The following is a 227,967-nucleotide window of genomic DNA, read 5'->3' on the forward strand; positions in this document are numbered from 1 at the left end:
ACTGGTCATCACCGACCGGACCCTAATCACCGACCGGACCCTAATCACCGCCCGGGACGGTGGAGCCTCCGGCGCGGACGCGCCGCCCGGAGGGCCGGGCAGGGACGCGCCCGCCTACTTCCCGGGGTACGGAATCGTCCCCGGTGCATGGGCACGGGACCTCATCCGCTCCGCCCTTGGTTCCGGCGACAACCCGCCATCTCCTGCAGGTGGGACGATCCCCGTACCCGGGTCTGCGCGGGAGCGAAGACCGTCCCCCGGGCCGATTCCGGACCACTCGGTCTCGGCGACCCTGCGCCGTCTCTACCTGGACCCTGTCTCCGGGGACCTGACAGCGATGGAAGCCAAAGCCCGGGCCTTCCCGGCCGGCCTGGCACGAATGATCCGCACCCGGGACCAAACCTGCCGCACACCCTGGTGTGATGCGCCGATCCGGCACATCGACCACATCCGTCCCCACGCAGAAGGCGGACCGACCAGCTACTCCAACGGACAGGGACTGTGCGAAGCCTGCAACCAGGCCAAGGAAGCACCCGGCTGGAGTGCCAGTGCCACCACCCGTACCCGCAGCCGTGGCGTATCGATGCGACACACCGTTCGGACAACCACACCGACCGGACACATCTACACGTCCACGGCACCGGCCCTTCCGGGGACGCAGGCTGCAACCGGCTAGGGGGAGTACCTGTTACGCTTTCTCGCATGATTGTTTCGGTACCCGGCTGCGTCAGCGCAGCGGAAGGGCTGGTGGGCCTCAGGCCCTGCTGTGCGCCACGCTCCTAGGACGCACGCCACCCATTGCAGGTACAGCCCCGATTCGCGCCCTCAGTCCCGCCCGGATTGCCTGGCCCCGTGTGAATCGGCTGGCAATGCCGCCTGCACCAGCGCTCTGAGAGCAACCGAAACGAAAGCCAGAACATGAAAGCCCTGACTCAATCTGCTGTCCGCAAGTCCTTTATCAATGCCAGCAGGTCCCAGACCGCAGCGGTGAATTTCCCGGCCGATTTCGACGCCGTGGACTGGGAGAACATCGACCAGTTTGGCTGGCGGGACCACAAGATGCCGCAGCGCTCGTACCTCGTCACCGAGCTCGACGGAAAACCGATATCCATCCTTCTCCGCGCACCGGAACTCGTGTCCGCGGGAAGGAAAGCCATGTGCGCACTCTGTGAGGACCTGGAAGACAACGACGACGTCTACCTGTTCGTCGCACCCAAGGCCGGGGCTTCGGGCAAGAACGGCAACTCGGTGGGAACCCTCATCCACAGCGCATTCAGCTGTTCCCGGAACGTTCGGGCGGAGGTTCTCCCCACGCCCATCCACCCGGACCCGGAGCTCGTTACAGCGGAACGGATCCGCAAGCTACAGGAACGCACGGCGCAGTTCATCCAAAAGGTGCGGTCGTAGGACTAGGTGACTAGTCCCTGTAAGCGGCGATCGCACCGCTCTGTGCTTTGGTCAGACGAATCAGGTCGAACGGCGAGAGCTCGATCTCGAAACCGCGCCTGCCGCCGGAAACGTAGATCATCTCCAGGCCTTCCGCGCTGGAGTCGATGACCGCGGGGGAGTGGTGCCGCTGACCGAGCGGAGAGATGCCGCCCGCGACATAGCCTGTCCGGCGTTCGGCCTCGGCGCGGTCGGCCAGGGAGACCTTGCGCACGCCCAGCAGGGAGGCGACCTTCTTCAGGTCAAGCATGGCCTCGACGGGAACCATCGCCACGGCGAGCCGGTTCCCCAGGGACACCATGAGCGTCTTGAAGACCGCCTCGGGAGGAACGCCGAGTTTCTCGGCAGCTTCCAGCCCGTAGGAGGGCGTGGATGCGTCATGGTGGTAGCCCATGGTGCGGTACGCGACGCCGGCAGCATCCAGTGCATGGGTGGCCGGCGTCGCTCCGTGCCCGCCTTTCCTGCTGCTGCCGGCCACGGCGGCCTACCTGGCTACGCCCGCGGCGGAGCCGTCCGCGGAACCTGGAGCTACCTGCTCGGCCACCTTCCGCTTGATCCTGCCCAGCATGGCGGACATGCCGCGCATTCGAAGCGGAGTGATAGCCCGGGTCAGGCCCAGCCGGTCCGGCACGTCTGCGGGCACGGCCAGGATCTCCGCAGCCGAGAGTCCGTTCAGGCCTTCGTGCAGCACGCCGGCAAATCCCCGCGTGGTCGGTGCTTCCGGTGGGGCTGAAAAGAACAGCTCCACCGGCAGCTCCGGCGAATCGCCCGCCTCTACGGTCAGGAACAGCGGAGACTGGCATTCAACAACCTGCTCCAGCATCTCCGGGTGGTCTGCCAGGCGGGGAGGCAGCGCCGGCAGTGACCGGGAGAACTCGAGCAGCAGCTCAAGCCGGTCCTGCTCGGTCATGGCCTGGAAATCATCGATGATCTCCTGCAGCTGCGCCGGTACGGCGGGCTGCGCGGAGGAGGGAATAGCGGTGCTCATAGAACCAAGTACTTTCGGTTGTGGATTGCTGGCAGGTCTCTAGCGCGACGCCGGAGCAGCCCCGGGCTCGGTGCCCCGGACGATCGGCACGCGCACCGCGTTGCCCCATTCGGTCCATGACCCGTCGTAGTTGCGAACCGATTCGAAGCCGAGCAGATGCTTCAGCACAAACCAAGTATGGCTGGAACGTTCCCCGATGCGGCAGTAGGCTACGACGTCGTCGCCCGCCGTGAGGCCAGCTTCTCCGCCATACAGGGCATCCAGTTCTGCCCGGCTGCGGAAGGTGCCGTCCTCGGCAGCTGCCCTGCCCCAGGGGACGGACACCGCAGTGGGAATGTGGCCGCCCTTCATGGCGCCTTCATCCATGTAGTCCGGCATGTGGGTGCGTTCGCCGGTGTACTCGGCGGGGGAGCGGACGTCGATCAGCGGTCCGTTGCCCAGATGTCCCAGCACATCGGTCAGGTAGGCGCGCACCGGGGAGTCATTGCGGTCGACGACGGGATAGTCGGTTGCGGTGACCTGCGGCTTCTCCGTGGTTACCCCGCGGCTTTCGGCGATCCACTTGTCCCGGCCGCCGTCGAGCAGACGCACATCCTCGTGGCCGAAGAGCGTGAAGACCCAGAGGGCGTACGCGGCCCACCAATTGCTCTTGTCGCCGTAGATCACCACGGTCGAGTCGCGGGTCACGCCCTTCTCGCCCATGAGCTTCGCGAAAGCGGCACCGTCAACGAAGTCCCGGGTCTCGGTGTCGTTCAGGTCGGTATGCCAGTCAATCTTGCGGGCGCCCCGGATGTGCCCGGTGTCGTAGAGCAGGATGTCTTCGTTGGACTCCAGGACCACCAGCTCCGGGGAGTCCAGGTGCGAGGCCAGCCAGTCGGTGGACACCAGCCTTTCGGGATGGGCGTAGTCGGCGAACTTCGGATTCGGATCTGCAGGCAGCGGCATGCGCGTTCCCCTTAGCTAAGACGGCGGGTTTACTACCAAGCCTAACGATGTACGCGTCCCAAAACTTCCTTGGGGACTGTCCACCCGCCGCAGTGGCGTATCGTTGCTACGGCGGCAAATGCCGGTACCCCTAGCAGAATCGGATGGATGGTTTGGGCGCAGCAGGACAAGTGGAGCAGCTGACTAAGCGGACTCCCCAGGTTTCCACGGATGAACTCCTGCAGGGATTCTTCCCCTCGCCCAGGTTCGGTGAAGTCTCTTTCGACAGCTATATTCCCGACCCGTCGCAGCCGTCGCAGGCTGAAGCAGTCGCAGCCATGCGTGCCTTCGCCCAGAGCGTGGACACACCCGCTCCCAGCGGCTTCCGCAGGCTCTTCGGCGCCAAGAAACCCGAGACTAAGGCCGGTTTCTACCTTGACGGCGGCTTCGGCGTCGGCAAAACCCACCTGCTCGCCTCCCTCTTCCACGCTGTGGAAGGTCCCAAGGCCTTCGGCACCTTCGTGGAGTACACCAACCTCGTCGGCGCGCTTTCCTTCCGCAAGACGGTTGAGGCTCTCTCGGCGTACAAGCTGGTCTGCATCGATGAATTCGAACTCGATGATCCCGGAGACACGGTGCTGATGTCACGGCTCATGCGGGAACTGTCCGACGCCGGCGTAAAGCTCGCGGCGACCTCCAACACCCTGCCCGGTTCCCTGGGTGAGGGCCGCTTCGCGGCCGTGGACTTCCAGCGCGAAATCCAGGTGCTGGCAGACCAGTTTGACGTGGTACGGATCGACGGCGAGGACTACCGCCACCGCGGGCTGCCCGAGTCGCCGCCGCCGCTGGACGACGCCGGAATGGCAGGCCGGATCGCGGACGAATTCGACGGCAGGACGGTGGCTGAGGACGACTTCGCCGATCTGGTGGCGCACCTGGCGAACGTACACCCCAGCCGTTACCGCCAGCTGATCGACGGGATAGACGCCGTCGCGTGGCACAACGTGCACACCATTTCCGAGCAGTCCGTAGCGCTGCGCTTCGTGGTGCTGGCCGACCGCCTCTATGACAAGGACGTTCCGATCCTCGCCAGCGGCGTGCCCTTCGATCAGCTGTTCACCAAGGAAATGATGGCCGGGGGATACATGAAGAAGTACTTCCGTGCCGTGTCCCGCCTGACGGCCCTGGCCCGTGAGGGCCAGACAGGCGAGGCCTCCTAGGACAAACCCGGCCGGTCGCCGAACGGCAACCGCCGCAGAAACGACGAAAGGCCCTGGCTCCGCAGGAAGCGGAACCAGGGCCTTTTTGCCGTGCTCGGGCCTATTAGGCGGCCGGCGGAGTCTGTCCGGGCGGGTTTCCAGTCCCGGGCCCCTGCTTGCGGTCGAGGTTGTCTACCGCTTCGGAGGCCTTGCCCTGGATGCCGTCGATCTTGTCCGAGTACTTGCCGCCAGTTTTCTGGTCGACGAAGTCCCCGGCCTTATCGATGCCGCCCTTGACCTTGTCAGCGTTGTCGCCAACAAACTCTGCAGCCTTATCCTTCAGCAGTCCTGCCTTGCCCTTGAGCGCGTCAAATGCAGACACGGATCACCTCCTTCCACAGGGGAAACCAGCCGTTTCCCGTTGCGTCCAATAGTAAGGCCCCTGAGGGTCAATGCCAAGGACTTGCCCTGCGGTGGAAGCCGGGGGGAGCGGCACCAGTGCGGATCCTTAAACGGAGAAGGAGCGGGCCGCAATGGCCTGCTCCTTCTCTCTATCCGAGCGGACGACGGGATTCGAACCCGCGACATCCACCTTGGCAAGGTGGTGCTCTAGCCAGCTGAGCTACGTCCGCAGACAAAAGGCCGGCGCTGAATCTCTCCAGCGCTGACCTTCCGTGCGCGATACTGGGATCGAACCAGTGACCTCTTCCGTGTCAGGGAAGCGCGCTACCGCTGCGCCAATCGCGCCTGTTACTGTCCTGGGACCGTAACCGGTGCCTCTACAGTACAGGAGAGCGGACGACGGGATTCGAACCCGCGACATCCACCTTGGCAAGGTGGTGCTCTAGCCAGCTGAGCTACGTCCGCAAATGAATGTCCAACAGTCCGTGAAACACAAGGTGTTGAACCTCGTGCGCGATACTGGGATCGAACCAGTGACCTCTTCCGTGTCAGGGAAGCGCGCTACCGCTGCGCCAATCGCGCCCATGAATGGGGTGCTGCATGTAACCGTGGAGGTGGGGACGGGATTCGAACCCGCGTATACGGCTTTGCAGGCCGCTGCCTCGCCTCTCGGCCACCCCACCGTGACCAGCTTTTTGAGGGCCGGAAATACAGTGACTTGCGAGCGGACGACGGGATTCGAACCCGCGACATCCACCTTGGCAAGGTGGTGCTCTAGCCAGCTGAGCTACGTCCGCATGTTGGCGTATTTCGCGGCGTTCAGCCGCTTTCCAACGAAGAAAAACTCTATAGGACGTTTCGGCGTTCGTCCAATCGGACGCGCTGCGGCGCGTTGCCTGTATCCGGTTTTGAAGAGGGGTGATTGTGGGCTAGCATCTTTACACGTTGCAGCAGTTCAAAGGCAACTCCCGCAAGGGCGATTGGCGCAGTGGTAGCGCGCTTCGTTCACACCGAAGAGGTCACTGGTTCGAACCCAGTATCGCCCACCAGCACAGCGGAACAGGCACCGGAAAAGCTCCGGTGCCTGTTTTGTTTAAACGTCAGAGGCGGGTGGCAGACTGTTTGTATGACTGCACCAGCATTGGCCCATGCAACAGAGTTTGGGCGCATGTACTCGCGCTCCCTTACCCAAGCACCGGCGGTTCCGTCCATCACTACCGTCATCGCCCAGGGCAGCACCTCACTGGACGGCTGGCACAGCTATATGGCCGCCAACGCTGCCGTCAAGCATCCCGGCCTGCCGCAGGCGATCGGCAATTCCTCCCAGCTGCGCACCATTGTCCAGGAGGCCTCACGTGCCTCCGAACGCTACCGCGACGCCGCAGCCGAGCGCGGGACCCGCGTGCATTACTACTGTGAGCAGGTCGCTCTGCGTGCCCTGGAGCAGCCGCATCAGCTTGCTGAAGCACGTTCGGCTCTGGCCGAGCACGGGGAGCACCAGTTCGCGGACCGCTTCGACGAATGGTGGCAGCTCTACCAGGTTGAACCGGTGGCAGCGGAAATCACCGTCTGGAACCATGAACTGGGCTACGCCGGAACCCTGGACCTGGTGGCAAAGATCGGCGGGCGCCTGTGCCTGATCGACTACAAGACCAAGAACACGGACCGCGACGGGCAGGTCAAGCCACTGGATGACAAGGTCGTCATGCAGCTGGTGGCCGGAATGAAAGCGGAGGAATCCCTCGTGGACGCCGCCGCAGGAACCTGGGAACCGTGGGCGTACGGGCAGAGCCCGGTCCTGCTGGGAGTTGCCGTGGGCCAGACAGAGGTGCGTCCCATGCGGGCGAACCCTGAGGTGCTGCCGCAGCACTGGTACAAGTTCTGTGCCCTGCGCCGGCTCTGGCAGACCAGTTACGACGCCGCTGCCGCCGGACGTGCGCTGCTCCCGATCGCTCCTCCGCCCGTCCAGGCTGCCGGTTCACACGCCGTACCTGCCGGGCAGCCCGCGTCCAACTAGACTGGTAGCCGGGCTTTGCGCCCGCGCACCACCACGCAGCACTTCGCGAGAGTAAGGAACATATTCCAGATGGCAATCCTGACGATTCGGATCATCGGCGACCCCGTCCTGAGGACCCGCGCGGAGGAAGTGACGGACTTTGGTCCGGAACTGGCCAAGCTGGTCGCGGACATGGAGGAAACCATGGACGACGTCGACGGCGCAGGCCTCGCGGCCCCGCAGGTGGGCGTGAGCCTGCGCGTGTTCACCTACCGGATCGACGGCGTGTCCGGCCACGTGGTCAACCCTGTCCTTGAACTGAGCGACGACTTCCAGGAAGACCAGGTGGAAGGCTGCCTGTCCATCCCGGGCCTCGGCTATCCCGTTCCGCGCCGCCGCTGGACCCGCGTCACAGGCCAGGACAAGGACGGCAATCCCGTCACGCTGGAAGGCGAGGGCATGCTTGCCCGGGCATTCCAGCACGAAACGGACCACCTGGACGGTGTGCTGTTCATCGACCGGCTAGAGGGCGAAGACCGTAAGGCGGCCCTGCGCGCCATCCGTATGGCCGACTACGACTCAATTGCCGAACGCACTGTCACCCAGCGAGCCCAGAGCGTCGGGTCCAGCTTCGGCACCTTCGGACAGGCAACGGGAGCGTAGCGGCCGGCATGCGCGTACTTTTCGCCGGAACCCCGGCCGTAGCCGTTCCCTCTCTGGATGCCCTGCTTGAGGCAGGATTCGAGGTCGCCGGCGTCCTGACCCGGCCGGATGCACCGCTGGGCCGCAAACGCGTCCTCACCCCGTCCCCGGTCGCCGCCCGGGCTGACGAACTTGGTCTTCCGGTGATCAAGGCTGACCGCATCGACGACGACGCCGTTGCCGCGATCTCCGCGCTGGCGCCTGACGCCGCTGCGATCGTTGCCTACGGTGCCCTCATTCCCGAGCGGGCACTGTCCATACCGGCACACGGCTGGATCAACCTGCACTTCTCGCTGCTGCCGGCCTGGCGCGGAGCCGCCCCGGTGCAGCACTCAGTCATCGCCGGAGACGAGATCACCGGCGCCAGCACCTTCCTGCTGGAAAAGGGACTGGACACCGGGCCGGTCTTCGGACAGCTCACCGAGAGCGTTGACCCGTCCCTGACCAGCGGGGAACTGCTCGAGCGCCTCTCGCACAGCGGCGCCGTCCTGCTGGCACAGACCCTGGCTGCCATCCAGGCCGGGCGCGCCGTGCCCGTTCCGCAGAGCGGTGAAATCAGCCTGGCCCCCAAACTGACGCTTGAAGACGGGCACCTGGACTGGCAGCAGCCCGCCCTGGCGCTGCGCCGCAGGATCAACGGAGTCACACCCGAACCCGGTGCCTGGACCACCTGGGACGGAGCCCGGTTCAAGATCGGTGCCGCCCTGCCGCGCCCGGACGTCACGGACCTGGCCCCCGGACAGGTGCGGCTGGGCTCCGGCAGTGCAGCGGAGGCCCTGGTGGGTACTGGAAGCAGCGCACTCGAGCTGCAGCGGGTCCAGCCCGCAGGAAAGAAGATGATGTCCGGGGCCGACTGGGCCCGCGGACTGGGCCAGCGTGAGGACGTGGTTTTTAAGTGAGCAGCAGCGACCGCAACGCAAAGGGGCACCAGCGCAGCCGTCCGTCCGTGCGAAGCCGCACCACCGCCGCACCGTCGCAGCGCACCCGCGCCGCTGACCCGGCGCGGCTGGTGGCCTTCGAGGTTCTCCGCGCGGTCTCCGGCGAGGACGCCTACGCGAACCTGGTGCTGCCCAAGAGCATCCGCAAACACCGGCTGGACAAGCGCGACGCCGGTTTCGCCACCGAACTCGCCTACGGCGCCCTGCGCGGGCAGGGCATCTATGACGCCATCCTGGCCCGTTGCGTGGACCGCCCGCTTGAGCGGCTGGATCCGGCCGTCCTGGACGCCCTGCGGATCGGCGCCCACCAGCTGCTTGCCATGCGGGTACCAGCCCACGCAGCCCTGGACCAGACTGTTGGCCTGGCCCGCGCCGTGATCGGCGCCGGTCCGTCTGCCCTGATCAACGCGGTGCTCCGCAAGGTCGCGGCACGGAACCTGGACGAGTGGACCGCACTGCTGACCGAAGATGAACCGGATGCCGTGAAGCGCTCGGCCATTGAGTACAGCCACCCCGAATGGATTGTCCGTGCCCTGCGCCAGTCGCTCGTTGCGCACGGACGCAGCGTCGAGGAGATTACCGACCTGCTCCAGGCCGACAACGATGCGCCGGTCGTGAACCTGGTCGCCCTGCCCGGGCTCGGCAACCTGGACGAGGCGCGCAAAGCCGGAGCCGTGGACGGCGAACTGGTGAAGGACTCCGCGCTTTACGCCGCCGGCGACGTCGGACGCCTCGAGTCCGTGCGCGCCGGTACCACCCGCGTGCAGGACGCCGGCTCACAGCTGGTGGCCCGCGCACTGGCCGAACTTGAGCTCGAGGGTGTTGAACCGGACGAGGACGGGGTGGAGAAGTGGCTGGACATGTGCGCCGGCCCCGGGGGCAAGGCCACCCTCCTGGCAGCCCTCGCGCATGAAAAGGGGGCAGTGATCCTGGCCAACGAGCCGGCCCCGCACCGTGCGCAGCTGGTCCGCCAGGCACTGGAAGCCGTTCCCGGGGAAACATGGAACGTGCGCACAGGCGACGGCCGCACCGTGGCAGAGGATTATCCGGAAACCTTCGACCGCATCCTCGTCGACGCTCCCTGCACCGGCCTCGGGGCGCTGCGCCGCCGCCCGGAATCGCGCTGGCGCCGGCAGCCCGGCGACGTCGGCGAGCTTTGCGCGCTGCAGCGCGAACTGTTGACCACCGCCGTGGACGCAGTGAAACCCGGAGGAGTGGTGGCGTACGTGACCTGCTCCCCGCACCCGGCGGAAACCAAGGCAGTGGTGGCGGACGTCCTGCGCAAGCGCAATGACCTGGAACTGCTGGACGCCGGTGCAGCACTGGACGCGGTCAGCCTGCCCGGATCATTGCAGGCCGGCCACGAGTCCACCTCTCAGCTGTGGCCGCACCTTCACCAGACCGATGCGATGTTCCTGGCCCTGATCCGCCGGAAGATCTGACCAAGGAGAGCACCGTGAGCAACTGCTGCATCAACCCGAGCATCCTGTCCGCCGACTTCGTGAACCTGGAAGCTGAGCTGGAGCGCATCAGCGGCGCCGACGCCGTCCACGTGGACGTGATGGACAACCACTTCGTGCCGAACCTGACCATCGGGCTGCCCGTGGTGCAGCGCATCCAGGCAGTCAGCAAGCTCCCGCTTGACGCGCACCTGATGATCGCCGACGCCGACCGCTGGGCTCCCGCCTACGCGGAGGCTGGCCTGGCCTCGGTTACTTTCCACGCCGAAGCAGCGGCCGCACCGATTCGGCTGGCCAGGGAGCTCCGCGACCGCGGTGCGAAAGCAGGCATGGCCCTGAAACCGGCTACACCGGTGGCACCGTACCTGGACATGCTGCCGGAACTGGACATGCTGCTGATCATGACGGTTGAACCGGGGTTCGGCGGCCAGAAGTTCCTGGACGTGACCCTGCCCAAGATCCGCCGCGCGGCTGAGGCGGTTCGAGGAGCCGGGCTGCCGATCGCCATTCAGGTGGACGGCGGAATTGCCCCGGACACAATCGAACGCGCCGCCGAAGCGGGGGCAAACGTTTTCGTTGCCGGATCAGCGGTGTACGGCACCGAGGACCCCAGCGAGGCGATTGCCAAACTGCGGGCCCAGGCCAGCGCGGTTACCCGTCCCGGCTAGGGAAGTTCCGGCGGCAGGACCCGCTGCACCATGACGCGCCCGGTTTTCTCCCAGCCGGGGTCCATCGCCTGCGGCCACTGAGCCGTCATCATGAACAGCAGACCGCCGTCGTACCCGCCGGTGGCACAGGAGAAGCACCCGTCGTCGAGCTGCACCGTCTGCAGCACTTCGCCCCCTTCCTGGACCCGGACGCACCGCTCACCGGGAACCTCGGCGAACCAGATGCCGCCCCTGCCGTCCCAGCTGATGCCGTCCGGGGCGCTGCCCTCCACGGCAGCCCACACGTGGGACGGAGCCAGAGTGCCGTCCGGCAGGATGTCGAAGGACGTCAGCCTGCCGGCGTTGGATTCCGCCACCACCAGGGACCGGCCGTCGGCTGAGACCAGCATCCCGTTGGGGAAGGCAAGGTTCGCGGCCACCGTCTCCGCGGAGCCGTCCGGCCGGATCAGGGCGATGAGCCCGTTCTCCTCCGGTTCAGCGGCGTAATCCTGCCCGATGCCGTTCACATAGATGTTGCCGGAGGGGTGCACTGCGATCTCATTCCAGGGGTACGGGGACAACCCGCGCAGGCTGGCCATCGGTACCAGGCCCGCGTGCGGTACCTCCACCAGCACCGTGCCGTCGGAACCGGAGACCACGGCCATGCGGCCGTCCGGGAGCCAGTCGAAGGTGATCGGAAAGGACGGTACTCCGGCCACCCGGCGGACGTTTCCGGCCGCATCGAGGGCGGAGATCGTGCCGGCCGTCCAGTCAGCGAAGTAGAACTCGCCGTCGTGCCAGCGGGCGGACTCTCCCATACCCAGTCCGGAGACCAGTGTTGTTGCCTGCGCCATTGCGGGGCACCTCCTGCACCTGTGGGCGGCCTGCCAAACGTCTTCAGTATGCGTCCATGCCGGTACCCGGGAACAGGGCACTGAAACATGCGGCGGTGCCGGACCGATAAGATAAGTGGCTTGCTTCCCCTCCGAGAGGACACCCCGAATGAGCCTGATCAGGCTGCAGGACGTCAACGTTGGCTTCGAGAAGAATCAATCCTCCGGGAAGTGTTCTTCCGGCTTGAGCCCAAGGACAGGGTGGGCCTGATTGGCAAAAACGGGTCCGGCAAGTCCACCCTGCTCAAGCTCATCCTGCAGCAGGTGGAGCCGGACTCGGGCACTGTAAGCGTGGATGACGGACTGAAGATCGGCTACTTCTCCCAATTCTCCGAGCTGGCCGGAGACGCCACGGTCACCGACGTCCTCAACGGTCTTTTCACGGAGATTCAGGCCCTGGAAGCGGAGCTCGCCACGATCGACGAGGCCCTCGGCGCCGATCCCGACGAGAAGATGATGGACAGGCTCATCCGCCGCCAGGCCGAGCTGTTCGAAGCCATGGACCACCTGGATGGCTGGGACTATCCCCGCCGAATCGATGCCGCACTCACCACCTTGGGCTTCAGTGAAGCCCACCGCACGTGCCCGATTGACGCCCTCTCCGGCGGCTGGCGGAACCGCGCCGCTCTAGCCAAGATCCTGCTCCAGGCTCCGGACGTGCTGCTGCTGGACGAACCCACCAACTACCTCGACGTGGACGGGGTCCAGTGGCTGGAGGGCTGGTTCCGGGACTTCCGCGGCGCCGCCGTCGTGGTTTCCCACGACCGGGCGTTCCTGGATGCTGTGGTGACCCGGATCGTGGAGGTGGAAAACTTCCACCTGCACGAATACCCGGGAAACTTCGCCGAATACGTCATCCAGAAGCAGTTCCGGCTCAAGACCCTTGCCTCCCAGTTCGTGCACGAATCGGAACTGCTGGCCTTCGAAGCCGAAGGCATCGCAGACCGGCGGGAGGCAGCGAAGGCCGGCGGACGGACCCTGGGAGCGAAGCTCGCCAGAATCAAGAAGTCCCGTGCGCCGCGCCCGGTGGACCAGATCATTACGGAGATCTACGCGGGCCTGCACGTCAAGGACAATCTGTGCCGGGTGCAGGACGTGTCCAAGTCCTACGGTGACCGGACCCTGTTCAGCGCTGTCTCCTTCGAGATCCAGCGCGGTGACCGGCTGGTAGTCCTGGGCGCCAACGGCAGCGGTAAGACCACTCTGCTGCGCGTGCTTACCGGTGAAGAAACCCCCGACGCCGGCAAGGTCACCTGGGCCAACGGGGCCGGGATGGTCTCCTATAACCAGGTCCTGGCGGAGCTGGACGACGCCGACACGGTCACCCATGCGGTCAACGCGATGCCGGACAGCCTGGCGCTGAAGGCGACGAAGAAGTCCGTGAACAGGTTCCTGGCCATGTTCCAGTTCTCTGAATCGGATCTCAAGCAGAAGATCGGTAATCTCTCCGGCGGACAGAGGGCACGGGTGGCGATGGCGCAGTGCCTGCTTTCGGGGGCCTCCGTGCTCCTGCTCGATGAGCCCACGAACCACCTGGACCTCTCCAGCACGCAGGTCATGGAACAGGCGCTGCTGCATTTCCCGGGAGCCGTGGTGGTGGTCAGCCATGACCGCTTCTTCACGGATAAGGTCGCCAACCGGCAGCTCGTCTTTGGTGCCGGCGGCGGAGCTCCGGGGGAGATCGACCTGCGGGTCGCCTGAGCCGGGGCGATGTGACGCCGGTGGTCCGGGCATGACGCCCGGGGCGTAAAAAGTTGAACCTGCCCAAACCACCTGTGCAAGAATGAATTAACAAACGTGCTCCGGGGTCGGTGTAATTCCGAACCGGCGGTTATAGTCCGCGACCCGCACGTCCGGCTGGGATCCCTCAGCAGGACGGACGGTTGAACCGGTGAAATTCCGGTACCGACAGTTAAAGTCTGGATGGGAGAAGCACGTACAGTTTGTTGCGCTGACGCGTCGTGGTGCCCTGTGGGGTACCCGGCGGAGTCGATGCACCGCACTGTCGTACCCCCGGAGCCGCCGCTACGGGATAAGGAACGACAGTGGATTTTTTGCGGTGGCTCTTTGACGCGCAGATTCCCGTGGGGAGCTCTTCCCTGCTGGTACGCGAACTTCTTGGCAACATCTTTGGGCTGCTCAGCGCCCTCGGCGGCATGCGACGGAAGGTCTGGGCCTGGCCGGTGGGCATTGCCGGAAACGCCCTCCTGCTGACTGTTTTCCTCGGCTCCATCTTCGGCGACGCGAGCACCGCCAACCTCCTCGGCCAGGCCGGCCGGCAGGTGATGTTCATCGCCGTCGCCATCTACGGCTGGCGCCGCTGGCAGGCCAGCAAGAGTTCCGGCGCGGATGCCGTCACCCCGCAGTGGGCCTCAGGCAAGGCCCGCGTGGGCCTTGTAGCCGGCCTGATCCTTGGCACCGTTGCGCTCACTCCGCTATTCGGCATGCTGGGCTCCTACGAACCGGTGTGGGCTGACGCCTGGACCTTCGTTGGCTCGCTACTGGCCACCTACGGTATGGCCAAGGGCTGGGTCGAGTTCTGGCTGATCTGGGTGGCCGTGGACATTGTGGGTGTGCCGTTGCTGTTCAGTGCCGGTTACTACGCGACGGCGTTCATGTACCTCTTCTACGGCATCTTCACCTTGATCGGGTTCTTTGTCTGGTGGCGCGCCAAAGCGAATGAGAAACCGCAGGTGCAGGTTTCAATGCCGGATCCGACGGTGCGCTGATCATGCCGTTTTCCGCAGCCGAACAGAGGGCGATGGAGCAGGCACTGCAACTGGCCCGCGGGGGAGTGCGGGGCGCGAACCCACTGGTGGGAGCCGTCATTCTGTCCCCGTCCGGGGAGGTCCTGGCCACCGGATACCACCGCGGCGCCGGAACCCCGCATGCAGAGGCCGCCGCGCTGACCGCCGCCGCAACAGCGGGAACGGACGTGCGCGGGGCAACCATGGTGGTCACCCTGGAGCCCTGCAACCACGCAGGCCGCACCGGACCGTGTTCGCAGGCGGTGCTGGAGGCCGGAATCGCCAGGGTGGTCTACGCCGCCGCTGATTCAAACCACGACGCCGCCGGGGGAGCTGCCGCTCTCGCCGCCGGTGGGGTGGAGGTTGAGGGCGGACTACGAGCGGACGAATCCCGGGAGCTGAACCACCGGTGGGCAACCGCCGCTGCAGCGCACCGACCGTTCGTGACGGTCAAGACCGCGCAGACCCTGGACGGGAGAACCGCTGCGGCGGACGGCAGCAGCGCGTGGATAACGTCCGGCGAAGCCCGCGCCGACGCCCAGGCCCTGCGCCGGCGGGCGGACGCCGTTCTTGCCGGGACAGGAACCATTCAGGCTGACAACCCCCGGCTGACCGCCCGGAATCCGGACGGCAGCGACGCCGATAGCCAGCCGCTGCGCGTGGTGATGGGCCACAGCCCCGTCCCCGAAGCTGCGCGCGTCCGGGGAATCGACGGACGGTTCCTGCAGATCCCCACACATGATCCCGCCGTCGTACTGGCTGACCTGTATGACCGGGGCGTGCGCCACCTGATGGTGGAGGGCGGCGGAACGGTGGCCGGAGCGTTCCTGCGGGCCGGGTTGGCCGATGAGCTGGTGGCCTACACCGCTCCGGCACTGCTGGGTGCGGGCACTCCTGCGTTCGCCGGGCTGGGAATCCAGACCATGGCACACATCCAGCGCTGGCGCTGGGATCCGGCCGGGGGAAGCTCGGCCGTTCCCGTGGGACCGGACCTTCGGCTGCATCTTGAACCGCTTCCCGACTTCGTAAACGAAAAGGACTAGAACGTGTTTACCGGCATGATTGCTGAACAGGGCAGCGTAATTTCCCTGGAGACAGATACCTCCGGCGCCGGGAAGGTGCTGGTCATCGAGGCCCCGGCAACGTCGGCCGGGCTGGGGCTCGGCGGCTCGATCGCCGTCAATGGGGTTTGCCTCACCGCCACGGCACTGGACGGGACCCGGATTTCCCTCGATGTGATGGGGGAAACCCTGGACCGCACCACCACCGGAAAGCTCGTCCCGGGCCGGAAAGTAAACCTTGAACGCTGTGTTCCGGCGGGCGGACGCCTGGACGGACATGTGGTGCAGGGGCACGTGGACGGGGTTGGAACGCTGCTGGAACGGGAGGACCTGGGCAGCTGGGACCGGCTCCGGTTTGGCGTCCCGCAGCAGCTGGCCCGGTACATCGCGGAAAAGGGTTCCATCGCTGTCGACGGCGTGTCGCTCACGGTGACAGCAGTGAGCGCTTCGCAGGATCCGGAGCCCTGGTTTGAGGTGGGCCTGATTCCCACCACCCTGTCTGAGACCGGACTCGGCGCGCTGGAACCCGGGTCCCCCGTCAACCTGGAGGTGGACGTGCTGGCGAAATACGCTGAACGGCTGCTCGCGTTCGCGGTCCCCGCTGCCGCCTCTCCGGCCGACGCGGGGACGGAGCAGCGATGAGCATCCGGCTTGACCCCATCGACGCAGCTGTCCGGGCCATCGCTGCGGGCGGCGCCGTCGTCGTGGTCGATGACGAGGACCGCGAAAACGAAGGCGACATCATCTTCGCCGCGCAGCACGCCACCGCCGAGCTGATGGGCTTCACGGTGCGGTACACCTCCGGCGTCATCTGTGTTCCGCTGCCGGATACCTGGGCGGACCGGCTGGAACTGCCGCCCATGACCGCCGTGAACCAGGACGCCAAGGGCACCGCCTACACCGTTTCCTGTGACGCGGCCTCCGGCTCCAGCACCGGGATCAGCGCCGCAGACCGGGCACTGACCTCCCGGGTGCTGGCGGATCCGGCGTCCCAGGCCCGGGATCTGAACCGTCCAGGGCACATCTTTCCGCTGCGCGCCCACGAGGGCGGGGTGCGTGCCCGCCGCGGCCACACGGAAGCCGCCGTCGAGCTGGCCCGGCTGGCCGGCTGCACGCCGGTGGGCGTGATCGCCGAGCTGGTGCACGACGACGGATCCATGATGCGGCTGCCCGCGCTGCGGAAATTCGCCGACGAGCACGGCCTGCCGCTGGTCTCGATCGAGGATTTGGCGGCGCACCTGGCCGCGGCCACCCCGCCGGCTGGAGTTCGGCGATGACGGGGAGCCGGGACGTGGCGCCCGGACCCGTCGTCCAGCTGCCCACTGCGTTCGGCGACTTCACCGCCCAGGTCTGGACGGACGGGCAGACCGGTGCGGAACACCTGGCTGTCTCCGCACCGGGGACGGCGCCGGGCCCGGGCAGCCCGCTGGTGCGGCTGCATTCGGAGTGCCTGACCGGAGACGTTTTTGCCTCCTACCGATGCGACTGCGGGGAACAGCTGGAACAGGCCCTGGGGCTGATTAGCCTCCACGGCGGGACCGTGCTCTATCTGCGCGGCCACGAAGGCCGGGGCATCGGCCTGGCAAACAAGCTGCGGGCCTATGCGCTGCAGGAAGCCGGAGCTGACACCGTTGAGGCGAACGAGCAGCTGGGACTGCCGGTGGATGCCCGGGATTACCAGGCTGCGGCGGAGATCCTGCTGCAGCTGGGCCTGGACCGGATCCGGCTGCTGAGCAACAACCCGGCGAAGCGAAAGCGGCTTGAAGCCTGCGGGGTCACCGTGGAGGCGATGGTGCCTTCCGAGGTACCGGCCCGGGCCGAGAACGAACGGTACCTGCAGACCAAGCGGGACCGCATGAACCATCACCTGTTCCTGCTGCGGGACCATCCCGTGCAGCAGGGCTAACAACTTCCAGTAAATTCCAGCAAAGGACATCCGACATGAGTGGACACGGCGCCCCCGAGAACAACGTCAGCGGCATTAAGGCCAAGGGCCTGGACATCAAAGTGGCCATTGTTGCCGCCAGCTGGCATACCGAAGTGATGAACGGCCTCATTGATGGCTCACTCCGCGCCGCATCCGATGCCGGGCTCGGCCCCAAGCTGATCCGGGTTCCGGGCACGTTCGAGCTGTCCGTCGCTGCCGCGCGGCTGGCACCGCACTTTGACGCCGTCGTGGCCCTCGGCGTCGTTATCCGCGGCGGAACCCCGCACTTTGACTACGTCTGTTCGTCGGCGACGCAGGGTCTAACCGAGGTCAGCGTGCGGACCGGTACGCCGGTCGGGTTTGGGGTGCTGACCTGTGACACCGAGGAACAGGCGCTGGACCGTGCCGGACTTGAGGGGTCCTCGGAAGACAAGGGGTACGAGGCGTTTGCCGCCGCGGTGAATACCGTGGACGCGCTCCGCGGGGCCGGGGTCTAGGGCTCCTGCCGGGTAGCGGCGCTGCTCAGACCAGTTCCAGATTGTCCGCAACTGCCTGGCCCCGGTGGATGACCGTACGGCCGGGCAGTCTGTCCATGACAGCGCCGGTCACCGTGTCCCCTTCCACGAGCAAAAGTTCAGCCGGGTCGCCCAGGCCAAGCCCCGGACGGTCCGCAACGGATGACACACGGCTCGAGCGCGGATCGAGGACGCTGGCCCCGCCGACGGTGGCCACGGCGACACAGTGCTCTATGAGCTCGTCGGCGCGGAACCGGCTGGTGAACGCCAGCTGCCACGTCCGGTCGAGCATGTCTGCATTCCCGTAGGGGGACCAGTAATCCCGCTGGCCGTCCTCGCCCAACCCCACCCGGACTCCCGCCTCCGCAAGCTGCTGCAGCGGCAGCGGCTGCCCGGCCGGGGCAATGGTGGCCATGGAGACGTCCAGGGCCGCGAACTCGTCGATGAGTTCCTGCAGCTGACCGGCGGGCAGGTCTGCCAGCCCGTAGCCGTGCGAAATCGTCACGAGTCCCTGCATGCCGAGTGCCTTCGTGCGTTCCAGGATCAGCTGGGCACTGAACAGGCCCAGCTGATCCGGCTCATGCAGGTGGATGTCCACCGGAACACCGTACTTCTCGGCAAGGCCAAACACGATGTCCAGATGCCGAACGGGATCGCGGTCGAGCGAGCAGGGGTCAATGCCGCCGACGACGTCGGCCCCCAGCTTGAGGGCTTCCTCCAGGACCTCGGCGCTGCCCGCTTCGCGGAGCAGTCCTGCCTGCGGGAACGCGATGACCTGGACATCGGCCCGATCCCGGTGAGTTTCGCGGGCGGCGAGGACACCTTCGAAGCGCTCCAATCCGGCGTCGGCGTCCACTTGGGCGTACGTGCGGACCCGGGTGGTGCCGCGGGCAATCATCGCGCCCAGGCAGGTGGCGGCGCGGTCCGCAACCGAGGCTTCAGCGCCACGCCAGTTCTTCCGGTCGTTCAGCATCATGCCCCACACACCCGGAGAACCCGTGTGGGGGCGCATTGGCAGGCCAATGCGCGTGGAGTCGAGGTGCACATGGACGTCCGAAAAAGAGGGAAGCAGGATGCGCCCGGCACCTTCGATTACCACGGCGGATCCCCCGGAGTTGGCGGTGCCGATGGATCCGCTGGTTGCCGGAAGTGCCGGCTCAAGGGCGGTGATCACTCCGCCGTCAAGCGTTGCATCGGTAAGCTCTCCGCCCCAGGGGCGGACATTGCGGAGGATGACGGTCAAGGTATCGGTGTCCTGTCACGAAAGGCCGGCCGGGATGGCCGGCGGCGGCGGCGGGACGGGATCCCGCACGGGACGATCCTCGCATTCTGTCTCGATCCGTGACAGCGGACGCGCCGGGGCAACGCTAGGCCGGGCTGCTGTCCCGTTCCGGGGTCCGGATTCCCAGGAAGGCGATGAAACCGGCGGCCAGGAACAGCGCCGCCGTCGCCAGGGCTGTCCGCTGGAAGCCTGAATAGTCCAGGGAACCGCCGGAAATGGTGCCGATGAGCGCCACAGCCACCAGGCCGGCGACCCGGCTGACGGCATTGTTGACCGCGGACCCAATGCCGGCGTCGGTCTCATCCAGGGCACCAAGGACGGCAGCGGTAAGCGGAGCGACCATGACGGCCAGCCCCAGACTGAACAGCAGCAGGCCGGGAAGCAGCTGGGTGAGGAAGTTCAGCGGCGGACTCACCGTCATCATGAGCATGAATCCCGCACCCATGATGACCGGCCCGGCACTCATGAAGATCCGCGGGCCGTACCTCCCCGCGAGATTGCCGAAGTATGTTGAGAACGCCAGCATCGCCAGCGGAACCGGGAGTGAGATCAGGCCGGCTTCCAGGGCGCTGAACCCTGCAGCTTCCTGCACAAAGACAGTCAGCGCAAAGGTTCCCAGGGACAGTGCACCATAGGCTGCAGCCGTCACGAGGTTGCCGTAGCGGAAGTTGCGGGCCTGAAAGAGCCCCAGCGGCATCATGGGGGTGCTGGTGCGCGATTCGCGGAGCACGAACAGTGCCAGCGCCGCCAAACCGCAGGCAAGCGGCAGGAACACCGCCGGGCTGCCCCAGCCCAGACGGTCCTGCTCGATCAGCCCATACACTGATCCGCCCAGCCCCGCCACTGCCAGCAGGGCTCCGGGAAGGTCCAGGGCGGTCCTGCGCCGCGGGCTGTCCTGAAGGCCCAGCATCAGCAGCAGGGTCAGCGCAACCGGAAGCACGTTCACCGCGAAGATCAGCCGCCACGTGGCCCAGTCCACGAGTACTCCGCCCAGCAGCGGCCCAATGATTGCTGCGGTTCCGGTCCAGGCTGTCCACGTGCCGACGGCGCGGGCGCGTGCGGGCCCGGCATACGCCGTCGTAATCAGGGCCAGGCTGCTGGGAACCAGCAGTGCGGCGGCCATGCCCTGGACCGCGCGGGCCATGACGAGGACTTCCGGATCCCAGGCGAGGGCACAGCCGACCGATGCGGCACCAAAGCCGATCAGCCCCCAGGTGAGCACCCGCAGCCGGCCGAAGGAATCCGACAGGGATCCGGCGAGCAGGATCAGCGCACCGAGGGTCAGCAGATAGGCGTTGACCGTCCACTGCTGGGTGGCGAGCCCCCCGCCGAGCTCCTCGCCGATGGCCGGGAGTGCCACGGTAACGATGCTTCCATCGAGGAACGCCACGAAAGAGGCGAGGATGGCGACGACGAGCACGCGAGGGCTTTTGTCTGCAGGGGACGGTGCGTAATACGCCATGTTGGGCGCCCTTTCAGGACAGGATGGCTTCTGCTCACCATCATTCCACCTGGCTGCCCGGGACAGAGGTGCTTCAGGAGGCGATGGGCTGCGGCCTGTACCGTGTTGGCCATGAAGAATATTCAACTCTCGCTCGCGCTGGCAGCCATATCCGCGGCACTCACCCTGAAGAGTCCCTCCGACTGGCCTCCTGCGGTACGCCGGGCCTACGTGCTCGCTCCCGGGGCCGCGGTTGGCATTTTCGTCGGAGCTGCCTTCTGGAATGGCGCACGCAAAGGGCGGAAGCTGGCTTCCGCCGGGAGAGTCGACCTCGTGACGCCGGCGGCTTCGGCGTCCGGTGGCGGGGATGGAAGCACAGCACCACTCCCGTCCTACGTGCGCAAGGATTCGGGCCCGTCACGGCGAACGGCAGCCGGGTTGACGGCTATCGCTGCTGCCGCGGGTGTGGCATCAAGTGCGTTCCTGGCGCTGGGCCTGCTCGTGGATGAGCGCATCGAAACGTGGCTGATCCGCCGCGGTGCAGAACGGCCGCGGCGGGTGATGGCTCTCTGCGCAGCCGTTGGTTCCCTTGTATTGGACCAGATCGTGGATACCAGGGATGCAGTGGACGTCCCGCAGGCCGGGCACTAAGGAAGCGGCGAACCCTCAGGCCGGCCGCGGGTCTGGTTCTGCTGCCGCGCTCCGGCCCGAACCGACCACCGCGGTGACGGCGAGGGCCAGCACGGCAGCATTTGCCGCAAGGGTTCCTGTCCAGGTTGCCGGCGGGACCCCCAGCGTGAAGCTGGCGGCGTTGAACATCGTGTGGAAGAGGATGCACAGGAACACCGCGTTGCGGGGTGAAAGAAGAAGGACCGCACCGTAGAGGAAGCGGAACGCCAGGATCTGGACGGCGAACAGCCAAAAATCGATGACACCCGATTCGTGGTTCGTGCCCGGGATGAAGAACAGCGGAACGTGCCAGAGCAGCCACAGGATTCCCACCACTAAGGAGGAAACGGCATAGCCCCACCGGCGGCAGAGCTGCGGCTGCAGTGATGTCATCCATCCGGCCTCTTCCATGCCGCCGATGATGAGGTTGCCCGGCAGCGAGAGGAAGAACATGAACCAGGGAAGAGCGTATCCGGACGGGCCGGAGACCAGCAGGTGGAGCGAGAAATACACAACGAGTGCCGAGGCAACCAGAAGGTAGCCTGTGGGACGGCCCCGTGCAGCAAACACGAGCTTCAGCCATTGTGCCGGACCCGAGACCTTCCCGTTTCTCCGGAGGACGAGGTAGGACGCGATTGCCGGTGAAAGGATGTAGACAGCGAAGGGCACGTTCGCCACGAACTCCGGAACCGTGGTGACTACGTTGTTTACCTCGTACCCGAACCGGGCCGCAATGATCAGCGCGCCCGCACAGCCGTAGGCGATGACGAACGTCATGACTGTGAACTGCCGGGCGATTCGCGTATCCGTCACGCTGCAACGATATATCGGCTGTCGGTGCATCTCCCGGAAGCGTCCTTCGTCACACAGGCGCGCCCGAATGGGGCAGATTGTGACGCACAGCGTACCCTTGATCTGTGAAAACCTTCGAAGAGCTATTTGCCGAACTCAGTGAGAAGGCGGAGACCCGGCCAGCCGGTTCACGTACCGTCGCCGAACTCGAGTCCGGCGTCCACGGCATCGGCAAGAAGGTAGTCGAAGAGGCCGCAGAAGTCTGGATGGCTGCCGAGTACGAGTCTGATGAAGCCGCCGCTGAGGAGATCTCCCAGCTGCTCTACCACCTGCAGGTCCTGATGCTGGCCAAAGGCCTCACCCTGCAGGACATCTACAAGCATCTCTAGCCACGCGCTGCCTTTGAGCACGCCCCAGACTTGGGTACCCCTCAATCAGTGTGTGGCCCGCCGGCAGGCCCAGTTCCATCTGACTTCCAGCGAAAGAACCAACTAACATGCTCCGTGTAGCAGTGCCCAACAAGGGCGCCCTTTCCGAATCCGCCTCCGCCATGCTCTCCGAGGCGGGATACCGCCAGCGCCGCGACAGCCGCGAACTGGTGATGGTCGATCCCGACAATGACATTGAATTCTTCTTCCTCCGTCCCCGTGACATCGCCGTTTACGTCGGCTCCGGAACGCTCGACGTCGGACTCACCGGCCGCGACCTCTTCCTTGACGCCCAGGTGGAGGCCGAGGAGCTGATGAGCCTCGGCTTCGGTGCCTCAACGTTCCGTTTTGCCGGACCGGTAGGGGAGTTCGCTTCCCTCGATGAGCTCAACGGCAAGCGCGTCGCCACCAGCTACGACGGGCTGCTGCGCGACTACCTCGCCGAACACGGCGTGGACGCCTCCGTGGTCCGCCTGGACGGCGCCGTCGAATCCTCCGTGCGCCTGGGCGTAGCGGACGCGATCGCCGACGTCGTAGAGACCGGAACCACGCTCCGTGCCGCAGGCATGGAAATCTTCGGTGAGCCCATCCTGAAGTCCGAGGCCGTGCTGATCGGCCGCAAGGGCGCGAACCCTGCCGGACTCGACGTGCTCAAGCGCCGCCTCAAGGGCGTCCTGGTGGCGCGGCAGTACGTGATGATGGACTACGACGTCCGCAAGGAACTCGTCGAAGCCGCCGCAGCCCTCACGCCCGGCCTTGAATCCCCGACGGTCTCCCCGCTGCGTGACTCCGACTGGGTGGCCGTCCGCTCCATGATCAGGAAGTCAGACACCAACCGCATCATGGATGAACTGTATGACCTGGGCGCCCGCGCCATCCTGGTCAGCACCATCCACGCCTGCCGGATCTAGGGGGCGCAGACATGAGCGTTGCGATCCGCGTCATTCCCTGCCTCGACGTCGATGCCGGCCGCGTAGTCAAGGGCGTCAACTTCGAAGGCCTGCGCGACGCCGGCGACCCGGTTGAGCTGGCCCACCGCTACGACAGGGCCGGCGCGGACGAACTCACGTTCCTCGACGTCACCGCCTCTTCCGGCGCCCGCGAAACCGTATTCGACGTCGTCTCCCGCACGGCAGAGGAAGTCTTCATTCCGCTGACCGTGGGCGGCGGCGTCCGCACCGTTGAGGATGTGGACCGGCTGCTGCGCTACGGCGCGGACAAGGCCTCGATCAACTCCGCCGCCGTCGCACGCCCGGAGGTGATTGACGAGATCACCCGGCACTTCGGTTCGCAGGTGCTGGTGCTCTCCGTGGATGCACGCCGCACGCATGACGGATCGACGCCGTCGGGTTTTGAAATCACTACCCACGGCGGCCGCAAGGGAACCGGAATCGACGCCGTCGCCTGGGCCCGGGAGGCAGCGGACCGCGGCGTGGGGGAGATCCTGCTGAACTCCATCGACGCCGACGGCACCCGCGACGGGTTCGACCTGGAAATGATCAGGGCCGTCCGCGCTGCCGTGAACGTGCCGCTGATCGCCTCCGGCGGGGCCGGGGTGCCCGAGCACTTCCCGCCGGCCATCGCTGCCGGCGCGGATGCCGTGCTGGCAGCGTCAATCTTCCACTTTGGCCCGGACAACGCCATAGCTGACGTCAAGAAGGCCATCGCCGATGCGGGGTACCCGGTCCGGTAGCAGGACCGGGGCGGGAATAACCGGCGCCCGGGCGGACTTGTGGCTGAAGTGCTTCCCTGCACTTCCCCACAGCTTGGAGAAACATGACTACCGCCCGCGCGTATGCAGCCACATCCGCCACCGACCCGCTCGTTGCCACCACGATTGAACGCCGCGACGTCGGAGCCCATGACGTCCTGATCGACATCGCTTACGCGGGAGTCTGCCACTCAGACATCCACACCGTCCGCGGCGAATGGGGACCCATCGCCTACCCGCAGGTGGTTGGCCACGAAATTGTCGGCACAGTCGCCCAGGTGGGTGCCGAGGTCACCAGCCATCAAGTCGGTGACCGCGTTGGGGTGGGCTGCATGGTCAACTCCTGCCGCGAATGCGAGAACTGCCGGGCCGGCATGGAGAACTACTGCCTGAACGGGAACACCGGCACCTACGCGAGCAAGGACGTGGACGGAAGCATCACCCAGGGCGGCTACGCCACCTCGATCGTGGTTAATGACGACTTCGTGCTCCGGGTTCCCGAGAGCATCCCCTACGAAGCTGCTGCTCCGCTGCTTTGCGCCGGCATCACCACCTACTCGCCGCTGGCACACTGGAACGCGGGACCGGGCAAGCGGGTAGCCGTGGTCGGCATGGGCGGGCTTGGCCACATGGCCGTGAAGATCGCCGTCGCCATGGGTGCCGAGGTGACGGTTCTGTCCCAGTCCCTGAACAAGCAGGAAGACGGGCTGGCCTTCGGCGCCAAGCACTACTACGCCACGAGCGACGCCGGTACTTTCGAGACGCTGGCGAACAGCTTTGACCTGATGATCAATACGGTCAGCGCTCCGATCGATCTGCAGCAGTACCTTTCGCTGCTGCGGCTGGACGGCACCATGGTGAGCGTGGGTGCCCCGCCGGAGCCGCTGCCGGTGTCAGTCTTCGCGCTGATGGGCAACCGCCGCTCCTATGCTGCCTCCGGAATCGGCAGCATCGCCGAAACCCAGGAGATGCTGGACTTCTGCGCCGAGCACGGGATTGCCCCGTCGGTCGAGCTGATCGATGCCGCCGAGATCAACACCGCCTATGAACGGGTGCTGAAGTCCGACGTCCGGTACCGCTTCGTGATCGACGCCGCGACCATCTAGCCCGCACCAGGGAACAGCAAAGGCGTCCCGCCGCGGCGGGACGCCTTTTGCTGATATGGAAGATATCCCCGGGTGGTCCCGGAGGGGAGCTGCTACAGGCCGATCTCGGCGCTCTCGAGCAGCGCGACGGCGTCGGGCTGGCCTTCGAACATCACCAGGGCCTGCTGGGTGCGGCCGTGCGCATGCAGCAGCAGCTCGCACGGTTCGCCGACGATCGCCACCGACACGGCAGCCCGCTTGGCCACATGCCGCGGCCCGTCCGGGCGGACCAGGACAATGCCGACGTCGACGCCGCGGTAGAGCAGGGCAGCGCGCTTAAGCAGTTCGGACCAGAGTGCCTCGGAGTATTCCGAATCCAGGGCCCGCGGAGCCCAGCGGTCACCGGCACGGCGAATGTCCTCCGTGTGCACGAAGTACTCCACGAGGTTTGCACTGTTGTCCACGGACTTGAAGCGCAGGGGAGAGAGAAGCGGAGGGCCGGAACGGAACGACTTGACCAGCTTGGCGTAGCCCTCTGAGGTGGACGCCTTAGCCGCCAGGGTGTCCATCGCCTTGGCCGTCTTGCCGGCGAACGGCTTGACGAAGAATCCCAGGGCAGAGGCGGGCCGGTGCTCGCGCAGGTATAGGTGCGCAGCAAGATGCCTGGTCTCCCACCCCTCGCAGAGCGTGGGCGCGTGGGGACCGGCCGCGAGCAGTGTTTCGGCCAGGACTTCACGTGAAGGTTCTACGAATTGCATCACTGCTGAAACTAGCACGGAACACCCTGTATTGCCCGCTAAACGCGGTCATTCAGCTTCGGTGCGGCCAAAGCCACTAGAATCGTAGCGATGGCAACAGACACCACCCCCCAGACCCCCCGCCCGGACTCCGCACTGGACCCTGCCGTGGCTGCCACGCTCAAGCGCGACGACGCGGGGCTGGTTGCAGCGGTCATCCAGCAGCATGACACCGGTGAGGTGCTGATGCTCGGCTGGATGGACGACGAAGCCCTGCGCCGCACGCTGACCAGCGGGCGGGTGACCTTCTGGTCCCGCTCCCGGCAGGAGTACTGGCGCAAGGGGGACACCTCCGGCCACGTGCAGTACGTGAAGTCCGTGGCAGTGGACTGCGACGGCGACGCTCTGCTGGTGCGCGTGGACCAGGTGGGCGCAGCCTGCCACACCGGCACCAGGACCTGCTTCGAAGGCCGCGGCCTTCCGGTCTCCGCCTAAACCTCCCTTCCAAACCGAAAGCCCAATACATGCAGGATCTAGGTGTTATCTCTCCCTCCCTGGAGGAATTCAGGGCGCTGGCCGCTGACCGGCGCGTGGTTCCGGTCCGACTGAAGGTGCTGGCTGACGCCCACACCCCAATCGGCATCTACCGGAAACTCACCGGCGGTGAACCCGGCACCTTCCTCATGGAGTCCGCTGCGTCCGGCGGCGTCTGGTCCCGCTACTCCTTCATTGGCGCCCGTTCCCGCGCCACCCTGACTACCCGCGACGGCGCAGCCGTCTGGCTCGGCGAGCCGCCCGCGGGCGTGCCCACCGAGGGCAACCCGGTGGAAGCCATGGCCGCTACGCTGCAGCTGCTGGCCACCGACCGTTTCGAGGGCCTGCCGCCCTTCACCTCCGGCCTGGTCGGTTTTGTGGGCTGGGAATCGGTGCGGCACTGGGAGAAGCTGACCTCCCCGCCGGTGGATGACCTGGACCTGCCGGAGATCGCCATGAATCTGGTCTCGGACATGGCCATCCATGACAACTCGGACGGCACCGTACTGCTGGTGGCAAACGCCATCAATTTCGACGGCTCCGACGAGCGCGTGGACGATGCCTGGCAGGATGCGGTGGCACGGCTGCACAGCATGCTGGACCGCCTGGCAGCCCAGTCGCCCCAGGCCGTCACGGTACTCGACGGCGGCACGGTGGACATCAGCGCTTTGACCGCCGGCGTCAAGGAATCCTGGCCCAAGCCCGAGTACCTGCAGGCGGTTGAACGCGGCAAGGAAGCCATTGTGGACGGGGAAGTGTTCCAGGTAGTCATCTCCCGCCGGTTCGAACTGGACTGCCGGGCCGAGGCACTGGATGTGTACCGGGTGCTGCGCAACACCAACCCCAGCCCGTACATGTACCTGTTCAACTTCGAGGACGCCCGGGGCAACCCGTTCGCCGTCGTTGGCTCCTCGCCTGAGGCACTGGTGACCGTGACGGGCAGCGAAGTCATCACGCACCCCATTGCCGGATCCCGGCCGCGCGGAAAAACGCAGGAGCTGGACCGCGCGCTGGCCGAGGAACTGCTGGCCGACGAGAAGGAACGGGCCGAGCACCTGATGCTCGTGGACCTGGCCCGCAACGACCTCTCCAAGGTCTGCCGCCCGGGCAGCGTGGACGTTACCCAGTTCATGGAAGTGGAGCGTTTCAGCCACATCATGCACCTGGTCTCCACGGTGGTCGGCGAGCTCTCGCCGCAGCACTCCGCTTATGATGTGCTCTCCGCAACCTTCCCGGCCGGCACCCTCTCCGGAGCGCCCAAGCCGCGTGCACTGCGCCTGCTGGACGAACTTGAACCCCACCGGCGCGGCATCTACGGCGGCGTGGTCGGCTACCTGGACTTCGCCGGGGACATGGACATGGCCATCGCCATCCGCTCCGCGCTGCTGCGCGACGGCAAGGCCTATGTCCAGGCCGGCGGCGGAATCGTCGCGGACTCGGACCTCGAGGCAGAGGCACAGGAAACGGTCAACAAGGCCGCGGCGCCGCTGCGCGCGGCGCTGATCGCCGGGGGACTGGAGCCGGTGACCCCTTCGGTCGCCAGGCAGATTTTCAACAGACAGGACAACTGAAGTGAGCACCAAACCGGCCGCCGCCCCGCGCTGGCGGCGCAAGTCCACGGTGGTTCTGGGAACTGTCCTGCTGGGCGCTGCCGCGTTCGGCACCACCACCCAGACGTGGCTTGACGTCGTCCTCCCGCAGGCCGCCGTGGAAACCCCCAACATTGCCGTAAGCGGCAGCGATGCCGCCACCGCCGTGACGGCGTTCGCCGTCGTCGCACTGGCAGCAGCCCTGGCTGCCTCCATCGCCGGGAAGGTGGCCCGCTGGGTCATCGCCGCCGTGCTGCTGATTGCCGGCGCCGGGATCACCACGGCCAGCGCTGCGGTGATCGCGGACCCGGCCCAGGGAGCTGCCGGTGCCGTGGGCAAGGCAATTGGCGTGAGCAACAGTGCGGGGGCGGATATCACGATCACCGCCATGCCGTACCTTGCCGCAGCAGCCGGCGTGCTGATCGCCCTGGCCGCGGTGTGGCTGGCCGCTGCCTCCAGGACCTGGGCCGTCTCCCGCCGCTACGCGGCCCAGCCGGCCACCGGCGCCGCCGTGAAGGAGAAGTCCACGCAGCCGCCGATCGACGAAATCGACAGCTGGGACCGCCTGTCAAAGGGCGAAGACCCCACCAACTTCCGCTAGGCGGAGCCTGGGCCGGGGACCGCCCGGCGCAACAAGTACGAGAGTTTCTGCCAGCTAATGGCAGAATGGATGCCAGACCCGTTTACGAGGAGATTCACCATGAGCACAAACGCCGTTGAGCAGCAGGACACCAAGCCCGAGAACGACGCCGAGGTACACGCCAGCATCCATGACGAGACCATCGGCCACGGCAACACTCCGGCCGCGTGGACCTGCGTGCTGATCATGATGGCCGGTGCCCTGGTCTCCAGCATCGGCTTCGTCATCGCCAGCTGGCTCTGGTTCGGCCTGGGCCTCGGCGTCATGGTGGTTGGCCTGATCGCGGGCTTCATCATGCGCAAGGCCGGTTACGGCGTCGGCGGCTCGAAGCTGAAGAACAGCGGACACTAAGTGTCCGTTCTCGACGACATCATTGCCGGTGTCCGCGAGGACATGGCACAGCGGCAGCGTCAGACGCCGCTGGATAAGGTGCAGGAGCGCGCCGCCCAGGCCGCTCCCGCCCTTGACGCCTACGCTGCCCTCGGCGGCAATGAAAGCCCCCGCACCGCACTGCGGGTGATCTCCGAGGTCAAGCGGTCCAGTCCTTCCAAAGGGGCGCTGGCGGACATCGCGGACCCCGCAGACCTGGCGAAGCGCTACGAGCAGGGCGGCGCGTCGGTCGTCAGCGTCCTCACCGAGGCCCGCCGCTTCAAGGGTTCCCTCGCGGACCTCGACGCCGTCCGCGCTGCAGTCAGCATTCCGGTGCTGCGCAAGGACTTCACAGTCGACCCCTACCAGATCTGGGAAGCACGGGCGCACGGAGCGGATCTGGTGCTGCTCATCGTGGCGGCACTGGACGATACTGACCTGCGCTCGTTCCTCGACCTGACCCATGAACTGGGCATGAACGCCCTGGTTGAGGCGCACACCGCCGAGGAAATCCAGCGCGCCGCAGCAGCCGGAGCACGGATCATCGGCGTGAATGTCCGCAACCTGAAAACCCTGGACGTGGACCGTTCCGTCTTCGCCGCGCTTTCCGAATCCATCCCCGCCGGTGCGGTAGTGGTGGCGGAATCCGGTGTCCGGAACGCGGCCGACGTCGCGCATTACGCAGCCCACGGCGCAAACGCGGTACTCGTGGGCGAAGCGCTCGTGAAACACAATGACCCCGCAGCTACCATCGCGGAGTTCATGGACACCGGAGCCGGGGCCATCGCCGACCGGCTGCAGGCCAGCGGACGCTGAGGATTCACTTTCGACAAACCTTCCGTGGACCGCCCCTGGCGGACACGGATAAGAGCAGGACAGGACAGGCTCCATGACCGGGATCCCGGAGAACAGCACCCCACCCGCCGCGGCAGGTACGCCAGAACAGACGGTGGACGGGAAGGTGACGGACTCCTTCCTGGCTGGAGGGCCGTCCCTCCGCCATGCCGCTGGACCCTACTTCGGCGAATACGGCGGACGCTGGATGCCCGAATCCCTCATCGCCGCGCTGGATGAGCTGACGGAGACGTTCGACAAGGCCAAGGCTGATCCGGCCTTCACCGCCCAGATCGCGGAGCTGAACAAGAACTATTCAGGCCGTCCCTCGCTGCTCACCGAAGCCAAGCGCTTCGCCGAGCACGCCGGCGGGGTCCGCATCTTCCTCAAGCGCGAGGACCTGAACCATACCGGTTCCCACAAGATCAACAACGTCCTGGGCCAGGCACTGCTCGCCAAGCGCATGGGCAAGACCCGCATCATCGCCGAAACCGGTGCCGGACAGCACGGTGTGGCCAGCGCCACCGCCGCCGCCCTGCTGGGCCTGGAATGCGTTGTCTACATGGGTGCGGAGGACTGCCGCCGCCAGGCCCTGAACGTTGCCCGCATGGAACTGCTGGGCGCCACGGTCATTCCGGTGACCAACGGTTCGCAGACCCTCAAGGACGCGATCAATGAAGCCCTGCGTGACTGGGTTGCCAACGTCTCCACCACGCACTACCTGCTGGGCACCGCGGCCGGAGCCCATCCGTTCCCCGCCATGGTGCGCTACTTCCACGAGGTGATCGGTGAGGAAGCCCGCGAACAGATGCTGGAGCAGGCCGGGAAACTGCCCGACGCCGTCTGTGCCTGTGTGGGCGGCGGGTCCAATGCGATCGGCATCTTCCACGGTTTCCTGGACGACCCGTCCGTTGCCATCTACGGATTCGAAGCCGGCGGTGACGGCGTCGATACCCCGCGCCACGCTGCCACCATCACCCTCGGACGCCCGGGTGTGCTGCACGGCGCCCGCACATACCTGATGCAGGACGAGGACGGCCAGACCATCGAGTCCCACTCGATTTCCGCTGGCCTGGACTACCCCGGAGTCGGACCGGAGCACGCCTACCTCGCGGATATTGGACGGGTTTCCTACGAACCGGTCACCGACTCCGAGGCCATGGAGGCATTCAAGCTGCTCTGCCGCACCGAGGGCATCATCCCCGCCATCGAGTCCTCCCACGCCCTCGCCGGCGCCATCAAGGTTGGCCGGCGGCTGGCAGCAGCGGCGGGCCCGGACGGCGACGCTTCGGAGCAGATCGTCCTGGTCAATCTGTCCGGCCGCGGAGACAAGGACGTAGCTACCGCCGCGGAATGGTTCAACCTGCTGGATGAGAAGTCAGCTGAAGCTGAGATCGGGAAAGAAGGAGAACAGCTGTGAGCGTCTCGACCGCCAGCAAATCCGCGGCCGCCATCGACCGGGCCCGGGCCGACGGCCGCGCAGCCCTGGTGGGGTACCTGCCGGCCGGATTCCCGTCCGTCCCGGAAACCATCGCTGCCGGAATCGAACTGGCACGCGGGGGTGCGGACCTCATCGAAATCGGCATTCCCTACTCGGATCCGGTCATGGACGGTTCAGTCATCCAGGCGGCCACGAGCCAGGCCCTCGAAAGCGGCTTCCGGGTCCAGGACGTGTTCGACGTCGTCGCCGGCATCACCGCCGAGACCGACGCAGCCGTGCTGGTCATGACCTACTGGAACCCCGTCATGCGCATGGGCGTGGCCGAGTTCTCCCGCCGACTGGCCGAAGCAGGGGGAGCCGGGCTGATTACACCGGACCTGATTCCGGACGAAGCCGGCGAATGGATCGCTGCATCGGACAAGTACGGACTGGACCGGGTTTTCCTGGTTGCACCGTCCTCCACCACTGACCGCATGAAGTCCACGGTTGAAGCCAGCCGCGGATTCGTCTACGCCGTTTCGATCATGGGCGTCACGGGCACCCGCAACCAGGTGTCCGACGCCGCCGAAGGGGTTGTCAGCGCCGCCCGCGCCGCCGGTGCCGAACGCGTCTGCGTAGGCCTCGGCGTGTCCACCTCCGGGCACGTCCGCGAGATCGGTTCCTACGCCGACGGCGTCATCGTCGGTACCGCGCTGGTCGCCGCCCTTCGCGACGGCGGAGCTGCAGCCGTCGGTGAGCTAACCCGCGAACTCAGTACCGGAACACGAAAGAACTGACAATGCCGATGTCCCTGGCGGTCCCGGCCGCGATCCCCAGTCCGCCCGCCGAGTTCAGCAGCTTCTCGCTGGGCCCGCTGACCGTCCACGCGTACGCGCTGTGCATCCTGGCCGGGATTATCCTGGCCCTGTGGATGACATCCGTCCGCTGGAAGCGGCGCGGACTGCCGCCGGACTCCGTCTGGGACATCGCCATCTGGGCCATACCGTTCGGCATCATCGGCGGACGGCTCTACCACGTTATCTCCTCACCGGACGCGTACTTCGGTCCCAACGGAAACCTGGCCCTGATTCCGCAGATCTGGCTGGGCGGCCTGGGCATCTGGGGCGCCATCGCGCTTGGAGCTGTGGGCGCCTGGATTGGCTGCCGCCGGGCGGGCATCAAGCTCTCCGCCTTCGCGGACGTCGCCGCTCCGGGGGTGCTGCTGGCGCAAGCCGTGGGACGCTGGGGCAACTGGTTTAATCAGGAACTTTTCGGCGGACCCACCGACGCACCCTGGGGCCTTGAGATTGATCCCAACAACACGAACTTCCCTGACGGAACGGCTCCTGGGACCCTGTTCCATCCCACGTTCCTCTACGAGTCGCTGTGGAACCTTGCCGGCGTCGCCTTGCTGCTGGTGCTGGACCGCCGCTTCAGGCTGCGCGGCGGACGCCTGTTCTGGCTGTATGCCGCCTTCTACACTTCCGGGCGCGTCTGGATCGAAATGCTGCGCATCGACGACGCGGAAATGGTCACCATCCTGGGCCTCACGCAGCGCCTGAACGTTTGGACTTCCATCCTGATCTTCCTGGCGTCGATCGGCATGTTCATCTACCTCAGCGTGCGGGCGCGCAAGCAGCCGGAACCGTCGCTGCTGCTGCCCGGACACCCCTGCCGGCAGTGAAACCGCTGGCCGCAGTAACAATTCACAGCTTGATAACAAGAGCGAAACAGATTCTGCGAATGTGAACTCCGGATCACAAACGGATGACACGCGTGCTACTCTCGCAGAGACAAAAAACGAGGCTGCCAAGCCTCAGCGGCCCGGGGATTCGGGCCCAGCCACGTAGGACCGTTCAGCGCGGGTTACCTCCCGCCGCCGGTCCGGATGCCACACCGCGGTGGCGGCTAGCGGTAACCGTGCCGGGGACAACCCCGGCAGGACACCGGAAGGTTCCTTCGATTGTGAGCCGGCCCCATCCCAGCATGCAGGGCTTTCACATCTGAACGACCGTAAAATCATCGAACACACCGGTTGGTAGATGCCGCCGGCGTGGGGCCAACGTCGTCCCCTCCCAACGCTCAACAGGGGGAAGGACTTACCCTATGACTGACGCAATGTCCCCGCAGGCCGCCCCGGTGGTGTCTCCGTTCCAGCGGTTCGCGGCCTACCCGGCAGATTCGGGCCTCTACCGCGCCGAGAACGAGAAGGACGCGTGCGGCCTGGCTGTCATCGCCACGCTGCGCGGCGAGCCAGGACACGACATCGTGGACGCGGCGCTGACCGCCCTGCGCAACCTTGAGCACCGCGGCGCGGTAGGCGCTGACGAAGGCACCGGCGACGGAGCCGGCATCCTGACCCAGGTCCCCGATGAGTTCTTCCGTGCCGTTGCCGGCTTTGAGCTTCCCGCGCCCGGCGGCTACGCCGTCGGCACCGCCTTCCTGCCCACTGAGGAACGCGAGCAGGAAACCGCCCGGGCAGGCGTCGAGGCAATCGCGGAGTCCGAAGGACTGAAGGTCCTCGGCTGGCGTGAAGTGCCCGTGGCAGCTGACCTGGTGGGCGCCATGTCCCGGGCCTGCATGCCGTACTTCGGTCAGGTATTCCTTGCCCCGGAAGAAGACGGCTGCCCAGATCTCGACGCCCGCGCCTTCCGCGTTCGGAAGCGGTCCCAGAACAAGTTCGGCGTGTACTTCCCGTCCCTGTCCTCGAAGACCATGGTTTACAAAGGCATGGTTACCACCGCGCAGCTGGAGCCGTTCTTCCCGGATCTTTCCGATCCGCGGTTCAAGACCAAGCTCGGAATTGTGCACTCGCGCTTCTCCACCAACACTTTCCCGTCCTGGCCGCTGGCCCAGCCGTTCCGCACCATTGCCCACAACGGCGAGATCAATACGGTCAAGGGCAACCGCAACTGGATGCGGGCCCGCCAGTCCCAGCTCAAGAGCCCGCTGCTGGGGGATACTCCCGAGGAGCTCTTCCCCATCTGCACCCCGGGCGCCTCGGATTCGGCGTCCTTTGACGAGGTTGCCGAGCTGCTGATGCTTTCCGGGCGTCCCATCACCCATGCGGTGATGATGATGATCCCGGAAGCGTGGGAAAACCACGCGACGATGGATCCCGCACGCCGTGCCTTCTACCAGTACCACTCCATGCTCATGGAGCCGTGGGACGGACCGGCGGCTGTTTCCTTCACCGACGGAGACCAGGTGGGCGCCGTACTGGACCGCAACGGCCTGCGTCCGGCTCGGTACTGGATCACCGAGGACGGCCTGGTGGTCCTGGCCTCCGAGGTTGGCGTGGTGGACATCGATCCGGCCAAGGTGGTCCGCAAGGGACGCGTCTCTCCGGGCAAGATGTTCCTGGTGGATACCGCCCAGGGCCGGCTGGTTGAGGACTCGGAGATCAAGGCCGAGATCGCCGCCGCAAACCCCTGGGCCGAATGGGTCCGGGAGAACCAGGTGTCCCTGGAAGATCTGCCCGAGCGTGAGCATGTGCTGCACACCAAGGCTTCCATCAACCGCCGGCAGCGCACCTTCGGCTACACCCAGGAAGAACTGCGCATCCTGCTCGGCCCGATGGCACGCAGCGGTGCCGAGCCCCTCGGCGCCATGGGGTCGGACACTCCCATCGCGGTGCTGTCCCAGCGTCCCCGGCTCCTCTTCGACTACTTTGTGCAGTCCTTCGCGCAGGTCACCAACCCGCCGCTGGATGCCATCCGCGAAGAACTCGTGACCTCCCTGCAGAGCTCCATCGGCCCGAACGGCAACCTCCTGGCACCGGGCCAGGTGAAGACCCACCAGATCGCGCTGAAGTTCCCCGTGATCAATAATGACGAGCTCGCCAAGATCGCCAACCTCAGGAACGAGGAAGGCGAGAAGGTTGCGCTGAAGGTCCGCGGCCTCTACCGGCCCGACGGCGGCGAATCGGAACTGCGCGCACGCATCAGTGAGATCTGCGAAAAGGTTTCAGGTGCCGTGAACCGCGGGGTGCAGTACATTGTGCTCTCCGACCGCGACTCCAACGCCCAGTGGGCGCCGATCCCGTCCCTGCTGCTGCTCTCAGCCGTGCACCACCACCTGCTCAAGAGCGCCAACCGCACCAAGATCTCCCTGATCGTGGAGGCGGGCGACGTCCGCGAGGTGCACCACGTGGCGGTGCTGATCGGCTATGGGGCTTCCGCCGTGAACCCGTACCTGGCCATGGAAAGCTGCGAGGAACTGGTCCGCAACGGCGACATCACCGGCGTCACCCGCGAACAGGCGGTAGCCAACCTGATCAAGGGACTGGGCAAGGGCGTCCTGAAGATCATGTCCAAGATGGGCATCTCAACTGTCGCTTCCTACTGTGGTGCGCAGACCTTCGAAGCCATCGGCCTGGGACAGGAACTGGTGGACGAGTTCTTCCACGGCACGCAGACCCAGCTCGGCGGCGTCGGCCTGGACGTGATCGCAGCGGAAGCTGCGGCACGCCACACCTCCGCCTACCCGGCGGACGAAATCGAAGAGCCGCACCGCAGCCTGGAGAACGGCGGCGAGTACCAGTGGCGCCGCGAAGGCCCGCCGCACCTGTTCAACCCGGAAACGGTCTTCCGCCTGCAGCACTCCACCCGTGAGCGCCGCTACGACGTGTTCAAGGCGTACACCCGCGGAGTGGATGACCAGTCGAAGAACCTGATGACCCTGCGCGGGCTGCTGGACTTCCGCACCGGGGAACGCCCGGCCGTGCCGCTGGAGGAAGTGGAACCGGTCTCCTCGATCGTCAAACGCTTCTCCACAGGTGCCATGAGCTACGGCTCCATTTCCAAGGAAGCCCACGAAACCCTGGCCATCGCCATGAACCGGCTGGGGGCAAAGTCCAACACCGGTGAGGGCGGTGAAGACGTGGACCGCCTGCTCGATCCCGAACGCCGCTCCGCCATAAAGCAGGTGGCTTCCGGCCGCTTCGGCGTCACCAGCCTGTACCTGACCAATGCGGATGACCTGCAGATCAAGATGGCCCAGGGTGCCAAGCCCGGCGAAGGCGGCCAGCTGATGGCGCAGAAGGTCTACCCGTGGGTGGCCAGTACCCGGCACTCCACGCCCGGCGTCGGCTTGATCTCTCCGCCGCCGCACCACGACATCTACTCCATCGAGGACCTTGCCCAGCTCATTTATGACCTGAAACGGGCCAACCCGTCCGCCCGGGTCCACGTGAAGCTCGTCTCCGAGGCCGGAATCGGCACCGTGGCAGCCGGAGTGACCAAGGCCAAGGCCGACGTCGTCCTCGTTTCGGGGCACGACGGCGGCACGGGCGCTTCGCCGTTGAACTCTCTGAAGCACGCGGGGGCGCCGTGGGAACTCGGCCTGGCCGAAACGCAGCAGACCCTTATGCTCAACGGCCTGCGCGACCGTGTGGTGGTGCAGGTGGACGGACAGCTCAAGACAGGCCGCGACGTCGTCATTGCCGCCCTGCTGGGAGGTGAGGAATTTGGCTTCGCCACCGCACCGCTGGTGGTCTCCGGCTGCGTCATGATGCGTGTCTGCCATCTGGACACCTGCCCCGTGGGCGTCGCCACGCAGAACCCGGAGCTGCGGTCCCGCTTCACCGGCAAGCCGGAATTCGTGGTCAACTTCTTCGAGTTCCTGGCCGAAGAAGTACGCGAATTGCTGGCCGAACTTGGTTTCCGCAGCCTGGAAGAAGCGATCGGGCACAGCGAAATGCTGGACACCCGCGCCGCCGTGGACCACTGGAAGGCCGACGGACTGGACCTTGAGCCGATCCTGCGCGGCCACGAAGTGGACCCGGGTGCGCCGCTGCGCAGCCTGGTTCCGCAGAATCACGAACTGGATGCGCACTTCGACAACAAACTGATCGAGATGAGCGCTGATGCGCTCTCCAGCCGGCAGCCGGTGCGGATTGCCCTGGACGTGGTCAACACGGACCGCTCCGTGGGCACCATGCTGGGGCACACAGTCACCAAGACCTTCGGCACCGACTGCCTGGCCACGGACACGATCGACATCACCCTCACCGGGCAGGCCGGCCAGTCCCTGGGCGCCTTCCTGCCGGCGGGGATCACGCTGCGGCTGTACGGCGATTCGAACGACTACGTCGGCAAGGGACTCTCCGGCGGACGCATCATTGTCCGTCCGGACCGCAGCAATGTGTTCCCGGCAGAACGCAACGTCATTGCCGGTAACGTGATCGGCTACGGCGCCACCGGCGGCGAGATGTTCCTTCGCGGCCAGGTGGGCGAGCGGTTCATGGTCCGCAACTCCGGCGCCACCGCCGTCGTGGAAGGCATCGGCGACCACGGCTGCGAGTACATGACCGGCGGGCAGACCCTCATCCTCGGCTCCACCGGCCGGAACTTCGGTGCCGGCATGTCCGGCGGAACCGCCTTCGTGGTGGACCTGAGCCCGGCACGGGTGAACAAGGACGCCCTGGACAACGGTGATCTGCTGCTGCTGGAGCCCGACGCCGAGGACGCGGACATCATCCGCGGCCTGCTGGTTCAACACGCGGAAGAAACCGGGTCCCCGCGGGCAGCCAGCCTGCTGGAGGACTTCGACACCACCGTTTCCCGCATCACCAAAGTACTGCCGCGCGATTACGCGGCCGTGCTCGACGCCCGCGCCTCCGCAGCCGAAGCGGGGCTGGACCCCGACGGCGCCGAAGCATGGACCAAGATTCTGGAGGTAACCGGTGGCTGACCCACGCGGATTTTTGAAGGTACGGGAGCGCGAAACACAGCCCCGGCGTCCCGTTTCAGTTCGCATCATGGACTACAAGGAAGTCTATGAGCGGCAGGAAAAGGGAGTCCTGAAGGAACAGGCAGGCCGCTGCATGGACTGCGGCATCCCGTTCTGCCACCAGGGCTGCCCGCTGGGCAACCTCATCCCGGAATGGAACGACCTCACCTGGCGGGACAAGGGACAGGAAGCGATCGAGCGGCTGCATGCCACGAACAACTTTCCCGAGTTCACCGGCCGGCTCTGCCCGGCGCCGTGCGAGGCGTCCTGCGTGCTGGGAATCAACCAGCCCGCGGTGACGATCAAGCAGGTCGAGGTCTCAATCATCGACCAGGCGTTCGACGAGAACTGGGTCCGCCCGCACGCCCCGGAGCGGCTAACGGACAAGACCATTGCCGTCGTCGGCTCCGGGCCCGCCGGACTGGCAGCAGCGCAGCAGCTCACCCGCGCCGGCCATACCGTTGCCGTCTACGAGCGGGACGACAAAATCGGCGGCCTGCTCCGCTACGGCATCCCGGACTTCAAAATGGAGAAGATGCAGGTTGACCGCCGGCTGGAGCAGATGCGCGCCGAGGGGACCCGCTTCCGGACCGGCGTCGAGGTAGGCAAGGACATCTCCTGGGAGCAGCTGCGCCGGCGTTACGACGCCGTCATTATCGCCACCGGTGCCACGGTGCCGCGGGACCTGCCCATCCCGGGCCGTGAACTCTCCGGCGTCCACTTCGCCATGGACTACCTCGTGCAGTCCAATCGTGCGGTCGCCGGGGAGAGGATCAAGAACCAGATCAGCGCCGAGGGCAAGCACGTGGTGATCCTCGGCGGCGGCGACACCGGTGCGGACTGCATCGGCACCGCACACCGCCAGCAGGCAGCCTCCGTGACCACCCTGGCCATCGGCCAGCAGCCCCCGGCCGAGCGCGCAGCGCACCAGCCGTGGCCGATGTTCCCCACGCTCTTCGAGGTGGCAAGTGCCCACGAAGAAGGCGGCGAGCGGACATACCTCGCCTCCACCGTCGAGTTCGTAGGGGAGGGCGGCCAGCTCACCGGCGTCAAGGTGGCCGAGACCGAATTCGTGGACGGCAAGCGCCTGCCCAAGGCCGGAACCGAGCGGATCATCCCGGCGGACCTCGTCTTCCTGTCCCTGGGCTTCACCGGACCCGAACCTGCCGGCCTGGCCGAACAGGTGAACACAGAGTTCGACGAACGCTCCAACGTCAAGCGGGACGGCTACTACATGACCGCCACGCCCGGCGTGTTCGCCGCCGGAGACGCCGGGCGCGGGCAGTCACTGATTGTCTGGGCCATCGCCGAAGGCCGCGCCTGCGCTGCCGCCGTCGATAAATGGCTGGAAGGCTCCACCAGGCTGCCGGCCCCCGTCGCCCCCAGCGACCGGGCCATCGCACCGTTGTAGGAAACCAAGCGCAAAGGCGCCGGACAGTTGAGTCCGGCGCCTTTGCTGCAGGCCGTCCAGGAGGGTCCCGGACTGCATAAAGCCACCCAGGAGACTAGGCTAGGAAATATGAGACGCGCAAAGATCGTTGCAACTTTTGGTCCAGCCATAGCCAGTTACGAAAACACCGTAGCTGTGCTTCGTGCCGGTGTAGACGTAGCCCGCATGAACATGAGCCACGGGGACCACTCGGTCCACAACAACACGTACGAGAACGTGCGCCGGGCCTCCGAGGAACTCGGGAAGCCCGTGGGCATCTTCGCCGATCTCCAGGGTCCCAAGATCAGGCTGGGAAGGTTCGCGGACGGGCCGCACTACCTGAACCGCGGTGACGAATTCACCATCACCGTCGAAGACGTTCCGGGGACCGCCTCGCTGTGCTCGACGACATACAAAGGCCTGCCCGGAGACGTAAACGTGGGCGACATCCTCCTGATCGACGACGGCAAGGTTGGCCTGCGTGCCACGGCCGTTGACGACACGAAGGTGGTCACCGAAGTCACCGTTCCCGGACCGGTCTCCAACAACAAGGGCATCAACCTGCCCGGCGTGGCCGTCAACGTTCCCGCCATGAGCGGCAAGGACGAGGAAGACCTCCGCTGGGCGATCCGCCGCGGCGTTGACATGGTGGCACTGTCCTTCGTGCGCAACGCCGTCGACGTGGCGCGCGTCCACGAGATCATGGACGAGGAAGGCCGCCGCATCCCGGTGATCGCCAAGATCGAGAAGCCGCAGGCCGTGGCAGCCATCGAGGAGATCATCGACGCGTTCGACGCCATCATGGTTGCCCGCGGCGACCTGGGCGTCGAGCTGCCGCTCGAAGATGTTCCCCTGGTCCAGAAGAACGCCATCGAGCTGGCACGCCGCTGGGCGAAGCCGGTCATCGTGGCCACCCAGGTCCTTGAATCCATGATCGAAAGCCCGCGCCCCACCCGCGCCGAAGCCTCGGACTGCGCCAACGCCGTCCTCGACGGCGCCGATGCCGTGATGCTTTCCGGTGAGACCTCCGTGGGCAAGTACCCGATCGACACCGTGAAGACCATGGCACGGATCATCGAGTCCACCGAGGAGCACGGCCTGAACCGTGTGCCCCCGCTGGGAAGCAAGCCGCGCACCCGAGGCGGCGCCATCACCCGTGCCGCCGTCGAAATCGCGGACCAGCTGGACGCTGAGTGCATCTGCACCTTCACCCAGTCCGGCGACTCCGCGCGCCGGCTTTCCCGCCTGCGCCCGAAGAAGCCCGTGTTCGCCTTCACCCCGGTTGAATCGACGCTGAACTACATGTCCCTGTTCTGGGGTATCCAGCCGATGCTGGTGCCTTTCGTTGAGCACACGGACAAGATGACCCAGCAGGTTGACCAGACCCTGCTGGAAAAGGGCATTGTCCAGGAAGACGCCATGGTGGTCATCGCCGCCGGTTCGCCCCCCGGACAGGCCGGTTCCACGAACCTTATCAAGGTGCACCGCGTCGGTGACGCTGCGGACACCGGTCAGCAGGGAGACGGCCGCCGCCGCGAGAAGGAGAAGGTTGGTCCCTGGCCCGTCAAGGAAGCCAATAAGGGCAAGGCCAAGTCCATCTAGGACCTGCAGCCCACGCAAAAGCCCCGCCGGGATTTCTCCCGGCGGGGCTTTTGCGTGCTCCCGCCGCCCAAGGGGGCGGTTCGAAAGTTAGTTGACCTGGTTGATGATGGTCTCAGCAACCTCGCGCATGCTCAGGCGCCGGTCCATGGAAGTCTTCTGGATCCAGCGGAACGCCTCCGGCTCGGTGAGGCCCATCTTGGTGGTGAGCAGCGACTTGGCACGCTCCACCAGCTTGCGGGTGGCGAACTGTTCCTTCAGGTCGGTGACCTCGTTCTCGAGTGCCTTGATCTCTTCATGCCGGGAGAGCGCGATTTCGATCGCCGGAATCAGGTCCGCGGGAGTGAAGGGCTTCACCACGTACGCCATGGCGCCGGCCTCGCGTGCGCGCTCCACGAGTTCCTTCTGGCTAAAGGCGGTCAGGAGCACTACGGGGGCAATCCGGGCCTTCACTATCGCCTCGGCTGCGCTGATGCCGTCCATGACGGGCATCTTCACGTCCATGAGCACCAGGTCCGGCTTCAGTTCAGTGGCCATCTGCACGGCTTTCTCACCGTTGTCCGCCTCGCCGACAACCTCGTAGCCCTCACCGGTGAGGATCTCAACGATGTCCAGGCGGATCAGCGTCTCGTCCTCCGCAACGAGGACGCGCCGCGCCGGAGTGTTGGACGGTACGGACTCGGATGACTCAGACACAGATGCTCCTTGGAAAGACGACGGCGCTACCGGTGGCTGCCGGTAGTTCACGAAAACAGCCTATCTGCATGTAGAGTGGTTTCGCGCCCAACACGGGGAATCAATCCGTTTGATCAACGTCACAGGGCCTGCCCGAATGGCGGAATTGGCAGACGCGCTGCACTCAAAATGCAGTATCGAAAGGTGTGTGGGTTCGAGTCCCACTTCGGGCACCGAAAACACTCCAGGCGATCACCACGGCCACCAGCGCCACGGCGGCGTAGCCAAGGCCGGAGTAGCCGGCCACGGTCAGTACCGGACCGGCCAGCGCACCGCCCAGGGCGCCGGCCGCATTCATCCCAAGATCCGAAATCCCCTGAACGGCCGGGCGTTCCTGCACCTCGACGGAGTCAGAGAGCAGGGCCGACGCCGAGACGACGGAAGCGGACCACCCCAGGCCCAGCAGGACCAGGCTGAGTGTCACGCCGGCCGTGGACTCCGCCGCGGTCCCGGCCAGAAGCAGGGCCCCGAGAAGCAGGAGCTGCCCCAGCAGGATGACCTTCCTGCGGCCGATGCGGTCAGAGAGCCAGCCGAAGACCGGGGATAGCGCATACATGCCGGCAATATGCAGGCTAATGGTGAATCCAACGACGCTGATGGCCGCTCCGTGGCTGCTTAGGTGCACCGGCGTCATGGACATCAGGGCAACCATCACCGCGTGGCTCAGCGCGATTGCCGCAACTGCATAGAGTGCCGCCGGGTTGCTGCGCAGCACGGCCGGCCCGGAACGCCGCGGGACAGGTGCAGCGCCGGAAGCTTCGTCAGCTGCCGCGCGGAACTTCTTCAGCGCCAGCAGCGGGTCCGGACGAAGACCCGCGAGGTAGACGGCTGCGGCAGCCAGCTGGGCAACGAGGGAAAAGACGAAGGCGCCGGTCAGCAGGGGAAGGCCCAGCGCCGACCCCAGTGCCTCGCCCGGGGCGAAGAGGTTCGGCCCCAGCACGGCACCGATGGTGGTGGACCACAGGACGATGGACAGGTCCCTTCCGCGGGCATCCGGCGCCGAGAGGTCCGCCGCGGCGAAGCGGGCCTGGAGGCTGACGGCGCTGCCGGCGCCGAGCAGGGCCAGTCCCGCCAGCAGCAGCGGAAAGAATCCCGCGACGGCCGAGCCTACGGCGGTGACGGCGCCGGCTGCGGAGATCAGGGCCCCGGTGGACAACGACGCCCTGCGCCCGTGTGCCTGGGCCAGCCGGGCCAGGGGTACTGCTGCCGCGGCCGCACCCAGGGTGCTCATAGTCGCCGCCATTCCGGACCAGGCCGGGGAACCGGACAGGGCAGCCGCGAGCAGCGCACCGAGGGACAGCGTGGCTCCCATACCTATTCCACCGAGGATTTGTCCCGCCACGAGGACGGCGAGCACGCGCCGCTGGGACGGAACTGCGGGAGCCCGGGATCCTGAAAGCGGCGTGCTGGGCTGATCGTGCATTACTCCCCGTCCGTGTCCAGTGCCTTCAGCAAGCGGCTGATGGAGCTGCCGAGGTTCCATTCCCCGGCAAGCTCCTCAAGCCGGGCCCGGGGATCTTCGCCGGGAGGCTGCAGCCGGGCACCGACCTCCGCCAGCGACGGCACTTCGAGGCCGCGCACAATCCGCACAACGGTTGGCGCGGCCTCGAGGTATTCCCGGGCACCGGACAATTTGGCCCGCACTGCGGAGGAGACGCCGCCGTCGGCGTCCTCCGCAGCCTGGAGCAGTGATTCGAGGCTGCCGAACTCAGCCAGCAGCGATGAGGCGGTCTTCTCCCCAATGCCGGAAACACCGGGCAGTCCGTCCGAGCTGTCACCCCGCAGGGTCGCGTAGTCCGCATACTGCTCCGGAAGCACGCGGTATTTGGCGACGACGGCGGCGTCGTCCATGACCTTCAGGTTCTTCATGCCGCCCGCGGTGTAGAGAACCCGCACGCCCGCCGCGTCGTCGATGACCTGGAAGAGGTCCCGGTCCCCGGTGACCACGTCGACGGGCATGGACGCCTGTGCCGCGTAACTGCCGATCACGTCGTCCGCTTCGTGGTCCGCCACTCCCACCACAGCGATTCCAGCCAGACCGAGGACCTCCCGGATCATAGGAATCTGCGCCTCGAGTGCGTCCGGCACCTCCTCGATATCCGGGCCGTCCTTTACCTCGCGGGCAACCCGGTGTCCCTTGTAGGACGGGAGCAGGTCCACCCGCCACTGCGGCCGCCAGTCCTCATCCCAGCAGGCAACCAAATGCGTGGGCTCGAACTCGCCGACCAGCCGGGCGATCATGTCCGTGAGGCCGCGCACCGCATTGACCGGCGTGCCGTCCGGACGCCGAAGCGAATCCGGGAGCCCGTAAAAGGCGCGGAAGTACAGTGAGGCCGTGTCCAGGAGCATCAGGCGTTCAGGCATATCCGCATCCTGCCACGGATTGGCCGCCCATACCCGCGGCGGCGCGTCTTCCACCGCCGGGGAACGGGCTGTGCCAGCATGGTGGCCATGGCAGGCACCGCCAACACCACCGTCCCCAAACCAGCGCAGGCAGCTGAAGAACGCAGCGCACGGATAGCCGTGACAGTCTTTCCGCTGCTGATCCTCGCCGGGGGAGCGGTGGCCCTGGCCTTACCGGATCCTTTCACCTCGCTTGCCCCGCTGATCAATCCCGGGCTCATGGTGATCATGTTCGGCATGGGCCTGACCCTGACCCTGCCGGACTTCGCCATGGTGGTCCGCCAGCCGCTGCCTGTGCTGCTGGGCGTGGTGGCGCAGTTCCTGATCATGCCGCTGCTTGGGCTGGGCATCGCCTGGGTGCTGCGGCTTCCTCCTGAACTTGCTGCCGGCGTCATTCTGGTGGGCTGTGCGCCGGGGGGTACCGCCTCCAACGTCGTCACGTACCTTGCCCGCGGAAATGTGGCCCTCTCGGTTGCCATGACCTCGGTCTCCACCCTGCTTGCGCCACTGTTCACGCCGCTGCTGGCCTTATGGCTCGCCGGACGGTACATGGCGGTCGACGCCGGTTCAATGGCGCTCTCGATTGTCCAGATTGTGCTGGTGCCGGTGCTGCTGGGGCTGCTGATTCGATACCTCATTCCCCGGACCGTGGACCGGGTCCTTCCCGTCCTGCCCTGGGTTTCGGTCGCGGCGATCACTTTCGTGGTGGTGGCAGTGGTGGCCGGAAGTGCGGCAGCCATCCTGACCGCCGGCTGGCTGATCCTCCTGGCCGTCATCCTGCACAACGGACTCGGGCTGGGAATTGGATACGGTGCCGCCCGGATGCTCCGGCTTCCGGTTCCCTCCCGGCGCACTCTGGGCGTGGAGGTGGGCATGCAGAACTCGGGCTTGGCGGCGGGTCTCGCCCGGGAGTACTTCAGCCCTGAAGCCGCCCTGCCCGCAGCCGTGTTCTCGGTATGGCACAACGTGTCCGGCGCGCTGGTGGCTGCCTACTGGCGCCGCCGTCCGGCGTCTTAGGCCGCGGGTGAAAAACCCGGCCCCCGGCTACCTCCGCCGGCGCGGACACCGCTAAGGTAGGCCAGTCCCGGCATTTCAACGAAAGCAGGCCCGCGTGGCTCCCAAGACCATAGTCATCACCGGCGCGTCCGACGGCGTGGGAGCGGCCGCTGCGCGCCGCCTCGCTGCGGACGGGCATCACGTCGTGCCGGTGGGGCGCTCGGAGGAGAAGACCGCCGCAGTGGCAGAGGACGTTGGCAGCGAGTACTTCACGGCCGACTTCGCGGACCTCGGCCAAGTCCGGAGCCTCGCCTCGGACCTGCTGCAGCGCTATCCCAAGATCGACGTGCTGGCCAACAACGCCGGGGCCATCTTCGGGAAGGAACGGCAGGTCACCGTGGATGGACACGAAATGACGTTCCAGGTGAACTATCTGGCCCCGTTCCTGCTCACCCGCCTGCTGACCAATCGCCTGCTCGACTCGCGGGGAACGGTCATCAACACCTCCAGCGCCGCGAACCGTCTCTTTGCCAAGCTGGACATCACCGATCTGGAAGCGGAAAGGGCCTACACCCCGCAAAGGGCCTATGGGAACTCGAAACTGGAGCAGATCCTCTTCACCGAGGAATTTGACCGCCGCTACCGGGCTTCAGGAGCAACCTCAACTGCCTTCCACCCCGGAGTCATAGCATCCGGTTTCTCCAGTGCGGAGGGGTCGGCCATGCGCTCGGTCTACCAGGGGATCCTTGGCCGCTTCCTGCAGAGCCCGGAACAGGGCGCACAGACCCTGGTGTTCCTGGCCGAGGGCACGCCGGGCGCCGATTACCCCACCGGCAGGTATTTCGCGCGGTCCAAGCCTGCCCGGGCCAACAAGCTGGCCGGTAACCACGCCCTGGCCCTGGACCTGTGGAACCGCTCCGTGGCCATGCTGGAACGCTAGCCGGTCCGTCGGAACGGACACAGCAGCATGCGCACCAGTGCCGGAATCCTCCTGTACCGCGGATCCCCGGGCGGAACCGCAGGGGAGGAACACGGCGTCGAGGTGTGGATCGCACACATGGGCGGTCCCTTCTGGGCCAGCCGCGATGAACATGCCTGGTCCATCCCCAAAGGCGAGTTCGCACCTCCGGAGGATCCGCTGGCGGCTGCCAGGCGCGAGTTCGAGGAGGAGATGGGCTGGCCTGCGCCTTCCGCCGAGTATGGACTGCTGGGCACTTTTCGGCAGTCTTCGGCGAAGTCCGTCACTGTTTTCACGGCTGCTGCCGATTTCCCTGACCGTGCTGTCCGCAGCAACACCTTTGCCCTCGAGCTGCCGCCCGGCTCAGGCACCTTCCGGGACTTCCCGGAAGTGGACCGGGCAGGGTGGTTTACCGTTCCGGAAGCCCGCATCAAACTCGTCAAGGGCCAGGCAAAGGTCCTGGAGGCGCTGCTGGCACGGCTGCGCTGAACTCCGCCGCCGTTCGGTGCCGGGACCGGTGCACGGCAAGTCTAGGCCGAGAGGACCGGCCTGGCGGAGGGAGCAGCGCCGTTGCCCGGCCTCAGGTCAAGCAGCCGTGCCTCCACATGGTCAAGCGCCAGCCGGACGGCCCCGGTGGCAACCAGCATTTCGCCCAGTTCGGAAACTGCCAGGCGCGGCGGGTCCGGAACATACCGGGCAAGTTCGTCAGTCATGACGGGCAGCAGCGCGGTGGCCGAGGCGGCAACGGCGCCGCCAATCACAATGAGGCGGGGATCGAAGAACGTGGAGACCAGTGCCAGGACCCGGGCCATGCGCTTGCCGATTCGGCCCAGGATCTGTGCTGCGGTTTCATCCCCGGCTGCGGCCGCCTCGAAGACGTACCGCGCCGAAACACGGTTCGTATGCTCACCCACCAGGGCGCGGATCATCCCGTCATGCCCCGCGTCCAGCGCAGCCGTGCCCCAGTGGCGTGCCAGCTTGGCGATGCCGTCCTGGTTGCCGACGCCCTCAACCAGTTCCAGGCCGCCCATGGTTCCCGCGCGGCCCAGCGCCCCGTGGACCAGCCTGCCGGATTCTATGACCCCGGTACCCAGTCGTTCACCGGCAAGGATCACGGCCAGGTTGCTTTCATCCGCGCCGGTTCCGCGCCAGCGCTCGGCCAGGGCAGCGAGCTTCGCATCATTCTCCACCAGGACCGGCCAACCGAATCCCTCGGCGAATTCCTGTGTCAGGCCAAGATCGAACAGGGGTGCCAGTTCCTGTCCGGGGGCGATGGTGCCCTCGGGAGTGACCTGGGCAGCGATTCCCAGTGCAACGCCCAGAACGCCGGCAGCCGGGACACCGGCGTCGGCCAGCGCGTCCTGCGTGGCGCCAATGACTGCGGAACGCCGGTCAGCAGGTGTGCCTCCGTGGTGTGGGAAGCGGGACACGGTTCCGCCGACAACGCTGCCGGCCAGATCGGAGACGACGACGCGCACGGTGGCCAGTCCGACGTCGAGCCCCAGGACAAACCCGGCACTCTCGTTGAACTCGAACCGGCGTGCAGGCCGCCCTTTCTGGCCTCCTGCACGGGGAGAGGCGGCCTCCCGGGCCCAGCCGCGGGCAATGAGGTCATCGCAGACGGCGATGACCGTGGCGCGCGTGAGGCCCGTGGCGTGGATGAGGTCGGTGCCCGTCGCCGAGGGTACGGTGCGCAGCACGTCAAGGACTGAGCGCAGGTTGGTGCGGCGCAGCAGCTGCGGAGTGCTGGCTGAAACATCCAAGGTTAGGGCCCCTTTGACGAGTGGCGGGAATAACAGCATAATTGTACTAGTTCATATATTTAGTCTCTAAATTTAGTCACCACGCCTTCAGGAGGCCTTTGTGAGTATTCGAGTTGGAATCAACGGTTTTGGCCGCATCGGGCGCAACTTCCTCCGCGCCGCGCTGCAAAGCGAGAACGGGTTCACCGTTGTTGCGGTCAATGACCTGGCAGATCCGGAACAGCTGGCACACCTGCTGAAGTACGACTCGGTTGCAGGCCGGCTCGCTGAAGACGTACGCGTGGTGGACGGCGACCTCAAGGTCGGCAACCAGACCATCAAGGTCCTCGCCGAGCGCGATCCGGGCAGCCTTCCCTGGGGCGACCTGGGCGTGGACATCGTCATCGAATCCACCGGCCTGTTCACCAAGGCAGCCGACGCCGAGAAGCACATTGCGGCCGGCGCGCGGAAGGTCCTGATTTCCGCTCCGGCGAAAGATGAGGACTTCACCGTGGTGATGGGCGTGAACGACGGCGATTACGACGCCGAGAAGCACAACATCATCTCCAACGCCTCCTGCACCACCAACTGCCTGGCACCGATGGCAGACGTGCTGAACCGCGAATTCGGCATTGAGCAGGGCCTGATGACCACCATTCACGCCTACACGGCAGACCAGCGCCTGCAGGATTCCCCGCACAGCGATCTTCGGCGTGCCCGCGCCGCCGCCCTGAACGTGATCCCCACCTCCACCGGAGCAGCCAAGGCCATCGGCAAGGTGCTTCCGGATCTGAAGGGGAAGCTTGACGGTTATGCCATGCGTGTTCCGGTTCCCACGGGTTCCGCCACCGACCTGACCGTTACGGTCAGCCGCGAAACCACTGCGGAAGAAGTGAACGAGGCGTTCCGTGCCGCGGCTGCCTCGGACCGCTGGTCCGGCATCCTCACGTACACCGAGGATCCGATTGTCTCCTCGGACATCGTCGGGGACCCGGCTTCCTGCATCTTTGACTCGGGCCTGACCAAGGTCCAGGGCAACCAGGTGAAGATCGTGGGCTGGTACGACAACGAGTGGGGTTACTCCTCCCGCCTGGTGGACCTCACCGCGCTGGTGGCTTCCAAGCTGGGCTAGTTCGGCTTAGGGAATCCTTTTCCCCGCCGAGAGGGCAGAAACGGCTCGTTTGAACGCTGAAACGAGCCGTTTCTGCCCTTTCGCTTAAGGTGGGAGAACTTCCGGGCCCGGTCGCTTGAAAGGGCCAGGAGGATGAGTACATCCAGCGCATAGGCCGGACGCTCGCTTTGCAGGACCTGGTCCGGATCGCCCGCTATGAACGTTGCGCCCTGCAGGACGATGGAGATTGAACTCAGGACCATGGCTGTGATCCGGGCCCAGTTGGCCCCCTGCAGGACCAGCAGCGCCAGGCTGATTTCGAAGGCGGAGAACACCAGCAGTACGATCGCGGCCGGGACGTACACGTCCGCGGCGGCAAACAGTTCGCGGTCCTCCCCGGCAAGATCCGCCACCCAGGTCCGTTCTGCCGAGCCGGTGAAGAGCAGTCCGGCCACTGCGAGGGCGGCGGCCACGCGCAGCAGGATCAGCACCGCGCCAACCACGATCGGTGCCGGACGCCCCGCCCGGTGGCGTCCCCGCCTTCCGCCTAGCTGGTCCTCATAGGCCCCGCGCACCGCGCCGGCGTCGAGGACCGGCAGGTTGCCGTCCGTGCGGATGCTGTCACCGCCGCCGTTGCGTGAATGGTAGCCGGAGGAAAAGTCGGGGATCACTGTCAGGGAGACTGCCCGGGAGGCGCCAAGCACGGATTCAACAACGTGGTCGCGCTCATGGTCTACATCCGGGCTGATCCGGTGGGTCACCTGCAGCGTGAAGTATGAAAGTCCCACGGCGCGGTCGTAGGACGCGGCGGCCAGCCAGTCCACGGCGATCCCGCCGGGCAGTTTCCAGCCGTCCGGACACTTCCAGAACCGGATATGGTGCCGTTTGCCGGGATTGCCGTCCACTTCCTGCTGATAGGCGAAGTCCTGCTGGCGTTCAAACAGGAAGAGCGGCGAAACCGGTGCCGCGTCGTAGCTCCGGCGGAACAGCGTCGAGGTGATGATCCTGCGGCTGCTGGCCAAGTCCACGGGGTCCGCCTGCGTCCAGCCGGCCGTCCGCATCAGCGCGTGCAGCTGCCCGGCGTTTCCATTGAACGCCAGGTTCACCGGATCGCCGAAGAGTCCGTCGCTGGTCCGGGTGCGGCCCATGAAATAGTCCGGTATGTAAATGGTGGTCAGGATCTTGTGCAGCCGGGGCAGCACCAGATAGGCAAGCGCGGCCCAGAAGAACACCAGGAACCAGAGCCGGCTGAAGCTCAGGCTTTCATCCAGGAGCAGCACGGCAAACCAGATCGCTGCGAGCCCGCCGAAGACGAAGAACCCCCAGTCGAAGGCTGCCTCGACGGCGGCCCGGCGCGTGCGGGCCGGGCCGTTCTGAGTATCAGCCAGATCCTGGGACATCCTTGCCTCCGTGGCCGGCGCGGGTGATGTCCGCCAAAATTAGCCCGGTTGCCGGGCCACCCGAAAGGGCAGCAGGCCGTATGCCGGTCCGGACGCACCTAACGTCCCTCCAATGCAGCGGGTCAGCGGATGCTCTCATACGCGTCCAGCGCGTGGCGCCGTGATTCTTTCAGATCCACCAGGGGCTCGGGGTAGCCCGGAGCCAGGGCATCAGGCACCCAGCGGGAGATATAGGCGCCGTCGGGGTCGAAGCGCTTTGCCTGCGTCTCCGGGTTGAAGATGCGGAAGAAGGGCGCGGCGTCCGCGCCGGATCCGGCAACCCACTGCCAGTTCGCCGGGTTGCTCGCAGGGTCTGCATCCACGAGGGTTTCCCAGAACCACTCTTCACCGACCCGCCAATGGATGCCCAGGTTCTTGATCAGGAAGCTCGCCGCCACCATCCTCACCCGGTTGTGCATCCAGCCCATGTGCCAGAGCTGGCGCTGGCCTGCGTCTACGAGTGGAATTCCGGTCAACCCGGCCTTCCACGCATCCAGTGGCTCCAGGTCATCCTGCCGGCTTTCCGTTGGCGCGGCCGGCCCGGCGCCGCGCAGCACGGCAGGAGTCTGCGCGGCGCCCCCGGGGTGGTCCCAGGGGAAGCCGTCGAAGGCCGGGCGCAGGTTCCTGGTAGCCAGGTCCGGATTGTGGAAGAGCTGGTGCCAGCAGAACTCGCGCCAGCCGATCTCCGTGCCGAACGCGCCCGGACCCGGGCCGTTCCCGCGTACCCTGGCCAGCGCATGCCAGACCTGGAACGGACTCACATGGCCCCACCGCAGGTAGGGGGAGAGCCGGCTGGTTCCCGGTTTTGCCGGACGGTCCCTGCCGTCGTCGTAATCCTGGACCGGTCCGTCGAGGAAATCCTCCAGCGCCTGGAGTCCGGCCTCCTCGCCCGGCGTCCACGCTTCGGCCAGCCCGGCGGACCAGTCGGGGTGCTTCGGCAGCAGGTCCCAGCTGTCCAGGTCATCACCGGAGGGCAGGCTCGACGGCGGACCGCCGGTTGTGGCGGGGGGATCCAGCGGGGCCCGGAAATCCTGGGCGGAAACTGCACGCCAGAACGGAGTGAAGACCCGGTACGGACCACCCTGTCCGGTTCGAACGGTCCATGGCTCATGCAGCAGGGAAGCCTGAAAGCTCTCCGCGTGGACATCCGCGTCAGCTGCCCATTCCTTGACTGCCGAGTCCACCTCGCGTTCGGGCCCTCCGTAACGTCGGTTCCAGAACAGGTGGCCGGCGCCGGAGTCACCGGCGAAGGCCGTCACTGCCTTCAATGCGGGTCCGCGCAGGAGTACCAGCGGAATGCCGAGGGCGGCGAGGTCGGCACGCAGGGCCAGCAGCGCATGGTGAAGCCACCATCTCGCCGCAGAGCCGAGCGGGCGGATGCCGGGAGACTCCTCGTCCAGGACGTAAACAGCTACTGCGCTGCCCTCCTGGACTGCGGCCAGCAGGGCAGGGTTGTCCGCCGTGCGCAGGTCGTCGCGGAACCAGGCGATGGAGACCACGGGCGGTCCTTTCCTCGGAAATGTTGCCGGTACCAGAGACCCTACCCGCGGGGCGGCGCGGTGGGGGGAGGTGGCCGGACGCGGCGCCCTTCGAACTCCGCTGTGTTCTTCGGCACGAAACTAGTTGTCTCAGGCAACCACTTGTATAGTTGACCTAAATCAACTATCAGCAGGAGTCCGATGCCCCCCGCAGTTAACGCCCCAACAACCGCGCCCGAACAGCCGGCACAAACGAAGAAAACACGCCGCACGGTGTCACCCGATGGATCCATGACCCACCGCCAGGTGCTCGAGTCCCTGTCCGGACTGCTCCTGGGCATGTTCGTTTCAATCCTTGCCGGAACCGTGGTCTCCACGTCCCTGCCGCTGATCATCTCGGACCTCGAGGGCGACCAGTCCGCCTACACCTGGGTGGTCACCGGAACACTGCTCGCAACGACCGTGTCGACGCCGCTGTGGGGTAAATTTGCGGACCTGTTCAACCGGAAACTGCTCATCCAGCTGGCCCTGGGCATCTTTGTGCTCGGCTCTGCACTGGCCGGCTTCTCCCAGGACACCGGAACGCTCATTGTCTTCCGCGTGCTCCAGGGGCTTGGTGCCGGCGGGCTCGCGGCGCTGAGCCAGATCATCATGGCGGACATCATCAGCCCCCGTGACCGCGGCAAGTATGCCGGCCTGTTTGGTGCCGTCATGGCGGTTGGAACGGTCGGCGGGCCGCTGCTTGGCGGCGTCGTAACCGACGCCTTCGGGTGGCGCTGGAACTTCTTCATCGCGCTGCCCGTTGCCATCGCAGCCATCATCCTGCTGCAGCTCACCCTGCACCTGCCCAAGCACGCCAAGCGGAAGGTCCACATCGACTACCTTGGCGCGGTGCTGATCGCCGGCGGCGTGTCGCTGCTGATGATCTGGGTGACCCTGGCGGGCAACCAGTTCGGCTGGGCTTCGCTTGCGTCCTTCCTGATGGTGGCCGGTTCCGCAGTCCTGCTGATTGCTGCCGTGCTGGTGGAGTTCAAGTCACCGGAACCGATCATTCCGCTGTCCATGTTCAGGAACCGCACGTTCACGCTTGCCGTGGTCGCCAGCATCTCCGTGGGTGTTTCGATGTTCGGGACCTCGGTGTTCCTGGCCCAGTACATGCAGCTGGCCCGGGGCGCCACGCCCACACAGTCCGGGCTGCTGACCATTCCCATGATGGCGGGCCTGCTGATTGCATCCACAGTATTCGGCGGCGTGATCAGCCGGACCGGCAAGTGGAAGGCCATCATGATCTCCGGCGGTGTGCTCACCGTGCTGGGGACTCTCCTGCTGGGCACCCTCACATACGAAACCAGCCTGGTGCTGGTGGGAATCTACATGGCCGTCCTCGGCGCCGGCCTGGGCATGCTCATGCAGAACCTGGTGCTGGTGGTCCAGAACTCGATTGAGGTCAAGAATCTGGGCGTCGCCACCAGCGCCGTCACCTTCTTCCGCAGCCTCGGCGGCACCGTGGGTGTCTCGGTGCTCGGATCGGTGCTGGGAACGATCGTGTCCTCACGGATTAAGGACGGAATCACCGCGCTGGCTCCGGCTGACCAGGCGGCTGCCGCCTCAGCACTGGGCAGCGGCACCATCCCGAAAATCTCCGAGCTGCCCTCCGCGATCGCCGCCCTGGTGGAAAGCGCCTACGGAGTCGGCGTCGGGCACGTGTTCATGTACAGCGTGCCACTCGCCGTGGTCACCCTGGTCGCCGTGGTCTTCCTGCCGAACGCCCAGCTGGGCCGCCAGAATGCCGTACAGCTCAAGAAGGCTGCGTCCGACAGCGCCGCTGCCCGGGAGACTGAACCTGCGGAGCCTGCACTCTCCGCCGCGGCAACGGGATCCGCCGCCCTGATCGATCCGTCCGCACCGTCCGGCCAGCCGGGCAGGCAGCGCGACGGACAGTGAGCCCGGAGGGGAACTCCCGGGAGCAGGCGCAGCGCGAGGTTGAAGCCAACCTGCGCCTGCTCACCGAGGTGGTCCGGACCCGGATGCGTGAGGCCGCCAGGGCGGTGGATCCCTCGCTGTCCCTGTTCGGGCTGAAGACGCTCCAGCTGCTTAAGCGCTTCGGGCCGCTGCACTCCGGGGCCGCGGCTGAGCTGCTGATGGTGGACAAGAGCGTCATCAGCCGGCAGTCACGCCAACTCGAGGCACTGGGCCTGATCGAGGTTTCGCCGGACCCTGCGGACAGGCGGGCGCGGGTGCTGGTACTGACTCCGGCGGCGGCCGACCGGGTTACGGCCGTCCACACCGGGATCATGCTGGATCCGGCTGTGCTGGGGTCCTGGTCCACCGAGGACCTGCACCGGTTCTCCGGGTACCTCGCCCGGCTCGGCGGAAGCAGGCGCTCCGGGCTCGGGGCTACCCTGTCTCCGCCGGGACAGCCGGCGCCCGACGGCGGCGCTCCGGTCCAGCGGGCTGGCTGAGTACGGGAGCCTCGCTGCGCCGGGCAGCCAGCCTGGCAAACGGCCCGCCGGCAGCGGCGAGTTCGGCGGGGGTTCCCTGCTCGACGATCCGTCCGGCGTCCAGCACCACCACCTGGTCAGCGTTCTGCACCGTGGAGAGCCGGTGGGCGATGGTGAGCGTGGTGCGTCCTGCGGAGAGTCTTTCAAGGGCCAGCTGGACCCGGGCCTCAGTGGTGTTGTCCAGGGCGGAGGTCGCCTCGTCAAGCACCAGGATCGGGGGATTGCGCAGAATGGTCCTGGCGACCGCCAGGCGCTGCTGTTCACCGCCGGAGAAGCGGTGCCCGCGGGCTCCCACCAGCGTGTCGAGTCCGTCCGGGAGGGCGCCGACCGCGTCCGCGATCTGCGCGGTTGCCAGAGCGTGCCGCAGTTCCGAGTCCGTCGCATCCGGCTTGGCAAGCAGGAGGTTCTCCCGCACCGAAGCGTGGATCAGGTACGTCTCCTGGGAAACTACCCCCACAATCCGGGACAGGTCTTCGGGCGCCAGCTGAGCGACATCCACGCCGTCAATCGCGACCCGCCCGCTGGCCGGATCATTCAGCCGCGGCACCAGTGATGCGAGAGTGGACTTGCCTGAACCGGTCGCCCCCACGACTGCGGTGGTGGTTCCGGGCGGCAGCGTCAGGCTAACGCCGCGCAGAACCGGTGCATCGCCGTCGTACGCAAACTCGACGTCCTCGAAGCGCACCTCGCCGCGTACCCGATCCGGATCCACAGGTATCGGATGAAGCGGAGCCTTTAGCTGCGGCTCAAGGTCGAGATACTCAAAGATGCGGCTGAAAAAGGCCAGCGCGGTGACCCACTGGACGCCGATGTCCAGCAGGCCCATCACCGGCCGGAACACCGCCGCCTGCAGCCCGGTGAAGGCGACCAGGGTGCCGATTGTCATGCCGGCGCTGGCGGCTGGGAAGCCTGCGGCCAGGTAAATCACCGCCGGAATTGCGGCGAAGACCACCTGCATGGTTGCCATCCGCCAGCGGCCGGCGAGCTGGCTGCGCAGCTCCAGCCCCACAAGGATCTGGGAGCGTGCGGTGAAGCGTTCGGCGTCGCGCGGGATGGTGCCAAGGGTTTTGGCAAGGCGGACTCCGGAGACGGAGAGCCCCTCTTCCACTTGGGTGTGCAGGGCGGCGAGTTCGCGCTGGCGTTCGTCGGTAACCGTGCGCCGCAGCTTCGCGACCCTGCGGGAGAGCCAGACGGCGGGCGGAAGAACTGCCAGGGAAATCAGGCTGAGTCCGGGGGAGAGGGCGGCCATGGCTGCTGCCGTGGCGACCGTGGCGGTGAGGTTCGCGGCCACGCCGGTAGCCGTTGTTGTGACCACCGACTGCATGCCGGAGATGTCATGCGTGAGCCGGGACTGGACTTCGCCGCCGCGGGTGCGGATGAAGAAGCCCTGGGACTGGGCCTGCAGATGGGTAAACAGTTTCACCCGCAGGGTGTGCATGACCTGCTGGCCCATTTTGGTAGCCAGCCAGGTCTGTACGACGCCGATCGCGCTCGTCAGTGCGGCGACGCCCACCATGGATGCCGTCAGGATTGCCAGGAGCCGCAGGTTCTGGTTGGGCAGGGCATCATCGATCACGGCACGCACCAGGAACGGCTGGGCGAGGTTGACCACGGAGGCTGCGGAAATCAGGGCAATGACGACGGCGATGGTCCGCTTGTGCGGTGCGAACAGTGCCGCGATGCGCCGCAGGCTGACGGGGTGGCGGCTGAGCTGTTTCCGATCCGCCGGGTTGAGCCGTGCCGGTCCCCGTCCGCCTCCGCCGCCGGGGCCTGAGGTGCCTGGGACGGCGCCGGGACCGTCGGGCATTCCGGCACCTGGGCGTTCGCGCGGGTTGGATGGGGTCAAAGGTTCCTCCTTGTGCAGTCCGGGCGCCGCGGGGGTGGCTGCGTGCAGCCCGGATATGTAGAGGTTACCTCATTATGAGGTTAGCGCCTAGAAGTGCTTCCTGTCACACTGGCGGTTTCCGGTGCCTGAGGCCGTAGGTTGAAGTGCATGACGATAACGCTCCGCCGCGCCGACTTCTCGGATTCCCGGCTGGCCCACTTCCTCCAGTCCCATCTGGATGACCTGCGGCCCACTGCGCCGGCCGAAAGCCGGCATGCGCTGAACGTGGACGCTCTCCGCCAGCCGTCCGTCCGCCTCTGGGCGGCCTGGGATGGTGAGTCCATGGCCGCGACCGGCGCACTCGCTGTCCTGGAACCCGGGCACGAGGAACTCAAGTCCATGCGGACGGCTCCTGGCCTGCGCGGCCGCGGTGTCGGGCGGTTAATGCTGCAGCATCTCCTGGAAGACGCAGCTGCCCGCTCTGTCCAGCGGATCTCGCTGGAAACCGGAAGCATGGACTTCTTTGCTCCGGCGCGGCGGCTTTACGAGAGTGCCGGGTTCGTTGCCTGTGCCCCGTTCGGTAGCTACCGGGAAGACCCCCACAGTGTGTTTATGCGCCTGGACCTGCCCGGGCAGGTCCGTCCTGCCCCGCTAACCTGATCCGTTCCGGCGCCGGAACGCCTCGTACTCCTGTGGCTACCTCACAGTGCGGTTCCTCACCGACTAGCTAGACTGAAGACATGCCGCGTTCCTCAGCAGATTCAGCCACCCTGGGCGAGCTGATGCACGCCGCCTTCCGGGGCCTGCGTGGCCGCTGGATGAAACAGCTGGCACCGTTTGACCTGACGCCGCACCAGTTCCGTGCGCTGAATGCCGCGGCGCGGAGAGGGAACGACGGGGGGCTCCGGCTCAAGGACCTGGCAGAGTCGCTGCGCATCGCACCCCGGTCAGCCACTGAAGTCGTGGACCAGCTCGAGGCGAAAAACCTGGTGCATCGCGAGCCCGATCCGTCCGACCGGCGGGCCACACTGATCACGCTCACCGAACAAGGCGCCCGCATACGCTCCGAAGTCCGGGAAGACCGGGCACGGCAGGCAGACGAATACTTCGCGGCCCTTTCCGCGGAAGACCGGGCAGAACTCGAGAGGATCCTGGGCCAGTTGGCGGGGGAAGCCTCTCCAGGCCGCAGCCGGCACGGCTGATCCCCCGGCAGCGGAAAACCGGGCGGGAAGCAGGTGCCGCAGGGAGAACTTCGGCCGCACAGACACCTCCGCGCAGCACCGGGCCTGTGCGCCGGACCGGGGTGCACGTACCGTCAATGGGGACAGTGGTTGTCTCAACGTTCGGTACCCGCGGCAGGTCAGCGGCATCCCGGGAGGTAGTTCCCATGCCCGCACACGAACCGCGCTCAGGCCGCGGCGCAGAACCTGCTTCAGGCACCCGATATCGGGGCAGCCGGGCAGGAGCCTATTTCTCACCGCGCACCTGGCTTCTTCCCCTGCTGGTCCTGCTCCTTCTGGGCGGGGCCGGCTCAGCCCTATATATTGGCGGACTGGGCAGCCCGGAGAGCAACCTCAACCACCTGCCGGTCGCCGTCGTTAACCGGGACCAGGGTGCTGACACACCGACCGGCCAGGAAAACTTCGGCGAGAACATCACCAGCACCATGGAGGCGGACTTCGCCAAGACGGACAAGATCGAACTGCGGCCGCTGAGCTGGGATGACGCCCAGCACCAGCTGCGCACCGGGCAGGTCTTCGCCGCGGTGGTGGTGGAGGAGGACTTCTCGGAAGCCGCCGTCTCACTGGTTTCCTCATCGCTGACCGACGGCGATGCCAGCAGGCCGGAGATCATGCTCTACACCAATCCGCTGGCGAGCCCGCTCGCCAGCGAGCTTGCGGCAGACGCCGTCGAACCGGCGCTGCAGCAGGCCAGCATCAGCCTGGGCGAACAGCTGGAGGACGCGGCGCGCCAGGTCCAGGGAGAGGCGGCCGAACGCCAGGGTGCCGAGCTGACCGAGGCCGGAGTCCCGGCCCAGGTGCAGGAACAGCTGGCTCCGAAGATAAACGGTACCTCCGCGGAGGTGCTGCGGGATCCGATCCAGCTCACCCAGGGGGCTTTCCAGAAGCCACCGGACGGCGCCGCGCTGGGCATGGGCGCCTTCTTCTACTCCGTGCTGCTGATGGTGGTGGGCCTGAGCGGTTCGGTGACCCTGCACTTCCTGGTGGACTCGCGGGTGGGCGTGCTGCCGGTGGAGCTTGGTCCCCGCTACGTCCTGGGCCCCAGGCTGCTTCCGGCACGCTGGTCGGCGTTCCTGCTCAAGTGGGGTATCGCCGTCGTGGCCGGGCTGCCAACCGCCGGCCTGATGATGTGGGTTGCCCACGCCGTCGGCATGCCCATTCCGCACGGTGGCTGGTTCTTCTTCAGTACCTGGCTGTCCATTGTCACGGTGTCCGCGGTGACGTTTGCCCTGATTACGATCTTTGGCAGCGCCGGCATGGTGCTGTCCCTGATCTACGTGGTGTTCATGGGCCTTCCGGCTGCCACCGGCGTGGTGCCGCTGGAGACCCTGCCCGCGTTCTTCGCGTTCATCGCGCGCGGTGAGCCGCTGTACCAGATGACCATCGCCAACAAGGCGGTTCTCTATTACGACGCCGAGGCCTCCGCCGGACTGCAGGCAGGGCTGGTTGGGATGGGAGTCATCATCCTTGCCGCGGCGGCGCTGGCCCTGCTGTTCTCGGTTCTGTACGACCGGATGCACGGAGTCCGCGAGGCGGCGGCTGACGTTGAAAAGGGGACCGCCCGGGCCGCTTAGGAGGCAGGCCCGACCCACCGTGAGGAGCCGACATTTCCGGGGCCGGTTTGGCGGCAGGGCCCGGCGGTGGGAAAATCCGAAGATGCCCCCTATGCAGAATTCGAGCCGTTTACAGAACATCCGTTATGACCTGAGGGGGCCGGTCCAGGCGGTCGCCAAGCAAATGGAAGCGGCCGGACAGCGGATCCTCAAAATGAACCTGGGGGACCCGGCACCCTTTGGCCTGGAGGCGCCGGAGTCGATTGTGGTGGATATGATCCACCACCTGCGCGGTGCGCAGGGCTACAGCGACTCGAAGGGCATCTTCTCAGCCCGAACCGCGATCTCGCAGTACTACCAGACCCGCGGCCTGATGCAGATCGGCGTAGAGGACATCTGGGTTGGCAACGGCGTCAGCGAACTGATTTCGATGACGCTCCAGGCGTTCCTGGAGCCCGGCGACCAGGTGCTGATCCCGGCACCCGATTATCCGCTTTGGACCGCCTCGGTCATGCTCTCCGGCGGAGAAGCCGTGCACTACGCGTGCGACGAGCACAACAACTGGTGGCCGGACATGGCGGACGTCGAGGAGAAGATCAGCGACCGCACCCGCGCGATCGTGATCATCAACCCGAACAACCCGACCGGCGCCGTCTACCCCCGGGAGGTCCTGGAACAGTTCGCGGACCTGGCCCGGCGCCACAACCTGGTGCTCTTCTCGGATGAGATCTACGAGAAGATCGTCTACCGCGGGGCGGAACACATTCATACGGCCACCGTGGCCGGTGACCTGCCGGTGCTGACATTCTCCGGGCTCTCCAAGGCCTACCGGATGCCCGGTTACCGGGCCGGATGGGTGGCACTGACCGGCAAGCGCACCGACACCGCCGCGTACCGGGAATCACTGGACCTGCTGGCCTCCCTGCGCCTGTGCGCCAATGTGCCTGCGCAGCATGCCATCCAGACCTCACTGGGCGGATACCAGAGCATCAACGATCTGGTGAAGCCGGGCGGACGACTGGCAGAACAGAGCGACCTCGCCTGCCGCCTGCTCAACGGCATCCCCGGAGTCAGCTGTGTTCCGGCCTCCGGAGCCATGTACCTGTTCCCGAAGCTGGACCGTGCCTTTTACCCGTTCGACGACGACGAGCAGTTTGTCCTTGACCTGCTCGAGGAACAGAAGATCCTCGTCTCGCAGGGAACCGCGTTTCACTGGCCGGATCCGGACCACTTCCGGTTCGTCATCCTGCCCGCGGAGGAAGACATCCGCGACGCCGTGAACCGGATCGCGGAGTTCCTTGCCGGACACCGGGCGGAGGCGGCAGCAGAGACCAGCGCCGGAGATGCCGCATTCGACCACCAGGTCCCCGCCCAGGCCTAGCCATTGCGGTGCCCGGGCCGCTGCGCAGATCGCCGGTGAGCCCGGCGGAGCAGGGCTTCTGCTTCCGTGCTCCCATCGAGGGACGATCCGCAAATATCCCCGCTGCAAGTGGAAATGAACGTATCTGCGGTTTATTGTCGTTGCATGCCTAGCCTGCGAGTTGCCGAAGCGGCACGGTTCATGGGTGTCAGTGATGACACGGTACGCCGCTGGATCGACAACGGTACCCTGACCGGGCGCCGGGACGCCAGCGGCAGGCAGGTCATCGACAGCCTGGAGCTGGCGCAGCTCGCCCGCCGCCAGGCACAGCTGCCGGAGGACCCGACGGAAATAGCCAGCTCAGCGAGGAACCGCTTTGTGGGCCTCGTGACGGACATTGTCATGGACAAGGTGATGGCACAGGTGGAGCTGCAGTGCGGCCCGTTCAGGGTGGTTTCGCTTATGAGTTCCGAGGCGGTGCGCGAATTGGGCCTGGAGCTGGGATCCACGGCAACCGCGGTAGTGAAAGCGACCAATGTCATGGTTGAAACGCCATCGGGAAAGAAGCATCCGTGAACCGGTGCCGTCTCGATACGGCTGTGACCGCTCTGCTTTTGACCGGTGCGCTGGGACTGAGCGGGTGCTCCAGCCAGTCCCCACGGCCACGGGAAGAGAGTGCGGAACTCACCGTGTTCGCCGCAGCGTCCCTGGCCGTGCCTTTCACCCGGCTGGCGGAGGACTTTGAAGCGGCGCATCCCGGGACGGCGGTGCGGCTCAACCTGGCCGGTTCCGCAGATCTTGCCGCCCAAATCCTCGCCGGCGCGCCGGCGGACGTTTTCGCCTCTGCCGACGAGGCCAACATGGCCAAAGTGGCGGGCGGGGGGATGGCCGCCGGGGACCCGCTGGACATTGCCACGAATACCCTGACCATTGCGGTTGCGAAGGGTAATCCGGCAGGCATCACCGAATTTGCGGACCTGGCTGGGACCGGCGCGCAAGTCGTGGTCTGCGCCATGCAGGTTCCCTGTGGTGCTGCCGCTGCAAAGCTGGCAGAATCCGCAGGCCTCCGCCTGTCGCCGGTCAGCGAAGAATCTTCCGTGACGGGAGTCATGGGCAAGGTGGCGTCTGGTGAAGCCGATGCCGGTCTGGTCTACGTCACCGACGTCCGTGCCGCTGGCGGCAAAGTCCAGGAGGTGCCCCTTCCCGAGGCAGGGCTGGCGGTGAACCGGTATTCCCTTGCCCGGCTGACCGGCTCTGCCGATGCCGGTCTGGCGGATGCGTTTGTCCGCTTCGTCCATGGCACCGAAGGCCGGGCAGCCCTGCGAGAGGCCGGCTTTGGCGTCCCCTAGCGGCGCGGTGCCGCTGCCCCGCTGGACGCTGGCCGGTGCCGTTGCCGGAGCGCTGTTCCTGCTGCTGCCGCTGGCCGCGATCACCGCGGAGGTCAACTGGGCAGAGTTCATCCCCCTGGTGGCCTCGGAATCCTCTCTCGCTGCCCTGTCCCTGAGCCTGCGCACCGCAACCGCAAGTACCCTGCTCTGCATCCTCCTGGGTGTGCCGCTGGCGCTTATCCTTGCCCGGACGCGGTTCCCGGGAAAACGGCTGGTCCGGTCCCTGGTGCTGCTTCCCCTGGTACTGCCGCCGGTAGTTGGCGGCATAGCCCTGCTGTATACCTTCGGCCGGCAGGGGCTGCTTGGCGGAGCGCTCGAACTGCTCGGTGTCCAGGTTGCCTTCTCGACCGCCGCCGTCGTGCTGGCACAAACCTTCGTGGCCCTGCCGTTCCTGGTGCTGACCCTGGAAGGTGCCCTGCGGACCGCCGGAACCCGCTATGAAGCCGTCGCCGCAACGCTCGGCGCGCGCCCCTGGACAGTCCTCCGCCGCGTTACTGTCCCGCTGGTGCTGCCAGGGCTGGCCAGCGGCGCGGTGCTTTCCTTTGCCCGCTGCCTTGGCGAATTTGGCGCCACCCTGGCCTTCGCCGGCAGCCTGCAGGGCGTCACCCGGACCCTGCCGCTGGAGATTTACCTGCAGCGGGAGGCCGACGCCGACGCCGCGGTGGCGCTCTCGCTGGTGCTGGTAGTGGTGGCCGTCCTCGTGGTGGGACTGTCCTACCGTTCTGTCCCTGCCCGCACCGCTTCCACTTCTGCCGAGGGACGTCCTGCCCCGTCCGGCGCTGCGGCCTGATGGCACTGCGCATGCGGGCGGAGCTGCCCGGGCGGCGAATCGACGTGGCCTTTGACATTGGGGACGGTGAGACCGTGGCCCTGCTGGGGCCCAACGGGGCCGGGAAATCGACCGTCGTCTCACTGCTTGCCGGCCTGATCGACGCCGAACGCGGCCGGGCTGAGCTGAACGGCACCACGCTCTTCAGCCTCTCGAACGGCAGAGGCGTGTCCCTCCCGGCTTACCGCCGCGGAACGTCCCTCCTGGCCCAGGAAGCGCTGCTGTTTCCGCACCTGAGTGCGGAGGAAAATGTTGCATTCGGCCCGCGGAGCATGGGCACTGGGCGCAAGGCGGCCCGGGCAGCTGCGCGGAGATGGCTGGCCGAGACCGACGCCTCTGCACTTGCCGCCAAGCGGCCGGGTGAACTTTCGGGCGGCCAGGCGCAGCGGGTAGCCCTGGCCCGCGCTTTGGCCGCGGAACCTGACCTGCTGCTCCTGGATGAGCCTATGGCTGCCCTGGACGTTGAAACGGTTCCCCTCATGCGCCGGCTGCTGAAGCGTGTACTGGCCGGGCGCAGCGCCCTGATCGTCACGCATGACGTGCTCGATGCACTCACCCTGGCAGACCGGGTGCTGGTGATGCAGGAGGGGCAAATAGTCGAATCCGGCCCGCCCGCCGAAGTGCTGCGCCGCCCGCAGAACCCCTTCATGGCCAGCCTGGCCGGACTCAACCTGGTCCGTGGCACAGCCAGCGGTGGTCGTCTGCTGGCCCCCGGGGGACTGGAGTTTCCAGTGCCTGACGCGGGGGCTGCCCCGCAGGCCGGCGTCCCCCACCTGGCCGTGTTTCCGCCGTCGGCCCTTGCGGTTAGAAGGCCGGGCGCACGCGCCGGCGCGCTCCCGGGCAGGGAAATCCTGGACGTGACCATTACGGATCTTGAGCCGCAGGGGGATCGGATCCGAGTGCGGGGCGCCGGCCTGGCAGCGGACATCAGCCCGGCCGCCGCGGCCGAGCTGTCCCTGGGCGTGGGTGAGAGGGCGCAGTTCCTGCTTGATTCATCTGCCGTGACAAGTTACCCGGCATTGGCGGTGCCGGACCGGCCCGCCGGTTAGTACAGCTTGATGGAGCCGCCGTCCGCCATGAGGGTCTGGCCCGTCATGTAACGGGCGTTGTCGCTGGCCAGGAATGCGACGACGGGCGCGATGTCCGTTTCCGGATCACCGAGCCGTCCCAGCGGGATGCCGTCAAGTACCTCCTGGTACGCATCCGGGAAGGCTTTGCTCCACTGCACGATTCCCGGGGTGAAGGCGACGGGAGAGACCACGTTGACCCGGATGCCGTCAGCCGCCCACTCGGTGGCGGCCGTCCTGGTAATGGCGCGGATGGCTTCCTTGGCGGCGGAATAGGCCACCTGGTTGGGCAGGCCTTTCATGCCGGCGCCGGAAGCAAAGTTGATGATGCTCCCGCGAGTCTTCTTCAGTTCCGGGTACGCGGCGCGCATCAGGTGGAACGTGGCCATGGTCCCGGTGTTGAAGGACAGCTCCCAGATTTCCCTGGTGGTTTCCAGGATGGAAGCCTGCTTCGACGCGTGGGCATTGTTGACCAGGATGTCGAGGCCGCCGAAGCGCTCAACGGTTTCCGCGACGATCGCGGCTGCGTTCTCTTCGACCGAGATGTCTTTGGCCAGAAAGATGACCTCGCCGTCCAGGTCCGCCAGCAGTTGGTCTCCTTGGTGCTGGTCGATATCGACCACCGCGACCCGGGCTCCTTCGGCCAGGAACCGCCGGACGATTCCGCGGCCGATGCCTCCGGCGCCGCCGGTCACGATCGCGGTCTTATTCTTCAGCTGCATGGTTTTCCTTTCGTGAGACCGGCTCCCGGGAAGAGCCCGGTGGCTGGGCGCGGCTGGATTCGATGCCGCGGATGAAGTTCGCCACCAGGAAGTCCAGGGACTGCCGGGAGACCTCGTCATTGATGCTGCGGTGCTGGAACCGGTTGGCCCGGGGGTGGCCGTCGGTGCCCTGCGTGCCGGGTTCGCCGGCGTACTGCCCCGACCCGGCCGGTGCAGAAGCAGTTGGAACCGGCTCCTTCCCCGCGGAGGATGCGCCGGGAGCGGCGGCCCCGGCAACGGTCACGGTGCCGATGACTGCCGCCGAGACGCCCAGCAGGCAGTCAAACCCCTCATCTTCATCCAGCCCGGCGGTGGTCAGGGCCCCGAGCAGGCGTTCCACATCGGCCGGCGCAGCCAGGTTGACCAGCCGGCGCGGGCTCAGGACGATGCCCAGCAGCCAGGGGTGGACCGTAAAGGTCCTCCACAGGGATCCGGCCATGTGCGCCAGCATCTCCTGCCAGGGTTGTTCGCCCTCCGGCAGCAGCGAATTGCTTTTCACGGCGTCGGCCATCAGCAGGAGCAGTTCCTGTCGGCCGGCTACGTGGCGGTAGAGCGCCATGGCCGAGACGCCAAGGTCTCCGGCGACCCGGCGCATGCTGACTGCCTCCAGTCCCTCTTCATCCGCGATCCGCGCCGCAGCCCGGGCTATTCCTGCGGAGCTGAGCGGTTGGTGAGCTGCCATGGGACTGCCTCCGAACGGTTGTTCCGGTTCAGCACCGGAGCGCCTGGCGAATCCGGTTCCGTTTACAGTGTAAACCCGCTTGGCAGTGCGTTTGAGCAACGGGCCGCTTCTATACTCGCGCAATGGAAGGCCAACCCCGGATCCTAGTCGTCGAGGACGACCTGCGCCTGGCGCAGATGCTCACGGAGATCCTCGAATCAGAGGGATACGCCGTGATTGCCGCCCATGACGGACAACGCGCCCTGCACGAGGGCCTCACCCGCGACTTCGACGTCCTCCTGCTGGACCGTGGCCTGCCGGCGATCGAAGGCCTTGACGTCCTGGCCAGGCTGCGAAGCAGGGGAGTGGCCCGCCGTCCGCGACAGGTTTTCCCCGCGCTGACCTGCATGACCTGGTGTTTCCGGACGCGGAAGACGACGGCGTGGTGGACACCTACGTCCACTACCTTCGCCGGAAGCTCGGCAGGCCCGCAGTCATGACAGTGCGCGGAATCGGCTACCGGCTGGGCAAGCCGGCGTGAGGCGGCGCTTGTTCCGGCCCGGGCAGGGGAACGGCGCCGAGCCGCGACGTGCGGCGCGCCGGCTTGCCCTGCAGTTCACGGCACTGACCGTCGTGCTGCTCTCGCTGGCCGGAATGGTCGTCTACTATCTCGCGGCGACGGGCGCCGAAGGGGCGCTGCAGGACCGCCTTGAGTCGGCGGCTGAGCTGAACAACCCGCGGGATGCCCCGCTGGACATCTTCCTTGCTGTCTACGACCGCGGCAGGGTGAGCGTGTCGAGGGATATGCCTGAAGGACTTCCAGTCGAATCGTCACTTGCCGCGGTTGCGGCCGGCGGAGGGGAAGTTCAGGAAACCGTAGAGGCGTCTGGAACAACGTTCCGGGTGCTAACCAGGACTGACGGCCGTGACGTAGTCCAGGCTGCGATCGATACCTCGGAAACCCGGGCGCAGCTGCTCCGGCGCCGATTGGGCACCGGTTCTACGGAGGGCGGACCGGCAGAACGCGTCGTCCCAGTGCAGGAGTTCGTGGAGTCCGGCCTGGAGGACATCATCGCCGACGCGCAAGTGCTGACCGGAATCCTCGAGGACCTCCTGGAGTCCGCCGATCCGCGCCGTGCAGGCCCGCCCGAACCCGTTGATCTTAGTGCAGCGGCCCGGAAGGGTGCTGAAGCCTTCGGCCCCACCCTCAGCGGGCACGGCCTGCGGCTGCTGCTGGATGTTCCCGAAACGCCGGTCAGGGTCCGTGCCGGTGCGGCAGCGGTGCAGCGGATCGTCACTGCATTGCTGGCGAACGCATCCGACTATGCCCGGTCCACGGTCTGGGTGCAGGTATCGGCACGCGGTGGGGAAGGCGTTCTCCGGGTTTCCGACGACGGCCCTGGCCTTATGAAGGCGCAGGTATCCACACTCTGATTGTGAAGGTGAATACAACCATGGAGATTGGCCGTAAAGCCAAGAAAATCATTGTCTGGAGTGCCAGTGGGCTGGCCGCGGCCGGCTTGCTGACCGGTACGTTCATCACGGGCATGGCCGTTGCGGATAACACGGAGCCCGCATCAGCTACGTCTGAAGTAGACGGCGCCCGTCCCGAGCCTCCCCAGCGGGGGCAGGCGGAAAATCCGCCCGGGAACAACGGCCGCCAGCATGACGACAGCCAGCACAACGACAGCCGGGACGGGGATTCCCAGGACAAGGATTCAGGGAACCAGGACGCACCGGATCAGGGCAGGCAGGACAGGGGAACCAGGAACGACGGCTAGCCGCGGACTGACGGGCCGGAACATGACGGTGGACGTGCGGGCATGCCAGACCGGAATCGACACGGACATCCGGAGACCGGCGGTGAAGCCACGGACGTTCCTGCCGAGGGCTAAGGCTCCTCCGGCCCCGGCTGCAATGAGTGCACTGCAGCGCGGCTGGCAGGCAGACCGGGGGAGAATGGTCCGGTGAACATTTCCAAACCCGACCGGGAACTGCCCTTGGGGCCTTTCAATCTCCGAGTGCTGGGCCGTGGACTGGTTTTCGCGGCGTCGCTGCCGGTGGCCGCGGCAGCACTGGGAAGGGGCGTGGAACCGGTTATCCCGGACGGCCCGGTCCGTCCGGGAGGCACCGCAGTCGTACAGGCACCGCCCGGCACAGGCAAGACCACCCTCGTACCGCCCCTGGCAGCCAACCTGGTGGCGGGCGGTACGACGGGGAACAGTGGAGTCGGCCCCGCACCTCGCGTCATTGTCACCCAGCCCCGCCGGGTGGCTGCCCGCGCTGCCGCCCGCCGGCTGGCGGAGCTGGACGGCAGTGCAGTGGGGAAGCGCGTTGGATACACCGTCCGCGGCGACAGCCGCAGCAGCGCGCAGACCCTGATCGAATTCGTAACCCCGGGGATCCTGCTGCGCCGGCTGCTGGCCGATCCGGGTCTGGAAGGTGCGGGCGCCGTCGTGCTGGATGAAGTCCACGAACGCGGCCTCGAAACCGACCTGCTTCTTGGCATGCTCGCTGAAGTGCGCCAGCTGCGGCCGGACCTGCTCCTTGCGGCCATGTCCGCCACTCTGGACACGGAGCGCTTCGCCGAACTCGTGGGTTCACCCGAATTGCCGGCTCCGGTGATCGACTGCCCGTCAACGCTTCATCCGCTCCGCGTGCAATGGGAACCGCCCGCCGCAGCACGCCTGGACGAACGCGGGGTCACGCCCGCCTTCCTCGATGCCCTGGCCAGGCTCGCCGCGCGGGAGCACGCACGGACGCTGGCCGGAGACCCGGATGTTGATGCCCTGGTCTTCGCTCCGGGCGCCCGGGAGGTGTCCAACGTTGCGCGGGTCCTTCGACACGAGGCCGGACCTGGCACCGAAGTCCTGGAACTGCATGGCCAGGCACCGCCCGCCGAACAGGACCGGGCCGTTTCCGGGCGGTCGCCCGGGGACAGGCCACGCATCATCGTGTCCACGTCCCTGGCCGAGTCTTCACTCACCGTTCCCGGGGTCCGGCTGGTCGTGGACTCCGGGCTGGCGCGTGAGCCCCGGCGGGACGCCGCCCGAGGGATGAGCGGGCTCGTCACCGTCAGCGCTTCGCGGGCCTCGGCCCGGCAGCGGGCCGGACGCGCGGCGCGCCAGGGACCCGGTACCGTTGTCCGGGCCTATTCGGAGGCTGCCTATGCCGCGTCGCCGGCCCACCCCACGCCCGAGGCCGCAGCCGCGGACCTTACCGCCGCCGCGCTGATTCTTGCCTGTTGGGGAACGCCGGGCGGCCGTGGCCTGGCACTGCCGCAGGAACTTCCCCAAGCTGCCCTGGCAGACGCTGAGTCTGTCCTGAAAGGCATTGGCGCAATAGATGCTGACGGAAAGGCCACCGCGACGGGACACCTGCTGGTCCGCATCCCGGCGGATCCGCGTCTGGCCCGTGCGCTGATTGATGGTTCCGGGCCGCTTGGCGCCCGCACTGCTGCTGAAATCACTGCCATGCTCGCCGGGGACAGGCGGCCTGCCGGTGGTGACCTGGTGCGGCTTCTCTCCGCGCTCCGCTCGGGCAAGGACCCGGGTTCCGCCTCCTTCGTCCGTGAGGCGCGGCGCCTGCAGCGGCTGGCTGAATCGGTTGGACAGCCTGTCCCGGCAAAGGACACGGCAACGGCCACGGCCGCCGGGGACGCAGTGGGGACCATGGTGGCCCTGGCGTTCCCGGACCGGGTGGCGCGGCGCGTTTCCGGGGCCGACGGGGAGCAGTACCTGCTGGCATCCGGCACCCGGGCCGGCCTGCCAGCTGACAGCCTGCTTCGCGGACATGACTGGCTGGCAGTGGCCGAGGTTGCCCGGGCCGCGGGGCGCGCTGCGGCGGGTACCGGTGCGGTTATCCGCGCCGCAGCGCCCCTTTCCCAGGAGGCCGCGGAAGCAGCAGCCTTCCAGCTGCTCACGCGGGAAGTCTCTGCACTGTTCGTTGCCGGCAAAGTGTCCGCCCGGGTGGTCTCGCGGCTTGGTGCCATCGAGCTCTCCGCGACTCCGGTCCGGCCCGCCGCGGACGCGGGACGGTCCGCCGTAGCACGGGCCATCGCGGTGCAGGGCCTGAAGGCCGTTGGCTGGTCTGCGCCTGCCGATGCACTTCGCCGCCGGCTGGCGCTGCTGCACCGGGTGCTCGGCCCGCCCTGGCCCGACGTCTCCGACCCTGCCCTGCTGGCAGGTCTGGAAGACTGGCTTGGACCGGAGCTGGAGGCACTGGCAGGGGGTGCGCGGGCGGCTGACGTCAATCTCCTGGACCCGCTGCGCCGTCTTCTGCCCTGGCCCGAGGCGGCCCGGCTGGACGAGCTGGCGCCGGAGAAGATCCTCGTTCCAAGCGGAACGCAGGAACGGATCAGCTACCCGGACGTGGACGACGACGGTCCGCCGGTGCTGGCCGTAAAGCTCCAAAAGTGCTTCGGCTGGGTCGAATCACCGCTCCTCGCCGCCGGAAGGATTCGGCTGCAGTTCCACCTTCTTTCCCCCGCGGGCCGTCCCCTGGCAGTTACCGGCGATTTGGCATCCTTCTGGTCCGGACCATACGCCCAGGTGCGCGCGGAAATGCGCGGTCGCTATCCGCGCCATCCGTGGCCGGAGGATCCGTGGAGCGCACCGGCCACCGCCCGGACAAAAGCCCGGGGGTGACGCTGCAGGCCAGCAGCATACCGACGCTCGCCAGGTCTGCCCGCACAAAAAAATCCGGCAACGCAGTTGAGCGTTGCCGGACTTCGCCGCTACTGTGCGCGGGCGAGGGGGCCTAGGTAACGGGTTCAGCGAGGGAACTGACGGCGCCCTGCCAGACGCCGTCGAGCACTGCTGATGCTTCATCCTCCGTGACGCCCAGGGACAGCGAGATCTCAGTGAGCAGGGGACGGCGGGCATGGCGCAGCATGTCCCGCTCAGCGTGGGAGAGTCCCTTATCCAGTGAGCGGAGGGTGAGGTTGCGGACCACCCTGGCAACATCGGTGATGCTTCCGCTGGCCAAGAGTTCAGTATTTTCCTTGAAGCGGCGGGACCACTGGGTTTCCTCGGTATCCGCCCCGGCCTTGAGAACTTCCATCAATTTCTGGAGCTGGACGCTGTCGAGGACCGGGCGCAGTCCCACCTCGCCTGCCTTCGCCAGCGGGACCCAAACCTCGAGCTTGTTCGCCTGGACCTCAAGTACGAGGTACTCCATCTCCTCTCCGCGGACTTTGCGGGAGGCGATCCTGCGGATGGCTGCGGGACCGTGGTGGGGGTGGACTACCGTCTGACCTACGTTAAACGTCAATGTGTTTACCTCTGGCTGCGTCGATTCCTGACCCGGTATCCACCCTGCGAGCCAGGTGGACAGGCGCGCTGGCGGGATACCGTCCCGCTGCAGGCCCGGCGAGCGCTGCGGCGGGAGCACGGGGGCGGTACCAGCACATGGGTGGAGGTTCTGCCGGCCGCGAGTCTGGCATGTTCCATTATTTCACGTCCCGGGTCATATGTGCCCGGCCTGGATCGGACGGGGATACCCGGAACCCGGAACGGTGGAGTCCGCCCGTCCAAACAGTTAAACCCGTCCAAACAGTTAAACCCGTCCAAACAGTTAAAGCAGGGTGCCCCTTCCGGTATTCGGAAGAGGCACCCTGGGTGCTGCACGGCAGGGGTGAAGCCGGACAGCCAAGCAGACTATGCGCGGTAGTAGACGGGGCCCGAGCCGAGGTTGGCGGTCGCGACAACGGTCTGGTTGCCGTTCATTCCGCTGTGGATGGCCTGGCCGTCGCCGATGTAGATGGCGATGTGGGGGACACCTGCTCCGCCGTTGGCGTAGTAGATCATGTCACCCGGCTGGGGGTTGGAAACCGGCGTACCGTAGGCAGCCAGCTGTGCGGGGGACAGGTCGCCGACCGAGTGGCCTGCTGCACGCAGTGCCTGCTCCACGAGGATGGTGCAGTCCTGTGCCGCGCCCAGCTGGGCATAGGCGGAGCTCAGCATGATTGCGCCGGCGCCGGAAGCTGCAGCAGCAGGTGCCGGGCTAACCGCCTGGGTGGTCACGTTGCTCTCGTATCCGGTGTAGGTTCCGGGATCGGTGTAGGTGGCAGCAGGAGCTGCGGCCTGGACCGGAGCCGCGTAGGTCTCAGCCGGAACGTATGTCTCCACCGGTGCTGCGGCAGCGGCCGGAGCTGCTGCGGCTTCACCGGAGACAGTGATGACGTCGCCGGGATAGATGATGGATTCAATGGACAGGCCGTTGAGTGCCAGGACGCTGTCCAGGGCCACGCCGTAGGATGCGGAGATTGCGCCCAGGGTGTCACCGGATACAACGGTATGGGTAACCGCTGCGGCCGGCGCCGGAGTCTCGGCTGCCGGGGCAGCTGCGGGCTGGGCCGCTGCGGGCTGGGCCGCCGGGGCGACGAAGGTGCTTGCTGCCGGTGCCGGGGTCTCGTCGATGACGGCGCTGGCCTGGGCCGGTGCTGCCATGCCGAACATCAGGCCTGAGCCTGCCACGACCGCTGCTGCGGTGCCGGTGACGGTGCGTGCCTTGACGGGTGCTGCTTTTGCGATCGTGGTCCAGATGCTGGACTCTGCGCAGTGACGTCCGCGATTCTTAGAAGACAAGGTATTACCTCTCCCTATACCTGCGAGGTGAGCTGTCGGGTTCGGATGGGAGTCACCCGGCCGCCGGTCTCATCCGGTCGGCTTAACCCCAAGGATTCAAAGGACCCAAAAAATTGGTTCCCCCGCCCCTGCCGTCGTTTTGCAAAAGGGACCCCGGCCAAGCGGCAGAGCTAGGTAACAAGCCCGGGGCGCCGCATCAGGTTTGCGGCATGCCAAGGACACTAACAGCAATCTCGGTTTGGTTCCAATTCGGTAACGGAGGCGTGTTGCTGTTGTGTGCAGTGGGGCACAGGTGATATTTGCACCGTGGGTCGTGGCGGTTTGCCCCTCAGGCCTCACTGGCCCCATGTCGGGCTGCACCGCCGGTACCGGTCCGGACCGCCTCACCGCTGGCAACGGCGGCGCCGAGGCGGGGACCGCTGCACACGCTCAAGGCCCGGAATTCCGGCGAAGGAGCGGTGCTGAGCACCAGTACAGCAGCGGAGGCATCCGTTCTCCAGCTGCGCAGCGGCTGCCTGAAGAGTCCTTGACCGCCACTCTCACCGGACCGCGTCCAGTGACGGCGAACGTACGCTGCTGTGCCCTCGCTCAACCGGTGTGCATGGTGGTGATTGACACATGAATTCATGACCCGGCGCAGTGAAATTTTCAGCCCGACGGCGGGGCCCCTTCGCGGATGCCAGGACGTTCCGCCGACCCGTCTGCAGTGGCGTAACTCCAGTTTGGCTGCTGATATTCCGCTCTTCGGACTTCAGCTCCGGGAAACGGAGCGGCGTACCGCAGCCCATGCCAGCCAGGAGCCGGCTGCGGTAGTGAGGACAGCGGCCACAGGCAGCAGCCACGTCGCCGAGGTTCCTCCCGAGGCGGATACGGCAGCGTAAAGCAGCCAGCAGAGAGTCAGTGCAGCACCTGCCGCGCCGGCACAAAACCCGGGGGATTTCCCCGAAGAAGCGCTCATGTACGCCGCTACGCTGGCGGGGCAGGCAAACGATCCGCCCAATATGGCACCGCCCGCGAGGGTCCAGAAAATATAGCCGCGCAGGTCTCCGGGCTCGACGGACGAGGCGACGTTGAGCTGGAAGTTCACCATGGCCAGTGCCATGCCTGCCAGGGAGCCCAGCGGGATCAGGAAAAAGACGGATCCCGCGGTCCGCACTGGGTTGTTGCGCATGGTCTCAACTCTATCCATGGCGGCAGTGACGGGCGGAATGAGACTCGAAGAACATCGATCTTTTTATGAATGACTCAGAATAACTGCTAGTCTCGTATCAGCGCCTGACGTATTTGCGCCAGGCATTTCCGTCCGTAGCCGGTCACCTGCAAAGGACCGGGGACCTGCGCAGCCTGCCCCGCAGGCGGCTCCCATTGCACCGCAACGCCGCCCAGGATCCGGCGTGCTTTGTGCTGCCCGGCTGCCAGCCACCATCCCAAGAGGAGAACAATGTTCGAGACCACCACTTCCATCCCCGCCCAGACTATCCAGGCCCGGGCCGCAGCCCGGCAGCCGGTCTCGGGCCATGCCTCAGCGTTCGTTCCCGGCAGCCGCGGTGCCGCGCTGGGCGGAAATTACGTCGCTGCCTTCAGCCAGTCCACGTCCGTGCCGCCCCGCCGGAACGGTTCCCGGCCGAGCCTGCCTTCCGGTCATGGATACACCGCGCGGTTCGACGGCGCGGCTCACCGTGTCTCGGCCGCAGCGGTGGACAGCTATACGGCTGCCTTCGGTTCTGCGGCTGGTGCAGCGAGCCGGTCACAGCACCCTGCCTCCGGCGGGCGCGGCAGTTACACGGACGCGAACCTGTAACTGCTCCGCACTCCGTCCCCGGCATTCCCCATCGGGACAGGCTCCGCTCTGGCATGAAACTGCCAAACACCGGAAGCATGGCCGGGAAACCCCCTGCCGGACGCAGCTATTCAACAGCACGGGGCCGGTGGCGCAGCGCGGAACCACGGCAACACGCCGGCGTACTGTCAGAATGTGCCTGAGCGTGCCGGGCCGGGCGGCCGCCGGCGGGTCCCGCGCCCTTCACAAGTTGTCTTCCTCGGTTTCGTAGCCGCAGCCCTCTGCGGAACGGGACTGCTGATGCTGCCTGCCTCGGACGCGGTACCCGGGAACGCCTCCTTTACGGAAGCGCTTTTCACCTCGGTTTCCGCGCTCCGCGTTACCGGACTCTCAGTGGTTGAGACCCACATGTACTGGTCCGCCTTCGGACACGTTGTCATCCTTGCTCTGATCCAGGTCGGTGGGCTGGGCGTCATGACGTTCGCCTCGATGGTAGGCCTGGCAGTCATGGGACGGTACAGGTTCCGGTCCCGGCTGCAGGCCGTAGCCGAAAACCGCAGCCAGGACCTGGACAGCACACCGCGGGTGATCGGCGGCGTCGTGCGCATCTCCCTCGCCACCGAAGCAGTGATAGCGCTGCTGCTGGCTTTGCGGTTCCGGCTTGGCTACGGCATGGATCCCGGTGAAGCCGTCTGGCTGGGGGTGTTCCATGCCGTCTCGGCTTTCAATAGTGCGGGGTTTTCCCTATTTCCACGGAACCTGGAGGGCTTTGGGGCGGATCCCCTGGTATGCCTTCCTGTGGCCGCCGCCGTAATCATCGGGGGGCTGGGTTTTCCGGTGCTTGTCCAACTGCGCCGCGCCTGGCGGAGTCCGCTGCGCTGGACCATCAACACGCGGCTGGTGCTGTGGGGGACATTGATCCTGCTGCCGGCCGGAACGGCCTTTCTTGCACTGTGTGAATGGAACAACCCGCAAACTCTCGGCGCCCTCACGGGCCCGGAACGGTTCCTGGCCGCGTTCTTCATGTCTGCGCAAACCAGGACCGCGGGCTTCAGTTCGATCGACGTCGTCAACATGGAACCGCTGTCCTGGCTGGGAATGGATGTGCTGATGTTTGTTGGCGCGGCACCGGCCGGAACCGGCGGCGGCATCAAGGTGACAACCTTCGCGGTGCTGGTGTTCGCCGTTGTCGCTGAGGCACGCGGCAACGAGCAGGTGACGGCCCTCGGCAAAGCGCTGCCCGCCTTCGCCGCACGGCAGGCCCTGGTTCTGGTCCTGGTCGCTGCCGGAGTCATCGCTGTTTCAACCGGGGCGCTGATGGCCATGTCCAGCCACTCGATGGACCGGCTGCTGTTCGAGACGGTTTCGGCATTTGGGACAGTGGGGCTCTCCGCCGGCGTCTCGTCTTCCCTTCCCGTAGCGGGGGAGATGATCCTGGTGGTACTTATGTTCACAGGCCGGCTCGGACCCGTTCTGCTCGCCTCGGCGCTCGTCCTGCGGGAGCGCCGGCTTAGGTACCGGCTCCCTGAGGAAAGGCCGATCATTGGCTAAGTTCAACCTTTTCAGCGGCAGGGAGGCAAAGCGGATCAGTGAGTCCGACGCCGTGGCGGTGATCGGTCTTGGACGGTTCGGGCAGGCACTCGCCCTTGAGCTTATGGCAAGCGGCACCGATGTCCTGGGGGTGGACGGGGACCATGAAGTGGTGCAGGGCCTGGACGGGCGCCTGACCTACGCAGTGGCCGCGGATGCCACCAGGGAAGATGTCCTGCGCCAGCTGTCAATTCCGGAGTTCAACCGTGTTGTGGTGGCCATTGGCCGGGACATCGGAGCCAGCATCCTTACGGTGTCCCTTTTGCTGCGCTTCGGCGTGCCCCAGATCTGGGCGGAAGCTGTCACCGAGGCGCACGGAACGGTGCTTGAGCAGCTGGGGGTGCACCATGTGGTGTTTCCGGAGAAGGACATGGGGTGCCGGGTGGCGCACCTGGTTCAGGGGAGCCTGCTGGACTACATTCCGCTGGGCGGGAGCTTCGCCGTGATCGAAACCGCGCCGCGGGAATTCCTGGCCGGCGCCACGATTTACCAGTCGCAGGTGCGCAGGCGGTTCGGCGTCGTGATCGTGGCTGTCCGCAAGTCCGACGGCGAGTGGCGGTTCGCGGAGCCCGACCTCCTGATCGAAGAGGGCGATGAACTCCTGGTGGCAGGACCCACGCGGAAGGCCGAGGCCTTCAGCCGACGCTAGTCCCTGCGGGAGTCCGCCGCTGGGCCGGCATTCCGGTTCGCCCGGGATTGTGTCGCCATAGTGACGAAGCTGAGGTGACGGTGCCTATATACTCATCGCAAAGTTGGATGCTGTCCAAAATTAGCTGAATTCCAACATAAGTCCGCCCGCCTTCAAGGAGCCACCATGACCTCGACCGCCCGGCCAACCGACCAGCCTCGACAAGATGACGGGTACTTCGGCCCCGGAAGCATCAGCTGGCAGCTCTATTCGGACCCATCGGCCAAGCTCGGCGGAATGGCCGCACTGCTGCTGCAGGCACTGAATCCCGGAATGATGCGTCTGTTTTCCCATGTCAGTACTGCCGGCCAGGACGCAGCAGCCAGGGGCGAGCGGACCGGGCAATACATCGACACGACGATCTTCGGGGACAGGGCGCACGCCGACGCCGCTGCCCGGTCTGTTCGCGGAATGCACAAGCATGCGAACTGGCAGGATCCGGTAGGCGGGCAGACGCTTCGCGCGGAAACCGAAGACTGGATGGACTGGACGCACAACACGCTCGTCTTTGCAGTGCTCCGGGCTGCCGAAGCATATGGGCCCAGGCTCACCGCGCAGCAGCAGGACCAGTTTGTGGTTGAGCAGCACATCTCCGCCGGGCTTGTGGGAATCGATCCGGACCGCCTGCCGGCAACCTATGCGGAACTGGAACAGTACATCGACGGGCAAAAGGACTGGCTGGCGCTGTGCCTGCCCGCCGCTGAGGTAAGCCGATCCCTCCGGCAGCCGTCCCTGCGGGGAAATCCGGTGAAGGTGTGGACAGGAATAGTCATCCAGGACGGAATCCTCTTCCTGTTGCCGGACTGGGCACTGCTGCTCTACGGTGTCGCCGGCCGTCCAATGAGCCTGCGTGGTGCAGCCAGGACGACGAAGGCCATGATGGCTGCGGCGCGCCGGAACCGCCCCTATGAGGACGTCATTACCGCCCTCACTACGAAGGTGGATACCCATCCCTACCGCAAGGTCCGCAACCGTGCGTGAACTGGGCTTGCCGGGCCCGCTGCGCCCCGGGCGGCGCAGCCATGACTAAGGGACTGCAGGAAGCCGGCCGTCGCAGCGCGTCCACCGGAAAGCGCGCAGCCCGGACGGCACTGCCGGCCGGACTGACATTCCGGCGGCTCGTCCCCGGCCTGATGCGGGCCGGCTGGGACGTGCTGAGACGGGGAGGGTGGCGGCTGCTTGCCGTGTATGCGGTCAGCCAGGTCATCCCGCTGGCCTTCGTCTCGCCGCTGATTCATTGGATGTTCACCCAGGCGCTTGCGTCCGCCGGGATCCATGCGGTGACGTCTGAGGCAATCGCCGCGATGCTCGCCAGCGGGGTTTCCGTCACTTGGCTGGCGGGACTGTCCGTGCTCGCACTGCTGGCTGTTTCCCTGCAGCTCAGCTTCCTGGTGGTAGCGGTGGACCTGGTGCGCAGCGGTACCGGCCTTCGGCCCCCGGTGCTGGGGGCCGGACTCCTTGCCGTCATGCGCCGCATTGTCCGGCCCGGATTCATGCCCCTGGGTGCGTACCTGTTCCTTGTGGTTCCGCTGACGCAGGCTGGTTTCTTTTCGGTCCTGACGCATGCGATTGCCATACCGAACTTCGTCAGCGGTGAAATGCTCAAGTCGACGCCGGGAACGCTCATCTACGTCTCGTTCCTGGTTGTGGCAGGAACTGCTGCGCTGCGGTATTCGCTGGCGGTGCCGCTGTTTGCCGTGTACGGGGTGCCCGGAGGTAAGGCGATGCGCCTGAGCCGGCGCGCGACGGGCCGGACCACCCCGGCCCTGCTCGCTGCCGGTGCAGCCGCTGCAGCGGCGGCCCTGCTGGCAGGGGCCGTGCTGATGGTGCTGGCGATTCTTCCCACCCTTGCCGCAGACCTTGTCTTTCCCCGGGCCGCCGCTGGAGTTGCCGCTTTTGCCCTGGGTGCGGCCCAGGTAGCCGGGGTGGGAATCGCCGGCGGTTTTGTGCTCTTCGTAGCGGGAATGCTCCTGGAACTCATGAACCGCAGCATGCCTCTGCTTGGTCTGGAGGGGCAGCGTGAGGATCGAATCGCCGGACCGGGGGCCGCGTCCGGGCCGCCCAGTGCGGGTAAGAGTCGAAGGCGGGGCACAATGGTGGCCGGCGCCGCCGTCGTCCCCGCCTTGGTGCTGGGACTGATCAATATTCCGGTCATGGACGGCCTGCGTGATGTTCCCCGAACGCTGGTCCTGGGACACCGCGGGTTCAGCGGCGGCGGCGTCGAAAACACGATCTCCGGTCTGCGTGCTGCAGCGGACGCGGGCGCCGATCTTGTCGAGATGGATGTTATGCAGACATCAGACGGGCAGTTCGTTGCCATGCACGATGCATCCCTGCAGCGGTTGGCGGGACGCAGGGACGCGGTGGGAGACCTGACCCTTGCCGAGCTCACCTCCATTGCCGTGAAGGACCAGTTTGGGCACATCGATTTGATTCCCTCACTTGGCGACTATGTCCTCGCCGCCAAGGAGGCCGGACAGCCGCTGCTGATTGAGCTGAAGCTTCACGGCGGAGAAACCGATGATTACGTCGAGCGGCTGATTGCCGAGCTGGAGTCCCTGGATGCCCTGCATGAAAACATCTACCACTCGCTGAGCCTGGAGAAGGCCGAAGAGCTAAAGCGTCTGCGGCCCGGGCTTTACGTGGGCCTCACCCTCGCCGTGGCGGGCGTCGCGTCGCCGCAGACCACTGCTGACTTCATTGTGGTGGAGGAAGCCTCGTATACCGGGGCGGTCCGTGAGTCGGCCTGGGCGGACGGAAAGCAGGTTTACGTGTGGACCGTGAACAACCGCGATGCCACCCGGAGCATGCTCCGGGAGAACGTTGACGGCATCATCACCGACCATCCGGATGTGGCTCTGCGGGACCGTGCCTCGATGGGCCCGAGTGAGGCCTTGACTGCCAAGCTGTACGACGCCGTCATGCGCTTCGTGGTGATTTTCTAGCCGGCGCCGCTGGAGCTGCCCTAGGCGAGGGACAGGAAGAGCTTTTCCATCTCCTTGCGGTCCAGGGTGGGGTCCTCGCTGGTGAGGCACTGTTCGAGGCCCGAAGCGATGATGGCGAAACCTGCCCGGTCCACCGCCTTGGATACCGCTGAAAGCTGCGTGACGATGTCCTTGCAGTCCCGGCCCTCCTCGAGCATGCGTGTTACCGCTGCCAGCTGACCCTGGGCGCGCTTGAGGCGGTTGATGATGGGCGTGGTGTCTTCGGCGTCGAGCTGCATGGTTTCTCCTGTGCGCGGTGTGCCGGAACGGGCACGATTCATTCCCATGGTATACCCCGGCGGGTAATTTGCATACCCCCCGGGGTATGCGGGATAGTGGAGGCAGCCGCCGGGCACCGGTCCGGCGGGCAAAGACATTCAAGGAGAAAATCATGTGCCGTGCCGTTAAGTGCCGCAGCTGCGGAAAGTCCACCTGGGCGGGCTGCGGGAACCACGTGCAGGAGGTCATGCGGAGTATTCCGAAGTCGGACCGCTGTACCTGTGACCGGAATGCACCTGCCCCGAAGGCCGAGAACGCGGGATGGCTGGCCAAGCTGTTCGGCCGCTGACCGGCGCCGCACTGGAGGGCGCAGAACGGCCGCGGCGGGCTGCGCCCTTCGCAGCCGGCCGCGAATCCCGGCCGGCTACAGCACGACGCCGTTCGGCAGGTCCGGCGCATCGAACTTCTGCCGTTCGCATTCGGCCTGCAGGAGCGGATACGTTTCGGCGATCAGGTCCAGGATCCGGTTGCGGACGACCAGATAGGCTTCACCAACACCGACAACGCCCTTGAACTCCTTTAGTTCTTCCTCATAGGAAGTCTGTTTGTGCCTCAGGTAGTTCACCGTCATTCGGTCCCGCCGGGCCTGGGACGTCCGCGGCCCCGCAGGAGACTGGCTCCGGCGGAGCCGGGAGTTGTAGTGGTCCAGTGCCTTCTGCTGCACCTCGTCCCATGGCTCGGGAACAATCCGAAGCTCCAGCGCCCGCGCAGCAGCAACGGCTTCCTTCTTCTTGGACAGGGAACGCTCCCGGGCAGCCAGCTGGCGCTTGCGCGACGCCTCGCGCGCCTTCCTGAACTCGTCAGTTGACTCGACGGCTTCGACCCGTTCCCTGGAGTAGAGCTTCATGGGAGCAGCTTTGCGCGAGAACGGATTACGGGCGGTGCGGTCCGGCTCCGGCAGGAAAGCCTTGATCTGCGTATCTGTCCACCCGCGGTCCTTTTTCAAATCCGCTGCGATCAGGAAATCTTCGCTGTTGGCAGGTTTCGGACGCGGCGGATGATGCTTCCCTCGGGACATTCAGGACTTCTTTGGTGGTGCGGACTGGACGCCCTCCAGTCTAGTGGCCGTTTGAGGTCCGGCGGCGGCGCCGTCCGGCAGGAGCGGACGGCGCCGCCGTCGTTCAGGCCCGCAGGATTATCACCCGCCGTAACCCCGGGGAAGCGGGATTCCGCGCTGTTCCATGACCAGCCTCAGCCGGGTGGGATAATCGGTGATGATTCCGTCTACGCCGAGGTCGATGAGGTAGTTCATGGCAGCCGGCTCGTTTACCGTCCACGGCACGATCGCCAGTCCAGCCGCTCTCGCTTCAGCGGCCAGCTGCCGCGTTACCGAGCTGTAGACGGGCGAGATGGCGTCATAGCCCTGGGCAGCGGCAGCCTGCACTGCAGACCCGTTGTAGTCGTCAATGTCGATACCGCCCAGAATCGGGGCTGCACCGGGCTCCCCTGTCTCGAGGGTTGCCGGAACGTCCACCAGCGCCACCCGGACCAGGCGGGGGTCAAGGCGGCCCGCAAGGTTCAGTGCGGACCAGTCGAAGGACTGGATGCTCACGCGGTCCGCCATTCCGGATTTGCGGACCTCCCGGACAACGGCCCGCGTCAGTGCCTCCATTCCGGGGCCGCCGGCACGCCCGTCCTCCACCTTGGTTTCAATGTTGAAGCCCACCCCGCGCGCCCTCAGCTCGCGGGCGAGGGCAAACACGTCCTTCAGCTCGGCCATCCTGTTGCCCTCCACCACCTGCTGCTCCGGGTAGCCGGGTAGCTGGGCGTAACCGCAGTCGAGGGTCTTTAGCTGCGCCAGCGTCAGTTCGGCCACCCTCTCACCCACGTAGGGAAAGTCCGGGTCTCCGGGGGCAGCCGGTTCGGTGTCCCGGCACTTGGCGGCCAGGATGACGTCGTCATGCCAGACAACGACGGCGCCGTCCTCGCTCAGATGGGTGTCCAGTTCCAGTGTGCTGACACCCAGCTGAAGCGAATGCCGAAAGGCCGCCAGTGATTCCTCAGTGTATTCACCACGACCGCCGCGGTGTGGCTGCAGGTCGAGCGAAGAGCGGGCCACTCCGGACCGCAGCTGCTCAACCATGACGTCGAAAACGTGTGTGTCCTCGTAGAACCCGCCGAGCTTCTCCGATCCCGGGCCCATCGCTGTCAGGGGCACATCGAGGGCGGTGTGGCCTTCCGTGGTCCAGTCAACGGAGAACACCTGGTCCGAATTCGCCACCGCGAGGGGGCCGTCTTCGGCGGATATTCCGTCCCCGGACTCGTCCTCGGTGTCGTTGAACGCTTCGATGGTCATGCCGCCGGTCTGGTGGTCCCCGACGACGATCAGCAGGGTATTCCCGTCAGCCTCCGCGAAGTCCCTGGCCACCGCTACGGACTGTTCGAAGGCGATCCCGGACTTGATGGTCAGCCCGGCGTCGTTGACGTGGGACATCGAGTCGATTCCTTCATCCTCCACCAGCAGGAAGAACCCGCCGCCGTCAGACCCTGAATTCCCTCCGCCGTGCCGTGACTGTGCTGCCGGAGCCGAGAGAAGTTCCAGCGCCATCTGCGTCATGGTGGTCAGCGGAACGGACGGCTCGTAGATTTCCTCAACGTCGTCGCCGTACTGGAACATCTCCTCGTTGGCGAAGAGGCCAAGCACTTTGGGCCCCTGTGCCTGCAGCAGACCGGCCTCGTCCCAGACATACTCGTAGCCGTCCGACTGGGCCTGCTCCACCAGGTTGACCGGTCCGGTGCTCTCCTCGGAAGGATCCTCCGCCGGGTTGTCAGGATGCATGCCGGGGTTCCCGGCGGGATACCAGTGGTCCTCACCGCCGCCCAGAATCACGTCGGGTTGGCTGGATTCAAGGAACTGCCGCGCAATCTCGCTTTGCTCGCCGCGGTCGGACACATGTGATCCGAAGGCCGCGGGGGTAGCGTCCGTCACCTGGGCCGTAGTGACAAGGCCGGTCGATTTGCCCAGTGCCGCCGCGATCTCCAGTGCCGTGGGGACGGGGGCGCCATTAAGGTCGACGCCGATGGCCCCGTTGTAGGTCTTCACACCCGTGGACATGGTGGTTGCGGCGGCAGCTGAGTCTGTGACGAAGGTTTCAGGGTCCGCGGAATTGGTGTGCACCAGTCCAAGCTCCGGCAGTGAGTCCATAACGAGTTCGCCCGTGAGCCCCACGTGGGAGAGCCGGATGGCATTGCGCTGGGCCGTGCCCATGCCGTCCCCGACCATCAGGATGACGTTCCTGGCGCCCTGTGGTGTGTCCGGCCGCGGCTCTTTGGGTCCCTTTTTGGTGCCGGCCTGTTCCAGGCCGGCTGCCGCGTCCGGCGGATCTGCCGCCTTGCCGGCCGCTGCACTGCAGCCGGCGAGGATCAGTCCGCCCAGTATCGCCGTCGTTACTGTCAGTTTTCCCTTGTTCATTTGTGGATTCCCGTCTCAGAGTGCGCGAGTGATGACGCATGCCCCCTCATCAAGTGCGCTCACCCTGCAGGCACGCTGACGGCGGCGTCAACCGCGCCGGCGGAATCCGGGCATCGAAGGAGCGAACCGGCGGGACGGGAAGGGCCTATTCGAAGCGCGACGGATCCCCGGTACCGTGCCGGACTACTTCCGCGGCACCGCTTGAGTAATCGATGACCGTTGTCGGTTCCGGACCGCAGAAGCCCGAATCCACTACGGCGTCCAGCTGGTTTCCGAGGGTGTCCTGGATTTCCCAGCCCTGGGTCAGGGCCTCTTCCTGGCCCGGCAGCAGCAGTGTGCTGGAAAGAATGGGCTCACCGAGGTCCTCCAGAAGTGCCTGCACCACCTTGTTGTCCGGGATCCGCACGCCCACCGTTTTCTTTTTCGGGTGCAGAAGGCGGCGCGGAACTTCCTTCGTGGCGGGCAGGATGAAGGTGTAGCTGCCCGGCGTCACGGCTTTGATGGCGCGGAATACGTCATTGTTGACCTGGACGAACTGGCCCAGCTGGGCGAAGTCGCGGCACACCAGCGTGAAGTGGTGTTTCGAGTCGAGTTCGCGGATGCTGCGGATCCGGTCCAGCGCCTCGCGGTTGCCGAGCTGCGCGCCCAGGGCATAGCAGGAGTCCGTGGGATAGGCGATCAGCCCGCCCTCCCGCAGAACAGCGGTGACCTGGGAGATGGTGCGGGGCTGGGGATTATCGGGATGGACGTCGAAGTATCTGGCCATGTGCTGAGCTTACGCGCCCTGCCCGTCCCGAAGGATGGAAGCTGCTCCGTGCCCTAGATGTACTGAGACACCACGTTAGTTACACGTGAATAGGGTGAAGACCTCTTAGGTTTGGTGGTTACCACACACAGCCGAACCCAAGAGGTCTTCATGTCCCACGGTAATGCCCGTCTGGCTCCGGCCGGAAGAATGATCCTGGTCCAGCGCGTCGCTTCCGGGCGGCCGGTAGCCCATGTCGCGAAGGAAATGGGTATCTCCCGGCCCACCGCTTACCGGTGGGTCAACCGGTACCGGGAAGAAGGCCCGCCCGGTTTGGAAGACCGTTCTTCGAAGCCCAAAACGTGCCCGCACGCGACCAGCCCGGAGAAAACCGCCGAGGTCCTAACAACCCGTACCGAGCACCGCACCGGGCCGGCCGATATCGCATCCCGCACCGGGGTAGGCGTCCGCACGGTGTCCCGGATCCTTCTTCGTTCCGGTGTCCCCAAGCTCTGGGAGCTGGATCCGCTGACCGGTATCCGCATCCGTGCCGCCCGGGCAACGGAGCGCCGGTATGAACGCGACGCTCCCGGGGACATGGTCCATATCGATGTGAAGAAACTCGGCCGGATCCCGGACGGGGGCGGCTGGCGGGCAGACCCGAATCAGTCCGCTCGCAACCACAGCACCGGCCACACGAGAGTCGGTTTCGACTACGTCCACGTCGCCGTGGACGATCACTCAAGGCTCGCGTTCGTGGAAGTCCACCCCGATGAGAAGGGTCCGACCTGCGCCGGGTTCCTGCAGCGGGCTGCCGCGTTCATGGCCGCGCACGGAGCGCCGGTGAAACGAGTCATGACGGATAACGCGTTCGCTTACCGGCTCTCCAATGACTTCCAGGCGGTGCTGTCCACGTTGGGTGCCAAGCACATCCTGATCAAGCCCCGCCATCCTTGGCAGAACGGCAAAGCCGAACGCTTCAACCGGACCCTGCAGGAAGGCTGGGCCTACCGGCAGGTCTTCGACTCCAACCAAGCCCGCACCGATGCCCTGCAACCGTGGCTAGACTTCTACAACCACCAACGCCCACACGGCAGCCTCGGAGGCAAAGCACCCATCACCAGGTGTAACTAACGTGCTGTCTCAGTACACCTAGACCTCTTCCGCAGATTCGCCGAGCGTCCGCAGGGCAGCCTGGAGCCCGTCGGAAGTACGGGATACAACCGAGGCCAGCTGTTCCTGCCCGGCCAGATTCACCAGGGATTCGGGATCGGGTGCCGGTGGACGGCAAAGCGGACGAGAAAGCTTGGCAGGGCGGGCGTCGGCGCGGGCGGAGCATTCAAGGTATGGACCCGGGGCGCGGCACGCTGGATACTGCCGGTAGCGGCGCGGCGGGAAGCAGCGGCAGCCAGGCCTGCCGCTGGTCACCGGCAGGACGAACCCGAGAGAACAGGAAAAGGCCGTGCAGAAACAGACCAGCGGCGACGCGGGCATGCGGAGCGAATCGAAGCCCTTCACACGCGCCGAGAAGATGCTCATCTGCCTGGAACTCACCACGGGCACGGCCGCCGTGGTATCCGGAGCGGTGCTGGCAGCCCTGCCGCACGGGTCCTTCCTCCATGCCGGTCCGCACGTCCTGGCGCGAACCCCCTTCAGGAACTGGCGCCTGCCCGGCCTGTTCCTGGCAGCCGGATGCGGCGGAGGGTACATTGCCGCGGGATCCCTCCAGCTCGTCCGGCATCCTGCGGCGCCGCTGGTCTCCGCAGCGGCCGGTGCTGCACTCGTGGGGCTGGAGGTGTGGGAAACGGCCGTCATTGAATTCCAGCCCCTCGAAGTGTTCTACTCGGCCGTCGGCGGAGCGGTGGCAGCGCTGGCGCTCCGCACTGCCGCGGCTGGCGAAGGGACCAGGCGCCGCACCGGCCCCTAGGACCCGCCGTCTTCGATGCTGACCATCCAGCTCGTACCGAACCTGTCTGTCAGCATGCCGAAAACATCTCCCCACGGCGCCCGCTCCAGCGGAAGAGTCATCTGTCCGCCGTCGAGGAGCTTGTCCCAGTAGCCGCGCAGATCATCGGCGTCGTCGCCGCTCAGCGAGATAGAGTAGCTGCTGCCTTCATCGAGGTTCATGCTGTTCGGCGTATCCGAGGCCATGAGGACGAAGCCCTTGTCCGTGGTCAGTGCCGAGTGCATGATCTTGCCGGCCTCCTCCGGGTCGTCGCTGGCATGCATTTCTCCGAAAGTGGAGCTCTCAAGTGTGCCGCCGAAAACCTCCTGGTAGAAGGCCATGGCTTCGGCCGCGTTGTCACGGAAGCTGAGGTAGGGATTCATCTGGCTGGGCATGGCAAATCCTCTCCGAACTGTTTGGGGCCGGCAAGGGCCGGTGGAAGAAAAGTATGCCTTCGGCCACCCCGGCGGGGAAGGGGGCTGCCCGGTCCCGCCCCGTGCAACGCTGACACGGGACCATGCAGGCAGGTAGCCTGCCAGCATGGCGGCCAAAGCAACCACCCTGTCAGTGCCCGGACCCCACGGCGCCCGAGAGGTTCGGATCTCCAGTCCGGACCGCGTGCTGTGGCCGGAATCCGGCTTCACGAAGCTGGACCTCGCAAACTACATCGTTGCCGTAGGCGAGGCGTTCACCGCAGCCAACGGGAACCGGCCGTTGGCCCTGCAGCGGTTCCCGGGCGGGATCGACGGCGAACAGTTCTTTTCCAAGAACCCGCCCAAAGGCGCGCCGGACTACGTGCGGGACGTCATGGTTGTCTATCCGAGTGCCCGTTCCCATCCGCAGCTGGTCATCGACGAGCCTGCGGCAGCGGTATGGGCCGTGCAGATGAACACCGTGGTGTTCCATCCCTGGCCGTCCCTGGCATCGGACCCGGACAACCCGGACCAGCTCCGCATTGACCTGGATCCGCAGCCCGGCACCGACTTCGACGACGCCGTACCTGCCGCGAATGCCCTGCGCCAGGTGCTGGCCGAGGCAGGCCTGGAAGCATTCGTCAAGACTTCCGGCAACCGCGGCCTGCACGTCTTCGCACCCATTGAACCGGTGCGGGAATTCCAGGACGTGAGGCATGCCGTGATCGCCGCCGCGCGCGAACTCGAGCGCCGGATGCCTGACCGGGTAACGACGTCGTGGTGGAAGGAGGAACGCGGCGAGAAAGTGTTCGTGGACTTCAACCAGGCGAACCGGGACCGCACCATGGCCGGAGCTTACAGCCCGCGGGCGCTGCCGCATGCCCCCGTCTCAACCCCCGTCACCTGGGCGGAACTGGAGGCAGTGGATCCCCGCGCCCTCACTGTGGCGACCGTGCCGCAGCGGCTCGCGGAAACCGGCGACCCCTGGGCCGCCTTCGGAGAGGTGCAGGGAAGCATCGACATCCTGCTGGAGTGGTGGCAGCGGGACCTCGACAACGGCCTGGGGGAACTGCCCTTTCCACCGGACTACCCGAAGATGCCCGGCGAACCGCCCCGGGTCCAGCCCAGCCGCCGGAAGATGGGCCTGCCGGAGACTTAGCTGTGAGGAGCATCACGGCTCGTTGGGGAAGCGCAGCAGAATCAACGCTGTTAACAAGGTTTGGTAACTTCGCCGACCAGAAAGTGTCTCCATGAGCAACAGCACCACCCAGGTAAGCCAGGATCAATTCGTCGTTGACACCGAAGCACTCGACGCCCTTTTCCTGGAAGCACGCACCGCCAACACGTTCAGCTCCGAACCGGTAACCGAGGAGCAGCTGCGGGCCATCTATGACCTGACCAAGATGGGCCCGACGTCCATGAACATCCAGCCGATGCGCATCACCTGGGTGAACTCGCCGGAGGCACGCGAGCGGCTGGTGAAGCACATGGCCGAAGGCAACCAGGGCAAGACCGCCTCGGCCCCCGCCGTTGCCGTGCTCAGCTTCGACACCGAATGGCACGAAGGGTTCCCGACCTTCTTCCCGCATGCAGCAGACCGCAAGGCAATGTTCGACGGCAACGACGAGCTGCGCAGCATCATGGGCAACAACAACGCCCACATGCAGGCCGCCTACTTCATTCTGGCTGTCCGTGCCGTGGGCCTGGCCGCCGGACCCATGGGTGCGTTCGACGCCGCCGGCATCGACGCCGAATTCCACGCGGGCACCAACCGGCGCACCTTCATGGTGGTCAACGTGGGCAAGCCGGGGGAGAACCCCTGGTTCGACCGCCTGCCGCGCTACGACTACGACGAAGTGGCCACGACGCTCTAATCCGGCCAGAATCGTGTGACGCTTCGGCAAAAAGGAGCGGCCGCGTGCCGGTCCTTTTTTGCTGTCCCGGCCACGTCAGCGGGCGGCCATGCCTTCCACCCTCCGACCCCCGGTGGGAGGATTGCGTAGGCCGGAGAGCAGGGGACATGGCAACTATTTCAGTAGTGATACCCGCACGGAATGACGCCGACTTCCTCCGCACGTGCCTGGCGGCCCTGCAGCAGCAAACCCGCCGGGCGGACGAGATTGTGGTGGTGGACAACGAGTCCACCGATGACACCGCTGCGGTTTGCTGCGCGGCCGGGGTCCGCCGCGTGGCAGAGGCACTGCCCGGAGTCGCCGCGGCAACGGCCTGCGGATTCGATGCCGCGAACTGCGAGCTGCTGGCCAGGCTGGACGCTGACTCGGTGCCGCCGCCGGACTGGCTGGAACGGATCGAAGCCCTGGCGGAAGCTGCCGGACCACTCACCGTGGTCACCGGTCCGGGAAACTTCTACGGCGGGAACCGGCTCACCCGCTGGATCGCCGAGCACCTGTACATAGCCGGGTACCGCTGGTCGATGAACCTCCTGATGGGACATCCCCCGATCTTTGGATCCAACTTCGCGCTTCCGGCGCCGCTGTGGAAGCGCATGCGCGAAGACGTGCACCGCTCCGGCTCCCGGATCCATGACGACCTGGACCTTAGCTGGCAGGTCGCCCCGGACATGAGTGTCCTCTGGGTGGATTCACTGCGGGTTGGCGTTTCTGCCCGTCCGCTCGAAACCTGGTCCGGGCTGGCCAAGAGGCTCTCCATGGCCTGGACTACTTTCTCCGTGGACTTTCAGCAGCAGGGTCCCCTGGTGCGGCGCAGGCTCCGCCGGCAATGGCGGCTGGGGCAGCGGCGCGGCGGGGCCTACGGTCCGGCATCCTCGTAAAGTGCGAGCAGGTCACGGGCGAGCTGGTGGGGTGCCGTCTCGCAGGGACTGTGTCCGCCGCGGTAAACAGCGAGCCGGCCCTTGATGGCCCGGGCAAAGCCGGCGTGGACCCGGTTGGGCCAGACATCGTGTTCGCCCACCGCCACAAGCTTCGGCAGCGGCTGGCCGGCAAGCTGGGAACGGACATCCGGAACATGCCGCATCAGCGTGATAATGTCCCGGATTGACTGCCTGCGGGTGTACCTGAACCGGCTGCGCACAAAATCCATCCGTGAGGGCGGAACCCGCACGAAGTTCCGCTTTACGCCCCAGACAATGAGGTCCGCGCTGACCGGACCGGACACCAGCGGGGCCAGCGGTCCCAGGACACTGACTGAGCGGAAGGCCAGCCCCGGTTCAGGCGGTGCGCTCATCAGGGTCAGCGTCCGGAACATGTCCGGACGGCGCAGCAGGGCCAGCTCTGCAACGACGCCGGCAAATGAATAGCCCAGTACATGCGCCGGTTCGCCCAGGAGGTCCAGGGCCGCCAGCAGGTCTTCTACGTACAGGTCATAGTCATAATGCATGCGCGGAGGGGAAAGGTGCTCCGGACCGGCGGCGGCTGATTGATACTGGCCGGCAAGGTCATAGGCCTGCACGTAATACCCCTCAGAGGCCAGCAGCGGCATCAGCAGTGAAAAGTCCTCCTTGGATCCCATGACTCCCGGCACCAGCAGCACCGGAATCCTGCCCCGTTCTCCCATGGCGGCGGCCGCAAGCGTGCCGCTGGGCGCCTCAAGGCCAAACTGGACTGCACCTTGCGGCAGCACGGACCAGTCGATGGAACCAAGCCGCGAATCCAGTTCGGCTGCCGGCGGGTCGGCAGTTGCGTGCTCGGCGCCGTCGGACACTTTTGGAACCTCGCCATCCGGAAGGGCCATACCTCAACGATAGCCAGCCCGGGTGCCGCGGGAACCTTGGCGCACGCCTTTACAGCCGGCGGGGGCAAGATGAGAATTGCGGGGACGGACTCCGAGCGGCCGTTCGACAGCCTGGCGCAGGAGGGCAGCCATGGATACACACCGCCCCGGACAATCCGGGGAAGCCCATGAACGAAAGGCACAGCACCGGCGCATGTCGGCACTGGGCGGCTATGCCGCCGTTGCCTCGGAAGTAGTGCCCGGACTCGGTGCAGTGCTGAGCGCCGAAGCCGGGATATCTGCGGGTGACTACGTCCTGGACGTGGCCGCCGGCACAGGAAATGCCTCCATCCCTGCCGCCCAGGCCGGTGCACGGGTGGTGGCACTTGACCTCAACCCGGAGCTTCTCGAGGCCGGGCGCAGCCTGGCCGGCGCCCAGGGGGTGGAGCTGGACTGGGTCGAAGGTGATGCCGAGGACCTGCCGTTCCAGGGGGATACCTTCGACGCCGTCATCTCCTGTGCCGGCGTGATGTTCGCACCTGACCACCGGCAGGCAGCAGCAGAGCTGGTGCGGGTCTGCCGCCCGGGAGGAACCATAGCGCTGCTGAACTGGACACCCGAAGGGTTCGTTGGGGAGCTGATCGCCATCATGGGGGACTACCAGCGGTCGCAGCCTGCCGGTCCCGGTGCGCCTTTGTGGGGAAGGGAAGACTACGTGACCGGGCTGTTCCCGCACGGAACGGTTACCGGCTGGCGAAGCCGGAAGGAGATGGCCACCGTAGACAGGTTCGAGGACCCGGAACACTTCCAGGAGTTCTGCAAAACGAACTTGGGGCCCGCGGTGGGGGTCTACCGGGGGATCGGGAATGATCCTGAACGCTCCGCGGCACTGGACAGGGAACTGTCTTCGCTGGCCGAACGCCACGCCCGCGGCTCCGCACGCGGCATGGAGATGGACTGGGAGTACCTGCTCCTGCGGGGAACGGCGGCCGGCTAGAAAGAAGAGCGCCGGCTGGAAGCATTTTCAGGGCGGCGGGCGCCAGGGGATAAACTGCCATTGCTGTCCCGTTCCCAGCCTAGGAGTCGACTGTGCCCCCGAAACGCCGGCCCAACAAGTACGTCTACCGCTCCATCGTCTTCGCCGGAGTCGCAGCAGTGAAGCTGTTCAGGGTAAAGGTGATTCCCACCGGGCTCGAGCATCTGCCTCAGGATGAAATCATCCGCGGGCTGAACCGGAAGGTGGAGCCGGGCAAGGGGGCCGTCGTCGCCATCACGCACTTCGGCTATCTGGACTTCGTATTCGCCGAATACCTGCTGTGGAAGCAGCTCAAGGTCCACATGCGTTTCCTGGTCACGAAAAAGGCGGCACGCAAGAAGTTCGTCGCAGCGGTCTGCGACTGGTGCGAGCACGTGGTGGTTGACCGCGCAAACGGAGCCGAGGCCTACACCGAATCCGTTGAGAAGCTTCACCGCGGCGATTATTTGGCGGTGCTCCCGGAAGCAGGCGTGAGCCGCAGCTTCACCGTCCGGCAGCTGAAGACCGGAGCTGTCCGCATGGCGGCGGAGGCAGGCGTGCCGATCATTCCGGTATCTGTCTGGGGCGGCCACCGGATGCTCACGCGCGGACACGGCCTGAGCCTGAAAGCTGTGTGGAGGACACCGGTACGAATCCACATTGGCGAACCTCTAAAGGTCGACCCGGGTGCTTTGGTGCCGGAGGAGACCGCCCGTCTTCAGGAGATCCTCCAGGCCGGCATCGACGAGTGCATTGACTCCTACCCCGAACAGGCACCCGACGGCGCCTGGTGGATGCCCGCAAGCCGCGGTGGATCAGCAATGCGCCCTGAGGAGCAGGTGGTCCTGGACGAAGCGGACCGCGCCAAGTACAAAATCACCGGCTAGGGACCCCGCCCTGCCGGGGCTGGATCCGGCGCAGGGCTATAGGCTGGATCCGGTGATCCTTGATGAACCCGGAACCTTCCTGCAGCGCACCCCGCCGGCCTGGCTGGCCACCGGCCTGACGGCCGGCGGCGCATGGCTTGGCTCGGCGGGTGTTCCCCTTCCCGTCCTGAATCCGGAGCGTGCCATGCTGCTCCATGTCCGCCGTACGGAGGGTGAATGAGGGTCCCGGCCATCCACCCTCAACCGGATGCAGAACCCCGGCGGACACACCTGGCCGACGGGCGGGAGCTGTTGTACTTCTTCGATGCAGGCGAAGGCCGGGATCGTACCGGTGCAGCGCCTGCGGACACCCGCACCCTGCCGCCCCGCCCGCAGACACCTTTGATGCGCTATGACCCGCTCCTGGCGGAATGGGTGTCCTACGCCGAACACCGGCAGACCCGCACCCACCTTCCCCCCGCCTCGGAGTGCCCCCTGTGCCCCTCCGGCCCGGAGCGCGCCACCGAGATTCCGGCACGTGAGTACGACGTCGCGGTCTTCGAGAACCGGTTTCCGGCGTTCGGTCCGGGCATCGGCGGGACTCCGGATTCTGCCGATGCTGATGCCCCCGCGGCCGGGCGCTGCGAAGTAGTGGCATTCGCGTCCGAGCACGGTGCTTCCTTCGCGGGACTGAGCCTGGACCGGGCTCGCACGGTGATCCGGGCCTGGGTGCACCGCACCGCTGAGCTGTCCCGTATCCCCGGGGTGGCGCAGGTATTCATCTTCGAGAACCGCGGTGCAGAAATCGGCGTGACCCTGCACCATCCGCACGGACAGATCTACGCCTATCCGTTTGCTACTCCCCGGACACTGCGGCAGCTTGAGTCAGTCCAGGCATACCGGGCAGAGACGGGCGGAGACCTGTTCGGTGACCTGTTGTCCAGGGAGCTGCGCGAGGGCAGCCGCGTAGTAGCACGCGGTCAGTGGTGGACAGCCTACGTTCCCTACGCTGCCAGGATGCCGCTGGAGGTCCACGTGGTTCCGCACCGGAACGTTCCGGACCTTGCCTCGCTCACGGCAGAAGAACAGGAGGAGCTCTCCGGGCTGTACCTGGACGTCCTGCGCCGGATCGAGGGCCTGTACCCGACTCCAACGCCGTATATTGCTGCCTGGTACCAGGCACCTGTCCAGCATCCCGTGCGGGACGCCTACCGGATGCACCTGCAGGTGACATCTCCCCGCCGGGCCGAGAGCAAGTTGAAGTACCTCGCCGGATCCGAGGCAGCGATGGGAGCCTTCATTGCCGATGTCAGTCCGGAAGAGACAGCTGCCCGGCTCCGCCGGGCCCTCCCTTTGTTCGCAACCCGGAACGGAGGTACGGAATGAGCACCCGGGCTGCGTTCGCTGAGCTCTACGGGTACGAACCCCTCGGCGTCTGGTCCGCGCCGGGCCGGGTCAACCTGATAGGTGAGCACACCGACTACAACCAGGGCTTCGTCTTCCCGCTTGCGATTGACTGCCGGGCCCGGATCGCCGCTGCTCCCCGGACTGACGGAGTGCTGCGCCTGGCCACCACCGCGCCGGGAAGCGAGGCGGCCGAAATCAGGGTAACGGAACTGGCGCCGGGTCAACTGGCCGGCTGGAGCCGTTACGTCGCCGGAGTGCACTGGGCCTTTGGACTACGCGGGGCCGCGGTGCCGGGCATGGACATGCTCCTGGACTCCGATGTGCCGGTAGGAGCAGGCCTGTCCTCGTCTGCGGCCGTGGAATGCGCCACGGCCCTTGCCGTCATGGAGCTCTCCGGTGCGGACCTGCCGGCCGAAGACCTGGTGCTGCTGTGCCAGCAGGCGGAGAACGAGTTCGCCGGCGCCCCCACGGGAATCCTGGACCAGTCGGCGGCACTGCTCTCCGAAGCGGGGCACGGATTGTTCCTGGACTGCCGGTCACGGAAAAGCAGGCTGGTCCCGCTGGACCTTGCCGGTGAGGGGATGGCCCTGCTCGTGATCGACACGAAAGTCAGCCATGCCCATGATTCGGGCGGGTATGCCGAACGCCGGGGCGACTGCGAGCGGGCCGCCGCTGCCCTGGGTGCGGGTTCGCTGCGGGACGTGATGCTTCCGGACCTGGTCCTGGCGGCAACGCAGCTTGACCGGCTGGCCTACCGGCGGGCCCGGCATGTGGTGAGCGAGAACGAGAGGGTGCTGACCGCCGTCGCGCAGCTTGAATCCGGGCGGCCGATCCGTGCCCTTGGCCAGGTGCTGGCTTCAAGCCACGAATCGCTGCGGGATGACTTTGAGGTCTCCAGCCCGGAACTGGACCTGGCCGTTGAAACAGCCATGGCGGCCGGGGCTGCCGGCGCGCGGATGACCGGCGGGGGATTCGGAGGATCGGCGATCGCCCTGGTGAATGGGCAGGAGGCCGGGCAGGTTGGCGCTGCAGTGGAGCGGGCCTTCGGCCGCGCCGGGTACGCGGAGCCGGACATCTTCGCCGTCGAGCCCGGAGCCGGAGCCCGCAGGGAGCTCTAGCAGCGTCTGAGGCGGAACGGCACAGGGGCGGTTGCCGGCAGCCATGCTGCCGGCAACCGCCCCTGTGTGTTTTCCAGCTAGGCGGAAGCCTGCGCTGTGACCGCTTCGCGGATCGGAGTCTGCCCGTTGATGAATTCGATGAACTGGCGCACCGTTCCCGGCTGTTCGAGCACCTCAGCGGCTACTGCGGCCACATCGGTGCGAGAAACGCTTCCCTCCTGGGCAGGGCCGGTGCTGATGCGTCCGGTCCCGGGATCGTCAGTCAGGGCGCTGGGGCCGAGGATGGTCCAGTCCAGCCCGCTGCGGCGCAGGTGCTCGTCGGCAGCGGCCTTGGCCTCTGCGTAGGCGTAGAAGCTGTTGTCCGGATCGACGCCGTGATCCTTGCCGGCACCCATGTAGGACACCATGACGTACCGCCGGACGCCCGCCCGCTCGGCCGCGTCCATCGAGCGGATGGCGGCGTCGCGGTCCACCGCGTAGGTACGCTCCGGTGATCCGCCGCCGGCTCCGGCAGACCACACAACGGCATCGTGCCCGCCGAGCAGGTCCGCGAGCTGGGCTGTATCCAGCTTTTCGACGTCGGCCACTACCGGCACAGCTCCCGTTGCCGCCACCTCGGATACGTGGTCCGGGTTCCGGAACAGCGAGGACACCTGATGGCCGTTCGCAGCGAGGTCCTTCGCCAGCTGCAGTGCTACCTTGCCGTGTCCGCCAATGATTGCCACGCGTGACATGTTGCTCCTCTCGTCGGGGTCGGTAAAGCAAGCATAAGCATACTGATGGTTTTCCTGCCCGGTTGTTCTGCCGCTGGCTGAACCGGCGTTGCGCCGTCCCCGCAGTGCAGACGCACCGATCCGACGGATAGCCTGCCGGGAATGGCCGGAGGGGATGGCCTGCACCAGGGGCGGGAACTAGTATCCGAAATGCCCGCACGCCCCGCGCTGCTACCAGCGGGCACACATGCACAGGTGAAAGGACGTCCATGTCTACTGCCACCGCGGAAGCCGACCTGACCATCCAGACCACGGAGGGTCCCGTTCACGGCCGCAACACGGGCACCGCCAGGGTCTGGCGCGGCATCCCGTACGCGCAGCCGCCGGTGGGGGACCTGAGGCTGCGGCTGCCCCGGCGGTCCGCCCCCTGGCAGGAAGTGCTCGACGCCGGCCGGTTTGGGCCGTGGGCCCCGCAGCCGGTCCGCCGGATCCTGCCCGGCGCGAACGCCAGGACCCGCATGAGCGAAGACTGCCTGACTATCAACGTGACGGCGCCGCCGCAGCCCGGGGATGCGCCCCTTCCGGTCCTGGTGTTCATTCACGGCGGGGGTTTCAGCACGGGGTCGGCGGCGATGGACCTGGTGGACGGAACCCGGCTGGCTGCGGCAGGGAACGTCTTGTTCGTTTCGATGAACTACCGGCTCGGCGCCCTTGGGTTCCTGGACTTCCGGTCCTGCTCAACGCCCGGGCGCACTTTTGACGTCAACGTGGGCCTGGCGGACCAGGTGGCCGCGCTGGAATGGGTCCGGCGGAATATTGCGGCGTTTGGAGGTGATCCGGAGAACGTCACCCTCTTCGGTGAATCCGCGGGCGCGACGTCGGCCCTGACTCTGATGTGTGTGCCAGCCGCAGACGGGTTGTTCCACCGGACGTTCCTGCAAAGCCCGGCGCCCGCTGCGGCCTACGGTCCCGAACTGGCATCCCGGTGGGCTGCAGATTTCCTGGACCTGCTGGGCGCAGGGCCAGGCGGTGCTGCTGAAGCCCTGTCCGGACTGGAGGCGGGAAGGCTGGTCAGTGCAGCGGAGGAACTCAGCACCCGCGTCGCGCCGGAGTCAAGGCCCGGCGCCCTGAGCCTCGCGCCGGTAGTGGACGGATCCTTCCTGCCGCTGCATCCGCTGGAGGCGTTCGAGAAGGGACGCGCCTCCAGCGTGCCCATGGTTATCGGCACCATGGATAACGAAGGAGCGCTCTTCGACAGGCTCCACGACATCCTGCCCACCTCCCGGGACCGGATCGAGAAGATGTTCGAACTAACGGACCCCGGCAGCCGGGACAGGGTCACGGCGGCCTACCGCGGGTACCCGCACAGGAAGCAGGCCGTGGAACTCGGCGGAGACGCGGTGTTCTGGTATCCCGTCGTCCAGGCAGCGCAGGCACATTCCGCCCACGCGCCCACCTGGTCCTACCGGTTCGACTATGCCCCGCGGGCAGCACGGGCGGCCGGCCTGGGTGCGACGCACGGGCTGGACCTGGCGGCAGTTTTTGGAAATCACGACGCCGGGGCGGGACGGATGCTGCTCAGCATGGGAAACCGCCGCTCAGCGAAGAACGTGGGTCACCGGTTCCAGTCAGCGCTGCTGCGCTTCGCCCGAACCGGAGCGCCGGGCCCCATGTGGCCCCGCTATGACCAGGCCTCTCGGCGCACGAAGATCTTCGACCGGTATGACCGGATCGAACTTGACCCGCGGACAGTCCGCCGCCGGGCGTGGGACGGGTACCGGGGTTACCGCTAGCTAGGAGCAGGGCCGGACGGGAGCCCTGAATGCCCGGCATAGGATTAAGCACATGACCGCCACCCTTGTTGCCCGCAGTCTCTCCGGCGGTTACGCCCACCGGGTCCTGTTTTCAGGGCTGTCCCTTACCGTCGCCCCCGGAGACGTCATTGGCGTGGTCGGAGCAAATGGTGCCGGCAAGTCCACCCTGCTGGCATTGCTGGCCGGCGCAGCCCCGCCCCTTGACGGCACTGTAGAACGCCACCCGCGCGATGCCTTTGTTGGCTGGATGCCGCAGGAGCATGAGCGGGTCCCGGGGGAGAGTGTGGCGGACTACATTTCACGGCGCACCGGGGCGGCCGGCGCCACTGCGGCAATGGAGGCTGCCGCCGAGGCGCTCGCGTCTGAGTCTGCCAAGGCGCAGGACGAGTACGCTGCCGCCCTTGATACCTGGCTGGCGTCCGGCGCCGCAGACCTGGAAGAGCGCATTCCGGCGGTCCTGGCCGACCTGGGACTGGACCTGGGCCCGGAGGCCCTGATGACCGGGCTGTCCGGCGGACAGGCGGCCCGGGTCGCCCTCGCTGCCCTGCTCCTGAGCCGCTTCGATATCGTGCTTCTCGACGAGCCGACCAATGACCTCGACCTGGATGGCCTGGCCAAACTGGAGGAGTTCGTCCGCGGGCTCCGCGGCGGCGTCGTGCTTGTCTCGCATGACCGCGAGTTCCTGGCCCGCTGTGTCACGCGGATCGTGGAACTGGATCTGGCCCAGAACCAGGTGGCCGTGTACGACGGCGGTTATGACTCGTTCCTGGAGGAAAGGGCCGTGGCGCGCCGCCATGCCCGGGAGGCCTATGACGAGTTCGCGGGACGCAAGGCGGATCTGGTGGCGAAGGCGCGGACCACCCGCGAGTGGAGCTCGCAGGGCGTACGCAACGCCATGCGCAAGTCCCCGGACAATGACAAGATCCGCCGCCGGGCAAGCATGGAATCTTCGGAGAAGCAGGCGCAGAAGGTGCGCCAGATGGAATCACGGATTTCCCGGCTGGAAGAAGTGGAGGAGCCCCGGAAGGAATGGCAGCTGCAGTTCTCGATCGCGGCAGCACCGCGTTCAGGTTCAGTCGCGGCCGTCCTGAACGGCGCGGCGCTGCGGCGCGGGAACTTCGAGTTCGGACCCGTGTCCCGGCAGGTGAATTCGGGTGAGCGGATAGGCATCACCGGCCCGAACGGTGCGGGCAAGTCAACGCTGCTCGCACTGCTGCGCGGGACGCTGAAGCCTGATGAGGGAACAGCCTCGCTGGGTGCCGGGGTGGCTCTCGGGGAAATAGACCAGCTGCGCACCCAACTCGCGGCCGGGCAACCCCTCGCTGCAGCTTTCGAGGCGTGTGTTCCGGAAATGAACGCCGGCGAAGTGCGGACCCTGCTGGCCAAATTCGGCCTCAAGGCGGACCAAACGGCCACCAGGGTTGGTGAGCTGTCCCCGGGCGAGAGGACCCGGGCGGCACTGGCGCTGCTTCAGGCCCGCGGAGTCAACCTGCTGATCCTGGACGAGCCGACGAACCACCTTGACCTGCCCGCAATCGAACAGCTTGAAGAGGCACTTGAGTCCTACACGGGCACGCTGCTGCTGGTCACTCACGACCGCCGGATGCTCCAGAACGTCCGGTTGGATCGCCTGTGGCGTGTCGAGGGCGGTTCCGTCAGTGAGTCGTAGAGGTGTGGGCGGGTTCCGCAGAAGCGAAATGTCTGTGAGTTGTGTGACGGATGTGATAAAAGTCTTCTAAGGGTGGCACTGCCTGTAGAACAGACCAGTACCGCCGCATTGCGGGGGAAAGAAGTTGCTATGGCTCTGACGGGCGCACCGGTGCGGCTCCAGCCGCGTGCCCGGGAGCGGCGGACAGCCAGGACCCCGTCCGTATTGCGCAAGCTGGACGTGACGGTGCTGCTGCTGGTCTGGACGATCTGTGTCCTGACCGACTGGGATACCTCCGCGAAAGTCGCTCTGAACATCGCCGCAGTTGTGCTGCTGTGCCTAAAGGAAGTCGCCTTCCACCTCTGGGTTGTGCGGCAGCGCATGCCGCGGGTGCGCTAGGCCTCCTTCCCGCGCTCTGCTTTCCCGGCCCCCTCCGCGCCTTCGCTATGGTCCCGGAACAGCGCGGGGTCTATCGTGGATATGCGCGGAACCGGAACCATTTGCCCGGCCCTGGCCAGGCTCCCCGGGCCCGCCGCACGGTGGAGGCAGGTGAGGGATGTCCCTGGACGTATCGGCACTCGACGTTGAAACGGCAGATGGCTGGGTACGCGGCGTGATTGAAGACGGCGTGCGGACCTGGCGGGGGATCCCCTATGCGGCACCACCCCTCGGCGAGCGCCGGCTCCGGGCCCCGGCCCCGCCGGATCCGTGGACCGGAATCCGGGATGCATCGCAGTTCGGACCCATACCGCCGCAGTCCCGCGGACTCGCCCTGACGGGTTCACGCCGTCGGCCCCTGATGAGCGAGGACTGCCTGACCATCAATGTCAGCGCACCCCTGGAACAGGACCTGGCCGGGCTTCCGGTTCTGGTCTACCTCTACGGGGGCGCGTTCAGTTCAGGGTCCTCAGCCGTGCGGACCTACCGCGGCGCGAACCTGGTGCGCACGGGCGAGGTAGTCTACGTGTGCCTGAATTACCGGATTGGTGCCCTGGGATTCATGGACTTCACGTCCTTCTCCACCCCGGAGCGGCAGTTCGACTCCAACCTTGGACTCAGGGACCAGGTCGCCGCATTGCAGTGGGTACAGAAAAACATTGCGTCATTCGGCGGCGACCCGGACAACGTCACCATTTTTGGCGAGTCGGCAGGCGGAATATCCGTCACCGCGCTGATGTGCATTCCCTCCGCGGCACCGTTGTTCCACAAGGCATTCGCGCAGAGTCCCGCACCATCCGGGGCTTACTACCCGGACATGCATGAACGGTGGGCGCTGGATCTCCTGGAGATCCTGCGGGTGGACGAAGCCCAAGCGGCGCAGGCGCTGTCCCGGATACCGGCGGCGAAGCTCGTGGGCGCCATCCAGAAAATGACCATGAAGATCGGGCCGGTCCAGCAGCCGGGATCGCTGAGCGTTTCACCGGTGATCGACGGCGAGTTCCTGCCCCGCCATCCAATAGACACCTTCCTCGACGGAGAGTCGGCGCCCAAGCCCCTGGTGCTGGGGACCATGGCCCAGGAGGGGGCACTGTTCGCCAAGCTGGACAACATCCTGCCCTCCACGCCCGCCCGCCTCGAGCGGATGTTCGCCGGCACGGACCCGGCCGCGCTGGACCGCGTGACCGCCGCCTACCCCGGCTACCCGTCGCGGGACCGGTCGGTGGAGATCAGCGGCGACCTCGTCTTCTGGTACCCGAGCCAGCTGGTGGCGGAAGGCCACTCCAGGGTGGCACCAACCTGGATCTACCGCTATGACTACGCCACCAGGCTCATGAACATGCTGGGCCTGGGTGCTACCCATGCCTTCGACGTTCCCGTGATGTTCGGCGAGACCAACGAACGGACGCTCCGCGCGTTGTCGCTGCTGGGAGGGCGGGATGAGCTCCGTGAACTCTCCGCGCGGTTCCAGGGTTCGCTGCTGAACCTTGCACGCCGCCACCTGCCGGGCGAAGACTGGCCGCGGTATGAGGAAGAGAACCGGCACACCCGGGTTTTTGATATCCAGGACCGGATCGAGTCCGATCCTTTTCCGGAGCGCCGCCGCGCCTGGGAGGGGTACCGCGGCTACATCTGAGCCGGTACTGTGCCACAAGGCCCTGTGTCTACGATTGAGGAGCCAGCATGAGCGCACATTATGACGTCGTTGTCCTGGGAGCCGGACCCGGCGGTTACGTAGCCGCCATCCGTACTGCGCAGCTGGGTCTCAGCGTTGCCGTCGTCGAAGAGAAATACTGGGGCGGCGTTTGCCTGAATGTGGGCTGCATCCCGTCAAAGGCGCTGCTCCGCAATGCCGAGCTGGCCCAGATTTTTACCCGGCAGGCGGGCGAATTCGGTATGCACGGAGATGTGAGCTTCGACTACGGTGCCGCCTTCGATCGCAGCCGGCAGGTGGCGGACGGCCGGGTTAAAGGCGTGCACTTCCTCATGAGGAAGAACAAGATCACGGAATACGACGGACGTGGGGTGTTTCACGATGCCCGCACCATGGAGGTTACGCTGGCGGACGGGAAAACCGAAGAGGTGACGTTCGAAAACGCCATCATTGCCACCGGTGCCACCGTCAAGCTGCTTCCCGGAGTGGAGCTCAGCGAGAATGTTGTCACCTATGAGACGCAGATCCTCAGCCGTGACCTGCCCGCAAAGATGGTGATCGTCGGTGCCGGCGCAATCGGCATGGAGTTCGGCTACGTGCTCCGCAGCTACGGCGTGGACGTGAGCATCATCGAGTTCATGGACCGTGCGCTGCCCAATGAGGACCCTGACGTCTCCAAGGAGATCACCAAACAGTACAAGAAGCTGGGCATTCCCATCCACACGTCGGCGAAGGTGGAGACAGTCACTGACAACGGCAGTACCGTCACGGTCACCTACACCGACAAGGACGGCAAGGCGCAGTCCGTCGACGCAGACCGCGTAATGATGTCCGTCGGGTTTGCCCCGCGGCTGGACGGCTTTGGCCTGGAACGCACCGGGGTGGAGGTCACCGGCCGCGGCGCCATCGCGATCGACGACTACATGCGTACCAGCGTCTCCAACCTGTTCGCCATTGGGGACGTGACGGCCAAACTGCAGCTCGCCCATGTCGCCGAAGCGCAGGGGGTGGTGGCGGCGGAAACGATCGCCGGCGCGGAAACCATGCCGCTGGGGGACTACCGCATGATGCCCAGGGCCACCTTCTGCCAGCCGCAGGTAGCAAGCTTCGGCCTGACGGAGGCCCAGGCGAGGGACGAGGGTCATGAGGTTGTGGTGAGCACCTTCCCGTTCACCGCGAACGGCAAGGCACACGGCCTGGGGGAGCCGGTGGGATTCGTGAAGCTCATCGCCGACTCCGCCTACGGAGAGCTCCTGGGCGGGCACCTTATAGGTCCGGACGTCTCGGAACTGCTTCCCGAGCTGACGCTGGCGCAGAAATGGGACCTGACCGCCTCTGAACTGGCCCGCAATGTGCATACGCATCCGACCCTCAGCGAGGCCCTACAGGAAGCCTTCCACGGGTTGACTGGCCATATGATCAACTTCTAGGCTCCGCCCGCGGGGCCGCTCAGCGGGCCAGGTACCGCAGCAGCAGGGTGTCCCCGGAGCGGAGGACGTGCCCCAGCCGCAGCCTCTTCAGCTCGATTTCGGGGGCTCCTGCACTGATCCTTGGGGAGGATCCGGCTGCCAGCACCGGAGAAAGCGTCAGGCACAGCTCGTCGACCAGGCCCGCCGCTTGGAACGAGCCGAAGAGCCGGGGACCGCCCTCGCACAGGACCCGGAGCCATCCCCGCCGGGCCAGCGCCCCGGCTGCACGCCCGGGTTCGACTGTCCGTGCTCCGGCCACCTCAACGTCAGCCACCTGTTCCAGGGCAGCGCGCCGCCCGGCCGGTGCGGCGGCTGAGGTCAGCACCAAGGGCTTTACCGGGGCGGCGGCGAAGAAGTAGGACTGCGGGTCAAAGTCCCCGTTCCAGCTCACCGCTCCGTCTGCTGAGGCCACAAAATTGAACCGGAAATAAGGCCGCCCGGACTCTCCGGGTTGTTCCCACCCATAGGCCGCCAGGACGTCAGCGTCGTCGAGGGCCCGTTCGGACCCGGCGGCGGTGATGACCGGGCCGCTCACTGCGCGGGCCCGTTCACATCGCCCATGTTGTGGCGCAGCCGCACCGGTTTGCGCCAGCCCAGAATCGCCTCCGTCATCCGGATGGCACGGGAGGCGGCTTCGACATTGTGCATGCGCAGGATCCGCGCACCGTTGAAGATACTCGCGACCGCCGCGGCCAGGGAGCCTTCAACCCTCCCGGACTTGGGTTCATCGAGCGTTTCGCCAATGAAGTCCTTATTGGACACCGCAGCCAGCACCGGATAGCCGGCTTCCGCGATCTCGGCGGGGCGGCGCGTCAGTTCCAGTGAATGCAGGGTGTTCTTGTTCAGGTCGTGCCCGGGATCAAGAATGATCTTCTCCGGCGGCACCCCCAGTCCCTGTGCAAAGTCGGCACGGCGGCGCAGGAACCGGGCCACCTCGGACACCACATCCCCGTACTGCGGGCGGGGGTAGGCAGTCCGGGGTTCGGCCAGGCTGTGGGTGATCACCAGGTGCACGCCCGCCTCCGCTGCCACCCTGCCCAGCCGGGGATCGTGCAGCCCCGTGGTGTCGTTGATGACGTTGGCACCGGCCGCAATGGCCCGTTCCGCAACGGCGGGGTGGAAAGTGTCGGCTGAGATGATTGCGTCCGATTCGCTGCGGACCGCCCGGATGACGGGAACAATCCGTGCGGCTTCTTCCGCGGGATCCAGTGCCGGCCCCGGCGCAAACGGAACACCGCCAATATCCACCCAGTCCGCGCCGTCGTGCACTGCTTGCAGCGCTGCGCCGATTGCCGCGTCCCGGCCAAAGGTCCGTCCGGCGTCGTAGAAGGAGTCCGGAGTCCGGTTGATGATGGCCATGAGTGCAACCTGGCGCCGGAAGTCCAGCACACGGCGGCCGAACCGGTGTACCGGGTGCAGCAGCGGGGGGTCGTAATGGCCTGGGGATGACGCGAGGGCCCGGCCGCCGGTGCTGTTCAGACTCATGAAAGCATCCTACGGTGGTGTCCAGCCACCTCCCGCTGCCGCGGCCAACCAGGAAGGTCCCAACCATGGAACTGCCCGTGCCAAAGACCATCAGTCCCATGCTGGCCAAGCCGGCGGCCGGCATCCCGGAGGGCGACTACGCCTACGAGCCCAAGTGGGACGGCTTTCGGGCGATGGTCTACCGGGAGGGAGGGAACGTGGAGATCCTCAGCCGCAACGGAAGGAGCCTCAACCGGTACTTTCCCGAGCTTTCCGAAGCGTTCCTCCACGGACTGCCGGAGGAGTGCGTGGTGGACGGCGAGATCATCCTGATCAGCAGGGACGGAAGCCGGCTGGATTTCGATGCCCTGCAGCAGCGGATCCATCCCGCCGGGAGCCGCGTGTCGCTGCTGGCTGACCAGACTCCGGCGTCGTTCGTGGCTTTCGACCTGCTGGCCCTGGATGGAACCGACGTCACCGGTGAACCCTTTCGGCGGCGCCGGGAAAACCTCGTTTCAGCCGTTGGTAAGGCCGGGGGCCGCCTGCACCTGACCCGTCAGACCCTGGATGCCGGGACGGCCAGGGAATGGTTCAGGCGTTTCGAGGGCGCGGGACTGGACGGCGTGGTCGCCAAGCCGCTGGAGGGCAGATACGAACCGGGTAAGCGGGCCATGACCAAGGTCAAGCACCGGCGCACGGCGGACTGCGTGGTGGCAGGCTACCGGGTGCACAAGAGCGGAGCGGACCGTATTGGCTCCCTCTTGCTGGGACTGTATGACGCCGCCGGAAACCTTGCCAACGTCGGCGTTCTTGGTGCCTTTCCCATGGCCCGCCGGGCCGAGCTCTTCGATGAGCTCCAGCCCCTGGTCACGTGGGACCCTGCCCATCCCTGGAGCACGGCTGGACCGGAACCCGGCACGAGGACGCCGCGCAGCTCCGAGGGAAGCAGGTGGACGGGCAGCAAAGACCTCTCCTTCACCCCGCTGCGCCCCGAACGGGTGGTCGAGGTGGCATATGACCATATGGAGGGGCACAGGTTCCGGCATCCGCCGAGTTTTCTTCGCTGGCGGCCGGACCGGGATCCGGCAAGCTGCGGCTATGGCCAGCTCGAGGAACCCGTCCGGTATGAGCTCGGTGATGTACTGCTGGAGCCGGCGCAGACCGGGAAACCCTGAACTGGCGCCGCCGTGTGTGAACCGAATACGCCGGTTGTGCCTGTCGGTTCACTATGCCGCGTGGCATAGTGAAGGAAGGGATCTCCGCAAGAGACAGCGTCTGGTACACCTTCAGCCGCCTGGCCGGCGGCCCACGGCGGACCGGTTCGGGAACGGATGCCACACTATGCCCGCAGACCCTGACCAGCTCAGCACTGAATCATTGATCTCCCAGTGGCTGGAACACCCCAGCGGCCGGGCCATCCTGCTGGATGTCCTGGCCAGGCGTGGGCCGGACGTTCGGGCGATCTACGCGCTCCAGAACCTTCCGCTGTCCTCGATCGTCACCCTCTCACGGGGGAACGTGACGACCGAACAGCTTGAACTGCTGGCCGAGGCGGCGAACCGGGGCGTTACCGAGACACCGCCCAATCCGGAATTGTCCCATCTCTTTCCGTCTGCGCCTCCGCCGTCGCCGCTGAACTGGAAAGAGGGGATCATTCCGGGACGCTTCCGGGGAAAGACCGTGATCGTGACCGGCGCCGGCTCCGGCATCGGCCGGGCCGTCGCCCTGCGGCTGGGCAGGGAAGACGCGCACGTCATTGCGGTCGATCTCAACACTCTCCGGATGGAAGCACTGCTGGAGAACCCGGCAGCGCGCGGCACCACCGGTGTAGTTGCGGACCTCAGCCGCGAAGAGGATATCCAGCGGATCATCACCGCAGCCGGGGCTGACATTGACGGCCTAACCCTGGTCGGCGGTCTGGCGGATGACATGGAGCCCCTGCATGAGGTGGACGACGACCTCTGGGAGCGCATCTTCCGCGTCAACGTCACTGGACCGTTCCGTCTTTCCCGGCGGGTGATTCCGCTGATGCTGTCCCGCGGCACGGGAGCCATAGTGAATTTGGCCTCACAGGCAGGCTTACGCGGTTCGATCGGTGGAGCCGCGTACACCGCTGCGAAGCATGCGGTCCTCGGCCTGACCCGCAGCGAGGCATATACGTATACACCGCGGGGACTCCGGATCAATGCAGTCGTTCCGATGCCCACGCGAAACACCCTGGACTCGAACTACGGTTTCCCCGGCGGACTAGGCCCGATGCCCGCGGCATCACTGATCCCCTCGGACCTCGAAGCAGCTGCGGTGGCCGCTCCCGTGACTTACCTGCTCAGTGACGACGCCATTGCGGTAACGGGCGCGATCCTTCCCGCGGACGAGGGCTGGAGCGTGGGCTGACGTACCTGGTCCACCCGTCCAGCGCCCAGGTTGCCGCTGCCACAATGCCCGGTGCGCGTCCTCACACCCGTCCCGAAAGGACAGTTCTGCAGGGATAACCTGAGAATCATGGAATCCGGCGACATCAATTTTCATACCCGCAAATGGGTCAGGCCCGAAGACCTGAATGCTAACGGAACACTGTTCGGCGGTTCGCTGCTGCGGTGGATCGACGAGGAAGCGACCATCTACGCGATCCTCCAGATGGGCAACGGCAGGGTGGTCACCAAGCTGATGTCCGAAATCAATTTCGTCAGTTCGGCCCAGCAGGGCGACCTTATTGAGATGGGACTGTGCGCCACCAAGTTCGGCAAGACATCCCTGACGATGCGGGCCGAGGTCCGGAACATGATCACCCGGTCAAGCATCCTGACCATCGAACGCATCATCTTTGTCAACCTGGATGAAAACGGCCGTCCTGCTCCGCACGGCTACACGACGGTCACCTATGACCGGGACCGGCTGCCCACCCACCACCTCCCGGCGTTCCCGCTGCAGCCGCAGCCGCAGTTCTAGGAGCAGCGCCGGACTCGGTCCGAACGCAGCCAGGCGCTGCTGCCGCCTCGTACGCCCCGGGGCAGTAATGCCCGGGGCGTACTGCGTGCCTGGCACACCGAACTGGCCCTCCGGTGAGAGAATCGCGTCAGGCTGCCGCGCCCGCTGCTGCTAACCCGAGTCCCAAAGGAAACGCCGCAGCATGCACCTCGACAGTCCCGCAGGAACCGGACGGAACGGGCGCAGGCGCTCCGCCAGGATGGTCTTTTGGGCGGCCCTTGCCGGCGTCATCCTGATCGCGCTGAATTTCCGCGGCCCGATCGTGGCGCCGTCGCCCATCCTGGACCTGCTGCAGTCCGAACTTGAAATGTCCGTCCAGGCCTCAGGCCTGCTGACCGCCCTGCCCATTGCCTGCTTCGGTGTCATATCGTTCCTGGCACTGCCGCTGCTCCGCCGCGGGGGGCCGGACCAGGCAATCGCGTTCTGCCTGGCCGGCATCCTGGCCGGGACGCTGCTGCGCTCCGCTGGAGGGACCGGTTTCGCGCTGGCCGGCACCGTCCTGATTGGCGCCTCAATCGCCGTCGGCAACGTGCTGGTACCGGTGATCATCCGCCGGGATTTCCCGCTCGCCCAGGTTCCCCTGGTAACCGGCATCTACACGGCGGCCATGAACATTGGATCGATGACCACGCTCATCCTGACGGCTCCGCTGGCGGACGCCCTCGGCTGGCGCACTGCCCTGGCGGTCTGGAGCGCGCTGGCAATCGCGGCTGCCCTGGCCTGGCTGAGGCTGGTTGGCTGGCGGGACTTTGTGCTGGGCGGGGCAAGGGGGAATAGTGCCCGCAGGAACGCAGCCGGCACTGTTCCAGACACGGCATCCCGCCCTGCGCCGGCCACACCGGAAACGCCGGCCCAGCCACCGGTCTGGCGCCGCCCGGTCGCGTGGCTGCTGCTCGTCGCCTTCAGCGGCCAGGCTTTCTCCTTCTATGCCGTCTCCACATGGCTGCCCACCCTGCTTTCGGACCTGCTGAAACTGGACCCCGCCGCCGCCGGCGCCGGCGCGTCCCTGTTCCAGGGGCCGGCAATCGTTGGTGCACTTGCCATACCCCTGCTGGCCGGGAGGCTGCGTACCCGTTCCCTGCTCTGGCTGACCGTCGCTGCGTGGGCCGCCCTGCCCGCGGGACTGCTGCTGGCACCGGCCTGGTGGGCCGCGTGGGTGACGCTGGGCGGAATAGCGCAGGGTGCAGGGATCACGGTGATATTCCTGATCCTGGTTCGGCTGGGCGGTTCCGGCCGGCAGGCCGGCCAGCTCTCCGCCATGGTCCAGGGCGGCGGCTACCTGGTGGCGGCTGCCGGACCCGTTGCGCTTGGCAGCCTGCACGATCTTTCGGGCGGCTGGACCGTGCCGCTGCTGGCTTGCTGCGTCAGCATTGCCGCCTTGTTCGTCGCCGGATCGATCGCGGCGGCTGCCTCGGACGGGACGGCAGAAACCAAAACAGGAAAACAGTCCGCCCGCCAGGCGAAAAACGCATAACGTCAGGGCCCGGCCCAGGGAGGACAGCGACGCCGCATTTCTGTGGAAGGCGGCGGGCCGGATACGTACGAACGGGGGTGCTGCGCCAGGGACGTACCTGTTCGGTGCCTTCCGTTAGGGTCTATGGTTCCCATAACAGGCGACGGCCCGATCCTGCCGAAGCATGGGACCGCCGCGGCCGGCTAACGGAAAGAAGGCAATGAAGACCCGTTTCGACCGCTACCGCCAAATGGCCGAGATCCTGTACCGCAACGGGCTGGGATACCTGGTGTCAGTTGCGGGACTCGAGTCCTGGCTTCCCTTCCGCCGCAGGGAGGCCGACGGCGCTGACTCCACCCGGATGGCGAGCCCTGAGTACCTGCGCCGTGCGCTGGAGGAACTGGGGCCCACCTACGTGAAGCTGGGCCAGCTGCTCTCCACCCGTCCAGACCTTCTGCCTCCGGCCTACATGGACGAGCTGGCCAAGCTGCAGGACGCGGCCACCCCTGCCGCCTGGGACGAGGTGCGCGTTTCGCTGCGCAGGGAACTCGGTGCGGATCCCCTGGAAGTATTTCGGGAGTTCAACAGCACCCCGATCGCCAGTGCCTCCATCGGCCAGGCCTACGCAGCGACGCTGGAGGACGGCACGAACGTGGTGGTGAAGGTCCGGCGTCCCGGCGTCGTCCCGGACGTGGAAGCAGACCTGTCCATCCTGCAGTCCCTGGCCGGTTACGCCAGCCGGCACTGGGAAGCCGCCAGGGATTACGACGTCAAGGGTTTCATGGACGAGTTCGCGGACACCCTGCGCAAGGAAATGGACTACGTGCAGGAGGGCCACAACGCAGACCGTTTCGCCCTGAACTTCGAAGACGACTCCGCCGTGGTGATCCCGCACATCTACTGGGAGCACACCACCTCGAAGGTGCTGACCATGGAACGGCTCTACGGCATGAAGGTGACCGACACCAAGGCGCTTGAAGCCGCGGGACTTGACCGGAAGGCCCTGGCCGTCACGGCTGCTGACGCGGAGATGAAGATGGTGTTCGAGGACGGCTTCTTCCATGCGGACCCGCATCCCGGAAACATCTTCGTGCAGCCCAACGCCCAGATTGGGCTCATCGACTTCGGCATGGCCGGAGAACTCGACGACAAGCTCCGCGGCCAGCTTTCGGCCCTGTTCGTTGCCGTTATCCGCAAGGACCCGGAGCGGATGGCCACCGCACTGATGCGGATGACCGTCTCCCGGACCCGTCCGGACCGGTTCAAGCTCAGGATGGACCTTGCCGGCCTGATAAAGCTGTATTCAAACCATACGCTCGGGGATGCGCCGGTGGGACGGATCATCACGTACGGCCTGGGAATCATCCGGAACCACCACCTGCAGCTGCCCGGGGAGATTGCCCTGCTGCTGCGGATGCTCATCATGACCGAAGGCATGGGCGAGGTCCTGGACCCCGAGTTCAGCATGGGCAGGACACTGGCACCCTATGCCCGGCGGATGACCATGCAGCACCTAAACCCTGCCGCCTACGCTAAGCGGCTGGGCAAGGCCGGGGGAGACCTGCTGGAGCTGGGTACCGAACTGCCCGGCCAGCTGCAGCGGCTCATCAACACCCTTGATTTCGAAGGAATGGAGGTGCACCTGCGGGCGGGGGACCTCGTTCCGCTGGTGGAGCGCCTGGAACGGGTGGGCAACCGGATGGTGGCTGCCATCTTCGCCGCCGCCTTTATTCGCGGGGTCGGCGAGCTGACCCTTGGTGATGCCGACCGCTGGCGCGGCTGGCAGGCGCCGCTGATGGGAGCCGGGCTGGCGTCCACCGGCGTGCTTGGGGGTTACCTGGCGTGGTCGGCCCGGCGGCAGCGCAGGCTGGATGCGGGCTAGCGAAGGGTTAACGGGCACGGCCGGCACCGCAGGTGTGCGCGGTGCCGGCCGTTGGGGGAGGGAACGTTACTTCTTCTTCAGCCCGAGTTCCGCCGTCGGAATACGGAAGGACTCCCTGGCGGTGAGCGCGGAGATGGCGGCAATGCCTGCAATGGCGGCCGTGAACCAGCTGATCACTACCCACCCGCCCGGCTCCAGGCCGCCGAGGGCGGCTACGATGGACGGCGCGAAGCCCGCCATCAGGAAGCCCAGCTGGGTGCCGATAGCCAGTCCGGAGAAGCGGACCTTGGCGCTGAACATTTCCGCGTAGAAGGACGGCCACACAGCGTTCGCGGCAGCATAGCCGCAGCCGAAGACCACCACGGAGAGGGTGAACTGCAGCAGCGAGTTACCGGACTCCATGGAGAGCAGGTAGAACGGCATCACGGCGGCACTGGAGAGCGCGCCGTAGATGAATACCGGCTTCCGGCCGAAGCGGTCGGCAGCCATACCGAACAGCGGCTGCGTGAAAAGCGCGGCGATGTTGCCTGCCACAACCAGCCACAGGGTGATGGCGGCGTCCACATTGCCTACTTCGGTGCCGTATTTGATGGCCAAAGTGCCGTACACGGTGGAGACAGCCGCGATGAAGGCGCAGCAGATGACGCGCAGGACGTCGCGCCAGTGGTGCTTGAGCAGCACGCCCACCGGCAGCTTGGCGATCTGGTTGTTTGCCTTGGCTTCCTGGAACGTCGGGGTTTCGTGCAGGGTGCGGCGGATGAAGTACGTGACAACAACTACGACGGCGCTCAGCCAGAACGGAATACGCCAGCCGACGCCGTACTTGATGTCATCCGGCAGCGCCATAACCGGAATGAAGACCATGGCTGCCAGGATCTGGCCGCCCTGAGTGCCGGTAAGGGTCCAGGAGGTGAAGAACGCGCGGCGGCCGTCGGGGGCGTGTTCAAGCGTCATCGAGCTGGCACCTGCCTGCTCACCGGCAGCAGAGAGCCCCTGCGCCAGCCGGCACAGCACCAGCAGGGTGGGCGCCCACCAGCCGATGGTGTTGAAGTCCGGCAGGCAGCCGATCAGGAAGGTCGAAGCACCCATCAGGATCAGCGTGAACATGAGGATCTTCTGGCGCCCCACGCGGTCACCGAAGTGCCCCAGGATCACCGCGCCGACCGGGCGGGCAATGTAGGCGAAGCCGAAGGTCGCCAGGGACATGATGCTCGCCTGGGCGTCGGCGTCCGGGAAGAAGACGTAGGGGAAGATCAGCGATGCGGCCGTGCCGAAAATGAAGAAGTCGTAGTACTCGACCGCGCTGCCCATGAAGCTCGCCGCGGCGGCCTTCTTTGGGGTCTTGGCGGTGGCTTGGGCGGACTGCGTCGGTGCAGCGCTCATGTGGGGCCTCCAAGGATGGTGTGCGTAAAACGCACAGCAGTGCTTCATGCGAACACCACAATGTAACCCGTGCCATAGTCTGATGCAATCCAAATGTGCGATATACGCACAGTTGTGCATTTTATGAACAGGCCGGTACCGTGGGCTCAGCCCCGCCCCGGGCGCCGAAGGGAGAACCACTTGAGCACCATCACCGAATCCTGGCTCGTTGGCCTGATTGGCGAAGGGATCACCGCATCCCTGACACCTCACATGCATGAACGTGAAGCCCGGGAAAACGGACTTTTCTACCTGTACCGGCCGGTGGATCTTTCGGTTAACGGACGCCGCGGAACCGAGGTGGGGGACCTGCTGCGCTACGGCCGGGACCTCGGGTTCAACGCGTTTAACATCACCCATCCGTGCAAGCAGCTTGTTTTTGGACACCTGGACCAGGTGTCCGACGACGCCGCCCGGCTGGGTGCCGTCAATACCGTGCTTGTGACGGACGAGGGTTTCATCGGCCACAACACGGACCACTCGGGCTTCGGCCGGGCCCTGGCCACCGGGCTGCCCGGCGCTGCGCTGGGCCGCGTGGTCCAGCTGGGTGCCGGCGGCGCAGGTGCTGCGGTTGCGTATGCACTCCTGAAAGCCGGCGTCGGCCAGCTGACCCTGATCGACCTGGACCTGGGGCGGGTTCAGGAGCGCGTCCAGGCCCTGTCCGTACTCTTCCCGGATGCACAAGTCACCGCGGGAACCAGCGCAGAGCTCCCCGAAGCACTCGCGGCGGCGGACGGCTTCGTGCAGGCCACCCCCGTAGGCATGCACTCCCATCCCGGCATGCCGGTTGACCCTGCTTTCCTGCACAGTGAGCTCTGGGTTGCCGATGTCATCTACCGTCCGGTGCGGACCACGCTCATCGACACAGCCGAAGCGATGGGCTGCCGCGTACTGGACGGCGGCCACATGGCGGTGGGCCAGGCCGTGGACGCCTTTGAACTCATCACCGGCCTGCGCCCGGACCCGGCCCGGATGCGGGCACACTTCCTGGACATGGTCAGCAACGGCCTCTGAGCCGGAAGGGATTCCCCAATGCGTACATCGATCGCCACGGTCTGCCTGTCCGGAACCCTGGAGGACAAGCTCCGTGCCTGTGCAGCGGCGGGTTTCGAGGGCGTCGAAATCTTTGAACAGGACCTCGTGGTCTCTCCCTCCACTCCGGAACAGATCCGGGACCTGGCACAGTCGCTGGGCCTGACGCTGGACCTGTACCAGCCGTTCCGGGACTTCGAGGGCGTCGACGAGGATTCGCTCGCAGACAACCTGCGGCGTGCCGAAGCGAAGTTCAGGCTCATGAACCGCCTGGGCATCGACACCATGCTGGTGTGCTCCAACGTAGCCACGGCTACCGTTGACGACGACGAGGTGGCCGCGGCGCAGCTTCGCCGCATGGGGGAAACTGCCGCGCGCTACGGTGTGCGGCTCGCTTATGAGGCGCTGGCCTGGGGCAGGTATGTCAGCGACTTTGAACATGCATGGCGCATCGTCGAACTGGCCAACCACCCCAATGTGGGAACCTGCCTGGACAGTTTCCACATCCTCTCCCGCCGGTGGGATCCGGCGGCGATTGAAAAGATCCCGGCCGAGAAGATCTTCTTCGTCCAGCTTGCGGACGCTCCGGAGCTTTCAATGGACGTACTGTCCTGGAGCCGGCACTACCGGGTCTTTCCCGGCGAGGGCGCGTTCGACCTGGTCACGTTCATGGGCCATCTGGTCCGCAGCGGCTACAACGGACCTGTCTCACTGGAAATCTTCAATGACGTCTTCCGCCAGGCAGCTGAGGAGCGAACCGCGGTTGACGCCATGCGCTCACTGATCCGGCTGGCCGAGCAGACCTCCATCCACCTGCAGGAAACCGGCGCCGGCGGAACAGCCATGGAACTCTCCACGCTGCCCGGCGTCGGGGAACCGCTTGGCTTCAACTTCGCCGAGGTCAAAGCGGGTGACCCCGAGACCATCCGGACCCTGCTCTACCAGCTCGGTTTCACCAGCCAGGGAACCCACCGCAGCAAGGCCGTTGAACTGTGGACCCAAAACGGGGCTCGGGTCATCATCAACAGCCAGAACGCCCGCGGACTTGAACCCGGAATCTCGGCGATTGGCCTGGACGTACCGGACGCCCTCGCCGCCGCCTCACGGGCCCTGCAGCTCAAAGCGACGGCGGTGCCCCGGCGCAGCCAGGCGAACGAGGAAGTCCTCCAGGCGGTTGCCGCGCCGGACGGGACAGAGATCTTCCTCTGCGAAGCAGAAGCCGGCGGGCCCGGATGGGTTCGGGAATTCGGCAGCGGCGCTCCCGTTCCCGCGGAGGGCCCCATCACCGCCGTTGACCACGTCAATCTGTCCCAGCCCTGGCAGCACTTTGATGAAGCCGTGCTTTTCTATGAGTCCACACTTGGACTCACCCCGCGGCCCAGCGTCGAGGTGCCCAGCCCCATGGGCCTGGTCCGCAGCCAGGTGATGCGCAGCAGCGACGGGGCCGTGCGGATGGCGCTGAACATCGCGCCCATGGTGTTCGACGGCTCAGGCTACCCTCAGCACGTTGCCTTCGCCTGCAGCGACCTGGTTGCCTTGGCGCGCACCGCCGTCGGGCGGGGCCTGCAGTTCCTGCCGGTGCCGGGCAACTACTACGAGGACCTCGATGCACGGTTCGGACTGGACCCGGAGTTCCTGGCTGTTCTGAAGGATCTCAACCTGCTGTACGACCGGGATGCAGACGGCGAATTCCTCCACTTCTATACCTCCACGGTAGGGAACGTGTTTTTCGAAGTGGTTGAGCGCAGACCCTCGTACGAGGGTTACGGCGCGCCGAACGCCCCGGTGCGGCTTGCAGCGCAGTATCTGGCGACCGCCTGAAACCATCCCTGACCTGAGGCTTTGCACGGCGGCGAACCGGCCGGCCGAACCGCGTTGTGCGCTAGGATCGGTTCGACAGCGTTCGGGACGGACCCGGAAGGAACTGCAGGTCAGGGGGGGAATCGCATGGGCGCTCCGCACGGTGACTGGTATGTGAAATCCGTCGAAAAGACGTTCACTGTCTTGGGTGCCTTCTCCGAGGAAACGCCGCTGCAGAGCGTCAGCGAGGTCGCTGCCAAGGCGGATCTGAGCCGTGCTGCCGCCAGGCGGTTCCTGCTCACGCTCACGGAGCTTGGATTCCTTTCCACGGACGGCGCCCGGTTCCAACTTGCCCCGCGGGTGCTGAACATTGGATCGGCCTTCCTGTCCAGCCTGACGCTGCCGGCCATCGCCGAGCCGCATCTAAAGTCACTCTCGGGAGACCTGCAGGAAACAGCGTCCGTGTGCATCCTTGATGACGTGCACGTTGTCTACGTAGCGAGGATCACCTCTCCGCGCCTGGTCAGCGTGGCGGTCCACGTGGGTACGCGCTTCCCCGCCTGGGCAACCTCAATGGGGCGGGTACTCCTGGCATCGCTCGAGGAAGCAGACTTGCAGGACAGGCTGAACCGGTCCGATGTCCGCCGCTTCACCGCCAGCACTGTCCCCTCCAGGGAAGCCCTGGTGGCGGAAATCAGGAAAGTGCGTGAACGCGGCTGGTCCGTTGTCCGCGAGGAGTACGAAGAAGGATTGAGCGGCGTCGCCGTGCCTGTCCACCGCGGCGGACGGGTGGTCGCTGCCGCCAACGTTTCCCTTCACCAGCCCTACGGCCGGACCGCAGGGCTGGAAGAGGTCCTGCTGCCGCGGCTAAGGCGGGCAGCGGAGGATATTTCGGCCGACTACGGCATTCGGCAGACCGGGTAGCCCGCCCGCGTCGGCCGCGGGCGGGCAGGGAACTGCGGCGGAGACCCGTTCGCACATTCTCCGCCGCAGTTCGTCTGTTGCCGCCGCGCTACGTGGCGTAGTCCGATGCGTTGTACAGGTTGAGTTTCAGTGCCGAGGCGATTTGGGCCACAGCCTTTCGTGCCCGGACGCTGTTGCCCGCAGCGTCCAGCGGCGGTGAAAACGCCGCGATGGCCAGTACTCCCGGCATGACGGCCAGTACACCGCCCCCTACGCCGGACTTAGCGGGGAGCCCAACCCGGTAGGCCCAGTCACCCGAGGACGTGTAGAGCCCCTCCATGGTCATCTCCGCCAGCATGGGCGGAATTATGGCGGGGTGGGTGACAGCAGCCTTCTTCGTGATCGGGTTGGTTCCCCGCGCGGCGATGGTGGCACCCATGGTGGCCAGGTCGACCGCCGTTACCAGCGTGGAGCACTGGCGCGTGTACACGTCGCAGGCCTCCATGGGATCCGAGTACATGGTTCCCCCCGAATACAGCAGCCAGGCTATTGCCCGGTTATGGAAGTTGGTGGACTGCTCCGAGTCATTCACTGCATCGCTCATTCGGATTTGCCGTCCGGCGAAGGCTGACTGCGTAGCCAGGATTTTCCGCCAGCGGTCCTCGGCACTGCCCGCCGGTATCAGCGACACGGTGGACATGGCCCCGGCATTGACGAGCGGTGAGAGCGGCTTGTCCCCGTGCAGCGCCACGGCTATCACCGAGTTGAACGGTTCGCCCGTAGGATCTGCTCCAACCTTTTCGTGGAACTGCGGCAATCCAACGTCATCCATTGCGCGGGCCATCGAAAAGACTTTTGAAATCGACTCCAGCGCAAACTCGAAGTCCGAGTCCCCGGTCGCGAACACCTCGCCGTCGGCCGTTACAACACAAATGCCGAAGAGCGCAGGGTCCACCGAGGCCAGGTAGGGGATATAGCTGGCGTTCTCACCGCCCTGGTCCGGCTTGAAGTCGCTGTGGGCAGTTCTTACAGCAGCCTGGATGGCTGTCTTGTCTATGTTCATACCGCTGAACTCCCGCCCGCTGCAGGCCCGGGATGCGGGCGGTGGACGCGTGTCCGTCCGCCTTGTTGCGAACCACGGGAACCGGCGCCGGTGGCCGACGGTTTCCCGGTGTGTTTCCCGGTACTTTCGGCACCGCCCGGGGCGCCGGCCGCGGCTCCCTCTCCTGTGTCTGCAGTACCGGCAAAGGACTCTTCCCATTTCCCGGACAGCTCGGCCGTGGGAGCGGAGGATTCATTGACCGTCCCCGGGTGCTTGTCTTCCAGCTGCCAGGTGAACGGCACGAAGGCGGTCTGCGGATCCTTCCAGTGGGGCTTCCGGAAAGCGTAGATAACCAGCGGGACGATGATGAGCAGCACGGCGCTGCCCACCAGGATTCCGACGTAGGTTTCCGGGGACCCGACTGAAATCTGGTCCGGCGGAATGAAGCTGAAGACGAAAGCCATCAGCGAACCCAGGAACCCGACGCCGCCGAAGATCCACATGCCGAGGTCTCCACCGGGCACCCGGTAGGGGCGGGGGCGGTTCGGCTGGCTGTAGCGCAGGTAGATGGCCGCCGCGAACATCAGCAGGTACATCACCAGGTACAGGATCACTGTCAGCTGGCTCAGGATCTGGTACGCGGCCTGCACCGACGGCAGCACCACGTAGACAACGCCCAGCGCCGTGACCATGAAAGCCTGGAAGAGCAGGATGTGCGTTCCCATGCCGTGCTTGTTCGTGTGCTGCCAGAAGCGCGGAAGGTACCCTGCCTTGCCCACGGCAAGCAGGCCGCTGGATGGACCGGCCACCCAGGTGACCACGCCTGCCAGCACCCCGATCAGGAGCATCGCGGCGACAATCGGCGACGCCCAGCCGATGCCCGCCCAATCGAACATGTCGTTGTAGGAAGTCAGCAGGCTCTGCGTCAGGTTGATGTCCGCCTGCGGAACAACGAACGCGATGGCAAGGGTTCCCAGGACAAAGATGACTACCGTTCCTGCAGCGGCAATGAGCACGGCAAGCGGATAGTTGCGCGTCGGATTCTTCACGTCCTTCACGTGGATGGCATTCATTTCCATGCCGGCATAGAAGAGGAAAATGCTGGCTGCCAGTACCACGTTGGAGAAGTTGGAGAAGTCCGGTACAAGCTCTCCCCAGCCCATCTTGATCTGCGGGGTGTTGCCCGCAAAGTAGTAGGAGAAGCCCAGAACCACCAGGATGCCGGCAGGTATCAGCGTGCCGACAATTCCGCCCCACTGGGCAACCTTCGAGAACGCCGCCGCGCCCCGGAAGGCAATGAACGTCGCCAGCCAATAGACCACCAGCACGACGGCGAGCACGAAGACCTTGTTTCCCGACAGCTGCGCGTCGATGTTCTGGTCAGTGCCCGTATACGCCAGTGACACCGCGCCGAAGGTCAGTACGGTGGGGAACCAGATGGTCACCTCGATGAAGAGCATGAACATCGCCAGGAAGGCCCAGCGCGGACCGAAGGCCTCACCCACCCAGCGGAAGACCCCGCCGGTTTCCGGCCACCCGGTAGCCAGTTCGGCTGCGACGATGGATACCGGAATGAGGAACACCAGTGCGGCGAAGACGTAGTAGAAGATCGAGCTCAGTCCGTACTCGGCCTCCGCCGGCAGGCCGCGGAGGCTGACCACGGCAACAATATTCATGACTGCGAGCGCGCCGACGGTGATGGTTGCGTTTTGTTTTGCCCGGCTCTTACGGCTGGTTCCAGCCGGTGATCCGGCTCCGGCCGATGCAGGTGATGCAGTTGAATCGCTCACTGAAGTCACCTCCTAGTGGTGGAATCCCGGATGCTCCTGCTCGACGGGCATGGGGGCGCTCAGGTTTTCCAGATATGCGGTCTCGTCCTGGATGTCCTTGAGCAGGCGCCCGGCCAGGTCCATGCTCAGGCCGTTGCGCACGACGATCCGCTCGACCGTGAGGTTGCCCAGGTTGTCCGGCATCGGGTACGCGGGTACCAGCCAGCCCTTGGTCCGCAGCCGGTCGGCCAGGTTGTAGAGTGTCCAGCGGTCTGTATGCCCCTCCTTCAGCCGCCAGGCAAAGACCGGGATATCGGAGCCGTCATTCCACAGCTCGAAGGGCCCTATCTCGCTGATGCCGTGGGAAAGATACAGAGCCACGTCCTGGCAGGCCTGCTGGACCTTCTTGTAGCCTTCGAAACCGAGGCGGAGGAACATGTAGAACTGCAGCACCACCTGTGCCCCGGGACGGGAAAAGTTGAGGGCAAAGGTGGGCATGTCCCCGCCGAGGTAGCTGACGTAGAAAATGAGGTCTTCCGGCAGCCACTGGCGTTCCCGCCACACCACCCACCCGAGGCCGGGGTAGACGAGGCCGTACTTGTGGCCGGACGTGCTGATGGAATGGACCCGTTCAATCTGGAAGTCCCATTCAAGCTCCGGCTGGATGAACGGGGCGATCATGGCCCCGGACGCCCCGTCCACATGGATGGGAATGTCCAGGCCGGTGGCGGCGTGGATTTCGTCGAGTTTGGCAGCAACCTGCTTCACCGGCTCATACATGCCCGTGTAGGTGACGCCCATGATGGCGACGACGCCGATGGTGTTCTCGTCGACGTACTTCTCCAGTTCGTAGCCGTCCAGGCACTTGTGTTCCTCACTGATCGGAACCAGCCGCGCCTCGATGTCGAAGTAGTTGCAGAACTTCTCCCAGCAGACCTGTACAGCCGAGCTCATGATCAGGTTGGGCTTGTCCGTGGACTTTCCCTCCGCCCGGCGCTTGTGCTGCCAGAGCCGCTTGAAGGCGAGTCCGCCAAGCATGCAGGCCTCCGAGGAACCGATGGTTGACGTGCCGATGGTTCCCTGCGGGTCCGGAGAATGCCATAGACCGGCAAGCATCTTCCAGCAGTACTGTTCGATCGCCGCCGTCTGGGGATACTCATCCTTGTCGATCATGTTCTTGTCGTACGTTTCTGCATACAGCCGGTTCGCGTTGTCGTCCATCCAGGTACCGACGAACGTCGCGAGGTTCAACCGCGCGTTGCCGTCCAGCATCGTCTCATCGTGGACGATCTGGTAAGCGGTTTTCGGCAGCATCCCGCTCTCGGGGAACTCGTACTTCGGGATTTGGGTGGCTTCGCCTTCGCGGGCAAATATCGGGTTGACGTTGAGGAAATCCTGGGGTTCGTTCTGCGGCATGGCTTCGACCTCTCGTACGGAGTGACCAACGTGGCTGCCGGCCGCAGTGAGCGGCGGCGCTTTAAGCCCCACAGGTGCGCGCGTTCGACTATACGCGCGGCCTTTTCGGCATTACTAGGTACAGGCAGGCATTAGGGCACGTGGTTCCGGGAACTCTTGCGGGTATTGCAATGCGGGTCCTCCGGCACCGTTTATCCGGCCCCGCCCGTTGAGTGCAGGTGCGGCCGCGCGTACCCTCTGAAGACCTATCCCGTTCCGCAGCAGTCCCGGCCCCGGCAACCCTCAAGGAATGCACGGAAGCCGGTGGGCGGCCAACCGCAGGAGAACATACATGGCAAGCCGACGTGACCGATTTGAACTGCCTGAACCCATGCGCCGGCTGTTCGAGGGCGACTGGGAAGTTCCGTCCTTCCGCGTAGAGGAATTTCGGGAGACCGGAGCCATGGTGGTCCGGGCGGAGCTTCCAAGCATCGATCCGGAGAAGGACCTGGACGTGACGGTGTCTGAGGGAACCTTGCGCATCCGCGGCGAACGGCGTGAGGAAACGGCCAACCGTGCCAAGAACGGTTACCGGAGTGAGTTCAAGTACGGCTCGTTCAGCCGGGACATTCCGCTCCCGGCCGGAGCCAGCACCGATGAAGTGACTGCGTCCTACCGGGACGGGGTGCTGGAGGTCCGGGTCCCGATTCAGGACGCGGGCAGCACCGGCCGGAAGGTCCCCATCAGCCGCAGCTGACTGCCCGCCTCAGGAACCGCAAACAGGTTCCAGACGCCCGGCTCCCAGGAGGCCCCGTGTCCCAGCAGAGCCAGAGTGTCCCGGCACGTTTCCGCGCAGCCAGGTCGCCCGCCTGGCTGGTGATCACCATCATGGCGCTGGGCGGCATCACGGTGTCGCTGGAAAAGACTGCCGTGGTGCCGCTGCTGCCGGAGTATCCGCGGATATTCGCGGTGAGTTCCGACGACGTTTCCTGGCTGGTCACGGTCACCCTGCTCAGTGCCGCGGTGGCCACGCCCATCGTGTCCCGGCTGGCGGACATGTTCGGGAAGAAGCGCATGCTGATGATCTCGCTGGCCATGATGGTAGCTGGAGGGTTCACCGCGGCGCTCGGCGGCACGTTCGCCGCGGCGGTGACCGGGCGCGCGCTGCAGGGCTTCGCCGGGGCTGTGATCCCGGTGGGCATCAGCATCCTGCGCGATACGCTTCCCCAGCGCCGCATCGCGGGGGCGGTTTCGCTGATGAGCGCCAGTTTCGGAATCGGGAGCGCCCTCGGGCTGCCCATGGCGGGACTGATCTACCAGCAGCTGGGCTGGGAAGCCACGTTCTGGATCGTAGCCCTGTTCGCCCTGGCACTCCTGGCCGCCGTCTTCCTTTTTGTGCCCGAATCCACCCTGCGTACCAAGGGCCGTTTTGACTACACTGGGGCGCTTTTGCTGTCCGGCGCCATGACCGCACTGCTGCTGGCTATCTCCAAGGGTGGGGTCTGGGGCTGGACGAGCGACATCATCCTGGGACTTTTCGCCGCCTTCGCCATCCTGATCGCACTCTGGTTCCCGCTGGAACTGCGCAGCGGGCAGCCGCTGGTAGACCTGCGTACCTCCGCCAAACGGCCCATACTGGTGGTCAACGTCGCGGCAGTGCTGGTGGGTTTTTCCATGTATGCAAACATGCTGGTCACCACGCAGCAGCTCCAGCTGTCCCGCGTAACCGGCTTCGGATTCGGCCTGAGCGTCCTGGTTGCCGGCCTCACCATGATTCCCTCCGGGGTGGCGATGGTCGCGATCGCGCCGGTGTCCGCACGGCTCACGAACATTTTCGGCGCAAGAACCACGATGATCACCGGCTGTGCCGTGATGGCCGCGGGTTACCTCGGCCGCACCTTCCTGGTCAGCACGATTGCCGGGATTGTCACCGGAGCAGTGATCATTTCGGCGGGCACCGCCATGGCCATGGCCGCCATGCCCACCATCATCATGAGCAATGCCCCGCGGCGGGACACCGCGGCTGCCAACGGATTGAACACGCTGCTGCGCTCGGTTGGCACCTCCACCTGCAGCGCGGCGGTGGCGACCATCCTGGCTTCTCTGACCATCGGCGTCGGCGGCCGCGTCTTCCCGGCGCCGGATGCCTTCCGGCTGGTCTTTATCCTGGCCGGCCTGGCCGCGGCGGCGGCAACTGCGCTGTGCTCCCTGCTGCCCCGCGCGGCACGGCACGAGGCGACGCATCCCGATCTTTTTGCCGGCCGGGCCGGAGCCGGCCCGGGGACCGCAGCGGGGGACGGACTGCCCGAGCAGGCGGTTAGCGTCACGGGCACGCTGCGTGCGCCCGGGGACCGCGGGTCGATTGACCGCGGTACGGTCACGGTTGCAGCGCTGGACGGGACTCCCATGGACTGGGACCGCACGGACGGACACGGGAGGTACACGGTCGCACTGCCGGGTCCGGGGCGCTACGTATTCGTGGCCGCCCACAGGCGCTGGCTTCCGGTTTCCGAGGTAGTGGAGGTCCGCGCGAACCCGGTACCGCAGGAGATCCACTTCACCCACCGGCTGACGCTCACTGGACGCATCCGGCACCACGGGCGTCCGGTAACCGGAGCACTGATCCTCCTGGTTCCGGAAGCGGAGGACGCAACGGCGTTCTCGGTGGTTTCGGCCCGGGGCGGCAGCTACGAACTGCCGCTGCCGGCCCCTGGCCGTTACGTCCTGAGTGTCACCGAGCCGTCAGGGACAACACACACACGGCTGGTGGTGCTGCCTTCTCCTGACACCGTCGTGGACGTCGAGCTTGGCGGAGAGCCGCCGTCGACAATCCTGAAGGTCTAATCAGGCCGGCACGCCCGCGTATTCGGGGTAGTCCGTGTAGCCCTCGGCACCGTCCGAGTAGAACGTGGAAGGATCCGGCTCATTCAGGGGCAGGTCGTGCTGCCAGCGCAGCGCAAGGTCCGGGTTGGCGATGGCGGGGCGCCCGACGGCGACGGCGTCGCACAGGTCCTGCTGCAGCAGGCCGGCGGCTTCCTCGCGGGTGGTCACGACGGCGAAACCGGTGTTGAGCAGCACCGGCGAGCCGAAGCGGCGGCGCAGTTCCTGAACCAGTTCACCCGCCGGATTGTTGTGCAGGATGCTCAGGTAGGCGAGACCGAGCGGCGCGATTTCATCCACCAGGGCACCGTAGGCGGCAAGCGTCTCTGCGGCGTCCTTCTCCCACGCGTCCTGGATGTTGTGTTCCGGGGAAATGCGCAATCCCACCCGGTCCGCGCCTACGGCGGCGGCTACAGCGGTGACGACTTCGACGACAAACCGCGCTCGGTTCTCCGGCGAGCCGCCGTAGCCGTCCGTGCGCCGGTTCGAAGCCGGGCTCAGGAATTCGTGCAGCAGGTAGCCGTTTGCACCGTGAAGTTCAACGCCGTCGAACCCTGCTTCAACCGCAGCAACTGACCCGCGGACGAAAATGTCACGCATCTCGTCCAGTTCCAGCTCGCCCAGCTCCCGCGGCTGGGTGTGCGGCAGCTTGCCCGCCGGGGTGCGGATGACGCCGTCAATGGCGACGGCGCTCGGTGCCACTGTCTGGAGGCCGCCGTTGATCTCCGGATGGGAAACCCGTCCGGCGTGCATGACCTGCGCGAAGATCCGGCCGTCTGCGGCGTGGACTGCGTCAGTCACCTTGCGCCACCCAGCCAGCTGTTCGGTGGTGACCAGGCCCGGCTGTCCGGAGAATCCCTGTCCCTCACGGGAAGGATACGTTCCTTCCGAAACAATCAGGCCCAGCGAGGCCCGCTGGCGGTAATGCTCGGCTACAAGCGGACCGGGAATGCCGTCCGCTCCGCTGCGCACCCGTGTCAGGGGCGCCATTACCAGCCGGTTGGGCAGCTCCAGGGAGCCAAGGGTCAGGGGAGAAAACAGATCTGTCTGCACGTACTTCCTTTCGGCAGGCAGCCGATAGCCGCCTGCGCATGGGGGTTATCTGCGGTCAACTCACGCGGGCGGACGCGTATTCCCGGAAGGGGGCCTAACGGACCTCGCGGATGAGGTTGGTGATGCGCGCGGTGGAGAGCCGGCGGCCCTCATCGTCCGTCATCACCACTTCATGCGTGGTGACGGTGCCGCCCAGGTGCACGGCGGTGGCGGTGCCGGTGACGAGGCCTGAGGAAACCGACCGGTGGTGCGTTGCGCCAACTTCAATGCCGACGGCGTAGCGGCCCGGCCCGGCGTGCATTGACGCGGCAAAGGAGCCCAGGGTTTCGGCGAGGACCACGTGTGCGCCGCCGTGCAGGATGCCCGCCACCTGCTGGTTGCCCTCCACCGGCATGGTGGCGACGATGCGGGAGGGGGACATCTCCAGGAAGCGGATGCCGAGCTTCACCACCAGGGGTCCGACTCCGGATTCGCCAAGCCATGGGTGCAGTTCCTCCGGCACTCCGGCATCGCGCAGTTCCTGCAGCATGGGGGCTTCGCCCCGCGCGGGGCCGGCCTGGCCCGGCGTGAAAATGTCACTCATGCCCACTAGGCTTACATCTGTGAGTGAAACTGCCAAACTGGCCTCTGCCCCTGTCTCTGACCCGCTTCCCGAGCCCGCTGATTCCCTGGTGGAAACCACGGAAACGCAGTCCCTGACCGAGCCGGCTGAAGCGGCACCTGTAGGCAGCCACGCGGCGGGCACGCCGTCGGACGCGGCTGAAACCGCGCCGGCTGAAGCGGCCCTCGGAACACCCAACGCAACCGGGCACAGCCGGCTGCTGGTCATCGACGGCCATTCAATGGCTTTCCGTGCCTTCTATGCGCTGCCGGCGGAGAACTTCTCCACTGACACGGGGCAGCACACCAATGCCGTGTACGGGTTCACTTCCATGCTGATCAACCTGATCAAGAATGAAGAACCCACCCATATCGCCGTGGCCTTCGACCTGGACACGCCCACCTTCCGCACGGAGGAGTACTCGGAATACAAGGGCGGCCGGAACAAGAACCCGGAGGAATTCCACGGGCAGGTTGACCTGATCATCAAGGTCATGGAAGCCATGAACATCCCCACCATCACCCTGGACGGCTACGAAGCCGACGACATCCTGGCCACCCTCGCCGAGCAGGCCGCGGGACGGAACTGGGACGTGATGGTGGTCTCCGGAGACCGGGACGCCTTCCAGCTGGTCAACGACCGGGTAACTGTCTTCTACCCCAAGAAGGGTGTCTCCGACCTGCCGCGCATGGATGCCGCCGCAGTGGAGGAAAAGTACCTCGTGCCGCCGGAGAAGTATTCCGACCTCGCGGCACTGGTGGGGGAGTCCGCTGACAACCTTCCAGGCGTGCCGGGTGTTGGCCCCAAGACCGCCGCGAAGTGGATCAAGGCCTACGGCGGGCTCGAGGGGATCCTTGAGCACCTGGATGAAATCAAGGGCAAGGTGGGAGAATCCCTCCGCGCGAACATTGAGGACGTCAAGCGCAACCGGCGGCTGAACCGGCTCCTGCGGGACCTGGAGCTGCCCGTGGACCTGGACGCGATGGCGGCACGCCGCCCGGACCGTGAGGCCATCGAGGAACTGTTCGACGCGCTGCAGTTCAACGCTCTCCGCAAGCGGCTCTTCGACGTGTACGGGGAAGAGGAAGCGCCCGGAGCCCACTCGGAAATGCTGCCTCCCGCCCACACCGTCATTACCGCCGCGGAAGCGCTCGAGTCCTGGTTCAAGGCGACCAACCAGAAACCGGCAGGGCTTCGGCTGGTCACTGAGGGAGCTGGTGAGTCCCGCGATGCGACCGGACTGGCCGTGGTGACGGACGACGCCGCTGCCTACGTTCCGCTGACTGAGCTGGACGCCGGAGCGGAAAAGGTCCTTGCTGACTGGCTGGCGGACGCCGATGCACCGAAGGTGGTCCACGACTTCAAGGATGCCTACAAGCTGCTGTCCAGGCGCGGCCTGCACCTTGACGGTGAAGTGGATGATCCCGCGATCTCCGGCTACCTGATCCAGCCGGACCGGCGCAGTTACGACCTGCCGGACCTGAGCCTGCAGCACCTTAAACTGTCCCTCGAAGCAGCTCCGGCCTCCGGTAACCAGCTTGAGCTCTCCCTTGAGGGTGAGGACACGGCGGCTCCGGCAGTCATGGAAGCCTTCGCCGCATTGAAGCTGAGCGAGCATTTCTCCGGGCTGCTGGTTGAGCGCGGCGCGAACCAGCTGCTCGGCGGACTCGAACTGCCCCTGGCCGAAGTCCTGGCGGAGATGGAACTCGCCGGCATTGCGGTGTCCACCGAAAAGCTGGACCGCCTGCTGGACGAGTTCAGCCACACCATTGAACAGGCCAAGGCCGAAGCTTTCGCGGTGATCGGCAAGGAAATCAACCTTGGTTCCCCCAAGCAGCTGCAGGTGGTGCTCTTCGATGAGCTGGGCCTGCCCAAGACCAAGAAGATCAAGACCGGGTACTCCACCGACGCGGACGCCCTCTCGGACCTGATCGTGAAGACTAACGGCCATCCGTTCCTGGCACACCTGCTGGCCTACCGTGACGCCTCCAAGCTCCGCCAGACGGTTGAGGGGCTGCGCAAGTCCGTGTCCGACGACGGCCGGATCCACACCACCTACGCCCAGACCGTTGCCGCAACCGGGCGGCTGTCCTCAATTAATCCGAACCTGCAGAACATTCCGATCCGTTCCGAAGAAGGCCGCCGCATCCGTGAGGTCTTCGTCGTGGGCGAAGGCTACGAAACCCTGCTCACGGCCGACTACTCCCAGGTTGAAATGCGCATCATGGCGCACCTCTCCGGGGACGAGAGCCTGATCCAGGCTTTCCGGGACGGCGAAGACCTGCACCGGTTCGTCGGCTCTCACATCTTCGGGGTTTCGCCGGAAGAGGTCACCAGCGCCATGCGGTCCAAGGTCAAGGCGATGTCCTACGGCCTGGTGTATGGGCTGAGTTCGTTCGGCCTGTCCAAGCAGCTCTCGATTCCAGTGGACGAGGCCCGCACCCTGATGAGGGACTACTTCACCCGCTTCGGTGCCGTGCGCGACTACCTGCGCGGCGTCGTCGAGCAGGCCCGCAAGGACGGCTACACCTCGACCATCGAAGGCCGCCGCCGCTACCTTCCGGACCTGGCGAGCACCAACCGGCAGCTGCGGGAAATGTCCGAGCGCGCGGCGTTGAACGCGCCCATCCAGGGCTCGGCAGCGGACATCATCAAGAAGGCAATGCTGGGCGTGGACGCCGAACTGAAGAAGCAGGGCCTGAAAACACGTATGCTGCTGCAGGTCCATGACGAACTCGTCCTGGAAGTCGCGCCGGGGGAGCGGGAAGCAGCTGAGAAGCTGGTCCGCGATCAGATGGCGGGTGCTGCCGATCTCTCCGTGCCGCTGGACGTATCCGTCGGCTGGGGTGCCAGCTGGCACGAGGCAGGCCACTAATACCTACAACCCAGGGGGAACAGATGAGCGGCGCGAGCAGCGGGACCGCCCTGCGCACGGAACGTTTCAGGCCCGGATTCACCGACGCTGATCCAGAGCTGCCGGACGAGCGGACCTCGAACTGGCTTGAGGCCGTCAACCTCGGATTCCACGATCCCCGCTGGGATCCGAAGCACCTGGCCTCGATTGTCCAGGCGTATCAGGCTGACGGGCGGATGCTCACCGGAGTCTACGACGACGGCGCGCCCGAACATGCCTGGAATCCAAAGGCTCCGGTTGCCACGTACGCGTCGATGTCCCACGACCTGAACGCCGGTGCCGGCCTGCTGCCGGCGCACCAGGTCACGTCGGTGACGGTGCGGCCCACGCACCGCAGGCGGGGGGTCCTTACGGGAATGATTACCCGGGACCTGCGGAGCGCGAAGGAGAACGGTTTCGCCGTTGCTTCGCTCTACGCTTCGGAAGCCGTCATCTACGGCAGGTACGGGTTTGGCGCAGCTACTTCGGAAGCCGAGATTGACATAGACGTCCGCGGCAGGCTGGAACTCCGCACGGCGCCGTCGGGCATCACCGCCCTGGCAGACCTGGCGGGGATGGAGAAGCTGGCGCCTGCAATCTTCCAGCGTCATCTGGAAGCAACTCGCGGGGCCCTCGGCCGGCAGGCCGGCTACGCCAAACGGGCCGCCGGACTCTGGGGAGACCTCCCCGAGGAGCAGAAGGAGGTGCGCGCAGCGGTCCATTACGACGCCGCCGGCACACCGGACGGGTACGTTACCTACCGGTTCCTGCCGTGGGAGACCGAGCCGCACACCCTGAAGGTGCTGGACCTGGTTGCCGTGGACGACACGGCACGCCTTGAACTGTGGCGCTACCTGGGCTCCATTGACCTGGTGGAGAAAATCACTGCGTCCGCACCGGTCAGCGACCCGCTTCCCTGGGCACTGACCGACCGCAGGCGCTACCGCATTACGGGCGTTGAGGACGCACTGTGGCTCCGGGCCCTTGATCCGGCAGCAATGCTGCGTGCCCGCGGATTCGAATCCGACGGACACCTGGTCATCGGGGTCATGGACCCGCTGGGACTTGCCTCCGGCCGGTGGCTGCTCCAGGTAAGTTCCGGCGTGCCCGTGCTGACCGCGCTGGGAAGCGACGACCCCCGCGGCATCCCTGCGGTGGAAGCCGATGCTGCGGCCTTCGCCTCGCTCTACCTGGGCGGCGTACCGGCCTCCATGCTGGCCGCCGCAGGCGGCATCCGCGGCAGCGCCGAGGCGGTTGGTGCCCTGGGGCGGCTGTTCGATGTCGCCGTGCACCCGTACTGCAATACCCACTTCTAAAGCGGCAGGCAGCGGCGGGAATTACCGGCGTTCTTCGCTGGTTTGCATCGACAGGGAGGAAGGACTACCGGAATCCCGGTACGCCTTTGACCTGACTTGGAGCCTCCGGCTAGACTGAACAGGCGCGCCACGCGTGCTGGTTCGGTCTTTTCAAAACTCTGGAGGCCATCCACGCGCAGGGCGAGTACCAACATCATTAACATTCTGTCCATCTCCGGACAACCAAGCACCGTCTTGAGCCTGATATTCGGGTTGCACGCGAGCCGGTGGGAGTGCCTCCGGAATTACAACAACTTCCACATCGGAGTCCCAACTACATGACCATCACCACCACCGAGAAGTCCGGTACCCCGCAGGTCGCCATCAACGACATCGGATCTGCCGAGGACTTCCTCGCCGCCATTGACGCAACGATCAAGTACTTCAACGACGGCGACCTCGTCGAAGGTACCGTCGTCAAGGTTGACCGCGACGAGGTTCTGCTCGACATCGGTTACAAGACCGAGGGTGTCATTCCTTCCCGTGAGCTTTCCATCAAGCACGACGTTGATCCCGGAGACGTTGTCTCCGTTGGCGATCAGGTCGAGGCCCTGGTTCTCACCAAGGAAGACAAAGAAGGCCGTCTGATCCTCTCCAAGAAGCGCGCACAGTACGAGCGCGCCTGGGGCGACATCGAGAAGGTCAAGGAGGAAGACGGCGTCGTCACCGGTACCGTCATCGAGGTTGTCAAGGGTGGTCTTATCCTCGACATCGGGCTGCGCGGCTTCCTGCCCGCCTCCCTCGTGGAGATGCGTCGCGTCCGCGACCTGGCTCCGTACATCGGCCAGCAGATCGAAGCCAAGATCATCGAGCTGGACAAGAACCGCAACAACGTGGTCCTGTCCCGCCGTGCGTGGCTCGAGCAGACCCAGTCCGAGGTCCGCTCGACCTTCCTCAACAAGCTGGAAAAGGGCCAGGTTCGTCCGGGCGTCGTTTCCTCCATCGTCAACTTCGGTGCATTCGTGGACCTTGGCGGCGTAGACGGCCTCGTCCACGTTTCCGAGCTGTCCTGGAAGCACATCGACCACCCCTCCGAGGTCGTCGAAGTTGGCCAGGAAGTCACCGTTGAGGTTCTGGAAGTTGACCTCGACCGCGAGCGTGTCTCCCTGTCGCTGAAGGCTACGCAGGAAGATCCGTGGCAGACCTTCGCCCGCACCCACGCCCTGGGCCAGGTTGTGCCGGGCAAGGTCACCAAGCTGGTTCCGTTCGGTGCGTTCGTACGCGTCGAAGACGGCATCGAAGGCCTGGTCCACATCTCCGAGCTGGCTGTCCGCCACGTAGAGCTGGCAGAGCAGGTTGTCTCCGTCGGAGATGAACTGTTCGTCAAGGTCATCGACATCGACCTCGAGCGCCGCCGCATCTCGCTGTCGCTGAAGCAGGCCAACGAGGGCGTCGACCCCGAGGGCACCGAGTTCGATCCGGCCCTGTACGGCATGGCCGCAGAGTACGACGAAGCCGGCAACTACAAGTACCCCGAAGGCTTCGACCCCGAGTCGAACGAATGGCTCGAGGGCTACGAGACCCAGCGCGCCGCTTGGGAGCAGCAGTACGCTGACGCCCAGGCCCGCTGGGAAGCCCACAAGAAGCAGGTCGCCCAGCACAACTCCGAGGACGTTGCTGCTGCATCCGACTCCGCTGAGTCCAGCTCCACCAGCTACTCCTCCGAGCCTGCTGCATCCGAGTCCGCTGCCGGTACCCTGGCATCTGACGAGGCCCTTGCCGCGCTGCGCGAGAAGCTGACCGGCAACTAATTTCCTGTTGCTCAGGTGCTAGCTGCCTGAAAGGCGGGTTTCCACTTCGGTGGGGACCCGCCTTTCGCTTTGCCCGGAGGACTCTTCCCGGGTTTGGTAGGCTGAGGCGCCCAACAAACCACACCAACGCGGAGAGCCATCATGCCGGACAGTGACGTGCCCTCAGCCAGCAGTGGGCTGGAGCAGCAAATCCGGCAGAAGGCACGGGCATCAGCACAGCACCTGCCGCCCGTCCAGGCAGCAAACCTGATCCACTGCGCCATGGACGAACAGGCCGAAACCGACGATGAGTGGCTGAGGACGCGTGAAGACCTGGAGGAGCGGCTGCACAGCAGGTTTCCCGACTACTTCGATGCAGCCGAAGCGGTGAGGGCATCAGAGGCCGACGCCGATATTCCCCGCTTTCGTGCCTGGCGGCGGGAGCAGCTGCGGCTGGCTGGAGAGTCGGACGGTTTTGCGGCTGTCCATGCGGTGCGGGTCCGCACCATTGGCGGTGCCGTGCTGGCAGCCGCCATCCTGACCAAACCCTTCGGGCTTATCAGCGCAGATACATTTTTCCTGGCTGCCGTGCTCGGTACCGGAATCTTGCTGCTGGGTTCGCAGCTGCTGAAAAGACGCCGCAGCCCGTTGTGGGAAGGCGTGTTCACCCACCCGAAGTTTGCTTCCTACAGTGTCTGGCACTGCGCCGCCGAGGCGGCGGCTGCCTCTCTCATCAGGGAACACGAGCCATGCGGAGCGCAGTGGGACGACGCGCTGCGGATAGCGGAAGGGCGGTGGGACCGGCGGAACCGCCGCAGCCCCCTCTGGGCCGAGGAAGACTACAGCGGCATCCGCTGCACCGCCGCCTAGGCCGACTCCCGGATCACCAATGAAGTTGGCAGCCGGCAGATTCGTTCCGCTGCCCGTCCCTCGATCAGTTCCACCAGCATCCGGGCCATCTTCTCGCCAAGTTCAGCGATGGGGTGGTGGACGGTGGTGAGGGCGGGCTGGACGCCCATGGCGAACTGGTCGTCGTCAAAGCCAACAAGGGCGATGTCCTCAGGTATCCGGAGGCCATGCTCCAGGATGACGGCGTGCGCTCCGGCGGCCATCTGGTCATTCGCTGCGAACACGCCGTCAATTCGCTTACCCCGGGCCAGCAGCCGCTGCATCGCGGCTGCACCGGAGGCAACGGTGAAGTCGCCGTACTCCACCAGGGCGTCACTGAGTCCCGCCTGGCGCAGACCGCTCCGCCACCCGGCAAGACGGTCCACTCCAGGAGGCATATCCTGCGGACCCGCGATCGTGGCAATGTTCTGCCGTCCGGTGGTGATGAGGCGCTCAACGGCAGCCAGGGCGCCCTCTTCGTTATCGACCTCGACGTAATAGCTGTCAGCGGCATTGAGCAGCGGACGGCCGGCGAACACGATGGGAAGGGCATCGCTGAGGTGCTCCCAGGAGTGGTCGCCGCTGTGGTGGGACACCACCAGTACACCGTCCACGTTGCCGCCCATGAGGTAGCGCTGGGTCTTGCCCGGGTTCGCCTCCGATGACGTGACCATGTTCAGCATGTAGTCCGTGGAGTTCAGGTACTTCGCGACCCCTTCGACCACTGTGGCGAAGAAGGGGTCCGCGAACACCTTGGACGTGGACTCGGGTACCAGGAGCGTAATGGTGTAGGTCCGCCGGCTCGCCAGGGTCCGTGCTGCCCGGTTCGGCACGTAATTCAGCGTCCGGACAGCCTGTTCCACGCTGTGCACGAGTTCGGGCGCAACCGACGTTGAACCGTTGACCACCCGCCACACTGTGGCTCGTGAGACGCCGGCCAGCGCAGCCACCATCTCCAGGGTGGCTGCAGGCCGCACCTGACCCGTCTCAGTACCCACTGGAGTCTCCATTTCCTGGTGTCCTCTGCCGTCCGAAGCCGGGTTCAGATTCCAATCCTAGTTCCCCTACCGCGCCCCGGCGGCCGCCGGGGAACCTTCGAGGTCTCCGGCATCCGCACCCTGCCGCACCTCAGCAGCGAACCGGCTGTAGGCGAGCCCGCTGTCCTTGATGATGCGTTCCTGCGTCCGGTAGTCCACGTGGATAATGCCAAAACGCTTGTCATATCCCCAGGACCATTCGAAGTTGTCCAGCAGGGACCAGACAAAGTAGCCACGGACGTCGGCGCCTTCGGCGATGGCCGCCCCTACGGCCTTGATGTGGTCCAGGATGTACTTGGTGCGCTCAGCGTCCGGGATGGTTCCTTCCCTGCTGACGGCGTCATCGTAAGCAGCACCGTTCTCGGTGATGTACAGCGGCGGCAGGTCCGGGTATTCCTGTCCCAGACGCACCAGCAGCTTCCGGAGGCCGTCAGGGTTCACTTCCCAGTTCATGGCTGTGCGGGGCAGCCCGCGGGTGGGGAAGGTTATGTGTTCGGCACCGATCCAGGGCGAGGCTTTGGGTGTGTCGGTCCCGCCGCCGTGGCCGTCCTCTCCGGACGTGTCCGGGTGGCCGCTGATCTGGTCATCGTGGTAATGGTTTACGCCCAGGAAGTCGATGGGCGCTCCGATGAGTTCCATGTCTCCGGGCAGGATCAGTTCATGCAGGCCGTACGGTTCGAGGTCACGGAGTGAGTCCTCCGGGTACGCTCCGCGCAGTATCGGATCCAGGAAGATCCGGTTCTGCAGCGAATCGAACAGCCGGGCAGCCTCCAGGTCCACCGGGTCGGCCGGGTCCTTGGGAATCGAATTGCTGAGGTTCAGGGTGATGCCTAGCTGGTCGGCACCCAGGTTCCGCAGCTCGGTGACGGCCATACCGTGGGCGAGGTGCTGGTGGTGCACGGCGGCAATGGCGGCACGCGGTTCCTGGCGGCCCGGAGCGTGGACTCCGGAACCGTAGCCGAGCAGTGAGGAGCAGAAAGGCTCGTTGAAGGTAGTCCAGTGCTTCACCCTGTCGCCGAGGGCGGCGTAGACATCCTGCGCGTATTCGACGTAGCGGCAGGCGGTGTCCCGGTTGGTCCAGCCGCCCTTGTCCTCCAGCCCCTGCGGAAGGTCCCAGTGGTACAGCGTCAGCCAGGGAAGGATCCCGGCCTCGAGCAGTTCGTCCACAAGACGCGAATAGAAGTCCAGTCCCTTGGGGTTGACTGCCCCTCCGCCCGGGCGGACGCGCGCCCAGCTGGTTGAGAAGCGGTAGGAGTCCAGTCCCAGTTCCTTCATCAGCGCAACGTCCTGCGGCATGCGGTGGTAATGGTCCACCGCAGTGGCGGGTGTGTCCATGTTCAGGACATTTCCCGGCACCGCCGCGAATGCATCCCAGATTGAGTCCTGCTTGCCGTCTTCCCGGGCGGCACCCTCAACCTGCGCTGCCGCCGTTGCGGAGCCCCAGATGAATCCGGGCGGAAAACTGCTGTGGATACCGCTGGTCCCCATAGAGGTGTTATTCGTCATTAGCCCTTCACTGCTCCCTGCATAATTCCGGATATAAGTTGCTTTCCCGCTGCTACGAAGAGGATGAGCAGGGGAATGGTTGCCAAAACTGCTCCGGCCAGGACAACTGAGTAGTCCACGTACCTGGCAGACTGCAGCTGGCTGAGAGCGACCTGCAGCGTTGGGTTGTTGGGCAGCACCAGAAGCGGCCACATGAAGTCGGTCCACGCCGTCATGAACGTGAAAAGACCCAGGATGGCCATGGCCGGCTTCGCGGCCGGCAGTGCCACGTGCCGAAAGGTACCCAGCATGCTCGCGCCGTCCATCCGCGCCGACTCAATGAGTTCGTCGGGAATGACGTCTACCAGGTACTGGCGCATGAAGAACACCCCGAAGGCCGTCACCAGGCCGGGGACAATCACGGCTCCCAGCTCACCGGTCCAGCCCAGTTTCTGCATCACCATAAACAGCGGAATGATGCCCAGCTGGGTGGGGATTGCCATGGTGGCGATCACGGCAACCATGAGGAAGCCCCGGCCCTTGAACCGCAGTTTCGCGAACGCGTACCCGGCCAGAGTCGAGAAGATCACCACTGAGACGGTGATGGTTCCGGAGATGATGATGCTGTTGGCGAGCGCTTTCCAGAAAGGCACGGTGTCAAAGACCGCAGCGGCGTTCGTCCAGAAGTTGCCGCCAGGCCACAGCGGAGGCCAGTCAAGGCCCAGTGCCTCGTTGGAGCGGCTGCCGATGATCAGTGACCACCACAGAGGGTAGGCAGAACCGATCAGGAACGCCAGCAGGATTCCGTAGCTCAGGAACCCGGGCCGGCCTGCGCCCCGGAAGAAGCGGCGTCCGCCGCGCAGCGGCCGGCCGGACCCGGATCCCGTTCCGGTTCCGGGAACTGGCCGGGCTTTTTGAAGGACGGTCATTTTCTGCTCCTAACCCGGCGGGGCCTGCGGGTGTCCGAGGTGGCGATTTTCTTGCTGATCAGGAAGTTGACGACGCCCACCAGCACGATGATGAGGAACAGCAGCCAGGCGACGGCGGATGCCTTGCCGAAATTCTGCCGCTGGAAGGCAAGTTCCCACAGGAAAAGGACCGTCGTCTGGAACTGCTTCTGCGTTCCACCGGCGTTGACCGGATCGAACAGCCGCGGCTCCGCGAAAATCTGCAGTCCGCCGATGGTGGCTGTGATGATCACGAAAATCATGGTGGGCCGGATGCTTGGCAGCGTGATGCTGAAGAACCGCCGGACGGCACCTGCGCCGTCCAGGGCCGCTGACTCGTAGAGGTCCCGGGGGACAGCCTGCATGGCGGCCAGAAGAATGAGTGCGTTGTAGCCGGTCCAGCGCCAGTTGACCATGGTTGCAATCGCGACGTGGCTGGCAAAGGACCCGTCCTGCCAGCGGACTCCGCCGATGCCGGCGTTTTCGAGCATATTGTTGATCAGCCCGTTTTCCTGGTTGAACATATTGGAAAAGATGAGGGCGACGGCGACGGGTGTCACTACGTACGGCACCAGGACGGACATGCGCCAGAAGGTTTTCGCCCTCAGGTTCTGGTCCAGGACGGCGGCGAGCATAACGGCGATTACCAGCTGTGGAATAGCAGAGAGCAGGAAGATTGAAAACGTGTTGGACATCGAATTCCAGAAGTACCCGTCTGCCAGGACATTGCTGAAGTTCGAAAGTCCGACAAAATCTCCCTGCCCTTTGAGCAGGTGCCAGTCATGCAGCGAGACCCAGAAAGTGTAAACGAGCGGGAAAAGTCCGGTGAGGCCAAAAAGAATAAAGAACGGTGAAATGTAGAGGTACGGTGACGCCTTCATGTCCCATTTGGACAGACGCTGGCGGAAGGTGGCCCGCGCTTTGACTGGCGGCGGTGCGGCTGGACGGTTCAAGGTGGCAGTCATTGGAAACTCTCATGCTCCGGGCGGAGCCTCCGGATGTGGCCGAAGGCCCCGCGTGCGGTGCTGCTAGTTGTTGATAACCAGGTCGTTGAGGAGCTCGAGTGCCTTGGCCCAAGCCTGTTCAGCGTCGGCCTGTCCGGTTTCGACCAGGTCGATCGGCGGACCGAAAACATTCTCCTGGATCACGGAGTCATCCGGGCCCTTGAACTGAGCTTCGACGCCCTTGGCTCGCTCGGCCAGGATCGAGCCGGTCGGCGCGTTGTTGAACCACTCGTTCGGTGCTGCTTCTTCCGCGAGTGTTTCCTGTGCGGTGATGGTGCTGGGGAAGTTGTTCGCTGCTTCGCTCTGCTTGATTTGCTGGTCGGGATGAGTCAGCCAGGCCGCAAGCTTCGCTGCTTCTTCCTTGTGCTCGGAGCTTTCCGGTACGGAGAGGAACGCGCCGCCCCAGTTCGATGCTCCGCCGGGGAAGACATCAGCGAAGTCCCATCCGCTGTCCACGCCGCCGCCGGCTGACTCAACCTTGCCCTGGATGGTGCCCAGCATCCAGCCGGGGCAGACCATGGTGGCGAAGGAGCCGTCCAGGAAGGCCTTGCCGTTGGCCCAGTCCCATTCCTTTTGGTTGGAGGACAGCCCGTCACCAATTGCAGTCGAGAGCTGTTCAAAACGCGAAATCATGGCTTCGTTTCCGTCGACGTTCAGCTCCCCGTCCTTCGTGTAATAGCCCTCCTCCATCTGGTTGACCATGGAGTTCCACACGAAGCCAGCCTGGTCGAACCAGGGCTTGCCGCTTGCGTCCTTGTACTGGTTGCCTACCTCAAAGTACGTCTCCCAGGAGGCCTCTTCTCCGCCCAGGAGCTCAGCTACGGCTTCCCGGTCGCTGGGCAGCCCGGCTGCTTCGAAAAGCTTGCCGTTGTAGCAGATGCCCTGCGGCCCGATGTCCGTGCCGTAGCCGATAACGCGCCCGCTGGGGTCAGTGCCCTGGTTGTACTTCCACTCCACCCAGTTGTCCTTGATGTCCTCGGCACCGTATTCGTTGAGGTCCACGAACTTGTCCGAGACCTCCACGATGGCGCCGAGCCAGCCCTCTTCGATGGCGACTACGTCGCTCACGCCGGAACCGGCGGCGAGCTTGGTGAAGAGATCGGTCCTTGCGTTGCCGCCGGTGTCGATGTTGGTTGCCTTGATAGTGATGCCCGGGTTGGCGTCTTCATACTCGCCGTAGAGATCGTCATACCCAAAAGTGCCAAAGGTCGTGACGGTCAGTTCGATCGGATTATCCTCCGAAGCCGCTTCGCCACTGTTGCTGCCGCCGCTGCAGCCGGCGGCAAGCAGGGCCACAGCCGCCGCTCCCGCAACTACAGACGCTGAATATCGGAACTTCTTCACGGTCACTCCTTTGTGTGTGTCTTGCCGGTTTATCCCGGGGGAGGACCGTGCCGAAGGTGCCAGGCTTGTCCGGTCGGGACTAATTCAGTGCTGGTGCTTGGTGAACCATGAGAGACCCGGTACGGTTCCGATTTGCCTCACCGTGCCAGAGAGCGCTCTCTGATCTTGCTGAGAGCCTAGATGTGACGCGCTTCACTGTCAAGAGAGCGCTCTCTGGAACCTCGCGTGCACGTGGACGGCGCGCGCCGTTCCTAGTGCCGGATGCTTACCGTGACGGTGAAACGCGGGTTGCGGCCCACTTGGCGTGTGGGCCCTACCAGGCGGTTGAGCGCCGGGCGATAGGCCAGATGCGAATTCCAGACCGTCCACAGCTCACCGCCGGGACGCAGCACGCGGGCTGCGTCGGCGAACAGCTTGTGGGCGATGCCGGTATGCACGCTGGCACCGATGTGGAAGGGGGGATTGAGCACCACCAGATCCCGGGAGCGGTCCGTAAGCCAGGACAGTGCATCTGCTCGCTGGACGGTGGCACGGTCCAGGACGGCGTTGGCGGCTAGGGTCAGCCGGGTGGAGCCAACGGCTGCTTCGGACTGGTCCGAGGCCAGGATCCTTATGTCCGGACGCTGCAGTGCCAGGTACGCTGCGATAGCACCGTTGCCGCAGCCCAGGTCCACGGCGTCCGCGGCGCCGCGGGCCTGGCTCAGGAACGGCAGCAGGAAACGGGTTCCCGGGTCCAGCGACGCGCCGCCAAAGGCCGCACCGCGGGCCCGCAGCTGCAGCGGAACCGGCAGTCCGACGTCGTACGCTGCCTCCAGTGGAAAGCGGGACGCAGGAAATGAGTGCGCGGGGAGCGGGCTCGCCACCGTGAGCACACGGGACTTCTGGCGCGCCAGGCCCGCCGTCACCGACCGGAAATACCGGCCCAGCACCTCGTTCATCGCGGTGGTCATGTGCTTGATCCGCCCGCCCGCATAGATCCGTACGGTGGACGGCGCATGTTCGGCGATCAGCCGGGCAATCTCATCCAGGGCGTCGAGGGAGCGTGGCAGCCGGAGCAGGATCACACCGGCCCCGGTGACCAGGCCCGGTTCCAGGCCCGTGTGCTTGTAGCTTCCGGCCAGGCCCAGTGCCTCGGCGTTCCGGTTCAGTGCGAGCTCGCCGGAGAACGGATCCTGATGCACCCGGATCCCCGTGAACGAATAGCAGGATGCCGCCCCAAGCGTGAGTGCTCCGTAGGAATCCCCGATGACCACGGGCGCACCGCTGCCCCCTGAGGCCGCGGCCCGAAGGTCGCCGGCAGCGGTATCCAGCAGCAGCTTGTCTGCGGCGTCGAATGCCTGCAGGTTCTCCGCTTCCACGTCCGGGGCCCGCCCCAGCAGGCCGAAATCGAACGGTGTTTCGGAAGCTGTCACAGGTCTATCCATTCGGTGGCGAGAAGTTCGGCTGAGACGTCTCCGGCGGTGAGCGCAGCGAGCCGTTCCCGGAATCCGTCGGTGCTGTCCGGAGCGTCCGGGAGGGCGACCGTAATCACGGCCCCGCGGTCGCCGTACTCCGTGCCGCGCACGGTGTAGCCGGCGCCGCGCAGGTCATTCTCCAGCCGCCCGGCGCCGCCATGGCTGGCGGGAACGGCGTACAGCTGCATGCGGCGGCGGCGCAGCAGGGGAGCGGAGGACAGTGCCGAGGACACGGATTCGGAGTATGCCCGTACCAGGCCGCCGGCTCCGAGCAGGATTCCGCCGAAGTAGCGGACCGTCACTGCCGTGATGTCACTGAGGTCCGCCGTGCCGTCGAAGGTTTCCCTTTTGGTCAGCGCCTCAAGCATGGGGATTCCGGCGGTACCGGAGGGCTCACCGTCGTCACTGGAGCGCTGGACCTCGCGGCCGGGACCCAGGACAAAGGCGCTGCAGTGGTGGCGGGTGTCATGGAACTCCCGGCGCAGCTCCGCGATCAGAGCTCGCGCTTCGTCCTCGGTTTCGGTACGCCGGAGCACGGTGATGAACCGCGAGCGCTTGATTTCGAGTTCAGAGCGGTGATCCCCGGCGACGGTCGTGTAGCGTCCCGACGCTGCCTGGATTTCACTCACCCTGTCAGTCTAGTTGGCCACGTGGCCGCATCGGCCCCGGTGCGTTCGGGGAAGGTAGGGTGGTGGCCATGCTGAAGGTAGGTCTCACCGGCGGAATCGCCGCCGGAAAATCACTGGTGGCCCGCACACTGTCGGAGTGCGGGGCTGCCCTGATCGACGCCGATGCCCTCGCCCGGGAGGTGGTGGAACCCGGCACCGGCGGGCTGGCCGCCGTCGTAGAGGCATTCGGTCCGCAGGTACTTGCCGCAGACGGAACCCTGGACCGTGCCGCGCTGGCGGCAATCGTGTTCGGGGATGAGCAGAAGCGTGCGGCGCTCAATTCAATTGTCCATCCGCTGGTCCGTGCCCGGGCGGCGGCGCTGGCGGCCGAGGTCCCGGAGGATGGCATCCTGGTGCAGGACATTCCGCTGCTGGTGGAGACCGGACAGGCCGGCAACTTCGACTTCGTGCTGGTGGTGGAGGCGCCCGAGGAAGAACGGCTGGCGCGTATGGTCCGCGACCGCGGCATGAAGCCCGCGGATGCCCGGGCCCGGATCGACGCGCAGGCGAGCGCCGCCGAGCGTGCCGCAGCGGCGGATGCCGTACTGGAGAACACCGGCACACCGGAAGAGCTCATCGAAGCTGTTCAGCAGCTGTGGCATACCCGGCTTGTTCCCCTGAACCGGGAACGGCTGCGGGCCGCCGGTCCGCGGTAGCCGCATGGTTATGCCGTCAGCAATACGGACAGCACCTGGCCGCGTCCCGGAGTAGCGTTGAACCATGAGTCTTGCGCAGGACATCAAACGAGTCGTAGCCCCCTTTGAAGTAGTCAGCGAGTACTCGCCGGCGGGAGACCAGCCCACCGCCATCAAGGAGCTGGCTGAACGCATCAACGCCGGTGAGAAGGACGTCGTCCTGATGGGCGCCACCGGCACCGGCAAGAGTGCCACTACGGCCTGGCTGGTGGAGCAGGTGCAGCGGCCCACGCTGGTCATGGTGCAGAACAAGACCCTGGCAGCACAACTGGCCAACGAATTCCGGGAACTGCTCCCCAACAATGCGGTCGAGTACTTCGTTTCCTACTACGACTACTACCAGCCCGAAGCGTACGTTCCGCAGACGGACACCTTCATTGAGAAGGACTCCTCGATCAACGAGGAAGTGGAACGGCTGCGGCATTCCGCGACCAATGCCCTGCTGACACGGCGGGACGTGATCGTCGTCGCCACCGTCTCCTGCATCTACGGCCTGGGTACCCCCGAGGAATACATCCAGGGCATGGTCACCCTGCGCCGCGGCATGGAAATGAACCGGGATGACCTGCTGCGCAAGTTCGTCTCCATGCAGTACGTCCGCAATGACATGGATTTCCACCGCGGCACGTTCCGCGTACGCGGGGACACCGTGGAGATCATTCCGATGTACGAGGAACAGGCCATCCGGATTGAGTTCTTCGGGGACGAGGTCGAGAGCATTCAGACCCTGCACCCGCTCACCGGTGACCTCATCCGGGACGAGCAGGAGATGTACGTCTTCCCGGCATCGCACTACGTGGCCGGTCCGGACCGGATGAGCCGCGCGGTCAAGGGCATCGAGGATGAGCTGCGCGGGCGGCTGCAGGAGCTTGAAGGGCAGAACAAGCTGCTTGAAGCGCAGCGGCTGCGCATGCGCACTACATACGACCTGGAAATGATGCAGCAGATGGGTTTCTGCAACGGCATCGAGAACTACTCGCGCTGGATCGACGGCCGCGGGCCCGGGACCGCGCCGCACTGCCTGCTGGACTACTTCCCGGATGACTTCCTGCTGGTCGTCGACGAGTCCCACGTCACCATCCCCCAAATCGGTGCCATGTACGAAGGCGACATGTCCCGCAAGCGCACCCTGGTGGAGCACGGATTCCGGCTTCCGTCCGCGATGGACAACCGACCGCTGAAGTGGGACGAGTTCCTGGAGCGCATTGGCCAGACCGTCTACCTGTCCGCAACGCCGGGCAAGTATGAGCTGGGCAAGGCTGACGGCGTGGTGGAGCAGATCATCCGGCCCACCGGGCTGGTGGATCCCGAAGTCGTGGTTAAGCCCAGCAAGGGCCAGATTGACGACCTGCTGGCGGAGATCCGCACCCGCACCGAGAAGGACGAGCGGGTCCTGGTCACCACGCTGACCAAGCGCATGGCTGAAGACCTCACCGGGTACCTCCTTGAAAACGGCGTGAAGGTGGAATACCTGCACTCCGACGTCGACACCCTCCGCCGCGTTGAACTGCTCCGTGAGCTCCGGATGGGAACCTTCGACGTGCTGGTGGGCATCAACCTGCTCCGTGAAGGACTGGACCTGCCCGAAGTTTCGCTCGTCTCGATCCTCGACGCAGACAAGGAAGGGTTCCTGCGCAGCTCGACGTCGCTCATCCAGACCATCGGCCGTGCCGCTCGAAACGTGTCCGGCCAGGTGCACATGTACGCGGACCGGATTACGGACTCCATGGCGCATGCCATCGACGAGACCAACCGGCGCCGGGCCATCCAGGTGGCTTACAACAAGGAACGCGGCGTGGATCCGCAGCCGCTGCGCAAGCGGATCGCGGACATCACCGATTCCCTTGCCCGTGAAGATGCGGACACCAAGGCCCTGCTGGAAGAAGCAGCGAAGAAGAACACCAAGGGTAAGGGCAAGGGTGCCAAGACCATCCGCAAGGACGGACTGGCTGCCGCACCCGCCGAGGACCTCACGTCCCTGATCCAGCAGATGACTGAGCAGATGCATGCGGCCGCCGCGGAACTGCAGTTCGAACTGGCTGCCCGCCTCCGCGACGAGGTGGGGGACTTGAAGAAGGAACTGCGGCAGATGCAGAACGCCGGGCACGCCTAGGAGCCACTGGGTGTAAGCTTTTCGACGGCGGTGGGGAAGTTCCGTAGCAGCTGCGGAACTCCCCGCCTTTTCCGTGCTCTGAAAGGTCTGCTCCTATGCCCGCATTACCCCTCTCCTTCGAGGTCGGTACGTTTATTGTCCTGGGGCTGGTTCTGCTCTTCGACCTGCTCCTGGTGGTCAAGCGGCCGCACGAACCATCCATGAAGGAAGCCGGCCTGTGGGTCGGCTTCTACGTTGGGCTGGCGCTGCTGTTCGCCGTGATGATGTTTATCTTCACGGGTCCGGAATACGGCAGCCAGTTCGTCGCCGGCTGGGTGACTGAATACAGCCTCAGCATCGATAACCTGTTCGTGTTCATCATCATCATGGCCCGCTTCTCGGTACCCCGGAAGTACCAGCAGGAGGTGCTGATGTTCGGCATCATCATTGCGCTGATCCTCCGCGGCATCTTCATCATTGTGGGCGCGGCCGTGATCGAGAACTTCTCCTGGGTCTTCTTCCTCTTTGGCGCGTTCCTGCTCTGGACGGCCTGGAAACAGGCCACGGACAACGGTGAAGACGAGGAAGGCGGCAGCGACAACAAACTGGTCCGCAAGCTCACCGGTTTCCTGCCCATGACTGAAAACTTCGACGGCGGCAAGATCCGTACGGTGGTTGACGGCAAGAAGGTCTTCACGCCGATGATCATCGTGTTCATCACCATCGGCGTGACCGACCTGATGTTCGCGGTGGATTCAATCCCGGCGATCTTCGGCCTGACGCAGAGTGCGTTCATCGTCTTCACGGCCAACATCTTCGCCCTGATGGGCCTGCGCCAGCTCTACTTCCTGCTCGGCGGATTGATGGACCGGCTCATCTACCTCAAGCACGGCCTGTCCGTCATTCTCGCCTTCATTGGCGTGAAGCTGATCCTGCACGCGCTGCACGTGAATGAACTGCCGTTCATCAATGGTGGAGAATCGGTTGACTGGGCGCCGGAGATCCCCACGTTCGTCTCGCTTGCCGTCATCCTGGGTACCATCGTGGTCGCTACGGTTGCCAGCCTGCTGAGCCCCAAGGCCAAGGCGGTGCAGGCAGTGGCGTCGCTGGAAAACGCACTGAAGGTCTACCGGGGCCTGGGTGAGGACGCGCCGCACGCCGAACGCGCCCAGGCCTACGATGACGTCTCCAGGACGTACCGTGCGGCCGAAAAGGCCGCCGAAACCCGGTCCGACGTCGAACTGCCTGAGATCACCGATGAGGCACGTGCCAGGTTCCTGGCCTCGGATCCCCGCCGGACGGGGACCACGGACCTCTGACCCGGGGAGCCAGCGCCGGGACCCCGCGGCAGCGGGAGTCCCGGCCCGGAAAAGCGCGACTGGAGAATCTGCGGATGCGGGGGTCCGTTCACGGTGTGCGGTGCTAACCTGACCGTACTGCCACCGTCCCTCCCGGGATGGAACCGGGAGGGGTAACCCACGGTCCGCTGGACCATTTCGTTTCCGTCGACGCTACCGAGGAGTCCGCGATGAATTTCGTCGAGGTTCTGTGGTCGATAATTGTCGTCTTTTTCGTGTTCGCGTATCTCGTCCTGCTGTTCCAGATCTTCGTGGACCTGTTCCGGGACGAGCAGACGAACGGCTGGATCAAAGCCCTATGGATCTTTTTCCTGCTGTTCGTGCCGTACCTGACCGCACTTGTCTACGTGATAGCCAGGGGCAGGGGAATGTCCGCAAGGTCCGCCAGGCACGCGAGCGAGACGGAGCAGCAAACAGCTGACTACATCCGCCGCACCGCCGGCACCCAGACGCCTGCAGCGCAGATAAGCTCCGCTAAATCGCTGCTGGATGAGGGGCTGATCACCAGCGACGAGTTTGGCCGGCTCAAGGATAAGGCACTCGCCTAGCTGCCCTGACCAGGATCGTTGAAGACAGACAAATACAAGAAGGACCTCCGGACGGCCGGCACAGCCAGGCCATCCGGAGGTCCTTCATCTGGAGCGCCGGCGGAGGACCGCAGTCAGCTGCTGCTGGGCGCGGGCCGCCTGCTGGCCCTCAACTCCAATTCAAGGACCACGATAAGCGCCGCCATGATCAGGCAGATGCCAATGGTGACCGCGGCGCTAATCCCTGGTATGACCAGCACCAGCAGGATGACGCCGGCGGCGCTTGCCTGGACGGAGCGCACATGCCGCAGCGCCCACGGCAGCCACCGGCGGCGGTGCACCACCGCGTAGATGACCCCGATGGCCAGCAGGGCGAGGATGACCACAGTCCGCAGCAGCGCGCTGAGCGGACCCAGCAATGCATCGCTGAGGGCCGCCGCCGACTGGGGCGACACCGCGCTGCCGGAAACCGCATTTTCGACGCCGCTTTGTTCGATGAATCGAAGCGCCAGCAGTGCGGCGACTGCCGCGGAGGCACTCGCTATGGCGAATACGGTTCCGGCCCTCAGCCGCCGGCCCGCCGGGGCCGTCAGAACCGCAGCGACAGCCAGGGCTGCCGCCACCCAGGGAAGGATGACTGCTGCCCTCCCCAGAGCCTGGAGCGCCGATAATGCCGACCCCAGGCCCGGTGCGCTGAAGACCGTATAGTCGCGGCCGGCGTCGTCGGGGATAGCGGAGGCGGCAGAGATGCCGCGGTCCAGGAGACGGGACTTGACCTCCCCGACCATAGCCGTGGTGGAAATGGTCACGTCGCCGTTGTCACTGACATTGACCACGCCGCCCGGTTGGTCGTCCAACGCCCTCACCAGGGCTTCATGGGCCTTCCGGTTCGCATCAGTCCACAGGGTCGCGAACGCGGGGCTTGCCACCACCCTTCCGATGGCCTTGTCGATCAGGGCGTCGGTGCGTTCAGCGACAACCGGTGCAGCCGCTGCGGCGAGTGCCCGCGCCGTGGGTGAGTCGTCGACGCCGGCGACGGCGTTGGTGACGGCTGCGCTGACATCCAGCTGGCTGGTCACCTGATCACTGATCTTCGTGGAGATGTCCGACTGGACCGCGGGATCCGCGATCACCGGTCCGACCGCCGCTACGTAGCGGTCTGTGTTTGAGATCAACACACCCGCGTATCCTGCTGCTACCGCTATGACCAGCATCAAGCCGGCCAGGATGCCAAGGACGGTTGACGTGATGCGCCGCCATCTGGAAGGCGGCGGCGTGACTTCGGGTTTTTCGGTTTCAAGACGCGTGCTCGGTGTCATGACAGGGCCTTTCTCTGCAGCTCACTGTTGCAGTCAGGCTACGACCCATTTACGGCACTTAGAAGGGCCTCAGAAATGGATCTGGCATGCGTCGGCGGGGGCCGGAGGCGAAGCCGGTCTGACGTGGGTTATCCCGCCCGCACCATGCCCAGCAGCCGGTTAAAGATTCCCTCGCCGTCGTCCGCTATCCCGTCGTGGTGGAACTCGTCCGACTCCCAGACCTGCAGGCCCCGGACGGCTTCCGCAGTTTTCATCGAAAGGTCCCGGTCCACGTAGATGTCGTCCGTGTAGACAGCCGCCGCGACGGGAACCTCGTTGGCGGCGAGCTGCCGGCAGTCGTACAGGTCCGGCCAGTCGGACTTCAAGGCAAGCAGGTCCGCGGCCTGCCGCAGCGGGCGCAGGGCAGGATCCTCCTCGAAGTACCAGGGGTAGACCATCTCTCCGGTAAACAGCGGCCGGGCGGCATCGGGCCTGAACTGGGGCCGTGACTGCAGCACCCGCCAGGCAGCCCAGTCCGTGGCCTGCCCCTGGGCGTAAATCGATTCGTGCATCAGGGCATACAGCGGGTTGGTGGACCGCTCAGCCACGTGCCACATGCCGGCCAGGAAGGTATCCGAGAGCCGCTGCCCGTCCGCCGTGGGGATGAAGGCTTCCTCGAGCAGGTAATGGAGTCCGTCCATCCGGGTGTTTCCGCCCAGGAAGGAACCTGCCATCTGAAAGCGCCCCGCGGTGAGCCATGAACCGTCGGGAAGGTGTTCGGGGACGGACTCCAGGTGCCGGGCAATCCGGGTGGCGACTTCCCGGTCCTGGGGATACTTGGCGAAGTATTCAGCGTTCCGGGCTTCGACCCGTGCGAAGGTGGCCTGGTACACCCGGTCTGCGGGGCCGGAAAGTGGTGCCAGGCCACCGGTAATAAGGGCTTCCTTCAGGCCGGACGGCGCGAAGGACAGATAGGTCAGCGCACAGAAGCCGCCATAGGACTGCCCGTAGATGCTCCACGGTCCGGAGCCCAGGGCTGCCCGGATCAGTTCAGCGTCAGCGACGATCGAATCGGCCCGAAAGCGTGTGAGGTACTCGGCCTGCGCAGCGGCGTCGCCGCGGGCCGAAAGCGTCTGCCGGTTGGCGGGGGTGGAGAGGCCGGTGCCCCGCTGGTCCAGCATGAGGATGCGAAAGTGCCGTGAGGCCGCCTTGGTCCAGCCGCCGAACTGAAGCAGCCGGTTCCCTTTCCCGCCCGGACCGCCCTGCAGGTAGAGCAGCCACGGCACTTCGCCGTCCGCCGTGCGCTCGGGATCGGAGTACTCGCGGGCGAAGACCGTGATCTGCTCCCCGTCCGGACGAGAATGGTCCAGCGGAACAGTGAAGCGGTGCTCCGTTACCCGCATGCCGCGGACGATAACCGGCACCGAAGCGGTGTGCGGGACACTCATGCTGCTCCGGGAGTGCCGAACTCTTCGAGGGCATCGCCGGTGAGGCGGTAGGTGGTCCACTCATCCATGGGCTGGGCGCCCAGGGACTTGTAGAACAGGATGGAGGGTTCGTTCCAGTCCAGGACGGTCCATTCCACGCGGGCATAGCCGCGTTCAAGGGCGGTCTGCGCCAGGCTGCGCAACAGCGCCTTTCCGTAGCCGCGTCCACGGGTTTCGGGCCGGACGTAGAGGTCTTCCAGCCAGATCCCGTGGACGCCTTCCCATGTGGAGTAGTTAAGGAACCAGAGTGCGAAGCCCTGCACTGCGCCGCCGTCCTCCAGGACGTGCGCGAAGACCGCCGGGTGTTCGCCAAACAGGTGCTGTTCCAGGGCCCGGGGGGTGTTGCGGACTGCGTCCGGTTCCTTTTCGTAGACAGCCAGCTCGTGAATGAGCTCAAGGATCACCGGGACGTCTTCTCTGCGCGCAGCTCGAATGTGCATGGCATTCAGCCTAGTCCAGGCGCCCCGCGTGGATCACTCGTATGACGGGGGAGCCGGCCTCGTCGGAGGCAGCGAGATCCACCGCGGCGCTGATGCCCCAGTCCAGGTGTCCGGCGGGGTCCTTGAAGATCTGCCGCACCTCCCATTTGCCGGGCAGCTCCTTGATGATCAGCAGCGACGGACCGCGCGCATCCGGGCCGTCGTCAATGTCATCGTGCTCTTCAAAGTACGCATCAAGCACGTCCGCCCAGCGGTCCGCGTCCCAGCCGGAACCGGCGTCTAACGCACCGAGCGCGGCGTCGTCCTCGTCCGCGAAGAGCTTCACCCGCTGGAACATCTCGTTGCGCACCATCACCCGGAAGGCACGGGTATTACCGGTGAGCTTCTCCGGTGCCGGCGGAAGGACAGGGTCGCTGCCCGCCGAGGCGTCGATTCCCGCGGCCAGTTCCTCCCACTCGTCCAGCAGGGAGGAGTCGGTCTGCCGGACCAGTTCGCCCAGCCACTCAATGATGTCGGAGAGGTCTTCGCGCAGGGCCTCGGGCGGAACGGTCTGCAGCAGGGCCTTGTAGCAGTCGGCCAGGTAGCGCAGCACCACGCCCTCGGACCGGGCCAGGGAGTAGAACGCCACGTACTCGCTGAAGCTCATGGCGCGTTCGTACATGTCCCGCACCACTGACTTGGGAGTCAGCTCGAAGTCGCCCAGCCACGGAGCGCCGGACCGGTAAACCTCGAAGGACTGGAACAAGAGGTCCGCCAGCGGCTGGGGGTAGGTAATCTCCTCGAGAAGCGCCATCCGCTGCTCGTACTCGATGCCCTCGGATTTCATCGCCGCCACGGCTTCGCCGCGGGCCTTCTTCTCCTGGGCAGAAAGGATCTGACGCGGCTTCTCCAGCGTCGCCTCGATGACGGAGACGACGTCGAGTGCGTAGGACGGGCTCTCCGGATCCAGGATTTCCAGGGCTGCCATGGCGAAGGGGGAGAGCGGCTGGTTCAGCGCGAAGTTCGGCTGCAGATGCACCTTCAACCGGACGGTACGGCCGTCCGGATCCGGTGCGGGCAGCTTTTCGACGATCCCGGCGGTCTTCAGCTCCCGGTAGATGCCCAGTGCCTTGCGCATCAGGCGCAGCTGCGAGGACCGGGTGTCATGGTTGTGCGTCAGCAGCCGCTTGGCGGCGGCAAACGGATCTCCGGGGCGCTCCAGAATGTTCAGCAGCATCGCATGGGTGACGTTGAAGCTTGAGGACAGCGGTTCCGGTGTTCCTTCGACCAGCTTCTTGTAGGTGGGCTCGCCCCAGGAGACAAATCCGGCCTGGGGCTTCTTCTTCACCACCTGGCGCAGCTTCTTCTGGTCATCACCGAACTTCGCCTTGGCTTTGGCCATTGCCTTGGCGTTCTCGATCACGTGCTCCGGCGCCTGCACGACGACGGTGCCCGCCGTGTCATAACCGGCACGGCCTGCGCGGCCGGCAATCTGGTGGAATTCCCGCACGTTCAGCGGCCGGGTGCGGACGCCGTCGTACTTGCTCAGCGCGGTGATCAGCACGGTGCGGATCGGCACATTGATGCCCACGCCCAGGGTGTCGGTGCCGCAGATAACCTTCAGCAGCCCGGCCTGCGCCAGCTGCTCAACCAGCCGCCGGTACTTGGGCAGCATGCCGGCGTGGTGGACGCCGATGCCGTGGCGCACCAGCCGGTTCAGGGTCTTGCCGAATCCGGGGGCAAACCTGAACCCGGCGATCAGCTCCGCAATCCGGTCCTTCTCCTCGCGGGTGCACACGTTGATGCTCATCAGCGCCTGGGCCCGGTCAATCGCCTCGATCTGGGAGAAGTGCACCACATAGACCGGAACCTGCTTGGTGGCCAGGAGCTCCTCGAGGGATTCCTGCACCGGTGTCTCAACGTAGTAGTAGTGCAGCGGGATGGGCCGCTGCACCGAGGACACCGTTACCGTGTCACGGTTCGTGGACTTGGAAAGGTCCGTGCTGATCCGGGTCATGTCACCGAGGGTCGCGGACATCAGCAGGAACTGCGACTGCGGCAGCTCCAGCAGCGGCACCTGCCAGGCCCAGCCGCGCTGCGGATCGGAGTAGAAGTGGAATTCGTCCATGATGACGGTTCCAATGTCAGCGTCGGCGCCCTCGCGCAGGGCAATGTTCGCCAGGATTTCCGCCGTGCAGCAGATGATCGGGGCGTCCTTGTTCACAGAGGAGTCGCCGGTGACCATGCCGACGTTCTCTGCCCCGAAGATGTCACACAGCGCGAAGAACTTTTCCGACACGAGCGCCTTGATGGGAGCGGTGTAGTAGCTGCGCTCATCCAGTGCCATCGCGTAGTAGTGCGCCGCGATAGCCACCATCGACTTACCGGATCCCGTAGGCGTTGCCAGAATGACGTTGTTCCCGGTCACCAGCTCCATGACTGCCTCGTCCTGGGCAGGGTAGAGGGACATGCCGCGTCCCTCCACCCACTCGAGGAAGGACGTGTAGACCTCGTCCGGGTCAATGGTCGTGGTTCCGCTGGCTGCTGCGGGAAGCGAGTCAAGTAGTTTCATCTCACCTACCAGCCTAGCCCGGCCGCAAAAATCACCGCTGCCGCCTCCAAAGCCGCGCACGACGGCGCTGCTAGGCTCACGGGCATGAAATGGGACCCAGAACGCTATCTCCAGTTTGCGGACCACCGGGACCGGCCGTTCTTCGACCTGGCCACCAGAATCGGCGCCGGACAGCCGGACACGGAGCCGGCCTGGGTTGCGGACCTGGGCTGCGGAACCGGCGCGCTCACCGCCGTCCTGGCCGAACGCTGGCCTCAAAGCCCCGTCTTCGGCATCGATTCGTCCGAGGACATGATCCGCGAAGCGCAGGCCCGCTCCGGACGGAACCTCCGCTTTTCCCGGGGCGGGATCCAGGACTGGAACCCTTCTCCGGGGCCGGGAGTCCTGCTGTCCAATGCAGCTCTGCAGTGGGTCCCGGGGCACACGGACCTGCTCGCCCGCTGGGCGAAGGCACTGGACCCCGGATCGTGGATCGCCGTGCAGGTTCCGGGGAACTTTGGTGCCCCGTCGCATGCACTCATGCGGGAGCTGGCGGCCGGCCCGCGTTACGCCCAGGCGCTCGCGGGCGTGCTCCGCGGAACCGATTCAGTGGCAGAACCCGGGGAGTACCTCGAACTGTTCCTGGACGCCGGCATGGCCGCCGATGTCTGGGAGACCAGCTACTTGCAGGTGCTCACCGGCCAGGATCCCGTACTGGACTGGGTGCGGGGCACGGCCCTCCGCCCGGTCATGCAGGCCCTGGACCCGGACGAATACCGGGCGTTCGAATCCGACTACGCAGCGCTGCTGCGGCAGGCATATCCGCCCGGATCCCGGGGAACCGTTCTGCCGTTCCGCAGGCTCTTTATGGTGGCACGCAAGCCTTAGGGCGCCGGTACTACCAGCCGCGTTCCTTCCATTCCGCCAGGTGCGGGCGTTCAGCACCCAGGGTGGTTCCGGCGCCGTGGCCGGGATGTACCACGGTGTCATCCGGGAACTGTTCGAATATACGTTCGACTACGTCCCGGTAAAGCGAAGCGAAGCGTTCGGGGTCCTTCTGCGTATTGCCCAGGCCGCCCGGGAAGAGCGAATCTCCGGTGAAGAGGTGCACCGGGCCCTCCGGATCCCGGTAGACCAGGGCCACGGAGCCGGGGGTGTGGCCCCGCAGGGCAATAACCTCGAGGTCGAAACCGTCAAAGTCCAGCACGTCCCCGTGGGAAAGCGGCACCTCGGTGGGAACCTCGATGTCCGCGGTGTCCGGCCCGCCCGCGGCTGTCCGTGCCCCGGTGCCAGCCTTGGCTTCAGCAAGCGCCCGCACATGGTCCCAGTGGCTGTGCGTCGTAATAATCATCCGCACCGCGGCCTTGCCGGAGCTGCTGTCCGAGGCACCGGCGTCGAGCAGTTCCTGGATGCGGGGGAAATCATCCGCGGCATCAATGAGGACCTGCGTCCCCGAATTCTTGGCAGTAAGCACATAGACGTTGTTGTCCATGGAGCCAACTGAGGCACGGCGAATCGAAACGTTCCTGGTATCGAGCATGGCGCCAGTCTAAGCGCGCCGGCATCCCGCCCCCGGATAACAGTGCTGCGTGTCCGGTGGTCCCTTGCCGCCGGCGCGCGCCGGGCGTACGTTCAGATGGTGCCGGAACGCCCCCGGCAGTTCCGGGAGGATACGTGCTTCTTCGGCTCGTTCGCGAAAACCTGGCTCCGTACAAGGGTGCGGTCGCCGCCGTCGTCATCCTGCAGTTCCTGCAGACCGCCGCCACGCTGTTCCTGCCCACGCTCAACGCGGACATCATCGACCGGGGCGTGGTGAAAGGGGATACCGGCGTCATTCTGGACGTGGGCGGCTGGATGCTGGCCGTCACCGCCGCGCAGGTGGTTTGTTCCATTGCCGCCACTTACTACGCGGCCCGCACCGCCATGCGGGTGGGCCGGAACGTCCGGCGCTCGCTGTTCACCAACGTGGAGACGTTCTCCGGCCGGGAGGTGGGCCTCTTCGGTGCACCGTCGCTGATCACCCGGACAACCAACGACGTGCAGCAGGTACAGATGTCCCTGCTGCTGACCATGACCATGATGGTCTCGGCACCCATCATGGGAATAGGCGGGGTCCTGCTGGCCCTGAACCAGGACATTCCGCTCTCCGGCATCCTCCTGCTGATCCTGCCCGTCCTGATCATCATCATCGGCCTGGTACTCCGCCGGCTGGTTCCGCTGTTCCGCCGGGCGCAGAAGCAGATCGACCGGGTCAACGGAGTACTGCGGGAACAGATCATGGGGATTGCCGTGATCCGGGCCTTCGTGCGCGAACGCACCGAGATGCAGAGGTTCGACGGCGCCAACAGCAGCCTCACAGGCACCCAGCTGCGCGTCAGCCAGTACCTGGCCCTGCTGTTCCCCGCCGCCATGCTGGTGGCGAACCTGGCAACTGTGGCCGTGGTCTGGCTTGGCGCCTTCCGAATAGACGCCGGACAAATGCAGATCGGCGCACTCACGGCGTTCATCGCCTACATCATGCAGATCCTGATGGCCGTCATGATGTCCATGTTCATGATCATGATGCTGCCGCGGGCCGCCGTCTGCGCGGAGCGGATCTACGAAGTGCTCGATACCCGGACCAGCGTGCGGGACGCCCCGGACGCCCGGGAGCTGGTGTACGACGGCGGCCGGCTTGTCTTTTCGGGGGTGGGGTTCACCTATCCCGGTGCCGAGGCCCCCGTCCTGCAGGACATCAGCTTCGAAGCCGAGCCGGGACAGACCACCGCCATCATCGGTTCGACCGGAGCCGGGAAGTCCACCCTCCTGAACCTGGTTCCCCGGCTGCTGGATCCGACCGTAGGCAGCATTCGTGTTGACGGGCAGGACACCGCCGGAGTGAGCCTGGACTCCCTGCGTTCCGGCATCGGCCTGGTGCCGCAGCGCGCACACCTCTTCTCCGGCACCATCGCCACCAACCTACGATTCGGCAAGCCGGGCGCCACGGATGAAGAACTCTGGGAAGCGCTGGAGATCGCCCAGGCTGCCGAGTTCGTCCGGGCAGCCGAGGGCGGGCTGGACCAGAAAGTCGAGCAGGGCGGCGGCAACTTCTCCGGCGGCCAGCGCCAGCGGCTTGCCATAGCCCGGGCGCTGGTGGTCCAGCCGGACATTTACCTGTTCGATGACAGCTTCTCCGCACTCGACTTCACCACCGATGCACGGCTGCGCGCAGCCCTGAAACAGCGCACCGCCCGCGCGACGGTCGTTGTGGTGGCCCAGCGGGTGAACACCATTACCGATGCTGGGAGGATCATCGTCCTGGAGGAGGGGCGGATCGCCGGGGCAGGCACGCATGCCGAACTCCTTGAGTCCAGCAGCGCCTACCGGGAGATCGTTTCCTCGCAGTACGCACCGGAGGAAGCGCTGTGAGCATGCATGGCCGCGCCGGCGGTCCGGCAGCGAAGCCGGCCAGCTTCAAGGCCTCCAGTGCGCGGCTGCTGAGGCTGCTCTCACCGGATACCTGGCGCGTCGCCGCCGTGCTGGTCTTCGGCGTCGTCTCCGTTGCGCTCGCCGTCACCGCCCCGAAAGTCCTCGGTGACGCCACGAACGTTATTTTCGACGGCGTGATTGGCGCTTCCCTGGCCCCGGGGGTGTCGAAGGCAGAGCAGGTTGAGCAGCTGCGGGCTTCCGGACAGGCCCAGCTGGCAGACATGCTTGCCGCCATGGACGCGGTTCCCGGCCAGGGCATCAGCTTCTCCGAGCTGGGGTCGCTGCTGACCGCCGTGCTGGCCATTTACCTCGCGTCCTTCTTCTTCGGATGGGCGCAGGCCCGGGTCACGGCGCGCATCGTGCAGAACGCCATGTACCGGCTGCGCAGGGACGTGGACGCCAAACTGTTCCGGCTCCCCATGTCCCACTTCCAGCAGCAGTCCAGGGGCGACGTGCTGAGCCGCGTCACCAATGACATCGACAACCTCGCCCAAACCCTCTCGCAGAGCATCACCCAGGTCATTACCTCGGTGCTGACCATCGCGGGGGTACTGGCCATGATGCTGTGGATCTCTCCGCTGCTGGCACTGATCGCCGTGCTCACGGTTCCTGTCTCCGCCCTGGTGACCGTGGTGATCGCCAAGCGCTCGCAGGTGCAGTTCAAAGCCCAATGGAAGTCCACCGGTGAGGTCAACGGCTACATCGAGGAGATGTTCACCGGCCAGGACGTAGTAAAGGCCTTCGGCCAGCAGGAACGGGTGGTGGAGGGTTTCCATCCGGGGAACGAACGGCTGTATGAGTCTTCGTTCCGTGCCCAGTTCGTTTCAGGCATCATCATGCCTGCCATGACCTTCATCTCCAACCTGAACTACGTGGCGGTTGCCGTCGTCGGCGGCATCCAGGTAGCCGGCGGCGCCCTGTCCATCGGGGCAGTCCAGGCGTTCGTGCAGTACAGCCGCCAGTTCAGCCAGCCCCTGGGCCAGCTGGGCGGACTCATCAACATGCTCCAGTCCGGCCTGGCTTCCGCGGAGCGCGTCTTTGCCCTGCTGGACGCGAAGGAAATCGAACCCGACCCCAAGGATCCGGTGCGGCTGGAGAAGGTGCGCGGCGACGTCGTGTTCAGGCACGTCTGTTTCTCCTACTCGCCGCAGGCACCGCTGATCAGGGATCTCTCCTTCGAAGCGAGACCGGGCCAGACTGTGGCGATCGTCGGGCCGACCGGGGCCGGGAAAACCACCCTGGTGAATCTGCTGATGCGCTTCTACGACGTGGACTCCGGCGAGATCCTCCTGGACGGCGTTAACACCGTGACCATGACCCGCGACGATGTACGCCGCAGCATCGGCATGGTCCTCCAGGACGCCTGGCTCTTTGAGGGAACCATCCGGGAGAACCTGGCCTACGGGGCACCCGATGCCACCGAGGAGCAACTCATGGCCGCGGCAAAGGCCACCCATGTAAACCATTTCGTCCGGTCCTTGCCGGAGGGTTACGACACAATCCTGGGCGCCGACGGAGGTTCCCTGAGCCAGGGACAGCGCCAGCTCATCACCATTGCCCGGGCCTGGCTTGCCAACCCCTCCATCCTGGTGCTGGACGAGGCGACCAGCTCGGTGGATACGAGGACCGAGGTGGCTATCCGGCTGGCGATGGGAGCGCTGCGCGAGGCCCGCACCAGTTTCGTGATTGCCCACCGGCTCTCAACTATCCGTGATGCCGACGTCATCCTTGCGGTCAGGGACGGCCAGATCGTTGAACAGGGAACCCATGAGGCCCTCCTGGATGCCGGCGGCTTCTACGCCCAGCTCTACCAGTCCCAGTTCCGCGAGCCGGCTTCTACGGCCGAGGCGCCGGATTAGCTCCTCCCTCCGCCGCACGGGGCGGGTCCGTGGCAAGATGGACAAGGAACCGGCCCGCATCCGCGGTCCGGCGGCAGTATCAGAAGAAAGCGGTGGCATGGACGACGGCGTGCTCAACTGGGTGCGGATCGATGCGGCTAGCTCGGTGCCCCCGTACGAACAGCTCCGCCTGCAGATCCTCGACGCGGCCAATGACGGCAGCCTGCCGGTGGGAATCCGGCTTCCGCCGGTACGCACCCTTGCCGCCCAGCTGGGACTGGCCGTCAATACCGTCGCGCGGGCCTACCGGGAGCTGGAGCAGGCTGAGGTGGTGACCACCCGGTCCCGGGCCGGCACTGTCGTGGCTGCCGCAGGTGACAACGGGCGCCGCCGCGTGGCGGAGGCCGCCCGGGTTTTCGCCGACACGGTCAGCGCCAACGGGGTGGACCACAAGGAAGCCCTGTCCCTCGTGCAGGCGGCCCTACGCCAGCGGTGAACATACGAGCCCTCGAATACGTTTTCGAATCCCGTTTGATCTAGAGTGGAAAGCGTGTCTACCGCGACTTCACTGACTTCTGGCCACAATCCGCATCCTTCCGGCGATCTTTCACGCCTGGTGGTCAAGGGTGCAAGGGAACATAACCTGCAGAACGTGGACCTGGATCTTCCGCGCGACGCCATGATCGTCTTCACCGGCCTCTCCGGATCAGGCAAGTCCTCCCTGGCCTTCGACACTATCTTCGCCGAGGGCCAGCGGCGTTACGTCGAGTCGCTTTCCTCCTACGCCCGGATGTTCCTGGGCCAGGTGGACAAGCCCGACGTCGATTTCATCGAGGGGCTCTCACCGGCCGTCTCCATCGACCAGAAGTCGACGAGCCGGAACCCCCGCTCGACGGTAGGCACCATTACCGAGATCCACGACTACATGCGCCTGCTCTGGGCCCGCGTGGGCACCCCGTTCTGCCCCGTCTGCGGCGAGCCGGTCAGCCGGCAGACCCCGCAGCAGATCACCGACCAGCTGCTGGAACTCGAAGATGGCACGCGGTACCAGATCCTGGCGCCGGTGGTGCGCGGGCGCAAGGGCGAGTTCGTGGACCTGTTCAAGGACCTCGCTGCCAAGGGCTACTCGCGTGCCAAGGTGGACGGCAAAACCATCCAGCTCTCCGATCCCCCCAAACTGGGCAAGCAGTACAAGCACACCATCGAGGTGGTCATCGACCGCCTGGTTGCCAAGGAAGGCATACGCCAGCGGCTTACCGACTCCGTGGAAACCGCACTGGGACTGGCGGACGGCCGCGTCCTCGCGGATTTCGTGGACCTCCCCGAGGACAGCCAGGAACGTACCCGGAGCTTCTCCGAACACCTGGCCTGCCCGAACGAGCACCCGCTTGCCATCGACGAGATCGAACCGCGGTCCTTCTCCTTCAATAACCCGTTCGGCGCGTGCCCTGTGTGCACGGGCATCGGCTCACGGCTGGAGGTGGACGAGGAACTGGTGGTTCCCAATCCGAACCTCAGCCTGGCCGCCGGCGCAATCGCACCGTGGTCGATGGGCACAGCAACCACTGAATACTGGAACCGCCTGCTGTCCGGACTGGCCAAGGACATGGGCTTCTCCATGGACGTACCGTGGAAGAAGCTGCCGGCCAAGGCCCGGGAAGCCGTGCTGCACGGCAAGGACCATAAGGTTGTTGTCCAGTACCGCAACCGCTTCGGCCGGGAGCGGAAGTACACCACGGGCTTCGAAGGCGTGATCGGCTACATCAAGCGCAAGCACCAGGAGACCGAGTCCGAGAGCTCACGCGACCGGTACGAAGAGTACATGCGGGAAATCGCCTGCCCTGAGTGCGGCGGCGCGCGCCTGAACCCGGCGTCCCTGTCGGTGCTGATCAACAAGCGCAACATCGCCGAAGCCAGCGCCATGCCGCTGCGTGAGGCGGCTGGATTCTTTGAAACCCTCGAGCTGACGGAGCGCGAAGCGAAGATCGGCGAACAGGTCCTCAAGGAGATCAAGGCGCGCCTGACGTTCCTGCTCGACGTCGGCCTGGAGTACCTTTCCCTGGACCGTCCGGCCGCAACGCTCTCCGGTGGCGAAGCCCAGCGCATCCGCCTCGCCACGCAGATCGGCTCAGGGCTGGTGGGGGTGCTGTATGTCCTGGACGAGCCCTCGATCGGGCTGCACCAGCGGGACAACCGCCGGCTGATCGAAACCCTGGCCCGGCTGCGCAACCTGGGCAACACACTGATTGTCGTGGAGCATGACGAGGACACGATTCACGAAGCTGACTGGATCGTCGACGTCGGACCCGGCGCAGGGGAGAAGGGCGGTGAAATCGTCCACTCCGGCCCGTTGTCCGAGCTGCTCACCAACACGCGCTCCGTCACCGGCGACTACCTCGCCGGCCGGCGGAAAATCGAGATTCCCGCAAAGCGGCGCAAGGTGGACAAGTCACGCCAGCTGAAAATCATCGGTGCCAGGGAGAACAACCTCCGCAACGTCGACGTGAGCGTGCCGCTGGGTGTCTTCACGGCGGTCACGGGTGTGTCCGGTTCCGGCAAGTCAACCCTGATCAACGACATCCTCTACCGGGTCCTGGCGAGCAAGCTCAACGGTGCAAAGCACGTTGCGGGACGCCACACCCGGATTGACGGGCTGGAGCACCTGGACAAGGTCATCCACGTGGACCAGAGCCCCATTGGACGCACACCGCGATCCAACGCGGCTACCTACACGGGCGTGTTCGACCACATCCGCAAGCTCTTCGCCGAAACCACGGAAGCGAAGGTCCGCGGCTACCTGCCCGGCCGGTTCTCCTTCAACGTCAAGGGCGGGCGCTGCGAGGCCTGCCACGGCGACGGCACCCTGAAAATCGAGATGAACTTCCTGCCGGACGTCTACGTTCCCTGCGAGGTCTGCCATGGTGCACGCTTCAACCGGGAAACGCTGGAAGTCCACTACAAGGGCAAGAACATCGCCGAGATCCTGGACATGCCGATTGCCGAAGCGGCTGAGTTCTTCGCTGCCTTCGCGCCGATCGCCCGGCACCTGAACACGCTGGTCGACGTCGGACTCGGCTACGTCCGCCTGGGCCAGCCTGCCACCACACTGTCCGGCGGCGAGGCGCAGCGGGTCAAGCTCGCCGCCGAGCTGCAGAAGCGCTCCAACGGACGCAGTGTCTACGTCCTGGACGAGCCAACCACGGGCCTGCACTTCGAAGACGTGCGCAAGCTGCTGCTGGTGCTCCAGGGGCTGGTGGACAAGGGAAACACCGTCATCACCATCGAACACAACCTGGACGTCATCAAGAGTGCCGACTGGCTTATCGACCTGGGTCCCGACGGCGGCACGGGCGGCGGCATGGTGGTGGCCTCCGGCACGCCGGAGAAGGTCGCGAAGTCTCCCGACAGCCACACCGGCAGGTTCCTGGCCGAGATCCTAGGCTAGGGACCGCACCAGGAAAGCAAATACCGCCGGCATATTCCTCTCCGGTTATACCTCCGGCTGCCGGTTTACCCACGGGCGGTTCTCTGTGCGAAACTTGCCCGGTGACGATTTCAAGGCTCCTGGTCCTCTTCGACCTGGACGGTACCCTGGTGGACCCGGCCGGCAGCATCACCGGTGGGATTGCAGCAGCACTGTCCGCATCCGGTCTTCCGGTCCCTCCGGCAGCTGACCTGGAGCGAATGGTGGGTCCGGCGCTCAAGGAGTCCCTTACGGCCATCGCGGGAGTTCCCGCGGACCGCCTGGAGCGCGTGATCACCGAGTACCGCAGGGGCTACCGGGAAACCGGGATGGCTGCGAGCATGCCGTACCCCGGCATCGCCGATGCAGTGCGCAGCCTGCAGGCCGAAGGCGCACTGGTGGCTGTTGCGACCCAAAAGCCCGAACCCCTTGCCCGCGAACTGCTGGCGCTCCAGGGGCTCGGTCACCTGTTCGACTCGATCCACGGTTCGCCGGCAGACGAGCGGCTCGCTGCCGCTGACGGCAAGGTCTCCATTGTGCGGGCCGCCCTGGACCGGCATGAGGGTGAATATTCCACCGCCGTGATGATCGGGGACCGGTCCCACGACGTCCACGGGGCCTCCGCAAACGGCGTACCCTGCATCGGCGTCGCCTGGGGGTTCGCTCAGGACGGCGAGCTTGAGGCCGCCGGTGCCGCCGCCGTCGTGCAGTTCCCCGAAGACCTGGCGTCCGCCGTGCATTCATGCGTCCGGACGGCAGGTGCCCATGGGACTGTATAACCTCACCCGTTCAAGCACGCGCGGGCTGATTTCGCTCTGCCGCCCCACCATCACCGGGTTGGAAAACGTCCCCACCAGCGGACCCTTCATTGTCGCCGCCAACCACCTGTCCTTCCTGGACAGCGTGCTCATCCAGGCGCTGATGCCCCGCCGGGTCGGCTTCTTCGCCAAGGCCGAGTACTTCACCACACCGGGGCTCAAGGGCGCAGCCATGCGCAACTTCTTTGAAAGCGTCGGTTCAATTCCGGTGGAACGCGGACAGCAGGCCGCCAGCGTCGCTGCCCTCAAATCCCTGCTCGACGTACTGGAGACGGGCGGCGGAATCGGGATCTACCCTGAGGGCACGCGGTCCCGGGACGGGCTCCTGTACCGCGGCCGCACCGGCGTCGGCTGGCTAGCCCTGACCTCAGGGGCCCCGGTTGTTCCGGTGGGCCTGGTGGGAACGCAGAAGCTGCAGCCGGCCGGCAAGAAGTGGGTGAAGCCGCACTCATTCACCATGACCGTGGGCCGGCCGCTCTACTTCTCCAAGACCGGCCCGCAGCACGCGCTCCCGGAACGGCGCCGGGTAACGGACCAGGTCATGGATGCCATCGCCGAACTCTCCGGACAGGAACGGGCCGGCAGCTACAACCAGAACAAACCCGACGGCGCGTAGCCCCCTTCGCGGCGGGCTTTGCGCGGGCGGCGAACCCGGCTCCGGGCGGCGGAGCCGGGCCGTAGGATGGGAAAGTGGCAGATCCAGCAACTTACCGGCCCCGGACGGGGGAGATCCCGACCGAACCCGGGGTGTACCGATTCCGTGATGAACACCGGCGGGTCATCTACGTTGGGAAGGCAAAGAACCTACGTTCCCGGCTGAACTCATACTTCGCCAGCCCCCGGCAACTGATGCCCAAGACCCGGGCCATGGTGTTCACCGCCACCAGCGTTGAATGGACGGTGGTCGGCACCGAACTCGAGGCGCTGCAGCTTGAGTACACCTGGATCAAGGAATTCAATCCCCGGTTCAACATCATGTTCCGGGACGACAAGTCCTACCCGTACCTTGCCGTCACCATGGGGGAGAAGTATCCCCGCGCGCAGGTGATGCGCGGCGAACGCCGGAAGGACACCCGCTACTTCGGACCCTTCTATCCGGCCAAGGCCATCCGCGAGACTTTGGATACCCTCCTGCGCGTTTTCCCGGTCCGTACCTGCAGTGCCGGGGTCTTCAAGCGGGCAGAACGCACCGGCCGCCCCTGCCTGCTGGGCTACATCGACAAATGCTCCGCTCCCTGCGTGGGACGAATCAGCCCGGAAGACCACAAGGCGCTGGCCGCCGAGCTCTGCTCCTTCATGTCCGGTGAAGGCAAGCGCTTCATCAACGACCTGGAGAAGCAGATGCAGTCGGCGGTCGCGGACCTTGACTACGAATCGGCTGCCCGGCTGCGGGACGACATCGCGGCACTGAAAAAGGTCTTCGAACGCAACACGGTGGTCCTGTCCGAAGACACCGATGCGGACATCTTCGGCATGGTGCAGGACGAACTCGAAGCCTCCGTGCAGGTCTTCCACGTCCGCGGCGGCCGAATCCGCGGCCAGCGAGGCTGGGTGGTGGAGAAGGTTGAGGACATGGACACCGGCGAAATGGTGGAGCATCTGCTCCAGCAGGTCTATGGCGAGGCGTCCGCGCAGGACAGCATTCCGCGACGCGTCCTGGTGCCCGTGCTGCCGGAGAACGCCGAGGAACTCCAGGTCTGGCTGCGTGGCCTGCGCGGCTCCAAGGTGAAGATTTCGGTACCGCAGCGCGGCGACAAGAAATCGCTGATGGAAACTGTCACGCGCAACGCCGAGGACGCAATGCGGCTGCACAAGAGCCGCCGTGCAGGGGATCTCACCACGCGCTCGGCCGCGTTGTCCGAACTGCAGGAGGCACTGGATCTGCCTGTGCCGCTGCTGCGGATCGAGTGCTATGACATCTCCCACGTCCAGGGAACCAATGTGGTGGCTTCCATGGTGGTCGCCGAAGACGGGCTGATGAAGAAGTCTGACTACCGGCGCTTCTCCATCACCGGCGAAGCCGCACGCGATGACACCGCCTCCATGTACGACGTCATTTCCCGGCGGTTCAAGCACTACCTCGCGGAGAACTTCGATCCCGCGGCAGAAGTGCCCGACGCCGAACCCGGGAGCGGCGCGGCAGGCCAGGAACCGGGCGGCCCGGTATCGAACACCCTCACCGCTGCACCCAAGGCCAAGTTCGCCTACCCGCCCAACCTGGTAGTGGTCGACGGCGGCAAGCCCCAGGTCTCCGCTGCCTCCAGGGCCCTCGAGGACCTGGGCATCAGCGACGTGTATGTCGTGGGACTGGCAAAGCGGCTGGAAGAGGTCTGGGTTGCGGAAAGCGATTTCCCGGTGATCCTTCCCCGTGCTTCCCAGGCATTGTTCATGCTGCAGCGGATCCGCGATGAAGCTCACCGTTTTGCCATCACGTTCCACCGCCAGAAGCGCGGCAAGTCCATGACGGCCTCCGTGCTGGATTCAGTCCCCGGCCTGGGCCCGGCCAAGCAGAAGGCCCTGCTGAAGCACTTCGGTTCAGTCCGCAGGCTCAAGCAGGCCGACGCCGCGCAGCTGCAGGAGGTGCCGGGCATTGGCCCTTCCATGGCTGCGGCGCTTCAGGCGGCCCTGGCATCCACTACTTCGGATGCGGAGCCGGCGGTGAACATGGCCACCGGCGAAATAGTTGAATCTTAGCTAGGCTGGGGTAGCTGGACCGGCCGGGACCCTTGGCCCGGATAGACGGCGGAATATGCAGGCGGCTGCCCGGCAGCGGGGGCCCGGCGAAGAACGGGATAAGACGAATGACTGAAGTGGACGGGCTGCAAAGCGTCAAACCTGCCGAGTCCGAGCTGCTTGTTGTCACCGGCATGTCCGGTGCCGGCCGGAGCACGGCGGCCAACGCGCTGGAAGACCACGGCTGGTACGTGGTGGAGAACCTGCCTCCGCTCATGCTGGGCACACTCACCGAGCTCGTGTCGCGCATGCCGCACTCCATCCCCAAGCTCGCGGTGGTCATTGACGTGCGCAGCAAGGAACTCTTCCAGGACATCCGCGAGGCGCTGAACAACCTGCGCGCCGCCGGAGTCACCTACCGCGTGCTGTTCCTGGATGCCTCGGACCAGACCCTGGTCCAGCGCTTCGAGTCCGGCCGCAGGCCGCACCCGCTGCAGGAGGACGGACGAATCCTGGACGGCATCGCCGCCGAGCGCGACGTGGTCAAGGAACTCCGGGACGCGTCGGACATCATCATCGATACATCCAAGCTCAACGTGCATGCCCTGGCGACGGCAGTCACCGAGCTCTTCTCCGAGCAGGGCCCGATCGTCCTGCGCCTGAACGTCATGAGCTTCGGCTTCAAGTACGGCCTGCCGGTTGACTCGAACTTCGTCGCAGACGTCCGCTTCATCCCCAATCCGCACTGGGTTCCGCAGCTGCGCCCGCACACCGGCCAGGATGCGGACGTCCGGGACTTCGTCCTTGCCGCCCTCGGCACGGAGGAGTTTTTGGACCGCTACGTGGACGCCCTGGTACCGGTCATTGACGGCTACCGCCGTGAGAACAAGCACTATGCCACCATTGCCGTCGGCTGCACCGGCGGAAAGCACCGTTCTGTTGCCGTGACCGAGGAGCTCGCCAAGCGCCTCGCCCAGCTGCCCCACGTGACGGTCAGCGCCCACCACCGCGACCTGGGGCGGGAGTAGGTGAGTTTCCTTACCGGGCCCATCCCGGTACTCCCGGAAGGATCGACGCTCCCGGCAACGAACGGGACCAAGCCCCCCGCCGTCGTCGCGCTTGGAGGCGGGCATGGACTCTCCGCCACGCTCTCCGCGCTCCGGCTGCTCACCACGGACCTGACGGCCGTGGTAACCGTGGCGGACAATGGAGGTTCCTCCGGCCGGCTGCGCGAGGAACTGGATGTGCTGCCCCCCGGTGACCTCCGCATGGCACTCGCCGCGCTGTGTGACGACACGGACTGGGGACGCACCTGGCGGGACGTCATGCAGCACCGTTTCAAGTCCCGGCCCGGGGTTGAGGGGTCACTGGACAACCACGCGCTGGGCAATCTGCTGATCGTTACCCTGTGGGAACTCCTGGGAGATCCGGTAGCGGGGCTGCAGTGGGCCGGCGCCCTCCTGGGCGCCCGCGGCCAGGTCCTGCCCATGTCCACCCAGCCGCTGACCATCCAGGGCGACGTACTGCGGCAGACCGAGTCCGGGCTGCGCCACGACACCGTGACCGGCCAGGCCGAACTCGCCGTGGCCGGCACCCGGTCCAACGTGGTCAACGTACGGCTGCTGCCCTCGGATGCCCCCGCCTGTGCGGATGCGCTGACGGCCATCGAGAAGGCCGACTGGGTCATTCTCGGTCCGGGGTCCTGGTATACCTCGGTGCTGCCGCACCTGCTGCTCCCGCAGCTGCGCGAGGCGCTGTGCGCAACGAGCGCACGGCGGTGCCTGACCATGAACCTGCTCAATGAAACGAAGGAAACCGCGGGCATGAATGCCGTGGACCATCTGCACGCCATCCGGCGCTATGCGCCCGGGTTCAAGGTAGATGCAGTGCTGGCAGACCCGGCGGTTGTGGGGGACCAGGACGCCTTCACGGCTGCCGCCGCGGAAATGGGGGCGCGGGCCGTCTTCGGTAAGGTAGGGGCAGCGGCCGGCGGGCCGGTCCATGATCCGCTGCGGCTGGCCGCTGCCTATCACGATATTTTTGGGGAAAGCTAGGAGTGTATTTGTGGCGCTGACTGCTGCAGTCAAAGAGGAACTTTCACGCCTGAGCGTAAAGAAGTCCTCGGTACGTAAAGCCGAAGTCTCGGCGATGCTGCGTTTTGCAGGAGGCCTGCACATCATCTCGGGCCGGATCGTGATTGAAGCGGAAGTAGATCTGGCCTCCACCGCGCGCCGGCTGCGCGCCGCCATCGCAGAAGTGTACGGCCACGCGAGCGACATCGTGGTGGTGTCCGGCTCAGGGCTCCGCCGCGGCAACCGCTACATAGTCCGCGTGGTCAAGGACGGAGAGTCGCTCGCCCGGCAGACGGGGCTTCTTGACGCCCGCGGGCGTCCTGTGCGCGGCCTGCCGTCCGTCGTGGTCAACGGCTCCGCCGCAGATGCCGAAGCTGTCTGGCGGGGGGCGTTCCTGGTGCACGGTTCCCTGACTGAGCCCGGCCGTTCCTCCTCGCTGGAAGTCACCTGCCCCGGCCCGGAGGCCGCCCTGGCCCTGGTCGGCGCTGCCCGCCGCATCGGCATTCAGGCGAAGGCCCGGGAAGTGCGCGGCGTGGACCGCGTTGTAATCCGCGACGGGGACACCATTGCGGCCCTGCTGACCCGCATGGGCGCCCACGATGCGCTGATGGTCTGGGAAGAACGCCGGATGCGCAAGGAAGTCCGAGCCACGGCCAACCGTTTGGCCAACTTCGACGACGCCAACCTGCGCCGCTCGGCCCAGGCCGCCGTAGCTGCCGGTGCCCGTGTGGAGCGGGCCCTTGAAATCCTGGGTGAAGATGTGCCGGAGCACCTGCGCTATGCCGGAGAGCTGCGGGTAGCGCACAAGCAGGCCAGCCTCGACGAGCTCGGCCGCCTGGCCGATCCGCCGATGACCAAGGACGCAATCGCGGGCCGTATCCGCCGGCTCCTCGCCATGGCGGATAAGCGCGCAGCTGAACTCGGCATTCCCGGCACTGAAGCCAATGTGACCCCTGAAATGCTAGACCAGTAACGTCTTGCATAGGATGGACTAAGCGTGCTGATCTATGCAGCACTATCAAACGTCCGGATGGATCCGCCATCCGGAACTATGGATCCGACAATCAACGGAGGATTTTCGTGAACGAATACACACTGCCGGAACTGCCGTACGACTACGCAGCCCTTGAGCCCCACATCTCGGCACGCATCATGGAACTCCACCATGACAAGCACCACGCCACCTACGTCGCCGGCGCCAACACCGCACTGGCACAGATGGCTGAGGCCCGGGAAAAGGGTGAATTCGGCAACATCCCGAAGCTCTCCAAGGACCTCGCCTTCCACCTCGGCGGCCACACCAACCACTCCATCTTCTGGAACAACCTCTCTCCCGAAGGCGGCGACAAGCCGGTAGGCGAGCTCGCGGCAGCCATCGACGACTTCTTCGGATCCTTCGACGGCTTCCGCGGCCAGTTCACCGCGGCGGCCAACTCCCTGCAGGGCTCCGGCTGGGCCATCCTGGCCTACGAGCCCCTCGGCGGAAACCTCGTCATCGAACAGCTTTACGACCAGCAGGGCAACATTCCCGTTGGCACCATCCCCCTGCTGATGCTGGATATGTGGGAGCACGCCTTCTACCTGGACTACGTCAACGTCAAGGCTGACTACGTCAAGGCGTTCTGGAACATCGTCAACTGGGCCGATGTCGCTGCCCGCTTCGACGCGGCACGCTCCGGCGCCACCGGACTGATCCTGCCCGCCTAACACGTCTAAATTGCGTCTGCGACGCCGTTTATCAGGTGCCGCCGGTCACACACCGGCGGCACCTGCGCGTAAGATGAAGCAACGGCTCATGCAGTGCCTGACCGGCAGTCCGTGCGCTGATGCAGGTCCGGATTGCGCCGCTCCTGTGACGTCAACTGAAGTGGCCTTGCACCACTGAGGTCACTGATTCTCGAACGACCGCTATCAAGGAGAGAACAAAAGTGACTACTCGTGTTGGAATCAACGGATTCGGGCGTATCGGACGCAACTACTTTCGGGCAGCACTCGAGCAGAACGCGGACCTGGATATTGTCGCCGTCAATGACCTGACCAGCCCCGAGACACTGGCCCATCTGCTCAAGTACGACTCAATCACCGGGCGCATCGGCGAGAGCGTCGAGGTCCAGGACGGCAACCTGGTGGTGGGCGGCAAGACCATCAAGGTCCTGGCCGAGCGGGACCCGTCCAACCTGCCCTGGAAAGACATGGGCGTGGACATCGTCATCGAGTCCACCGGGTTCTTCACCAAGGCCGACGACGCCCGCAGGCACATCGATGCCGGGGCCAGGAAAGTCCTGATCTCCGCGCCCGGCAAGGGAGCGGACCGCACCATCGTCATGGGCGTGAACGACTCCGAGTACGATCCGGCAACCGACAGCATCGTCTCCAACGCATCCTGCACCACCAATTGCCTGGCGCCGCTTGCCAAGGTCATCAACGACGCGTTCGGCATTGAACGCGGCCTCATGACCACCGTGCACGCCTACACGGCGGACCAGAACCTGCAGGACGGTCCGCACCGAGATCTCCGCCGCGCCCGCGCCGCAGCCCTGAACATCGTTCCCACTACCACCGGAGCTGCCAAGGCAATCGGGCTGGTCATTCCCGAACTCGACGGAAAGCTGGACGGCTTTGCCCTCCGCGTGCCGGTACCCACCGGTTCCGTGACTGATCTGACGGTCACTCTGGCGCGTGAGGCCAGCGTCGAGGAAATCAACGACGCCTACAAGGCCGCGAGCGAAGGGAACCTCAACGGCTACCTGCGCTACTCCGACGAACCAATTGTCTCCTCCGACATCGTGACCGACCCTGCATCCTGCATCTTCGATGCCCCGCTGACTCGGGTAATGGGCAACGAGGTCAAGATTGTTGGCTGGTACGACAACGAATGGGGCTACTCCTGCCGCCTGGTGGACCTCACCGCGCTTGTAGCCTCAAAGCTCTAGGTCCCCGCCCGTACGGCTAAGAAACAAAGGTTGACATGACAATCAAGACACTTGACGAACTGATCAGCGACGGCGTGAACAACAGGTACGTTCTGGTCCGCTCGGACCTTAACGTGCCGCTGGATGAGGGGCGCGTTACCGACGATGGCCGGATCCGTGCCTCTCTTCCCACGCTGCAGCTGCTGGTCGAGCACGGCGCCAAGGTGATTGTCATGGCACACCTGGGCAGGCCCAAGGGCAAGCCGGACGAGAAGTACAACCTCCGCCCGGCCGCGGACCGCCTGGATGAACTCGCTCCGTTTCCGGTTGAATTCGCCGAGGACGTAGTTGGTTCCAGCGCCAGGGAACTGGCCGGATCGCTTGCTTCCGGCAGCGTGCTGGTCCTGCAGAACATTCGCTTCGATCCGCGGGAAACATCCAAGGACGATGCGGAGCGGCAGGAGCTCGCACATGAACTGGCCTCCCTGACCGGCGGCAGCGGCGCCTTCGTGGATGATGCCTTCGGGGCGGTCCACCGCAGGCATGCGAGTGTTTACGACATCGCTGAAGTCCTGCCCGCCTACGAGGGCAACCTGGTCCGCAGCGAACTCGAAGTCCTTTCACGCCTCACCAAGGACCCGGCCAAGCCGTACGTCGTGGTGCTCGGCGGTTCAAAGGTCTCGGACAAGCTGGCAGTGATCGCGAACCTGATGACCCGCGCGGATTACCTCCTCGTGGGCGGTGGAATGGTTTTCACCTTCCTTGCCGCCCAGGGCCACAAGGTGGGCGCTTCACTGCTGGAAGAGGACCAGATCGGCACGGTCAAGGACTACCTGGCCCGCGCGAAGGAGGTTGGCTGCGAATTCGTCCTTCCCACGGACATCGTGGTTGCAGACAAGTTCGCCGCTGGCGCCGAACACGAGGTGGTAGCCGCAGACTCAATGGAAGACAGCCGCTTCGGCGCCTCCGGCATTGGCCTGGACATCGGCCCTGCGTCGGGTGCGGCCTTTGCCGAGCACATCCGGTCCGGCCAGACCGTGTTCTGGAACGGACCCATGGGGGTCTTCGAATTCGATGCCTTCGCCGGCGGCACACGTGCCGTCGCCGAGGGGCTGAAGCAGTGTTCCGGCCTCACCGTAGTAGGCGGCGGTGACTCCGCGGCAGCCGTGCGCAAGCTCGGTTTCTCCGACAGCGACTTCTCGCATATCTCGACCGGCGGCGGCGCGAGCCTGGAGTACCTTGAAGGCAAGGAACTCCCGGGGATTGCCATCCTCGACAAGTAGGCCCCGAACGGGCCCGCTGGAGCGGCTCCGGCGGGCCCGTTCGTCGTGTCCGCGAAACTTTATCCACTCACTAGGAAACCGGAGCAGAGATGACTACCTCCATCAACGGCAAGTACGAGCGCACTCCGCTGATTGCGGGCAACTGGAAAATGAACATGGACCACGTCCAGGGGATCACCCTGCTGCAGAAGCTGGCCTGGACCCTCAGCGATGCCCGGCACGACTATGCCCGGGTCGAAGTGGTGGTCTTCCCGCCGTTCACTGACCTGCGCAGCACCCAGACCCTGGTCCAGGGCGACAAGCTGAAAGTTGGCTACGGAGCCCAGGACCTTTCCCCTGAAGATTCCGGGGCCTACACGGGAGACATCTCCGGCCAGTTCCTCGCCAAGCTCGGCTGCAGCTACGTACTGGTTGGCCACAGCGAGCGGCGAAGCGTCCACGGCGAGTCGGACGAACTGCTTAATGCCAAGCTCAAAGCCGCCTTCCGCAACGGCCTCACCCCGATCCTGTGCGTGGGCGAGGGCCTGGCCGAACGCCAGGCAGGGGAGCACCTGCTGCACACCCTTGAGCAGGTCCGCAATGACCTCGCCGGGCTATCCGCCGAGGAAGTCTCCAAGCTGGTGATCGCGTACGAACCTGTCTGGGCCATCGGAACCGGCGAGGTCGCCGGTCCGGACGACGCCCAGGAGATGTGCTCCACCATCCGCACCGAACTGGCGGACCTCTATGACGACGCCGTCGCCGCCAAGGTGCGCCTGCTCTACGGCGGATCCGTCAAGGCATCCAATGCGGCCAGCATCCTGAAGGAGCGCGACGTCGACGGCGTGCTGGTGGGCGGGGCGAGTTTGGACGTAGCCGAATTTGCTAATATTGTCAGGTTCGAACAACATCTGGTGACCGACTGACCTACGTCTGACCTGCACAGCAGCAAGGTCTCCAATCTGATGTGTCACCCGTGAAAGGCCGTACGTGGAAATTCTGAAGATCATCCTGCTTGTCCTGCTTGGACTGAGCAGCCTGCTGCTGACCCTCCTGATTCTCCTGCACAAGGGGCGCGGCGGCGGCATGTCGGATATGTTCGGCGGCGGCATGAGCACCAGCATGGGTTCATCAGGCGTCGCCGAGAAGAACCTCAACCGCTTCACTGTGGTCCTCGGCATTTCCTGGGGCATGATCATCATCGCCCTGGGCCTCATCCAGCGGTTCTCCGGCGAATCGTAGGATCTCCCCGCACTACTGCGGGACGTAAACGCGAAAGGAAGGCCCCGGTTACCAGGACCGGGGCCTTCCTTCGCTTTCGCTGCCGGTCTGAACCAGGCCGCGAACCTAGCTGCCGGACTCCTCGGACTCCTCAGCCTCCTCGGCCTCGAGCAGCCGCTCGGGAAGCTGCGAGGCGGCGGCCTGGTCGATCAGCCAGCGGGTCTTGAGCTGTCCCCGCGGACCAGCGGCGGGCACCTGCACAGGTCCTGCACCGGCCAGGGCAAGCCCCACCGCGCCCGCCTTGTCCTCACCGGCGACCGTCAGCCACACTTCCTCGGCGCTGTTGATTGCTTCAAGCGTCAGGGAGACCCGCTCCGGCGGCGGCTTGGGGGAGTTGCGAACGGCAACCGTGGTCTGCCCGCTGGTGCGGATTCCTGCCATCTCGGGGAACAGTGAAGCCACGTGGGCATCCGGGCCCACGCCCAGGAGCAGGACGTCGAAGCGCGGCAGCCGCGGATCGGGAGCAGCAAAGCCCTCCGCCAGCACCTCCGCCCCGGCAGCGCCGGCCAGCTCGGCCGCGTAGGCTTCCGCTGCCTCTTCAACCGTGTCGAAGTCGGTCGTTGAGGGCATCTCATGCACCCGTGCAGGGTCGGCATTGAGGGGCCGCAGGAGCGCCTCCTGTGCGGGCAGGGCGTTACGTTCGGGGGAGTCCGGTGCCACGAACCTCTCGTCGCCCCACCAGAAGTTCACCCGGGTCCAGTCGACGGCGGTGCGGGCCGGACCGGATGCCACCGCAGCCAGTACTGCCGTGCCTGCGCTGCCGCCGGTCAGGACAACGGTGGCTTCGCCGCGCCTGCTCTGTACGTCCACGAGTTTGGTGACGAGCCGTGCCGCCGTGGCCTTCACCAGGGCATCAAAGTGGGGGTGGATCGTCACGCCGTTGGGGGAGTGCCTCATGCGGCGTTCCCTTCCGGGGCCAGGCACGCGGCCAGCCCCTGGGTTAGTACTTCTCCGAATACTTCGTCCGGGTCAAGCCTGCGCAGCTCTTCTGCGAGGCATTCGTGCAGTGTCCTCAGCGGGAGGGCAATGCGCTGCTCGGGCTGACCGGGCTGGGTCAGGTAGGCGGTGCTGCCTTCGGGACGGCGCAGCTCCAGCGCGCCGGCATCCCGCTCGATGCGGACCCGCCGGATTCCCGCCCCGGCAGGATCCTCGATGATCTCCACCGGTACCTTCAGGGCGTACTTCAGCCAGGCGGCAAGCAGGAAGGTACTGGCCGAATCGGAAGCCCCTTCCACAATGATGGACCTGATGCCGTCCGCACCGTTCTGTTCCAGCACCGCGGCCAGCTGGATCCGCCACAGCGTGAGCCGTGTCCAGCTCAGGTCCGTGTCGCCGTCCGCGTAGCTGGCGCTAAGGTCCAGCAGCGCCTGCTTGGGATCGGGTTCGTTGGCGGCATCGGTAATGCGGCGGTGGGCAATCCGTCCCAGCGGGGTGGAGGCAGCCGACTGGGGAAGGCCGTGCGGCCACCACACCACAATCGGAGCATCCGGCAGGAGCAGCGCGGACACCAGGGATTCACTTTCGGCTGCAAGCTCCCCGTACCCGTAGAGCAGGATAACGTCCGAGGCACCGGCGTCGCCGCCCACGCGGATCTGCGCATCGAGACGGGACGGTTCATCGGCGGAACCGGCCGCCAGCACGATCACCCGGCAGGGATGTTCGCGGCTCGCGTCGTTCGCCGCCTCGATGGCTTCTTCCACATAGTCCGGCTCGGTGACAATCACCAGGGTCAGCACCCGGCCCAGTGCGATCACGCCGCCCTTGTCCCGCATCGCAACGATCTTCTTGGACACCTTCGAGGTGGTGGTGTCCGGCAGGTCAACTATCACGGCCTTCTCCAGGTCCTTCCGTCGCGGGCAAGCAGTTCGTCGGCGGAGGGGGGTCCCCAGCTTCCGGGTGCGTAGGGTTCGGGCTGCTCATCGAGGGAGGCCCAGTATTCCTCGAAGGGGTCCACGATCTTCCAGGAGAGTTCAACTTCCTCGTGCCGCGGGAACAGCGGCGGTTCGCCAAGCAGTACGTCCAGGATCAGTCGCTCATACGCCTCCGGGCTGGATTCGGTGAACGAGTGGCCGTAGCCGAAGTCCATCGAGACATCCCGGACTTCCATCTGTGTTCCGGGGACCTTGGACCCGAAGCGGATGGTTGCGCCTTCGTCCGGCTGCACCCGGATGACTACGGCGTTCTGGCCGAAGTCGTCCTCGGCGTGGTCCCGGAAGAGCAGGTTGGGCGCACGCTTGAAGACGACGGCGATTTCAGTAACCCTGCGGCCCAGCCGTTTGCCTGCCCGCAGGTAGAACGGCACGCCGGCCCAGCGGCGGGTGTTGATGTCCAGGCGCACGGCGGCAAACGTTTCGGTCTTGGAATCGGGGTTGAAGCCTTCCTCTTCCAGGAAGCCAGTTACCTGCTCGCCGCCCTGCCAGCCGCCCGTGTACTGGCCGCGGGCCGAATGCTGCGAGAGGTCACGCGGCAGCCGAACGGCCGCCAGGACCTTCTCCTTTTCGGCGCGCAGGTGCGCGGCGTCGAAGGAGATCGGTTCCTCCATGGCCGTGAGGGCCAGCAGCTGCAGCAGGTGGTTCTGGATGACGTCGCGGGCCGCACCCACGCCGTCGTAATAGCCGGCGCGTCCACCGATGCCGATGTCCTCGGCCATGGTGATCTGGACGTGGTCAACGTAGTTAGCGTTCCAGATCGGTTCGAAGAGCTGGTTCGCGAAACGCAGCGCCAGGATATTCTGGACCGTTTCCTTGCCCAGGTAGTGGTCAATGCGGAAGACTGCGTCGGCCGGGAACACAGATTCGACGACGGCGTTCAGGTCCCGGGCAGACTGGAGGTCATGGCCGAACGGCTTCTCAATCACTACCCGGCGCCAGCGGCCGTCACCCGAACCGGCCAGGCCGTGGCTGGACAGCTGCTGGCAGACCTGCTCGAAACTTTTGGGCGGTACCGAAAGGTAGAAAGCGACGTTCCCGCGGGTACCCCGTTTTTCGTCCAGGTCCCGCAGCGTGTTGTGCAGGGTATCGAACGCATCGTGGTCGTCAAAGCCGCCCTGCACAAAACGGATGCCTTCCACCAGCTGGTCCCAGACGCTGTCGCTGAACTTGGTCCGCGAACCGGCCTGCACGGCTTCCTTCACGTACCCGGCGAAATCCGCGTCGCTCCATTCACGCCGCCCGAAACCTACCAGGGAGAAGCTGGGCGGGAGCAGTCCGCGGTTGGCCAGGTCGTATACCGCCGGAATGAGCTTCTTGCGTGCCAGGTCTCCCGTCACGCCGAAAATCACCAGCGAGGACGGCCCCGCGATCCGGCTGAGGCGCCGGTCGCGGGGGTCCCGCAGCGGGGACGCGGACCCGTTGTCTTGCTCATGGAACATTGGCTATTTACCACCCAGGTCCGTGAGGGCCGCGGCGAGCTGGGCAGCCCCGGCCTTCCTGTCAAGCAGGTTCAGGCGCAGCACCGGGCGGCCGTGGTCAGCGAGGACCTGGGCGTCTCCGGCTGCCTGCGCCGCAATCAGTTCTCCGAACGTGAAGGGACGCCCGGGAATCGAAACGTCCTGCACTGAGTTGCCGGTGATCTGCAGGTACACGCCCTGCGCCGGACCGCCCTTGTGGAACTGTCCGGTCGAGTGCAGGAACCGCGGTCCCCAGCCGAAGGTCACAGGCCGTCCGGTAGCCGCGGTGAGGCGCGGGCGCAGCTGCTCCAGTTCGGCCTGCGCGGCCCGGTCCAGATAGGCCTGGACGCTGAGGTAGCCGTCTTCGCCAAGCTGCCCCAGCAGTGCCTTGAGCGCGTTGGGAAGGGTCCGTGCTCCGTCCAGCAGTGCGGCGTCGCCGCGCACCTCAACGGATCCGTCCACGAAAAGCGGTGCCGCCGGCTCGGGCTGGGCGTCCAGCAGGCCGCGGGCTGCCTTCTTGGCTGCCTCGACGTCGGGCTGATCAAAGGGATTGATGCCCAGCAGGCGTCCGGCCACCGCGGTGGCGTACTCCCAGAGCATCATCTGCGCACCGAGGCTGCCTGACACAACTACCTGGTCGCCTTGGGGTGCCGCGTCGGACTCGAGGGCAGTAATACGGACGACCAGGACGTCCGGCGCCCCGCCGCTCACTTCCGGGGCATCCGGCTCTGCGACGACCGGCAGGATGCCCGTCTGCAGCTTGCCGGTGGACTCGGCGATGAGCTGCTCGGCCCAGTCCGGGAAACCGGCCAGGCCGGAATCCTCGTCCACGATGACAATCTTGTTGCGCAGCGGATTGGTGCCGCCCAGCGCAGCGCCCAGGGCCAGGCCGATGTTGTCCTCATCGTTGTCGCTGAGGATCTCGGCCGTGTCTTCGGCTGCGTCCAGGAGCTCCTCGATGTCCGCGCCCGCCAGGCCGGAGGGAACAAGCCCGAAGGCGGTCAGCGCCGAGTACCGCCCGCCCACATGGGGGTCCGCATTGAACACGGCGCGGTAGCCCGCCTCCCGGGCCGCCGCGTCCAGCGGCGATCCGGGGTCGGTGACGATGACGATCCGCGAGGCGGCGTCGATTCCGGCGTTGGTGAACGCGTCCTCGAAGGCACGGCGCTGCGAGTCGGTTTCCACGGTTGACCCGGACTTGGAGGAAACCACCAGGACGGTGGACGCAAGGTCCTCCGCCAGGGCGGCCGCAACCGAGTCCGGGTCCGTGGAATCAAGCACCGTCAGATTTACGCCTGCAGTGCGGGTAATGACTTCCGGGGCCAGCGAAGAACCGCCCATGCCGGCCAGGACCACGCGGTCCACGCCTTCGGCGGCCAGTTCTTCGCGCAGCGCCCGGATCTGTCCCAGAAGCGGCCGGGAAGCCGGTGCCGGGTTCAGCCAGCCGAGCCGGATGGAGGCCTCGGCCTCGGCGTCGGGCCCCCACAGCGTCGGGTCCTGGGCAAGGAGCCGGGTGGCTACCTCGTCCCGGACCAGGGCGGGGACGTGCGCCTCGACCGCGTCGCGGGCGGCTCCTGCAGCTTCAAAGGACAGAGTCGTCATGGGTGCCTATGCCTTCCGTGCGGTTTCCAGTGCGGCGGTGACGGTTTCCAGCAGTTCTCCCCAGGAGACCACGAACTTGTCCAGGCCTTCCGTCTCCAGGACCTGCACGACGTCGTTGTAGTCGACTCCGGCGGCGTCCAGCTCATCGAGCAGGGCGGCGGACTCGGCGTACGTTCCGGTGATCGTGTCGCCGGAAACCATGCCGTGGTCTGCGGTCGCTTCGAGGGTCTTCTCCGGCATGGTGTTCACGACGCCGGAAGCCACTAGCTCGGTGACGTACAGCGTGTCCGGCAGGGCCGGGTCCTTGACACCCGTGGAGGCCCACAGCGGGCGCTGTGCGTTGGCACCGGCCGCGGCCAGGACCTGCCAGCGCTCGGAGGCGAAGGACTCTTCATAGACCTGGTAGGCCAGGCGGGCGTTTGCCAGGCCGGCCTTGCCCTTCAGGCCCTTGGCCGCATCGGTTCCGGCAGCGTCCAGGCGCTTGTCGATTTCCGAGTCCACGCGGGAGACGAAGAAGGACGCCACGGAATGGATCTTCGAGAGGTCGTGGCCGTTCTCCCTGGCCTGCTCGATGCCGGCCATGAAGGCGTTGATGACCTCGCGGTAGCGCTGCAGCGAGAAGATCAGGGTGACGTTCACGCTGATGCCTTCGGCGAGCACGGCCGTGATCGCCGGCAGTCCCTCTACGGTCGCGGGAATCTTGATCAGGACGTTGCTGCGGCCAACCTTGTCAAAGAGTTCCTTGGCCTCGTTGATGGTGCCCTGCGTGTCACGGGACAGGCGGGGATCCACCTCGATGGAAACGCGTCCGTCAACGCCGTCGGTGGTTTCGAATACCGGAGCGAAAACGTCGCACGCCTGGATGACGTCGTCGGTGGTGATCTCGAAGACGGCCTTGTCCACGCTGGCCCCGGTGTCAGCGAGCTGCTGGACCTGGGCTGCGTAGGATTCACCGTTGGCCAGTGCGGCGGCGAAGATACTCGGGTTGGTGGTCACGCCGACTACGTTGCGGCTGGCGATCAGGTCCTTGAGCGAACCGGAGGTGATCCGTTCCCGGGACAGGTCGTCGAGCCAGATGGATACGCCGGCTTCGGAAAGCGCTGCGGTGGGTGTTGAAGTCATGGGGTACGTGCTCCTTTTCCTAATTACTTCTGATCGCCGGTCTCGGTGGAGTCCGCGCCGGAAGATGCTGCGGGGGTGCCTGCCGGTGCTGCATCCCGGCTGTGCACTGCCGCGAGGGAATCCCGCGCAGCCTGGGCTACGGCGTCGGACGTAATGCCGAACTTGCTGAACAGGGTCTTGTAGTCGGCTGAGGCCCCGAAGTGCTCGAGCGAAACCATGCGGCCGTCGTCGCCGATGAGTTCGCGCCAGCCCTGGGCGATGCCGGCTTCCACGGACACCCGGGCCTTGATCGAACGCGGCAAAACGGATTCGCGGTAGTCCTCGTCCTGGCGGTTGAACCACTCAACGCTCGGCATGGAAACCACGCGGGCCGCAACGCCTTCGGCGGCGAGTGCCTCGCGTGCCTGGACCGCCAGCTGGACCTCGGATCCGGTGCCGATAAGGATGACATCCGGGGTGACGGCCTGGCCGTCACGCACGGCTTCGGCCAGTACATAGCCGCCGCGTGCAGCGCCGTCGGCGGAGCCGAACCCGTTGGCGTCCGCTGCACCGCTGCCGCGCTCCCAGGTGGGAACGTTCTGGCGGGTCAGCACGATTCCGGCCGGGTTCTCGGTGTTCTCCAGGATGGTGCGCCAGGCCACGGCCACCTCGTTGGCATCCGCGGGACGGACGACGTCGAGTCCCGGGATGGCCCGCAGGGAGGCCAGCTGCTCGACCGGCTGGTGCGTCGGTCCGTCTTCGCCCAGGCCGATCGAGTCGTGCGTCCACACGTAGATCGACGGTACGCCCATGAGTGCGCCGAGCCGGATGGCCGGACGCTGGTAGTCGCTGAAGATCAGGAAGGTCCCGGAGAAGGCGCGGGTGTTGCTGGCCATGGTGATGCCGTTGACGATCGCGGCTGCTGCGTGTTCGCGGATGCCGAAGTGCAGGACGCGGCCGTAGGGCCCGCCTGACCAGGCCGAGGTCTGCCGTCCGGCGGGCACGAAGGACGGCGCACCTTCGATGGTGGTGTTGTTGGATTCAGCGAGGTCTGCGGAACCGCCCCACAGCTCCGGAAGGACCGGACCAATGGCGCTGAGCACCTTGCCGGAAGCGGCGCGGGTGGAGACGTCCTTGCCCGCTTCGAACTGCGGAAGCGAATCTTCCCAGCCCTGCGGCAGCTTGCCGGCCTGGATGCGCTCGAGCAGCTGAGCGCCTTCAGGGTTGGCTTCCTGCCAGGCGTTGAACGAATCGTTCCAGAGGGAGCGTTCCCCGGCGCCGCGGGAACGGACTCCGCGGGTGTACTCGAGAACCTCCGGGTCGACGTCGAAGGACTTCGCCGGGTCGAAGCCCAGGGTTTCCTTCAATGCGGCGACCTCGTCGCGGCCCAGGGCCGAACCGTGGATCTTGCCGGTGTTCTGCTTGTTGGGGGCAGGCCAGCCGATGATGGTGCGCAGGGAGATGATGGACGGACGGCCGGTCTCGGCCTTCGCGGCAGCCAGTGCGTCGTAGAGGCCGTTGACGTCCTCGCGGTATTCGCCGGATTCGGTCCAGTCAACGCGCTGGGTGTGCCAGCCGTAGGCTTCGTAGCGCTTGAGGACATCCTCGGTGAAGGCGATGTCGGTGTCGTCCTCGATGGAGATGTGGTTCTCGTCATAGATCACCACGAGGTTGCCCAGTTCCTGGTGGCCGGCCAGCGAGGACGCTTCCGAGGTCACGCCTTCCTGCAGATCGCCGTCGGATGCAATCACCCAGATGGTGTGGTCGAACGGGCTGGTACCCGCGGGGGCATCGGCGTCGAGCATTCCGCGCAGGCGGCGCTGTGCATAGGCAAAACCGACAGCGGAGGCAAGGCCCTGGCCCAGCGGGCCAGTGGTGATCTCGACGCCGTCGGTGTGGCGGTACTCGGGGTGGCCGGGGGTCTTGGATCCCCAGGTGCGCAGGGCCTTCAGGTCATCCAGTTCCAGGCCATAGCCGGAGAGGAACAGCTGGATGTAAAGCGTGAGGGACGTGTGGCCGGGGGAGAGGATGAAACGGTCACGGCCAATCCAGTGCGGGTCCGCAGGATCGTGACGCATCACCTTCTGGAACAGCAGATACGCCGCCGGAGCCAGGCTCATGGCGGTACCGGGGTGTCCATTGCCAACCTTCTCGACGGCGTCGGCGGCCAGGACGCGGACGGTATCCACTGCCTTGCTGTCCGTCTCGCTCCAGGTAAGGTTCTGCTCTTCCAAATGTGGCACGTTTACCGGGCCCCTCTCTGTACGGATTACCGGCGCTTACCAGCGCCGGATGCGGTGTTCTCACCACTACAACCGGGTTTTGTGCGCAATCGTTACCCGACATGCACAAATTTCCTGCCAGTGCCGCACAGCTGACCTGCCGGCCCCGCAGGAAATGTCCGTTTTCAACCTTATCCCGAAGCCCACGCCATTGGGCGTATCGGGGGACGCATTCTGCCGTCCGGGGCCCGCGGGTTTCCAGGACCTGGGCCGTTTACCCCGGATCACCGATCCGTGCTTCGTTTTCTACAGGGGATAGAGGTTATGATGAGCGTGGACTTTTACGGCCCAGACAGGATTCCAGACAGGACTGAGTGATCGTTTCGTGAGAACGCAGCATGCCCCCGCCGAGGTTCCGGTTTACGCCGGAAAAATGAGCGTGGGACGTAAGCTCCGGGCCTACGTGGCCCTCACGAAGCCCCGCGTCATTGAACTCCTGCTGGTAACCACCCTGCCCACCATGTTCTTCGCCCAGGGCGGGATACCCTCCGTCTGGCTGATGGTTGCCACCATGGTGGGCGGCGCCCTCGCCGCCGCGAGTGCCGGCGTCTTCAACTGCTACATCGACCGGGACATGGACCGGCTGATGCGCCGGACCGAGAAGCGGCCGCTGGTGACCGGAGAGGTCAGCCCGCGTGAAGCACTGGTCTTCGGCTGGGCCCTCGGAATCGTCTCGATCGCACTGCTCTGGTTCGGCGCGAACCCGCTCACGGGCCTGCTGGGCCTCGGCGCGATCCTGCTCTACGTCGTCTTCTATACCCTCATTCTCAAGCGCCGCACCACCCAGAACATCGTCTGGGGAGGGATCGCCGGCTGCATGCCGGTGCTGATTGCCTGGGCCGCGGTCACCAATACGGTTGAATGGCCCGCCGTCATTCTCTTCACCGTCATCTTCCTGTGGACGCCCCCGCACTACTGGCCGCTGTCCATGAAGTACGGCGAGGACTACCGCAACGCCTCCGTGCCCATGCTCGGTGCCGTTGCCGGAGCCAAGCTGGTATCAGTGCAGGTTGTCCTGTACGCCTACGCGACCGTCGTGTGCTCGCTCCTGCTGGTTCCGGTTGGCGGCGCCGGCTGGGTCTATACCGCGGGTGCCGCGCTCAGCGGCGTCTGGTTCCTCGCCGAGACGCACCGCCTGCACTCCCGGGCCCAGCGTGGAGAGGTGTCCGACAAGTCAGCCATGAAGGTCTTCCACGGTTCGATCAGCTACCTGACCATCCTGTTCGTTGCCCTGGCAATTGATCCCTTCGTCGGCGGTCCGGTCTTCGGGTAAGTCCGGTTATGGGCTGGTCTGGTCCTCGCAGGGACGGTTCCCGTATCCGCTTGACCATCCCCAGTATCCAGCGGTGAGTCGCTGTCTCTAGCGCCGTCGGGCGCATCGCTCGGTGGGTTGGCGTCCTTTAGAGGCCGTCGGGCGCATCCTTCGGTGGGTTGGCGTCCCTCTGAGCCGGGTTTAACGACGTTATCTCCCCACAGGATGAGCGGAGGACCGCCTAAGCAGCGTTATCTCCCCACAGGATGCCCGCGGTGCCGCGAGACGGCCTGGGCTCCGCCGGCATAGCCGCAGCACTCGTTCGTCAGGAGCGTCTGCCCGGCCTGCTTGGCGCTTTTCGTGGAGAGCACCGGCTGGTGACGCGGCCACGATTACGGAGAGCGGCACCCGGGATACCCCCCAGAACATTTTGCGCATCGCTCGGTGGGTTGGCGTCCCTTAGACGCCGTCGGGCACATCCCTCGTTGGGTTGGCGTCCCTTAGAGCCAGTTTTAGCGACGTCATCTCCCCACAGGATGAGCGGGGGACCCTCTAAGCAGCGTTATCTCGCCGCAGGATGACGACCCCGCAACCAGTAGGCCCGGCCCGCTCCCGCCTTCCGCTCCACACCCCGCAACGCAAAAGACCCCGCAACGCAAAGCGCCTCACAACGCAGAAGACCCCACGGAACCCAAGGTTCCATGGGGTCTTCCGCCGGGTCCGCGGACCCGGCCGCCGCGCCGAACGATCAGCTACATCGAATCCGGCAGGTTCGCTCCGGCCAGCGCCTTGCCCGGAACCTTCCGGGACAGTGCGGTGTAGACAACGTGGGCAGCGGCAGCGGTGAGCAGTGAAGCGCCAAGCATATGCATCGCCACCAGCACGATCGGCAGGTGCAGGAAGTGCTGCACATATCCGATGACGGCCTGGGCCAGCACGACGGCGGTGAAGAGCACCAGCGCGAAGCGCAGCCGGCTGTCGGCAGCGCGGCGGTAGACGAGGTAAAGGGCGACGGCGGTGGCGAACACCAGCAGATAGACCGGAACAACGTGGAGCCTGGTCACCAGGTCCGGATTAAGGCCGTTGCGGGCTGCGCCATGGTCCCCGGCATGCGGGCCGGAACCGGTGACGATGACACCCAGGACGACCGTGATGGCGGACAGGACACCGATTGCCCAGATCACCGGGCGCAGGGGCCTGTCAGCCAGCGGCTCGTGGGACCCGGCAACCCCGGCGCTGCTCAGCCGGGCGCGGTTCACCAGGACCACTGCCACACTGATGATCACCATCGAAACAATGAAATGCAGTCCCACGACCCACGGATTCAGTCCGGTCCACACGGTGATTCCGCCAATAAAGGCCTGCGCCGGGATTCCTGCCAGCGCCGCGGCTGACAGCCAGAACAGATCCGGGCGGGTGCGGCGGGATTTCCAGACCGACGCAAGCATCCCGAACGCCATCGCGGCGAGCACAAAGGTCAAAAGCCGGTTGCCGAACTCAATGATTCCGTGGACACCCATCTCCGGCGTGGTGACCAGTGAGTCGGCGGTGCAGAGCGGCCACTCGGGGCAGCCGAGGCCCGAAGCCGTGAGCCGCACGGCACCGCCGGTGACCACAATGGCGATGTTAGCCACCAGCGTGGCCACCGCCAGGGAACGGATCAGCTTGCCGGTGGCTGGGCCGCTGGATGGCGGGGCCGTCCGGGCGGCAGGTGCGGGGGCGGGGGTGTTGGACACGGGAACTAACTCCATTTGAACCAGCGGACAGCAGCGAGGCTGCCCAGGATTGTCCACGCCAGCAGGATCAGCGTGGCGGAAAGGTTGAACTGCGTATCTATCAGGGCTGATCTCATCACATCACCCAGGGCAGCCGAAGGCAGCAGCTGGACGAACGGTTCCATCTCCGAAGGAAGACCGGCAGCGGGAAGGATGATGCCGCCGATACCTGCCAGCAGGATCCACAGCAGGTTTGTTATGGCCAGCGTAGCCTCGGGCCGGACAGTTCCGGCAACCAGCAGGCCCAGCGAGGTGAACGCCACCGCGCCCAGGGCCAGCAGCACCAGCGCCAGGGGCAGCCCGGGCAGCGACGGGCGCCAGCCGATGAACAGGGCGACGGCGCTGACCAGCACAACCTGGACGGCAAGAACGGACAGTACGGCAATGACTTTGCCGGCGATCAGCCCGGCCCGTCCCAGGGGAGTGGTGGAAAGGAAGCGGAGTACGCCGTACCGCCGGTCAAAGCCCGTGGCGATGCCCTGGCCGGTGAAAGCCGTGGACAGTGCGCACAGCGCCAGGATTCCCGGTGCCGCGGTATCGATGCGGGAACTGCCGTAGGCGTCCAGGACCGGTGTCACGCTCAGGGCAATCAGCCCCAGGAGGGGAAGCACGACGGCGAGGATCAGCTGTTCGCCGTTGCGCAGCATGGTCTCGGCCTCGTACCTGCCCTGGTTCAGGACGCGCACGGAGAGGGAAGCCGGAGCGCTCATCGGTTCTCCTTTCCGGAGAGTTCGAGGAAGACGTCCTCCAGCGTGCGTGATGCCATGTGGATACTGTCAGGCAGGATGCCGGCCTCATTCCACCAGCCCGCCAGGCGGGCCAGGTCGCCCGGACCGAATTCGCCGCTGAGCACATACCTGCCGGGGGAGTCCTCGGTGCAGGAGAGGTGCTCCAGGCCGGACACCGCCGGGTTGAGCCCGGGTGCTGCTTCGAACGAGAGCTCGCGTCCCGAGGCGTGTGCCTCAGTGCGGGCAGTGAGCTCCGAAACCGTCCCCCGGGCTACCGTGCGCCCGTCGTCGATGATGTAGACGTAGTCCGCGAGGCGCTGGGCGTCGTCGAGCAGGTGGGTGGTGAGGATAATCCCCAGCCCTTCGTCCCGCAGTTCCTGGATGAGTTCGAAGACGATCTGCCGGGACTGCGGATCGAGTCCGGCGCTGGGCTCGTCCAGGAACAGCACTTCGGGGTTTCCCACCAGGGCGGCGGCAAGGGCCACTCGCTGGCGCTGGCCGCCCGAGAGCCGGCGGATGCCAGTCTTCGCGAATGAGCCAATGCCCAGCCGCTGAACCAGCTCATCGACGTCGCGCGGGTCCTTATACATGGATGCGATGTGCCGAAGCAGCGCAACGGGACGTGCAGCGGGCGGAAGCCCGCCGTCCTGGAGCATGACGCCAACCCGTGCCCGCAGTTCCGCTCCGGCACCGTAAGGGGGCTCGCCCAGCAGCCGGACCTGACCGCCGTCGATAGGCTGCAGCCCTTGGGCGCACTCAAGCGTGGTGGTCTTGCCGGCGCCGTTTGCGCCCAGCAGGGCGGTCACCTGGCCCCGTCTGGCAGTGAGGTCAACCCCGGCCAGCACCCGGATCATTTTGCCGTCAAGCCCCGGCACGGGACCGAGGTCCCGGACCAGGCTGGTGATAGTCAGGCAGGGTTCGTCGTTAGGCACCCCCATATTCTACGTTAGGTAGTAGTCCATTCCGCCCGCGAAGGGCGCGTGCCCGGGCCCTGGGAAGCATCGCCTTAGTAGCCTTGAGGAATGGATTAGGTCATGATTGTGTTGTGTATTCTGTGAAGAGTTCAGAGACGGAGACCCCTCCGGCGGATATCAACGGGGCGGTGAAACCCGCCCCGCAGGCTGCCGCCAGGGAGTCGGAAGAGCGCACCCGGGACCGCGTGCTCGGTGCCGTGCTTGAGCATGGTCCGGTCAGCGCCGCAGAACTCGGTGATCGGCTGGGATTCACGCCGGCAGCCGTGCGCCGGCACCTGGATGCGCTGGAGCGGCAGGGCCTGATTGAGGTCAAACGGGTTTCCAGTCCCGGTGCCGGAGCTGGACGGCCGGCACGCCGCTATGTGGTGAGCCAGCAGGGCCAGTCCTATCTGGGCAACGACTACCTGACCATCGCCGCCGAGGCGCTTCGTGCGCTCGGTGCGGCAGCGGGACCCGAAGCCATCGAGGCCTTCGCCGCGGCGCGGTTCAGGAAGATGGAAGAGCGTTACCGCCCGGTGCTCGACGCCGCCGGTCCCGCGCTGGAGGACCGCGCCAGGGCACTCTCGGAGGAACTGACCAGGGACGGCTTCGTAGCGTCCACAACCATGATCGGCACCAGCCGGACACCCAGCACCCTGCTGAGCATCCAGCTGTGCCAGGGGCACTGCCCCATCCAGGCGCTGGCAAGCGCCTACCCCGTCTTCTGTGACAAGGAGACCGAAGTTTTCTCCCGGCTGCTGGGGGTGGATGTGCGCAGGCTGTCCACACTCTCCCGCGGCGGGCACGTTTGTACGACCCACATCCCCGTGGGCCGTTCGCAGTCTGCGCCTCACCAGCCGGTGGGCTCCGCAACCACCCAGTCCACATCCACTCATCAGCAAGAAAGGCCGTGATGACGGATCAAGTAACCCGGAACGCCGAGGCACCCCAGGTGCCCGACTCCGTGATTTCAGACATCCTGGAAAAGAACCCCGAACTCGAGGGCATTGGCACCTACGAGTACGGCTGGGCCGACTCGGATGTCGCCGGGTCCAACGCCCGCCGCGGCCTCTCCGAAGAGGTTGTCCGCGACATTTCGGCGAAGAAGAACGAACCGGAATGGATGCTGGACCTCCGGCTGAAGGGCCTGAAGTACTTTGACCGCAAGCCCATGCCGACCTGGGGCGCAGACCTCTCCGGCATCGACTTCGACAACATCAAGTACTTCGTGCGCTCCACCGAGAAGCAGGCGAACACCTGGGAAGACCTCCCCGAGGACATCCGAAACACGTATGAGAAGCTCGGCATCCCGGAAGCCGAGCGCGGCCGCCTGGTTTCAGGTGTCGCTGCCCAATACGAATCCGAGGTTGTGTACCACCAGCTCCGTGAAGACCTGGAGCGCCAGGGCGTGATTTTCCTGGACACCGACACAGCCCTGAAGGAACACCCGGAGATCTTCCAGGAGTACTTCGGCACCGTCATTCCGGTTGGCGACAACAAGTTCGGCTCGCTCAACACAGCCGTCTGGTCCGGCGGTTCCTTCGTGTACGTCCCCAAGGGCGTCCACGTGGAGATTCCGCTGCAGGCCTACTTCCGCATCAACACGGAAAACATGGGCCAGTTCGAGCGCACGCTGATCATCGCGGACGAGGACTCCTACGTTCACTACATCGAGGGCTGCACCGCTCCGATCTATACCTCGGACTCGCTGCACTCCGCCGTCGTGGAAATCATCGTGAAGAAGGGCGCCCGCGTCCGCTACACGACCATCCAGAACTGGTCCAACAACGTGTACAACCTGGTGACCAAGCGGGCCATCGCGCATGAAGGCGCAACCATGGAGTGGATCGACGGCAACATCGGTTCAAAGGTCACCATGAAGTACCCGGCCGTCTACCTGGTTGGCGAGCACGCCAAGGGGGAGACCCTGTCCATCGCCTTTGCCGGCGAAGGCCAGCACCAGGACACCGGCTCGAAGATGGTCCACATCGCTCCGAACACCAAGAGCTCGATCATCTCCAAGTCCGTAGCCCGCGGCGGCGGCCGCGCTGCCTACCGCGGCCTGGTCCAGGTCCGGGAAGGCGCGAAGAACTCCGCCAACACCGTTCGCTGTGACGCGCTGCTCGTGGACACAATTTCCCGCTCGGACACCTACCCGTATGTGGATATCCGCGAGGATGACGTGACCATGGGCCACGAGGCCACTGTCTCGCGGGTCAGCGAGGAGCAGCTGTTCTACCTGATGTCCCGCGGCCTTCCCGAGGACGAGGCAATGGCCATGATCGTGCGCGGCTTCATCGAGCCAATCGCACGTGAACTGCCGATGGAATACGCCCTTGAACTCAACCGCCTCATCGAACTCCAGATGGAAGGAGCCGTCGGTTAATGTCGAAGCTCAACGACACCGTAGTAAACGCAGCCGAGAACGTCGCTGAAACCGTAGCCGAAAAGGTCAGCAATGCAGTGGAGGGCGTCAAGGCGCGGATCGGGGCTCCTTCGGGAGACCGCCGGGTCCGCATTGACGGGTTCACCGAGGAAGGCGAAAACCTCTCTCCGCTGAACGACGTTTCCCCCGTCCTGGGCGGCGACAGCAGCAAGTCCCACAGCCACGGTGCCGGGGCAGGCATTCCGGACAGCTCCCGCGCCGGACGCCCCACCTCCTACAGCCGGTCGGATTTTGGCAAGCTCACCGGCCGTGAAGAGGACTGGCGGTTCACGCCGCTGAAGCGGCTGCGCGGCCTGCACACGCAGGAACTGACCGGTACGGCCCCCGAGGTCGCCGTGGTAGCTCCCGACGGCGTCACCGTGGCAGGAATCGGCCGCGACGATGCCCGGATCGGCACCGCAGGCATCCCCGAGGACCTGGTTGCCGCGGCAGCCTGGGAGGCCTTCAGCGAAGCGACGCTGGTCAGCATCCCCAAGGACGCCCGGGCCGAGGGCACGGTGACGCTCACCATCACCGGCGCCGGCACCGAGCCGGCAGCCCAGCACATTGTCATTGAGGCCGGCGCCTTCTCCAAGGCCGTCGTCGTGCTGGACCACAAGGGTTCCGCAACCCTGTCCCAGAACGTTGAGATCCTCGTCGGCGACGGCGCTGAACTCACCGTTATCACGGTCCAGGACTGGGATGACGACGCCGTGCACGCCTCGGCCCAGTACGCCCGGATTGGCCGTGACGCACGCTTCAAGCACGTCGCCGTCAGCCTCGGCGGTGACCTGGTGCGCGTCACGCCGTCCTCGAAGTTCACGGCCACCGGCGGCGACGTCGAAATGTACGGCCTGTACTACGCCGACGCCGGCCAGCACCTGGAGCAGCGCCTGTTCGTTGACCATGCCGTTGCCAACTGCAAGTCCCGCGTCATGTACAAGGGTGCGCTGCAGGGCAAGGACGCGCACACCGTATGGGTGGGCGACGTGCTGATCCGCAAGGAAGCAGAAGGAACCGACACCTACGAGGTGAACCGGAACCTGCTGCTGACCGATGGCGGGCGTGCCGACTCCGTGCCCAACCTCGAAATCGAAACCGGACTCATCGAAGGTGCCGGCCACGCCAGCGCCACCGGCCGTTTCGACGACGAGCACCTGTTCTACCTGATGGCCCGGGGCATCCCGGAGGACATTGCACGCCGCCTCGTGGTGCGCGGCTTCCTGAACGAAATCATCCAGCAGATCAAGGTTCCGGAACTGGAAGAGCGCCTCACCGCCGCCGTCGAGCGCGAGCTCGCCGTCGTCGAGGCCTAGGCCCTTCTTCCTTCCCAACCCGCAGACCGCACCGCACGCGTGCAAAGAGAAAGCGAAACTACGCATGTCCACTCTTGAAATCAAGGACCTTCACGTCAGCATCGAGACCGAACAGGGTGTCAAGAAGCAGATCCTGAAGGGCGTCAGCCTGACCATCAATACCGGCGAAACCCACGCCATCATGGGCCCCAACGGCTCCGGCAAGTCCACCCTGGCTTCCACCATCGCGGGCCACCCCCGGTACACCGTTGACAGCGGCTCGATCACCCTGGACGGCGAAGATGTCCTGGAGATGAGCGTTGACGAACGCGCCCGCGCCGGCCTGTTCCTGGCCATGCAGTACCCGGTTGAGGTTCCGGGTGTCACCATGACCAACTTCCTGCGCACCGCCAAGACGGCGATCGACGGCGAAGCACCGTCCCTGCGCCACTGGACCAAGGACGTCAAGAACGCCATGTCCCAGCTGCGCATCGACGCCGACTTCGCCCAGCGCAACGTCAACGAAGGCTTCTCCGGCGGTGAGAAGAAGCGCGTCGAGATCCTCCAGCTTGAGCTCTTCCACCCGAAGTTCGCCATCCTGGACGAGACCGACTCCGGCCTGGACGTTGACGCACTGAAGGTAGTCTCCGAAGGCGTCAACCGCGAGCATGAGGCCGGGAACATGGGTACCCTGCTGATTACGCACTACACGCGGATCCTGCGCTACATCAAGCCGGACTTCGTGCACGTGTTCGTTGACGGCCGGATCGCCGAACAGGGCGGCCCCGAGCTCGCCGACCGCCTTGAAGAAGAAGGCTACGACCGGTTCACCAAGACCGGCGCAGTCAGCGCCTGAGCACACCAGGCACGCCGGAACACGAGGAGCAGAACATGAGCGACGCCAACCTGGCCCAGACGTCCCTGGAGGACGTCGAAGAGGCACTCAAGGACGTCATTGACCCCGAGCTGGGGGTGAACATCGTTGACTTGGGCCTGCTCTACGGACTCAAGTACGCCGAAGACGGCGCCCTTCTCATCGATATGACCCTGACAACGGCCGCCTGCCCGCTGACCGATGTCCTCGAAGAGCAGACCGCCAAGGCCCTTGACGGCATTGTCGACGACTTCCGGCTGAACTGGGTGTGGATGCCGCCGTGGGGACCTGAGAAGATCACCGACGACGGCCGCGACCAGATGCGGGCCCTCGGCTTCAACATCTAGCCGGACCCGGCGTTAAGGCAGCGGGTCAGTCCCTGTCCGGCTCACCAATGCCGCGTGCCGCCAGCGCCTCTCCGGTCTGCTGGGCGTAGGCCACGGCGCGGATCACCACCGGCACGGCCAGCGCGCGGGGACTGCGTTCGAGCCCCCTTGCCTTCGCGGAATTCCGGACATCCGCGGCCGAACCCAGCAGGTAGGGGACACTGCGCAGCATCACGGCCAGCGCCAGCCCGAACCGTTCCGGATCCGCCCCAAAAATCCGCAGCGGCCGCACCAGCCCCACCACGCCGTCGAGCAGCCGGGGCACCGGGACGGTGAGCACCAGGAGCCGGGCAGCCAGCACGCTGACCAGGATGTTGCCGGTTACTGCCACCGCCGTCCACACTCCGGCCTGCCAGAGCTGGAATCCGCCGAGGATCAGCAGCACCGGCCACATCAGGCGCAGCGGCAGCAGGAGTTCACGCAACAGCCCGGCCCCGGCGTAGGCCAGCACGGTGAGCAGCGCACCAGCTCCCGTCGCCGACGGATGCGCAGCAGCCAGCATGGCAAGTGAGCCCAGGACGACGCCGGCCGCCTTCAGTCCCAGCGGCGCCCGGTGCACCGGGCTGTTGCCGGGCCGGTAGGCGCCGAGCTCCAGGCTCCTCCTCACCGGCTCACTCCGCACGCAGTCCGGTGGGCTCCCCGGCCGCGAGCCGCCGGTAGGCCGCGATGCTCTCGCCGGGCGGACCGTCCTGCACAATCCTTCCGCCATCGACCACCAGTACCCGCTGCGCATCGGCGGCGAAGTCCAGGTCATGGGTGGTGTAGATGACCTGCTGGGAGAGGCCGGCCAGGATGGTCCGCAGCCGCGCAGTGTTGCGCAGGTCCAGCAGCGTGCTTGGTTCATCGGCCACGAGGATGTCCGGTTCCGTTGCCAATACGGCAGCCAGCGCCATCAGCTGCCGCTCACCACCGGACAGGTCATAGATGCTGCGGTCGGCCAGGCCCAGCAGGCCAAAGCGGTCCAGGACGCGCTCCGCCGCGGCCCGGCGTTCAGCTGCGCTGCGGACAGTGCGCCGCAGCGAGAGTTCGACGTCGTCGCGCCCCGTGGGCATGACCAGCTGGGAGAGCGGGTCGGTGAACACGAACCCCACCCGGCGCCGGACCAGGGATCCCCGGCGGGCCGTGTCCGCCCCGTCCACGCTGACGCTGCCGGCGGAAGGCAGCAGCAGCCCGTTGATCAGGCGCAGCAGCGTGGACTTGCCGGAGCCGTTGGCGCCGATGACGGCTATCCGGGATTCGCCAAGTTCCAGGGACAAGGGGTGCAGTATGGGAGCCTCTGCGGGACCTGCGTCCGGTGCCCTGACCTCGGCGGCAAGGAACTGGACGGTCATGAGCGGTGTGCCCGCGTCCGGCGGGGCTTCATACGCGGAGCCAGCCGGGGGAAGGCGGCGAAGACGCTCACCGCTACGGCTGCTGCTGCCAGGTTTTTCAGCACGTCCCCGGGCCAGAACGCCATGTCTGCCGTGAGGGCAGCCGGGAAGGAAAGCTTGGCATTGAGCATGAGCCCGGCGATTCCCAGCGGATGCACTACCAGGAAGCTGGTGCCCAGCCCCGCAGCGAAAAGCACGGCGAACCGCACGCGGCGGATCCGGCCCAGCAGCACGCGTACGAGCAGACCGACCACCAGCGCCGCCAGCGGGAACGAGAGGAGGTATCCGGCGGAGGGGCGGGCAAGGACCCCGACGCCGGAGGTAAAGCCGCTAAAGACGGGCAGCCCGGCAAGTCCCGCAGCAAGGTAGAGGCCCACGGCCGCCGCACCGCGGGCCGGACCAAGAACCATGCCGGCGAGGGTCACGGCCAGGGTCTGCAGCGTGATGGGTACCCCGGCCGCCAGGGGAATCCCGGGAACCAGGGAGAACGCTGCGATCAGCGCGGCGAAGACCGCGATGTAGGACAGGTCAGCCGCACCCCAACGGCGCCGGGACGCCGCACGCGGCGCCGCACCGCTCGAGCCGCCACCGGTCTCCCGGGAGCTGGGCAGGCTGGAGGCGCTGGTCTCGGGGGAGGGCACGGGCAGGGACGTGGCTGCTGGCTCAGGGGCGGTGGACATTAATGCTCATTTCGTCAGGGTCCTACAGAATGAGTCCTAAGACTCCGGGGAAACCGCCCCGGTGTTTCCGAGACTAGACCGGCGCCGGGGCGATCTCCTTTGTCGGATTCCTACAATTCTGCTTAAGCCGGTAGACTTGAAAGGCTGCCTTCGCAGATTCCGCGCACATAGCGCCCCAATCCATTTCCTCCGAAAGGTCCCTCCTTAGTGATTGCCGTATCTGAACTCGAGCTGCGTGCCGGCGCACGGCTGCTCATGGAAGCGGTCTCATTCCGTGTGGACAAGGGAGACAAGATCGGGCTGGTGGGCCGCAACGGCGCCGGAAAGACCACGCTCACCAAGGTCCTGGCGGGAGAAACCCTTCCGGCGGCCGGACACATCAAGCGCACCGGGGACATTGGCTACCTGCCGCAGGATCCCCGCACCCCTGACATGGAACAGCTTGCCCGGGACCGCATTCTCTCCGCCCGCGGCCTGGATAAGGTCCTGACCGAGCTGAAGAAGTGCCAGGACGAGATGGCCAGCGGTGATCCAAAGGTCTCCGAGAAAGCGATGAAGCGCTACGACCGGCTCGAAGCGGAGTTCCTGTCCGCCGGCGGTTACGCTGCCGAGTCCGAGGCAGCCACGATCTGCGCGAACCTGGCCCTGCCGGACCGGCTCCTGAACCAGCCTCTGAAGACCCTCTCCGGCGGCCAGCGCCGCCGCGTGGAACTGGCCCGGATCCTTTACTCGGACGCCGAGACCATGCTCCTGGATGAGCCCACCAACCACCTCGACGCCGATTCAATCGCCTGGCTGCGTGAGTTCCTGAAGAACCACACCGGCGGCCTGATCGTGATCAGCCACGACACCGGCCTGCTTGAAGCGACCGTGAACAAGGTCTTCAGCCTGGACGCCAACCGCGCCACGATCGACATCTACAACATGGACTGGAAGCGCTACAAGGTCCAGCGTGAGACGGACGAGCGCGCCCGCAAGCGTGAACGCGCCAACACTGAGAAGAAGGCCGGCGCCCTGCTGGCACAGGCCAACAAGATGAAGGCCCGCGCTTCAGGCGCTTCTGCTGCCCAGAGCATGCTCAAGCGTGTTGACCGGCTGATGAGCGGACTTGACTCGGTGCGCGCCACGGACCGGGTGGCAGCGCTGCGCTTCCCGGATCCCGCGCCCTGCGGCAAGACCCCCATGATGGCCGAGGGCCTGAGCAAGAGCTACGGCTCCCTGGAGATCTTCACCGACGTAGACCTGGCCATTGACCGCGGTTCCAAGGTGGTCATCCTGGGTCTGAACGGTGCCGGCAAAACCACCCTGCTGCGCATGCTGGCCGGCGTGGACACTCCGGACACCGGACGCATTCTTCCCGGGCACGGACTGAAGATCGGCTATTACGCCCAGGAGCACGAAACCCTGGACACAGACCGCACCGTGCTGGAGAACATGCGCTCCGCGGCACCGGACATGGATGACGCCGAGGTGCGCAGCGTGCTCGGTTCCTTCATGTTCAGCGGGGATGACGTGGACAAGCCGGCAGGCGTGCTGTCCGGCGGCGAGAAGACGCGCCTGGCGCTGGCGACGATCGTGGCGTCATCCGCGAACGTTCTCCTGCTGGATGAGCCCACCAACAACCTTGACCCGGCCTCCCGCGAGGAGATCCTGGGCGCCCTGAGCAACTACTCCGGCGCCGTCGTCATGGTCAGCCACGATGAAGGCGCCGTGGCGGCCCTGAACCCCGAACGCGTTGTCCTCCTGCCGGACGGCGATGAGGATCACTGGAACGAAGGTTACCTGGAGCTTGTCACGCTGGCCTAGCCCAAGCCGAAGCCAGAAAGGCCGCCGCGCCCTCCGGGACGGCGGCCTTTCTGCTGTGCCGTGCTGTGTGCGCCGTCCCGTCCGGGCCGGAACCTAGTAGCCCTGGGCGTCCAGGATGGCGTCTTCCTCTTCCTCGCCCGTGGTTCCGCGGCGCCTGCGCACCGGCCGGGTACGGCGCGGAGCCGGCGCCGCCGAGTGGACCTCTTCGCCGTCGTCGTCGAAGTCATCCTCCTCGTCCTCGCCGGCCTCGATCAGGTTCCATGCTTCCTGGCGGGCGGCGTAGCCAAACCCGACAAAGAAAAGCAGGCCAAAGGCATACCACTGCAGGGCGTAGGACAGGTGGGGCCCTTCATCCAGCGCGGGCTTGGGAGCAGCCTCGGGCCGCTCAGCGGGTGCTGGATCCTCGGTGTCCATCAGCCCGTAGGCAGCCTGCTCCAGCGGGTACCCGGTTTGCTCCTGGTAGATTGCCAGGTCGATAGAGGCCAGCTGGCCCTCCGGTGCACCGCGAAGCAGGGTTGGCTCGGCGGGCTTGATGCGGGCAGTGACGGTGACTTCGCCCTCAGGAGCGGCAGGGACCTCGTCCGGCCAGCCTGCCTCATTGTTGCCGATAGCCAGCCAGCCGCGGTTGATGACGACGGCGGTGCCGTCCTGGAGCTTCAGCGGCACCAGGACCTCGTAGCCCGGGCGTCCGTTCAACGGGCGGTTGCGGACAATCCGCTGGTGGGCACTGTCATAGGTACCTGTCAGCTGGACCGGCAGCCACTCAGCTGACGGGTCGAAGTCCTCGAAGTAGCCGGCCGCCTCCTCGAAGGGAACCGGGTCCGCCGAATAGTTCGCGTCCACCCAGCCAATGTCCTCGCGGACGGCATCGCGGCGGTCAAGCTGCCACGTTCCAAGGAACGCGCAGACCGCGGCCAGCGCACACACCAGGACGAACCAGCCCAGCCAGCGGCTGGAGAGGAGGAACTTGTACATCTACCGGGTGTCGCTTTCGGTTCCGGCGCTGCCGTTAAGGGGCAGCGTTTCTTTCCACAGGGAACGGAGCTGCAGGTACTCTTCGAGCCAGGCGCGGTGATCGCCGCAGGCCAGCCAGATCTTCCGGCGCTCGGGCGTATGGATTTTGGGGTTGTTCCACAACAGCTGCCATTCCGCGTCGGCACGGCAGCCCTTCCTGGAACACCGGGCACGGGCTTCGCCTCCGGCGCCGCCGGATAACTGGTCGAGCAGGTTCATGCCTTCGGCGCCTGCGTTCCGTGGCCGGAAGGTCCGTCGTCGTCGATGATTTCGCCGCTGAGCACCGTGGTGCCGGGGGACTCGGGGGCATCGGAGACGCGGGCCTCAAGCTGCTGCGGTGCAGGGGCCTCATAGGGGGAGTCCCCGCCAAGATTGCTGCTGTCGCTGCCGCCGTTGGCAATAACGACGGCGAACCACGGCAGCACGACGGCGCCCGCAACCACAACCCACAGCATCCAGCCGTGGACAAAGAACAGCAGGAACAGGCACACCATGCGAATACTCATGGACACCGTGTACTTGACCATGCGCGCATGCATTTCATCGGTATGCGCCGATCGGGCGTCCGTAATACGCGGAATGCGGGCACCGCGGCGGGTTAGCTTGCTCATCCCTGGTTCATCGCAGAATCGTCACTTGGTTATCACTCTCCAAACAGATTCCCCCATTGTCTCACTGCTGCCCGGTAACTTGTAGTTGCCCCCGGCGCCGATAGGATCGGTTCCTGATGCCCTGCCCCCATACGTAAGGATTTTTTGTGCAGAACGATTCCCAGTCCCCGGCCGGCCGCAGTGTCCTCGTCACCGGCGGAAACCGCGGCATAGGCCTGGCCATCGCCAAGGCGTTCGTCGAAGCGGGGGACAAGGTCGCCATCACCTACCGCAGCGGAGACGTTCCCGAAGGCATGCTCGGCGTGAAGGCAGATGTCACGGACATGGCCTCCGTCGATGCCGCATTCACGGAGGTCGAAGCCGCGCACGGTCCGGTGGAAGTGCTGGTGGCCAATGCCGGAATCACCCGCGACACCCTGCTGCTGCGCATGAGCGAAGATGACTTCACCGATGTGGTGGACACCAACCTCACCGGCGCCTTCCGGGTAGTCAAGCGGGCATCCAAGGGGATGCTGAGACTCCGCCGCGGCCGGGTAGTGCTGATCTCCTCGGTGGTGGGCCTCTACGGTTCCCCGGGCCAGGTCAACTACGCCGCATCGAAGGCGGGGCTGGTGGGCATCGCCCGCTCCCTGACCCGCGAACTTGGGTCCCGCAACATCACCGCCAACGTGGTGGCTCCCGGGTTCATCGACACCGACATGACGCGGGCCCTCCCGGAGGACACCCGGAAGGACTACCTGTCCTCGATTCCCGCCGGGCGATTCGCGGAACCGGCGGAGGTTGCGGCCGTAGTCCGCTGGGTCGCAGGTCCGGAAGCCGGCTACATTTCCGGTGCCGTTATCCCCGTGGACGGCGGACTGGGCATGGGACATTAGCCCGCCCGCCATGGGTATTCGTTGGAGGTTTCCACCAAGGTCCGCGCCGGTACGTGCTGGCAGGATGGGATGCAGAGAGCAATTCTTTAGCTATCACGCACAAAGTTTCACAAAGGAGTTCTTATGGGCCAGCTTGAGCACAAAGCGGCAATCGTCACCGGATCGTCCCGGGGCATAGGCGCTGAAGTCGCGAAACTGCTCGCCGCCGAGGGTGCCGGCGTCGTTGTCAACTACCGCCAGAAGGCGCCCCGCGCCAACAAGGTGGTTACCGGCATCGAGGCCGGCGGCGGACGGGCTGTTGCCGTGGGTGCGGACCTGACGTCTGCCGAAGGTCCCGCGGCGCTGGTTGACGCTGCGCTCGATTCATTCGGCAGCCTGGATGTGCTGGTGCTCAACGCGTCGGGCGGCATGGAAACGGGTGTGGAGGAGGATTACGCACTCAAGCTCAACCGCGACGCGCAGGTCAATATGCTCAACGCGGCGGCTGCCCGAATGAAGCCGGGCTCCCGGGTGGTCTTCGTGACCAGCCACCAGGCCCACTTCATCAACGCCGTGCCTACCATGCCGGAGTACGAGCCCGTTGCCCGGAGCAAGCGGGCCGGCGAGGACGCCCTGCGTGCCCGCATCCCGGAGCTGGCGGAAAACGGGATCACCCTGGTGGTTGTTTCCGGCGACATGATCGAGGGGACCGTCACCGCAACCCTGCTGGACCGGGCCAACCCCGGTGCCATCGAAGCGCGCCGTGAAGAAGCCGGCCGGCTCTACTCCGTCGAGGAGTTCGCAGCCGAGGTAGCCCGCATGGCCCTTGCGGACGTGCCTACCGGACACACCGAATACGTTGGCGGAGCGGACTACCTCAGCGCGTAGGTCCTAAAGCTTCACGAAGTGCTGAACCACGTCCAGGCTGGGCAGGTTCAACACTGCATCCGCGGCGGCCTGCACTGCCGGCTTGGCGTTGAACGCCACGCCCAGTGCGGCCGCCGCAAGCATGTCCAGGTCATTCGCGCCGTCACCGACTGCGATGGTCTGGTCCAGGCGGATACCCAGCTCCGCTGCCCATTCACGGAGAGACTGCGCCTTGACGGCCCGGTCCACCACCTCGCCGGTCACGGTCCCGGTCAGCACGCCGTCCTCAATGCCCAGCTCGTTGGCGCGGGCGAACGTGAGTTCCAGCGCAGACGCCAGGGGAGCCAGCACCTGGTTGAATCCGCCGGAAACCACCGCGACTGCGTGGCCCGTCGTGAGGAACGCCTTGACCAGCGCCTCGGCGCCGTCGGAAAGTTCGATCCGGTTGCCCACTTCCGCGATTACGGATTCAGGCAGTCCCGCAAGCGTCTCCACGCGGGCGTGGAGGCTTTGCGCAAAGTCCAGTTCCCCGCGCATCGCGGCTTCGGTCACGGCGGCCACCTCCGCCTCACGGCCGGCATGCGCCGCGAGGAGTTCAATGACCTCCTGCTTGATCAGGGTTGAATCCACGTCCATGACCAGCAGCTTGCGTCCCGGCTCCACCAGCGAAGCGGGAACGACGGCGCTCTGTGCCGGTGCCGCTCCACCGCCCAGGGCCTCCTTGGCAGCCGAAGCAACGGCAGAGCGCAGGGACGCCAGCCCGCCGTCGTAGGTTACGAACAGTTTCGAAACCACGTAGCCGTTCCCCTCGGCGTTCTCCAGCTCAACGATCCGCGCTCCGGTGCCGGCCACGGCCTGCTGGACCCTCCCGAGGTACGCGTCAGCGAGTTCGCGTCCGTAACTGACAACGCTGTATTCCGGGGAGGTTTCAGGGAACATGCGTGGTTTCCGATCTTTGTGCGGTGTGGACGGCCGGTCTGGGCACAGCCGTGCGGACATGCGGCGGCGCCGCGTTTCGCCAACGCGCCTTTCTTTAGCCTAGTGTCTACTGCTATGAGTGATGTTCTTGAATTTGCCGGGGTAAGTGTCGTCCGGGGCGGAAAAACCCTGCTGGACGGCGTGAACTGGCAGGTGAGGGAAGGCGAACGCTGGGTCATCATGGGACCCAACGGTGCCGGAAAGACTACGCTGCTGCAGATTGCCGGCGGCCGGATGCACCCCACGCGCGGCATGGCGGGCATCCTCGAAGAGATCCTGGGCTCCGTCGACGTGTTTGAGCTGAGGCCGCGCATCGGACTGGCCTCTGCCGCCCTTGCCAACCAGATCCCGGAGCATGAGACCGTCCTCAACGTGGTCCTTACCGCGGCTTACGGCATGACCGGTCGCTGGCGCGAGAAGTACGACAAGCTTGATGAGCGGCGCGCCTTCAGGCTGCTGCACGACTGGGGCATGTCCACCTACATCAACCGCAGATTCGCTTCCCTGAGCGAAGGCGAACGCAAGCGCGTCCAGATTGCCCGAGCCCTGATGACGGACCCGGAGCTGCTGCTCCTGGACGAGCCGGCAGCAGGTCTTGACCTGGCCGGCCGTGAAGACCTGGTCCAGCGCCTGGCCAACCTGGCCGCGGACGAAGACGCTCCCGCTATGGTCCTGGTGACCCACCACCTCGAAGAGGTACCGCCGGGGTTCACCCACGCCCTCCTGATGCGTGACGGTGGCGTGGTGGCTTCCGGGCCAATCGACACCGTGTTTACTGAAGAACACCTGAGCACCGCCTTTGACCTGCCGCTGGCCGTGCAGCGGGATGCTGCGGGCCGCTACACCGCCACCGCGCGCCGCTAACAGGGCGCCGCACTGAATGTTCCTGTCTTCGGCAGGGTGGCTCCACGACGCCCTGGTACTCTTCGCCGGCCTGTGGGCCGGAACGATCAACGCAGTGGTCGGTTCAGGCACCCTGGTGACCTTCCCGGTGCTCGTGGCACTGGGCTACGCACCGGTAGCCGCTACCATCAGCAACGCCATGGGACTGATTGCCGGCAACATCGCCGGTTCATGGGGCTACCGGCGCGAGCTGGCCGGACTCGGCGGAACCCTGCTGCGGCTGCTGCCGGCGTCAGTCCTTGGCGGGATCACCGGTGCCTGGCTGCTGCTGCACCTTCCGGAAGAAGTCTTCGGCACCATAGCCCCGTTCCTCATCGTGGTGGCGCTGCTGTTCGTGGTTTTCCAGCCCAGGCTCCAGGCCTGGGTGCGGAAACGTGCAGCGCGCAATGAGCAGCACGGCGACGTGGCAGAAGGGCCCGCCCGCCCGTCCTGGCAGCTGACGGTCCTCATTTTCCTGGCCGGCATCTACGGCGGTTACTTTGTTGCGGCGCAGGGCATCCTGCTCGTGGGCATCCTGGGAATCTTCCTCCACGGGACGCTGCAGAACGCGAATGCGGTCAAGAACATCCTGGTGCTGGGGGTCAACGTGGTGGCTGCCTCGTCCTACCTGCTCTTTGCCTTCGACCGGATTATCTGGCCCGTGGTGGCGCTCATCGCGGTTGGCTCGCTCATTGGCGGATTCATCGGCGCTGCGGTAGGCCGCAGGCTGCCCCCGGTGGTCCTGCGGACCGTCATTGTCCTGCTGGGACTCGTCGCGCTCTGGTTTATGGTTTTCTAAGTGAGCCTCATCCACCTTGAATCCGCCGATGATCCCCGCGTTTCGGACTACACCCGGCTGACGGACACGTCGCTGCGCCGCCTGCGCGAACCGGCCGAGGGAATGTACATTGCCGAATCCTCGAAAGTCCTGCGGCGCGCCGTCGACGCCGGGCACATCCCCAGGTCCTTCTTCCTGGCCGAGAAGTGGCTGCCGGACCTGCAGGACATCCTGGAACGGTTCCCGGACGTGCCCGCGTACGTAGGCACTCCGGACATCCTTGAGGCGATCACCGGATTCCACCTGCACCGCGGGGCGCTGGCGGCCATGCAGCGCCCGGCCCCGCTGGACCTGGCCGGAATCCTGGCGGGTTCACAGCGGATTGCCATCCTTGAAAACATCGTGGACCACACCAACATCGGAGCGATCTTCCGTTCGGCGGCCGCGCTCGGCGTCGACGCCGTCCTGGTCAGTCCCCAGTGCGCGGACCCGCTGTACCGCCGGGCCATCCGGGTCAGCATGGGCACCGTGTTCCAGGTTCCCTGGCTAAGGCTGCAGTCCTGGCCCGGGGCACTCACCGAACTCAGGACCGCGGGATTCACCACCGCCGCGCTTGCCCTGGAAGAGGACTCCCTGACGCTGCAGGAACTTGGTGCCGGGAGGTACCCGAAGCTGGCCCTGGTCCTGGGCACCGAAGGCGACGGCTTGTCCCGGAGCACCCTGGCCGAGGTTGATCTGACGGTCCGGATTCCCATGCAGCGCGGAGTCGACTCCCTGAACGTTGCAGCAGCGTCTGCCGTGGCTTTTTGGGAGTGCCGCATTTCTTAGCCGTCCCCACGCTTATATCCGGAGCTTGTTGGTGCAACACTTGCCGTGCACGAGGCGCTACCGACACTTTGAGCCCAGGGGCAGTCCATGCCAGTACGCAAGCACACTCACCGGCGCGCCGCCGCGTTGTGCCTGACGGCAGCACTGCTCCCCGCTGCGGCCGCCTGCGGACCAACTGCCGAGCAGATGACCGATCGGATACAGTCCGCCGCTTCGAAGCCGCCGCCGGCTGAACCGGTGCCGCAGCACGCCGGACCGCGCAGCGCAGAACCTGAGCCCACTGTTGTTCCGGAACCCGTCCAGGTGAGCGTAAGCGGTGCCCAGGCCGGGATGGCGGAGAGCGTCCAGGAAGCGTGCCTGTTCCTGCTGCGCGGGGACAGCGGCGAGTTCACCGGTGCAGGCGACTGCGTTGCCGCGGCCATGGAAGCAGGTGCAGGCGCGGAACAGCAGGTGACTACCACGGCGAGTTGGCTGCCGCCCGGGACGTACACCATGCAGTTCAGCACCGCGCCGGAATTCGCCATGGAACTTCGAAGCGCCGACGACGAACTCCAGATCTCGGTGTCCGAATCCGGCCGGACACTGCGGACCGGGGAATCCGTGGCGACAGCGGATTCCTCCGGCGGTGCCGAAGAGGCCTATGCGGCAGTGCTGGCCGACGCCGCCGAGCTGACGGCGAATCCGGACCGGCTCCGTTCCCTGGTACAGACCGCCGCGACTGTACGAGCTGAATACGGGGTCGAGTACCACGGCACCGCTGCCACCCGGCTGACCGCCGTCGTCAACGCTGAACGTCCCGGTGACTTCAGCGGTTCGCTGGTCCTGACCCTTGATGAGCTGTACCGGCCGCTGCTGATTGACTACTCCGGGGCGACGCGGGGCATCAGTACCTCGATTCGGGCCGAGATCACGGGCTGGGGCAGCGGGGCAGGCCAGCGCTAGGCTGGTGCATGCGCCCATCGCGTGTGCATTCCCTGCCGTTTCGCGCCGGTTTTGCGCATGACGGCCGTCATTGCGCTAAGATTGGTTGTTGGCCAGCTGGCCATAAGAGCTTTGAACCCCATTGTGCCTGGCAAAATCCAGTCACCTAGAGAAGGTATTACTGTGAAGTCTGACATCCACCCCTCGTACGCGCCGGTTGTATTCCGTGACCTTGCGTCCGACACCGCGTTCCTGACCAACTCCACGGCGACGTCCTCCAAGACGATCGAGTGGGAAGACGGCAACACCTACCCGCTGATCGAGGTGGAAATCTCCTCCGCATCGCACCCGTTCTACACGGGCAAGCAGCGCATCATGGACTCCGCCGGCCGCGTGGAGCGCTTCAACGCCCGCTTCAAGGGCTTCGGCGGCAAGAAGTAGCCTTAGCTTTTTCGGGCAGCAGCCTAATATTGAAAGGTCCGTTCGGAATGTTCCGAACGGACCTTTCGTTTACGTCCGTAGCCGGCGTGCCAGGCGCCGGGGATAACAGTTCTTCCAGGAGGATCAGCATGAGCGAAGCACACGACGGCAGCCTGCACGGGGAGTATAAGGTTCCCGGCGGCAAACTGGTCGTGGTGGACCTCGAGGTGACAAACGGCGTGCTGGATTCAGTATCCCTCAGCGGAGACTTCTTCCTCGAACCGGATGACGCGCTGGACGAAATCAATGCAGCGCTGTCCGGCCTTTCCGCCGAGAGCACCGCTGAACAGATCGCCGACGCCGTCCGGTCCCGGCTGCGCCCCGACGCCGTATTGTTCGGCTTCTCCCCGGAAGCCGTCGCGGTCACCGTCCGCCGTGCACTTGCCAAGGCCACCAGCTGGGGAGACCACGAATGGGACATCATCCCGCCCACCCCGCTGTCCACGCATCTGCATGTAGCCATGGACGAAGTCCTGGCAGAGGAAGTCGCGGCCGGACGGCGCAACCCGACGCTTAGGTTCTGGGAATGGGAAGCTCCATCCGTGGTGATTGGCAGCTTCCAGTCCCTGCGAAACGAAGTCGATCCGGAAGGCGCCGAGCGGCACGGAGTGACGGTTGTGCGCAGGATCAGCGGCGGCGGTGCCATGTTCATGGAGCACGGCAACGCCATCACCTATTCGCTCTACGTCCCGCAGTCCCTCGTCGACGGGCTGAGTTTCGCCGATTCGTATCCGTTCCTTGATGCCTGGGTCATGGAGTCGCTGGAACGCCTGGGAATCAAGGCCTGGTACCAGCCGCTCAACGACATCGCCACGGACCAGGGCAAGATTGGCGGAGCAGCCCAGAAGCGGCTCAGCTCCGGTGCCATGCTGCACCACGTCACCATGTCCTATGACATTGATGCGGACAAAATGGTCCAGGTACTCCGCATCGGCAAGGAGAAGCTCTCCGACAAGGGCACCCGCAGTGCCAAGAAGCGCGTAGACCCGCTGCGCCGGCAGACAGGCCTGACCCGGGAGGAAATCCTGGACACCATGATGCAGACGTTTGCCGGGCGCTACGGCGCCAGGACCACGGACATTTCGGAGGCCGAGATGGAGCGTGCCAGGGAAAAGGTAGTGGCCAAGTTCGATACTCCGGAGTGGGTCAACCGGGTCCCGTAGTTCCGGCTACCTTACGGCCCAACCGGCATCTAGACTTCCCGGCATGGAAAAGAAGTCGCTGACGGCGCTGATACGCAACCATTTGGAAACGGCCCGGGAGGCTTCCTCCGGCAGGAGCGCGGCAACGGTCTACGGCGGCCACGAGCACGTGATGCGCCAGACTGTCATTGCCCTCGCCGCCGGGTTCACCCTGGACGAACACGACAACCTCGGCGAAGCAACCATCACCGTACTCAAGGGGCGCATCACGCTGTTCTCCGAAGGGGAGAGCTGGGAAGGTTCCGCGGGCGACCATTTGATCGTGCCGCAGGCCCGCCACGCCGTCACCGCCGTCGAGGACTCTGCCTTCCTGCTCAGCGCAGCCAAACGCCGCTAGTACGCCGGCGGGACGGGAAGATCCGGCCGGCATGCAGACAGGACCTTCGCGGCAGGCAGGAGCCTAACGGGCCGCGGCCTGGGCGCGCAGGGCCCGGAGCAGCTGGTCCTGCGCTTCGATGATGATCCTGCGCAGCGCCGCCGGGGCGGCGGAGTTCGATTCAAGCCATTCCTGGCCCAGCAGCAGGACGGGATGGTCCGCAGGCACCATGTGCGGTGCGAGGTCCTGTGCGGACGGATACAAGCCGGCCACCACGCGCGACGAGATCTCGATGCTTCGGGTGGACCAGACGGCACCCAGGGCGGCGAAGTAGTTCGGAATGTAGGCATCCAGGAGTTCGTGGCCGCCAATGCTGAAGCCCTCGATGGTGGCGGAGAGCAGCTCGTTGGACAGCTCTGCCGTGTCCACGGCCGCTGCCCAGGCGGCGGCCTTGACCTCCGGGTCCGGCAGCGCCGCTGCTGCCACCGTGTAGCCCACCCGGCCCGCAGCCGTGTTGTCGGCACCCAGCTCGGCCTTCAGCTCCGCCGGCCCGGCCGAGCCCGTACCCGCCAGGGCCTGCCAGAGCCGCCACCTCAGGTCAGAATCGACGGTGAGGCCCGGATAGCCCATTTGGCCGGAGAGCAGGCCGCGCAGCAGCTCATTGTGGCTGGTGCTGTACCTGCCCAGCGCCGCGGCAGCGCGGGCCAGGATCAGCTGGCCGTCGCTTCCTGCCGGGGCTTCTGCGAGCTGGTCCGCAACTGCGGTAAAGAGCTGTTCCCTCAGCGCGCTGCGGATCTCCGGCGGCGCGTAGCGTTCAACGGCCGTGCGCGCGTTATCGAGCAGCACCTGCTTTACCCCGGCTCCGGGCTCGGACGGAACCGTCCGGATGACCAGGCGCAGGTAATCCCGGGCCGAGAGGACGCCGTCCCGCACGCTGTTCCACAGTGCGGACAGGCAGATGGCACGGGCCAGCGGATCGCGAAGGCGTGGAAGGAACTCCAGGAGCGTGGCCAGGGACGCCGGGTCGAAGTGGATCTTGGCATAGGTCAGGTCTGCGTCGTTGGGCAGCAGGAGCGCCGGTACGGGCTTGCCCTCAAGTTCCGGCACCCCGCTGTACCTACCGGCGACGTCGATCTCCACCGAACCGGTGCGTACGAGCCAGCCCTCGGCATCGAAATCGTAGGAGCCCAGGCGGATCCGGTGCGGCCTGGGCATCTGTTCCCCGCTGACCGGGTCCGGAGCGTCCTGCCGCACGGCGATGGAAGCGTAGGTGCCGTCAGCCGCCGTTTCGGCGTCAATGGACAGGACGGGCACGCCGGCGGTCTGCAGCCACATCCGGGACCACTCGCTCATATCCCGCCCGGACGCGGACTCAAGCACGTCGAGCAGGTCCGCCAGTGTGGTGTTGCCCCACGCGTGCCGCGCAAAGTAGGTGCGTGACGCTTCAATGAACGTTTCAAAGCCTACGTATGCTACCAGCTGCTTGAGCACCGAAGCTCCCTTGGCGTAGGTGATGCCGTCGAAGTTCTGCTTGGCAGCTTCCAGGTTCGGGATGTCCGCCACGATGGGGTGCGTGGTGGGCAGCTGGTCCTGCACGTAGGCCCATGCCTTGCGGCGGTTGGCAAAGCTGACCCAGGAGCTGGTCCAGTCTGTGGCTTCATCCACTGCCAGGGCCCCCATGTAGTCCGCGAAGGACTCCTTCAACCACAGGTCATCCCACCAGCGCATGGTCACCAGATCGCCGAACCACATGTGCGCCATTTCGTGCAGAATGGTGTTCGCCCGCGCCTCGTACTGGGCTTCGGTGGCCTTGGTCCGGAAAACGTAGGCTTCGGTAAAAGTCACCAGGCCCGGATTTTCCATTGCGCCGAGGTTGTATTCGGGCACAAACGCCTGGTCGTACTTCCCGAACGGATACGGGTAGGCAAAGAGATGGTGGAAGTACTCCAGGCCCTTCTTGGTGGTGTCGAAAATGGCGTCCGCGTCAAAATGCCCTGCGAGCGAGGCACGGCAGTAGGCAGCCAGGGGCACCACCAGTTCCTCCCCGTCCGGAAGGACCGTGCGCCAGGAATCCCGGGCCTGGAAGTAGGGCCCTGCCAGGACGCAGGTGATGTAGGTGGAGATCCGCTGGGTGGGGGAGAAGTCCCGGCGGCTGCGGGTCCCGCCGGCCGGCGTGCGAGCCGCTTCGGGAGAGTTGGAGACAACTTCCCAGTCCGAAGGGGCCGTGACGTGGAAGGTAAAGGAGGCCTTCAGGTCCGGTTGCTCAAAGTTGGCGAATACGCGGCGGGCGTCGGCCGGTTCGTACTGGGTGTAGAGATAGGTGCGTCCGTCCGCCGGATCGGTGAAGCGGTGCATGCCTTCACCGCTGCGGCTGTACAGTGCGGTTCCCTCCACGCTCACCACATTGGTCCCGGTCACCAGGTTGTGCAGCATGATCCTCGAACCGCTGACGGTCTCCGCCGGGTCATATGCCTTCCCGTTCACCACCACGGCTTCCACGCCGCCGTGGATAAAGTCCAGGAACGTTGAGGCTCCCTCCACGGCACAGTCGAACGTTATGGTGCTTCGTGACCGGAATCCGGCGACGGCGGGATCGGCGGCGTCTCCGAGATCCAGTTCAACGTCGTAGGAGTCGACTCGCAGAAGGGCGGAGCGGGCGGCTGCTTCATCGCGGCTCAGGTTTTCGTTAGGCACCAGTTCATTCAACCACCTCGGCGGTCGATGGGGGAGGCGCCGGGTTCCGGCGGGGCTTCCGTTTGAAACGGCGCCCGTCCCTCGCCAGTCCGGGCAAAGCAGCTGAAAGCCGCTGCAGGGACAGGCTGCCGAGCACGATGAAAAACGGAACATAGAGATAGAGGAAGCGCGCCCGGCCCTCGGAGAACATCAGAAAGACGAAAAGGCCCAGCAGCGCAACGCGGGCAGTTGCCACAGCCCGGGAATCGAGCGGCGGGCCCCGCAGGAGAACGCCTGCCCCGCAAAGCGCCAGAAGCAGGAACCAGGTCCCCTGCCAGAAGTTCAGCAGGAGTCCGAAGCCCGGGCGGCCGGGACCGAAGAAGTCCTGGATGCTGCGGCTCAGTTGATCATCCGCGATGAATTCGCTGGCAGTCATCCGGCCTTCACCCCACGCGAAGAAGGACCCGTCGCCTGTCATCCAGCGCAGCTTGGCGTTCAGGAATTCGGGGTAGCCCGCCGGGCCGCGTTCAGCCACCCGGTCCAGATACGCCTGCCAGGCGGCATCGAAGCGCGCCTGCGGATCGGCAACCGCCAACGTGGTGCTGCGGTCTTCCTCGTTGTAGGCACCGTAGTAGTCGCCGTGGGGTCCCGGGTACTGCTGGACGCCCACCTTCAGGAAGTGAGTAGCGGGAAGCGCGTACTCGTTCGCAGACACGCCCTCTGCCGGGACTCCTGAGCTGCGCACCCATGCACCGATCCCGGCGTAAGCCCCGGCGAAGGCGCAGGCCGCCGCCGTGACGGACAGTACGGCGACTGCGAGGTCCCTCCGCCACGAGGCCCGGCGCACGGACAACAGAACGACCAGTGATGCCGCCACCAGGACGATCAGGGCGGTGGGTTTGATTCCGTAGCCCACGGCGGACACCGTGCCTGCGGCCGCCCACAGCAGCAGCCGCGCAGGCAGCCGGCACCTGCCCGCCGCGAGCAGGAGGCAAAAGACAAGGATCGTCAAAGGCAGCGCCGCAATGTCCGAGTAGAAAACTGGCAGCCAGGGGGAGAGGACAATGAGGGCGGCCGAGGGAACCAGCGTGAGCCTGGCTGCGCGGCGGCCGCCGAGCAGCCAGGCTGCGGCCCAGGTAAGCAGCATGCCGCAGAACAGCAGTGCAGCACTGAGGTAGGCCGTTGACTGCCTGAGGTCCTGCGAGCCCAGCGCATCGGCCGCCCCGAGGAATCGGCTCAGCAGCAGCATCAGGAGGACGTTGTTGGGATTGACCTGGAAATAGGCGCGGTCCGCGGCCTCCGGGACCCCCTGGTCTGCCAGCCCGTACGCAGAATAGTAGACGGCTGCCGCGTCCCAGTCAGGCGGCAGCCGCACGGCATCCGCCAGGCGCGCCAGCACCGTGAACACAACAGCCCAGCCCAGCAGCGATCCGAGTGCGCGGATCCAGCGGAACCGGACCCGGCGGTCGATGAGCTCCAGGAGCCACGGAACCAGGAGCATCACACCCAGGACCAGGACGCCCAGCAGTGCTGCCGCCCAGGCCTCGTAGCGGGAGAACCCGTAGGATGGCACTGCCAGGTTTGAGACCAGGAGCCAGAGAACCAGCGCGCACCAGAAGAGACCCGCAGAACGCGGGAGCAGTCCCGCCCTCCCGCACGCTTTGTTGAACCGGCCCCGGACAGCGGCCTGGCTTCCAGGGACAACAGCGCGAGCCATACCACCCCCTGGGTTCTCCACCGCCGGATGTCGGAAGCTCAGAGACTATGCGGACCTCAGCGGCCCGGCAACGGGTACCCCCGCCGGGTCCCGGACAAACGACACGATCAGGCAGGAACCAGCAGTATTGCCAGGCCAAGCGCCGCGGCGACGATGATGGCCCAGGACACCAGGGACGCCGCAGCCGCCCGGCCCCCGGTGCGGACCAGGCTGCGCAGGTTCACAGACGCGCCGAGCCCAAAGAGCGCTGCGGCGAAGAGCAGCTCCTGCGCCACGGCAGCAGCTTCCAGCAGGCCGGCCGGCAGCAGCCCGGTGGTCCTCAGCGCGACGGCCGCCACGAAACCGGCCACGAAAAGCGGAACCAGCGGAGGGAACTTCCCGGTGCCTCCGGCGGCACTCCGGCGGTGCTGCAGGCCGGCCAGCGCGCTGACCGGCGCGAGCGTCAGCACGCGCACCAGCTTGACGACGACGGCAAGGGCCAGCGCCGCCGCCCCTCCGGTCTGAGCGGTGGCCACCACCTGTCCCACGTCATGGACGGAAGCGCCGGCCAGGAACCCGAACCGCTCCGGGGACAAGCCCAGCACCGCACCAAGCAGCGGCAGCAAGGCGATGGCCAGCGTTCCGCACAGGGTCACCATCGCGGCCGGAACCGCAGTTCGTTCAGCCCGGATTCCCCTGGCGGCGGCAACAGCTCCAACCGCGGAGACCCCGCAGATCGAAAACCCGGCAGCCACCAGGACCGGCTGTTCTTCGGGAAGCCGAAAGACCCGGCACACCAGATAGGTCGTGCCGAAGGAAAAGCCCACCAGCGCAATGATCAGCACAACGGTAAGCCAGCCCAGTCCAGCGATGTCCGGCAGGGAAACCTTGAGGCCCAGCAGCACGATGCCCAGCCGCAGGAACTTCCTGGCGGAGAACGCCAGCCCCGGACGCCAGCGGCCGGCTGAGACCGCTGCCGGACCAGGCACATTACCCGCGAGGAGCCCTAGGAGGACCGCCGCCGTCAGTACCGGAACCGCAGGCCATGCCCGGTGCGCCAGCAGGCAGAGCACGACGGCGGCTGCTGCTGCAGCGAGGCCGGGGAGGCTGGTGCGAAGTACGGTGGGCGCTGGCATTCTCCAACCTTGTCCGAGAACTTGGTGCGGCACCAACTCCGTACCGCACCATTACCCCTCGGGTACCCCCTTGATAGACTGATCCGCACCAGTTGGCTCGCCGAGCACAGGGGCATCCCATGCACCATGGCAGCAACTTCGAGGCCGGAACTCCTGCCGCCGGAGCGCCCGAATCCCCGGTGGCCGAGCCCTGGACGCGGAGCGGACCGGAGGTCGCAGCGGCCCTGGACGTTGATCCGGCGTCCGGTCTGAGCCCGGGCGAAGCCGCCCGCCGGCTGGAACTCTGCGGATCCAACCAGCTGGCAGGAAAACCTCCGGTGCCAGCCTGGCGCAAGATCCTCAGGCTGCTTGCCGACCGGCTGATCCTGGTCCTCATCGCGGCAGCGGTGATCAGCGCCGTCGTTTCCCGGGACCTTGAAACACCTATCGTCATTCTGGCGGTGGTCATCCTGAACACCTGCCTGAACTTCATCCAGGAAAGGCGGGCTGAAAACAGTCTGGAGGCGCTGCGCCGGACGGATGTGGGAACCACACGGGTCCGCCGGGGCGGCAGCGTCACCACCCTCGCCCGCACTGGCCTGGTCCCCGGGGACATCGTGCTGCTGGAAGCGGGGGACTCCGTACCGGCAGACGGCAGGCTGCTGGAAGCTGTCCGGCTCCAGGCTGCGGAGGCCGCGCTGACGGGGGAGTCGCAGCCGGTCAACAAGGACGCCGCCTCCCTGCAGGCAGCTGATTCGCCGGTCGCCGACCGGCACGGCATGCTCTACATGGGCACCGACATCAGCCGGGGCCGGGCCATGATGGTAGTCACCGGCACCGGAATGGACACACAGATGGGCCGCATCGCCCACCTGCTCGGCAGCACCCGGGACGAGAAGACCACGCTGCAGCGCAGCATCGACCAGCTGGCGGCGCTGCTGACCTGGATCGCCCTTGGAGTCGTGGCACTCGTCTTCGTCCTCGGACTGCTCCGCGGCGAAGACCTGAACTCACTGCTCCTCACCTCCGTCTCCCTGGCAGTGGCCACCATTCCGGAAGGCCTGACCGCCGTCGTCGCCTTCACCCTTGCCATGGGGGCCTCGCGGCTGGCGGCACGGGGGGCAATCATCAAACAGCTCTCAGCGGTGGAGACGCTGGGCGGAACATCGCACATCTGTACCGACAAGACGGGCACACTGACCCTGAATGAAATGACCGTGCGGCGGCTGGTATCCGCCTTCGGCCTTCGATGCCGCGTCACGGGGACCGGATACGGGCTGGAAGGCAAGATCCTCAGTCCCGACGGCGGCGAAGTCCCGGCAATGACCGAGGCATACCTGGCCATGGTGCTGTGCAATGACGCATCAGTGACAGACGGGGTGCTCAGCGGCGACCCGACTGAAGGCGCCCTGGTGGTGCTGGCCGAGAAGGCGGGCATAGATCCGGTGGGCGCGCGCGCAGAGCATCCGCGGCTCGCGGAGGTGCCGTTCGACTCGGAATACAAGTTCATGGCCACGTTCAACACTGACCGGCGTGTCCAGGGCCGGAACTGGTGCAACGCCAAGGGAGCGCCGGGGGTGGTCCTGGACCTGTGCACCCACTTTGCCGGGCCGGACGGAGTGGAACCCCTGACGCCGGAGCACCGGGACCGGGTTCGCACCGAAGTAGAAAAAATCGCCGATGCCGGGCTGCGCACCCTCGCAGTGGCCGGACGTCCGTTCGAGGAGCTTCCGCCTCCTGAACCGGAGGCGCTGCGCCGGGCAGTGGACGGACTGGTGCTGTACGCCGTCGTCGGCATCATGGATCCGCCGCGCCGCGAAGCGAAGGACGCAATCGAAGAGGCGCGTGCCGCCGGGATTCGGGTGCACATGATCACCGGCGACCATCTGGTGACGGCGTCAGCCATCGCCAAGGACCTGGGCATCCCGGGGCAGGCAGTGGCCGGTTCGGCCTTGGACGGGCTCGATGGCCTGCAGCTGGAGGAGCTCGCCCCGAAGGTGGGCGTGCTGGCCAGGGTCTCGCCTGAGCACAAGCTGCGGGTCGTGGAGGCGCTGCAGGCTGACGGTTCGGTGGTCGCCATGACGGGCGACGGCGTCAACGACGCTCCGGCCTTGAAGCGGGCGGACATTGGAATTGCCATGGGCATCACCGGGACGGATGTGTCCAAGGGTGCCGCACGGATGATCCTCACCGATGACAACTTCGCCACCATTGTTGCCGCGGTCCGGGAAGGCCGCGGGATCTACGCCAACATCATCAAGTTCGTCCGGTTCCAGCTGACCACCGCGTGGGGATTCGTACTGATCTTCCTGGCCGCTGCGGCGTTCGGCTTCGCGGGCGGAGCGCCCTTCACAGCCATCCAAATCCTGTGGGTGAACATCATCATGGACGGTCCGCCCGCCCTGGCGCTCGGCGTCGACTCCACCGATCCCAAGGTCATGAGGCAGCCCCCGCGCAGGCCCCGCGAGCCGCTGCTGACCGGCCAGCGGCTCGCCGCGCTGGCGGTCTCCGGGCTGGTTATGGCCGCAGGAACCTGCTGGGTGCTGCTGGCCGCGCCGTCGCTCTTCCCCGAAGCTGCCGCCGCAAGCACCAATTTCGCCACCACCATGGCCTTCACGACGTTCGTGTTCTACCAGGTCTTCAACCTGCTCAATGTCCGCAGCGAGACGTCTTCGGTCTTCTCGCTGCAGACGTTCACCAACCGGACCATCTGGTTGGCGCTGGGCGCGGTGGTCCTGCTGCAGGTGCTCGTGGTGCAGCTGGGGTTCTTCGAGGATCTCTTCGAGACCGTTCCGCTGGACTCCGACCAGTGGCTGCTCTGCCTGGGGGCAGCGGGCACCATAGTCCTGGTGTCTGAGCTCGGCAAGGGAGCAGGCGCGCTTCGCCGCCGTGCCGCTACCAGGGCGAGGGCCGGTAATCCTTAAGGAAGACGCCGTGGAGGTCTGCTCCGGCCTCACCCATCACGATCGGGTCGTAGACGCGCGCAGCACCGTCCACCAGGTCCAGCGGTGCATGGAATCCTTCTTCGGCCAACCGGACCTTGGTGGGATGCGGCCGTTCATCGGTAATCCAGCCGGTATCCACGGCGGTCATCAGGATGCCGTCGGTTTCCAGCATTTCTCCGGCGCTGGTGCGCGTGAGCATGTTGAGCGATGCTTTGGCCATATTTGTGTGGGGATGTCCCGGACCCTTGTAACGGCGGGCAAACTGGCCCTCCATTGCGGAGACGTTCACAATGTACTTGCGCCGTGCAGGTGAGGCCGCCATGGCCGGGCGGAGCCGGTTGACCAGCAGGAACGGTGCGGTCACGTTGCACAGCTGCACTTCGAGCATTTCCAGCGGCTCAACCTGGTCCACCACCTGGGTCCAGGAGTTGACCGGCGCGGTGTCCGGCACCAGCCCGCCGGCATCAATCGCCGTGCCGTCGCCAAGCTTGGCAAGGGATGAAGACCCGGCCGTCAGTGCCAGGGAGGTGACGGCGTCGCCGGCCAGTACGGGATGCTCGGCGATTGAACCGGCCAGCGCGGTGGGATGGGCGTTGTAGGTATTGCCGAACGTCACCAGTTCCGGCATGGCCCGGCTGGAGGGGAGCTCCTCCAGCTCAGCGTCCACCAGCGGCTGGTAGGCGTTGGAGCTGCGCCGCACGGTCTGCGCCGCGTTGTTGACCAGGATGTCCAGCGGCCCTTCAGCCGCCACTGCATCAGCCAGGGAGATCACCTGGGCCGGATCACGCAGGTCGATTCCCACGATCTTCAGGCGATGGAGCCAGTCCGCGGAATCCTCCATCGCGGCGAAGCGGCGTGCCGCGTCCCGGGGGAAGCGCGTGGTGATGGTGGTATGGGCGCCGTCGCGCAGCAGCCGCAGGGCGATGTACATGCCAATCTTGGCGCGGCCGCCGGTGAGCAGCGCGCGCCGGCCGGAGAGGTCCGTCCGGGCATCACGCTTTGCGTGGCTGAAAGCAGCGCACTCGGGGCAGAGCTGGTGGTAGAAGGCATCCACCAGGGTGTAGGGCTGCTTGCAGATGTAGCAGTTCCGGGGTTTGAGAAGGGTGCCCGCGGACGGTCCGTGCGCTGAGCTGCGCAGCTGCGCACCCCTCGTCTCGTCATCGATCCGGTCCGCGGCACCAGTTGCGGTGCGGGCAACGACGGCGCGGTCGGCTTCGGCCACGGCTTCCCGCTTGGTCACCTTGCGGTGCTTCTTCACTGCCTTGAACATCTTCGCCGTGGCCCGGCGGACGGCCACGTGGTCCGGATGGTCTTCGTCCAGGGCATGGATGGTGGAGAGAACCCGAAGGCAGGTGCTGAGGTCTTCGGGGCTGAGTTCTGTGCTGCTCATGGATCACGTTTCTGCGGTGGGCCCGCCGGGGGTATTCCGGCGGAGGTCAAAATGGTGCACCTCGACCTTACCGCTAACCCGCCCGGCGCCCCTTATCGGGCGGTCCGGGCCACACCAGGCGCACCGTCACTCCAGCCGTACCGTCTGCCCCTTGCTGAGTACCGTCAGCCCGGACGCCGTGACCGTGTAGCCGCGCGCTAGGTCCAGCTCGCGGTCCACCCCGATGGTTGCCCCAGGCGGAATCTCGACGAACTTGTCCACGATTGCCCGCTTGACCACGGCACCCTGGCCGATCCGCACCCCGTCCATGATCACGCTGTCGCTGACCGTGGCACCGGAGTCGACGTAGACGTCGTGGCCGAGCACCGAACCGCTCACCGTGCCGCCGGAGATCACGGCCCCATTGGCGACGATTGAATCAACCGCCGTGCCGGGGGCTGCTGTCGAATCCCGCACGAACTTCGCCGGCGGCGAAGTGCTCTGCCGGGTGTAGATCGGCCACTCCAGGTTGTAGAGGTTGAAGGACGGCACCGGGGAGATCAGGTCCATGTGCGCGTCGTAGTAGGCATCCAGGGTGCCTACGTCGCGCCAGTAGCGCTGGTCGCGTTCGGTGGCACCGGGAATAATGTTCTCGGTGAAGTCGTAGACGTTGGCCTCGCCGCGTTCAACGAACCACGGGATGATGTCCCCGCCCATGTCGTGCTTGGTGATCAGGCGTTCGGCGTCGACCCGCAGTGCCTCCACCAGGGCATCGGTGGTGAAGACGTAGTTGCCCATGGAGGCGAGGAAGCTGCCGGGATCATCGGGCAGGCCGGGCGTGCTGGACGGCTTTTCAACGAAGGCGGCGATCCGGCCCGGGTCTCCGGGATCCGTTTCGATAACGCCGAACTGGTCAGCCATGGCCAGCGGCTGCCGGACTGCGGCAACGCTGCACGGGGCTCCGGAGGCTATGTGGGCCTCCACCATCTGCGAGAAATCCATCCGGTAGACGTGGTCCGCACCAATAACGACGACGATGTCCGGCCTCGCGTCGTCGATCAGGTTCATCGACTGGTACAGCGCGTTGGCGCTGCCCAGGAACCAGCTCTTGCCTACCCGCTGCTGCGCCGGCACGGAAGCAACGTAGTTCTGCAGCTGGGTGGACAGGCGCCAGGTTTCTGAGATGTGACGGTCCAGGCTGTGGGACTTGTACTGGGTCAGCACCACGATCTGCAGGTAGCCGGAGTTGACCAGGTTGGAGAGGGCAAAGTCGATCAGCCGGTATTTGCCGGCGAACGGCACCGCAGGTTTGGCCCGGTCGGCGGTCAGCGGCATCAGCCGCTTACCTTCGCCGCCGGCGAGGACGACGGACAGGACTTTCTTCGGTGCCATGGGTCTGCTCCTGACTGTTCCCGGGGACCGGGAAGAACGGTTAAGCGGTGCTGACTGGGAAGCCTGCTGACAAACAGACTAGATCACTGCGCCTGATGTGCACTACGTTGAACAAGTGCGAGTAGATATCGTTTCCAAGGAATTTCCCCCGGACATCTACGGGGGTGCCGGAGTGCATGTGGCGGAACTGAGTCGAGTCCTGGCTTCCCGGGCTGACCTGCGGGTTCACTGTTTCGGCGCGCCGCGGGAGGCCGGCTATCACGGGGCCAGGGTGCAGGCGTATCCGGTTCCAGCGGAGCTGGCGGGCGCCAACCCCGCGGTCCAGACGCTCGGGACGGACCTGGACATGCTGCAGGGGCTGGAGGGGACAGACCTGATCCACTCGCACACCTGGTACGCGAACATGGCGGGGCATCTCGGCTCCCTGCTCTACGGCGTTCCCCACGTCCTCAGCGCGCACAGCCTCGAGCCCCTGCGGCCGTGGAAGTCCGAACAGCTCGGCGGGGGATACGCCCTGTCCTCCTGGGTCGAAAAAACGGCGTACGAAGCAGCCTCCGCCATCATTGCGGTGTCCGAGGGGATGCGGAAAGACATCCTGCGTGCCTATCCGGAGGTCGCCCCCGGCAAGGTGCGGGTAGTCCACAACGGGATTGACACCGAGGCGTGGCAGCCAAACGAGGATCCGGACGGCCTGCGGGCGCTTGGCATCGACCCGGACGCTCCGTCAGTGGTTTTCGTTGGACGCAATACCCGCCAGAAGGGCGTCCCGTACCTGCTCCGGGCCGCGTCGCTGCTGCCGCCGGGAGTCCAGCTTGTCCTGTGCCTCGGCGCGGCAGACACCCCGGAACTCGCCGCCGAGACCGCCGCCCTGATCAGTGAGCTGAGAAGCTCACGCACCGGCGTCGTCGTCATTGAGCGCATGCTGCCGCGCGCGGAGCTGGTCAACGTGCTCAGCTCAGCCACCGTCTTTGCCTGCCCCTCCATTTACGAACCCCTTGGCATCGTCAACCTGGAGGCGATGGCGTGCGGCACAGCAGTGGTGGCCAGCGCTACGGGCGGCATTCCTGAGGTGGTTGACGACGGCGTCACCGGTATCCTGGTGCCCATCGAACAGGTGCAGGACGGTACCGGCACCCCGCTGGATCCGGAAAAGTTCGTCCGCGACTTCGCCGCCGCCCTGACCGCAGTCGTCTCCGACCCGGACCGGGCACGGGGGATGGGGGAGGCGGGCAGGCACCGCGCCGCGGACCATTTCTCCTGGGATGCCATTGCCGAAGAGACGCTGCAGGTTTACCGCTCGGTCCTTACCTAGCGAACCTGTTTGACCACGGGGAAGGCCCGGCACCTGAATCGACCGGTGCCGGGCCTTTCCGTTCAAGACGGGCGCGGGAGCGTTACCGCTTGACCCTGGCCGCCTGCTTGCTGCGCTGGATCAGGATCTTTTCGTCCACCGGAGCGGCCCCCGACGCACGGAGCAGCCGCTGGTATTCAATCGACTCGTCCTGGCGCTGCCTTTCGGCACCGCTGGCGATGGCAGCGCGAAGGTGCTCCGGACCGTAGCCGAAGGCATCCACCAGGTCCATGGCATGCGGACGGATCTTGGCGAGCAGGCGGTTGATGTACTCCCCAAGCGTGCGGGCACGCTGCGAGGAGAGACGGCCGTGCATCAGATACCATGCCAGGTTCTTCTCGATCAGTCCCAGCCCAAACAGGTCGCGCAGCCAGGTAACAACCTGGCGGGTTCCTTCGTCCTCGATGCGCTCCAGTCCGCGGGTGAACGCCTCCCACTGCAGCAGCTCTGCGTGGGCGCGGGCGGCCTCGATGAGGTCGTGCTGGTTCCGGTTGAACACTGCAGCGGCTTCGGCCTTGGGCAGCTTGCGTGCCTTCTGCAGCTCGCCGGCAACCTCGGCAACCATGGTGGCCACCCGGTCGGCCAGCAGGTCGTGCTGGGCGCGCGGATCCCGCAGGGCAATGGCGGACTTCTTCTCGGATCCGGTGTCCGCTACCGTCTGGACAATCTGGCGCAGGCCTGATCGGTGGACGGTGCGTTCGGTCGCCTGTCCCACCACGTAGCGGGCAAGGACACCGAAGTCCGCACCCTGGAACTCCTTGGCGTAGTCGGCCAGGAGCCGCTTGGCCACCAGCTGGAGCAGCACGGTGTTGTCACCTTCGAAGGTGACGTAGATGTCCAGGTCGGACCGCAGCGCGGTCAGCCGGTTCTCGGCGAGGAAACCAGCGCCGCCGGTGGCTTCGCGGCATTCCTGCAGCGTATCCAGGGCATGCCAGGTGGAGAGTGACTTGAGGGCGGCAGCGAGGGTTTCAAGGTCCTGCCGGTTCTCGTCCGTGTCATCGGCGCCGGAGAAGACGTCGTCGAACTTCGCCAGCAGCTCGTCGTGGGCAAAGGACGCGGCATACGTGGTGGCCAGCAGGGGGAGCAGGCGGCGCTGGTGCTGCTGGTAGTCCATCAGCACCTCTTCCACCGTGTCCGAGGCGCCGTTGAACTGGCGGCGTTCGGTGGCGTACTTGATGGCAATGTTCAGGCCGAGCTTCGAAGCCGCCACTGCTGCGCCGTCGAGGGAGACCCGGCCCTGGACCAGCGTGCCGATCATGGTGAAGAAGCGGCGGCCCGGGCTTTCGATGGACGAGCTGTAGGTGCCGTCTTCGGCGACGTCACCGTACCGGTTCAGGAGGTTGGTCCGCGGAATGCGGACATTGGAGAAGTGCAGCCGGCCGTTGTCGATGCCGTTCAGCCCGCCTTTGACGCCGTCGTCCTCGCCGCCGACGCCGGGCAGGAAGCCGCCCTCATCCCGCAGCGGAACATAAAAGGCGTGCACACCGTGGTCCACGCCCCTGGTGATGAGGTGCGCAAAGACCACCGCGGCCTTGCCGTTCACGGCGGCGTTGCCGATGTAGTCCTTCCAGGCAGCGCGGAAGGGAGTGTTGATGATGAACTCCTGCGCAGCTTCGTCGTATTCGGCGGTGGTGGCAATGCTGGAGACGTCCGAACCGTGCCCGGTCTCGGTCATGGCGAAGCAGCCCGGGATTTCCAGGCTCATAATGCCCGGCAGCCACTTCTCATGGTGCTCGCGGTTGCCCAGGTGCAGTACTGCGGAGCCGAAGAGGCCCCACTGGACGCCGGCCTTGATCTGCAGGGAAGGATCGGCCACCACGAGCTCCTCGAACCCGGCAATGTTCCCGCCGTGGTTGTCCTGCCCGCCGACGTACTTGGGGAAGGCACGGTGCACCGCATCGGCGTCCACCAGCACCTTGAGCTGGTCCATCACCCGGAGGCGGTGTTCGGTGTGGGAGAGCCCGGCGGGAGTGTGGAGTTCCTCCGTGCCGGCCAGCTTGCGCGCCTGCAGGCGGATGTCGTGCCACTTGCCCAGCAGGGTGCGGCCCAGCGCCTCGACGTTGACCGTTGCCGAGTCGTCGTCACGGATGACGGTGCTGGCGGGAAGCTGGCGCTGCGGAGTGGAGACTGATTGCGTCATTGCGTGTCCTTACTGGTCGGCGATCGGCGTTGCGGGGATCCTCCGCGCCTGCCGGGCGTTGTGGTGGGTGAAGAGGTTTCGCGGGTACGGCGGGCGGGCGTGTCCCAGCCAATTCCGTCAAAGAGCCAGGCGGTGATCTGGTCAGTCATCTCGGCTTCGGAGGGCCGGGACTGGGCCGGTGCGGCAAGCCAGCCCTCCCCGGCTGCCCGGACCATGCCCAGCGCGGCACTCGGCCAGAAGGCGGCGGCGGCCTGGGTCACGGAACCGGTCTCGCGGCCCGCCAGGTATGCCTGCACCGCCTGCTCCATCATGTGGCTGATGTTGGCGAAGAAATCGGAGAGCGCGACGGCGACGCCGGCCTCGCCGGTTCCCGGGGTCTCTCCGGCGGAGCCGGTGACGAACGCGTACACGCTGGGGGAGGTCTGTGCCATTTGCAGGTACGCGGACACCATGGCCCGGAGTCCGGAACGCGGGGAGTCGGCGCTGCGCCCGGCAGCCAGGATCTTGTCCTGCATCTGATTGATGACTACTTCGCCCATGGCCTGCTGCAGTCCGGACTTGTCCCCGAAGTACCGGTAATACACGGACTTGGAGGTGCCGGAGGCCGCCGCGATTTCCTCCATCGAAGCCTGCGCACCCAGGGTGTGCACTGCCCGGCGCGCTGCCTTGATGAGGGCGCCCCGGCGTTCGATGCGGTGCGCTTCCCAGCGGACCGACCGCCCGTCGGGGGATGGTGTGTCTTGCTTCACTGCCATGTTCACGATACCCAGCGTATCAGGTACGGTGGGTTACAGTAATTCCTGTCACATATTGATCCCCCAAGGAGACGCTCGAATGGCTGCACAACCCACGTCCGCCCCGGCACCTTCCCCCGGTGCCGGGCCCGCCGTCCGCAACGCCGTCGTTATTGGCGGAAACCGCATTCCCTTCGCGCGCTCCGGCGGCGCTTACTCCCACAGCTCCAACCAGGACATGCTGACCGCCGCGCTGGACGGACTCGTTGCACGGTTCGGGCTGCAGGACGAGAGGATCGGCGCCGTAGCCGCCGGAGCCGTCCTGAAGCACTCCCGCGACTTCAACCTCACCCGTGAAGCGGTCCTCGGATCGGCACTGTCCCCGGAAACGCCCGCCTACGACGTCCAGCAGGCCTGCGCCACCGGACTCGAAACCGTTGTCTCCCTCGCCAACAAGATCAAGCTGGGCCAGCTCGAGTCCGGAATCGCCGGCGGCGTCGACTCCGCTTCCGATGCCCCGATTGCCGTAAGCGAAGGCCTGCGGCGGGCCCTGCTGGACCTTTCCCGGGCGCGGTCAACCAAGCAGAAGCTGGCAGCTATCGCCAAGATCCGCCCCCGGGACCTGGCACCGAACGCACCGACCACGGGCGAACCGCGCACCGGCCTGTCAATGGGGGAGCACCAGGCGCTTACCACCGCACAGTGGAAAATCACCCGCGAAAGCCAGGACGAGCTGGCCTTCAACAGCCACCGCAACCTCGCAGCGGCGTACGACCGGGGCTTCTTCGATGACCTGATCACCCCCTACCGTGGCCTGTCCCGGGACTCGAACCTCCGTGCGGACACCTCCCTTGAGAAGCTGGCGAAGCTCAAGCCGGTCTTCGGCCGGTCCCTGGGCGATGAAGCCACCATGACGGCCGGCAACTCCACGCCGCTCACCGACGGAGCGTCCGTGGTGCTGCTCGGCTCAGAGGAGTACGCCCGCGCCAACGACCTGCCCATGCTCGCGAACATCGTCGACGCGGAAGCCGGCGCCGTCGACTTCGTCCACGGGCGCGACGGACTGCTGATGGCACCCGCGTTCGCCGTGCCGCGCCTGCTGGCACGCAATGGCCTGACCTTCGCCGACTTTGATTTCTTCGAGATCCACGAAGCCTTTGCCGGCACGGTCCTGAGCACCCTCGCAGCCTGGGAGGATGATGAGTTCTGCCGTACCCGCCTTGGACTGGAGGGGCCGCTGGGCAGCATCGACCGGAGCAAGCTCAACGTCAACGGCTCCTCCCTCGCTGCCGGGCACCCGTTCGCTGCCACGGGCGGGCGCATTGTTGCTTCCCTTGCCAAGATGCTCGCCGAAAAGGGTTCAGGCCGCGGCCTGATTTCAGTCTGCGCCGCCGGCGGCCAGGGCCTCGTTGCAATCCTGGAGGCACGCTGACCATGACGGATACCTATCTGCACCTCGTCAATTCAGGCATCACCAGGGAAATCGCGAAGAAGCTCGGCCTGCCCCGGCCCGCCGTGCTGCGCCGCTTCGATCCGTCCGAGCCACTGGTTCCGGGTCCGGTCCTTGTCCTGGGCAAGGGCGAAAGCGCGGACACTCTGGCCTCTGTGCTGCTCTCCTGGCAGCAGGACGTGCGGCGCCACGCGACACCCAAGGAGAAGCTCGGTGCCATTCTGCTGGTGCTGGACGAAGCCGCCAGTCCCGAAGACCTGGGCGCAGCCAGCCTCGACGCAGGGGCCAGCCTGCGGGACCTTGCTCCGGGCGGACGGGTGGTCACGGTATCCCGGCCGGCTTCCGAAGCCCAGGATCCTGCTGCGGCAGCTGCCCGGCAGGGCGTGGACGGCATGCTGCGTTCACTGGCCCACGAGCTGCGCGGCGGCGCGACAGCCAATGGAATCGTGCTGGCAAACGGGACCGGAGGCGCCGCACCGTCAGTTGCTGCTGCCCTGCACTTCCTGCTCTCCGGGCGCAGTGCCTACGTCAGCGGCCAGTTCATCACCGTCGGGTCCGACGCCGGGAAGCTCCCGGAGAACTGGAACGCTTCACTGGCGGGAAAGACCGCCGTCGTCACGGGTGCCGCACGCGGCATCGGCGCCTCGATAGCCCGTGTGCTGCACCGCGAGGGCGCCAACGTGATTGTGGTGGACGTACCGGCCGCCGGTGAGCAGCTTGCCGCCGTCGCGAATGAAATCCACGGCACCGCCGTGCAGGTGGACATCACCCGCGACGACGCAGCGGACAGGATCCTTGCCCACGCCGCCGAACGCTACGGATCGCTGGATATTGTCATCCACAATGCCGGGATCACACGGGACAAGCTCCTGGCCAACATGGACGCATCGCGATGGGACTCCGTCATCGCGGTGAACATCGCCTCGCAGCTGCGGATGAACAGCCGCTTCCTGGAATCGGAAACCTTCAGCCCAGACGGGCGGATCGTCTCGCTGGCCTCCACCAGCGGCATTGCGGGAAACCGAGGTCAGACCAACTACGCCGCGTCCAAGGCGGGCATCATCGGCATGGTCCGAGCGACGGCGCCGCTGCTGGCTCCACGCGGCGGATCCATCAACGCCGTCGCTCCCGGATTCATCGAAACCGACATGACGGCCCGCATGCCCGCGCTGACCCGCCAGGTGGCACGGCGGCTTTCAAGCCTGCAGCAGGGCGGCAATCCGGTGGATGTTGCCGAGGCCATCGCTTTCCTGGCCGCCGACGCCGCGGCGGGCGTCAACGGCCAGGTACTGAGGGTGTGCGGACAGAATATGGTGGGGGCATGAGCGTCCAGGAACTCGAAGCCATACCGGCGCTTGGGCGGCTGTATCTCGCCGCTGCATCCAACGCCGCGCGCAGCCGCCTCTCTTCCTCCGCCGCGCCGAAGCACCTTCCGTCGGCCCGGCACGTCGTCCAGCGTGCGCGGGTCGATCTGCAGAACCTCACCGATTTCCAGCGGCTGGTCCTGCACAGCGCCCAGGACACCCTGCCTTCGGGCTACGTGCACACGTTCGCGTTTCCCGTAGCCATGAGCGTCATGGCACGGGAGGACTTTCCCCTGCCGCTGCTGGGACTGGTGCACCTGCGCAACGAGGTGAAGCACCTGCGCCCGATCCACTACACGGAACCACTGTCCGTAACGGCGTGGGCGGAAAACCTTGCCGGCCACCGCGCCGGCACGCAGGTTGAGCTTGTCGCCGAGGTCCGTTCAGGGGAAGAGCTGGTGTGGACGGGACGTTCGGTCTACCTGGCCAAGGGAGTCTTTCTTCCGCGGTTCGACCGGCCCGCCTCGACGGGACCCCGGCCGGAGTTCGTGCCGCCGAATCCCACCGCGCAGTGGCGGCTGGGCCCCGATGCGGGACGCAACTATGCCCGGGTTTCCGGAGACTTCAACCCGATCCACCTCAGCGCGCTCTCAGCCAAGGCCCTGGGCCTGAAGCGTTCGATCGCTCACGGCATGTACATGGCCTCACGGGTGGTCGGCGAGACTGGGCCCGCCATCCAGGAACCGTTCGAGTGGAGCATAGAGTTTGAATCACCGGTTTTCCTCCCCGCAACGGTCAGCGTCCGAATCTCCGAATCCGGGAGTCCGGGGGAGCGCGGCGCCACCACCTTCACCGGATGGAACCAGCGCAGCCGGCGCCGCCACTTCTCCGGCTGGGCACGGCCGCTCGTCACCGGGACACGCACCGCCCAGGACAACCGGGATGGGTACGGCTGCTAAAGTTCCCGCCATGAAAACAACTTTGCGCCTGGCCGAACGCGCCCGGGAACTGGACGCAGCCGATCCGCTCGGCGGCATGCGGCAGCGGTTCCTGGGCCACGATGACGCGGAGGTGCCGGCCTACCTGGACGGCAATTCGCTGGGCCGGCCGCTGGCCGCCACCCTCGAGCGGCTGAACGACTTTGTGCGCAGCCAGTGGGGCGGCCGGCTCATCCGGGGCTGGGACGAGGGATGGCTCGCGCTGCCGCGGCAGATTGGCGATCAGCTGGGCGAGCACGTGCTCGGCGCAGCACCCGGCCAGTGCGTAGTTGCCGATTCAACCACCGTCCTGCTTTACAAGCTTGCCCGTGCAGCGGTGGCCGCGGTTTCCGGCGGCGGGACGCGCAACGAGATTGTCCTGGACCGGGACAATTTCCCCACTGACCGGTTCGTCATGGAGGGCATTGCGGAGGAGTGCGGCCTGACACTGCGCTGGGTCGAAGCTGATTACGACGGCGGTGTCCGCCCGGAAGCGGTGGCCGCCGCGGTGGGCCCGCAGACGGCGCTTGTGGTGCTCAGCCACGTTGCCTACCGCTCCGGATACACCGCTGACGTCCCGTTGATCACCGAGGTCGTTCACCGCGCCGGCGGGCGGGTACTGTGGGACCTCTGCCATTCCGCCGGTTCCGTGCCTGCAGAACTTGATGCCTGGCAGGTGGACTACGCTGCCGGCTGCAGCTACAAATACCTGAACGGCGGCCCTGGCGCTCCCGCCTGGGCCTATGTTGCCTCCCGGCACCAGGAGGATTTCGAGCAGCCCATCCGTGGCTGGCTCGGGGCAGGGGACCCCTTCGGCATGGGCCGGGACTACGTTCCCGCCGCCGGCATCCAGCGCATGGTCTCGGGAACTCCGCCCATCCTGGGGATGCTGGCGATGCAGGACATGGTTGCGCTGATCGCCGAGGCCGGAATGGATGCGGTTCGGCAGAAGTCCGTGCAGCTGACCTCCTTCACCGTTGAAGCCTTCGACGATCTCCTTGCCCCGCTCGGCGCCGTACTCGCGTCGCCCCGGGATCCGTCACGGCGCGGCAGCCACATCACTTTTGACCATCCGGCGTCCCGGGAAGTCACTGCCGGCCTGTGGGAGCGAGGCGTGATTCCTGACTACCGCAATCCGGACGGCATCCGGCTGGGCCTGTCCCCGCTGTCCACGTCCTTCGCGGAAACCCACACCGGGATTGAGGCCATAGCCGCCGGGCTGGGTGCTACTGCCCGGCCTTGACGCAGAGCACCGGGCAGTGCGCCTCCAGCAGCACACGCTGCGCCGTGCTGCCAAGGATGAGCTTTCCCACCGGCGTGCGGTGGCGCAGGCCCACGACGATCAGGCGGCCTTCATTGCCGGCTGCCGCGGAGAGAATCTCATCGGCGGGATCGTAGTCGCCCTCCGGATGGATGACCGTGAAGTCCGACCCCGCCGCCCGGAGTTCTGCGGCGATGCCCTCCAGCTCACCCGACGCGTCTTCACCGTGGCTGTGCCCGTGGCCCAGCCCGCGGCCGGTTGTGCGGACATTGACGATCACCAGCCTGTTATTGGCCAGGGCGGCCTCGCGGCGGGCATGGCTCAGCGCGGCGGCGCCTTCCGGCGCGGGGACGTAGCCGACTATCACGCTAGCCATGGAGTTCCTCCGGATCCGTGAAGCGGGTGCGTTTGGCCTTTACTCCGCGGTTCCAGAGCCAGGTGAAGAACCAAAGCACCACGCCAATGGCCAGCAGAATGCCCGCGATTGAATACTCAACGGGGTCCTGGGCCCACGGGCCCACCAGGAACGCGCAGCTCAGCGCCCCGATCCAGGGCATGATGCCGGGGGAGCGGAACGTCTTCCGCGTTGCGCCGCCGGTTTGCCTGCCTTCACGTTCAACAGGAGCCGGCGGAGACTTTCGCAGCACCAGGCAGGCAACATTTACTACGGTGAAGACGCACAGCAGCAGCAGGGCGGTGGTGCTGCCCAAGGCTGAAACGGTATCAGGGCCCATGGCGTTGGTGACCAGGACAATGACGCCTACCGCAATGAGGGTGGTGAACACTATGGATGCCCACGGCGTCCGGCGGCCGGGCAGCACCAGGGCCAGGGGACGCGGCAGGACCTCCTGCCTGGACATGCCGTAGAGCAGCCGGCTGGCCATGAGCATGTTGATCAGCGCGGTGTTCGCGACCGCGAAGATGGACAGGAATGGATAGACGACGTCGATGGGGAAGTCCGGGGCGCCTGCCTGCACCACCTCGAGCAGCGGCGTCTGGCTCTCGGAAAGCTTGCCCACCGGCACAACCGCCACCGCTGCGACGGAGACCAGCAGGTAGATGAACACCGTGATGCCCAGGCCCGTGAGCATCACCTTTGGGAAAATGCGTGCGGGATCCCGCGTTTCCTCCGCCATGTTCACACTGTCTTCGAATCCCACCATCGAAAAGAACGCCAGGGACGTGGCCGCCGTCAGGGCCAGGAAAACTGACTTTCCGCCTTCCGTTTCGAAGACCATGGTGCGGGAAAAATCGACGTTTCCCTGTCCCATGGCCCAGAAGCCGATCCCAATGACGATCAGCAGGCCGGTCAGCTCCACGACCGTTAGGAAGACGTTGAATTTGATGCTCTCGCCCACCCCGCGCAGGTTGATCACCGCCAGCAGGACCATGAACCCAACCGCGATAGCCGTGACGCCGGACTGGCCCCAGCCGAGACCGAATCCGACCAGGAAATTCTCGGCCAGGAACTTGGCAGCAGTGGAGGCGGAGGTAATTCCGGAGCACAGGACTGCGAAGGTCACGAGGAAGGTCACGAAGTGGATCCCGAAAGCCTTGTGCGTGTAGAGCGCAGCACCCGCTGCCTGCGGATATTTGGTGACCAGTTCAAGGTAGGACAGGGCGGTAATCGTAGCCACCGTGAAGGCGATGAGGATGGGTGCCCAGGCCGCACCGCCGATCTCCCCGGCGATCCGCCCCGTCAGTGCGTAGACGCCGGTGCCCAGGATATCGCCAACGATGAACAGCAGCAGGAGCCTGGTGCCCATCACCCGTTTAAGCTCCGGCCCGCTCCCGGCCTCCGGCACGCCGCTGGCAGTGCCTGTTTCTCCTGGTCCGGGTGTGCTCATGCCCGGTATTCTGCGCGCGCAGTCCGCGGCCCTGCAATGCACCGAATGTGTTTACGTGCCCGGCAGCCTGAATCGCCGCGTATTCCGCCGGGTACGGACCTGCCGGGCCCTATCCCGCACCAACGTCCGGAATGACCCGGACCGAACGTATGCGGTGGTGTTCAACGTCAAGGACCCGGAGCCTGCCCCCGGGCGCCGCCACGGTGTCCGACGGCACTGCCATGCGGCCAAGCCGGTCCAGGATGTAGCCCGCAACGGTCTCGTACTGGCCTTCCGGCAGCTGGATCCCGGTGAGCCGGTCGAACTCCTGCAGGATCAGCCCGCCGTCCACAACCACTTCACCCTCCATCGCCAGGTGCTGGTCCTCCGGGTCTTTTCCCGTGTCGTATTCGTCGTAGATCTCGCCGACGAGTTCCTCTACGAGATCCTCCAGCGTGACTATTCCGTCGGTGCCGCCGTATTCGTCCGCGACGACGGCGATGTGGCTGTTCTCCCGGCGCATCCGGGTGAGCGTGGGCAGCACCGTGGCGGTGCCGGGGAGGAAAAGGATCGGACGCAGGATCCCGCTGAGCCGGGTCTGCCCAGCGGTTTCTGAATCCTGGCCGAGCAGGTCCCGGACATGGACGAAGCCCAGGACATCGTCCGGGGAGCCTGCTATCACCGGATAGCGCGAGTAAGGCAGTACATGAACGGCTTCCCGTGCCTCGGCCACGGACAGGCTGGCCTGCAGGAACTTAACCTGGGGCCGGGGCCGCATGACTTCCTGCAGCAGCCGCTGGCCGGCACCAAAGACGTCAGCCAGGATGTTCCGGCTCTCATCGGCAAGGACCGGGCTGGCTTTTACCATCTCCAGGAGCTCCTGCTGGGAGATCGGCACGTTCTTCAGGTTGGGGTCACCGCCCAGGGCACGCACCACGCCGTTCGTCGAAACGGAGAGCAGCTTGATAACGGGCCGCATTACCGCTGCGAACACCGAAAGCGGAGGCGCGAGGGCCCGGACAAACCCTTCGGCGTTCTGCATGGCCAGCCGTTTGGGCACCAGTTCCGAGAACACCAGGGACAGGTAGGCCACAACCAGGGTCATGGCAATGAATGCTGACGTCCCGGCTGCCGCCGCGTTCAGCCCCCAGCCTTCCAGTACGGGGGAGAGGGCGGGTGCAAGGGCGGATGCTCCGTACGCGGCTGAGAAGAAACCGGAGAGGGTCACGCCGATCTGGATCGCGGAGAGGAACAGGTTCGGGTTGCGGGCCAGGGCGGCGATCCTTGCACCCCTGCGCCCGGAGGCCTCCAGGCGCAGTATCTGTCCTTCCCTCAGGGATACGAGCGCCATCTCAGCGCCGGCGAACAACCCGCCCAGAAGCACAAAGAACAGCACCAGGAACACGTTCAGGAAGCCGCTGCCGTCCATACAGCGAGGTTACCAAGCCGGCGGGCATGGCACAGGGCCTGTTCCTCCGTCAGGGGTGACCAGGCGCGCATACGGACCCGTCGGCAAAACAAAACACCCCGGTCCATAGGACCGGGGTGTTCCCTGATGTGAGGATCATCAACTGTGCGCGGAGGGGGACTTGAACCCCCACCCTCAATAAGAGGACTAGCACCTCAAGCTAGCGCGTCTGCCATTCCGCCACCCGCGCTTAGGTGTCTGCCGAAGAGCGTTTTTTATTCCGTTTCTTCGTTTGCAACGGGAAAAACTCTAACACGGTTTCCCGGAGAACAACGAATCGGGGTTTCGGGCCCGGGCGTTACGGGACATGGCCCGGAACAAAGTCCTGCCGATGCCGCCGAGGGTGGCTAGGCTGATCCCTAGAAACCGCCCAGCAAGGAGAGTGCCCATGAGCATCCGCGCCGAAGACGAAGTCGCCCGCATCTGCCGGGACCTGATCCGCATCGATACCTCGAACTACGGTGACGGGACCGGGCCGGGAGAGCGCAGGGCGGCGGAGTATGTCGCCGGCCTCATCGAAGAGGCCGGCCTCCAGGCCGACGTGTTCGAATCCGCACCGGGGCGTGCGTCCGTGGTGACCCGTATGTCCGGCACCGACCCTTCGCTGCCGGCACTGGTTGTCCACGGCCACCTTGACGTCGTACCGGCCCAAAAGCAGGACTGGAGCGTTGACCCGTTCAGCGGCGAGGAACGGGACGGACTCATCTGGGGCCGCGGAGCCGTTGACATGAAGGACATGGACGCCATGATCCTGGCGGTCATGAGGGAGATGGCCCGCACCGGAACCCGTCCCCGCCGGGACATCATCTTTGCCTTCTTCGCCGATGAAGAGGCCGGCGGCAGCTATGGGGCCGGGTGGGCGGTGGAAAACCGTCCTGAACTGTTCGAGGGTGCCAGCGAAGCCATCTCCGAGGTGGGAGGGTTCTCGGCGACAATCGGCGGACGCCGCACCTACCTCCTGCAGACCGCGGAGAAGGGCATCTCCTGGCTTCGCCTCAAGGCGCACGGCAGGGCGGGGCACGGTTCCCAGATCAACACCGACAACGCGGTCACCCGGCTGGCCGGCGCCGTGTCGCGCATCGGCTCCTACGAGTGGCCCATTGAATTGACGGACACTACCCGCGCGTTCCTGGACGGGGTAACGGAACTGACCGGCGTCGAGTTCGATCCGGAGAACCCGGAGAAGCTCCTGGCCGAACTGGGAACTGTGGCCCGGTTCGTCGGCGCGACGCTCCAGAACACCGCCAATCCAACCCTCCTGGAAGCCGGGTACAAGCACAACGTCATTCCCGGCACCGCGGAAGCATTCATCGATGCCCGCACCCTGCCCGGCCAGGAGGAACAGCTGCTGGAAATCGTGAGATCACTGGCAGGAGAAGGCATCGACGTCAGCTACGAACACAAGGACGTTTCACTTGAAGTTCCCTTCACCGGGAGCCTCGTGGACTCAATGGTGGCTGCGCTGCAGGCCGAGGATCCCGGCGCTCCGGTACTCCCGTACACACTTTCCGGCGGCACTGACAACAAGTCACTGTCCCGCTTGGGGATCACCGGGTACGGCTTCGCACCGCTGCGCCTGCCCGAGGACCTGGACTTTACGGGCATGTTCCACGGGGTGGACGAGCGGGTCCCGGTTGAGTCCCTCAAATTCGGAACCCGCGTCCTGGGCCGGCTGCTGCGGGGCTCGTAGGTTCACGGCCAGACCCCGCCACCGGCAACAGATAGAGAAAGGAAGCTGTCTTGACGTCCCCCGAAGAAATCCTGCCGCCTGCGTTGCTGGAAACGCTGCGCGGCCGCGCAGCGCGCTATGACCAGGACAACTCGTTTTTTGCCGAGGACCTCGAAGACCTGCGAAGCGCGGGCTACCTGGCCCTGTTCACCCCGGCGGAGCAGGGCGGGTCCGGGCTGGACATTCCCGCAGTCGTGAACTGCCAGCGCCGGCTGGCGTCAGCCGCCCCGGCCACCGCCCTGGCCGTGAACATGCACCTGGTGTGGTGCGGCGTCGCGCATCTGCTGTCCCGTGGCGGGGATAGCTCGCTCTCCTTCGTGCTCGAAGAAGCTGCCCGGGGAGAACTGTTCGCGTTCGGCATTTCCGAACCCGGAAACTCAGCGGTCCTGTTCGATTCGAAGACCGATGCCGTTCCGCAGGACGGCGGCGGATATGCGTTCACCGGACTGAAGATCTTCACCAGCCTGTCCCCGGCATGGACCCGGCTGGGCGTCTTCGGCAAGGACAGCTCCAACCCGGAGGAGCCGCAGCTCGTCTTCGGCTTCGCGGACCGCAGCACGGCGGGCATCACTGCGCTTGACGACTGGAACACCATGGGCATGCGTGCCTCGCAGTCCCGGACCACCACGCTTGAGGAAGCCGTGGTTCCGGCCGCGAGGATAGTCCGGCACACCCCTGTTGGGCCGCATGCGGATGCCTTTGTGTTCGGCATTTTCAGCCTCTTCGAAACGCTGCTCTCCGCGGTCTACGCCGGGCTGGCCGAGCGCGCACTGGAACTGGCGGCTGAAACAGCGCGGAAACGGCGTGTGCAGTCAGGGCCCGCGTCCCAGGATCCGCACACCCGCTGGCGTGTGGCCGACGCCGCTATCCGGCTGGACGGGGTCCTCCTGCAGCTCAACGCGGTGGCACGGGACCTGGAGTCGGGTTCAGACCACGGAGCTTTCTGGTTTCCGCGGCTTTCCGGCCTCAAGCTGCGCACCACCGATGCCGCCCGCGGAATCGTGGAGACTGCCATGCAGGTGGCCGGGGGAGCGGGATACTTCAGGGGCAGTGAGATCGAGCGGCTCTACCGGGATGTGCTTGCGGGAATGTTCCATCCCTCCAGCGAAGACTCGGCCCATGACTCGATGGCCAACGCGGTACTGGGCCCGCTGCCCTGACCATAGCTCAGCCGCACGCGGCTAGGCGGTGCGCGTTACCCTCATGATTTTGCGCCGCAGCCAGTACCGGTGGGTGCCTCCGCGGTAGATGCGGGTCCGCTGCAGTTCCCACTTGCCATACTCGGCGTGGTCGGTAATCAGCCTGCGCGCATCGGGGAGGGACTCATGGGGGCCTACGGAGAGGACGAGATACTCATAGTCCTTGGCGGGAGCGGTCTTGAACGAGACGTCAGGTCTCAGAATTTGTTCGCGCATTTCCATCCCATTTTGCCTCCTTTGGGGCTAACGTCTAGTCCATGACCATAGATCCGCGCGTTGCACTCCAGTCCCTGGTCGCTGCCTTCGAGGAGCACCTCGCTGCTGCCGCCGCACGCCGCGGAGAGAAAGATCCGGCCGTAGAGGACGCATACCTGGCCATTGCGGATGCGTTCGAGGTCTACGAGGAGGTGCTGTACGACGCCTACGGCGAAGTAACCCCGCTGGAGATCTACGACGACGAAGAGGACGGCGACGAGGACCTGCTGGACGAAGACGAGGAGCTCCTGCGCAGACCGGACTTTGGCGTGGAGAGCGATTCGTACGGCGAAGACAGCACAGCGGGCCGCCAGTCACCCTATCCGCAGGCCGGAAGCGACCGCTAGCAGGCAGTACCGGCGGCCACGCGTGGCCTGGGAGAAGACGTGCGTGCCCTAGAGTCGTAGGGTGAATTGGTTCGAAGCGATTTTTCTGGGCTTTCTTCAAGGCCTGACAGAGTTCCTGCCCATTTCTTCCAGCGCCCACCTGCGCATTGCCGGAGAACTCCTTCCGGGAGCCCAGGATCCAGGCGCCGCCTTTACGGCCATTACCCAGCTCGGCACCGAAACTGCCGTCGCCGTGTACTTTTGGAAGGACATCGTCCGGATCGTGAAGGCCTGGTTCGGGTCTCTGTCCGGACGTGTGCCACGCTCTGATCCGGACGCCCGGATGGGCTGGCTGATCATTGTGGGCACCCTGCCCATCGTGATCCTGGGCCTCCTGTTCCAGGACCAGATCGAATCCACCTTCCGCAGCCTGTGGATCGTGGCGACCATGCTCATCGTCTTCGGCGTGATCCTCGCGGTCGCCGACGCCGTCGGGAAGCAGCAGCGCACACTGGACCAGCTCACCTACAAGCACGGCATCCTCTATGGCTTCGCCCAGGCACTGGCCCTGATCCCCGGTGTCTCCCGCTCCGGCGGAACCATCACTGCAGGCCTGCTCATGGGGTACACCCGCGAGGCAGCGGCACGCTATGCCTTCCTCCTGGCCATCCCTGCCGTTTTCGGCAGCGGCCTCTACCAGCTGGCCAAGTCCTGGGGCGAGACCGGCCCCTACGGCGGCGCCGAGACCGCACTTGCCACCGTGGTGGCGTTCGTCGTCGGGTTCGTCATCATCGGCTGGTTCCTGCGGTACGTCTCCACGCGCAGCTACCGGTTGTTCGTCTGGTACCGCATTGGCCTTGGCGTCGCGATTTACATCGCCCTGGCCTTCGGCGTCCTGCAGCCCTGACACCACCGGCGCAGTCCGCCGCGAAATGAACCAAGCCTGCCGAGTAAGTAGAGTGAATAC

The 227,967-nt window shown here is 65.8% G+C and carries 203 protein-coding genes, 9 tRNA genes, 2 pseudogenes and 2 riboswitches; of the genes and pseudogenes, 132 read left to right on the plus strand and 82 right to left on the minus strand.

The genetic code is table 11. The annotated features are described in order from the left end of the window. Positions 1 to 676 (plus strand): HNH endonuclease (locus tag ITX31_RS12720; RefSeq protein ID WP_194783800.1); only part of this gene is annotated, 676 nt, incomplete at its 5' end. A gap of 242 nt (positions 677 to 918) precedes the next feature. Then, positions 919 to 1,407, plus strand: a complete 489-nt coding sequence (locus ITX31_RS12725) for an FBP domain-containing protein (protein ID WP_194783801.1) — start codon at positions 919 to 921, stop codon at positions 1,405 to 1,407. A 10-nt stretch (positions 1,408 to 1,417) separates the two neighbouring features. On the opposite strand, the gene ybaK is transcribed toward ITX31_RS12725, so the two are convergent. Genes ybaK through ITX31_RS12740 form a run of 3 tightly spaced genes read right to left on the minus strand, consistent with a single transcriptional unit; the run spans position 1,418 to position 3,379 of the window. After that, positions 1,418 to 1,924: a Cys-tRNA(Pro) deacylase gene (ybaK, locus tag ITX31_RS12730; protein WP_194783802.1), complete on the minus strand. Its 507-nt coding sequence runs from the start codon at positions 1,922 to 1,924 to the stop codon at positions 1,418 to 1,420. A 6-nt stretch (positions 1,925 to 1,930) separates the two neighbouring features. Beyond that, positions 1,931 to 2,434 carry a SufE family protein gene (locus tag ITX31_RS12735; RefSeq protein WP_194783803.1) on the minus strand — a complete coding sequence of 168 codons (504 nt, stop codon included), beginning with the start codon at positions 2,432 to 2,434 and terminating at the stop codon, positions 1,931 to 1,933. A gap of 39 nt (positions 2,435 to 2,473) precedes the next feature. Further along, positions 2,474 to 3,379 carry a sulfurtransferase gene (locus ITX31_RS12740; protein WP_194783804.1) on the minus strand — a complete coding sequence of 302 codons (906 nt, stop codon included), beginning with the start codon at positions 3,377 to 3,379 and terminating at the stop codon, positions 2,474 to 2,476. A gap of 143 nt (positions 3,380 to 3,522) precedes the next feature. Here ITX31_RS12740 and zapE point away from each other — a divergent pair, with 143 nt between their 5' ends. Then, positions 3,523 to 4,578, plus strand: coding sequence for a cell division protein ZapE (zapE, locus tag ITX31_RS12745; RefSeq protein ID WP_194783805.1), 1,056 nt, complete (start codon positions 3,523 to 3,525; stop codon positions 4,576 to 4,578). Positions 4,579 to 4,681: 103 nt separating this feature from the next. Here zapE and ITX31_RS12750 read toward each other — a convergent pair whose 3' ends face one another. The 7 genes from ITX31_RS12750 to ITX31_RS12780 all read right to left on the minus strand — a co-directional run bounded on the left by ITX31_RS12750 (position 4,682) and on the right by ITX31_RS12780 (position 5,756). Beyond that, entirely contained in the window at positions 4,682 to 4,939 is a 258-nt protein-coding gene (locus ITX31_RS12750; protein ID WP_194783806.1) for an antitoxin, read from the minus strand. A 176-nt stretch (positions 4,940 to 5,115) separates the two neighbouring features. Continuing rightward, positions 5,116 to 5,189, minus strand: a tRNA-Gly gene (locus ITX31_RS12755). 43 nt (positions 5,190 to 5,232) lie between these two features. Further along, a tRNA-Val gene (locus ITX31_RS12760) sits at positions 5,233 to 5,304 on the minus strand. 46 nt (positions 5,305 to 5,350) lie between these two features. Next, positions 5,351 to 5,424: transfer RNA gene (locus tag ITX31_RS12765), tRNA-Gly, on the minus strand. 45 nt (positions 5,425 to 5,469) lie between these two features. Continuing rightward, a tRNA-Val gene (locus tag ITX31_RS12770) sits at positions 5,470 to 5,541 on the minus strand. Between the two features lie 27 nt (positions 5,542 to 5,568). Beyond that, positions 5,569 to 5,642 (minus strand) — tRNA-Cys (locus ITX31_RS12775). A gap of 40 nt (positions 5,643 to 5,682) precedes the next feature. Continuing rightward, positions 5,683 to 5,756: transfer RNA gene (locus ITX31_RS12780), tRNA-Gly, on the minus strand. 177 nt (positions 5,757 to 5,933) lie between these two features. Here ITX31_RS12780 and ITX31_RS12785 point away from each other — a divergent pair. The 6 genes from ITX31_RS12785 (at position 5,934) to rpe (ending at position 10,723) form a co-directional block, all read left to right on the plus strand. Then, positions 5,934 to 6,008, plus strand: a tRNA-Val gene (locus ITX31_RS12785). Between the two features lie 77 nt (positions 6,009 to 6,085). Next, positions 6,086 to 6,976 (plus strand): PD-(D/E)XK nuclease family protein, encoded by an 891-nt coding sequence (locus ITX31_RS12790; protein ID WP_194783807.1) that lies wholly within the window; start codon positions 6,086 to 6,088, stop codon positions 6,974 to 6,976. A gap of 69 nt (positions 6,977 to 7,045) precedes the next feature. Next, positions 7,046 to 7,618, plus strand: coding sequence for a peptide deformylase (gene def, locus ITX31_RS12795; protein WP_194783808.1), 573 nt, complete (start codon positions 7,046 to 7,048; stop codon positions 7,616 to 7,618). An 8-nt stretch (positions 7,619 to 7,626) separates the two neighbouring features. After that, positions 7,627 to 8,556: a methionyl-tRNA formyltransferase gene (fmt, locus tag ITX31_RS12800; protein ID WP_194783809.1), complete on the plus strand. Its 930-nt coding sequence runs from the start codon at positions 7,627 to 7,629 to the stop codon at positions 8,554 to 8,556. Next, complete coding sequence (locus tag ITX31_RS12805) at positions 8,553 to 10,037, plus strand: RsmB/NOP family class I SAM-dependent RNA methyltransferase (protein WP_194783810.1); 1,485 nt, start codon at positions 8,553 to 8,555, stop codon at positions 10,035 to 10,037. Before fmt ends, ITX31_RS12805 begins: the two co-directional genes overlap by 4 nt. A gap of 14 nt (positions 10,038 to 10,051) precedes the next feature. Further along, positions 10,052 to 10,723 (plus strand): ribulose-phosphate 3-epimerase, encoded by a 672-nt coding sequence (rpe, locus tag ITX31_RS12810; RefSeq protein WP_194783811.1) that lies wholly within the window; start codon positions 10,052 to 10,054, stop codon positions 10,721 to 10,723. Here rpe and ITX31_RS12815 read toward each other — a convergent pair. Then, positions 10,720 to 11,556, minus strand: coding sequence for an SMP-30/gluconolactonase/LRE family protein (locus ITX31_RS12815; protein WP_194783812.1), 837 nt, complete (start codon positions 11,554 to 11,556; stop codon positions 10,720 to 10,722). The two genes, rpe and ITX31_RS12815, sit on opposite strands and share 4 nt — an antisense overlap. Positions 11,557 to 11,766: 210 nt before the next feature. On the opposite strand from ITX31_RS12815, the gene ITX31_RS12820 reads away from it, so the two are divergent. The 7 genes from ITX31_RS12820 to ribH all read left to right on the plus strand — a co-directional run bounded on the left by ITX31_RS12820 (position 11,767) and on the right by ribH (position 17,827). Further along, the gene (locus ITX31_RS12820) at positions 11,767 to 13,296 is read left to right on the plus strand and encodes an ABC-F family ATP-binding cassette domain-containing protein (protein WP_323745677.1); all 1,530 of its coding nucleotides are present in this window, start codon (positions 11,767 to 11,769) and stop codon (positions 13,294 to 13,296) included. Between the two features lie 92 nt (positions 13,297 to 13,388). Then, a riboswitch (FMN riboswitch) is annotated at positions 13,389 to 13,535 on the plus strand. 105 nt (positions 13,536 to 13,640) lie between these two features. After that, positions 13,641 to 14,324: a nicotinamide riboside transporter PnuC gene (gene pnuC, locus ITX31_RS12825; RefSeq protein WP_194783814.1), complete on the plus strand. Its 684-nt coding sequence runs from the start codon at positions 13,641 to 13,643 to the stop codon at positions 14,322 to 14,324. A gap of 2 nt (positions 14,325 to 14,326) precedes the next feature. Next, entirely contained in the window at positions 14,327 to 15,385 is a 1,059-nt protein-coding gene (gene ribD / locus ITX31_RS12830) for a bifunctional diaminohydroxyphosphoribosylaminopyrimidine deaminase/5-amino-6-(5-phosphoribosylamino)uracil reductase RibD (protein ID WP_194783815.1), read from the plus strand. Positions 15,386 to 15,388: 3 nt separating this feature from the next. Next, on the plus strand, positions 15,389 to 16,045 hold the full coding sequence (locus tag ITX31_RS12835) for a riboflavin synthase (RefSeq protein WP_194783816.1): 657 nt from the start codon (positions 15,389 to 15,391) through the stop codon (positions 16,043 to 16,045). After that, positions 16,042 to 16,680, plus strand: coding sequence for a 3,4-dihydroxy-2-butanone-4-phosphate synthase (gene ribB, locus ITX31_RS12840; protein ID WP_194783817.1), 639 nt, complete (start codon positions 16,042 to 16,044; stop codon positions 16,678 to 16,680). The genes ITX31_RS12835 and ribB overlap by 4 nt, the downstream gene beginning before the upstream one ends. Beyond that, positions 16,677 to 17,309, plus strand: coding sequence for a GTP cyclohydrolase II (ribA, locus tag ITX31_RS12845; protein WP_194783818.1), 633 nt, complete (start codon positions 16,677 to 16,679; stop codon positions 17,307 to 17,309). The genes ribB and ribA overlap by 4 nt, the downstream gene beginning before the upstream one ends. Before the next feature lie 35 nt (positions 17,310 to 17,344). Next, positions 17,345 to 17,827 (plus strand): 6,7-dimethyl-8-ribityllumazine synthase, encoded by a 483-nt coding sequence (gene ribH, locus ITX31_RS12850; RefSeq protein WP_194783819.1) that lies wholly within the window; start codon positions 17,345 to 17,347, stop codon positions 17,825 to 17,827. A 25-nt stretch (positions 17,828 to 17,852) separates the two neighbouring features. Here the strand turns inward: ribH and ITX31_RS12855 are convergent, their stop codons facing one another. Together ITX31_RS12855 and ITX31_RS12860 are read right to left on the minus strand one after the other, a co-directional pair. Continuing rightward, positions 17,853 to 19,088, minus strand: coding sequence for an amidohydrolase family protein (locus tag ITX31_RS12855; RefSeq protein ID WP_194783820.1), 1,236 nt, complete (start codon positions 19,086 to 19,088; stop codon positions 17,853 to 17,855). A 124-nt stretch (positions 19,089 to 19,212) separates the two neighbouring features. After that, entirely contained in the window at positions 19,213 to 20,589 is a 1,377-nt protein-coding gene (locus ITX31_RS12860) for an MFS transporter (RefSeq protein WP_194783821.1), read from the minus strand. 111 nt (positions 20,590 to 20,700) lie between these two features. On the opposite strand from ITX31_RS12860, the gene ITX31_RS12865 reads away from it, so the two are divergent. Continuing rightward, on the plus strand, positions 20,701 to 21,219 hold the full coding sequence (locus ITX31_RS12865) for a hypothetical protein (RefSeq protein WP_194783822.1): 519 nt from the start codon (positions 20,701 to 20,703) through the stop codon (positions 21,217 to 21,219). A gap of 15 nt (positions 21,220 to 21,234) precedes the next feature. On the opposite strand, the gene ITX31_RS16095 is transcribed toward ITX31_RS12865, so the two are convergent. Next, on the minus strand, positions 21,235 to 22,050 hold the full coding sequence (locus tag ITX31_RS16095; RefSeq protein WP_194783823.1) for a CPBP family intramembrane glutamic endopeptidase: 816 nt from the start codon (positions 22,048 to 22,050) through the stop codon (positions 21,235 to 21,237). 104 nt (positions 22,051 to 22,154) lie between these two features. On the opposite strand from ITX31_RS16095, the gene ITX31_RS12875 reads away from it, so the two are divergent. The 4 genes from ITX31_RS12875 to ITX31_RS12890 all read left to right on the plus strand — a co-directional run bounded on the left by ITX31_RS12875 (position 22,155) and on the right by ITX31_RS12890 (position 25,274). Then, positions 22,155 to 22,418, plus strand: a complete 264-nt coding sequence (locus tag ITX31_RS12875; RefSeq protein WP_194783824.1) for a phosphoribosyl-ATP diphosphatase — start codon at positions 22,155 to 22,157, stop codon at positions 22,416 to 22,418. A 107-nt stretch (positions 22,419 to 22,525) separates the two neighbouring features. Next, positions 22,526 to 23,368 carry an ATP phosphoribosyltransferase gene (hisG, locus tag ITX31_RS12880; RefSeq protein ID WP_194783825.1) on the plus strand — a complete coding sequence of 281 codons (843 nt, stop codon included), beginning with the start codon at positions 22,526 to 22,528 and terminating at the stop codon, positions 23,366 to 23,368. An 11-nt stretch (positions 23,369 to 23,379) separates the two neighbouring features. Further along, positions 23,380 to 24,150, plus strand: coding sequence for an imidazole glycerol phosphate synthase subunit HisF (gene hisF, locus ITX31_RS12885; RefSeq protein WP_194783826.1), 771 nt, complete (start codon positions 23,380 to 23,382; stop codon positions 24,148 to 24,150). 83 nt (positions 24,151 to 24,233) lie between these two features. Then, positions 24,234 to 25,274, plus strand: coding sequence for an NAD(P)-dependent alcohol dehydrogenase (locus tag ITX31_RS12890; RefSeq protein WP_194783827.1), 1,041 nt, complete (start codon positions 24,234 to 24,236; stop codon positions 25,272 to 25,274). A 92-nt stretch (positions 25,275 to 25,366) separates the two neighbouring features. On the opposite strand, the gene ITX31_RS12895 is transcribed toward ITX31_RS12890, so the two are convergent. Next, complete coding sequence (locus ITX31_RS12895) at positions 25,367 to 26,011, minus strand: TIGR03085 family metal-binding protein (protein WP_194783828.1); 645 nt, start codon at positions 26,009 to 26,011, stop codon at positions 25,367 to 25,369. Between the two features lie 90 nt (positions 26,012 to 26,101). On the opposite strand from ITX31_RS12895, the gene hisI reads away from it, so the two are divergent. The 11 genes from hisI (at position 26,102) to pyk (ending at position 41,139) form a co-directional block, all read left to right on the plus strand. Beyond that, a complete protein-coding gene (hisI, locus tag ITX31_RS12900) occupies positions 26,102 to 26,485 on the plus strand; it encodes a phosphoribosyl-AMP cyclohydrolase (protein ID WP_194783829.1) in 384 nt (127 codons plus the stop codon). Positions 26,486 to 26,514: 29 nt separating this feature from the next. Next, positions 26,515 to 28,095: an anthranilate synthase component I gene (locus ITX31_RS12905; protein ID WP_194783830.1), complete on the plus strand. Its 1,581-nt coding sequence runs from the start codon at positions 26,515 to 26,517 to the stop codon at positions 28,093 to 28,095. 1 nt (position 28,096) lies between these two features. Further along, a complete protein-coding gene (locus ITX31_RS12910) occupies positions 28,097 to 28,714 on the plus strand; it encodes a Trp biosynthesis-associated membrane protein (RefSeq protein WP_194783831.1) in 618 nt (205 codons plus the stop codon). Positions 28,715 to 28,813: 99 nt separating this feature from the next. Then, complete coding sequence (locus tag ITX31_RS12915) at positions 28,814 to 29,104, plus strand: HGxxPAAW family protein (protein ID WP_228529335.1); 291 nt, start codon at positions 28,814 to 28,816, stop codon at positions 29,102 to 29,104. Further along, positions 29,105 to 29,938 carry an indole-3-glycerol phosphate synthase TrpC gene (trpC, locus tag ITX31_RS12920; RefSeq protein WP_194783832.1) on the plus strand — a complete coding sequence of 278 codons (834 nt, stop codon included), beginning with the start codon at positions 29,105 to 29,107 and terminating at the stop codon, positions 29,936 to 29,938. Positions 29,939 to 30,011: 73 nt separating this feature from the next. After that, positions 30,012 to 31,376, plus strand: coding sequence for a tryptophan synthase subunit beta (trpB, locus tag ITX31_RS12925; protein WP_228529336.1), 1,365 nt, complete (start codon positions 30,012 to 30,014; stop codon positions 31,374 to 31,376). Continuing rightward, positions 31,373 to 32,173: a tryptophan synthase subunit alpha gene (trpA, locus tag ITX31_RS12930; RefSeq protein ID WP_194783833.1), complete on the plus strand. Its 801-nt coding sequence runs from the start codon at positions 31,373 to 31,375 to the stop codon at positions 32,171 to 32,173. The genes trpB and trpA overlap by 4 nt, the downstream gene beginning before the upstream one ends. A 2-nt stretch (positions 32,174 to 32,175) precedes the next feature. After that, entirely contained in the window at positions 32,176 to 33,060 is an 885-nt protein-coding gene (lgt, locus tag ITX31_RS12935) for a prolipoprotein diacylglyceryl transferase (protein WP_194783834.1), read from the plus strand. A 422-nt stretch (positions 33,061 to 33,482) separates the two neighbouring features. Next, on the plus strand, positions 33,483 to 38,069 hold the full coding sequence (gltB, locus tag ITX31_RS12940; protein WP_194783835.1) for a glutamate synthase large subunit: 4,587 nt from the start codon (positions 33,483 to 33,485) through the stop codon (positions 38,067 to 38,069). Then, on the plus strand, positions 38,062 to 39,519 hold the full coding sequence (locus ITX31_RS12945) for a glutamate synthase subunit beta (RefSeq protein WP_194783836.1): 1,458 nt from the start codon (positions 38,062 to 38,064) through the stop codon (positions 39,517 to 39,519). The genes gltB and ITX31_RS12945 overlap by 8 nt, the downstream gene beginning before the upstream one ends. Positions 39,520 to 39,627: 108 nt before the next feature. Beyond that, complete coding sequence (gene pyk / locus ITX31_RS12950) at positions 39,628 to 41,139, plus strand: pyruvate kinase (RefSeq protein WP_194783837.1); 1,512 nt, start codon at positions 39,628 to 39,630, stop codon at positions 41,137 to 41,139. An 87-nt stretch (positions 41,140 to 41,226) separates the two neighbouring features. Here pyk and ITX31_RS12955 read toward each other — a convergent pair whose 3' ends face one another. After that, positions 41,227 to 41,832 (minus strand): ANTAR domain-containing response regulator, encoded by a 606-nt coding sequence (locus ITX31_RS12955; RefSeq protein WP_091605257.1) that lies wholly within the window; start codon positions 41,830 to 41,832, stop codon positions 41,227 to 41,229. 130 nt (positions 41,833 to 41,962) lie between these two features. Between ITX31_RS12955 and ITX31_RS12960 the strand changes: the two genes are divergently transcribed. Further along, positions 41,963 to 42,044, plus strand: a tRNA-Leu gene (locus ITX31_RS12960). Here the strand turns inward: ITX31_RS12960 and ITX31_RS12965 are convergent. Both ITX31_RS12965 and ITX31_RS12970 read right to left on the minus strand, forming a co-directional pair. After that, positions 41,996 to 43,354 carry an MFS transporter gene (locus ITX31_RS12965; RefSeq protein ID WP_323745712.1) on the minus strand — a complete coding sequence of 453 codons (1,359 nt, stop codon included), beginning with the start codon at positions 43,352 to 43,354 and terminating at the stop codon, positions 41,996 to 41,998. The genes ITX31_RS12960 and ITX31_RS12965 overlap by 49 nt on opposite strands. Further along, the gene (locus ITX31_RS12970) at positions 43,294 to 44,235 is read right to left on the minus strand and encodes a 5'-3' exonuclease (RefSeq protein WP_194783838.1); all 942 of its coding nucleotides are present in this window, start codon (positions 44,233 to 44,235) and stop codon (positions 43,294 to 43,296) included. Before ITX31_RS12970 ends, ITX31_RS12965 begins: the two co-directional genes overlap by 61 nt. Positions 44,236 to 44,322: 87 nt before the next feature. Between ITX31_RS12970 and ITX31_RS12975 the strand changes: the two genes are divergently transcribed. The 3 genes from ITX31_RS12975 (at position 44,323) to ITX31_RS12985 (ending at position 46,717) form a co-directional block, all read left to right on the plus strand. Next, entirely contained in the window at positions 44,323 to 45,291 is a 969-nt protein-coding gene (locus tag ITX31_RS12975) for a bile acid:sodium symporter family protein (RefSeq protein WP_228529338.1), read from the plus strand. A 94-nt stretch (positions 45,292 to 45,385) separates the two neighbouring features. After that, a complete protein-coding gene (locus tag ITX31_RS12980; RefSeq protein WP_194783840.1) occupies positions 45,386 to 46,210 on the plus strand; it encodes an SDR family NAD(P)-dependent oxidoreductase in 825 nt (274 codons plus the stop codon). A 27-nt stretch (positions 46,211 to 46,237) separates the two neighbouring features. Continuing rightward, entirely contained in the window at positions 46,238 to 46,717 is a 480-nt protein-coding gene (locus ITX31_RS12985) for an NUDIX domain-containing protein (RefSeq protein WP_194783841.1), read from the plus strand. Between the two features lie 41 nt (positions 46,718 to 46,758). Here the strand turns inward: ITX31_RS12985 and ITX31_RS12990 are convergent, their stop codons facing one another. Continuing rightward, positions 46,759 to 47,991, minus strand: coding sequence for an ROK family protein (locus ITX31_RS12990; RefSeq protein WP_228529339.1), 1,233 nt, complete (start codon positions 47,989 to 47,991; stop codon positions 46,759 to 46,761). A 100-nt stretch (positions 47,992 to 48,091) separates the two neighbouring features. Here ITX31_RS12990 and gap (ITX31_RS12995) point away from each other — a divergent pair, with 100 nt between their 5' ends. Continuing rightward, complete coding sequence (gap, locus tag ITX31_RS12995; RefSeq protein WP_194783843.1) at positions 48,092 to 49,102, plus strand: type I glyceraldehyde-3-phosphate dehydrogenase; 1,011 nt, start codon at positions 48,092 to 48,094, stop codon at positions 49,100 to 49,102. Here the strand turns inward: gap (ITX31_RS12995) and ITX31_RS13000 are convergent. Then, positions 49,099 to 50,481, minus strand: a complete 1,383-nt coding sequence (locus ITX31_RS13000) for an LssY C-terminal domain-containing protein (RefSeq protein WP_194783844.1) — start codon at positions 50,479 to 50,481, stop codon at positions 49,099 to 49,101. The two genes, gap (ITX31_RS12995) and ITX31_RS13000, sit on opposite strands and share 4 nt — an antisense overlap. Before the next feature lie 122 nt (positions 50,482 to 50,603). Beyond that, on the minus strand, positions 50,604 to 52,019 hold the full coding sequence (locus ITX31_RS13005) for a cryptochrome/photolyase family protein (protein WP_194783845.1): 1,416 nt from the start codon (positions 52,017 to 52,019) through the stop codon (positions 50,604 to 50,606). A 270-nt stretch (positions 52,020 to 52,289) separates the two neighbouring features. Here ITX31_RS13005 and ITX31_RS13010 point away from each other — a divergent pair, with 270 nt between their 5' ends. Together ITX31_RS13010 and ITX31_RS13015 are read left to right on the plus strand one after the other, a co-directional pair. Beyond that, on the plus strand, positions 52,290 to 53,942 hold the full coding sequence (locus ITX31_RS13010) for an MFS transporter (RefSeq protein WP_194783846.1): 1,653 nt from the start codon (positions 52,290 to 52,292) through the stop codon (positions 53,940 to 53,942). Further along, positions 53,939 to 54,460, plus strand: a complete 522-nt coding sequence (locus ITX31_RS13015) for a MarR family winged helix-turn-helix transcriptional regulator (RefSeq protein WP_194783847.1) — start codon at positions 53,939 to 53,941, stop codon at positions 54,458 to 54,460. Before ITX31_RS13010 ends, ITX31_RS13015 begins: the two co-directional genes overlap by 4 nt. Here the strand turns inward: ITX31_RS13015 and ITX31_RS13020 are convergent. Continuing rightward, positions 54,396 to 56,306 carry an ABC transporter ATP-binding protein gene (locus tag ITX31_RS13020; protein WP_194784298.1) on the minus strand — a complete coding sequence of 637 codons (1,911 nt, stop codon included), beginning with the start codon at positions 56,304 to 56,306 and terminating at the stop codon, positions 54,396 to 54,398. The two genes, ITX31_RS13015 and ITX31_RS13020, sit on opposite strands and share 65 nt — an antisense overlap. Positions 56,307 to 56,492: 186 nt before the next feature. Between ITX31_RS13020 and ITX31_RS13025 the strand changes: the two genes are divergently transcribed. From ITX31_RS13025 to ITX31_RS13060, 8 genes are all read left to right on the plus strand, one after another. Continuing rightward, positions 56,493 to 56,984 carry a GNAT family N-acetyltransferase gene (locus ITX31_RS13025; RefSeq protein WP_194783848.1) on the plus strand — a complete coding sequence of 164 codons (492 nt, stop codon included), beginning with the start codon at positions 56,493 to 56,495 and terminating at the stop codon, positions 56,982 to 56,984. Between the two features lie 80 nt (positions 56,985 to 57,064). Next, the gene (locus ITX31_RS13030; RefSeq protein ID WP_194783849.1) at positions 57,065 to 57,526 is read left to right on the plus strand and encodes a MarR family winged helix-turn-helix transcriptional regulator; all 462 of its coding nucleotides are present in this window, start codon (positions 57,065 to 57,067) and stop codon (positions 57,524 to 57,526) included. 185 nt (positions 57,527 to 57,711) lie between these two features. Continuing rightward, positions 57,712 to 59,139: a YhgE/Pip domain-containing protein gene (locus ITX31_RS13035; RefSeq protein ID WP_194783850.1), complete on the plus strand. Its 1,428-nt coding sequence runs from the start codon at positions 57,712 to 57,714 to the stop codon at positions 59,137 to 59,139. A gap of 82 nt (positions 59,140 to 59,221) precedes the next feature. Beyond that, positions 59,222 to 60,499: a pyridoxal phosphate-dependent aminotransferase gene (locus ITX31_RS13040; RefSeq protein WP_194783851.1), complete on the plus strand. Its 1,278-nt coding sequence runs from the start codon at positions 59,222 to 59,224 to the stop codon at positions 60,497 to 60,499. A 144-nt stretch (positions 60,500 to 60,643) separates the two neighbouring features. Next, positions 60,644 to 61,054: a TOBE domain-containing protein gene (locus ITX31_RS13045; protein ID WP_194783852.1), complete on the plus strand. Its 411-nt coding sequence runs from the start codon at positions 60,644 to 60,646 to the stop codon at positions 61,052 to 61,054. Between the two features lie 23 nt (positions 61,055 to 61,077). After that, positions 61,078 to 61,827: a molybdate ABC transporter substrate-binding protein gene (gene modA / locus ITX31_RS13050; RefSeq protein WP_194783853.1), complete on the plus strand. Its 750-nt coding sequence runs from the start codon at positions 61,078 to 61,080 to the stop codon at positions 61,825 to 61,827. Next, the gene (locus ITX31_RS13055; protein WP_194783854.1) at positions 61,775 to 62,656 is read left to right on the plus strand and encodes an ABC transporter permease; all 882 of its coding nucleotides are present in this window, start codon (positions 61,775 to 61,777) and stop codon (positions 62,654 to 62,656) included. The genes modA and ITX31_RS13055 overlap by 53 nt, the downstream gene beginning before the upstream one ends. After that, the gene (locus tag ITX31_RS13060; protein WP_194783855.1) at positions 62,656 to 63,744 is read left to right on the plus strand and encodes a sulfate/molybdate ABC transporter ATP-binding protein; all 1,089 of its coding nucleotides are present in this window, start codon (positions 62,656 to 62,658) and stop codon (positions 63,742 to 63,744) included. The genes ITX31_RS13055 and ITX31_RS13060 overlap by 1 nt, the downstream gene beginning before the upstream one ends. Here ITX31_RS13060 and ITX31_RS13065 read toward each other — a convergent pair. Further along, positions 63,741 to 64,484, minus strand: coding sequence for an SDR family NAD(P)-dependent oxidoreductase (locus ITX31_RS13065; RefSeq protein WP_194783856.1), 744 nt, complete (start codon positions 64,482 to 64,484; stop codon positions 63,741 to 63,743). The two genes, ITX31_RS13060 and ITX31_RS13065, sit on opposite strands and share 4 nt — an antisense overlap. Beyond that, positions 64,468 to 65,205, minus strand: a complete 738-nt coding sequence (locus ITX31_RS13070) for a TetR/AcrR family transcriptional regulator (protein ID WP_194783857.1) — start codon at positions 65,203 to 65,205, stop codon at positions 64,468 to 64,470. Before ITX31_RS13070 ends, ITX31_RS13065 begins: the two co-directional genes overlap by 17 nt. A gap of 176 nt (positions 65,206 to 65,381) precedes the next feature. On the opposite strand from ITX31_RS13070, the pseudogene ITX31_RS16100 reads away from it, so the two are divergent. The 5 genes and pseudogenes from ITX31_RS16100 to hrpB all read left to right on the plus strand — a co-directional run. After that, positions 65,382 to 65,489, plus strand: a pseudogene (locus ITX31_RS16100) (DNA-binding response regulator); the annotation flags it as partial. A gap of 140 nt (positions 65,490 to 65,629) precedes the next feature. Further along, on the plus strand, positions 65,630 to 65,725 hold the full coding sequence (locus ITX31_RS16105; RefSeq protein WP_323745678.1) for a winged helix-turn-helix domain-containing protein: 96 nt from the start codon (positions 65,630 to 65,632) through the stop codon (positions 65,723 to 65,725). Between the two features lie 8 nt (positions 65,726 to 65,733). Beyond that, positions 65,734 to 66,618 (plus strand): sensor histidine kinase, encoded by an 885-nt coding sequence (locus tag ITX31_RS13080; RefSeq protein WP_194783858.1) that lies wholly within the window; start codon positions 65,734 to 65,736, stop codon positions 66,616 to 66,618. 2 nt (positions 66,619 to 66,620) lie between these two features. After that, positions 66,621 to 66,965, plus strand: a complete 345-nt coding sequence (locus tag ITX31_RS13085) for a hypothetical protein (protein WP_194783859.1) — start codon at positions 66,621 to 66,623, stop codon at positions 66,963 to 66,965. Between the two features lie 192 nt (positions 66,966 to 67,157). Continuing rightward, complete coding sequence (gene hrpB / locus ITX31_RS13090; RefSeq protein WP_194784299.1) at positions 67,158 to 69,830, plus strand: ATP-dependent helicase HrpB; 2,673 nt, start codon at positions 67,158 to 67,160, stop codon at positions 69,828 to 69,830. A gap of 112 nt (positions 69,831 to 69,942) precedes the next feature. Here hrpB and ITX31_RS13095 read toward each other — a convergent pair whose 3' ends face one another. The 3 genes from ITX31_RS13095 to ITX31_RS13105 all read right to left on the minus strand — a co-directional run bounded on the left by ITX31_RS13095 (position 69,943) and on the right by ITX31_RS13105 (position 72,942). After that, complete coding sequence (locus ITX31_RS13095) at positions 69,943 to 70,455, minus strand: CarD family transcriptional regulator (protein ID WP_194783860.1); 513 nt, start codon at positions 70,453 to 70,455, stop codon at positions 69,943 to 69,945. 386 nt (positions 70,456 to 70,841) lie between these two features. Beyond that, positions 70,842 to 71,771 carry a C40 family peptidase gene (locus ITX31_RS13100; RefSeq protein WP_194783861.1) on the minus strand — a complete coding sequence of 310 codons (930 nt, stop codon included), beginning with the start codon at positions 71,769 to 71,771 and terminating at the stop codon, positions 70,842 to 70,844. 3 nt (positions 71,772 to 71,774) lie between these two features. Then, positions 71,775 to 71,925: riboswitch (cyclic di-AMP (ydaO/yuaA leader) on the minus strand. Positions 71,926 to 72,522: 597 nt separating this feature from the next. Then, positions 72,523 to 72,942, minus strand: a complete 420-nt coding sequence (locus ITX31_RS13105; RefSeq protein ID WP_194783862.1) for a hypothetical protein — start codon at positions 72,940 to 72,942, stop codon at positions 72,523 to 72,525. A gap of 270 nt (positions 72,943 to 73,212) precedes the next feature. On the opposite strand from ITX31_RS13105, the gene ITX31_RS13110 reads away from it, so the two are divergent. The 5 genes from ITX31_RS13110 (at position 73,213) to ITX31_RS13130 (ending at position 78,774) form a co-directional block, all read left to right on the plus strand. Next, positions 73,213 to 73,572 carry a hypothetical protein gene (locus ITX31_RS13110; protein WP_194783863.1) on the plus strand — a complete coding sequence of 120 codons (360 nt, stop codon included), beginning with the start codon at positions 73,213 to 73,215 and terminating at the stop codon, positions 73,570 to 73,572. Positions 73,573 to 73,746: 174 nt separating this feature from the next. Beyond that, on the plus strand, positions 73,747 to 75,102 hold the full coding sequence (locus ITX31_RS13115; RefSeq protein ID WP_323745680.1) for a TrkH family potassium uptake protein: 1,356 nt from the start codon (positions 73,747 to 73,749) through the stop codon (positions 75,100 to 75,102). Next, positions 75,095 to 75,790: a potassium channel family protein gene (locus ITX31_RS13120; RefSeq protein ID WP_228529341.1), complete on the plus strand. Its 696-nt coding sequence runs from the start codon at positions 75,095 to 75,097 to the stop codon at positions 75,788 to 75,790. Before ITX31_RS13115 ends, ITX31_RS13120 begins: the two co-directional genes overlap by 8 nt. Positions 75,791 to 75,955: 165 nt before the next feature. Continuing rightward, positions 75,956 to 76,810 carry an oxygenase MpaB family protein gene (locus tag ITX31_RS13125; RefSeq protein ID WP_194783864.1) on the plus strand — a complete coding sequence of 285 codons (855 nt, stop codon included), beginning with the start codon at positions 75,956 to 75,958 and terminating at the stop codon, positions 76,808 to 76,810. A gap of 41 nt (positions 76,811 to 76,851) precedes the next feature. Then, a complete protein-coding gene (locus tag ITX31_RS13130; protein WP_194783865.1) occupies positions 76,852 to 78,774 on the plus strand; it encodes a glycerophosphodiester phosphodiesterase family protein in 1,923 nt (640 codons plus the stop codon). Between the two features lie 20 nt (positions 78,775 to 78,794). On the opposite strand, the gene ITX31_RS13135 is transcribed toward ITX31_RS13130, so the two are convergent. From ITX31_RS13135 to ITX31_RS13150, 4 genes are all read right to left on the minus strand, one after another. After that, positions 78,795 to 79,052, minus strand: coding sequence for a metal-sensitive transcriptional regulator (locus ITX31_RS13135; protein WP_194783866.1), 258 nt, complete (start codon positions 79,050 to 79,052; stop codon positions 78,795 to 78,797). Between the two features lie 404 nt (positions 79,053 to 79,456). After that, positions 79,457 to 80,110, minus strand: a complete 654-nt coding sequence (locus tag ITX31_RS13140; protein WP_194783867.1) for a hypothetical protein — start codon at positions 80,108 to 80,110, stop codon at positions 79,457 to 79,459. A 120-nt stretch (positions 80,111 to 80,230) separates the two neighbouring features. Further along, complete coding sequence (locus ITX31_RS15890; protein ID WP_228529342.1) at positions 80,231 to 82,504, minus strand: alkaline phosphatase; 2,274 nt, start codon at positions 82,502 to 82,504, stop codon at positions 80,231 to 80,233. A gap of 145 nt (positions 82,505 to 82,649) precedes the next feature. Next, complete coding sequence (locus ITX31_RS13150; RefSeq protein ID WP_194783868.1) at positions 82,650 to 83,270, minus strand: L-threonylcarbamoyladenylate synthase; 621 nt, start codon at positions 83,268 to 83,270, stop codon at positions 82,650 to 82,652. Between the two features lie 150 nt (positions 83,271 to 83,420). On the opposite strand from ITX31_RS13150, the gene ITX31_RS13155 reads away from it, so the two are divergent. Beyond that, positions 83,421 to 84,383, plus strand: a complete 963-nt coding sequence (locus tag ITX31_RS13155; protein ID WP_194781813.1) for an IS481 family transposase — start codon at positions 83,421 to 83,423, stop codon at positions 84,381 to 84,383. A gap of 328 nt (positions 84,384 to 84,711) precedes the next feature. Next, complete coding sequence (locus ITX31_RS13160) at positions 84,712 to 85,176, plus strand: hypothetical protein (RefSeq protein WP_194783869.1); 465 nt, start codon at positions 84,712 to 84,714, stop codon at positions 85,174 to 85,176. On the opposite strand, the gene ITX31_RS13165 is transcribed toward ITX31_RS13160, so the two are convergent. Further along, on the minus strand, positions 85,173 to 85,589 hold the full coding sequence (locus ITX31_RS13165; RefSeq protein ID WP_194783870.1) for a VOC family protein: 417 nt from the start codon (positions 85,587 to 85,589) through the stop codon (positions 85,173 to 85,175). The genes ITX31_RS13160 and ITX31_RS13165 overlap by 4 nt on opposite strands. A gap of 145 nt (positions 85,590 to 85,734) precedes the next feature. On the opposite strand from ITX31_RS13165, the gene ligD reads away from it, so the two are divergent. The 3 genes from ligD to ITX31_RS13180 all read left to right on the plus strand — a co-directional run bounded on the left by ligD (position 85,735) and on the right by ITX31_RS13180 (position 88,398). Beyond that, complete coding sequence (ligD, locus tag ITX31_RS13170) at positions 85,735 to 86,766, plus strand: non-homologous end-joining DNA ligase (protein WP_194783871.1); 1,032 nt, start codon at positions 85,735 to 85,737, stop codon at positions 86,764 to 86,766. Positions 86,767 to 86,857: 91 nt separating this feature from the next. Beyond that, positions 86,858 to 87,481 carry a malonic semialdehyde reductase gene (locus tag ITX31_RS13175; RefSeq protein WP_194783872.1) on the plus strand — a complete coding sequence of 208 codons (624 nt, stop codon included), beginning with the start codon at positions 86,858 to 86,860 and terminating at the stop codon, positions 87,479 to 87,481. A gap of 146 nt (positions 87,482 to 87,627) precedes the next feature. Beyond that, positions 87,628 to 88,398, plus strand: coding sequence for a glycosyltransferase family 2 protein (locus tag ITX31_RS13180; protein ID WP_228529343.1), 771 nt, complete (start codon positions 87,628 to 87,630; stop codon positions 88,396 to 88,398). Here the strand turns inward: ITX31_RS13180 and ITX31_RS13185 are convergent. After that, positions 88,377 to 89,318 carry an alpha/beta fold hydrolase gene (locus ITX31_RS13185; RefSeq protein WP_194783873.1) on the minus strand — a complete coding sequence of 314 codons (942 nt, stop codon included), beginning with the start codon at positions 89,316 to 89,318 and terminating at the stop codon, positions 88,377 to 88,379. The two genes, ITX31_RS13180 and ITX31_RS13185, sit on opposite strands and share 22 nt — an antisense overlap. Before the next feature lie 130 nt (positions 89,319 to 89,448). Between ITX31_RS13185 and ITX31_RS13190 the strand changes: the two genes are divergently transcribed. From ITX31_RS13190 to galK, 5 genes are all read left to right on the plus strand, one after another. Then, positions 89,449 to 90,294, plus strand: coding sequence for a class I SAM-dependent methyltransferase (locus tag ITX31_RS13190; RefSeq protein ID WP_194783874.1), 846 nt, complete (start codon positions 89,449 to 89,451; stop codon positions 90,292 to 90,294). 92 nt (positions 90,295 to 90,386) lie between these two features. Next, the gene (locus ITX31_RS13195; protein WP_194783875.1) at positions 90,387 to 91,199 is read left to right on the plus strand and encodes a lysophospholipid acyltransferase family protein; all 813 of its coding nucleotides are present in this window, start codon (positions 90,387 to 90,389) and stop codon (positions 91,197 to 91,199) included. A 52-nt stretch (positions 91,200 to 91,251) separates the two neighbouring features. Further along, positions 91,252 to 91,419, plus strand: coding sequence for a hypothetical protein (locus ITX31_RS13200; RefSeq protein ID WP_194783876.1), 168 nt, complete (start codon positions 91,252 to 91,254; stop codon positions 91,417 to 91,419). Further along, positions 91,416 to 92,564 (plus strand): galactose-1-phosphate uridylyltransferase, encoded by a 1,149-nt coding sequence (galT, locus tag ITX31_RS13205; protein WP_194783877.1) that lies wholly within the window; start codon positions 91,416 to 91,418, stop codon positions 92,562 to 92,564. Before ITX31_RS13200 ends, galT begins: the two co-directional genes overlap by 4 nt. After that, positions 92,561 to 93,703, plus strand: coding sequence for a galactokinase (galK, locus tag ITX31_RS13210; protein WP_194783878.1), 1,143 nt, complete (start codon positions 92,561 to 92,563; stop codon positions 93,701 to 93,703). Before galT ends, galK begins: the two co-directional genes overlap by 4 nt. 77 nt (positions 93,704 to 93,780) lie before the next feature. Here galK and ITX31_RS13215 read toward each other — a convergent pair whose 3' ends face one another. Continuing rightward, positions 93,781 to 94,437, minus strand: a complete 657-nt coding sequence (locus ITX31_RS13215; protein ID WP_194783879.1) for an SDR family oxidoreductase — start codon at positions 94,435 to 94,437, stop codon at positions 93,781 to 93,783. 248 nt (positions 94,438 to 94,685) lie between these two features. On the opposite strand from ITX31_RS13215, the gene ITX31_RS13220 reads away from it, so the two are divergent. From ITX31_RS13220 to lpdA, 5 genes are all read left to right on the plus strand, one after another. Further along, positions 94,686 to 96,209: a carboxylesterase/lipase family protein gene (locus ITX31_RS13220; RefSeq protein WP_194783880.1), complete on the plus strand. Its 1,524-nt coding sequence runs from the start codon at positions 94,686 to 94,688 to the stop codon at positions 96,207 to 96,209. A gap of 52 nt (positions 96,210 to 96,261) precedes the next feature. Then, positions 96,262 to 97,899: an ABC-F family ATP-binding cassette domain-containing protein gene (locus tag ITX31_RS13225; RefSeq protein ID WP_194783881.1), complete on the plus strand. Its 1,638-nt coding sequence runs from the start codon at positions 96,262 to 96,264 to the stop codon at positions 97,897 to 97,899. 129 nt (positions 97,900 to 98,028) lie between these two features. Further along, positions 98,029 to 98,277, plus strand: coding sequence for a hypothetical protein (locus tag ITX31_RS13230; RefSeq protein ID WP_194783882.1), 249 nt, complete (start codon positions 98,029 to 98,031; stop codon positions 98,275 to 98,277). Positions 98,278 to 98,434: 157 nt separating this feature from the next. Next, positions 98,435 to 99,952 carry a carboxylesterase/lipase family protein gene (locus ITX31_RS13235; RefSeq protein WP_194783883.1) on the plus strand — a complete coding sequence of 506 codons (1,518 nt, stop codon included), beginning with the start codon at positions 98,435 to 98,437 and terminating at the stop codon, positions 99,950 to 99,952. Positions 99,953 to 99,999: 47 nt separating this feature from the next. Continuing rightward, positions 100,000 to 101,400, plus strand: coding sequence for a dihydrolipoyl dehydrogenase (gene lpdA, locus ITX31_RS13240; RefSeq protein WP_194783884.1), 1,401 nt, complete (start codon positions 100,000 to 100,002; stop codon positions 101,398 to 101,400). Positions 101,401 to 101,419: 19 nt separating this feature from the next. Here lpdA and ITX31_RS13245 read toward each other — a convergent pair whose 3' ends face one another. Both ITX31_RS13245 and folP read right to left on the minus strand, forming a co-directional pair. Beyond that, positions 101,420 to 101,974, minus strand: a complete 555-nt coding sequence (locus tag ITX31_RS13245; RefSeq protein WP_323745681.1) for a dihydrofolate reductase family protein — start codon at positions 101,972 to 101,974, stop codon at positions 101,420 to 101,422. Continuing rightward, on the minus strand, positions 101,971 to 102,924 hold the full coding sequence (gene folP, locus ITX31_RS13250) for a dihydropteroate synthase (RefSeq protein ID WP_194783885.1): 954 nt from the start codon (positions 102,922 to 102,924) through the stop codon (positions 101,971 to 101,973). The genes ITX31_RS13245 and folP overlap by 4 nt, the downstream gene beginning before the upstream one ends. Positions 102,925 to 102,989: 65 nt before the next feature. Between folP and ITX31_RS13255 the strand changes: the two genes are divergently transcribed. From ITX31_RS13255 to ITX31_RS13275, 5 genes are all read left to right on the plus strand, one after another. Next, positions 102,990 to 104,078, plus strand: a complete 1,089-nt coding sequence (locus ITX31_RS13255) for an ATP-dependent DNA ligase (RefSeq protein WP_194783886.1) — start codon at positions 102,990 to 102,992, stop codon at positions 104,076 to 104,078. A 166-nt stretch (positions 104,079 to 104,244) separates the two neighbouring features. After that, positions 104,245 to 105,297, plus strand: coding sequence for an SDR family NAD(P)-dependent oxidoreductase (locus tag ITX31_RS13260; protein WP_194783887.1), 1,053 nt, complete (start codon positions 104,245 to 104,247; stop codon positions 105,295 to 105,297). A gap of 108 nt (positions 105,298 to 105,405) precedes the next feature. Further along, positions 105,406 to 105,852, plus strand: a complete 447-nt coding sequence (locus tag ITX31_RS13265) for an acyl-CoA thioesterase (RefSeq protein ID WP_194783888.1) — start codon at positions 105,406 to 105,408, stop codon at positions 105,850 to 105,852. A 181-nt stretch (positions 105,853 to 106,033) separates the two neighbouring features. Next, the gene (locus tag ITX31_RS13270; RefSeq protein WP_194783889.1) at positions 106,034 to 107,365 is read left to right on the plus strand and encodes an MFS transporter; all 1,332 of its coding nucleotides are present in this window, start codon (positions 106,034 to 106,036) and stop codon (positions 107,363 to 107,365) included. A 199-nt stretch (positions 107,366 to 107,564) separates the two neighbouring features. Continuing rightward, complete coding sequence (locus ITX31_RS13275; RefSeq protein WP_194783890.1) at positions 107,565 to 109,226, plus strand: ABC1 kinase family protein; 1,662 nt, start codon at positions 107,565 to 107,567, stop codon at positions 109,224 to 109,226. Between the two features lie 66 nt (positions 109,227 to 109,292). Here ITX31_RS13275 and ITX31_RS13280 read toward each other — a convergent pair whose 3' ends face one another. Beyond that, on the minus strand, positions 109,293 to 110,609 hold the full coding sequence (locus tag ITX31_RS13280; RefSeq protein WP_194783891.1) for an MFS transporter: 1,317 nt from the start codon (positions 110,607 to 110,609) through the stop codon (positions 109,293 to 109,295). 180 nt (positions 110,610 to 110,789) lie between these two features. Between ITX31_RS13280 and ITX31_RS13285 the strand changes: the two genes are divergently transcribed. From ITX31_RS13285 to ITX31_RS13295, 3 genes are all read left to right on the plus strand, one after another. After that, positions 110,790 to 111,662, plus strand: coding sequence for a shikimate dehydrogenase (locus ITX31_RS13285; protein WP_194783892.1), 873 nt, complete (start codon positions 110,790 to 110,792; stop codon positions 111,660 to 111,662). An 18-nt stretch (positions 111,663 to 111,680) separates the two neighbouring features. Beyond that, a complete protein-coding gene (locus ITX31_RS13290) occupies positions 111,681 to 113,501 on the plus strand; it encodes a bifunctional sugar phosphate isomerase/epimerase/4-hydroxyphenylpyruvate dioxygenase family protein (RefSeq protein WP_194783893.1) in 1,821 nt (606 codons plus the stop codon). Between the two features lie 126 nt (positions 113,502 to 113,627). Continuing rightward, positions 113,628 to 114,404, plus strand: coding sequence for an IclR family transcriptional regulator domain-containing protein (locus ITX31_RS13295; RefSeq protein WP_194783894.1), 777 nt, complete (start codon positions 113,628 to 113,630; stop codon positions 114,402 to 114,404). Positions 114,405 to 114,492: 88 nt separating this feature from the next. On the opposite strand, the gene glsA is transcribed toward ITX31_RS13295, so the two are convergent. Genes glsA through ITX31_RS13310 form a run of 3 tightly spaced genes read right to left on the minus strand, consistent with a single transcriptional unit; the run spans position 114,493 to position 118,610 of the window. Then, positions 114,493 to 115,446 (minus strand): glutaminase A, encoded by a 954-nt coding sequence (gene glsA / locus ITX31_RS13300; RefSeq protein ID WP_194783895.1) that lies wholly within the window; start codon positions 115,444 to 115,446, stop codon positions 114,493 to 114,495. After that, the gene (gene gadC / locus ITX31_RS13305; RefSeq protein ID WP_194783896.1) at positions 115,443 to 117,215 is read right to left on the minus strand and encodes a putative glutamine/gamma-aminobutyrate antiporter GadC; all 1,773 of its coding nucleotides are present in this window, start codon (positions 117,213 to 117,215) and stop codon (positions 115,443 to 115,445) included. Before gadC ends, glsA begins: the two co-directional genes overlap by 4 nt. 12 nt (positions 117,216 to 117,227) lie before the next feature. Next, positions 117,228 to 118,610 carry a glutamate decarboxylase gene (locus ITX31_RS13310; protein WP_194783897.1) on the minus strand — a complete coding sequence of 461 codons (1,383 nt, stop codon included), beginning with the start codon at positions 118,608 to 118,610 and terminating at the stop codon, positions 117,228 to 117,230. Between the two features lie 331 nt (positions 118,611 to 118,941). Between ITX31_RS13310 and ITX31_RS13315 the strand changes: the two genes are divergently transcribed. Continuing rightward, positions 118,942 to 119,346 carry an Hsp20/alpha crystallin family protein gene (locus ITX31_RS13315; RefSeq protein WP_194783898.1) on the plus strand — a complete coding sequence of 135 codons (405 nt, stop codon included), beginning with the start codon at positions 118,942 to 118,944 and terminating at the stop codon, positions 119,344 to 119,346. 56 nt (positions 119,347 to 119,402) lie between these two features. Then, entirely contained in the window at positions 119,403 to 121,433 is a 2,031-nt protein-coding gene (locus tag ITX31_RS13320; RefSeq protein ID WP_323745682.1) for an MFS transporter, read from the plus strand. Here the strand turns inward: ITX31_RS13320 and ITX31_RS13325 are convergent, their stop codons facing one another. Next, a complete protein-coding gene (locus ITX31_RS13325; RefSeq protein WP_416354830.1) occupies positions 121,434 to 122,459 on the minus strand; it encodes an alkene reductase in 1,026 nt (341 codons plus the stop codon). A 157-nt stretch (positions 122,460 to 122,616) separates the two neighbouring features. Next, positions 122,617 to 123,105: a PaaI family thioesterase gene (locus tag ITX31_RS13330; RefSeq protein WP_194783899.1), complete on the minus strand. Its 489-nt coding sequence runs from the start codon at positions 123,103 to 123,105 to the stop codon at positions 122,617 to 122,619. Positions 123,106 to 123,364: 259 nt separating this feature from the next. Between ITX31_RS13330 and polA the strand changes: the two genes are divergently transcribed. From polA to ITX31_RS13350, 4 genes are all read left to right on the plus strand, one after another. Continuing rightward, complete coding sequence (polA, locus tag ITX31_RS13335; protein WP_416354831.1) at positions 123,365 to 125,998, plus strand: DNA polymerase I; 2,634 nt, start codon at positions 123,365 to 123,367, stop codon at positions 125,996 to 125,998. Positions 125,999 to 126,021: 23 nt separating this feature from the next. Beyond that, positions 126,022 to 127,332 carry a GNAT family N-acetyltransferase gene (locus ITX31_RS13340; protein WP_194783901.1) on the plus strand — a complete coding sequence of 437 codons (1,311 nt, stop codon included), beginning with the start codon at positions 126,022 to 126,024 and terminating at the stop codon, positions 127,330 to 127,332. Between the two features lie 317 nt (positions 127,333 to 127,649). Beyond that, complete coding sequence (gene rpsA, locus ITX31_RS13345; RefSeq protein ID WP_091605081.1) at positions 127,650 to 129,122, plus strand: 30S ribosomal protein S1; 1,473 nt, start codon at positions 127,650 to 127,652, stop codon at positions 129,120 to 129,122. A gap of 141 nt (positions 129,123 to 129,263) precedes the next feature. Continuing rightward, a complete protein-coding gene (locus ITX31_RS13350; protein ID WP_194783902.1) occupies positions 129,264 to 129,971 on the plus strand; it encodes a hypothetical protein in 708 nt (235 codons plus the stop codon). On the opposite strand, the gene ITX31_RS13355 is transcribed toward ITX31_RS13350, so the two are convergent. From ITX31_RS13355 to ITX31_RS13385, 7 genes are all read right to left on the minus strand, one after another. Next, on the minus strand, positions 129,968 to 130,987 hold the full coding sequence (locus ITX31_RS13355; protein ID WP_416354820.1) for a LacI family DNA-binding transcriptional regulator: 1,020 nt from the start codon (positions 130,985 to 130,987) through the stop codon (positions 129,968 to 129,970). The genes ITX31_RS13350 and ITX31_RS13355 overlap by 4 nt on opposite strands. Positions 130,988 to 131,053: 66 nt before the next feature. Beyond that, entirely contained in the window at positions 131,054 to 132,532 is a 1,479-nt protein-coding gene (locus ITX31_RS13360) for a GH1 family beta-glucosidase (RefSeq protein WP_228529344.1), read from the minus strand. Next, on the minus strand, positions 132,532 to 133,440 hold the full coding sequence (locus tag ITX31_RS13365; protein WP_194783904.1) for a carbohydrate ABC transporter permease: 909 nt from the start codon (positions 133,438 to 133,440) through the stop codon (positions 132,532 to 132,534). Before ITX31_RS13365 ends, ITX31_RS13360 begins: the two co-directional genes overlap by 1 nt. After that, a complete protein-coding gene (locus ITX31_RS13370) occupies positions 133,437 to 134,423 on the minus strand; it encodes a carbohydrate ABC transporter permease (RefSeq protein ID WP_194783905.1) in 987 nt (328 codons plus the stop codon). The genes ITX31_RS13365 and ITX31_RS13370 overlap by 4 nt, the downstream gene beginning before the upstream one ends. Positions 134,424 to 134,486: 63 nt before the next feature. After that, positions 134,487 to 135,806 (minus strand): ABC transporter substrate-binding protein, encoded by a 1,320-nt coding sequence (locus tag ITX31_RS13375; RefSeq protein ID WP_194783906.1) that lies wholly within the window; start codon positions 135,804 to 135,806, stop codon positions 134,487 to 134,489. A 251-nt stretch (positions 135,807 to 136,057) separates the two neighbouring features. Continuing rightward, positions 136,058 to 137,218 carry a class I SAM-dependent methyltransferase gene (locus tag ITX31_RS13380; protein WP_323745684.1) on the minus strand — a complete coding sequence of 387 codons (1,161 nt, stop codon included), beginning with the start codon at positions 137,216 to 137,218 and terminating at the stop codon, positions 136,058 to 136,060. Further along, positions 137,215 to 137,889, minus strand: coding sequence for an IMPACT family protein (locus ITX31_RS13385; RefSeq protein WP_194783908.1), 675 nt, complete (start codon positions 137,887 to 137,889; stop codon positions 137,215 to 137,217). Before ITX31_RS13385 ends, ITX31_RS13380 begins: the two co-directional genes overlap by 4 nt. Before the next feature lie 68 nt (positions 137,890 to 137,957). Between ITX31_RS13385 and coaE the strand changes: the two genes are divergently transcribed. From coaE to ITX31_RS13405, 4 genes and pseudogenes are all read left to right on the plus strand, one after another. Next, the gene (gene coaE, locus ITX31_RS13390) at positions 137,958 to 138,584 is read left to right on the plus strand and encodes a dephospho-CoA kinase (protein ID WP_194783909.1); all 627 of its coding nucleotides are present in this window, start codon (positions 137,958 to 137,960) and stop codon (positions 138,582 to 138,584) included. A gap of 64 nt (positions 138,585 to 138,648) precedes the next feature. Next, positions 138,649 to 140,736, plus strand: a complete 2,088-nt coding sequence (gene uvrB, locus ITX31_RS13395) for an excinuclease ABC subunit UvrB (protein WP_194783910.1) — start codon at positions 138,649 to 138,651, stop codon at positions 140,734 to 140,736. A 95-nt stretch (positions 140,737 to 140,831) separates the two neighbouring features. Further along, positions 140,832 to 141,827: pseudogene (locus ITX31_RS13400) on the plus strand (TerC family protein); the annotation flags it as partial. 344 nt (positions 141,828 to 142,171) lie between these two features. Further along, positions 142,172 to 142,621 (plus strand): SHOCT domain-containing protein, encoded by a 450-nt coding sequence (locus ITX31_RS13405; RefSeq protein ID WP_323745685.1) that lies wholly within the window; start codon positions 142,172 to 142,174, stop codon positions 142,619 to 142,621. 113 nt (positions 142,622 to 142,734) lie between these two features. Here ITX31_RS13405 and ITX31_RS13410 read toward each other — a convergent pair whose 3' ends face one another. The 4 genes from ITX31_RS13410 to ITX31_RS13425 all read right to left on the minus strand — a co-directional run bounded on the left by ITX31_RS13410 (position 142,735) and on the right by ITX31_RS13425 (position 148,376). Then, on the minus strand, positions 142,735 to 143,919 hold the full coding sequence (locus ITX31_RS13410; RefSeq protein WP_194783912.1) for a hypothetical protein: 1,185 nt from the start codon (positions 143,917 to 143,919) through the stop codon (positions 142,735 to 142,737). 128 nt (positions 143,920 to 144,047) lie between these two features. After that, positions 144,048 to 145,346, minus strand: a complete 1,299-nt coding sequence (locus ITX31_RS13415; RefSeq protein WP_228529345.1) for an alpha/beta fold hydrolase — start codon at positions 145,344 to 145,346, stop codon at positions 144,048 to 144,050. Continuing rightward, positions 145,343 to 145,825 (minus strand): GNAT family N-acetyltransferase, encoded by a 483-nt coding sequence (locus ITX31_RS13420; protein WP_194783913.1) that lies wholly within the window; start codon positions 145,823 to 145,825, stop codon positions 145,343 to 145,345. The genes ITX31_RS13415 and ITX31_RS13420 overlap by 4 nt, the downstream gene beginning before the upstream one ends. Before the next feature lie 10 nt (positions 145,826 to 145,835). Continuing rightward, positions 145,836 to 148,376: a DEAD/DEAH box helicase gene (locus ITX31_RS13425; protein WP_194783914.1), complete on the minus strand. Its 2,541-nt coding sequence runs from the start codon at positions 148,374 to 148,376 to the stop codon at positions 145,836 to 145,838. Positions 148,377 to 148,460: 84 nt separating this feature from the next. On the opposite strand from ITX31_RS13425, the gene ITX31_RS13430 reads away from it, so the two are divergent. Then, the gene (locus tag ITX31_RS13430) at positions 148,461 to 149,243 is read left to right on the plus strand and encodes a trans-aconitate 2-methyltransferase (protein WP_194783915.1); all 783 of its coding nucleotides are present in this window, start codon (positions 148,461 to 148,463) and stop codon (positions 149,241 to 149,243) included. Positions 149,244 to 149,253: 10 nt separating this feature from the next. Here the strand turns inward: ITX31_RS13430 and ITX31_RS13435 are convergent, their stop codons facing one another. Next, entirely contained in the window at positions 149,254 to 149,895 is a 642-nt protein-coding gene (locus tag ITX31_RS13435; RefSeq protein WP_194783916.1) for an MBL fold metallo-hydrolase, read from the minus strand. Positions 149,896 to 150,029: 134 nt separating this feature from the next. On the opposite strand from ITX31_RS13435, the gene ITX31_RS13440 reads away from it, so the two are divergent. The 15 genes from ITX31_RS13440 to secG all read left to right on the plus strand — a co-directional run bounded on the left by ITX31_RS13440 (position 150,030) and on the right by secG (position 168,103). Beyond that, positions 150,030 to 151,763 carry an ABC transporter ATP-binding protein gene (locus ITX31_RS13440; protein WP_194783917.1) on the plus strand — a complete coding sequence of 578 codons (1,734 nt, stop codon included), beginning with the start codon at positions 150,030 to 150,032 and terminating at the stop codon, positions 151,761 to 151,763. A gap of 2 nt (positions 151,764 to 151,765) precedes the next feature. Continuing rightward, positions 151,766 to 153,682, plus strand: coding sequence for an ABC transporter ATP-binding protein (locus ITX31_RS13445; RefSeq protein ID WP_194784309.1), 1,917 nt, complete (start codon positions 151,766 to 151,768; stop codon positions 153,680 to 153,682). 37 nt (positions 153,683 to 153,719) lie between these two features. Further along, the gene (locus ITX31_RS13450) at positions 153,720 to 154,157 is read left to right on the plus strand and encodes a GntR family transcriptional regulator (RefSeq protein ID WP_228529346.1); all 438 of its coding nucleotides are present in this window, start codon (positions 153,720 to 153,722) and stop codon (positions 154,155 to 154,157) included. A 54-nt stretch (positions 154,158 to 154,211) separates the two neighbouring features. Further along, positions 154,212 to 157,106, plus strand: a complete 2,895-nt coding sequence (gene uvrA / locus ITX31_RS13455) for an excinuclease ABC subunit UvrA (RefSeq protein WP_323745686.1) — start codon at positions 154,212 to 154,214, stop codon at positions 157,104 to 157,106. A 101-nt stretch (positions 157,107 to 157,207) separates the two neighbouring features. Beyond that, on the plus strand, positions 157,208 to 157,903 hold the full coding sequence (locus ITX31_RS13460; RefSeq protein WP_194783919.1) for an HAD hydrolase-like protein: 696 nt from the start codon (positions 157,208 to 157,210) through the stop codon (positions 157,901 to 157,903). Beyond that, positions 157,890 to 158,558 carry a lysophospholipid acyltransferase family protein gene (locus ITX31_RS13465; protein ID WP_194783920.1) on the plus strand — a complete coding sequence of 223 codons (669 nt, stop codon included), beginning with the start codon at positions 157,890 to 157,892 and terminating at the stop codon, positions 158,556 to 158,558. Before ITX31_RS13460 ends, ITX31_RS13465 begins: the two co-directional genes overlap by 14 nt. A 74-nt stretch (positions 158,559 to 158,632) precedes the next feature. Further along, complete coding sequence (gene uvrC, locus ITX31_RS13470) at positions 158,633 to 160,636, plus strand: excinuclease ABC subunit UvrC (protein WP_194783921.1); 2,004 nt, start codon at positions 158,633 to 158,635, stop codon at positions 160,634 to 160,636. A 107-nt stretch (positions 160,637 to 160,743) separates the two neighbouring features. Next, complete coding sequence (gene rapZ / locus ITX31_RS13475; RefSeq protein WP_194783922.1) at positions 160,744 to 161,643, plus strand: RNase adapter RapZ; 900 nt, start codon at positions 160,744 to 160,746, stop codon at positions 161,641 to 161,643. Continuing rightward, positions 161,644 to 162,669 (plus strand): gluconeogenesis factor YvcK family protein, encoded by a 1,026-nt coding sequence (locus ITX31_RS13480; RefSeq protein WP_194783923.1) that lies wholly within the window; start codon positions 161,644 to 161,646, stop codon positions 162,667 to 162,669. It abuts the gene before it with no gap. Positions 162,670 to 162,679: 10 nt separating this feature from the next. Then, on the plus strand, positions 162,680 to 163,660 hold the full coding sequence (gene whiA / locus ITX31_RS13485) for a DNA-binding protein WhiA (protein WP_194783924.1): 981 nt from the start codon (positions 162,680 to 162,682) through the stop codon (positions 163,658 to 163,660). A gap of 107 nt (positions 163,661 to 163,767) precedes the next feature. Further along, entirely contained in the window at positions 163,768 to 164,394 is a 627-nt protein-coding gene (locus ITX31_RS13490) for a superoxide dismutase (RefSeq protein ID WP_194783925.1), read from the plus strand. A gap of 221 nt (positions 164,395 to 164,615) precedes the next feature. Further along, the gene (gene gap, locus ITX31_RS13495) at positions 164,616 to 165,620 is read left to right on the plus strand and encodes a type I glyceraldehyde-3-phosphate dehydrogenase (RefSeq protein WP_194783926.1); all 1,005 of its coding nucleotides are present in this window, start codon (positions 164,616 to 164,618) and stop codon (positions 165,618 to 165,620) included. 35 nt (positions 165,621 to 165,655) lie between these two features. Then, positions 165,656 to 166,882, plus strand: coding sequence for a phosphoglycerate kinase (locus tag ITX31_RS13500; RefSeq protein WP_194783927.1), 1,227 nt, complete (start codon positions 165,656 to 165,658; stop codon positions 166,880 to 166,882). A gap of 89 nt (positions 166,883 to 166,971) precedes the next feature. After that, a complete protein-coding gene (tpiA, locus tag ITX31_RS13505) occupies positions 166,972 to 167,787 on the plus strand; it encodes a triose-phosphate isomerase (protein WP_194783928.1) in 816 nt (271 codons plus the stop codon). 64 nt (positions 167,788 to 167,851) lie between these two features. Continuing rightward, positions 167,852 to 168,103: a preprotein translocase subunit SecG gene (gene secG, locus ITX31_RS13510; protein WP_194783929.1), complete on the plus strand. Its 252-nt coding sequence runs from the start codon at positions 167,852 to 167,854 to the stop codon at positions 168,101 to 168,103. A 105-nt stretch (positions 168,104 to 168,208) separates the two neighbouring features. Here the strand turns inward: secG and pgl are convergent, their stop codons facing one another. The 6 genes from pgl to tkt are packed head-to-tail and all read right to left on the minus strand — an operon-like array spanning position 168,209 to position 176,467. Then, complete coding sequence (pgl, locus tag ITX31_RS13515) at positions 168,209 to 169,039, minus strand: 6-phosphogluconolactonase (protein ID WP_194783930.1); 831 nt, start codon at positions 169,037 to 169,039, stop codon at positions 168,209 to 168,211. After that, complete coding sequence (locus ITX31_RS13520) at positions 169,036 to 169,971, minus strand: glucose-6-phosphate dehydrogenase assembly protein OpcA (RefSeq protein WP_194783931.1); 936 nt, start codon at positions 169,969 to 169,971, stop codon at positions 169,036 to 169,038. Before ITX31_RS13520 ends, pgl begins: the two co-directional genes overlap by 4 nt. Next, positions 169,968 to 171,512, minus strand: a complete 1,545-nt coding sequence (gene zwf, locus ITX31_RS13525; protein WP_194783932.1) for a glucose-6-phosphate dehydrogenase — start codon at positions 171,510 to 171,512, stop codon at positions 169,968 to 169,970. Before zwf ends, ITX31_RS13520 begins: the two co-directional genes overlap by 4 nt. 3 nt (positions 171,513 to 171,515) lie before the next feature. Further along, positions 171,516 to 173,132 carry a glucose-6-phosphate isomerase gene (locus ITX31_RS13530; RefSeq protein ID WP_194783933.1) on the minus strand — a complete coding sequence of 539 codons (1,617 nt, stop codon included), beginning with the start codon at positions 173,130 to 173,132 and terminating at the stop codon, positions 171,516 to 171,518. 6 nt (positions 173,133 to 173,138) lie between these two features. Next, positions 173,139 to 174,254, minus strand: a complete 1,116-nt coding sequence (gene tal / locus ITX31_RS13535; RefSeq protein ID WP_194783934.1) for a transaldolase — start codon at positions 174,252 to 174,254, stop codon at positions 173,139 to 173,141. A 23-nt stretch (positions 174,255 to 174,277) separates the two neighbouring features. Next, positions 174,278 to 176,467, minus strand: coding sequence for a transketolase (tkt, locus tag ITX31_RS13540; RefSeq protein WP_194784311.1), 2,190 nt, complete (start codon positions 176,465 to 176,467; stop codon positions 174,278 to 174,280). A 421-nt stretch (positions 176,468 to 176,888) separates the two neighbouring features. On the opposite strand from tkt, the gene ITX31_RS13545 reads away from it, so the two are divergent. Next, a complete protein-coding gene (locus ITX31_RS13545) occupies positions 176,889 to 177,788 on the plus strand; it encodes a heme o synthase (RefSeq protein ID WP_194783935.1) in 900 nt (299 codons plus the stop codon). 731 nt (positions 177,789 to 178,519) lie between these two features. Here the strand turns inward: ITX31_RS13545 and ITX31_RS13550 are convergent. The 3 genes from ITX31_RS13550 to ITX31_RS13560 are packed head-to-tail and all read right to left on the minus strand — an operon-like array spanning position 178,520 to position 181,202. Next, positions 178,520 to 179,503 (minus strand): COX15/CtaA family protein, encoded by a 984-nt coding sequence (locus ITX31_RS13550; RefSeq protein WP_323745687.1) that lies wholly within the window; start codon positions 179,501 to 179,503, stop codon positions 178,520 to 178,522. Positions 179,504 to 179,508: 5 nt separating this feature from the next. Then, on the minus strand, positions 179,509 to 180,252 hold the full coding sequence (locus tag ITX31_RS13555; RefSeq protein ID WP_194783937.1) for an ABC transporter permease: 744 nt from the start codon (positions 180,250 to 180,252) through the stop codon (positions 179,509 to 179,511). Further along, a complete protein-coding gene (locus ITX31_RS13560) occupies positions 180,249 to 181,202 on the minus strand; it encodes an ABC transporter ATP-binding protein (RefSeq protein ID WP_416354821.1) in 954 nt (317 codons plus the stop codon). Before ITX31_RS13560 ends, ITX31_RS13555 begins: the two co-directional genes overlap by 4 nt. Before the next feature lie 122 nt (positions 181,203 to 181,324). Here ITX31_RS13560 and ITX31_RS13565 point away from each other — a divergent pair, with 122 nt between their 5' ends. From ITX31_RS13565 to ITX31_RS13585, 5 genes are all read left to right on the plus strand, one after another. Beyond that, on the plus strand, positions 181,325 to 182,137 hold the full coding sequence (locus tag ITX31_RS13565; protein WP_416354822.1) for a helix-turn-helix transcriptional regulator: 813 nt from the start codon (positions 181,325 to 181,327) through the stop codon (positions 182,135 to 182,137). Then, a complete protein-coding gene (gene sufB, locus ITX31_RS13570) occupies positions 182,137 to 183,609 on the plus strand; it encodes a Fe-S cluster assembly protein SufB (RefSeq protein WP_194783939.1) in 1,473 nt (490 codons plus the stop codon). The genes ITX31_RS13565 and sufB overlap by 1 nt, the downstream gene beginning before the upstream one ends. After that, on the plus strand, positions 183,609 to 184,964 hold the full coding sequence (gene sufD / locus ITX31_RS13575) for a Fe-S cluster assembly protein SufD (RefSeq protein WP_194783940.1): 1,356 nt from the start codon (positions 183,609 to 183,611) through the stop codon (positions 184,962 to 184,964). The genes sufB and sufD overlap by 1 nt, the downstream gene beginning before the upstream one ends. Positions 184,965 to 185,028: 64 nt before the next feature. Then, complete coding sequence (gene sufC, locus ITX31_RS13580) at positions 185,029 to 185,799, plus strand: Fe-S cluster assembly ATPase SufC (protein WP_091604949.1); 771 nt, start codon at positions 185,029 to 185,031, stop codon at positions 185,797 to 185,799. Between the two features lie 35 nt (positions 185,800 to 185,834). Continuing rightward, a complete protein-coding gene (locus tag ITX31_RS13585; protein WP_091604946.1) occupies positions 185,835 to 186,164 on the plus strand; it encodes a metal-sulfur cluster assembly factor in 330 nt (109 codons plus the stop codon). Between the two features lie 25 nt (positions 186,165 to 186,189). Here ITX31_RS13585 and ITX31_RS13590 read toward each other — a convergent pair whose 3' ends face one another. From ITX31_RS13590 to ITX31_RS13600, 3 genes are read right to left on the minus strand one after another with little or no spacing between them, the layout of a single operon-like run. Further along, positions 186,190 to 186,810 carry an energy-coupling factor transporter transmembrane component T gene (locus tag ITX31_RS13590; protein WP_323745688.1) on the minus strand — a complete coding sequence of 207 codons (621 nt, stop codon included), beginning with the start codon at positions 186,808 to 186,810 and terminating at the stop codon, positions 186,190 to 186,192. 4 nt (positions 186,811 to 186,814) lie between these two features. Beyond that, positions 186,815 to 187,534: an energy-coupling factor ABC transporter ATP-binding protein gene (locus ITX31_RS13595; protein WP_194783941.1), complete on the minus strand. Its 720-nt coding sequence runs from the start codon at positions 187,532 to 187,534 to the stop codon at positions 186,815 to 186,817. Continuing rightward, entirely contained in the window at positions 187,531 to 188,253 is a 723-nt protein-coding gene (locus ITX31_RS13600; protein WP_194783942.1) for a biotin transporter BioY, read from the minus strand. Before ITX31_RS13600 ends, ITX31_RS13595 begins: the two co-directional genes overlap by 4 nt. Before the next feature lie 207 nt (positions 188,254 to 188,460). On the opposite strand from ITX31_RS13600, the gene ITX31_RS13605 reads away from it, so the two are divergent. Further along, positions 188,461 to 190,059 carry an ABC-F family ATP-binding cassette domain-containing protein gene (locus ITX31_RS13605; protein WP_194783943.1) on the plus strand — a complete coding sequence of 533 codons (1,599 nt, stop codon included), beginning with the start codon at positions 188,461 to 188,463 and terminating at the stop codon, positions 190,057 to 190,059. A gap of 93 nt (positions 190,060 to 190,152) precedes the next feature. On the opposite strand, the gene ITX31_RS13610 is transcribed toward ITX31_RS13605, so the two are convergent. The 3 genes from ITX31_RS13610 to ITX31_RS13620 are packed head-to-tail and all read right to left on the minus strand — an operon-like array spanning position 190,153 to position 191,684. Then, a complete protein-coding gene (locus tag ITX31_RS13610; protein ID WP_194783944.1) occupies positions 190,153 to 191,034 on the minus strand; it encodes an SURF1 family protein in 882 nt (293 codons plus the stop codon). Next, a complete protein-coding gene (locus tag ITX31_RS13615) occupies positions 191,035 to 191,292 on the minus strand; it encodes a hypothetical protein (RefSeq protein ID WP_194783945.1) in 258 nt (85 codons plus the stop codon). Continuing rightward, positions 191,289 to 191,684: a DUF3099 domain-containing protein gene (locus tag ITX31_RS13620; protein ID WP_228529348.1), complete on the minus strand. Its 396-nt coding sequence runs from the start codon at positions 191,682 to 191,684 to the stop codon at positions 191,289 to 191,291. Before ITX31_RS13620 ends, ITX31_RS13615 begins: the two co-directional genes overlap by 4 nt. Before the next feature lie 146 nt (positions 191,685 to 191,830). On the opposite strand from ITX31_RS13620, the gene ITX31_RS13625 reads away from it, so the two are divergent. Further along, entirely contained in the window at positions 191,831 to 192,559 is a 729-nt protein-coding gene (locus ITX31_RS13625) for a beta-ketoacyl-ACP reductase (RefSeq protein WP_194783946.1), read from the plus strand. Positions 192,560 to 192,682: 123 nt separating this feature from the next. Continuing rightward, positions 192,683 to 193,426 carry an SDR family oxidoreductase gene (locus tag ITX31_RS13630; protein WP_194783947.1) on the plus strand — a complete coding sequence of 248 codons (744 nt, stop codon included), beginning with the start codon at positions 192,683 to 192,685 and terminating at the stop codon, positions 193,424 to 193,426. A 3-nt stretch (positions 193,427 to 193,429) separates the two neighbouring features. On the opposite strand, the gene serB is transcribed toward ITX31_RS13630, so the two are convergent. Then, complete coding sequence (gene serB / locus ITX31_RS13635; protein WP_194783948.1) at positions 193,430 to 194,344, minus strand: phosphoserine phosphatase SerB; 915 nt, start codon at positions 194,342 to 194,344, stop codon at positions 193,430 to 193,432. A gap of 114 nt (positions 194,345 to 194,458) precedes the next feature. Between serB and ITX31_RS13640 the strand changes: the two genes are divergently transcribed. From ITX31_RS13640 to ITX31_RS13670, 7 genes are all read left to right on the plus strand, one after another. After that, positions 194,459 to 195,247 carry an ABC transporter ATP-binding protein gene (locus ITX31_RS13640; protein ID WP_194783949.1) on the plus strand — a complete coding sequence of 263 codons (789 nt, stop codon included), beginning with the start codon at positions 194,459 to 194,461 and terminating at the stop codon, positions 195,245 to 195,247. A gap of 16 nt (positions 195,248 to 195,263) precedes the next feature. After that, a complete protein-coding gene (locus ITX31_RS13645; RefSeq protein ID WP_194783950.1) occupies positions 195,264 to 196,064 on the plus strand; it encodes a sulfite exporter TauE/SafE family protein in 801 nt (266 codons plus the stop codon). Beyond that, positions 196,065 to 196,871: a TrmH family RNA methyltransferase gene (locus ITX31_RS13650; protein ID WP_194783951.1), complete on the plus strand. Its 807-nt coding sequence runs from the start codon at positions 196,065 to 196,067 to the stop codon at positions 196,869 to 196,871. 87 nt (positions 196,872 to 196,958) lie between these two features. After that, positions 196,959 to 197,813, plus strand: a complete 855-nt coding sequence (locus tag ITX31_RS13655) for a hypothetical protein (RefSeq protein ID WP_194783952.1) — start codon at positions 196,959 to 196,961, stop codon at positions 197,811 to 197,813. Between the two features lie 162 nt (positions 197,814 to 197,975). Then, positions 197,976 to 198,233 (plus strand): type B 50S ribosomal protein L31, encoded by a 258-nt coding sequence (locus tag ITX31_RS13660; RefSeq protein ID WP_091604901.1) that lies wholly within the window; start codon positions 197,976 to 197,978, stop codon positions 198,231 to 198,233. Between the two features lie 128 nt (positions 198,234 to 198,361). Continuing rightward, positions 198,362 to 199,435: a lipoate--protein ligase family protein gene (locus tag ITX31_RS13665; protein ID WP_194783953.1), complete on the plus strand. Its 1,074-nt coding sequence runs from the start codon at positions 198,362 to 198,364 to the stop codon at positions 199,433 to 199,435. Between the two features lie 43 nt (positions 199,436 to 199,478). Next, positions 199,479 to 199,811, plus strand: a complete 333-nt coding sequence (locus tag ITX31_RS13670; RefSeq protein ID WP_194783954.1) for a LuxR family transcriptional regulator — start codon at positions 199,479 to 199,481, stop codon at positions 199,809 to 199,811. Positions 199,812 to 199,874: 63 nt separating this feature from the next. On the opposite strand, the gene pepN is transcribed toward ITX31_RS13670, so the two are convergent. The 3 genes from pepN to ITX31_RS13685 form a co-directional block, all read right to left on the minus strand. After that, entirely contained in the window at positions 199,875 to 202,484 is a 2,610-nt protein-coding gene (gene pepN, locus ITX31_RS13675; RefSeq protein WP_194783955.1) for an aminopeptidase N, read from the minus strand. Between the two features lie 4 nt (positions 202,485 to 202,488). Further along, positions 202,489 to 204,180, minus strand: a complete 1,692-nt coding sequence (locus ITX31_RS13680; protein WP_194783956.1) for a hypothetical protein — start codon at positions 204,178 to 204,180, stop codon at positions 202,489 to 202,491. A 107-nt stretch (positions 204,181 to 204,287) separates the two neighbouring features. Further along, positions 204,288 to 205,295 carry a YeiH family protein gene (locus ITX31_RS13685; RefSeq protein WP_194783957.1) on the minus strand — a complete coding sequence of 336 codons (1,008 nt, stop codon included), beginning with the start codon at positions 205,293 to 205,295 and terminating at the stop codon, positions 204,288 to 204,290. 119 nt (positions 205,296 to 205,414) lie between these two features. Between ITX31_RS13685 and ITX31_RS13690 the strand changes: the two genes are divergently transcribed. After that, on the plus strand, positions 205,415 to 208,198 hold the full coding sequence (locus tag ITX31_RS13690) for a cation-translocating P-type ATPase (protein ID WP_194783958.1): 2,784 nt from the start codon (positions 205,415 to 205,417) through the stop codon (positions 208,196 to 208,198). Here ITX31_RS13690 and ITX31_RS13695 read toward each other — a convergent pair. Then, positions 208,170 to 209,609 (minus strand): SDR family oxidoreductase, encoded by a 1,440-nt coding sequence (locus tag ITX31_RS13695; protein WP_194783959.1) that lies wholly within the window; start codon positions 209,607 to 209,609, stop codon positions 208,170 to 208,172. The two genes, ITX31_RS13690 and ITX31_RS13695, sit on opposite strands and share 29 nt — an antisense overlap. A 126-nt stretch (positions 209,610 to 209,735) precedes the next feature. Continuing rightward, positions 209,736 to 210,980, minus strand: a complete 1,245-nt coding sequence (gene glgC, locus ITX31_RS13700; protein ID WP_194783960.1) for a glucose-1-phosphate adenylyltransferase — start codon at positions 210,978 to 210,980, stop codon at positions 209,736 to 209,738. A gap of 115 nt (positions 210,981 to 211,095) precedes the next feature. Between glgC and glgA the strand changes: the two genes are divergently transcribed. Next, complete coding sequence (gene glgA, locus ITX31_RS13705; RefSeq protein ID WP_194783961.1) at positions 211,096 to 212,292, plus strand: glycogen synthase; 1,197 nt, start codon at positions 211,096 to 211,098, stop codon at positions 212,290 to 212,292. A gap of 82 nt (positions 212,293 to 212,374) precedes the next feature. Here the strand turns inward: glgA and ITX31_RS13710 are convergent, their stop codons facing one another. After that, a complete protein-coding gene (locus tag ITX31_RS13710; protein ID WP_194783962.1) occupies positions 212,375 to 214,471 on the minus strand; it encodes an acyl-CoA dehydrogenase in 2,097 nt (698 codons plus the stop codon). After that, on the minus strand, positions 214,468 to 215,226 hold the full coding sequence (locus tag ITX31_RS13715) for a TetR/AcrR family transcriptional regulator (protein WP_194783963.1): 759 nt from the start codon (positions 215,224 to 215,226) through the stop codon (positions 214,468 to 214,470). The genes ITX31_RS13710 and ITX31_RS13715 overlap by 4 nt, the downstream gene beginning before the upstream one ends. Before the next feature lie 79 nt (positions 215,227 to 215,305). On the opposite strand from ITX31_RS13715, the gene ITX31_RS13720 reads away from it, so the two are divergent. The 4 genes from ITX31_RS13720 to ITX31_RS13735 all read left to right on the plus strand — a co-directional run bounded on the left by ITX31_RS13720 (position 215,306) and on the right by ITX31_RS13735 (position 220,179). Beyond that, positions 215,306 to 216,637 carry an acetyl-CoA C-acetyltransferase gene (locus tag ITX31_RS13720; RefSeq protein WP_194783964.1) on the plus strand — a complete coding sequence of 444 codons (1,332 nt, stop codon included), beginning with the start codon at positions 215,306 to 215,308 and terminating at the stop codon, positions 216,635 to 216,637. A gap of 2 nt (positions 216,638 to 216,639) precedes the next feature. Then, the gene (locus tag ITX31_RS13725; RefSeq protein WP_194783965.1) at positions 216,640 to 217,980 is read left to right on the plus strand and encodes a 3-oxoacyl-ACP reductase; all 1,341 of its coding nucleotides are present in this window, start codon (positions 216,640 to 216,642) and stop codon (positions 217,978 to 217,980) included. A gap of 251 nt (positions 217,981 to 218,231) precedes the next feature. Continuing rightward, positions 218,232 to 218,918, plus strand: a complete 687-nt coding sequence (locus ITX31_RS13730) for a MaoC family dehydratase (RefSeq protein WP_416354823.1) — start codon at positions 218,232 to 218,234, stop codon at positions 218,916 to 218,918. A gap of 10 nt (positions 218,919 to 218,928) precedes the next feature. Then, a complete protein-coding gene (locus ITX31_RS13735) occupies positions 218,929 to 220,179 on the plus strand; it encodes a kynureninase (protein ID WP_194783967.1) in 1,251 nt (416 codons plus the stop codon). On the opposite strand, the gene ITX31_RS13740 is transcribed toward ITX31_RS13735, so the two are convergent. From ITX31_RS13740 to ITX31_RS13755, 4 genes are all read right to left on the minus strand, one after another. Continuing rightward, complete coding sequence (locus tag ITX31_RS13740; RefSeq protein WP_194783968.1) at positions 220,163 to 220,573, minus strand: universal stress protein; 411 nt, start codon at positions 220,571 to 220,573, stop codon at positions 220,163 to 220,165. The genes ITX31_RS13735 and ITX31_RS13740 overlap by 17 nt on opposite strands. Continuing rightward, complete coding sequence (locus ITX31_RS13745) at positions 220,566 to 222,044, minus strand: APC family permease (protein ID WP_416354824.1); 1,479 nt, start codon at positions 222,042 to 222,044, stop codon at positions 220,566 to 220,568. The genes ITX31_RS13740 and ITX31_RS13745 overlap by 8 nt, the downstream gene beginning before the upstream one ends. A 109-nt stretch (positions 222,045 to 222,153) precedes the next feature. After that, complete coding sequence (locus tag ITX31_RS13750) at positions 222,154 to 223,452, minus strand: hemolysin family protein (protein WP_194783969.1); 1,299 nt, start codon at positions 223,450 to 223,452, stop codon at positions 222,154 to 222,156. A gap of 145 nt (positions 223,453 to 223,597) precedes the next feature. Then, a tRNA-Leu gene (locus ITX31_RS13755) sits at positions 223,598 to 223,681 on the minus strand. Positions 223,682 to 223,879: 198 nt separating this feature from the next. Between ITX31_RS13755 and ITX31_RS13760 the strand changes: the two genes are divergently transcribed. Next, a complete protein-coding gene (locus ITX31_RS13760; RefSeq protein ID WP_194783970.1) occupies positions 223,880 to 225,181 on the plus strand; it encodes a M20/M25/M40 family metallo-hydrolase in 1,302 nt (433 codons plus the stop codon). 50 nt (positions 225,182 to 225,231) lie between these two features. Next, complete coding sequence (locus tag ITX31_RS13765; RefSeq protein ID WP_194783971.1) at positions 225,232 to 226,380, plus strand: acyl-CoA dehydrogenase family protein; 1,149 nt, start codon at positions 225,232 to 225,234, stop codon at positions 226,378 to 226,380. Positions 226,381 to 226,401: 21 nt separating this feature from the next. Here ITX31_RS13765 and ITX31_RS13770 read toward each other — a convergent pair whose 3' ends face one another. Continuing rightward, complete coding sequence (locus tag ITX31_RS13770; RefSeq protein WP_091605923.1) at positions 226,402 to 226,635, minus strand: DUF5703 family protein; 234 nt, start codon at positions 226,633 to 226,635, stop codon at positions 226,402 to 226,404. 41 nt (positions 226,636 to 226,676) lie between these two features. Between ITX31_RS13770 and ITX31_RS13775 the strand changes: the two genes are divergently transcribed. Together ITX31_RS13775 and ITX31_RS13780 are read left to right on the plus strand one after the other, a co-directional pair. Continuing rightward, positions 226,677 to 227,021: a hypothetical protein gene (locus ITX31_RS13775; RefSeq protein ID WP_228529350.1), complete on the plus strand. Its 345-nt coding sequence runs from the start codon at positions 226,677 to 226,679 to the stop codon at positions 227,019 to 227,021. Between the two features lie 61 nt (positions 227,022 to 227,082). Further along, on the plus strand, positions 227,083 to 227,907 hold the full coding sequence (locus ITX31_RS13780; protein WP_194783972.1) for an undecaprenyl-diphosphate phosphatase: 825 nt from the start codon (positions 227,083 to 227,085) through the stop codon (positions 227,905 to 227,907). The last annotated feature ends 60 nt before the right edge of the window (positions 227,908 to 227,967 follow it).

The organism is Arthrobacter gandavensis (assembly GCF_015355785.1).
In the GTDB taxonomy this organism is placed as follows: domain Bacteria; phylum Actinomycetota; class Actinomycetes; order Actinomycetales; family Micrococcaceae; genus Arthrobacter_B; species Arthrobacter_B gandavensis_A.

Excerpts from the sequence above, each read along its gene's own strand:
- pyk (WP_194783837.1), top strand. The coding sequence starts at position 39,628 with ATGAGACGCGCAAAGATCGTTGCAACTTTTGGTCCAGCCATAGCCAGT.
- ITX31_RS12895 (WP_194783828.1), bottom strand. The coding sequence starts at position 26,011 with ATGCAATTCGTAGAACCTTCACGTGAAGTCCTGGCCGAAACACTGCTC.
- ITX31_RS13740 (WP_194783968.1), bottom strand. The coding sequence starts at position 220,573 with ATGGCTAGCGTGATAGTCGGCTACGTCCCCGCGCCGGAAGGCGCCGCC.
- ITX31_RS12965 (WP_323745712.1), bottom strand. The coding sequence starts at position 43,354 with ATGGAACCTCGGCAGCTCCATCAGCCGCTTGCTGAAGGCACTGGACAC.
- ITX31_RS13360 (WP_228529344.1), bottom strand. The coding sequence starts at position 132,532 with ATGACGAATAACACCTCTATGGGGACCAGCGGTATCCACAGCAGTTTT.
- hisI (WP_194783829.1), top strand. The coding sequence starts at position 26,102 with ATGGCAACAGACACCACCCCCCAGACCCCCCGCCCGGACTCCGCACTG.
- ITX31_RS13610 (WP_194783944.1), bottom strand. The coding sequence starts at position 191,034 with ATGTACAAGTTCCTCCTCTCCAGCCGCTGGCTGGGCTGGTTCGTCCTG.
- ribB (WP_194783817.1), top strand. The coding sequence starts at position 16,042 with ATGAGCATCCGGCTTGACCCCATCGACGCAGCTGTCCGGGCCATCGCT.
- zwf (WP_194783932.1), bottom strand. The coding sequence starts at position 171,512 with ATGTTCCATGAGCAAGACAACGGGTCCGCGTCCCCGCTGCGGGACCCC.
- fmt (WP_194783809.1), top strand. The coding sequence starts at position 7,627 with ATGCGCGTACTTTTCGCCGGAACCCCGGCCGTAGCCGTTCCCTCTCTG.
- ITX31_RS13655 (WP_194783952.1), top strand. The coding sequence starts at position 196,959 with ATGCCAGTACGCAAGCACACTCACCGGCGCGCCGCCGCGTTGTGCCTG.
- ITX31_RS13425 (WP_194783914.1), bottom strand. The coding sequence starts at position 148,376 with ATGAAACTACTTGACTCGCTTCCCGCAGCAGCCAGCGGAACCACGACC.
- ITX31_RS13125 (WP_194783864.1), top strand. The coding sequence starts at position 75,956 with ATGACCTCGACCGCCCGGCCAACCGACCAGCCTCGACAAGATGACGGG.
- rpsA (WP_091605081.1), top strand. The coding sequence starts at position 127,650 with ATGACCATCACCACCACCGAGAAGTCCGGTACCCCGCAGGTCGCCATC.
- ITX31_RS13180 (WP_228529343.1), top strand. The coding sequence starts at position 87,628 with ATGGCAACTATTTCAGTAGTGATACCCGCACGGAATGACGCCGACTTC.
- ITX31_RS13265 (WP_194783888.1), top strand. The coding sequence starts at position 105,406 with ATGGAATCCGGCGACATCAATTTTCATACCCGCAAATGGGTCAGGCCC.
- ITX31_RS13025 (WP_194783848.1), top strand. The coding sequence starts at position 56,493 with ATGACGATAACGCTCCGCCGCGCCGACTTCTCGGATTCCCGGCTGGCC.
- ITX31_RS13430 (WP_194783915.1), top strand. The coding sequence starts at position 148,461 with ATGAAATGGGACCCAGAACGCTATCTCCAGTTTGCGGACCACCGGGAC.
- ITX31_RS13615 (WP_194783945.1), bottom strand. The coding sequence starts at position 191,292 with ATGAACCTGCTCGACCAGTTATCCGGCGGCGCCGGAGGCGAAGCCCGT.
- ITX31_RS13465 (WP_194783920.1), top strand. The coding sequence starts at position 157,890 with ATGGGACTGTATAACCTCACCCGTTCAAGCACGCGCGGGCTGATTTCG.
- ligD (WP_194783871.1), top strand. The coding sequence starts at position 85,735 with ATGGCGGCCAAAGCAACCACCCTGTCAGTGCCCGGACCCCACGGCGCC.
- ITX31_RS13130 (WP_194783865.1), top strand. The coding sequence starts at position 76,852 with ATGACTAAGGGACTGCAGGAAGCCGGCCGTCGCAGCGCGTCCACCGGA.
- ITX31_RS13140 (WP_194783867.1), bottom strand. The coding sequence starts at position 80,110 with ATGTCCCGAGGGAAGCATCATCCGCCGCGTCCGAAACCTGCCAACAGC.
- gltB (WP_194783835.1), top strand. The coding sequence starts at position 33,483 with ATGACTGACGCAATGTCCCCGCAGGCCGCCCCGGTGGTGTCTCCGTTC.
- ITX31_RS13770 (WP_091605923.1), bottom strand. The coding sequence starts at position 226,635 with ATGCGCGAACAAATTCTGAGACCTGACGTCTCGTTCAAGACCGCTCCC.
- ITX31_RS13110 (WP_194783863.1), top strand. The coding sequence starts at position 73,213 with ATGTTCGAGACCACCACTTCCATCCCCGCCCAGACTATCCAGGCCCGG.
- lpdA (WP_194783884.1), top strand. The coding sequence starts at position 100,000 with ATGAGCGCACATTATGACGTCGTTGTCCTGGGAGCCGGACCCGGCGGT.
- ITX31_RS12735 (WP_194783803.1), bottom strand. The coding sequence starts at position 2,434 with ATGAGCACCGCTATTCCCTCCTCCGCGCAGCCCGCCGTACCGGCGCAG.
- ITX31_RS13035 (WP_194783850.1), top strand. The coding sequence starts at position 57,712 with ATGCCCGCACACGAACCGCGCTCAGGCCGCGGCGCAGAACCTGCTTCA.
- ITX31_RS13545 (WP_194783935.1), top strand. The coding sequence starts at position 176,889 with ATGAGCGTGGGACGTAAGCTCCGGGCCTACGTGGCCCTCACGAAGCCC.
- tpiA (WP_194783928.1), top strand. The coding sequence starts at position 166,972 with ATGACTACCTCCATCAACGGCAAGTACGAGCGCACTCCGCTGATTGCG.
- ITX31_RS13630 (WP_194783947.1), top strand. The coding sequence starts at position 192,683 with ATGGGCCAGCTTGAGCACAAAGCGGCAATCGTCACCGGATCGTCCCGG.
- ITX31_RS12890 (WP_194783827.1), top strand. The coding sequence starts at position 24,234 with ATGACTACCGCCCGCGCGTATGCAGCCACATCCGCCACCGACCCGCTC.
- hisG (WP_194783825.1), top strand. The coding sequence starts at position 22,526 with ATGCTCCGTGTAGCAGTGCCCAACAAGGGCGCCCTTTCCGAATCCGCC.
- ITX31_RS12790 (WP_194783807.1), top strand. The coding sequence starts at position 6,086 with ATGACTGCACCAGCATTGGCCCATGCAACAGAGTTTGGGCGCATGTAC.
- ITX31_RS12975 (WP_228529338.1), top strand. The coding sequence starts at position 44,323 with ATGGCAGGCACCGCCAACACCACCGTCCCCAAACCAGCGCAGGCAGCT.
- ITX31_RS13555 (WP_194783937.1), bottom strand. The coding sequence starts at position 180,252 with ATGAGCGCTCCGGCTTCCCTCTCCGTGCGCGTCCTGAACCAGGGCAGG.
- ITX31_RS13775 (WP_228529350.1), top strand. The coding sequence starts at position 226,677 with ATGACCATAGATCCGCGCGTTGCACTCCAGTCCCTGGTCGCTGCCTTC.
- hisF (WP_194783826.1), top strand. The coding sequence starts at position 23,380 with ATGAGCGTTGCGATCCGCGTCATTCCCTGCCTCGACGTCGATGCCGGC.
- ITX31_RS13415 (WP_228529345.1), bottom strand. The coding sequence starts at position 145,346 with ATGAGTGTCCCGCACACCGCTTCGGTGCCGGTTATCGTCCGCGGCATG.
- ITX31_RS12985 (WP_194783841.1), top strand. The coding sequence starts at position 46,238 with ATGCGCACCAGTGCCGGAATCCTCCTGTACCGCGGATCCCCGGGCGGA.
- ITX31_RS13670 (WP_194783954.1), top strand. The coding sequence starts at position 199,479 with ATGGAAAAGAAGTCGCTGACGGCGCTGATACGCAACCATTTGGAAACG.
- rapZ (WP_194783922.1), top strand. The coding sequence starts at position 160,744 with ATGACTGAAGTGGACGGGCTGCAAAGCGTCAAACCTGCCGAGTCCGAG.
- ITX31_RS13315 (WP_194783898.1), top strand. The coding sequence starts at position 118,942 with ATGGCAAGCCGACGTGACCGATTTGAACTGCCTGAACCCATGCGCCGG.
- ITX31_RS13595 (WP_194783941.1), bottom strand. The coding sequence starts at position 187,534 with ATGACCGTCCAGTTCCTTGCCGCCGAGGTCAGGGCACCGGACGCAGGT.
- ITX31_RS13340 (WP_194783901.1), top strand. The coding sequence starts at position 126,022 with ATGAGCGGCGCGAGCAGCGGGACCGCCCTGCGCACGGAACGTTTCAGG.
- ITX31_RS13000 (WP_194783844.1), bottom strand. The coding sequence starts at position 50,481 with ATGTCCCAGGATCTGGCTGATACTCAGAACGGCCCGGCCCGCACGCGC.
- ITX31_RS13330 (WP_194783899.1), bottom strand. The coding sequence starts at position 123,105 with ATGAGTGACATTTTCACGCCGGGCCAGGCCGGCCCCGCGCGGGGCGAA.
- ITX31_RS13135 (WP_194783866.1), bottom strand. The coding sequence starts at position 79,052 with ATGCAGCTCGACGCCGAAGACACCACGCCCATCATCAACCGCCTCAAG.
- ITX31_RS13420 (WP_194783913.1), bottom strand. The coding sequence starts at position 145,825 with ATGCACATTCGAGCTGCGCGCAGAGAAGACGTCCCGGTGATCCTTGAG.
- ITX31_RS13175 (WP_194783872.1), top strand. The coding sequence starts at position 86,858 with ATGAGCAACAGCACCACCCAGGTAAGCCAGGATCAATTCGTCGTTGAC.
- galK (WP_194783878.1), top strand. The coding sequence starts at position 92,561 with ATGAGCACCCGGGCTGCGTTCGCTGAGCTCTACGGGTACGAACCCCTC.
- ITX31_RS15890 (WP_228529342.1), bottom strand. The coding sequence starts at position 82,504 with ATGAACAAGGGAAAACTGACAGTAACGACGGCGATACTGGGCGGACTG.
- galT (WP_194783877.1), top strand. The coding sequence starts at position 91,416 with ATGAGGGTCCCGGCCATCCACCCTCAACCGGATGCAGAACCCCGGCGG.
- ITX31_RS13280 (WP_194783891.1), bottom strand. The coding sequence starts at position 110,609 with ATGAGCGCTGCACCGACGCAGTCCGCCCAAGCCACCGCCAAGACCCCA.
- ITX31_RS13735 (WP_194783967.1), top strand. The coding sequence starts at position 218,929 with ATGAAAACAACTTTGCGCCTGGCCGAACGCGCCCGGGAACTGGACGCA.
- ITX31_RS13165 (WP_194783870.1), bottom strand. The coding sequence starts at position 85,589 with ATGCCCAGCCAGATGAATCCCTACCTCAGCTTCCGTGACAACGCGGCC.
- ITX31_RS13065 (WP_194783856.1), bottom strand. The coding sequence starts at position 64,484 with ATGCAGCTGAAGAATAAGACCGCGATCGTGACCGGCGGCGCCGGAGGC.
- ITX31_RS13325 (WP_416354830.1), bottom strand. The coding sequence starts at position 122,459 with ATGGCGCCCCTGACACGGGTGCGCAGCGGAGCGGACGGCATTCCCGGT.
- ITX31_RS13045 (WP_194783852.1), top strand. The coding sequence starts at position 60,644 with ATGCCTAGCCTGCGAGTTGCCGAAGCGGCACGGTTCATGGGTGTCAGT.
- ITX31_RS13275 (WP_194783890.1), top strand. The coding sequence starts at position 107,565 with ATGAAGACCCGTTTCGACCGCTACCGCCAAATGGCCGAGATCCTGTAC.
- ITX31_RS13620 (WP_228529348.1), bottom strand. The coding sequence starts at position 191,684 with ATGAGCAAGCTAACCCGCCGCGGTGCCCGCATTCCGCGTATTACGGAC.
- ribA (WP_194783818.1), top strand. The coding sequence starts at position 16,677 with ATGACGGGGAGCCGGGACGTGGCGCCCGGACCCGTCGTCCAGCTGCCC.
- ITX31_RS12865 (WP_194783822.1), top strand. The coding sequence starts at position 20,701 with ATGAAGAATATTCAACTCTCGCTCGCGCTGGCAGCCATATCCGCGGCA.
- ITX31_RS12740 (WP_194783804.1), bottom strand. The coding sequence starts at position 3,379 with ATGCCGCTGCCTGCAGATCCGAATCCGAAGTTCGCCGACTACGCCCAT.
- ITX31_RS12905 (WP_194783830.1), top strand. The coding sequence starts at position 26,515 with ATGCAGGATCTAGGTGTTATCTCTCCCTCCCTGGAGGAATTCAGGGCG.
- ITX31_RS13685 (WP_194783957.1), bottom strand. The coding sequence starts at position 205,295 with ATGCCAGCGCCCACCGTACTTCGCACCAGCCTCCCCGGCCTCGCTGCA.
- ITX31_RS13040 (WP_194783851.1), top strand. The coding sequence starts at position 59,222 with ATGCCCCCTATGCAGAATTCGAGCCGTTTACAGAACATCCGTTATGAC.
- coaE (WP_194783909.1), top strand. The coding sequence starts at position 137,958 with ATGCTGAAGGTAGGTCTCACCGGCGGAATCGCCGCCGGAAAATCACTG.
- glsA (WP_194783895.1), bottom strand. The coding sequence starts at position 115,446 with ATGAACATAGACAAGACAGCCATCCAGGCTGCTGTAAGAACTGCCCAC.
- ITX31_RS13255 (WP_194783886.1), top strand. The coding sequence starts at position 102,990 with ATGGAACTGCCCGTGCCAAAGACCATCAGTCCCATGCTGGCCAAGCCG.
- ITX31_RS13710 (WP_194783962.1), bottom strand. The coding sequence starts at position 214,471 with ATGACGCAATCAGTCTCCACTCCGCAGCGCCAGCTTCCCGCCAGCACC.
- pgl (WP_194783930.1), bottom strand. The coding sequence starts at position 169,039 with ATGAGGCACTCCCCCAACGGCGTGACGATCCACCCCCACTTTGATGCC.
- ITX31_RS13445 (WP_194784309.1), top strand. The coding sequence starts at position 151,766 with ATGCATGGCCGCGCCGGCGGTCCGGCAGCGAAGCCGGCCAGCTTCAAG.
- ITX31_RS13405 (WP_323745685.1), top strand. The coding sequence starts at position 142,172 with ATGGAACCGGGAGGGGTAACCCACGGTCCGCTGGACCATTTCGTTTCC.
- ITX31_RS12915 (WP_228529335.1), top strand. The coding sequence starts at position 28,814 with ATGAGCACAAACGCCGTTGAGCAGCAGGACACCAAGCCCGAGAACGAC.
- ITX31_RS13010 (WP_194783846.1), top strand. The coding sequence starts at position 52,290 with ATGACCCACCGCCAGGTGCTCGAGTCCCTGTCCGGACTGCTCCTGGGC.
- ITX31_RS12970 (WP_194783838.1), bottom strand. The coding sequence starts at position 44,235 with ATGCCTGAACGCCTGATGCTCCTGGACACGGCCTCACTGTACTTCCGC.
- ITX31_RS13600 (WP_194783942.1), bottom strand. The coding sequence starts at position 188,253 with ATGTCCACCGCCCCTGAGCCAGCAGCCACGTCCCTGCCCGTGCCCTCC.
- glgC (WP_194783960.1), bottom strand. The coding sequence starts at position 210,980 with ATGGCACCGAAGAAAGTCCTGTCCGTCGTCCTCGCCGGCGGCGAAGGT.
- ITX31_RS13760 (WP_194783970.1), top strand. The coding sequence starts at position 223,880 with ATGAGCATCCGCGCCGAAGACGAAGTCGCCCGCATCTGCCGGGACCTG.
- ITX31_RS13665 (WP_194783953.1), top strand. The coding sequence starts at position 198,362 with ATGAGCGAAGCACACGACGGCAGCCTGCACGGGGAGTATAAGGTTCCC.
- ITX31_RS13150 (WP_194783868.1), bottom strand. The coding sequence starts at position 83,270 with ATGGCCAGATACTTCGACGTCCATCCCGATAATCCCCAGCCCCGCACC.
- ITX31_RS13055 (WP_194783854.1), top strand. The coding sequence starts at position 61,775 with ATGGCACCGAAGGCCGGGCAGCCCTGCGAGAGGCCGGCTTTGGCGTCC.
- sufC (WP_091604949.1), top strand. The coding sequence starts at position 185,029 with ATGTCCACTCTTGAAATCAAGGACCTTCACGTCAGCATCGAGACCGAA.
- ITX31_RS13645 (WP_194783950.1), top strand. The coding sequence starts at position 195,264 with ATGTTCCTGTCTTCGGCAGGGTGGCTCCACGACGCCCTGGTACTCTTC.
- ITX31_RS13585 (WP_091604946.1), top strand. The coding sequence starts at position 185,835 with ATGAGCGACGCCAACCTGGCCCAGACGTCCCTGGAGGACGTCGAAGAG.
- ITX31_RS13220 (WP_194783880.1), top strand. The coding sequence starts at position 94,686 with ATGTCTACTGCCACCGCGGAAGCCGACCTGACCATCCAGACCACGGAG.
- ITX31_RS13290 (WP_194783893.1), top strand. The coding sequence starts at position 111,681 with ATGCGTACATCGATCGCCACGGTCTGCCTGTCCGGAACCCTGGAGGAC.
- ITX31_RS12860 (WP_194783821.1), bottom strand. The coding sequence starts at position 20,589 with ATGGCGTATTACGCACCGTCCCCTGCAGACAAAAGCCCTCGCGTGCTC.
- serB (WP_194783948.1), bottom strand. The coding sequence starts at position 194,344 with ATGTTCCCTGAAACCTCCCCGGAATACAGCGTTGTCAGTTACGGACGC.
- ITX31_RS13690 (WP_194783958.1), top strand. The coding sequence starts at position 205,415 with ATGCACCATGGCAGCAACTTCGAGGCCGGAACTCCTGCCGCCGGAGCG.
- ITX31_RS13270 (WP_194783889.1), top strand. The coding sequence starts at position 106,034 with ATGCACCTCGACAGTCCCGCAGGAACCGGACGGAACGGGCGCAGGCGC.
- ITX31_RS13020 (WP_194784298.1), bottom strand. The coding sequence starts at position 56,306 with ATGCCCGACGGTCCCGGCGCCGTCCCAGGCACCTCAGGCCCCGGCGGC.
- ribD (WP_194783815.1), top strand. The coding sequence starts at position 14,327 with ATGCCGTTTTCCGCAGCCGAACAGAGGGCGATGGAGCAGGCACTGCAA.
- ITX31_RS13070 (WP_194783857.1), bottom strand. The coding sequence starts at position 65,205 with ATGGCAGCTCACCAACCGCTCAGCTCCGCAGGAATAGCCCGGGCTGCG.
- ITX31_RS13435 (WP_194783916.1), bottom strand. The coding sequence starts at position 149,895 with ATGCTCGATACCAGGAACGTTTCGATTCGCCGTGCCTCAGTTGGCTCC.
- sufB (WP_194783939.1), top strand. The coding sequence starts at position 182,137 with ATGACGGATCAAGTAACCCGGAACGCCGAGGCACCCCAGGTGCCCGAC.
- tal (WP_194783934.1), bottom strand. The coding sequence starts at position 174,254 with ATGACTTCAACACCCACCGCAGCGCTTTCCGAAGCCGGCGTATCCATC.
- ITX31_RS13295 (WP_194783894.1), top strand. The coding sequence starts at position 113,628 with ATGGGCGCTCCGCACGGTGACTGGTATGTGAAATCCGTCGAAAAGACG.
- ITX31_RS13500 (WP_194783927.1), top strand. The coding sequence starts at position 165,656 with ATGACAATCAAGACACTTGACGAACTGATCAGCGACGGCGTGAACAAC.
- ITX31_RS13230 (WP_194783882.1), top strand. The coding sequence starts at position 98,029 with ATGGCTCTGACGGGCGCACCGGTGCGGCTCCAGCCGCGTGCCCGGGAG.
- trpB (WP_228529336.1), top strand. The coding sequence starts at position 30,012 with ATGACCGGGATCCCGGAGAACAGCACCCCACCCGCCGCGGCAGGTACG.
- ITX31_RS13185 (WP_194783873.1), bottom strand. The coding sequence starts at position 89,318 with ATGGCCCTTCCGGATGGCGAGGTTCCAAAAGTGTCCGACGGCGCCGAG.
- ITX31_RS13695 (WP_194783959.1), bottom strand. The coding sequence starts at position 209,609 with ATGAGCAGCACAGAACTCAGCCCCGAAGACCTCAGCACCTGCCTTCGG.
- ITX31_RS12815 (WP_194783812.1), bottom strand. The coding sequence starts at position 11,556 with ATGGCGCAGGCAACAACACTGGTCTCCGGACTGGGTATGGGAGAGTCC.
- ITX31_RS13060 (WP_194783855.1), top strand. The coding sequence starts at position 62,656 with ATGGCACTGCGCATGCGGGCGGAGCTGCCCGGGCGGCGAATCGACGTG.
- ribH (WP_194783819.1), top strand. The coding sequence starts at position 17,345 with ATGAGTGGACACGGCGCCCCCGAGAACAACGTCAGCGGCATTAAGGCC.
- ITX31_RS13680 (WP_194783956.1), bottom strand. The coding sequence starts at position 204,180 with ATGGCTCGCGCTGTTGTCCCTGGAAGCCAGGCCGCTGTCCGGGGCCGG.
- ITX31_RS13310 (WP_194783897.1), bottom strand. The coding sequence starts at position 118,610 with ATGCCGCAGAACGAACCCCAGGATTTCCTCAACGTCAACCCGATATTT.
- ITX31_RS13215 (WP_194783879.1), bottom strand. The coding sequence starts at position 94,437 with ATGTCACGCGTGGCAATCATTGGCGGACACGGCAAGGTAGCACTGCAG.
- ITX31_RS13750 (WP_194783969.1), bottom strand. The coding sequence starts at position 223,452 with ATGGACGGCAGCGGCTTCCTGAACGTGTTCCTGGTGCTGTTCTTTGTG.
- ITX31_RS13260 (WP_194783887.1), top strand. The coding sequence starts at position 104,245 with ATGCCCGCAGACCCTGACCAGCTCAGCACTGAATCATTGATCTCCCAG.
- ITX31_RS13235 (WP_194783883.1), top strand. The coding sequence starts at position 98,435 with ATGTCCCTGGACGTATCGGCACTCGACGTTGAAACGGCAGATGGCTGG.
- ITX31_RS13730 (WP_416354823.1), top strand. The coding sequence starts at position 218,232 with ATGGCACGGGAGGACTTTCCCCTGCCGCTGCTGGGACTGGTGCACCTG.
- ITX31_RS13530 (WP_194783933.1), bottom strand. The coding sequence starts at position 173,132 with ATGACGACTCTGTCCTTTGAAGCTGCAGGAGCCGCCCGCGACGCGGTC.
- uvrB (WP_194783910.1), top strand. The coding sequence starts at position 138,649 with ATGAGTCTTGCGCAGGACATCAAACGAGTCGTAGCCCCCTTTGAAGTA.
- ITX31_RS13715 (WP_194783963.1), bottom strand. The coding sequence starts at position 215,226 with ATGGCAGTGAAGCAAGACACACCATCCCCCGACGGGCGGTCGGTCCGC.
- lgt (WP_194783834.1), top strand. The coding sequence starts at position 32,176 with ATGCCGATGTCCCTGGCGGTCCCGGCCGCGATCCCCAGTCCGCCCGCC.
- ITX31_RS13450 (WP_228529346.1), top strand. The coding sequence starts at position 153,720 with ATGGACAAGGAACCGGCCCGCATCCGCGGTCCGGCGGCAGTATCAGAA.
- ITX31_RS12725 (WP_194783801.1), top strand. The coding sequence starts at position 919 with ATGAAAGCCCTGACTCAATCTGCTGTCCGCAAGTCCTTTATCAATGCC.
- ITX31_RS13640 (WP_194783949.1), top strand. The coding sequence starts at position 194,459 with ATGAGTGATGTTCTTGAATTTGCCGGGGTAAGTGTCGTCCGGGGCGGA.
- def (WP_194783808.1), top strand. The coding sequence starts at position 7,046 with ATGGCAATCCTGACGATTCGGATCATCGGCGACCCCGTCCTGAGGACC.
- ITX31_RS13720 (WP_194783964.1), top strand. The coding sequence starts at position 215,306 with ATGGCTGCACAACCCACGTCCGCCCCGGCACCTTCCCCCGGTGCCGGG.
- ITX31_RS13155 (WP_194781813.1), top strand. The coding sequence starts at position 83,421 with ATGTCCCACGGTAATGCCCGTCTGGCTCCGGCCGGAAGAATGATCCTG.
- ITX31_RS13105 (WP_194783862.1), bottom strand. The coding sequence starts at position 72,942 with ATGCGCAACAACCCAGTGCGGACCGCGGGATCCGTCTTTTTCCTGATC.
- ITX31_RS13370 (WP_194783905.1), bottom strand. The coding sequence starts at position 134,423 with ATGACTGCCACCTTGAACCGTCCAGCCGCACCGCCGCCAGTCAAAGCG.
- zapE (WP_194783805.1), top strand. The coding sequence starts at position 3,523 with ATGGATGGTTTGGGCGCAGCAGGACAAGTGGAGCAGCTGACTAAGCGG.
- folP (WP_194783885.1), bottom strand. The coding sequence starts at position 102,924 with ATGAGTCTGAACAGCACCGGCGGCCGGGCCCTCGCGTCATCCCCAGGC.
- ITX31_RS13225 (WP_194783881.1), top strand. The coding sequence starts at position 96,262 with ATGACCGCCACCCTTGTTGCCCGCAGTCTCTCCGGCGGTTACGCCCAC.
- ITX31_RS13030 (WP_194783849.1), top strand. The coding sequence starts at position 57,065 with ATGCCGCGTTCCTCAGCAGATTCAGCCACCCTGGGCGAGCTGATGCAC.
- ITX31_RS13350 (WP_194783902.1), top strand. The coding sequence starts at position 129,264 with ATGCCGGACAGTGACGTGCCCTCAGCCAGCAGTGGGCTGGAGCAGCAA.
- ITX31_RS13190 (WP_194783874.1), top strand. The coding sequence starts at position 89,449 with ATGGATACACACCGCCCCGGACAATCCGGGGAAGCCCATGAACGAAAG.
- ITX31_RS13725 (WP_194783965.1), top strand. The coding sequence starts at position 216,640 with ATGACGGATACCTATCTGCACCTCGTCAATTCAGGCATCACCAGGGAA.
- sufD (WP_194783940.1), top strand. The coding sequence starts at position 183,609 with ATGTCGAAGCTCAACGACACCGTAGTAAACGCAGCCGAGAACGTCGCT.
- ITX31_RS13365 (WP_194783904.1), bottom strand. The coding sequence starts at position 133,440 with ATGACCGTCCTTCAAAAAGCCCGGCCAGTTCCCGGAACCGGAACGGGA.
- ITX31_RS13745 (WP_416354824.1), bottom strand. The coding sequence starts at position 222,044 with ATGAGCACACCCGGACCAGGAGAAACAGGCACTGCCAGCGGCGTGCCG.
- polA (WP_416354831.1), top strand. The coding sequence starts at position 123,365 with ATGGCTTTCCGTGCCTTCTATGCGCTGCCGGCGGAGAACTTCTCCACT.
- ITX31_RS13410 (WP_194783912.1), bottom strand. The coding sequence starts at position 143,919 with ATGACACCGAGCACGCGTCTTGAAACCGAAAAACCCGAAGTCACGCCG.